Here is a 165,295-nt window from a genome sequence, read left to right on the forward strand (position 1 = left end):
CTGTCCCACGCAGCCCGCACGGGGACGCACCCGACGCCTACTCGTCGGAGCGCTGTCGATGGCGCTGCTGGCCGGGTGTGCGTGTTCGCCGCGCCGGCCAGCATCGTGCCCACGTCGTCGCATGCGGCGGCCGGCGACCCGTTCGATTTGGCGGATCCGGCGGATCCGCAGGTCCTCGCCGTTGCCCTCGAAGAGGACGTCGCCGGGGGCGTTGGTGCCATCTGCTTGGATGGCGGACATGAGCGACGCCGCGCAGATGTGGATCACCGCAGTCCCCCCGTTCGGGCCGGACGAGCGCGGTGTCCTGATCGGGATCGACCTCCAGACCGACGACCCCGGTCAACTCATGATCTCCGCCCTGACCGACCGGGGGCACGAGGGCGAGGAGGGCGTCTTCTACCTTCTCCCGGACGACCTCTGGGCCCGGTACGAGCGGACCGGCGACCGGCTCGCCGTCCGCGTGCTGGCCTGGCCCGAGTCGATCGACCAGCAGCTGGCGGGGGGCGACGACGCCTTCCGGGAGGCCGTCGCCGGTCTGCGGCGTGACGACCTCGTCGACGGCCGGGTCACTCTGCTGCGCCGGGAGATCGAGACGGACTTCCTCGCCGCCCCCGAGCAGGGTGTCCTGCTCGTCGAGCATGCCGGCCGGGCGACGCTGCCGGAGCTGTTCGCCGCGTTCGAGCAGGGCGAGACCGGGTTCGCGGTCGTCGGAGCGGACTGATGGGCGTCTTCCGGGACTTGGCGGCGCGGTGCGGGAGCCGGACGCGGCCCGACCGGCTCCCGCCGCGCCCTGGTGGACGGCGTGACGGGAGCCGGGTGTGCCGGGCGGCTGCGGTCAGCGGGTGACGTTCCAGACCAGGCTGCGGGTGAGTGCGGGGGTCAGGGCCGGGTCGATGACGGACGGGGTGGGGTCGGTCGCGACGGCGCTGAGCTTGTGCGTGGTGGGCTTGGAGCCGGCCTTGCCGAGGTCGGACATGGCGATCGTCCTGCGGTCGCGCAGGGCCGTCACCTCCTTGCCGTCGAGGTACCAGCGCAGGCGGGTGCCGGAGACGGGGAGGTCGACGGTGAGGCGGTCGGTCGCGGTCAGCCGGGTGGTGGTGGGCGTGGCGCTGGAGAGGGTGGAGGCGTGGCGGTAGAAGCCGGCGATCATCGCCTCGCGGCCGGGGAGGTTGAACTCGCGTCCGAGCGACCGCATGACGGAGTTGTCGGTCGGCCGGTAGAGGCCGGACGGGTAGTTACTGGCGCCCGCGTAGGCGCCGACGGTGCCGCCGTCGGGTGAGGTGCGGCCGAGCCAGCGGTACCACTTGGCCTGGTCGTGGCGCATCCGGTCGGCGGTCAGGGTGGTGATGTTGGCCTGGGCGGGTTCCGCGCCCTTGTAGGGGCCCTGGCCCTCGGCGACGTACTCGTCCGCGAGCTTGCCCAGGGAGTGGCCGGTCTCGTGCACCGCTATCTGGCCGGACGCGCTGTTGCCCCCCGCCACGGTGGCGATGCCCTCGTAGCCGAGCGGGGACTGGATGCCGCTGTAGCCGGCGCCGCCGTACTTGGCGGTGTTGGCGACGACGATGACGAGGTCGGCCTGCGGGGCCTTGGCGGCGTAGCCCTCGACGGCCTTGACGTCCACGCAGAGCAGCCGCTCGATGTTGCTGCACCAGAAGTTCGAGCCGAGCGCGGTCTTGCGGACGGTGCTCTGCTTCGGGTCGCCGGAGACGCCCGACTGCGCGGAAACGGCGTTCACGGCCCACACGTTGAACAGTTTGCGGTAGCTCGCGTAGGGCTCGACGGCGCTGATGTCCTTCCACTTCGCGGCGGCGTCGGTGCGGAACTTGCCCTGCTCCGCCGCCGTGTAGCCGTCGCCGATCACGACCACGTCCAGTTTGGTGTCCGTGCTCCCGTTGTTGACGATCGAGGTGACGGTGCCGTCGCCCGCGGCGGCCGCGGCCATGGACTGGGCGCCGACGAACGGGGAGGCCGCAGGGACCCTGGTCCGGCTGATGGCGCCGTCCTCGGCGAAGACCTCGACCTCGGGATCCTCCAGGGGCGCGGTGATGCCGATCGGGGCGGCCGGAGCGGCGACCGCGGGGCCGACGCCGATGGCGATGCCGGCGCCGAGGGACGCCAGCGTCGTGGCGCCGGCCAGGAGGACCGAGGTGAACCTGCTGTTGCGCAAGGGAGTTTCTCCGAATCGGTTGGCAGCGTCGAGCGGTGACGAGCGGGCGTGACCGTGCGGTCGGCCGACCCGGCATCCCGGGGGGCCGGTACGGGACATGCCTTGCACCTGACAACACAGAAATGACGGAGCGTCAGCTAACTGGCGGTCATGGCGTGCCCACCACCTCACTGGTGGATACGGGCGGATCCGCTCGGTCGGTTCACCCTGTGCTCGACAGGGCAGCGCCTCAGGGAGGTCGCTGCCACCGGGAGTGCCGTCAGCCGAGCGTCTTGCGCATCTTGACCGAGGTCGTCTCGTAGCCGAGCGACTCGTACAGGCCGCGTGCGCCCGCGTTGAACCCGAAGACGTTCAGGCCGAGGGTGCGCGCGCCCTGGGCCCGGGCGTACTCCTCGCCGAGGAGCATGGCCGCCCGGCCGAGGCCCCGGCCGCGGTGGTCGGCGTCGATCGCGATGTCCCACACCCACCAGGCGCCCGCGTCGTCGCTGGTGTCCGGCCCGATCCAGAGGTGGCCGACGGCCGCACCGGCGTCGTCGAGCACGTCGAACACCGCGTGACCCGGCGTCGGTGCCCCGGACGGGAAGGAACGGGCCATGCCCTCCTCCGCCTGCCGGTGGGCGTCCTCGGGGGTGTGCCCTGCGGCCACGAGGTCTTCGGCGTACGCGGTTCGGCTGCGGTCGAGCCAGCCGGGGAGGCGGTCGGCGTGCAGGTGGCGGAGGGTGGGCACGGGGTCAGCCTCCCACACCACCCATCGCGGGCCTCACCTCGCCCCCCGGGCCGCCGAACCCCGGTGTCAGCCGCGCCGCTCGGCGAAGGGGCCGCCGGCGGTGAAGGCCAGCCCGGCGAAGCGTTCGCCGATGCGGCGGTGGGTGGCGGTGTCCGGGTGGAGCTGGTCGGGCAGCGGCAGTTCGGCGAAGTCGGCCTGGCCGTACAGCTCGCGGCCGTCGAGGTAGTGCAGGTTCGGGTCCTCGGCCGCCCGCTGCGCCACGATCCGGGCCAGTTCGTCCCGGATGACGCCCAGGGCCAGCTTCCCGTTCGCGCGCTCCGCCGGATCGCCGGCCGCCCGGAACCGTATCTGTCCGGTGCTCATGCCGCTGAGGTCCGGGGCGCTGGGGCCGGGCGTGTCCTCGTGGATGGGGCACAGGATGGGCGAGGCGACCAGCAGCGGTGCGGTGGGGTGGCCTTCGCGGACGGTGTCGAGGAAGCCGTGCACGGCGGGGGTGAAGGCGCGCAGGCGCATCAGGTCGGTGTTGACCAGGTTGATGCCGATCTTGACGCTGATCAGGTCGGCGGGGGTGTCCCGCAGGGCGCGGGCGGTGAACGGGTCGAGCAGGGCGTTGCCGCTCAGGCCCAGGTTGATCAGCTCCACACCGCCGAGAGAGGCGGCGACGGCGGGCCAGATCGCGGTGGGACTCGCGGCGTCGGAGCCCTGACTGATCGAACTGCCGTGGTGCAGCCAGACCTTGCGGCCCCGGTCCGGCACGGGCTCGACGGGGGCGTCGGTGCGCAGGGCGATGAGTTCGGCGGTCTCGTTGTGCGGCAGCCAGATCTCGACGTCCTTGACGCGGTCGGCCAGGCCGGTGAAGCGGACGGTGCCGGGCGGGCCGGGCTCGGTCGTGGCGGTGCGGGCGGTCATGTCGATGGTGAGGGTGTTGCCGCCGGTCACGGTGGACTGGCCGGCCGGGCGGCCGTCGACGAGTAGGTCGTACACGCCGTCCGGCCGGGGCGGGGCGCCCACGTAGACCCGCTTGGTGGGCAGCGTGTCCAGCTCGACGGCGGTGGCCCTGGTCCGGAAGACCAGCCGCACGCCGGAGGGCTGGGATTCCGCCATGGCGAGCTGCCCGTCGGTGTACTGGGCGCGGGCCCGGGCGGGGAGCCGGTGCGGCAGCACCCCGTGCGCGGCGCGCTCCAGGTCGAGCGCGCCACGCAGGAGGTCCGCGGTGACGGGCGTGGTGATCCAGTCGTGCTCGGTGGTGTGCATGATCTCAGCCTATTGATCGGAGTATTCGGAAGGTCCGGAGGGTTCTGCGTCCTCGGCGGCTCCGAGGTGCCGGTGCGCGTGGTCAGGGCGCGCGCGGCCAGGGCGTGGGCCGGTTCCGCAGCGGGGCGTCGGGCGCGTCCAGGACCCGGGTCCAGGTGTCCTGGGTGTCGGGGCACTCGGGGCCGTGGACCACCATGACCGGCCGCGGATCCGGGCCCGTCCGCCAAAGGGGCGGACGGGCGGGTTCTGTGCGGGTGTCCTCCCCGGCCGGTACCGCTCGCGCTGGTACGACGGTGCGGACAAGCCAGGGGGGTTGCGCAGAGACGAGGTAGCCCAGCGCCATGTCCCACCACCTCAGCGGTCCCAGCCTTCGCTCCCCCCGGGGCGACGCCCGGCTCGACCTCACCGACCTCTTCGCCTTCCCGGCCTCCGACGCCTCCGGGCGCACCGTCCTGATCATGAATGTGAACCCGTACGCGCCCACCCGGGCCGCCGAGTTCCACCCCGACGCGGTGTACCGGATCAACATCGACAACGACGGCGACAACCGCGCCGACGTCGCCTACTCCTTCGTCTTCTCCGCCCCTGACCCCGCCCCGGGCGCAGGCACCGGAGGTCAGACCGTCACCGTGTACCGCGCGACCGGCGGCGCCGCGCAGAAGCACGAGGCGGGCGGGGAGAAGCTCTTCGCGGACGTCCCGGTCGCCTTCGGCGACGCGCCCGACATCGCGGAGGCGGGCGGCTACCGGCTCTCCGCCGGCCTGCGGAGCGACCCGTTCTTCGCCGACCTGGAGGGCATCGTCAACAACTTCCAGTGGACCGGCAGGGATGCGATGGAGGACGCCAACATCTTCGGCATCGCGCTCGAAGTGCCCGACGCGGACCTCGGCCCGGACCCGACGATCGGCGTCTGGGCGCGGGTCGGCCTCCATGCGGACGGCCAGTTGCTGTCGGTGGACCGGGGCGCCCACCCGTCCCTCACCGCGTACTTCAACGCCGAGGAGGTCAAGGACGCCTACAACGCGGGCGAACCGGCCGACGACTGGGAGAAGTACCGCGAGGCGTGGACGGCCGTGCTCCAGCACGCCGGCGACTACACCACCCAGGCGGCCACCGAGACGCTGAAGCTCGTCCTGCCCGACATCCTCCGCTACGACCGCTCCCGCCCGGCCGGCTACCCCAACGGCCGCACGCTCAGCGACGACGTGACGTCCGCCCGCCTCACCATGGTCTTCGGCGGCAAGATCACCAGTGACCGCATCCCCCCGCACGCCGACCTGCTCCCCACCTTCCCCCACCTCGGCCACCCGCACCCGGTCAAGTGACCCCCGGGGGCTGCCCGTTCACCCCGGGCAGCCCCGCCCGGGGCGTATCCTCCTGGCGAAGCCCTGGGCGGCGCATCGTATTGTTGACGGTGTTCCGAAAGACACGGCAGCGTGAGGCGGTCGAGGTCGAACGCGCCCGGCAGGCGCAGAAGGTGTGCGAGGCGGACCACGGTCCTGCGGAGCACGGCTATGACCGGAGCAAGGAGGAGAGTCCGTGAACCACTCCCAGTGGAAGACCCGTCGGACCAGGATGCTCCTGGGGGAGTCGGTCGAGGAGTCCTCGGCCTACGTGGAAGCCGGGTACGCGTTCGCGCTGGGTCAGGCCGTGTATGACCGGCGGGCGGAACTCGGCCTGTCGCAGACCGAACTGGCGCGGCGAGCGGGCATGACCCAGCCGCAGATCTCGAACATCGAGGGCGGCGACTCCGTGCCGACTCTGCCGTTGCTGACCCGTCTCGCCAAAGCCCTGGATGCCTCCCTGACCATCGATCTGGACGGCGACACCTCGGCCTTCGCCTTTTCCGCACACCACCGGAGTCCGTCCGGCGAAGCGTCGCCGGGTGGGCGCTCAGCGGCTTGAGGTCCGGGCCGGGAGGCTGCGGTGCGGTGTCCACCTGCCTCCCGGGGCATGGGCGCTCGGCCACCAGCCACGTCTGGGCAGGGTGCGGGGCGGGTGGCCGGGGGAGCGATCCGGTGCCTCACCCCTGTGGGGACCGTCTGGCCAGCCTTGGCTGGTCACCGTCGCGAGCGACGTAGAAATTGCCGAGAGATTCTGCCGTTCCGGCGTTCTTCAGTTCCTCGGGCACCACAACCTCGTGCAGTGTTCTGCCCTTTGACGGTCTTACCCCGCCGTCCGTGGGGGTGTCCCGGTCCAGCGGGCGGTGTCCGGCCGGTCCGGAGGCGGCCACGATGTTTCCGTCTTCGTCAACGAGAACGAGCAGCCGCGCCGCGTGGCCGCTCTCGTGCGAGGTCATGTCACGCCGCCTCCCTCCAGGTGGAACCAGATGTCGGCGGTCGACGGATTCCAGACGCCCTGGATGTAGGAGGTCTGCGCCCCGCCGAACACGGCGGTGTTCTCGGTGCCCTGCCATTGGATGACGAGGGTGCGAGGATCTCCACCGCCGCCGCTACTGCTGTCCAGTACCGCCGTGGCAAACTGCGGACCGTTGTAGACGCCGTTGAAGGTGTAACCGAACTCCGCGGCCTGGCCGTGTGCCAGGAACAGGCGGGCGGCTCCGGGGGCTGGATATTGCCACGTCATAATGTGACCTCCGAAATTGGCTGCGGCACCTTTTCGAAGGGTGCCAGTACTCACGTCTGGCACGTCCTGCGAGCCAGACGTGATCCGCGGGCTCGGCGGAGGCTTGTGGGGATCGGGCCGGCCGGGCTCTCCGGGCAGGTATTTGTCTCGAATGGCCAGTATTTCGTCTGCTTTCAGTCAACCGCCAGGCCGCGTGAGATGCAACCCGCCTGCGGGCATTTCTCGATCCCGGGCCGACGTGCTGGCTCCATGGTTTGGTGACGCGCTGACACGGCCATCACGCGGCGTTAGTCAATTTTTGCAACCGCTCCGGAAAGCCTCCGGATTTCCGCCGGCCATTCGGCCTCCCGTCGTCGGCCGGGCGAGCCGACGCGTCAGCCGTTGACGTCGATCGCCGTGCCGTACAGCCGGGTCACCCGCAGGGGGTGACCCGGGTGGGGATCGCACCCCCGGCCGCCGCCGCGACCGTCATCAACGTCGCGACCACCGGGGCCGACGCGCCGGGGTGCGGCCCGGTCGCCGCGCCTTGCGCATCGGTTCCGTTCGCCTACAACGAGGCCGCCCCCGGGGGCACCGTCAGGGTGCAGGCAGGCACCTGTGTCATGACCACCCCTTTGGTCATCCGGAAGGCCGCTCTGCATTTCGAAGGCGCCCGGGCCGGCGTGGACGCCCGCACCCGCACCCCCGGCGGTCCGGGTGAGACGGTCATCACGACCACGCTCAACACCCCGATCCAGGAGGACATGTGGATCGCGCAGGCCAACGGGGTGTCGATCGACGGTTTCACCTTCACCGGCAACGCCGACGGCGCGGGGGTGAGCACCAGCGAGAACTTCAGCGGCTACCAGGTCAAGAACAACATCTTCTCGAACAACCTCAAGGGATTCGCCCCGTCGTCCAACGGTGCGATCGCCTCGGTCTTTCAGCAGAATCTCTTCTTCAACAACAACAGCTCCACACTCCACCCCGGAGCGCAGGGCGACGGGGTCTTCACCTTCCGGCCGCTGGCGAACGCGACGTTCTCGAACAACAAATTCCAGGACAACGGCAACTCGCCGATCAATATCGCCGGGGGTGAAGTCCCCGGGGCGACAAAGAACATCGCCATCAACGACAACAGTATGGACGGCGAGTTCCCGGTCGTCTTCGTCGCCGTCTCGGACGTCGTCGTCACGCGGAACAGCATGATCGGCGGCTTCAGCGGTGTGCAGGTGTCCGGCGCCTGCCACAACATCGCGATCACGCACAACGTGATCGCCGACAAGACCCACGGCGGCATCCTGCTCTTCACCGGGTTCGCCGCGGTGACGAACACGAATATCACCATCGAGGACAACACCATCGAGCGGACCGGAACGTTAGGTCACCAGGTCGTCAGTGAGCCCGCCAGGGCCATCGTCGTCGGCGAGCACCACAAGCCCCCGCACAGGACGGCACCCCGCGAAGGGCCCTCCGCCGAGGAGGGAGCCGACGGCCGGGAACAGGCCTGACGGCCGGGGAACCCCGCCCCGTAGGCCGCTCACCTCGCGCCCCGTGCCGGACGTCCGGCACGGGGCGCGCGCTGCTTCCCGGCCGGTCGGCGCGGCGGCCAGGTGGGTTCGCACTCCGGGTCATCGGCAACGACAGGCGGTCACCAGCGATACCAGCGAGCGTTGCCACCGCGGCCGGAGGCGCCGTGGACGAAGAAGCCGAGGAACCACACCACCAGGCCGGCGAGCGCCACCCACCACAGCAGGTGGATCGAGAACCCGATGCCGGCGATCAGCACGATGACGAGAAGAGCGAGCAGCAGAGCAATCATGACGGATCACCTTCCGAACCGGCACCTTCCCGGTTCGGGTACGGATCATGCGGACGGGCGCGGTTTGGAGAAGCATCAGTCCGTGGCCTTGGGATGGCCAGTTCCCGCGTAAGTGATCCAGGCAGTGCGGTTGGCGTCGTCCAGCAGGTACCGGATGCGTCCGCCGCCGGTGACCTCGTACTGCCGGCGTTCCAGTTCCTGGCCCTTGAAGATGCCGGTACCGAGCTTGCCCTTGAGGCGGTGCTGACGGTCGGGGTTGTCGGCGGCGCGGGGAGTGGCACGGATCTTCTCGAAGGCACGACGCAGGTTGCCCGCTGCCTGGCGGCCCAGGTGTTCCCAGCCGTCGGCGGCCTCGGTGTTGGCGAAACGGAGGTCGTACTCGCCGCCGATCGGCGGCGGCGCGGCCCGCTCTCCGCGCTTCGGGCTCACTCGGCGACCTCGGGCACGGGGACCGGCCCGAGGTCGCCGTCGGGCTCGCGGGTGAGGAGGGCGAGCAGGGCGGGGTCCGCGTAGATCTCGGCGCTGTGTCGCCACTGAGTGAGCAGGAGCGCGATCGGGGCCAGGTTGTCCAGGGCCACCGCGCCGCGCGCCGTGTCCACCAGCTCGGAGAGCAGGGTGTCGATGTCCTCGGTGGGCAGGAAGGTGCTCCACGGCAGGGCTTCGGGCAGTGCCTGGCGGAGGGCGGCGATGTTCTCCGTCCGCACCAGCCCGGCCAGCAGGCGCGAGGTGAAGTCCACGACCGAGGCGTCCCGCTCCATCTGGTCGACGCGCATCAGGGCGAGGTCTCCCGCGTCGCGCCGCCGCAGCCGTAGCGCGCGGACGGCGTCCAGCCTGCGCGTGGTCGCGGCGGGATGGTGGAGCAGCTCGCTGAAGGGCACGTCCTCGTAGGCCGCAGGCATGACATACACAGTAGCTCGGATGTCGGTCGCCGGGGTGGGCGACCGCGGCCTGTTCCCGTACGCGCGGATGTTCGCGCGACGCCGTTGGGGCGTCGCGGTCGGTCACGTGGTGTCCTGGCGGGATGGTGTCAGGCCGGTGTCGGCCAGGATGAGGGTGCGGGCCTGGGCGGAGGTCAGGGGGCGGGCGAAGAGGTAGCCCTGGCCGAGGGGGCAGCCCATGGCGGCGAGCAGGTCGCGCTGGTCGGCGTTCTCGATGCCCTCGGCGATGACCTGGACGTCCAGGGTGTCGGCGATCCGGGTGATGCCCTTGACCAGGGCGTACTGTTGCGGGGACGCTCCGAGGCCGTCGATGAAGGACTTGTCGATCTTCAGGACGGAGATCGGGAACTCCCGCAGGTAGCTCAGCGAGGAGTAGCCGGTGCCGAAGTCGTCGATCGCGATGCCCACGCCCAGGTCGGTCAGGGTGCGCATGTCGGTCCTGATGCGCTCGTCGCGGCGCATCAGGACGGACTCGGTGAGCTCCAGCACCAGCGAGTGGGGGTCGATCCCGGAGGTCCGGAGGGCGCCGCGCACCACGTCCACGAAGCCCGCGTCGCGGAACTGGCGCGCCGAGACGTTGACGTTGACCCGTAGCGGGGGGCGGCCATCGGCGAGCCGCCGGTCGGAGCTGGTCCGCTGCCAGGCGGCCACCTCCTGGGCCGCGTGCTCCAGGACCCAGGCGCCGAGCGGGACGATCTGGCCGCTCTCCTCGGCGAGGGCGATGAACTCGTCCGGCAGGATCATGCCGCGGCGGGTGTGCGGCCAGCGGACCAGGGCCTCGAAGGCGACCAGGCCGCCCGTCGCCAGATCGACGATCGGCTGGTAGTACAGGGTGAAGGCGGACTCGGCGATCGCCGTGTCCAGGTTCTCGTTCAGCTCGTGCCGCTCGACCAGGCCGGTCTGTAAGGCGGGCCGGTAGTGGCACCACTGCCGCTTGCCGGCCGCCTTCGCCGAGTAGAGCGCCAGGTCCGCGTGGGTGAGCAGCTCGGCCGCGTCCACGCTGTCCTCGGTCGTCGCCACGCCGACGCTGGCGGTCACCCGGACGGCGCCCGCGCTCAGCTTGAACGGCTCTGCGAAGGCCGCCAGCACGGTGTCCGCGATCACCCCGACGTCCTCCGGGCGCAGCGCGTCCTCCACCAGCACCGCGAACTCGTCGCCACCGAGGCGGGCCGCCGTGTCGGAGGTGCGCAGCGCGGTGGAGACCCGCAGGGAGACGGCGACCAGCAGTTCGTCGCCGACCGCGTGCCCCTGGGTGTCGTTGACCACCTTGAAGTCGTCCAGGTCGACGAAGAGCACGCCGATGACCGCGCCGGTGCGTTCGCCGCGGGAGAGGGCGTGCCCGAGCCGGTCCTGGAAGAGGACGCGGTTGGCGAGACCGGTCAGCGAGTCGTGGAAGGCCCGGTGGGTGAGCTCGCGCTCCATCTGGCGCTGTTCGGTGACGTCGCGCAGGGTGAGCACCAGGCCGCCGACGGTCGGGTCGGCGCGCAGGTCGTTGCAGCGCACCTCGGCCTCGATCGGGGTGCGGTCGTGGCGCAGCAGGCGCCAGTGCTCGCGCCGCTGCTCCCGCCCGTCGGCGCCGTCCTGCCCGCGCATCCGGGCGAGCGCGTGGTCGACGGCGCGGCTGTCCTCGGGCGGGACGAGGTCGGTGATCAGGGTGCCGTCCAGGCTGGGGTAGCCGAGGACCTGCTCGGCGGACGAACTGGCGTACCGGACGCCGTCGTCGGCGTTGAGGATCAGGATGACGTCGCTGGTGCTCTGGACCAGGGTGCGGAAGTAGGCCTCGCTGTTGCGGAGGTTGATCTCCTGGCTCAGCATGACGCGTTCGACGGCCAGCGCCGCCTGGGCGGCCAGGATCTCCAGCGAGCCCCAGAGGCTGGCGAGCTCGTGCTCGGTGCCGGTGACGATGAGCGCGCCGATCAGCGGGTCGCCGGAGGGGCGTTCGGCCAGGGTGAGCGGGCAGAGCAGGGCGTACGGCATCCCGCCGAAGCGGGCCGAGAGGTCGGCGCCGATGTCGTCGACGGCGAGTAACCGGGTCTCGCGGTAGGCGGCGAGGGCCAGCACCTCGTCGGAGCCGGGGGCGGCGGGCGGGGCGAAGGGGGCGTGCCGGGTGGCGCCGCGCTCGGCGTGCCGGACGTGCAGCACGCCCGCCTCGGTGACCGCGAGCAGCGCGACGTGCCCGGCCTCGGCGGGCATCAGGGTGGAGGCGGCGGTCTGGACGGCGTCCGCGACCTCCTCGACGGTGACGGCGGCGGTCAGTGAGGCGCCGGCCTCGCGCAGCGCGCGTTCGCGGGCGATGGCCTGCCGCCGGGCGTGGACCACCACGGCGAGCCGGGCCAGCACCAGCAGGTAGAGGACGGCGGAGAACGCGCCGATGACCCCGGCGTTGCTGGTGTTGCCGTGGATCGCCTCGATGATCAGGATGGCCGGGGCGATCAGCGCGGCGAAGGTGAGCAGGGCGAGCCGGCCGGCGCTGATGTCGGGCTGCTGGCTGGGGACGGGCCTGGTCAGCTGGACCATGGACGGGTGCAGGGCGGCCGCGCCCCACGCGGTGTAGAAGGCGGCCCAGCCGAGGTCCACGGGCGTGCCGATGTGCCAGCCGCCGTGCAGCTGGGTCAGCCCGTACAGCACGTCGGAGACCAGCATGCCGACGGTGCCGACGGCGAGCAGCTGGAGGGCGCGGCTGGTGCCGCCGCGTGGCACCAGCAGCCGCAGCAGCAGGGCGAGGACCACCACGTCGCCCAGCGGGTAGGCGATCGAGGTGGCCCGCTGGATCCAGGTGAGGTCGGGGTTACGGGTGTAGGGGAGGATCAGGTAGATCCAGGAGAGCAGGGCCAGGCCCATGGTGAGGATGAGGGCGTCGAGCAGGCTGGCGCGGTCCTGATGGGCCGTCCGCCAGCGGATGAAGCCCAGCACGCCTGCGGCGTACAGCAGGTACTCGGCGAGGTAGAAGATGTCGGCGACGGAGGGGAACGGGTATCCCAGCCGCAGGAACTGCAGCTGGATCACCTGCACCACCTCGCCCGCGGTGAAGCTGAGGTTGGCGAGGGCCAGCAGGTACCAGAACCGTGCGTGCGAGGGGCGGTTGAGGCGGACGCCGACCACGATGGCCACGACGCCGCTGAGGCCGATGCCCGTCCACCAGATGATCCGCTGGGAGGGGTTGGTGTAGTAGATGCCGGTGAGCAGCACCATCCACAGCAGGTAGCAGGCCGTCAGGCGCTGTCGCCGGCGTGTCAACGAGGCTACCTCCTCCGCGACTTCACCCCGCCGAGTGGGCGGGGGACTTCGGGTGAGGGCGGGTTCGGGAGTGGGTAGAGGCATAGGGGAACGGCCCGGGGGAACGTCCGGCTGAACGGCGGTGGAAAGGCGCCGGAAAGACGGTTGGGCGTTCGAGTCGAGCGGTGGGTGCGTATAGTCAGAAATGTCGCACCTCCCAGCATTCTGCCGCCACAGCACGAGGTCAAGCCGGTGGATGAGGCACCAGACAGCGCAGAGGGCGCACGAACGGATGTGAATTCCGGTCGTCACGCCGTGCTTTGCAACAACAACGGTCAGTATGCGATCTGGCCCGGTGACTCAACGGTCCCCGGCGGTTGGCGAAGCGTGTTCGGGCCGGCCGGGCGCGCCGACTGCCGCGCGTACGTGGAGCGCGAGGCGCGGCTCGGCGGGCGGCGTGACGGGCCCTGGGGGCCCGGGCTTCCCGGGCGGGGCGGTGGCGAACCGGTGCGGGCCGGGTTCGCGGACACCGTGCACGGGCTGTTCCGCGCGCGGGCCGCCCACGACCCGGACGCGGTCGCGGTGCTCGCCGAGGACGGCGCGCTGAGCTACCGCGAACTGGACCTGCGCAGCGACCGGCTGGCCGGCGCGCTGCGGGCCCGGGGCGTCGGCGCGGAGCGGGTGGTGCCGGTCTGTCTGGAACGCGGGACGGGCCTGGTGACGGCCTGGCTGGGGGTACTGAAGGCCGGCGGGGCGTTCCTGCCCCTGGACCCGGCGCACCCGCGCCGGCGGCTCGCGCGACTCGTCGAGGACTGCGGGGCGGACGTCGTGGTGGCGGAGGCCGGCGCGTTCGGCCGGAACGGGGGGCGGGGCGGCTTCGCGGGGGCGGAGGTGCTCTCGGTGGACACGGCGGCGGCCCCGGTGGACCCCGGTGCCGGCGCGGTCCCATACGCCGCCCCGCACGCCGTCCCGTTCGTCGACGAGGCGGTGCCCGACGACCTCGCCTACCTGATCTACACCTCGGGCACCACCGGCACCCCCAAGGGCGTGGCGGTCACCCACCGTTCACTGGTCTTCACCCTGGACCGGGTGATCAACGCGTACGGTCTCACCCCGCGCGACCGGGTGCTGCAACTCGCCGCGCTCGGCTTCGACACCTCCCTGGAGCAGGTGTTCGCGACCCTGCTCAGCGGCGCCACCCTCGTCCTGGGCGGGGTCCGGACCTGGGCGCCCACCGAACTCGTCCACCGGATGGGCACCCTGGGGCTGACCGTCGCCGACCTCACCCCCGCCTACTGGCACCAGGTGCTGGAACTGCTCCCCGAGGGCGGGCCGGCCCCGGAGGGCCTGCGGCTGCTCGTGGTCGGCGGCGACACCGTGCACGCCGACGACTGCCGCAGGTGCCTGGACCGGCTGCCGGGTGTCCGGCTGGTCAACGCCTACGGCGTGACCGAGGCGGCCGTCACCTCCCTGCTCTACGAGGTCACCCCGGCCGTCCTCGACGACGCCGACGGGGCCGCAGGTACGGGCGCCGCGCCCGTCCCGATCGGCAGACCGCTGCCGGGCGTCCGGGCGCGGGTGCTGGACGCCCGGCTCAGGCCGGTGCGCCCCGGCGAGAAGGGCGAGATCCACCTCGGCGGGCCCGGCCTCGCCCGCGGCTACTGGCGGTCGCCCGTCCTCACCGCCGAGTCCTTCCTGCCCGACCCGTACGCGCCCGTCCCCGGCGAGCGGATGTACCGCACCGGCGACACCGGCCGCTGGCGCCCCGACGGCGGGCTGGAGATCCTCGGCCGCTCCGACGACCAGGTGAAGGTCCGCGGCTACCGGGTCGACCCGGCCGAGGTCGAGTCGGTGCTCGCCGCCCACCCCGAGGTCCGGCTGGCGAGGGTCGCCGCCGACCGGCACACGGACGGCGCGTACGTCCTCACCGCCTACTACACGCTCGCCGACCGGGACGGCTCCGGCTCCCGCGCGCGGCGCGACCGGATCCGCGCGTACCTGGCCGACCGGCTGCCGGACTTCATGGTCCCCGCCGAGTTCGTCCTGCTGGAAAGCATGCCGCTGACCGCCGCCGGGAAGATCGACCGCCGCCGGCTGACCGGCGGCGGACTGCGGCAGCGGCGGGGGGAGGACGGGTGGGGCGGCATCGCCGGCCGCCGCGGCGGGAACGGCGGGAGCGACCGGGACCGCGAGACCGCCGCCATCGAGACCGCGGTCGCCCCCCTCTGGTCCGAACTGCTCGGCGTCGAGGACGTCGGCCCGGCGGACGACTTCTTCGTCCTCGGCGGCAACTCGCTGCTCGCCATGGAGATGCTGGCCCGGGCCCGCATCATGTTCGGCATCGACGTCACCCGGATCCGCTTCCTCGCCCGCGCCCTGCTGCACGACGCCACCCTGCGCGCCTTCGCCGCCGCGACCCGGCGGGCGCGCTCCGGCCGCGACGGCTTCGGCGAGGCGGCCGTCGACTGGGCGGCGGAGGCCGAACTCGGCGTTCCCGTCCGGCAGTCCTGGCAGCCCGCGCCCTCCCGTGCCGAGCCGGCCGAGATCCTGCTCACCGGTGCCACCGGATTCTGCGGCGCCCACCTGCTGAACACCCTGCTGCACACCACCCGGGCCCGCGTGCACTGCCTGGTCCGCGCACCCGACGAGGAGCACGCGCTGGAACGCATCCGCGCCGCGCAGCAGCGCTTCCTGCGGCACGACCTCGCGGACCCGAGGGTCGTCCCGCTGGTCGGCGACCTCGCCGAACCGCTCCTCGGCCTGACGAGGAGCCGCTTCGAGCGCCTGGCCCAGAGTCTGGACGCCATCCACCACCTCGGCGGCCAGGTCAACTTCATCTACCCCTACCGCCAGCTGCGCGCTCCCAACGTGGGCGGCACCCGCGAGATCGTCCGGCTGGCCGGCCACACGCGCGGCATCCCCGTCCACTATCTGTCCACCCTCGCCGTCCTGGCCGGGTTCGGCGCGGCGGGCGTCGGCGAGGTCTCCGAACGGACGCCGCTCGCCCACCCCGACCGGCTGGCGGTCGGCTACGTGCAGAGCAAGTGGGTCGCGGAGCAGGTGCTGCACAACGCGGCGGCGGCCGGGCTGCCGGTCACCGTGCTGCGCACCAACGACGTCACGGGGGACCTCGCGACGGGTGTGATGAACACCGGGACGGAGATCTGCGCGCTGATCAAGTACATCGCGGACACCGGGAGTTGCCCGGACGTCCGGTTGCCGCTCGACTTCGTCCCGGCCGACCGCTTCGGCCGCGCCGTCGCCCACATCGCCGCCCACGCCCCGGCGGAGGGCGAGGTGTACCACGTGACCTCGCCGCTCCCGGCCGATCCGGCGGACCTCGCGGAGCGCCTGCGGGCGCACGGGTACGCGGTGGACGAAGTCCCGTACGGGGACTGGGTGCGGGGCCTGGTCCGCTTCGCGGCGGGCCACCCGACCCACCCGATGACCCCGTTCGTCCCGCTCTTCGTCGACCGCGGCCCGGGGACCGAACTCTCCATCAGTGAAATGTACTTCCGGCCGACGTTCCCGCTCTTCGACCGGTCCAACACGGAGCGGGCGCTGGCCGGCAGCGGCATCGAGCTGCCGCCGGTGGACGAGGAGCTGATCGACCACTACCTGCGACGGCTGACGGTGGAGGGCTTCCTCCTTCCGCCGGCCCGGGCGGTCCGGCGGTGAGCGATCGCGGCGGGTGCGGCGGTCGCGGCGGTGAACGAGTACGGCGGTGAACGGGTGATGCCGTGGTGAACGGGCGTGCGGGGGCGGCCGGATGAGCGAGATGAGCGAGGTGTTCGCGGGGCTGGACGTGGCGCGGGCGCCGGCCGGCGGGCCGGCCGCGTTCGGGGCGGGGCTGGACGCCGAGGTGCTGTTCGACGCCTACCGGCACGGGCTCTTCCCGCTGCCGGCCGTCGACGACTACACGATCGCCTTCAACGAGGCCCGGTTCGAAGACGCCGTGGCGGCGGGGGAGGTGGCGCTGCTGCCCGCCACCGGGGGCGGGGGAGGCGTCGGCGCGGATCCGTACGCGCTCGCGTGGTGGTCCCCCGATCCGCGGCCGGTGATCGCGCCGGACGGCGTGCGGCTCGGGAGCCGGTTCGCCCGGCGGTTGCGGAACGGCCTGGACTGGTGGACCAGCGCGGACCGGGCGTTCGAGTCCGTCCTCGCCGGCTGCGCCGAAGGCCGCCGACCGGCCTGGCTCACACGTGAGTTGCGGGCCGCGCTGGTAGGGCTGCACGAGCGCGGCGCGGCGCACAGCGCGGAGGTGTGGGAGGACGGGGAGCTGATCGGCGGTGTCTTCGGTGTCGCCGCGGGCCCCGTCCTCAGCCTCGACTCGATGTTCCACCGCCGCTCCGGTGCCGCCAGGGTCGCCGTCGCCGATCTCGCGGCCCGCTTCGCCGCCGCGGGCGGCCGGCTGCTGGACGCCCAGTGGGACAGCCCGCACGTCCGCAGTCTCGGCGCCGTCCCGATGCCCCGGGCCCGTTATCTCGCGGAGCTGGCCGGGCCACCCGCACCGCGCCCGCTGCCGGCCGGACCGCTCCCGGCGGCCCGGCTGGGGTGAGGACGGGCCGGCTGTCCGGCCCGGCGGCCCGGCGGCTCAGCCCTCCCCGCGCCGCTCCTCCAGCAGACCGAGCAGCCTGGCCACCTCGTGGTCCACGTTGACGTGCTTGTCGTCGACGAACGGCAGCAGGATCCCCTTGCCTCTGTGCGGGTACGCGTAGGTGAAGAAGTCCGGCGCGCCCTTGCCGAGGCCCGAGTTGGGGTTCGGCACCTTGCGGAACTCCTTGATGTCCGCCCAGGCGAGCCGGCGCCGGCGGACGATGCCGCGGACCCGGACGCCCTCCTCGGTGACCAGGGTCGCGGCGCGCGCGGCCGAGATGATCAGCAGGAACAGCAGGCCCAGGATGATCAGCGTGCCGGCGGTCTTCGTCGAGGAGGCGAACTCCTGGTCGGCCCAGAGCGGTACCAGCGCGCCGCCGGAGGCCAGCAGGATGGTGAACGCGAAGCCCCCGATCCGCATGGTGGCCACCCGGTACTCGTGCGGAAGCCGAAGCTGTTCGGAACTCATGCCGCCCCCTGACGAAGGTCATCCCCGGTAATCGACCGGTTCCGCAGTGTAAGGGCTTCGGGGTGCCCGCCGATAGGCTTGAGGAGGACCGGATGTGACGGTACGTCAATTTCGCCGCCACGCTCGGTGAGGTTTGCCGGGGGTGGGGCCGGGCAATCAGCCGGGCATGTTGTCTGTGGTGGTGGCGCCCTGGGAAGGGGAGCCGGTGTTCGTCCGGGCTCCCGACGAACCGCACGACGCGGCGAGCACGATGAAGGTGGCCGTGCTCGCGGCGCTGCACCGGAGCGGGGCCGACCTGGACGCCGAGGTGCCGGTGGTGAACCGCTTCGTCTCCGTGGCGGGCGGCGAGTTCGCCAACGACCCCGGCTGGGACAGCGATCCGGAGCCGTGGGCGCTGCTCGGCGGGACGGCACCGCTGCGGCTGCTCGCCGAGCGGATGATCACCCACTCCTCCAACCTCGCCACCAACCTCTGCCTCGCCCGGGTCGGGCACCCGGCGGTCGCCGAGGTCTGGCGCCGCGCGGGCGCCACCCGCAGTGCCAGCCCGCGCGGGATCGAGGACTACCCGGCACGCGACCAGGGCGTGCACAACCGGGTGAGCGCGCTGGACCTGGTGCGGCTGCTGCGCTCGCTGGCGGGGGAGCCGGAGCTGCTGGCGCTGCTGGAGCGCAACGCGTTCCGGGTGGACCTGGCGGCCGGGCTGCCGCCGGGGACGAGGATCGCGTTCAAGAACGGGTGGTCCCCCGGGGTCCGGCACGGCGTCGGCCTCGTCCACCCCGGGGACTGCCCGCCGTACCTGCTCGCCGTCTGCTACACCGGGCCGCTGGCCTCGGGCGAGGACGAGACGGCGGCGGATCCGGCGGCCCGGCTGCTGGCCCGGATCTCGGCGGCGGTCTGGGAACGGCGCCGGGAGATCGCCCGGTAGGCGGCCTGGCCCGCCGCCGTTCCGGCCCGGCCCCGGACGCACGCGACCCCGCGCGGGCAGCGGCCCGTGCGGGGTCGAGACGAACGGCCGGACGGCGGCCGTCAGTACGGCTTGACCAGGACGTGCGCGGCGCCCGGGATACCGACCTTCAGCAGTTCGTCCTCCTCCGGGGTGGTCGGCGTGCCGGTCTCCTGCTTGAGGACGGCCCGCGACATCGCCTGCACCCACATCGCACGCGGGCGGCGGCGCTCCTCCCAGGCAGCGAGCGCCGCGGCCACGTCCTCGGTGGCGTCCAGGCTCTCGGCCAGCACCAGCGCGTCCTCGACCGCCATGGCCGCGCCCTGGGCGAGGTGCGGGGTGCTGGCGTGCGCGGCGTCACCGGCCAGGACCACCCGGCCGACGTGCCACGGCTCCTCCACCGTGACCTGCGAGATGCGCGAGTAGACCACCGCCGACGGGTCGGTGACCAGGGTCAGCGCCTCGGCGACCGGGCCGCCGAAGCCGGCCAGCCGCTCGGCCAGCTGCTCGTGGGCGCGCTCCGGGTCCGGGCGGAAGTCCTCGGCCTCGGCGAACACCGAGCCCAGGTACATCAGTTCCTCGGTGATCGGGGTGAGCAGCGCCTTCGCCTTGAGATTCCCGGTGGACATCACCACACCCTGCACCTCGGGCGAACGCGGCAGCGTCACCCGCCAGTTGGCGAAGCCGGTGTACTCGGGCGCGTACGCGTCTCCGTACAGGCGCTTGCGCAGCGGCGAGCCGATGCCGTCGAAGCCGACCACCAGGTCGTACCGGCCGCTGTGGCCGTCGGTCAGGGTGACGTCCACGCCCTGTCCGTCGTCGGCGAGTTCGGCGATCGTGGCGCCGAAGCGCACGGACGCGCCGGCCGCGGTGGCGGCGTCGCTCAGCACCCTGGCCAGGGCGGGCCGCGGGATGCCGTTGTTGGAGGGGGCGTCGCCCATCCGGGGCTGCGGGATCTTGGCGAGCGTGGTGCCGGCCGGGTCGCAGATGGTCAGCACCTCCCACTCGAAGCCGGCCGCCAGGCACGCGTCCAGCACGCCGATCTCGCGCATCACGTGCAGCGCGTTGGACGGCTGGATGATGCCGACGCCGAGCGCCTCCAGCTCGTCGCGTAGCTCGGCCACGTCGACCTGGTGGCCGCGCCGGGCGAGGGCGGTGGCCAGGGTCAGGCCGCCGATGCCGCCGCCGTGGATCAGTACGCGCAGGGGTGAGGTCATGACGGGGTTCTCCCGGGGAGGTCGGTACAGGAACGTCGGTGCAGGAAACAGGGGAGGGAGGGCGCGGGGCCGGTCAGCCGACGGGCGCGGCCCGGACGGCGGAGAGGTCCATCAGGTGGTCGACCAGGGCCAGCAGCAGATCCCGGCCGAACGAGCGCTCCCGCACGTCGCCGAGCAGCATCGGCACCTGCGGGTCGAGGTCGAGGGCGGCCCGGATCTCGTCCGGCGTCCGGGTGTTGTGCGCGTGGAAGCAGTTGATCGCCACCACGAACGGGATGCCGCGGCTCTCGAAGAAGTCGATCGAGGCGAAGCTGGTGTCCAGCCGGCGGGTGTCGGCGATGACGATCCCGCCGAGCGCGCCGTTCACCAGGTCGTTCCACATGAACCAGAAGCGCTCCTGCCCGGGCGTGCCGAACAGGTAGACGACGAGGTCCGCGTTGACGGTGATCCGGCCGAAGTCCAGGGCGACGGTGGTGGTGTTCTTGCTGTCCACGCCGGACAGGTCGTCCACCCCCACGCTCGCGCGGGTGAGCAACTCCTCGGTGCGCAGCGGCGCGACCTCGCTGACCGAGCCGACCAGGGTGGTCTTGCCGACGCCGAAGCCGCCCGCGATCAGGATCTTCACGGCGGCGGGCGCGGCGGGGGGAGCGGGCGGGGTTGGTGCGGTTGGTGCCATGGTTCAGAGTCTCCGGAGTCCTTCGCGTACGGCCGTCAGCAGACCGAGGTCAACGCCCCCGCTCGCCCGGGCCACCGAGAGCGGCGCCCGGGCCAGCAGCAGGCCCTGGGAGATCAGGTCGTCCAAGAGGATCTTGGTGACCGAGACCGGCAGGTCCAGCCCGGCCGCCACCTCGGCGACGGCGGCCGGACGGCGGCACTGGTTCAGGATCATCCGGTGCTCGGGCTGGAGGTTGCGCGGCCCGGACCGGGAACCCCGGGCCAGGGCCACGCGGGCCTCCTCCTCGACCGTGGTCAGCACCGTGATCAGTGTGAGGTTGTCGCGCTCGGGCGCGGTGCGGCCGCGGGTGATGGTGTACGGGCGCACCATCGATCCCGAGCTGTCGTCCTCGTCCTCGTCGGACACCTCGCTCCAGTGGGGCCTCACCGCGCGATCACCCGCGGCCGGCGTGTGTGCTGCGGGCGGCGAACGCGTCGAACTCGCTGCGCGCGGGGGTGCTCATCTTCTGGCCGACCTGCTGCACCAGGGTGTGCATGGCCACCGACATCACCTCGGCGTCCACCTCCTGGGAGGCGATCACGGCCAGGTGGGTGCCCTGGGCGGCGGCGATGATGAACAGCCAGACCTCGGCCAGCTCGACGATCACCTGGTGCACCGGACCGCCGTCGAACAGGGCGCCGACACCCCGGGCGAGGCTCTGCTGGCCGGTGGCGACGGCCGCCAGGCGCTCGGCGTCGGCCCGGTCGATGCTCCGGGAGTGGCTGACGACCAGGCCGTCGTCGGAGAGCAGGACGGCGTTCCTGGTTCCGGGCACCGAGTCGACGAGTCCGTCCAGCAGCCAGTCCAGGTCCTGGTGGGTGGCGATCGTACGGTTCATCACTGGTCATCCGTCCTAGTGGTTCGGGAATCCGCGGCGGGGAGGGCCCAGGGGGACGGGCCCGACGCGGGAGTCGGGGGACCGGCGGCTGCGGTGGGGGACGCCGGGTGTGCGGTGGCGGCGGGCAGCCGGTGCTGCCCGGAGTCCTGGTCACCGTCCTGGCCGCGGGCGGCGCGGGACTGGCGCTGGAAGGCGCCGATCGCGGCGCCCGAGCGGCGCACCGGGCGCGGGCCCGTCCTCGGGGGCCCGTCCTGCCGGTGCGGCTGCTCGGCGGCCGCACCGAAGCCGCCCGGCGCGCCGGGGGCGTCGGGCCGCGGCGGCACCCGCAGCTCGGCGGCCAGGCTGGCCTGGCGGACACGCTGCGGCAGCGGCGGCTGCTCGCCGGTGGGCTCGCTGACCGGCACCGAGGAGGCGTACTCGCGGCGCTCGGCGAGCCGGTAGTGGTCGGCCGGGCGGTACTGCTCGTCGGCGTACGGGGCCTCGGCCGGCGTCACCGTGGCGTAGGCGATGTCCGGGTAGGCGGGGGTGTCGTACCCCTGCTTGTCGTACGCCGCGGAGCCGTGGGCCGCGGAGCCGTGGGCGGGGTTGTCGTACGCCGGGTTGTCGTACGTCGGGGAGTCGTACCCCGTCGCGCTGTACCGGGGGGTGCCGTACCCCGGGGTGGTGTGGTCGCCGTACCCGGTCTGGGCCGAGCCGTACGACTGCGCGCCGTGCTGCTCCATGCCGTACCCGGGGCCGCCGTGGGCGGAGGCGCCGGACGGCTGGAAGCCCGGGAAGCCGTGCGCGGCCGTGCCGTCCGCCGGGGAGCTGTGCTCGACCGGCTGGTCGGTCTCCAGCGGCTGGATGTACTCGACGTGCGCGAACGCCTCGACGGGGGTCGGCGCCGAGCCGGGCAGCAGGGCCTGCACGGTCTCGTCGTCCAGGCCGTTCAGGCTGTTCTGGTTGTTCAGATCGTCCAGGCCGTCCGAGCCGTTCAGGTCGTTCAGGTCGTCCAGGTCGGCGATGCCGGCCGCGTGGTCCGGGCCGTCCGCGGGCTCGCTCGCCGCGGTCAGCGCGGTGAGCGCCGCCTTGCGCGAGCGCCGGGCGAGCGGGATCGGCTCGACGGGCGTCGCGTCCGGCAGCCCGGCGTCGCCGTCGATCACCAGTTCCTCCGGGACGAGCACGACCACCCGGGTGCCGCCGAAGGCCGACGGCCGGAACTCGATCCGCAGCCCGGTGTTGGCGGCCAGCCGCGCGACCACGTAGAAGCCGAGGCGGATGTCGTCCGCCCGGGCCAGCACGTCCATCCGGGGCGGACTGCTCATCAGCTCGTTGGCCGCGTCGTACTGCTCGGGGTCCATGCCGAGCCCGCGGTCCTCGATCTCCACCGCGAGGCCGCGGCCGACCATGGCGGCCCGGACCTCCACCGGCGTGGGCGGCTTGGAGAAGGTCGCCGCGTTCTCCATCAGCTCGGCGATCACGTGCGCGACCGAGCCGACGGCCCGCTCGGAGAGCCACGGGTGGCCCTCCACGTCCAGCATGATCCGCCGGTAGTCCTGCACCTCGCTCTGCGCGGCGCGCAGCACGTCCAGCAGCGGGACGGGCTTGCGCCAGCGCCGCTGCGGCTGGCCGCCGGCGAGGATGACCAGGTTCTCCTCGTAGCGCCGCAGACGGGCGGTGAGGTGGTCGAGGTCGAAGAGGCCCTCCAGGACCTCCGGGTCCTCGTGCTTGCGCTCCAGCTCGTCCAGCTTGCGGAGCTGCTGACCGATCAGCAGCTGGGTGCGGCGGGCGATGCGCTGCAGCAGCCGTTCGAAGCCGCGGTGCTGCTCGGCCTGCCGGACGGAGGTCTCCAGCGCGGAGGTCCGGGCCAGGTTGAGCGCATGGCCGAGGCGGGCCAGCTCGTCGGTGCCGTTGCCGTGCGGGCCGGCGGTGATGGCGTGGGTCTCGGCCTCGACGTCCACCTGCTCGCCGCGCGACAGGCGCTCCACCACCTCGGGGAGGGTGCGCTCCAGCTCCTGCGCCTGGGTGTGCAGCTCCTGGATGCGGCGGCGCAGCGACCGGGTCAGGCGCCAGGTGGTCAGGATCACCGCGATGACCGCGACCAGGCCGATGAGGCTGGTCAGCACGACCTTGGTGAGCAGCGAGAGGAAGGAGTCCTTGCCGACCTCGACGATGCCGTCGGTGCGGGCCTCGATCGCCTTCACCAGCTGCGGGTTGAGCTGGTCCAGGGCCTGGCGCCACTGGTCCTGCGACGCGGGGAGTCTGACCGTCCCGCCGGACTCCGGCGTGGTCGGCTTGGTCAGGGCCTGCTCGACGGTGTCCTTGGCCTGCCAGGCGGGGCTGTTCATCAGCTCCTGCCAGGCCTGGTCCTCACCGGCGGGGATGTACGGCACGACCTGCACGCCGAACAGGTGCTGCTGCGCGCCGATGGACTGCTGGACCTGCTGGTAGTCGGCGACGCTCAGCCGCCCGGACGGCCAGCCACGGGCCAGGATGGCATCCTCGCGGGCCAGCATCTCCTTGGCCCAGAAGGCGTTCACCAGGGTCTTGGAGATCCAGGTGACCTCGCCGTTGTCGACGTGGCTGAGCGCGGTGAACAGCCGCAGGTCCACGGCGATCAGGTCGGTGTAGTACGTGAAGACCGTCTGCTGGTCGGTGGCGGCGCGGTCGACCGCGGCGCGCTGCTCGGCCAGCTTGCCCATCGCCTGGCGCGCCTCGGTGACGGCGCTGAGCACCTCGGCGGGCGCGCTGTCGGCGGTCTCGCCGGAGAGCGCCTGGAACTGGCGCACGGCGTCGTCGGTCAGCGCGCGCTGGCGGCGCAGCGCGTCGGTGACGCTGCCGGGCCGGGCGAGCGCCTCGGCGCTGAGCCGGCGCTCCTCCTGGAGGTTGTAGTAGACGATGTTGGAGGGCTTCCCGGCCTTCTGTGCCAGCAGGCCCTGGGCCGCCTGGCGCTGGAAGTCGAGGAAGGTCTCGCCACTGGTCCCGGCCCAGAGGGCGACGAGGGAGAGGCTGGGGACGATGGCCAGGACGAGCAGAGCCGTCCGCAGTGACAGGCGCGGACGCCTGCGGGGGGCCTTCGGCGTCGGGGGCCGCCGATTCGCACGCGCGCGCAGAGCTGACTCCTTGGGACTGGCGGCCGACCCTTCCGGGCCGAACCGTCCGGGGGGCACGGGCTTTGACGAAGCGATACTAGTCATACGGTGTGATGGGAGTGAAAACTCGTTCGCCGCCTGGACGGTGGCCGCACACCGCCTGAACACAACGTCACCGGTCGGTTGACGGTTGGTGGTCGAAGCATCCTTGTGGTGGCTGATGGCCCGACGTCAGTGCAGGTGGGGGCGGTGGGGGCGGCAGATGCGGAGAGTGTGTGCCCGCGGGGAGCGGGCCGTCCGCAGCCGTAAGGAGCGGGCCTGCCGAGCCTGTGGGCGGCGGGTCGTCGCGCCCGCCGAATCCGTGGGCGGTGGGCCCTCCGTGCGGGGATGGGGCGGGCCTGCCGCGCCCGAGGGTGGCGGCCCACCGTGCCCGCGGAGGGCGGGCCTGCTGTGCCCGAGCGGGAGGGGTGAAGGTGCCCGCGCGCGCAGGACCGGAGTGTCCGCCCGGTCAGGCCGCGAGCAGGCGGGCGCGGGTGGCCTCCAGCTCGGCCGCCAGCCCCTGCCCGGCGCCCTCCGCGTCGCCCCGGCGTACGGCCTCGACCAGTTCGGCGTGCGCCGGGTGGCCGTGGTTCGGATCGCCCTTGCGTAGCTCCAGCAGCCCGACCAGCTCGACCAGACGCTCCTTCAGAACCGGGACGAACTCCGCGAAAAGGTCGGAAAGGACCGGGTTGTGCGCGGCCGCGACCACCGCCGTGTGCAGCGCGATGTCCGCCGTCACGAAGGCGGCGTCGTCCCCCTCGCCCGCCGCCAGGCGGGCCGTCAGCGCCTCGTCCATCGCGGCCAGGTCCGCCTCGGTGCGGCGCACGGAGGCCAGCCGGGCCGCCTGCACCTCGACCACCGTGCGGACCTCGTAGACGTGCGCCAGCTCCGCCCTGCGCAGCCGCGCCGACCAGTCCTCGCTCGGCCGGTCCGCCGTCACGAACACCCCGGCGCCCTGGCGGCTCTGCACCATGCCGGCCCCCGCCAGCGCGCGCAGGGCCTCCCGGACGGTCGAGCGGCCGACACCCAGCTCCTTCGCCAGCGTCACCTCGCCGGGCAGCTTGCCGCCGACGGGCCAGTGCCCGGCCGCGATCTGCTCCTCGATCCGCCGGGTCGCCTGATCGACCAGGGGGGAGGGGCGGAGGGGGCCGAGCGGGGACATCGCGTTCACCTGCCAGGTTGTCTGAGGACTTGGTTCGTGGTTACTGTACCCCGCATGAAGCCGTGGAGTCTCCTTCTTGGTGGCCGCAGCGGGGTCTGACCGGACCGGCACCCCGCTGCGGGGCGCCGTGCTGCCGGTCGTCCTCCGGTGCCGCACCCGGCCGACGCGACCGCACCGTCGCCGCCCGGGTGCCGCACCCCGTCGTGAAGGACTCACGAGACCCATGCGATTCCCCACCCTCCGCACCCCCGCCGGCCCCGTCCCGGCCACCGCCCCCGCCTGGAACCCGCAGCGCGGCAGCGCCATGCCGCACCACCGCTACCGCCCGGCACACGAGCGCGTCCAGCTGCCCGGCGGCCGGCCCGCCGACCGGCCCCGGGAGTGGCCGGGCCGGCGGATCGAGCACGCCCCGCTCTGGGTGCCCGTCGACCTGCGCGACGGCAACCAGGCGCTCGCCGAGCCGATGGACCCGGCACGCAAGCAGCGGATGTTCGACCTCTTCCTGGCCATGGGCTTCAAGGAGATCGAGGTCGGCTACCCCTCCGCCAGCCGCGCCGACTTCGACTTCGTCCGGCAGCTGGCCACCGTGCCCGGCGCCGTCCCGCCGGACGTCACCGTCGTCGTCTTCACCGCCGCCCGCGCCGACCTGATCGACCGCACCTTCGAGGCCGTCGAGGGCCTGCCCCGGGTCGTCGTCCACCTCTACACCGCCACCGCGCCGGTCTGGCGGGACGTCGTCCTCGGCCGCGGCCGCGAGGAGCTGCGCACCCTGATCACCGGGGCCGCCGAACACCTGGCCCGGCGGGCGGAAGGCCGCCCGGGCGTGCGCTTCGAGTTCTCGCCCGAGGTGTTCAACCTGACCGAACCGGACTACGTCCTGGAGATCTGCAACGGCCTCACCGCCCTGTGGGACGCCGACCCCGACCGGCCGGTGATCCACAACCTGCCCGCCACCGTCGAGATCGCCACGCCCAACATCTACGCCGACCAGATCGAGTACATGCACCGCCACCTGGACCGGCGCGACGCGGTGATCCTCTCCGTCCACCCGCACAACGACCGCGGCACCGGCGTGGCCTGCGCCGAACTCGCCGTCCTGGCCGGCGCCCAGCGGGTCGAGGGCTGCCTGTTCGGCAACGGCGAGCGGACCGGCAACGTCGACCTGGTGACCCTGGCGCTCAACCTCCACACCCAGGGCGTCGATCCGATGATCGACTTCTCCGACATCGACGAGATCCGGCGCACCGTCGAACACTGCAACCGCCTGCCCGTCCACGAACGCCACCCCTACGTCGGCGACCTCGTGCACACCGCCTTCTCCGGCACCCACCAGGACGCCATCAGGAAGGGCCTGGCCCACCACGCCAAGACGGCCGCCGACCTGGGCGTCCCGGCCGGCGAGGCGCCGTGGGCCGTGCCCTACCTGCCGATCGACCCGGCCGACCTCGGGCGGGACTACGAGGCGGTGATCCGGGTCAACAGCCAGTCCGGCAAAGGCGGCATCGCCTACCTGCTGCAGACCGGACACGGGCTGGACCTGCCCCGCCGGCTCCAGATCGAGTTCTCCCGGGTGGTCCAGGAGTCGACGGACGACAGCGGCCGCGAGATCGGCGCCGACGAGCTGTACGCGCTGTTCCGGGCGACGTACCTGGACGCGGCGCCGGCGGCCTCGTGGCGCACGGGGGAGCGTGCCGGGCAGGGAGGCGGTGGCGGCCACTGGGCGGAGGTCACCCTCGACGGCCGGGCCTGGCGCGGCGAGGGCAACGGCCCGCTGGACGCCGTCACGGCGGCCCTGCGGGAGGCCGGGACGGCCGTGGACATCCTGCAGTTCAGCGAGCACGCCGTCCGCACCGGCCCCGACAGCGACGCCGTCGCCTACGTCGAGGCGCGGGTCGCCGGGGAGGCGGTGTGGGGCGCCGGGCGCGACACCTCCGTCCTCACGGCGGGCGTACGGGCGGTGCTGAGCGCCGTCGGCCGTGCGGGGGCCCGGGAGATGACGGCCCGATGACAGCCGGTCTCCCCGCCCGCAGCCTGACCGTCGCCGCCGCCCTCGCGGCGGCCGGCCTGACCGGCGAGATCCGCGTCCTGCCCCACTCCGCCCGCACCGCCGCCGAGGCCGCCGCCGCCCTCGGCTGCGAGGTCGGCGCCATCGCCGGCAGCCTGGTCTTCCAGTGCGACGGGGCGCCCCTGCTGGTCATGACCAGCGGCGCCCACCGCGTCGACACCGCCTACCTGGCCGACCGGCTCGGCACCGGCCCGATCGAACGCGCCACCGCCCAACAGGTCCGCGACGCCACCGGCCAGGCCATCGGCGGCGTCGCCCCGACCGGCCACCCGGCCAGACTGCGCACCGTCGTGGACACCGCCCTCGCCGGGCACGACGTCCTCTGGGCGGCCGCCGGCCACCCGCACACGGTCGTGCCGATGACGTACGACGAACTGCTGCGCCTCACCGGCGGGACACCGTCGGAGGTGCACGCCTGAGCGGGCCCGGCCCCGGTTCGTTCCGTTCCGCGCGGGCCCTCCCGGCTGCCGCCCGTAGCCGGGAGGGCCCGCGTCGCTGCCGGACGCGAGCATCCTGCCGTCCGCCCCGTCCGCACGCCATCCCAGAATTCTGGTGGGTGACCGCCCCGGCCGCCGCCGCCGACCGAACCCCCGGTTTCCGCCAAGTTGCCTCCGGGGCGCCCTTCTTCGGTATCCGCGCAGCTCGGAGTGGCTGACCGGCCGGGGCGTCCGGCAGACCCGGAACGGTGGCCGGGCGGAGCCGCCGAGGCCGCACGGCGGGCGCGCGCCGACGGCGCCGGGGCGCACCGGGCGGGCGCACACGTCCGGTTCGGGACGGTCGAGTTGTCCGTATGCCGAGGACCGGCCCTCCCGTGTCGGCCGCCACTGCTACACCAGGGGGCGGGCCGAGGCGCACCGGGCGCCCGCCCTCTCGGGAGGCACAGTGGCGAACGACGACGGCCGGGTGTGGGTGCGGGGCCACTTCCGGCGCAAGCCCGCGTCGGGAGGTGGCGGGACCACGAAGGCGAGCGGGTGGGTGATCGCCGGAGCCGTGGCCGTGTTCTGGCTCTGGGGCCACTACGTCGGCTTCGCCGACGACGCCGGAGCCCCGCCGCCGACCGCCGCCACGCCGTCCGCGGTCGGCACCCCCTGATGGCCCGGCGCCGGCCCCTGCTGCGCAAGCCACGCGGCCCGGTCGAGCACGTCGCCGCGGCCGCCGTCGGCGTCGCGCTCGCCGTACTGCTGCTCGGCGCCGCGCAGAGCCTCCTCCGGTCCTGGCCCTTCCTCGCCGTCGTCGCCGTCCTCGCCCTCGCGGCCGCCGCCCGCCAGCCGGCCCTCGACCGGGCCCGCACCGAACGCCTGGCCGCCCTGCGGCTCACCCTCGCCCAGGTGGACGCCCTGGACGACCAGGCCTTCGAGTACGCCCTGCGGGACCTGCTGATCCGCGACGGCTGGAGCGCCCGCAAGGTCGGCCAACAGGGCGACCAGGCCGCCGATGTGACAGGCCAGCACCCGAGCCACGGCCGCATCGTGCTCCAGGCCAAACACACCAGGGTCGGCGCCAAGGTCGGCGTCCACGTGATGTACGAGGTGAAGGGGACCGCAGGACCGGTGCACGGTGCCGACATCGCCGTCGTGGTCACCAACGGCACCCTCACCCGCGATGCCATGGCCTGGGGCGACCGGCACCGCATCCACTGGATCGACCGCCCCCGCCTGGAGACCTGGGCCGACCGGGGCACGCCGCTGCACGACCTGCTCGCCCTGCCGGGCCGCCCGGCGAAGCGACGGATCGGGTGGCGGCGGGTGGCGTGAACCGCGGCGGGTTCCAGGGCGGTTCGGTGTCGTTCACACCCGCGATGGCGAAACTCCCGTGCTCCGCGCCGAATGCGTCGACCGCGTCGACGCGGTCCCGCAGGGCGACACGCCGGCCGTGGAACGAAGTCATGATCTCCCCATCAGCCGCGGCCAACTGTCATTCAGCAGCGCATGGTTGACAAGGTGAATGTGAGAACTGACCGGCGGCCGGGCCACCCCGGGGCCGGTCAGGACGGGCTCTCGGGGTCGGCCCCGAGGGTCTTGCCGTCGACTCCCGGCCGGGGGACGCCGTCGACCGCCACACAGATGCCGAAGACGCGGGCCTGGCCGGTCCAACCATTGACCCGGCCGCGGTTGTTGCTGATCTGGACCCGCCTCCGGGCCGGATCCACGGCCGAGACCAGATGCAGGTACACCGCCCCGGCGACGCGGGCCAGGACGATGTCCCCGACCTCCAGCTTCGACGCGTCGACCGGCGCGACGACCACCTGCTGCCGACTGCGGATCAACGGGACCATCGAGGAGCCGCTGGGCCGGAATCCGACGACGGCCCCGGCGGCGACCCGGCCCGCCACTGCGTCCAGCACACCCATGCGGTGATCGTGGCAGACCTGGCCGGGTCACCCAACCGATTTACGCCCCGCCCTGGCGGAACCGCGCCACGAACGTGCGCTGCCAGGGCGTTTCGACGGCGTGCGGGTGGTAGTGCTCCCGGACGAACGCCACCGCCCGGTCGGCCGGGACCCCGTCCAGGACGGCCAGGCAGGCCAGCGCGGTGCCGGTACGGCCGCGGCCTCCGGCGCAGGCGAGCTCGACCCGGTCCGAGGCCGACCGCCCCCACGCCTCGCGGAACGCCCCGGCGGCCTCGGTGCGGTCGGCGGGGAGCCGGAAGTCGGGCCAGCGGAGCCAGCGGCTCTCCCAGTCGACCGCCGGTGGCCTTCGCCCCAGCAGGTAGAGCCCGAAGCCGGGTCGGGGCCCCGGAGGCAGCGGCCGGCTCAGGCCGCGCCCCCGGACGAGCCGGCCCGACGGCAGCCGCAGCACTCCGGCGGCCGTGGGCTCCCAGGACGGCGTGGTGGTCATGGGCCGAGCGTACTTCGTGCCCCGGGTTGTCGGCGGTGTGGCCCTGTGTCGCCAGGTTTCCCTGTCCGGTCCCGGTCTGGGTGCTCCGGCCGCCGCTCGGCTAGTGTGCGTGCATGGGGCTGACGGAAGAGAAGGCCGACCACCTCGCTCCGGAAGCGACGCCGCCCCACGGGGCCGTCTGCCCGCGGTGCGAGGAGTCCTCCCGGCTGGCCGTCTTCGAGGAGCACCGCCGGCCGGTCGTACGCTCGGCGGGCCGGGTCCGGCTCCTGGCCGCGGCAGCCCTCGGGGCGTACGGCTGGGGACTGCTGCTCCAGGGGCACACGGGGTTCGGTGCGTCGTTGCTCGCAGGCGCCCTCGCGGCGGGGGCCCTCATCGCCAGGGCGCTCACCCGGGCGGGGTCGGGGTGGCGGACGCAGGTCCTCTACTGTCCACGGTGCCGCGTGCGCTTTCGTCCCGGCGACCCGGTCACCGCGTTGACGATGCCGTCCTCGTTCTCCGCCCCGTGGTGAACCACCGGGCCCGTGCGGGCGCCACCGGCAACGGCCCCGCGCTGCACTTCGGCGGACTCCCCGGTCAGGACGCGGCGTAGAGCGCGGCGGTCGTCGGCAGCCCGGCCCGGTGGGCCAGCGCGGCGGCCTCTCCGCGTGATGCCACGCCCAACTTGGCGAGGATGTTGGCGACATGGAACTTCACCGTGGACTCGCTGATGTGCAGCGCCCGCGCGATGTCCCGGTTGCGGCGGCCCTGGGCGAGCTGGTCCAGGACCTCCAACTCCCTTGGCTGCAAACCTTCCAGGGGATCCGGGCCGGAGGGCGCGGCCGGTGCGGTGAGCGGCAGGTCGACGGTCACCGTGGTGCCCCAGCCGGGCACGGCGTCCACGGCGAGGCGGCCCGCGAGGGCGGTGACGCGGTCCGCCGTCCGGTGTGCGGCGAGCCCGTCCGTGACGAGCAGGCCGGGGCCGTCGTCGCGGACCACCGCGCGCAGGGTGTCGTCGCTGATGCGCCAACTCACGTGCAGGCGCGTCAGATCGTCCTGTTCCAGCATGATGAGCACGGTGGAGCGGACCGCGGCCCGGGCGGTGTGCGCGGTGTCGGCCGGGATGGACGGGATGGACGGGGTGGCCGGGGTGGCCGGGGTGGGCGGTGCCAGGTCGAGGCGGACGGGGCTGTGCCGCAGCAGTGGGCGCAACTCGTCGGCGAGGCGGGCGAACGCGGTGTCGGCGGGCTCCTCGCTGAGCTCCCGGTCGAGGTCCGCGCCGGCCCGCAGGTCCAGCAGGGCGTTCACCGCGAGTTCGGTGGCGCTGCGGCGGGCGGTGGCGTCGTCCAGGGCGGTGGACCGCAGGGGCGCCAGGACCGCGGACAGCGCCGAGGCGTGGGTGCCGGTCAGGTCGGCGATCGCGCGGGCCCGGGCGCCCGCCGAGGCACGGGAGGCGGCGGCGTGCACGGGGGCGGCGTCGGTGGCGCGGTGGTCGGAGTGGATGGTGACCAGCTCCCACACCTGCTGGAGGACGGCGAGCGCCTGCCCGGGCAGCGGCTCGGCGCTCTCCAGGACCAGGACGAGCAGTGCGCCGGTACCGTTCGCCGACGCGGTGATGGTCGAGGCGGCGACGACGGGCCGGGACCGGCCCGCCAGGACGGCGGTGCCCTGCCACGGCCGGCCGACGGCCACGGCGTCCGTCAGCCGGGCGAGTTCCAGGCTGGTGATCCCCCCGGCCAGCTCGGTGGCGCCGAACGCCTTCACGGGCGTGTAGGTGCAGATGCCGCTGAGGTGGGCGATCGCCGTGTGCGGGACGAGGCCGGCGAGCACCTCGGAGAGCCGCCGCAGCAGGTTCGGCCGGGGTGTCCGCAGCACCTCCACGGCCCGCGCCAGCGCCTCCTCGGGCCGCCCCCAGCCATCCCGCCACCGCTCGTGCGCAGCGCCCGCCGTACTGCCCGCCCCGTTGTCCGTCATGCCGTTCAGCCTAGGGCCTGTCGTCGAACTCCCGCCTGCGTGGCGACGCTCCCCCAGCCTTCGGCCGGGAGGTACCCCCAGGGCACGCACTCCCCCAGCCTTCGGCCGGGAGGTGCCCCCACCGCAGTGGCTTCCTCCTCCGCCTTGCGATGCACGCACCCCAACGCCGCCACGCCCGCCCTCCGGGCGGACGACGGGAGTTCGACGACAGACCCTGGGCCCGGTCGGGCCGGCCCTGGCCGTTCGGCCGGGCGGAACCGGCCGAACGGCGGGCCGGGCACCGGTCGGTGGGGCGTCAGGCTGGAGCCGTCGAGTTCACGAACTCCCTGACACGTGAACTCCCTGACACGTAAAGGACTGTGCGATTCCATGACGAAGGCCATCAGCTTCTCCGAGTACGGCGGCGCGGACGTGCTGCGCCCGGTCGATGTCGAACTGCCCGCCCCCGGTCCCGGCCAGGTGCGGATCGCCGTCCGCGCCGCGGGCGTCAACCCGCTGGACCACAAGCTGCGCAGCGGCGCGATGACCGAGGTGTTCCCGGTCGAGCTCCCGCACGTCACGGGGTACGAGGCGGCGGGTGTGGTGGAGGCCGTCGGCGGGGCCGTGACGCGGTGGCGGCCGGGCGACGAGGTGTTCGGCCTGACCCACGGCGGCGCGTACGCCGAGCACGCACTGGTGGAGGCCGACAGGCTGGCCCGCAAGCCGGCCTCGCTGAGCTGGGAGGAGGCCGCGGCGATCCCGGTGGCGGCGGAGACGGCCTGGCGGGCGCTGGCCGTGCTGGGCGCGGAGAGCGGCCAGACGCTGCTGGTGCACGGCGCGGCCGGTGGGGTCGGCACGTTCCTGCTGCAGTTCGCCCGCTCGCGCGGGATCCGGGTGATCGGTACGGCGAGCGAGGCCAACCACGCGTATCTGCGCGAGCTGGGCGCCATCCCGGTCACGTACGGTGACGGGCTGGCCGGGCGGGTGCGGGCCGCCGCGCCGGACGGGGTGGACCGGGCGCTGGACGCGGCCGGGCAGGGCGGGGTGCTGCCGTTGTCGATCGAGCTGACCGGTGCCGCGGAGAAGGTGGTGACGATCGTCGACTGGGCGGGTGCCGCCGATCACGGGGTCCGGTTCACCGGGGGGACGACGGAGGCCGTCGAGTACCACGGGCCGGCGCTGGCGGGTGCGCTCGCACTGCACGAGGCGGGCACGCTGCTGCTGCCGCTGCACCGGGTGTTTCCGCTGGTGGAGGCGGTCGAGGCGCACCGGCTGAGCGAGCACGGGCACCTGCGGGGAAAGATCGTTCTGACCGTCGGGTGAGCCCGCTCGGCGCCGTCGATCCGTCGGCAGGGCCTGCGGGTGGCCGACCGGGCCGCGATCCGGGTCACGGCCTGAGTCGCCGTCCGGGCCGCGGCGTGGCGCCCCGCGATCTGACTGGCAATCTGTCCGAAATTGTCCCATTCACCCGCTTAGGGTAATTTGGCGGGCGGATTTCCCGGGAACGCGGCGTTGGGCCGTTCGGCCGATGTGCGGTCCTCCGTTCGGTTACGGAGGGTTGACCGGGAGCGGGCGGTGCGGTGCCGCCCGCCCGATCCGGACAGGAGGTCAGATGGACAGGCGCGCGGTGATCAGCGAGTTTCTCGGAACTCTGCTGTTGGTGCTGCTGGCGGTGGGCGCCGCGGTAGTGGCGGGGGAGGCGATCGGTTCCGTCGGGATCGCGCTCGCGTTCGGCCTGGTGCTGCTGGCGCTCGCGTACGCGCTCGGGCCGATCTCCGGCTGCCACGTGAACCCGGCGGTGACGCTCGGTTTCCTGCTGGCCCGCCGGATCGACGGACGGACGGCGGTGTCGTACTGGGTCGCGCAGTTCCTCGGCGGTATCGCCGGCGCGGCGCTGGTCCTGCTGGTGGCCAAGCAGATACCGGGCCTGGAGACCCACGAGAAGCTCGGGACCAACGGCTGGGGTGACCGCTCGCAGGTGCACATCAACGCCGGCGGCGCGTTCCTGACCGAGATCATCCTGACCTTCCTCCTCGTGTACGTGGTCCTGTCGGTCACCCACCGGCTGGCGGCCACCGGCTTCGACGGGCTGCCGATCGGCATGGCGCTGGTGGTCGTGCACCTGGTCGGCATCCCGCTCACCGGCACCTCCGTCAACCCGGCGCGCAGCCTGGGCCCGGCGCTGTTCGCGGGCGGTGCGGCGCTGTCGCAGCTGTGGCTGTTCATCCTGGCACCGCTGATCGGCGGCGCACTGGCGGCCGGGGTGCACCTGCTGACCCATCCGCAGCCGAACCTGGCCGTGGCCGAGGCCGCGGCCACGGACGCACGGGTGGCCGCCGCCGGGCGGTGAACCCAGCCGGACGAAGCCCGGTGCGACGCTGAACTCGGCGTTGTACCGGGCTTTCTGACGTCCGGTCGGTAGAGTCGGGCGCTATGGCGGATCTGAGTGGGGCCTCGGGGCCCGGGCGGCTGGCGGGCAAGTCCTGTGTGGTGACGGGCGCGGCGAACGGCATCGGCCGCGCGGTCGCCGAACGCTTCGCCCGGGAGGGCGCGTCGGTGGTCGCGACGGACGTCGACGGCGACGGCCTGCGGCGGCTGGCGGAGCGGCTGCCGCCGGCCGTCACCACGGTGGTCGGCGACGTCTCCCGGGACGACGACGCCCGCCGGATGATCCGCGCCGCCGTCGAGCGGCACGGCCGCCTCGACGTCCTGGTGGCCAACGCGGGCGTGATCCCGCTGATGGAGATCACCGAGGCCGGGGCCGACGACTGGGACCAGGTGATGGCCGTCGACGGCCGCGGGATGTTCCTCACCTGCAAGTACGCCGTGGAGGCGATGAGTGGCACGGACGGCGGAGCCGGCGGGAGCGGTACGGGCGGCGCGATCGTCTGCGTCTCGTCCATCTCCGGCGAGGCCGGGCAGCGCGGCCAGGCGATCTACGGGCCGGCGAAGTTCGTCGCGTCCGGGCTGACCAAGCACCTCGCGGTGGAATGGGCGGACCGGGGCATCCGGGTCAACGCCGTCGCCCCCGGGACGATCACCACCGAGCGGGTGGCCCGGCTGTACGACGAGCCGGGCGGGCCGGAGTACCTGGCGGCGATCGAGAAGCGGCACCCGATGGGGCGGCTGGGCATACCGTCCGAGGTGGCCTCGGCGGTGCTGTTCCTGGCCTCGGACGACGCCTCGTTCGTCACCGGGGTCGTGCTGCCGGTGGACGGCGGGTATCTGGCGCAGTAGGGGGCCCAGGCGCGGGCGTCGGGTTGTAAGGGCGCTGCTCCCCGCGCGCGGGGTTGGTCCCGCCGGCTTCTTGCCGCCGTGAACCTTCCGTGCCCGCTTCCCGCGCGCTCGCCTCGCCGGCTACTCCGGCAGTCGCTCGACCGCGACGATCGCCGCGTCGTCGTCCAGCCGGCCGCCGACGTGGGCGAGCAGGTCCTGGCGGAGCCGGTGCAGCAGGGTGGTCGGGGGCTCGGTGTGCCAGGCGGCGACGCGTTCGGTGAGCGGGTAGAAGCGGCGCCGCGTGTCGCGGGCCTCGATCACGCCGTCGGTGTAGATCAGCAGACGGTCGCCGGGCAGGAACGGGAACACCTCCACCTCGTACGCGGCCGGGGCCAGCTCGCCGAGGCCGAGCGGCGGGGCGGGCCGGCGGGCGGCCAGTGCGGTGATGCCGTCGGCGTGCAGCAGGAGCGGGGGCGGGTGGCCGCAGTCGATCAGGCGGAGCACCGAGTCGTTGTCCGGGATGTCCAGGATGACGGCGGTGATGAAGGACTCGCTGCGGTTGTCGACACAGTCCTCGGCCCGGTCGGGCGCGGGGTCGCCCGCCCCGGCGCGGTCGGTCCGCTCGCTCGGCTGGGCGAGGTCCCAGCAGACGCTGCCGTCCAGATAGGCGGCGAGGTCGGGCAGGTCGGCGTGGAGGTGGGCGGCCGCGCGGAACGCGCCGAGCAGCAGGGCGGCGTCGCCGAGCGAGGAGAGGCCCTTGCCGCGTACGTCGCCGACCAGCAGCCGGGTGCCGGTGGCGGTCCGGGCCGCCGCGTAGAGGTCGCCACCGACCTGTGCCTCGGCCTCGGCGGCCAGGTAGACGGCGGCGAGGTGGAGCGGCCCGATCCGGTCGGGCAGTGGGCGCAGCAGCACCCGCTGGGCGGCCTCGGAGACCGAGCGGACCTGGGCCAGCTGTCGTTCGTGTCGCTCGCGCAGCGCCCGCAGGCCGATCACCAGCGCCGAGACCACGATCAGCGAGCTGAGCTGAGCCTCGATGTTGGAGGTCGCCAGGCCTTCGCGCAGAACGCCGATGAGGGTCAGCGCGGCGATCGCGAGGGCGGCGACACCGGTGGTGGCCCACACACCGGCGAAGGAGGCCGTGATGGCGGGGGCGACGACCAGCAGCGGGCCGAGGTGGATCTGCGGCGGCGACAGGACTTCGACGACGGTGATCACCGCGATCAGCGCGAGCGGGAGCGCCGTCATCGCGCGGCGGTCGGGCCGCCACGTCCGGTGGCGGTCACGGGGACGCTGCCGAAGTGGCACCTTTCCTCTGTACACCGTGGGGGCGGCCCACCGCACTTCGGGGGGACGTTTCCCGGCACGCGGGCTCCGGCGGGCGTGCTGCTGCGGCGCCTCCGGGCCGGTCGGGTCAGCCCTCGGCGCCGTACCGCGCCAGGTACTGGGCGAAGCGGGCGACGTCCTCGTCCGACCAGTCGGTGAAGCGGGCGGTGAAGGAGATCCGGCGCTGTTCGTTCGCCTCGCGCAGCAGGGTCAGCCCGGCCTCGGTGGCGCGCAGGATCTGGCCCCGCTGGTCGTCCGGGTCGGTCTCGCGGCGCAGCAGGCCGAGCTTCTCCAGGGCGCCGACCTGACGGCTGACGGTCGACTTGTCGAGCATGAAGTGCGAGGCCACGTCGGCGGCCCGGCAGCCGCCGCGCTCGTTGATCAGGTCGAGGATGCTGTAGGTGACCAGGGAGAGGTCCGGGTGCAGCTGGGAGGCCTTGTGCCGGGCGCGCCGGGCGAAGGCGGTCAGCTCGCGCTGGATGGTGTCGATCGACGTCTCGCGGCCGGGCACGGTGGTCCTACCTCCTCGGGAATTTGTTGCACTATACAACGATTCTCGGGTCCACTGCCGCCTGCCGGGGCTCAGCCGACCTGTCCCGCCCGATGTCCCGCCCGATCGACCGCCACCTGCCAGGCGCGGGCGGCCGCGATCCGGCGGGTCGCACTCGGATGAGTGGCGAACAGTAGCTCAAGCATCCGGGGCGGGTCGACATCGGACACGTTGGCCAGTGCCAGTCTGCGCTGCATCGCGATGAACTGCTCGGTGTCCGAGGTGAGTTCGAGTGCATGCCGGTCCGCCCTGGCCTCGATCCGACGGCTCACCGCGCACTGTACCGGCCCCGACAGGGCGCCCAGCAGCGCGGCGCACGCCGCCAGCAGCGGCAGCGAGCGCGGATCGGCCGCGTCCGCCGCCCCCGCCGCCGACAGCAACGGGCCCCAGCCGGTGAGCAGCCCCAGCAGGCAGACCACCACGACGGCCCCGGCCGCGCCCAGCAGCGTCCCGGTCAGCACGTCCCGGTGCCTGACGTGCCCGAGTTCGTGCGCCACCACCAGCTCCACCTCACGCGGCTCGGCGGTCGACAGCAGCGTGTCGTACGCGACGATCCGGCGGGTCGCGCCCAGCCCCGAGACGTACGCGTTGAGCGCCGTCGTCCGGCGGGACGCGTCCGCCACCAGCACGTCCCGCACCCGGACGCCGTCCCGCTCGGCGAGCGCGAGCAGCGCCTCGCGCTGGGGGCCCGGCGGCATCGGCGTGAAGCGGTTGAACACCGGCTCGACGAGCAGCGGATGGAGGAAGGACAGGGCCGCCGTCAGCAGCGCCGCCGCGCCCGCCGCCGGGAGCCACCAGCGCTCCGGCGACCAGGCGGTGAGCGCGAACAGCCCGAACACCACCGGCAGCGCCAGCACCAGGGCCAGCGCCAGCCCGCGCAGGGCGTCCACCGCCCAGCCGCCCCAGCCCTGCGTCACCAGCCCGAACCGGGCCCGGACCGACCGGGCGCCCGCCCCGAAGGGCAGCTGTGCCGCCTGGCCGAGGACGACCAGGACCGCCGCCCCCGCCAGCACCTCCGCCGTCCGGGAACCGCCGAACCGGCCGCCCGCCGCCGTCACCAGGCCGGCCCCGGCCGGGGTCAGCCCGAGGGCCAGCGTCAGCGCCAGGCCGGTCAGCCGGCCGCCCAGCGCCCAGGGCAGCTGGGCGCGGCGCAGCGCGCGGCCCCGGGCGCGCTGGGCGGGGGTGAAGTCGGCGGCGGGGGGCGCCAGGTGGCCGGTGCTCTCGGTGCTGCTGCTCTCCGTACCGCTGTTCTCCGTACCGCTCTCGGTGCTGCTCTCCATGGGGGTGCCTGCCGCTCCCGGTGTCCGTCGCCGTGCTCCCGCGCCGTCCGGCGCCTTCCGGGGTTCAGCATGACGCACCGCGCCCGGTCCTCACCCCTCCGCGGGCTCGGTGGCCCCGTGGGTGCCCGCGCGGAGCAGCTGGTGGCCGAGGTCGACCAGCGCCCGGCCGACGGCGAACTCGTCCCCGACCGCCGGGGCCGGTTCGTCGCGCGGATTGCGCCGGGCCTGCGCGTCGCTGTGCAGCAGGGTGCCGTCGGCGTCGAGGACGGCGTGCACCCGGGTGGTGTCGCGGTCCTCGACCACGTGCAGGTTCAACTGCCAGTCCTTGGTGCGGACGGTGCTGCCGCCGGTCGCCCCGGGGCCGGCCGTCGTGTCCGTCGCGGCGACCGCCCTCGGCGCCGCCGAGGCGGTGCCGTCCGCGCGGACGATCACCACCGGGCAGGCGCCGTGCACGGCGCAGCGGACGCTCACCGAACCCAGCAGCGTCCGGGCGAACGTGCCGCGCCCGCGGCTGCCGAGGACCAGCAGGTCGGCGTTCTCGGCGGCCTCCAGCAGCACCTCGGCCGCGTGCCCGAGCACCAGGCTCTCCCGGATCTCCACCGGCCGGTCCGCGCCGACCACCTCGTCCACCTCGGCGGTCAGGGTGCGGCGCGCCGACTCCTCGAACCCGTTGTCCGTCATGGGCGCGAACCACCCGTACAGCGCCGGGTACTCCCACGCCGCCACCACGTGCACCACCGCGCCCGTCAGCGTCGCCTGCCCGACCGCCCAGCGCAGGGCCGCCTTCGAGGGCGCCGAGCCGTCGATCCCGACCACGATCCGCCGGCCGCAGCCGGCTTCCCCGCCGCCCATGACCCACCACCTCGACCTGCCGTGCCGTCCCCCCTCCACGCTGCGCGCGGGTGCGGCCCGCGTGCCAGGGACGGGGTGGCCTGTTCGGGCGGGCCGGTTGGGCCCGGCGGGCCTGTTCGGGCGTTCGCGTCGTTTCCTCGACGCGGCCGTGGGGCGGAGGGGGCGCGGGGGAGTGGCGTAGGCTGACCGCTCTCGAATCGACCCCGGGGGGACGTTCCATGCGCCGTGTCGCGGCCGCTGTCGCACTGCTGCTCGGGCTGATACCCCTGGCCGCCTGTGGACCCGACGACCCCGCCCCGGCCCCTGCCGCCGACGCGGCCAAACCCCCGGCCACCGGCACCGGCGGGGCCGACGGCGCGACGCCCTCCGGCAAACCCAGCGCCCCCCGCCCCGACGGCAGCATCACCGTGGCGTTCGCCGGTGACGTCCACTTCGAGGGCCGCACCGAGGCCCGGCTCGCCGTGAAGGCGCCGGACCAGGCACTCGGCCCGATCTCCCAGACCCTCTCCGACGCGGATCTCGCCGTCCTCAACCTGGAGACCGCGATCACCGACCGCGGCGCCCCCGAACCGAAGACCTACACCTTCCGCACCTCGCCCAAGGCGCTCACCGCGCTCAAGGACTCCGGCGTCGACGTCGTCTCGATGGCCAACAACCACGCGGTGGACTTCGGCGCGGACGGCCTCACCGACACCCTCGCCGCCAAGGCCTCCTCCCCGGTCCCGGTCATCGGCGTCGGGCGCAACGCCAAGGAGGCGTACGCCCCGTACGTCACCACCGTGCGCGGGGTGAAGGTCGCCGTGGTCGCGGCCAGCCAGGTCGAGGACCTCACCAACCAGAAGTGGCGGGCCGGCGCCAACAAGCCGGGCATCGCGTCGGCCCTGGACACGGCGGCGCTGACCAAGGCGGTCGAGACGGCCAAGCAGCAGGCCCCCGTCGTCCTCGTCTACCTGCACTGGGGCGACGAGGGCAAGGCCTGTCCGACCGGTGCCCAGACCGCCATCGCCAAGAAGCTCGCGGCGGCGGGCGCCACCGCCGTCGTCGGCACGCACGCCCACACCATGCTGGGCTCGGGCATGCTCGGCAACACCTACATCGGGTACGGCTTCGGCAACTTCCTCTGGTACGGCACCTCCAACTACGCCTTCTCCAACGAGACCGGTGTCACCACCCTGACCCTGACTGCGGCGGGCAAGGTGACCGGAGAAACGTTCACCCCGGCCACCATCGACGGCCAGGGCGTCCCCGTCCCGCAGACCGGCCCCGCCGCCGAAGCCGCCCTCAAACGCCGCGACGCCCTGCGCGGCTGCACCGGCCTCACCCCGGCCCCCGCTGCGGCACGCTGAGTACGCTCACGGCATCGGTGGCCGTCGCGCTGCTTTCCGGATCGCGGGCCCTCTCGTCCGCAATGTCCGACCCGATGAAAGTTGCTTCCCGGAGCGCGCCCCCCGGCTAAAGTTGCAGCTCAGTAAGCCTGCTCCCCGCACGCGCGGGGTTGGTCCCACGGTCAGGACCGGCGGCAGAGCCGGCGCCGGCTGCTCCCCGCACGCGCGGGGTTGGTCCCGGAAAGTGCCACATTTTCCCCGTCCGCCACGTCTGTTCAGCGCTTCGAGGTGCCGCTTGCCCCGTCGGATCGACAGCTGGGACGGGGCGAGTCATCGTCACGGGGTGGGGAAGTCGGAGGTGGCGATCCGGCCCAGGAGAGTGGCAAGTCGCCGGGGCATGGAGAGGAACGGCGAGTGGCTGCTCGGCAGTCGGTGGACGGAATCGGCGCGCGTGGCGAGTTCGCGCTGCCGGGACGGTTCGAGCGCCTGGTCGCGGTCGCAGACGACGTAGCTGGAGGGCACGGTACGCCACCCTGCCGTGGTCACCCGCTCGGTGAAGGACCGGATGCTCTGCGGGCGCAGCCGGGCCACGGCGCGGTCGGCATCGGCCTCGGGCACGTCGGCGAAGAGTATTCGCCGGGCGTCCTCGTACGGCGGGGTGTGGCCCGTGCCGTCGCCCGGCGCGGGCGTTCCGAGGAACGTGAACATGCTCTCGCCCACGTCCAGTTGGAAAGCGGCGAGGTACACCGCCCCCACCACGTTCGCGGCATCCGCGATGACCTCCGTGGTGGGGACGCCGCCGTAGGAGTGGGCGACCACCACCACCGGGCCGTCGATGCGCCGGAGGCTGTCCCGGATGGCGTCCGCGTCGTCCAGCATGCCCGCCGGGCGGGCGCCGTCGTGCCGGCCGGCCGGGGGATTGGCGCTGGGCAGGTCGACGGTGTGGGACCGCCAGCCGTCGGCGTCGAGCGCGGCGCGTACGGAGTCCCAGCACCAGGCTCCGTGCCAGGCCCCGTGGACCAGCAGGAAGGTCGGCCGGTCGGTGTCAGCGTTCATGTGCGGTACCTCCGTTGTCCGAGCTGCGGATGGCGGGAGACCGTGGCACGAAGCGGGCCGCCCCGCCCAGGGCTCGCGGGCCGAGTGGCCGCACTCGGCACTCCCGACGATACTGCGCGGCCCCTGCACCACCGGCGGCCGGTTGGAGCGTCCGGGGGTGGCCGGCTCGTTGGCGTGATCGACCGGACGGCAGCGGGGTTGGTCCCGCCCTGCAAGAAGAGATCTGAGGAGAAGACGACTGCTCCCCGCACACGCGGGGTTGGTCCCCAGTGGGTGGACACCGCCGACCGGGCGTGGGCCTGCTCCCCGTATGTGCGGGGCCGCTCCCCAGGGCTGAAATCGGGAGCTTGGTGCCAGGTGGGGGCGCTACGCTCTGGTGATCACGAAAACTGGGCGTTGAGGCTCGGCGGGGGGGCTGGTCGTATGACGGGTGTTGAGGTGGCGTCCTCCGGGGTGAGACGTGGTGGTGGGCGGCGGCGCTGGGTGGTCGGCGGGGTGGCGGCTGTGGTCGTCGCGGCCGTAGTGACCGGGGTCGCCTTTGTGGCCGGGGTGTGGGACGAGCCCGAGTTGAAGCAGTCGCTCTGCGGGTTGCCGAGGGCGGACAAGAGCCCGCTCGGCGTCGTGCTGCCCAAGGGGCGGCGGGGGGTGGAGACGCGTGAGGTGTCCGAGATGTCGGGGCACGGGAAGGTCTTGTGCGTGATCTCGGTGGACGGGGAAGGGGCCGTCACCGTCCTGATGTTCGGCCAGGATCCGAATCGGCCGACCTCGACCGATACGACCGGTATGGACACCAGGAAGATGATCGCCAAGGGGGTGGTGGCCAGTCTGGGCGGCGCCTCTCAGGTGGACTACTGCCCCGGTACGCGCGACCTGGCCGCGTTCGTCACGGTCATGTCGGACCCCGCTACCTGGCCGGAGTCCCCTGCGGAGCAGGCGGCGCACACCCGCGCACTGGCTTCGCTGGCGGCGACCGTGCTGGCCGAACAGCGGCACGAGGTGTGCTACTGACGGCTGCGAGGCCGGGCGTCAGCCCTTGTGGTCGGCTTCGCCCTGCTTCCAGTAGCCCTTGGCCTGGACGAGTTCGCGGGGGTAGCCGCAGGTGTCGAGGAGGTGTCGGCGGATGGTGGTGACGGCGGTGGACTCGCCGGCGAGCCAGGCGGCTTGAGGGTCGGGCGACGCCGTGAGGACGGCGTCGGTGAGGAGGCGGCCCTTGGGGGAGCCGTTGCGGGGGAGCCGGATGGTGGTGAGGTCGGCGCGGGTGGCGATGGGGAGGGTGTCGGCCGGGGCGGCGATCTCGACGTAGGCGGACACCCTTACGGTCGGCGGGAGTTGTTCGAGGATGGTGAGGGCGGCGGGCAGGGCGCTTTCGTCGGCGGCGAGGAGCAGGTGGGTGGCGCCGTCGAGGGGCGAGTAGCGGCCGCTGGGGCCGGCGAGGCGGGCGCGGTCGCCGAGGCCGGCGATGGACGCCCAGCGGGCGAGCGGGCCGTTGCCGTGGAGGACGATGTCGATGTCCACCTCGTGCTGCTCGGGGCGGTGGTGGCGGATGGTGTAGGCGCGGGAGTGGCCTTCGGGGATCGCCAACTTGACCCACTGGGTGGGGTGTTCGATGCCGAGGCCGGGCAGGGTGGGGCCGGTGGAGGTGAGCCGGACGAGGGTGGAGGTCAGCGGGGTGACGGCGATGACCTCGGCGTCGTGGGTCGGGCGGGTCGGGCGGGAACGGCCGAACACGGCGTACTCCTGATCGGGCCCGGAGGCGGACACGGGCCGGTGGAGGGAGGCGGGGAGGGGCGGGCTCAGCCCTTGAGGTGCTGGTCGAGCAGCGCGTCGACGAAGGCCCGGTCGAGCGGGCGGCGCAGCACCAGGGCGCGGTGGTAGAGCGGGGCGAGCAGGGTGTCGAGGACGACGGCGGCTTCGTCGGCGGAGACGGCCAGACAGGCCCGGGTGTGCGCGACGTCCCGGGTGCGCAGTTCGTCGAGGAAGCCGGTGTGCAGCAACTCCGCCGTGCGGGCGTCGAGTTGGGCGTGGCCGAGGAGGGCCTGGAGGACGCGGCCGGCCGGTTCCTCGCCGAGGAGGACGGCGAAGCGGTGGACGTACGCGCGCAGGTCGGCGGGGGTGGAGGGGGCCTCGGGCCAGGCGAGGGCGGGGGTGGCGTCCAGGACCAGGTTGTCGAAGAGGATGTCGACCTTGGACTTCCACCAGCGGTAGATCGTCTGCTTGGCGACCCCGGCGGCGGCGGCGATGCCCTCGATGGTGAGGGCCTCGAAGCCGTGCTCCATCAGGAGGTCGTCGGCGGCGTTCAGCACGGCCAGGCGCGCGGCCTCGCTGCGGCGGCTGCTGGTGGAGCTGCTGCCGGTGGCGGGGCGGGGCTGGGCGGCGATGGTGCTGACGTCCTCACGGGCGGGCCGGTGGGGTTGCCGGCCGGGGGGTCTGATCGGGGCCATCCTCTCATGCCCCTTCCGCCACACCAGCCGCAACGTTGCGTCCAGGTTCAAGGCCCGGTCGCGAAGGCTCGGCGTGGACCGCCCGGCGCGAACTCCGTACGCGGCCTCGCCTCCGGAGTGGAGGTGGCGGTCCGCAAGTTGACGGACCCGCAGCCCTCTCGGCCTGGTCGAACAGCTGTGTTAGGTTAGCCTTGCCTAATGTCGCTGGTCGGAGGGGATTTCCTGTGCAGCAGTCCGAACTGGCCGGTACCGTTGCGATGGTCACCGGCGCCGGGCAGGGTATCGGCGCGGCCGTGACGCGTGCGCTCGTCGCCGCCGGGGCCGTCGTCGCCGCCGTGGACCGCAACCCGGGCCCGCTCGCCGCCCTCGCGGACGAGCTGGCGGGCGCATCCGTGCACGGGTCCGACGGCGTCGGGCGGCCCGTCCGGCCCTACGTCCTGGACGTCACCGACGCCGCCGCCGTCGAGGCGGCCGTCTCCCTGATGGAAAGTCAACTCGGCCCCCTGGGAATCCTGGTGAACGTCGCCGGCATCCTGCGCGCCGCGCCCGCCGTCGAACTCTCCGACGAGGACTGGGTGGACACCTTCGCCGTCAACACCAACGGGGTGTTCCACACCTGCCGGGCGGTCGGCCGCCGGATGGCGGAACGCGGTACCGGCGCCATCGTCACCGTCGGGTCCAACGCCGCCGGGGTGCCGCGTACCGGCATGGCCGCCTACGCGGCCTCCAAGGCGGCGGCCACCATGTTCACCCGCTGTCTGGGGCTGGAGCTCGCCCGCTCCGGCGTGCGCTGCAACATCGTCTCGCCGGGATCCACCGACACCGACATGCAGCGGGCGCTCTGGCAGGGCGACGCGGGGGCCGCCGAACAGCGGGTCATCGACGGCGATCCGGCCGGCTACCGGGTGGGCATCCCGCTCGGCCGGATCGCCGCGCCCGCCGACATCGCCGAGGCGGTGGCCTTCCTGGTCTCCGACCGGGCGCGGCACATCACCATGCACGACCTGTACGTGGACGGCGGCGCCACCCTGCGCGCCTGACCCCACGGCACACCAGGGCCCCGGGACACCCGGAACCCCGACACCCCGGAACCCCGGGACACCGCGACGCGCACCCCCGCCACCGCAGAGCCCGAACCACACCACCCGCCGGCCGGCCGACAACGGCGCCCGGCGGCCACTCGCAGACTGGAGAATCCAGGTGACCACGGTGCATCACGCCCCCGCCGGGACGGACCACACCGTCATCGGCGCGGCCAGCGGGCTGCTGGGCCAGTACCGGGCCGCGCCCGACGAGGCGTTCTTCGCCTCACCGACCCGCACGCTGCTCACCGAGGGCGTGCACGCCAGGGTCCCGCAGGACGGGCGCCCGCTGCCGGTGCGGGTCGCCGAGACGCTCGCCCGGGCCCGCCGCGACGGGGTCGAACACCCGCTGGTGGTCGGCGCGGTGGCGTTCGACCACGACAGCCGGGCCGAGCTGGCCGTCCCCGCGCTGGTCCGCCGGTGCGGCGCGCTGCGCGACGACCCGCTGATCGCGCTGCCCGCCCCGGCGGCCGACCGGGTGGAGTGGCTGGTCCGCCCGGTGCCCGAGCCGGCCGCGTACGGTGCCGGCGTCGCGGCGGCCGTCGAGCGGCTGCGCGGCGGCGAGTTGAGCAAGGTGGTGCTCGCCCGGACGCTGGAGCTGAGTGCCGACCGCCCGCTCGACCTGCCCACGATCCTGCAGCGGCTGGGCCGCCGCGACCCGGGCGGCTACACCTTCGCGGTGCCCGCCGGCGGCGGCCGGACGCTGATCGGCGCCAGCCCCGAACTGCTGCTCTCCCGCCGGGGAACGGCCGTGCTGGCCAACCCGCTGGCCGGCTCGGTGCCGCGCAGCGCCGACCTCGGCGAGGACGTCCGCAGGGCGGCCGGGCTGCTGGAGTCCCCCAAGGACCTGCACGAGCACGCCGTCGTGGTGGACGCCATCCGCGCGGCGCTGGCGCCGTACTGCCGCACGCTGGACGTGCCGGAGCGGCCGACCCTGGTCCGTACGGCCGCGATGTGGCACCTGGCCACCACGATCACCGGCGAGCTGGCCGACCCGGCCGTCTCGGCGCTGGAGCTGGCCACCGCGCTGCACCCGACCCCGGCCGTCTGCGGCACCCCGACTCCGCTCGCCCGCACCGTGATCGGCGAGGTGGAGCCCTTCGACCGCGGCCTGTACACCGGCATGGTCGGCTGGGGCGACGCGGACGGTGACGGCGAGTGGGTGGTCACCATCCGCTGCGCGGAGGCGGAGGAGCGCACGCTGCGCGTGTACGCGGGGGCGGGGGTGGTCGCCGAGTCCCGGCCGGAGGCCGAACTCGCCGAGACCAGCGCCAAGTTCCGTACCTTCCTGGACGCCGCGGGGGTGCCGCGATGAGCAGCGCCCAGCCGGTGGAGTTCCCCGGATTCACCCCGTACCCCGCCGAGTTCGCCGAGCGCTACCGCGCCGCCGGGTACTGGCGCGGCGAGACCTTCGGCCGGATGCTGCGCGAGCGGGCCGCCGCCCACGGCGAGCGGATCGCGATCGTCGATCCGTCCGGCCTGTCCGGCCCTTCCGCTCCGGAGGGCGGGCGCCGCTGGTCGTACGCCGAACTCGACCGCCGGGCCGACCGGATGGCCGCCGGCCTGCTCGCCCGGGGGATCGGCAGGGGTGACCGGGTGGTGGTCCAGCTGCCCAACACCGCCGAGTTCTTCGAGGTGGTCTTCGCGCTGTTCCGGATCGGCGCGCTGCCGGTCTTCGCGCTGCCCGCCCACCGGTACACCGAGATCGGCTACTTCTGCGGGTTCACCGGTGCCGCGGCCTATGTCGTCCCGGCCGTCGAGAACGGCTTCGACTACCGTGAACTGGCCTCCCGCGTCCGGTCGGAGAACCCGTCGCTGCGGCTGGTCCTGGTGGCCGGCGAGGACCCGGGGGAGCACGTCCGGCTGGCGGACGTGCCGTCCGACGGGCCGGGGCCCGACGCCGAGCCGCGCCCGGAGGACGTCGCCTTCCTCCAGCTCTCCGGCGGCAGCACCGGCGTGCCCAAGCTGATCCCGCGCACCCACGACGACTACATCTACTCGCTGCGCGGCTCGGTGGAGCTGTGCGCGGTGGACGAGGACAGCGTCTACCTCTGCGTGCTGCCCGCCGCGCACAACTTCCCGCTCAGCTCGCCGGGCACGCTCGGCACGCTGTACGCGGGCGGCCGGGTGGTGCTCTGCCCGCAGCCGGGCCCCGAGACGGCGTTCCCGCTGATCGAGCGGGAGGGCGTGACCATCACCGGCCTGGTGCCGCCGCTGGCGCTGCTCTGGCTGGACGCGGCCGAGCGCGGGCGCGGCCTGGCCGGCGCGCCCCGACTGGACAGCCTGGAGGTGCTGCTGGTCGGCGGCGCCAAGTTCAGCGAGGAGGCGGCCCGCCGGGTCCGCCCGGTGCTGGGCTGCACGCTCCAGCAGGTGTTCGGGATGGCCGAGGGCCTGGTCAACTACACCCGGCTGGACGACCCGGAGGAGGTGATCGTCTCCACCCAGGGCCTGCCGATCTCCCCGGACGACGAGATCCGGGTGGTCGACGACCAGGGCGCGGACCTGCCCGCCGGCGCCACCGGCCATCTGCTCACCCGCGGCCCGTACACCATCCGCGGCTACTGGAACGCGCCGGAGCACAACGCCAACTCCTTCACCGGGGAGGGCTTCTACCGCACCGGGGACCTCGTCCGGCGGACCGCCACCGGCCACCTGGTGGTCGAGGGGCGGGCGAAGGACCAGATCAACCGGGGCGGCGAGAAGGTCGCCGCCGAGGAGATCGAGAACCACCTGCTCGCCCACCCGGCCGTGCACGACGCCGCCGTGGTGTCGATGCCCGACCCGTACCTCGGCGAGCGCACCTGCGCCTATGTCGTGCTGCGCGCGGAGGCCCGCCCGACGCCGCCGAAGGCGATCGAGCTGAAGCGCTTCGTCCGCGGGCGCGGCCTGGCCGACTTCAAGGTCCCGGACCGGGTCGAGTTCGTCGAGGCCTTCCCCGCCACCGGGATCGGCAAGGTCAGCAAGAAGGACCTGCGCGCGGCCATCGCCGCCACCCTCCGCCCCGCCCCTACCAGCTGAAGGAAGCACCGCCGTGGGTCTGCCCCGCATCCCCTCCTATCCCATGCCCTCCGCCGACGGCCTGCCGGCCAACCGGGTCGCCTGGACGGTCGACCCGTCCCGTGCGGTGCTGCTGGTGCACGACCTGCAGAACCACTTCATGAACGCCTTCGACACCGGCGCCGCTCCCGTCACCGAACTCTTCGGGAACGTCGGCCGGTTGCGCCGGCAGGCCGACCGCCTGGGCATCCCCGTCGTCTACTCGGCGCAGCCCGGCGGCCAGAGCCCGGCCGAGCGCGGCCTCCAGCAGGACTTCTGGGGCCCGGGCATCCCGGACGACCCGCGCGCGGCGGCCATCGCCGACGCCGTCGCCCCGGCCGGCCACGACACCGTGCTCACCAAGTGGAAGTACAGCGCCTTCGTCCGCACCGGGCTGGACGAACTGCTGCGCGAGCAGGGCCGCGACCAACTGGTGATCACCGGCGTGTACGCGCACATCGGGGTCCAGGCCACCGCCTGCGACGCCTGGATGCGTGACATCCAGGCCTTTGTGGTGGCCGACGCGGTCGCCGACTTCAGCGAGGCCGAGCACCGTGCCGCGCTCTCCTGGGTGGCCGGCCGCTGCGGCCTGGTCACCACCACCGACGCAGTGCTGGAAGGGAAGTGACGGGTATGGCCTTCACCGTGGAGCGCATCCGGGCCGAGGTCGCGGACCTGCTCGGAGAGGACCCGGCGGACATCCCGCTGGACGAGAACCTGGCGGACTGGGGCCTGGACTCGGTGCGGCTGATGGCGCTCGCCGAGCGCTGGCGGGCCGAGGGCGCGGAGGTGGCCTACCTCCAGCTGGCCGAGCGTCCGGCCGTCGGGGCCTGGGCCGAGCTGCTCGGCGCGGCCTGATGGACACCGCGCTCGTGGCCGGGACGGCCGCCGCGCCCGTCGCCGGGCCTGCCACCGCCGGGCCTGCCACCGCAGGGCTGAAGCGGCCGCCGACCACCGCGGTCGGCCCGATCGAGGCGCAGGCCGCCCGGACGCCCGGTGCCGCCGCGCTGGTGCTGGCCGACGGCTCGGTGGTCCGCTACGGCGAGCTGAACGCGGCCGCCAACCGGATGGCCCGGCACCTGACCGGCCTCGGCGCCCGCCCCGGCACGGTCGTCGGCCTGGCGCTCACCCGCCCGGCCGAGCTGCTGCCCGCGCTGCTGGCGGTGGCCAAGTCCGGTGCCGCATACCTGCCGTTGGACCGGGACGACGCCCCCGGCCGGCTCTCCTGGGTGCTCGCGGACGCGGCCCCGGTCTGTGTGCTGGGGGAGGGCGTGCCCGGTGCCGTCCGGCCGCAGGAGGGCGAGCTGGCCGGGCTGCTGGCCACCGACCCGCCACGGGCGCTGACCCCGCAGCACCCCGTCTGCCTGGGCTACGGCCCCGGCGGCCGGCCGGCCGGCGTCCCGGTCGCGCACGCGGAGGTGGACCGCCGGGTGCGGGACCTCCAGGCCGCCTACGGGCTGGGCGTCGGCGACCGGGTCCTGCAACTCGGGCTGCCGCTCTGGGAGTTCTTCTGGCCGCTGCGTACGGGGGCGGCCGTGGTGCTCGCCGACCCGGAGAGTCCGGCCGAGATCGGCGAGCTGGTACGGGAGTTGGGTGTCACCGCGCTGCGGGCGGCTCCGGCGGTGCTCGGTGAGCTGCGGCCGGCACCGGCGCCCGTTCACCTGGCCGTCGCGGCCACCGGCTGAGCGGCCGCCCGCCGAGCCGCCGAGCCGCCCGCCGAGCCGCCCGCCGAGCGGCTGCCCGGGCAGCCGCCTGCCCGGCCGCTACCCGCCGAGCCGGGCCGCCGCGAAGTCGGCCGCCGTCCAGGCCATCGCGACCGCGCCGTCCAGGACGGCGCGGTCGGCCTCGGGGGAGACGGCGGCCTCGGCGAAGGCCGGCTCGTGCGGGGCGCAGGCGCCGCCGGTGATGTCGAGCACCGGGTGGATCGCGGGCACGGCGTGCGAGACGTTGCCCATGTCGGTGCAGGCGAACGGTCCGCTCTCGACCGGCTCCGGGCGGCCCAGCGCGGCCGCGTTCGCCCGCCAGAGGGCGAGCAGCCCCGGGTCGCCGCGGAAGTCCAGGTAGTCGGGCTCGGGCCGGGTGAGCGAGACCTCGCAACCGGTGGCGAGCGCGCCGGCCCGGAAGCAGGCCTCGACCCGCTCGCGCAGCGCCGTCAGGTCCTCGGCCGCCGAGGCGCGGATCTCGTACTCGGCGGTGGCGGTGTCCGGGATCAGGTTGGGGGCCGTCCCGGCGGCGGTGGTGATGCCGTGCACCCGCCACTGCGGCGGGAGTTGCTGGCGCAGCAGGCCGAGCGCGACCTGCGCGACGGTGAGCGCGTCGGCGGCGTTGCGCCCCTCGTGCGGGTTGAGGCTGGGGTGGGCGGCGCGGCCGGTGTACCGCACGGAGAGGGTGCCGAGCGCGAAGGAGCGGAAGTCGGCGACCTCGACCGGGCAGGGATGGACCATCATCGCGGCGTCCACGCCCGCGAAGGCGCCCGCGTCCAGGAGCAGGGCCTTGCCCGCGCCGCGTTCCTCGGCGGGGGCGCCGATCACCCGGACGGTCAGTCCGAGCCGGTCGGCGTCCGGTCCGAGGGCGAGGGCGGCGCCGAGCCCGGCGGCGGCGATCAGGTTGTGGCCGCAGGCGTGCCCGAGGCCGGGCAGGGCGTCGTACTCGCAGACCACGGCGACGGTGACCGGCCCGGAGCCGGTGCTCGCGGTGAACGCGGTCTCCAGGCCGTGCGCGGGCGCGGTGACGGTGTAGCCGTGGGTGCGCAGCAGGTCGGCGCACCAGGCCGTCGCGCGGTGTTCCTCGAAGGCCGTCTCCGGGTGGGCGTGGATGCGCCGGCTGAGCGTCAGCAGCTCGTCCCGGTGGGCCTCGACGCGTGCGCGCAGGGCCGTTCTGACGTCGGTCGGGGTGGACAAGGGTGCCTCCGGAGGCGTCAGGGCCCGTGCTTCACCGGGCTGTTGACCAGACAGTATGTAGATAGCTTAGGCTAACCTAAGTAGGCGTTTCGTTCGCCGGACCCGAGGAGCTCTCAGAACCATGCGTCGCCACCAGGCCGCGTCCGACCCCGTCGCCGCCCCCGCCGCCGACGTACCGCTGCTCGCCACCCAGGCGGCCATCTGGTACGCGCAGGCGCTCGACCCCGACAGCCCGGTCTACAACACCGGCGACGCCGTCGAGATCACCGGCCCGCTCGACGCCGACCTCTTCGAAGACGCCCTGCGGCGGACCCTGGACGAGGCCGACGCCCTGACCGCCCTCGTCGTCACCGACCGGGACGGCACCCCGGCCCTGCGCCCGCGCCCCGGCCACACCTGGCCGCTGCACCGCCTCGACCTGCGCGCCGCCGCCGACCCGGCCGCCGAGGCCGAGGCCTGGATGCGCGCCGACCTCGCCAGGCCCGTGGACCTCACCGAGGGGCCGCTGTTCACCCAGGCCCTCATCCGCCTCGCCGACGACCGCCACTGGTGGTACCAGCGCGTCCACCACCTCGTCGTGGACGCCTACGCGCTCACCCTCCTCGGCGGCCGGGTCGCCGAGCTGTACACCGCGTACGCCACCGGCACCCCGCCCGGCGACCGCGCCTTCGGCACCCCCGCCGACACCGCCGCCGAGGAGGCCGCCTACCGGTCGGGCCAGGAGTACGCCGCCGACCGGGAGTTCTGGCGCGAGCGACTGGCCGGCGCCGAGGCCCCGGCCACCCTGCCCGGCACACCGGACGGCACGTCCGTCCAAGCCGCCACCCAAGCCGCCGAAGCCGCCACCCAAGCAGCCACCGCCGGCGCCGAGCCGCTGCGCCGCACCGCCGAACTGCCCGCCGGCACCGTCGCCCGGCTGGAGCGCGCCGCCACCGCCGCCCGCGCCACCTGGGCCGAACTGGTCATCGCCGCCACCGCCGGCTACCTGCACCGCCTCGCCGGCACCGAGGACGTCGTCCTCGGCCTGCCGCTTGCCAACCGCCGCGGCCCCGCCGCCCTGCGCACCCCCACCGCCACCGCCAACATCCTGCCGCTGCGCCTCGCCGTCCGCCCCCGGGACACCGCCGCCGAACTGCTGCGCCGCGTCGTGCTGGAGCTCCGCGCCGTCCGCCGCCACCAGCGCTACCCGCTGGAGGACCTGCGCCGCGACCTCGCCCGGACCGGCGACCGGCGCGCCCTGTTCGGCCCGATGGTCAACATCAAGGCCTTCGAACGCGACCTCGACCTGGCCGGCCTGCCCGGTACCGTCCGCAACCTCGCCGCCGGGCCCGTCGACGACCTCGCGCTCGCCGTCTCGCCCGGCCCCGACGGCGCGCTGCGCCTCGGCCTGGACGCCCACCCCGGCCGGTACGACGCCGACTCCCTCGCCGCCCACCAGGACGGCCTGCTCCGCTACCTCGACGGCCTCGCCGACCTGCTGCTCACCGACCCGCAGACGCCGATCGCCCGGATCGACCTGCTGGACGCCGACACGCTGCGCCGCGCCACCGCCGGCCGCGAGGAGCCCCCGGCCGAGCTGACCCTGCCCGCGCTCTTCGCCGCGCAGGCCGCCCGCACCCCGGCCGGGACCGCCCTGCGCAGCGGCGAAACCGCCCTCACCTTCGCCGAGCTGGACGCCGCCGCCAACCGACTCGCGCACCGGCTGGCCGCCCTCGGCGTCCGCGCCGGGACGCCCGTCGCGCTCGCCCTGCCCCGCAGTGCCGACACCCTGGTCGCCATGCTCGCCGTGCTCAAGGCCGGCGGCGCCTGCCTCTCCCTCGACCTCGCCCACCCCCGGCAGCGGATCGCCGGCATCCTCGACGACACCCGCCCGGTCTGCGCCGTCGGCACCGCGGCGGCGCTCGCCGCACTGCCCGGCGACGGCACGCCGCCCGCCGTCGTCCTGGACGACCCGGCGGAGCGCGCGGCGCTCGCCGCACTGCCCGCCGGGCCGCTGCCCGCACCGGACCCGGACCACACCGCCTACCTGCTGCACACCTCCGGCTCCACCGGCCGCCCCAAGGGCGTCGTCGTCACCCACGCCTCGCTCGCCAACCTGCACGCCGGCCACGGCGAGGACCACATCGCCCCCGCCGTCCGGCGCACCGGTCGCGAGCGGCTGCGCGTCGCCCACAGCGCCTCGTTCGCCTTCGACGCCTCCTGGGACCCGGTGCTCTGGATGGTCCACGGCCACGAGCTGCACCTGCTCGACGACGAGACGTACCGCGACCCGGCCGCCCTCGCCGGATACGTCGACCGGGAACGGATCGACTATCTCGACGTCACCCCCTCCTACCTCGAAGTCCTGCTCGCCGAGGGCCTGCTGGACGACGACCGGCACCGCCCCGCGCTCGTCGCGGTCGGCGGCGAGGCCACCCCGGACGCCCTCTGGCAGCGGCTCACCGCCGTGCCGGGCCTGCGCCCGCTCAACCTCTACGGCCCCACCGAGACCACCGTCGACGCCTACTCCTGGACCCCGGGCCCCGACGGCACCCCGGTCGGCCGGGTGGTCCGCGGCTCGCGCGCCTACGTCCTCGACGGCTCGCTGCGGCCCGCGCCCGACGGGGCCACCGGCGAACTGTACGTGGCCGGCGCCTGCCTGGCCCGCGGCTACCTCGGCCGCCCCGACCTCACCGCCGAGCGCTTCCTCGCCGACCCGTTCGGCCCGCCCGGCGGCCGGATGTACCGCACCGGCGACCTCGCCCGCCGCCGCCCCGACGGCACCCTGGAGTTCCTCGGCCGCGCCGACGACCAGGTGAAGATCCGCGGCTTCCGGATCGAACCCGGCGAGATCGCCGCCGTGCTGGCCGCCGAACCGGGCGTCGCCCAGGCCGTGGTGATCGCCCGCCCGGGCCCGCACGGCAAGCGGCTGCTCGGCTACGCCGTCCCCGCCGCCGGTGCCGCCCTCGACGCCGGCCACCTGCGCTCCGCGCTCGCCGAGCGGCTGCCCGGCCACATGGTGCCCGCCGCCGTCCTCGTCCTCGACGAACTGCCGCGCACCGCCAACGACAAGCTCGACCACCGCGCCCTGCCCGAGCCGGCCGCCGACGGCCCGGCGCCCGGGGCCGCCCCCGCGACCCCGCAGGAGGAGGTCATCTGCGGTCTGTTCGCGGCCGTGCTCGACCTGCCCGAAGTGCCCGGCCGGGACGCCGGGTTCTTCGACCTCGGCGGTCACTCGCTGCTCGCCGGCCGCCTCGCCGCCCGTCTGCGCGACACCCTCGGCGCCGCCGTCGGCTTCGCCGACGTCTTCCGCCACCCCACCCCGGCCGCGCTCGCCGCCCTGCTGCGTGAGCGCTCGGCACCCGAGCCGCGCCCGGCCCTGACCGCCGTGGAGCGGGCGGAGCGCACCCCGCTCTCGCCGGCCCAGCGCGGACTCTGGTTCCTGCACCGGCTCGAAGGCCCCAGCCCCACCTACAACATCCCGCTCGTCCTCACCCTCACCGGCCCGCTCGACCGCGACGCCCTCGCGCTCGCCGTCACCGACCTCGCGGCCCGGCACGAGATCCTGCGCACGGTGTACGTCGAGCCCGGGGGCGGCGAGCGTCGGCCCGGCGACCCCGGGGCCGACGAGCCGTACCAGCGGGTGCTGCCGCCCGCGACCGTCCCCCTGCACACCGGGCCGACGCTCGCCGAGGCCGTCCGGTACGCCTTCGACCTGGCCGCCGAACCGCCGCTGCGGGTCAGCCTGTTCGAGGACGGCGACGGCCGGCACACGCTGCTCCTGCTGCTCCACCACATCGCCGGGGACGGCGCCTCCACCACCCCGCTGGCCCGCGACCTGGCCGCCGCCTACACCGCCCGCCTGGCCGGCCGCGCACCCGAACTGCCGCCACTGGCCGTCCAGTTCGCCGACCACGTGGCCTGGCAGCGGCAGCTGCTCGGCAGCGCCGAAGCGCCCAGTCCGCTCGCCGTCCGCCAGCTCGACCACTGGCGCAAGACCCTGGCCGGCCTGCCCGACCAGCTCGAACTGCCCACCGACCGCCCCCGGCCGCCCGTCGCCGCCCACCACGGCGCCACCGTGCCGTTCGCCCTCGGCGCCGACGCCCACGCCGCCCTGGCCGCGCTCGCCCGCACCACCGGCACCAGCGTCTTCATGGCCGTCCAGGCCGGCCTCGCCGCCCTGCTCACCCGGCACGGCGCCGGCACCGACATCCCCATCGGCACCCCCGTCGCCGGCCGGGACAGCGACGAAACCGCCTCCCTCGTCGGCTACTTCGTCAACTCGGTGGTCCTGCGCACCGACACGTCCGGCGACCCCACCTTCCGCGAGCTGCTCGACCGCGCCCGCACCGCCGTCCTCGGCGCCCACGACCACGCCGACCTGCCCTTCGACCGGCTGGTCGAGGAGCTCAACCCGCCGCGCTCACTGGCCCGGCACCCGTTGTTCCAGACCATGCTGGCCTGGCAGAGCGTCCCCGACGAGGAGTTCGCCCTCGGCGGCGGCCTCACCGCCCGGATCGCCGCCGTGCCGTCCGGCACCGCCAAGTTCGACCTCACCCTCAACGCGGGCGAACTGCGCGACGGCGGCATCGCCGGCTTCCTGGAGTACCGCACCGACCTCTTCGACCCGGCCACCGCCGAGGCCCTGTCGGCCAGGCTCGCCCGGCTGCTCACCGCCGCCGCCACCACGCCCGACACCACGATCGGCCTGCTGCCGCTGACCAGCGAGGAGGAGCGGCTGCGCGCCCTGGTCGAGTGGAACGGCCGGCCGGTCACCTCCGTCCCCGGCGCCACCCTGCCCGAGCTGTTCGAGGCGGCGGCGCTCGCCCACCCGGACGCCACCGCCGTCAGCTGCCGCGACGACTCCCTCGACTACCGCGAACTCGGCGCCCGCGCCGACCGGTTGGCCCGGCTGCTGGCCGCCCGGGGGATCGGCCCCGGCACCATCGTCGCGCTCGCGCTGCCGCGTTCGTCGGAGCTCGTCACCGCCCTGCTGGCCGTCGCCAAGTCCGGCGCCGCCTACCTGCCGCTCGACCCCGACTACCCGGCCGACCGGCTCGCCTACATGCTGGCCGACGCCGAACCCGCCGCGCTGCTCACCGACGCCGCCACGGCCGCCCGGCTGCCCGCCCACCAGGTGCCCCAACTCCTCGTCGACGGACCGGAGCCGGCGGCCCACCCGGCCACCCCGCTGGCCCAGCACGAGCGCACCCGGCCGCTGCGCCCGGACGACGTCGCCTACGTCATCTACACCTCGGGCTCCACCGGCCGGCCCAAGGGCGTGCCCGTCACCCACCACAACGTCGTCCGGCTGTTCAGCGCCACCGACCACTGGTTCGGCTTCGGCGCCGAGGACGTCTGGACGCTCTTCCACTCCTACGCCTTCGACTTCTCGGTCTGGGAGCTGTGGGGAGCCCTGCTGCACGGCGGCCGGCTGGTCGTCGTCCCGCACCTGGTCAGCCGCGACCCGGCCGCCTTCCTCGACCTGCTCGCCCGCGAGCGCGTCACCGTCCTCAACCAGACCCCGTCCGCCTTCTACCAGCTCAGCGCCGCCGACCGGGACCGCCCGGGCAGTGAACTCGCCCTGCGCTACGTGGTGTTCGGCGGCGAGGCACTGGAACTCGGCCGACTGGACGACTGGTACGAGCGGCACACCGACAACGCCCCGACGCTGGTCAACATGTACGGCATCACCGAGACCACCGTGCACGTCTCGTACATCGCCCTGGACCGGGCGAGCGCCGCCGCCGGCACCAGCAGCACCATCGGCGTCAACATCCCCGACCTGCGGGTCTACGTCCTGGACCAGCACCTCCAGCCCGTCCCGCCCGGCGTCACCGGCGAGATGTACGTGGCCGGCGCCGGCCTCGCCCGCGGCTACCTCGGCCGCCCCGCGCTCAGCGCCGAACGGTTCGTCGCCGACCCGCACGCCGAACTCTTCGGCGAGCGCGGCACCCGGATGTACCGCTCCGGCGACCTCGCCCGCCGCCGCGCCGACGGCGTCCTGGAGTACTTCGGCCGGGCCGACCAGCAGGTCAAGATCCGCGGCTTCCGGATCGAACTCGGCGAGATCGAGGCCGCGCTGGCCGCCCACCCGGACGTCGCCGACGCCGCCGTGATCGTCCGCGAGGACGTGCCCGGCGACAAGCGCCTGGTCGGCTACGCCGTCCCGGCCCGCCCCGTCACCGCCGAGGACCTGCGCGCCCACACCTCCGGCGACCTGCCCGCGCACATGGTGCCGTCCGCCGTCGTCCTGCTGGACCGGCTGCCGCTCACCGCCAACGGCAAGCTCGACCGGCGCGCCCTGCCCGCCCCCGAGGCCCCGGCCGCGGGTGCCGGCCGCCCACCGCGCACCCCGCGCGAGCAGCAGCTCCGCGAACTCTTCGCCGAAGTCCTGGGCGTCCCGGCGGTCGGCGTGGAGGACGACTTCTTCGCCCTCGGCGGCCACTCGCTGCTGGTCGTCCGCCTCGCCGCCCGGATCCGGGCCGTCCTCGGCCTGGAGGTCGGCATCGGCACCCTGTTCCAGGCCCCCACCGTGGCCGCCCTGGAGTCCGCCCTCTCCTCCGACGCCCGCGGCGCCGACGCGCTGGACGTACTGCTGCCGCTGCGCCCGGCCGGGCCCGGCAAGCAGGCCCCGCTGTTCGCCGTCCACCCGGCCGGCGGCCTCAGCTGGTGCTACACCGGTCTGATCCGCCACCTGCCCGCCGACGTGCCGATCTACGGCCTCCAGGCCCAGGGCGTCGGCGCCGCCACCGCCGGGCTGCCGCTGCCGCGGACCCTGGAGGAGCTGGCCGCGCACTACGTCGACCGGCTCCGCGAAGTCCGGCCCGACGGCCCCTACCGGCTGCTCGGCTGGTCCACCGGAGGCATCATCGCGCATGCCATGGCCACCCGGCTCCAGGAACTCGGCTGCGCCGTCGAGCTGCTGGCCATCCTGGACGCCTACCCCGCCGAGGGCTTCCGCGACCTGCCCGTGCCCGACCAGGCCGAAGCCCTGGAGGCGCTGCTCACCATGGGCGGCCACGGCCCCGAGGACCTCGACGGGCAGCCGCTCGAACTCGCCACCGTGACCGCGCTGCTGCGCCGCGAGGGCAGCCCGCTGGCCGGGCTCGACGAGGCCACGCTGGAAGCGCTCAACCACATCTACCTCAACACCAACCACCTGGTGCGCGGCTACGACCACCGGGTCTTCGACGGCGACGTGCTGTTCTTCCGCGCCACCGTCGACACCATCGACGAGACGCTCACCCCCGAGACCTGGACCCCGTACGTCTCCGGCCGGATCGACAACACCGATGTCGCCTGCTCGCACAAGGACATGACCCTGCCCGCCCCCATCGCGCACATCGCGCGCGTGGTCGCCGAACACCTGGAGAACCAGCCCCATGAGTGACGCCCCCGCCAACCCCTTCGACGGTGACGGCGAGTTCCTCGCCCTCGTCAACGACCAGGGCCAGCACTCGCTCTGGCCGGCCTTCGCCGCCGTCCCGGCCGGCTGGACCGTCGCCCACGGGCCGTGCGAGCGCGCCCGCGCCCTGGACTGGATCACCGAGAACTGGACCGATCTGTGCCCGGTCCGGTAACCGAGACCCCGGCGCGCCCCCTCCTCGCGGGGCGCGTCGCCGTGGTCGTCGTCTACACGGCCGCGATGTGCATGAACGGCCTGGACTCGACGATCGTCAACCCGGCCCTGTTCACCATCGCCGAGGACTTCGGCCGCCCCGTCTCCGCGGCCAACGCCGTCGAGGTCGCCTTCCTGGTCGGCCTCGCGGTCGGGCTCCCGGTGGCGGGCTGGCTGGGCGACAGGTTCGGGGTCAAGCGGGTCTTCCTGGGCTCGCTGGCGGCGTTCACGGCGGCCTCGGCCGTCTGCGCCGCCGCCCCCGATCTGGGCTCGCTCTCCGCCGCCCGGGCGGTGCAGGGCGTGGCCGGCGGGCTGCTCACCCCGGTCGGCATGACGCTGCTCTTCCGGGCCTTCGAGCCGCACGAACGGGCCGGGCTCGGCAAGGTGCTGATCGTGCCGACCGCCCTGATGCCCGCCCTCGGTCCGCCGCTCGGCGGCTTCCTCACCGAACACCTCTCCTGGCACTGGCTGTTCCTGGTGAACGTGCCGATCGGGGCGGCGGCCGTGCTGATCGGCGCCATCGGCCTCGCCTCGGAGGGCGAGCCCCCGGCCGGCCGCTTCGACACCCTCGGCTTCCTGCTCGCCACCCCCGGCCTCGGCCTGCTCACCTACGCGCTCGGCTTCGGCCCGGCGCACGGCTGGGCCTCGCCGGCGGTGGCGGTCAGCGGGGTGCTCGGACTGCTCCTCCTCGGCCTCGCCGTCCGGCACCAACTGCGGGCCGACAAGCCGCTGGTGGACCTTCGGCTGCTCGCCGACCGGGTGTTCGGCGCCGCCTCCTGGCTCGCCCTGCTGACGGCGGCCGGGCTGATGGGCGCGCTGTTCGTCTTCCCGCTGCTCTACCAGGCCGCCCTCGGGGCCTCGGCGCTGGACGCCGGGCTGAGTGTCTTCCCGGAGGCGATCGGCCTGATGGCGGCCTCGCAGGTGGTGGACCGGCTGCTGCCCCGGGTCGGACCGCGCCGTCTCGCCGTGCCCGCACTGCTGCTCGCGGCCCTCGTCCTGGCGGCGCTGGCCGTCCCGGGCGTCGGCGGGAACGCCTGGGCGGTGCGGGCGCTGATGTTCGGCATCGGGCTGGTTCTCGGCACCGGGGTGCTCACCGTCCAGATCGCCGGCTTCGCCGAGGTGCCGCCGCCCGCCATGGGCCAGGCGATGGGCCTGTTCACCATCGTCCGCACCCTCGGCGGCGCCCTCGGCATCGCCGTCACCGCGGCCCTGATCGGTGCCCTCGCCGACGACGGCACCCACGGCACCGAGCCCGGCCCCTACCGGGCGGCGCTGCTGGCCACCGCCGGGGCCGTGGCCCTCGGCGCCCTGGTCGCGGCCCGCCTCCCGAAGGAGGCCCCCGGCCCGCCGCCGCTGGACTGAGCGGCACCACGCGGCGGCAGGCCCGGACCCGCCGAACCGTATGGCGCGGGCTCGCCCCCGGATTCGGGGCGGGCCCGCGTCTGTCGCCGTTCACGGTCCGCCGGCCGGTCCCGACCGGCGGTCCCGCGAACCGCCGTCACGGCCCCGGCCTCACCTCAGCCGCGCCGCGTTCAGCAGGGTCTGGGTGACGGAGTTGCCGTTGCTGTCCGTGGCCTTCGCCCGCAGGGAGACGAAGCCGGAGTTGTGTGGCGGCGCGGACAGTTCGGCGGTACCGTCGCGGTCCGGGTTCAGCCTGGTCCAGGTGGCGCCGCCGTCGTAGGAGGCCTCCAGGGAGGTGCTGGTGATCCTCCCGGCCCGGGCGGCGTTGTCCATCGGCGAGGCGGTGACGCCGATGCGCGCGTTGCGGTGGATCGCGCCGTCGGAGTCCGCGCCCAGGTTGTAGTCGAGCTGGACGAGCGGGAGGTAGTCGTAGCCGTCCGGAGCGGTCGCGGAGGTGAACGTCCATTCGGTGGTGGTGCCGGTGCCGTAGGCGAAGACCCCGCTCTGGCCGGTCGTGGCGACCAGGCGGTACGGCTCGGGCTTCGCCGAGGCGGGGACGGTCAGGTAGAGCGCCTGGCCGTCCTGCCGGGCCAGCAGGGTGCCGCCCCGGTAGAGCGCCAGGTTCTCCTTGAGGTCGTCGCTCAGCGCGAAGCCGGAGCGGCCCGCTTCACCGTCGCCCCAGCCGGGGATGTTGACGACCATCCAGTCGCCGGTGCGGCTGGGCAGCCAGGTGCCGGTGTTCAGCCGCGGGTGCAGTGGCGCGGAGAACCACCGGTGGTCGGTGGTCGTGCCGGCCGCGTAGGTGCGCGGCACCGCCCGCTCCTCCACGATCGAGCCGAGGGTGGACTGCTCGTACCAGGTGAAGCCCTGCTGGGTGCCCACGTAGTCGACGCGGGCCTGCGGCATGGGCTGGTACTCGGCGAAGCCGAAGCCGCGGCTGTTGAAGTCCTGGAGGTCGTAACGGAATTCGCCGCCGAGGACGCGGGAGGGCGAGGTGAAGTTCTGCCGGACGGTGGCCAGGCCGGACTCCTTCGGCTGGTACAGCAGGTCGGCCGGGACGGCGCCGTCGTGGCGGTCGACCAGGTCGTAGACGTAGTCGCGGTGGTCACGGGCGGTGACGTCCAGGCGGTCGTCGCCCTTGGCGATCGCGGCTTCCAGCTTCTTGCCCTCGACCTTGGTCAGCGAGGCCACCTGGATGGGTGCGTCGGTGTAGTCGGCGTTGCCGTACCAGGTGCTGAGGCGGCCCTCGGTGTCGTTGACGACCAGCAGCAGCCTGGCACCGGCCGCGACCGCGGCCGCGGACTGCGCGGTGGGCGTGACGGTGGAGTTGGCGTCCACCACGACGGCCCTGCCCCTGGCGTCGATGCGGGCGTAGTCGGCGGCGGCGCCCTGGCCGGCGTGGACGGCGCGCAGGCGGCTGCGGCCGGGGGCGAGTGCCGTGGAGCCGACCTGCTGGACGAGGTCGGTGAACTCCGTACCCGCCCCGTTCACCTCCAGCGTGCTCTGGCCGAGCCGCCAGCGGGTGAGGAAGTGGAAGGCGCCGGTGGTGACGGGAGTGGTCTGCTGGGCCCAGATACTGGTGTACTTCAGCGGGATCAGCAGGACCTCGTCCAGGCCGCCGGTCTCCCTCAGGCCCCGGTACCACTCCATCCGGTACTGGGAGGCGGTCGCCTCCCTGGGCGTGCGGACCTGCACCTGGTGCGCCCGGCGGGCGTCGAGCGCGACCGTCCGGTCGGCGGTGAGCTCGACCTGCGGGTCGGACAGCACCGCGAGGCCGAGACCGTCCGGCTTCTCGGCACCCAGGAGGTCGGCGGTCGTCAGGACCGCGTAGGTGCCGGGCGCCAGCCGCAGGGTGGTGGGGCCGTCCAGCTGGGCGAGGAGGACGTCACCGGTGTGCAGGTCGTAGACCTCGGCCAGACCCTGGAGCGGGCCGCCGTCGCGGCCGGTCGCGTTGACGGTCAGGTTGTAGCGCTCGCTCTCGACGTTGATGCCGACGAGGGTGTGCGCCACGACGCCGCCGGTGGCCGGGTCGGTGGCCAGCAGCTGCCCGTCGAGGTTGCCGGTGGCGGGTGCCTTCGCCGGGTCGCCGGTCAGGGCGACGTCGGCGGTGCCGCCCGCGGGTACGGTCACCGAGTCGGCGGAGAGCTTGAACACGCCCGCGGGGGCCGGGGTGTCCAGCGCCAGCCTGAGGGTGACGTCCGCACTGCCGGTGTTGCGGTAGGTCACGGTCCTGGCGCGGGGCCGGTCGGCGCCGTGCGGCCAGGAGTAGAAGCCGGACCACGCGGTGGCGGTGGCGTGGACGCTGCCGAGCACCGCGGCCCTGGCGTCCAGCCGGCCGGCGCCGCCGTCGCCGACGGTGATGCCGGGCGTCAGGTGCGTGGTGCTGACCAGGTCGTCCTTGATCTGCCGGCCGGTCCAGTCCGGGTGCGCGGCGGCGAGCAGCGCGGCCGCGCCGGCGACGTGCGGCGTCGCCATCGAGGTGCCGCTCATGGTGGTGTAGTAGCCGCTTCCGTCGGTGTGCTGCGAGCGGGCGGCCACGATGTCCACACCGGGAGCGGTGAGTTCGGGCTTGGGGTTGCCGTCGAGGGCGCGCGGGCCGGTGCTGGAGAAGTCGGCGAGGTTGTCGCCGGAGTCGACCGCGCCGACGGTCAGCGCCGAGGTCGCGGAGCCGGGGGAGGAGACGCCCCCCGCACCGGAGTTGCCCGCGGCGATCACGAACAGCGCGCCGGTCCGGGCGCTCAGGGCGTCCACGGCCTGGCTCAGCGGGTCGCTGCCGTCGCCGACGACGGAGGGGTCGCCGAGGCTCATGCTGACGATCCTGGCGTGCTCGGTCTCGGCCGCCCAGGTCATGCCCGCGATGATCCAGGAGTCCAGGCCGGTGGCGCCCGGGCCGCCGAGGACCTTGCCGACGACGAGCCGCGCGTCCGGCGCGACGCCCTTCTCCTTGCCGCCGGAGGCCGCGCCGGTACCGGCGACGGTGGAGGCGACGTGGGTGCCGTGCCCGTGGACGTCCTCGACGGGCTCGCCGGGGACGAAGCTCTGACTGCCCGCCACCCGGTCGGCGAGGTCGGGGTGCCCGGTGTCGATGCCGGTGTCCAGGACGGCCACCTTGATGCCCGCGCCGGTGTTGCCCCCGGACCACACCTCGGGTGCGCCGATCTGCGCGGTGCTGTCGGCCAGATTCGCCGTGGCCCTGCCGTCCAGCCAGATGTGGCTGACACCGCCGGCGAAGGCCGGCGCGGCGCCCCGGGCCGTGACGGCGGTCAGCTGCCGCCAGGCGGCGGCGGAGTCGTCCCGCCTGACGGTCGAGGCCGTGGCGTTGATCGCCGGGAGATCCCGCGAGGTGGTCAGCTTCGCGGTGGCCGGGCCGTCCGCGGCGCCGCGGGCACTCCTGTCGTACTGGACGATCAGCGGGAGTGCGGACGCCTGCGCGTCGTCGTAGCCGTCCGCCACCAGCGCGGTGACGTCGAACAGCCGCTTGTCGAGGATTCCGGCGGCGACATAGGGGAGGACGCTGTCCGGGTAGACGTAGGTGTCGTCGCCGACGGTCAGGGTGTGCACCACACCGGTGCTGTCCCGGGCCGGTGTCACCGAGGTGATGACCTGCCCGGTCGCCAGGGTGGTCAGGGTGACCCTGTCACCCGTGAGCAGGGTGATGGTGCGTGAACTCGTGCCGGGGGCGACGGCGGGGCCGTTCGCGGGTGCGGGGGCCGCGACCGCGCTGAAGGGGCCGGCGGGCGTCGCGGCGAGAGCGGCGAGAGCGGCGCCGACGGCTATCAGGCGCCGGAGCCGTGGAGTGGGGGATCGCACAGGTCTCCTCTGGGGAACTTCCGGGGGTGGCAGGGCTGGTGAGATTCTGGTGCGCTCCGTGCCCGGACATCCCTCTCGGCGGTGGCGGTTGCCCGTCAACGGCGTGCCCCCGACAGCCCGGATCCCCCTGGGCGGTACGGATGCTCACTTCGGGCCGCCCGTACGGTACTTCGCCACGCAATCTTCATGAGTGCCCATTGACTGCCGTAGGGCTTCTCTTTACGGTGATCATGGCCACGTCATTCGGAGGCCGATCCGACCCCGGCCCGTACCGGCCGGCGAGCCGATGGGGTACGAGCCGATCGTCACGAAGGGGCGAAGTCGGTTGCTGGAGGCGCTGGAAGAACAAGGGCGGCTGCTCGACGGATTCGGCCTGGGAGCCGAGGCGGAGCACGTCTACCTGGCACTGGTCACCCGCCCCGCCGCCCAGCTCGCGGAACTGGCCGCCGCGACCGGCCGTCCGCAGCACCAGGTGCGGGTGGGGCTGGCGGCCCTGGCGGAGCAGGGGCTCGTCCAGCCGGTGGGCGGCCGCTACCGCGCGCGCGAGCCGGAGCTGGCCTTCCGCAATCTCCTGGCCAGGCGCCAACGGGAACTGGAGGAGGCCCGGACCAGCGTCCAGCGGCTGGCCGACGTCTACCGCCGGTCCGCGCCGGCCCGCGACACCACGGAGATCGTCCAGGTGGTCGCCGGACACCAGGCCCTGGCGGCCGCCGTCCAGGACGTCCAGGAGAGTGCCCGCAAGGAGGTGCGCGCCCTGGTCAAGCCGCCGGTCTTCGCGCTGTCCGCGGCGGACAACCTGCCCACCCAGCTCGCCCGGATGGCCGAGGGGCTGAGCTACCGGGTGGTGTACGAGCAGTCGGCCCTGTCCCAGGCACCGGACGAGAACCTGATCGAGTCGTCCCTGTGCAGTGGCGAGTTGATGCGGACGGCGCCGGCCGTGCCGGTCAAGCTCTTGCTGTCCGACGCCGGCCGGGCCCTGATCCCCCTGGACCCGGGCGGCGGGGAGGAGCGCTTCGGCCTCCTGATCCGACACCCCAGCCTGATCGCCGTGGTGGAGGCGCTGTTCGAGAGCGTCTGGGAGTCCGCGACACCGGTGCTCCCCCGGCCGGACGGAACCCCGGAGAGCGTGGGCGCCGGGACGGTGTCGGCCAGACCTTCGCCGAGTGATCTGCGGCTGCTGTCGCTGCTGGTGGCCGGTCTCCCCGACCGCGCGGTGGCCACCCACCTCGGGGTCAGCAAGCGGACGGTGGAGCGGCGGGTGCGACGGCTCCTGGACCGGGCGGGGGTGAGCACCCGGATCCAGCTGGGCCTCCACGCGGCCCGCGAGGGGTGGATCTGAGACGGAGTCCGGGCCGGCGGAGTCCCGTACCCCGGCCCCGAGAGCCCCGTACCCGTTGGTCTGTAGCATGACGAACCGTCGATCCGTTCGTCGAAGCGCAGGAGGAACGCGCTGGAGCTCCACTTCACCACCCTCGGACCGCTGAAGGCCTGGCGGGCCGGCCGCGAGCTGCGGATCAACCGGGCCCAGGACCGGGCCGTCCTCGCCGTCCTGCTCGCCCAGGCCGGCCGCCCCGTCCCGGTCGGCGAGATCATCGACGGGGTCTGGGGCGAGGAGGGCGACGAGGCCCCGGACCGCGCCGGCGCCCTGCCCGGCAACGTGTACCGGCTCCGCAGCGCGCTGGACGCGGGCGGCCCGAGCATCCTGCGGCACGAGGCCAAGGGCTACCGGCTGGACGCCGACCCGGCGGGCATCGACCGCACGGCCTTCCTGACCGCGCTCGCCGACGCCGCCACCGCCCGCCGCAACTGGCAGCCGGAACGCGCCCGCACCCTGCTGTCCGACGCCCTGGACCTCTGGACGGGCCGGGCCCTGGACGACGTGCCGGGGCCCTTCGCCGCACACGAACGCCGCCTGCTGGCCGCCCGGCGGGACGAGGCGCGGCGCTCCCGCCTCGAACTCGACCTGGAACTGCGGGCGGACACCTGGACGCCCGCGCCGGCCCGCACCCCCGTCCGCCCGGTGCTGCGCCCCTTCCAACTGCCGCCCGACCTGGGTGACTTCACTGGGCGCGGGGAGGAACTGGCCGCGGTCGCGGAGACCCTGACCGCACCGGACCGGACCGGCCCGCCGCTCGTCACGGTGACCGGCCCCCGGGGAGCCGGCAAGAGCGCGTTCGCCGTCCACGCCGCCCACCTGGCCGGCGCCGCCTACCCGGACGGCCAGTTGTACGCGGATCTCCACGGCCGGGACGCCCCGACGGTGCCCGCCGTCCTGGCGGCGTTCGTCCGCGCGCTGGGCGTCGAGGAGCGGGCCGTGCCGCCGGACCCGGCCGACCGCCGCACGCTGTACCACCGGCTGCTGGCCGACCGGAGGGTCCTGGTCGTCCTCGACGGGGCCGCCACCGCCGACCGCGCGGGCCCGCTGCTGCCCGTGGCGCCCGGCTGCGCCGCCCTCGTCACCGCCGACGGCCCCGGCCCGCTGCCGCTCGGCGCCCCGGGCGGGCGCGTCGCATGTCACGCCGTCAGCCTCGGCCGGATGACCCCCGGTGAGGCACAGGCGCTGCTCGGCCGGGTGCTCGGCACCGACCGGCTGGCCCGCGAACCGACGGCCGCCCGGACGCTGGCCGCCGCCTGCGACCATCTGCCGGGTCCGCTGCGGGCCGCGGCGGACCGGCTGGTGCGCCGCCCCGCCTGGCCGGTCGCCGCGCTGGTCCCGCGGACCGGCGGCCCCGGCGGGACGTAAACGAACGCGTTGATCATCCGTCAATCGGCGGGTCACACAATCCCCTCAGCGGCCGCCGTCACCCGCCCGACCAGGCCGGCCGCCGTACCAGCACCGGGCGAGGGAAGAGGGACAAGCAGTTGAGCAGCACCGTCGCACGAATCACCCGCAGGCTCGCCGGCGTCGCCGCCGCCACGGCCCTGGCCGCGGCGAGCGTCCTGGCCGCCCAGGGCACCGCCCACGCCGCCTACGACGCGCCGACCGCCAGTATCTGGGACGACGAACAGCTCCCGAACGACGGCCGGCACATCGACAACCGGGGCCAGTACGGCACCGCTCGCCTCATCATGCAGTCCGACGGGAACCTCGTCACCTACTACGCGCCCGGCCACGACTGGTCACGCCAGTCCGCGACCTGGGCGTCCGGCACCGTCGGCTGCGGCGTCAAGGCGGTCATGCGCGCCGACGGCAACCTGGTCGTCCTCAACGCGTCCGGCGGCCTCTGCTGGGAGAGCGGCACCGGCGGGCACCCGCACGCCCGGCTGACCCTCTGGCGCAACGGCGACCTCCTGATCACCGACACCTGCAACCGCACCCTCTGGGAACGGCAGCCCGGGATCACCTATGTGCCGGGCCAGACCCGGGGCCCGCTCGCCGGCCCCGCCTCCACCGAGAGCCCCTACGTGGTCCTGCCCCCGCCCACCGGCTGCTCGGCGGCCTGACCGGCCGACGCCTTTCGGTCAGGGCTTGTCCGGCAATCCCCGCCGCGCGCGAACTGCCGGACAAACCCTGACCGGTCCTCGGGCCGGCCGGGCCGAAGACGTGCGCCCGCCGTCTCCCCGCGCCGGCCCGGGACCTCCGAGTCCACAGGGAGACCCGACATGGAGACCACCGCAGTCGAGCGAGCGGCCGGAGCCGGCCTTCGCTTCCGCCTCCTGGGCCCGCTGGCCGCCTGGCACGGCGACCGGCGCCTGGCGCTCGGGCGCCGGCAGCAACAGGCCTTTCTGGCCATGCTGCTCGGCCAGCCGGGCCGGGTGCTCACGTCCGCCCGGCTCGGCGACGGCATCTTCGACGAGGACAGCCCGCCGAACCGGCCCAGGTCCGTCCTGGCCACCCACGCCTACCGGCTGCGCAGGGAGCTCAGGAACCACGGCGCCGAGCACCTGCTGGTGACGGTCGACGGCGGCTACCGCCTCGACGTGCCAGCCGAGGCACTCGACACCGGCACGTTCGACCTCCTCGTCGCCGGCGCCGACGACGCCCTCGCCGCCGGTGAGCGGCCGCGCGCCCGTGAACTGCTCACCCGCGCGCTCGCCCTGCACGAGGGGGAGCCGCTCGCCGGGCTGCCCGGCCGGCACGCCGCCGAGCTGCGCCGCCATCTGGCCGAGCGCCGGGTGGACGCGCTGGAGTCGAGGCTCGGCCTCGACGTCGACCTCGGGGACAGCCCGTCCTGCCTCGTCGACCTCGACCAGGCCGTCTTCGCCCACCCCTTCCGGGAACGGTTCCGGGCCCTGCTGATGCGGGAGTACCACCTGTCGGGCCGGCCGGCCGAGGCCCACGCCGTGTACGCCGACGCCCGGCGCTTCTACCGCGCCGAAGGGCTGGGCTGTCCGGAACTGGACGCGCTGCACGCCCGCGTCCTCCGCGCCGACCCCGCCCTCGGCACCCCGGGCCGGCCCGGAGTCCACGCGAGGCCCGACTCCCCTGACCAGCCGGCCGGTTCGGCGCGGCCGCCGCTCCCCGACCAACTTCCCGCTGCCGTAGCGGACTTCACCGGCCGACAGGCCGCCGTCGCGGAACTGACCGAGGTGCTCGCCGGCCCGGACCCGGGCGCCGTCGTCATCTCGGCGGTCAACGGGATAGGCGGGGTCGGCAAGACCAGCCTGGCCGTGCACGTCGCGCAGGCCCTGGGCGACCGCTTCCCCGACGGCCGGCTCCACATCGACCTGCGCGGCGCCCAGGCCGATCCGCTCGACCCCGCCGAGGCGCTCGGCGCCTTCCTGACCGCCCTGGGCGTGGAGGACCGCGAGATCCCCGCCGACCCGGTCGAGCGCGCCGCGCTCTACCGCACGACGGTCACCGGCCGCCGGCTGCTGCTCCTGCTCGACAACGCGGCCACCGCCGAGCAGATCGCGCCGCTGCTCCCGGGCTCGCGGACCTGCGCGGTGCTGGTCACCAGCCGCGCCTGGCTGACCGCGCTGCCGGGCGCCCGCCACCTCCACCTCGACGCGATGGAGCCGGCCGAGGCGCTCGACCTGCTCGCCGGCATCGCCGGCCGGGCCAGGACCGAGGCCGAGCCCGAGGCGGCACTGGCGATCGTCACCGCCTGCGGCCTGTTGCCCCTGGCCGTCCGGGTGGCCGGCTCCCGGCTGGCGGCCGACCCCGCGCAGACCCTGGGCGTGCTGGCCGCGAGCCTCGCCGACGAGCAGACCCGGCTCGCCCGACTCGCCTGCCACCAAACCGCCGTGGAGTCCGTTCTCGCGCTCTCCTACGCCCGGCTCAGCGCACCGCAGGCGCGCGCCATGCGGCTGCTCGCGCTGCCGGACGCCCCCGAGCTCTGCGTCGCCGCCGCCGGGGCGCTGCTCGGCAGCGGCCCCGAGGAGACCCGCGACCTCCTGGAGACGCTGGTCGACCTCAACCTGCTGCAGTCGCCCGCCGCCGACCGGTACGGCTTCCACGACCTGCTGAGGGTGTTCGCCCGGCAGCGGAGCGGCCATGAGGACACTCCCGCCTCGGTGACGGCGGCGTTCGCCCGGCTGCTGGACTTCGCCCTGGCCAGCGCCCGCAACGCCGAGGAGACCGCGCACCGGGTCGACCGCGCCCGGCGCAGTCTCATCGAGGCCACGACCACCGTGCCGGGGCAGGAGTTCGGCACGGTGGAGTCCGCCACCGCCTGGATGCGGTCCAGGACCGCCCTCCATCGTGCGGTGATCGACCGCGCCTGCCAGGACCCCGGCCTGCCGCTGGCCGAGACCGCCGACCTGCTGGACAAGATGGGCTCCGTCCTCTTCGGCCGCGGCTACATCGCGACGGTCGCCGACCTCGCCGGCCAGGTCGCCGCCGCCGCCCTGGCCCGCGGCGACCGCGCGGCCGAGGCACTGGCCCGCTCGGTCCGGGGCAGCATGCTCTGGCACGCCAACTCCTATGCGCGGGCGGGCGCGGAACTCCGCCGCTGCCTGGAGCTGTGCGACGGGCCGGACCGGCTGCGGCTGCGGGCCAACGTCCTCCAGCTGCTCGGCGCGAACGCCCGCGCCCTGCGGGAGTTCGGCGCGGCCATCGGCCCGCTGGAGGAGGCCGCGGCGGTCTTCCAGCGGCTGGACGACGGCACCGCCGAGGGGCTCGCGCTCGGCGAACTCGCCTTCAACCGGGCCCAGTGCGGGCACCTGGCCGAGGCGAGGGCCGCCGCCGAACGCTGTGCCGAACTGACGGGCGCGCAGGTCTCCATCTCCGAAGCGGTCGGCCGGTACTACCTCGCCCGGGTGCTGCACCTGTGCGGCGACCTGGCGCCCGCCCTCGACGCGGCGGAGCACGGGCTGGAGCGGTTCCGCTCCTTCGGCATGATCGGCTTCCAGGCCGCCACCGGCAGCCTGATCGCCCACATCCACCTCGCGGCCGGCCGGGAACGGGCCACCGTCCGGGCCGCGGAGGAGGCGCTCCCGCAGGCCCGCCAGGTCGGCGGCATGCTGGAGGGCACCCTGCTGCGGGTCCTCGGGCGGGCGCTGGCCGGGCTGCACCACACCGACCGGGCCAGGGCCTGCCTCACCCAGGCCCTGGGCCACTTCGAGCGGCTGGGCCTCGCCTCGGACGCGGCCGAGGTCCGGGAGATCCTGCGCGGCCTGGGGTGAAGGGCCTCCGCCGGCGTGCTCATCGAATGTCCATCACCGTCGTCGAGTCTTCTCGCGGTTGCCCGGTCACCCGGACGGGGCAGGCACAGGAAGGGACCGATCATGGTCGTTCAGGGAATCAGGAAGGCCGCCATGGTGCTGGCCGGCACGGCGCTGTTCGGCGGCATCGCCCTCGCGGGCGCGGGCACCGCCGCGGCGTCATCGGGCGGCGGCTGCGGCGGCCCCGCCTGGGAGCAGGCGTGCATCAGCGCGGGCGGCGGCCAGGTCACCGCGACGGCGGTCACCAACCTCGGCAGCAACAGCTGCACCGAGCAGATCATCCTCTGGGACTACACCACCCAGAGCCAGGCCCTCTCCACCTCGTTCCCCTGCCGCTCCGGCCAGTACAGCTACAGCTACACCCTCTCCAACCCGACCCCGGGCCACGACTACAAGGCCGAGGTTCGCCTCTACTGGCAGGGCGGCTCGGGCTACGACTACCAGCTCAGCCCCGACCTCTGGTACTGACCGTTTTCCACGGATGGCCGGTGACGCCGGCCTGAGGGGACGCCCCTGAGGGGCGGGTGGCCGCCGCCACCCGCCCCTTTCGTGATGTCGTCGCGCGGAGAGGTCAGCACTCCGAACGGTTTTCGAGCGGCCTTCGGGCACCCCGAAATGCGCCCTCAATGGAACAGGAAATCGATCTGGGGGAATGGTTCCGTCCATTCCTGCTGAATTTCCCCGCGATCTCCCATGAGCGGTCGTTGACGGAAGCGTGAACGCCACCGTGCGCGCGCCGGTGTGACCCGGCGTCAGGGTTGTTGTCGACGGTGGCTTCGCGCACCGCGCCGGTCGCCGCTTCCGTCCAGGTCAATGACGGTTCCCGGCCGGCGCTCCGCACCCTCGCCGGACGGCCGCCCGCCCGCGTCGCCCCCTCGGAGCGGGCCCTTGCGGCCGGGGCGGCGCACACGTCCGCTCCCCGGCGTACTCATGGGCGCACGGCTGAGCGGGGGGCGTGCGGGCCGTTGGAATGGCCGGGTCCGCGCCGTTGCGCGTAAACTCCAGCACCCCCATATTCGGATAGTCACATTGCAGCCGGGTTTCTCCGGCTCACTGTCACTGATCCGCCGACGACCCCTGCCATCCCGGGCCGTGACGGATGTCGGCTCCGCTGCCGACCCACTCGCGCACCCCGCTCCGAGGAGGGTTTCCGTTGGACAACCGGTACGAGGCCTACGCCTTTGCCGACCCGCTCTTCTACGACTCGCCCCGGCGCTGGGGCGCGCACGAGGAGTTCGCCGCCGTCGGACGGCCGCTGCCCACCGGGTGGGAACGCGGCGATCTGGAGCTCTGGACCGTGGTGCGGCCGGTGGACGTCCAACTGCCCTTCCAGGGCTGGAAGATCCATGTGTCGTCGTGCCTCGAAACCGCCGAGGAGGTGCTGGAGGAGGTCCACGCGTACTGCCTGCGGGAGCGCATCACGTTCAAGTTCCTGCGCGGCCTGCCCATCCTCCAGGTGCAGAACTCCAAATACGCGGCGCGCGGCGCCAGCGGGAAGTTCTGCACGCTCTACCCGGTGGACGACGCCGAGCTGGAGCGATGTCTCGACGGCCTCGGCCGGCTGCTGGCCGGACGCCGGGGGCCGTACATCCTCAGCGACCTCCGCTGGGGTGAGGGGCCGCTCTACCTGAGGTACGGCGGGTTCGCGGAGCGCTACTGCCGCAACGACACCGGGGAACGGGTGCTCGCCCTCGCCGGCCCGGACGGACGGCTGGTGCCCGACGTCCGCGGCGCCGGGTTCGCCGTCCCCGCCTGGGCTCCGGTGCCCGCCTGCATCGCACCGGCCGTGGCGGAACGGGCGGCGCAGCAGGACACCGGGCTCCCGTACACCGTGGAGCGCGTCCTGCACTTCTCCAACGCGGGGGGCGTCTACCTGGCCCGGGACGGGGCCGACGGGCCGCAGGTGGTGCTGAAGGAGGCCCGGCCGTACGCCGGCCTGGACCAGCGCGGGGTCGACGCCGTGACCAGGCTGCGCAACGAGCACGACATCCTGCTCCGGCTGGCGGGCGTCCCCGGTGTCCCCGCGCAGCACGGGCTGCTGACGGCCTGGGAACACGAGTTCCTGGTCCAGGAGTTCGTCGAGGGCCGGTCCCTCAGCGAGTGGCTGACCGCCCGCTACCCGCTGATCCACCCGGACGCCGACGAGGCCTCGGTCGCCGAGTACACCCGCGAGGCGCTCGGGATCGTGGACCGGATCGAAGAGGCCCTGGCGGCGATCCACGCCCGCGGGGTGGTCTTCGGCGACCTCCACCCGCGCAACCTGATCATCCGGCCGGACGGCGACCTCTGCTTCATCGACTTCGAACTCGCCAGCACCGTCGAGGACTTCGTCCGCCCGGCGCTGGGCGCGGCCGGCTTCACCGCGCCGCCGGGACACACCGGGACGCAGATCGACCGGTACGGGCTGGCCGCGATCCGGCTCTGGCTCTTCCTGCCGCTGGCGCAGCTGCTCGCCCTCGACCCGGGCAAGGCCGGCGAACTCGCCGACGCCATCGAGCGCCGCTTCCCGGTGCCCCCCGGCTACACCGACGAGATCCGCCGGCTGCTCGGCTCCGCCCCGTCCGACGGCCGCACCGGCCGGCCCGAGCTGGGCGGGCACCGGGCCGAGGCCAGGGCGCTGCTCGCCGCGCCGGAGGCCGACTGGCCGGGGATCAGGGACTCGCTGGCCGCCGGTATCGCGGCGATGGCCACCCCCGAGCGCGCGGACCGGCTGTTCCCCGGCGACGTCGCCCAGTTCACCCACGGCGGCCTGGGCCTCGCCCACGGCGCGGCCGGCGTCCTCTACGCCCTGCACGCCACCGGTGCCGGGGCCGACCCCGAGCACGTCCGGTGGCTGGCCCGCGCCGCCCGGACCCGCCCGGCCACGGCCGGCCTGTACTCCGGCACCCACGGTGTGGCCTACGTCCTGGACCTGCTCGGCGAGCGGGAAGCGGCCCTCGGGCTGCTGCGGCGCCTCGCCGAGGCCTCGGCGGACGAACCCGGCCCCGGCCTGGCCGGCGGGGCGCCCGGCATCGCCCTGACGCTCCTGCACTTCGCCGGTGCCACCGGTGAACCGCGGCTGCTGGACGAGGCGCTGGCCCTCGCCAGGGCCTCGGCCGACGCCCTGGAGAAGACCGGCCGCGGCGACCCCCGCCGCCGGGCGGGCCTGCTGGCCGGCGCCTCCGGCACCGCGCTCGCCCTGGTCCGCCTGTACGAGCGGACCGGTGAGACCGCCCTGCTCGACCAGGCCGAGACCCTGCTGGAGCTCGACCTCGACCGGTGCGCGAGCATCGCCGACGGCACCCTCCAGGTCGTCGACGGCCGCCGGGTGCTGCCGTACCTCGAGACCGGCAGCGCCGGCATCGGCCTCGCGCTGGACGCCCTGCTGGCCCACCGCCCCGACAGCCCGTCGGCCGACCGGGAACGGCCGATCCGCCGGGCCGCCGAACCCGAATTCGTCATCCAGCCGGGCCTGTTCAACGGGCGGGCGGGGCTGCTCGGCTACCTGGCCGTCACCCGGCAGCGCGCCGACGAAGCGGAGGCGACAGCCCTGCTGGACCGCCAGCGGGCGCTGCTGACTCTGCATCAGGTCCCCTATCGGGGCCGGCTCGCCTTCCCCGGCGACCAGCTGCTGCGGCTCTCGGCGGACCTCGCCACCGGCTCCGCCGGGGTGCTGCTGGCCCTGGGCACGGCGCTGGCCGGGACGCCCTTCCTCCCCTGGACCGGCGGGCCCGGCGCCACCCCGCCGACCACCACCCCCGGCTGACGGGCCCCTCGCGGCCTGTCCGCCCCGGGCGCGGGCCCCGCGCCCCCCACCGACTCCCGGCCGCCGGCCGGGCGATCAACCCCGAAGTGAAGGAGACCAGTCATGGCGATCCTCGACCTCCAGACCATGGAACTGCCCGAGACCGAGGCGGCCCCGATCGACGACGCCCTCGCGAACACCAGCTCGCTGAGCGTGCTCAACTGCGGTGCCAGCACCGTCAGCACCCTGCTCTGTCTCTGAGTCGTACCGCCGCCCGGTAGGGCGGGCAGCACGGCGGAGCCGGCCGGGCCGTCACCACGGGCCCGGCCGGCCACCGGGCCGGAGCGGCACCCAGCCGTTCCGGCCCGGTCCGCGCGGTCGTCGGTGCCGCCGCTTGTCTGTTCGTGCACAGCCGGTGCCGGTACCGCCGCCCGTCCGCCCGCGCGACACCGCCGAACCAGCAGAGAGGTTGCCCGTGGCCGACCGGACCCCCCGCACCGACCGCCGCGCGCCGGGCCGGGTACGGCTGCGCCGCGAACTCACCGCCGAGCCCGGCCGACTCGTCTGCGCACTCCTGCTCGCCCTGGCCGCCACCGCCGCCGCCCTGGCCCTCCCGCTGCTGGTCCGGAAGATCATCACCGACTTCTCCGACCACCGGCCGCTCGGCACCGACGTGCTGATGATGTGCGTGGCCGCCGTCGCCGGAGCCCTCACCCAGGCGCTGTCGGGCTTCCTGCTGGCCCGGATCGGCGAGCGGATGACGTACCGCCTGCGGATCCGCCTCATGGAGCACACGCTGCGGCTGCCGCTGGCCGTGGTCCGGGCCCAGGGCACCGGGGAGCTCGCCGCCCGGATCACCTCGGACGCGCTGCTGCTGCGCCAGGTGGTCGAGGTGGCCACCCAGCTTCCGCTGGCCGCACTGACCGTCGCCTCGACGCTGCTCGTGATGGTCTGGATCGACTGGGTCCTCACCCTGGCCACGGTCGTCGCCCTCGCCGTGCTGACCGTCCTGGTCCTGCTGATCCTGCGCCGGATGAAGGCCAACGTGACCGGCCAGCAGGACGCGGTCGGCCGGATCGCCCAGCGCTTCACGGCCGACCTGGAGGCGCTCACCACCATCAAGGCGTACCGGGCCGAACCGGTGGCAGCCAGGGCCCTGGCGGCGGACGCCGAGCGGCTGCGGGCCGTCTCCCTGGAGGGCGCCCGCCTCGGCGCCCTGATCCCGGCGGTGCTGACGCTCGGCAACCAGCTGGCGATGATCGCCGTGATCCTCACCGGCGGCGCCCGGCTGGCGGCCGGGGACCTCCAGGTGGCGGCGTTCGCCGCGTTCCTGCTCTACCTCCTCCAGACCGTCCCCTCGGTGAGCACCCTGGCCACCGGCTTCGGCCGGCTCCAGGCCGGGCTGGCCGCCCGGGACCGCTGCAACGAACTGCTGTGCCTCGCCCCGGAGACCGATCCCCGGGACCCCGGACCGGCCGCCCCCACCCCGCTGCCGGACGCGCCGTCCGTGGTCTTCCGCGCCGTCTCCTACACCCACACCGGGTCGGGTGACGCCGCGCTGCGCGGGATCTCCTTCACCACCGCCCGGACCGGACTGACCGCCGTCGTGGGCCCCTCGGGAGCCGGCAAGAGCACCACGCTCTCACTCATCGACCGTTTCATCCGGCCCTCCGCGGGCTCGATCACCGTCCTGGGCCACGACGCCCGGCACTGGCCGCTGGACGCGCTGCGCGCCCGCATCGCCTACGTCGACCAGGCGTTCACCCTGCTGGAGGCCACCGTCCGGGAGAACCTGCAACTCGGCCGGGCCCGGCCCGTCGACGAGGGCGACCTGGTGGCCGCACTGGACGCCGTCGGGCTCACCGAGGACATCGCCCGCCTCCCGCAGGGCCTCGACACCCTGCTGGGCCGCGAGTCGGATCTGTCGGGGGGTCAGCGCCAGCGGATGGCGCTGGCCCGCGCGCTGCTCTCCGAGGCCGACATCGTCCTGCTGGACGAGCCCACCAGCCAGCTGGACGGGCTCAACGAGCAGCGCTTCCGCGCCATCGTGGCGGAACTGGCGAAGACCCGCGCGGTGATCGTGGTCGCCCACCGCCTCTCCACCGTCCAGCACGCCCACCACGTGATCATGATGAGCCGCGGCACCGTGATCGACGCCGGCGGCCACGCCACCCTCCTGGCCCGCTGCACCCCGTATCGGGACCTGGTCGCCAGCCAGTCCGCCCCGGAGGCTACTGCTGGTGCCGGCCCCGCGCTCGCATAGCTACGGCAAAGACAAGTAGCTCTCCGGAGTCTCCGTGACGTTACGCAACACAGCGCGGGCGTGCCGTTCCGGCTTGGTGGGCCGCTCCATCAGCAGGGCGGTGGCCTCGGTGAGGCTGACCTCGCCCCGGAGGAACTGGACGACGGCCTCGGTGATGGGCATCTCCACACCGTGGCGGCGGGCGAGGCCGAGGATCGCCTCGGACGTTTTGACGCCCTCGGAGGTCTGGCTGATCGCGGCAGCCGCCCCGGTGACGGACTGTCCGCGGCCGAGGTGTTCGCCGAAGGAGCGGTTGCGCGACAGCGGGGAGGAGCAGGTGGCGACCAGATCGCCCATGCCGGCCAGACCGGAGAAGGTGCGCGGGTCGGCGCCGAGCGTGGCGCCGAGCCGGGAGGTCTCCGCCAGGCCCCGGGTGATGAGCAGGGACTGCGCGTTGTCACCGAGCCCCATGCCGACCGCGATGCCGACCGCGAGGGCGATGACGTTCTTCGCCGCGCCGCCGAACTCGCAGCCGATGACGTCGGGGTTGGTGTAGGGGCGGAAGTACGGGGTGCGGCAGGCCGCCTGGAGGCGCTTGGCAACCGGTTCGTCGGCGCAGGCGACCACGCTCGCGGCGGGCTGCCGGTTGGCGATCTCCCGGGCCAGGTTGGGCCCGCTGACCACCGCGACGCGCTCCGGGCCGACGCTGGCGACCTCGGCGATGACCTCGCTCATCCGCATCCCGGAGTCGAGCTCGATGCCCTTCATGAGGCTGACCAGCACGGTGCCCGGGCCGAGCAGCGGCACCCAGGTGGCGAGGTTGGCGCGCATGGCCTGCGCCGGCACCGACACGACCACGTAGTCGGCGCCGGCCAGGGCGTGCTGGACGTCGGTGGTGGCCCTCAACTGTTTGGGCAGGTCGATGCCCGGCAGGTAGACGGGGTTCTGGTGGCGCTCGTTGATCGCGTCGGCGATCTCGGCGCGCCGGGCGTGGAGGGTGACGTCGGTGCCGGCGTCGGCGAGCACGGACGCGAACACGGTGCCCCAGGAGCCCGCCGAGAGCACTGCCGCCGTCGTCACCATCCTTTCCGCGTGGTGAAGGCGACGAAGTCGGCCCAGGCGGTGGGGGAGAAGGCGAGTTGTGGGCCGGTCTGGTCCTTGGAGTCCCGGACGTGGATGGTCACGGGGGTGACGGCGACCTCGACACAGGCGCCGCCCTCGGTGCCGCTGTGGCTGGACTTGAACCAGGTCAGTCCGCTGCTCATTGATCCTCCACCAACGTGTTGATGAACCGTGCCGAGGTCCTATCGGGACCTGGTCGCCAGCCAGTCCGGCCCGGAGGCTACTGCTGGTGCTGGGTGGTGAAGGTGACGAAGTCGGCCCAGGCGGTGGGGGAGAAGGCGAGCCGGGGGCCGGTCTGGTCCTTGGAGTCTCGGACGTGGATGGTCGCGGGGGTGACGGCGACCTCGATGCACTCGCCACCGCCGGTTCCGCTGTAGCTGGACTTGAACCAAGTCAGTTCGGTGGTCATTGTTCCTCCGCCAGCTTGCCGATGAACGTGGCCGACTCCTCAGGGTTGAGGGCCTGCCGGAGGATCATTTCATGACGCTGGGCCAGCATGCTCACCTTATCGGCGGCGGAGTAGAGCGTGCCCACGGCCTGCCCCTCCTCGTAGGCCAGCCGCACGTGTTCGGCCGTCTCCAGCAGGGTGAACGAGCCATCGATGCCGGGATGCACGCCCTTGGACGGCACCACCTGGATGTTCACGTTTCGTGCGGCCCCCACGTCGAGCAGGTGGTGCAGTTGTTGGCTCCATTCCGGCCGAGGGCCCATGGGCCGACGTAGCACGCTTTCCTCGATCAGGAAGCTGAACGACTTGGTCGGTGTCTTGAGGACTTTTTGGCGCTCCAGCCGGGCGGCCACACGGTCTTCGACGGTCTCGTCGTCCAAGGGCGGCCAGTGGGCGGTGATGAGGGTTCGCGCGGTCTCCTCGGTCTGGAGAAGGCCGGGAACCACCTGAAGCTGGTAGGAGGTGAGATTGGTTGCCTCGGCCTCGTAGCGCATGAAGTCCAGGGCGAAGGAGATGAATTTCTCCGGCTTCAGGAACTCCTCTCCCGCCGCCAGGATGCCCTTCGCTCCGCACATCTGGTCGGCGATGTCGAGCAGATGTCTCGACGGGCGTCTGCGGCCGGCCTCCATCGAGCGGAGGCTCTCGACGACGTACCCGGCCTCTTTGGCCAAGTCCTCGCGGCTGACCCCGGCGTGGGTGCGCCAGAGCTTGATCTGGTTGCCGCAGTACCGCCACGACGTGGGAGACGGTGTGGTGGAAGATTCGCTCATCGCTGACCCCCCGGGTCCTCGTACTGGCCTGGCACCCGAGGCTACTTCGGCGTCGGCCTGGAAGGGGTGCGGATTTGGCCGAAACCCCCTGTGCGGGTGATTTCCGAGCTCGTGCTGACATGCTGCGACAACGTGGCAGAGGCCGAGGCAGGCGGGCTGGGGCGCGCCCGGCCTGTCCGAAGGCCGTTGCCCCTGGCTTGAGGTGACCCTCTGTGGGGCGGATGGCGACGGCCATCCGCCCGACAGAGGGGGCGAGTCCGTGCGGCCCCGGAGATTACTGCTGGTGCTGGGCGGTGAAGGCGATGAAGTCGGCCCAGGCGGTGGGGGAGAAGGCGAGTTGGGTGCCGGTCCGGTCCTTGGAGTCCCGGACGTGGATGGTCGCGGGGGTGACGGCGACCTCGACGCAGGCGCCGCCCTCGCTTCCGCTGTGGCTGGACTTGAGCCAGGTCAGTTCGGTGGTCATCGAGCCTCCGTCAACGTGTTGATGAACCGTGCCGACTCCTCAGGGGTGAGAGCCTGCCGGAGGATCATTTCAAATCTGCTCGCGCCCGGCTCACTGATGTCGGTGGCGTTCACGGCCGGGGCCGGCCTGCTCCTCGGCCGGTCCACCGCCCCGCTGCTGTCCAAGCCGGTCGCCGGGCTTCTCGGCGCCGCGCAGACCTCGGTACTGGACAGTGCCACGATCGGCTGCCCCCGTGCTGGTGGTGGCGTAGGCGGGATCCATCGCGCCGTATCCCCCGGCGCATCCGGCAGTGACCTGGTCTCGCCCTGCGTGAGCGGCCGTTCGGCAGCGTGCTTGAATCGCCGAATGATCGACTGGTCGACCTTCCACGATGCCTACGGCCCCGCAGATGCGATACCCGTGCTACTGGAACGGGCAGCCGATCGTGATCAGGAGGCGATCGACGGACTCTGGGGGCGCCTGTGCCACCAAGGGACTGTCTCCGCGGCGAGCATCGCCGCGCTACCGCGGCTGGCGGACATCGCGAAGACCGCAGTCTTCGGAGACTGGGCGCTCGATCTGGCAGGTGCCATTGCGGGCGGCCTTCTCCAAAGCCACGTTGCCGACGAGGAGGTAGCCCGCTATGCGCCGGCCCTGGCACAACTGCGGGACACGGCCGCCGCGCGACTGGGGCCCGGCCGTGACGGGCGGACGTACCTCGGTCTGCTAAAAGCCATGCTTGCGTTCGACGGCCAGCCCCTATGGTTCGAAACTCTGGACGATTTCACCGACTCCTTCTTCACCATCACCTGCCCGCACTGCGGCGCATCGGTGACGATCGCGGTCGGTGACTACGGCTGCTACTCCTCGATCCGCGACTGGGACCTGGGGGACGTTCACCAGGTCCCACTTCGGCCGGCCACGGCACACGAACTGAGCGGAGTCGGGAGGATGCTGCACGAGTTGGCTGTACGGGATGGTCGGACAAGGCTTGCCTGGGGCCTGACATACCTGTTCGGCAGGGCGGAGTGCCCAGGATGCAAGAGTGTCTTCGGAATTGCCGAGGAGTATGAGGCCGTGAACGCACCCATTTCTTGGGACTTTGCCCGTAGCTATACCAAAGACACTTCCTGACCGTCGGCGAGGAATTTGAACATCTGGACACCGTTCCCTCCCCGGGGCGGCCAGGATGGCCAGGGCAGCTCCGGGGAGGGGCGGCGCGCGCGTCGCGGCCGGCCATGGGAAGGGTTTCAGCGGGTGGAGGACGCGCCCGCCGCACCGTCCGGGCCCAGCAGGTGTGCCAGTCCGTCGGCCAGGCCGCCGCGCCAGCAGGCGTAGTCGTGGCCGCCGTTGAACTCGCGGTACTCCAGTGCGTAGCCGCGGGCGGTCAGCACGTCCCGCAGGTGGCGGTTCTGGGGGAGCAGCATCCACTCCTGGAGGCCGACCTCGACGTAGAACCGGGCCGGGCGGCGATCACCCGCCGCGAACTGGCGGGCCAGCCACTCGCTGCCCTCGTCGAACTCGGTGCCGTCCGGCCACCAGAAGGAGCCGGACTGGGAGAGCGCGTTGCCGAACCGTTCGGGGCGGCGGAAGGCGGCGAAGGCGGCGGTGAGGCCGCCCGCGCTCTGGCCGGCGATCACGGTGGCGTCCGGGGACGAGGTGGTTCCGTACAACTCGGTGGCCCACGGCAGCACCTGGTCGGCGAGGAGGTCCACGAAGTCCGGGTTGCAGCTCAGGTCGGCGGGGCGGCCGGGGCCCATGGTGTGGACCAGCAGGGCGACGGTCGGCGGGATGCGGCCGTCGGCGGTGAGGTTGTCGAAGGTGTCGCCGACGGACAGCACCTCGCCCCACATCTCGCCGTCCAGCAGCACGGTGACGGGGTAGGGCCCGTGGGCCGGGTCGTGTCCGGCCGGGAGGTGGACGTCCACCCGGCGGCCGGCCGCCTCGGCGGTGACCGTCCGCCCGCGCGGGACGCCGTCGCGCCGTTGAGCGTACGGCTGCGCGGGTGCGTCCGGCAGGCTGAGCACCGACGACGGGTGGCGGCCGTCCCGGGCGGGAAGCAGCGGACCCCGGGCGAGCGGGTCGGGCCGGGCGCCGTCGAGGACACGGAGCCAGTCGGCGCGCGTGGTGCCGGGGGTGGTGCCGCGGACCGGGTAGAACTGGTAGGAGGCCCGGTGGTCGGCGCGCAGCCGGTAGGTGAGCGCCCAGTGCCCTTCGGGCTGACGCGCCATCAGGTGCGGGGTGAGGTCGCCCGCGTGGCGGTCCTTGTCGGTGACGGTGTGGACCAGGGCGAGGACGCCGTCGGAGGGGGTGTCCGGGTCGTCGCGGTGGACGAAGGTGACGAGCCGGTACGCCGGGTCGTCCGGGTCGGGCCCGATCAGCGGGGAGCCTTCGGTGGCCAGCCGGGCGAGGAAGTCGCCACCGGGTGCGGTCGGTTCACTCTGCATGCGGTAACTCCAAAGGGGCTAGGCGGGGTTGCCCTTGCGGCCGAGCAGGACCCAGAGCAGGAACGGGCCGCCGAGGACGGTGGTGACGATGCCGACGGGGATCTCCACGCCGTCGATCAGTACCCGGCCGAGGGTGTCGGCGAGGACGATCAGGACGGCGCCGACCAGGGCCGAGCCGAGTACCGGGACGCGGGACGGCCCGGCGAGTCGCCCGGCGATCACGGGCGCGGCGAGGGCGACGAAGCCGACCGGTCCGCAGACGCCGACGGCGAGTCCGGCCAGCGCGACCGCCAGCAGCAGGCAGACCAGGCGCACCCGGCCCGGGTCGACGCCGAGCGAGGAGGCGACGTTGTCGTCGAAGCGCAGCACGGCGAGCCGGCGGGCGACGACCAGGGCGAGCGGTACCAGCACCGCGAGCCCGATCAGCACCGGTGTGGCCACCGCGTAGTCCCGGCCGTTGAGGCTGCCGGAGGTCCAGACGTACAGCGACCCGGCCGAGTTGAGCGAGCGGCGGGCCATCGCCACCTGGATGACGGCGGAGGCGAGCGCCGACATGGCGAGGCCGACGACCAGCACCCGGTAGCCGCGCGCGCCGAGCCCGCCGGAGACCAGGGTGACCACCAGGACGGCGACGAGCGCGCCGAGCGGGCCGGCCCACCAGGCACCGAAGGTGCCGGAGGCGGTGACCGAGACGGAGATGAGCACGGCGGCGGTGGCGCCGTCGTTGACACCGAGCAGTTCGGGGGTGGCGAGGCGGTTGCGGGCGAGCGTCTGGGTGAGGCAGCCGGCCAGGCCGAGGGCGGCCCCGGCGGCGATGCCGGCGACGATCCGGCCGAGCCGGAACTTCTGCACCAGCAGGACGTCCAGCCGGTCGCCGTAGCCGAAGACGGCCTGGAAGGTGGGGCCGAGACCGAGTTCGCTCTGCCCGGCGTGCGCGGCGACGACCACGGCGGCGAGGAGGGCGGTGGCCAGACCGGCCGCGGCGAGCAGCGCCCGGCGGGGGAGCAGCAGTGAGAGCGCGCCGCGCCGCAGCACCAGATCGGGCTTCTCGGTGGCGCTCTCCTCGCGTGCGGTGCCGGATTCGCCGGGCGCGGTGTCGGTCATGCCGAGCGCGGCCATCCGGCGGGAGCGCACGATGGCGATCAGCGTCGGTGCGCCGATCAGTGCGACGATCACCGAGACCGGGGCCTCGAACGGCCGGGCCACCACCCGCGCCAGGACGTCGGCGCCGGTCAGCACGGCCGCGCCGACCAGGCCCGCGAACAGGGTGAGCCGGCCGACCCGGGGCCCGGCGACGGCGCGGGCGAGGAACCCGGCGAGCAGGCCGAGGAAGGAGATCGGGCCGGCCAGGGCCACCGCGGAGGCGGTGAGCAGGGTGACGGCCACGGCGACGGCCGCGCGGGTCGCGTTGGGCCGGTGGCCGAGGCCGCGCGCGAGGTCGTCGCCGAGGGCGAGCGCGGCCAGCGGCCGGGTGGTGAGCAGGGCGACCAGGAAGCCGGCGCCGAGTACCGGGGCGAGCTGACGCAGCATCGTCCAGCCCTCCACGCCGGCCAGCGAGCCGAGCACCCAGACCCGGTACCGGTCGTACGCCTCGGGGGAGTTGACGATCAGGACGCCGGTGAGCCCGCCGAAGGTGGCGCCGACGGCGGAGCCGCCGAGCACCAGGCGTATCGGGGAGCCGCCGCCCCGGCCGCCCGCGATGAGCAGCACGACGGCGCTGGCGAGGACGGCGCCGCCGAAGGCGAAGGCCAGGTAGCCGTAGGAGGTCTGCACACCGAGGACGGCGATGCCGAGGACGACGCCGAGCGAGGCGCCCGCGTTGACGCCGAGCAGTCCGGTCTCGGCGAGCGGATTGCGGGTGACGGACTGGAGTTGGGCGCCGGCGACGCCGAGCGCGGCGCCTACCAGCAGCGCGGTGAGGGTGCGCGGGAGGCGCAGGTCGCCGACGACCAGGGCGAGACGGCTGTCGCTGCGGGCGCCGTGCCGGCCGAGCAGGTAGTCGAGCACCTGGCCGGGGCCGACCTCGCCCGCGCCGACCGAGAGCGAGAGCGCGGTCAGGGTGAGCAGGGCGACGACGACGGCCCCGGCCGCCGCGGCGGCGGGCCAATGGCGGTGGTCGCGGCCGGGCTTGGGGGCGGGGGCGTCGGGGCCGGTGCGGGCCGCGTCGGCGGTACCCACTTGCGACAATGTCATAAGGTAAGGCTAACCTAATGGATGTTCCGTCCCGGGGGTGCCCGGCGTCGACCGCCGACCTCACCCGGCTGTCGCCCCGAGGCCCCCGGGACACCTCTCAACTTCCGTACCACCGCTGCCCGGAGGCACCCATGCCGACTGCCCAGAGCCCGCTCCACCCCACCCGCCGCCGGGCGGTCCAGGCGCTGGCCGCCACCGGGGCGGTCGCGCTCCTGCTCACCGGCTGCGGCTCGTCGGGCTCCTCCGACAAGGCCTCGGCCTCCTCGTCCGGCACCCCGGCGGCCGACGCCGCGGGCGGTTCGGGCGCCGCCGGCGGCAAGCGCACCGTCAAGGACGCCACCGGCACCGCCGTCGAGATCCCCGCCGACCCGCAGCGGATCGTCACCCTCACCCAGGAGGACCTGGACGCGGTGCTCGCCCTCGGCGTCAAGCCGGTCGGCATCACCAACGGCCAGGGCCTCAACGAGCCGCCCGCCTACCTCAAGGACAAGGTCCAGGGCATCACCGTGGTCGGCAACCTGCTCCAGCCCGTCATGGACAAGGTGATCGCCGCCAAGCCCGACCTGATCCTGGCCGGCGACATGCAGGACGAGCAGATGCTCAAGCAGCTGCGCCAGATCACCCCCGCCACGGTCGTCACCATGGCCCCCACCGACGACTGGAAGCTCTCCTTCCGCGGCATCGGCAACGCCGTCAACAAGCTGGACCAGGCCAACAAGGTCATCGCCGACTATGACGCCAAGGCCGCCAAGGCCGGCGGCGAACTGGGCGCCAACAAGGGGGCCGCGGTCTCCATCGTCCGCTGGAACCCCACCGGCCCCAGCTGGATGGAGAAGAAGCAGTTCGCCAGCGGCGTCGCCCTCGACATGGGCCTGACCCGCCCGAAGGCGCAGGACAAGGACGGCAACGCGCACACCCCGGCGCTCAGCCTGGAGAAGATCAACGAGATCGACGGCGACTGGCTGTTCCTCTCCACCCTCACCGACGACGGCAAGGCCGCGCTGAAGGACGTCCAGTCCAAGCCCGCCTACCAGGAGTTGGGCGCGGTGAAGAACAACCACACCGTCACCGTGGACGGTTCGGTCTGGTCCACCCGCGGCGGCCCGCTCGCCGCCGACGTCGTCATCGGCGACATCACCAAGGCGCTCACCGCCTCCTGAGCCGCCACCCGGCCCGACCGAAGGAACTGGCAGATGGAATTGGCGGTCCAGGGGCTCGCGGCCGGCTACGGCGCGGGGCGCCCGGTGCTCAGCGGCGTCGACCTCACCGTGCCCGCCGGGCAGGTGGTGGCCATCGTCGGCCCGAACGGGTGCGGCAAGTCCACCCTGCTGCGCTCGATCGCCCGGCTGCACCGGCCGGACGCCGGGCGGGTGCTGGTCGGCGGCGAGGACATCTGGCGGCTGCGCCCCCGGCAGGCCGCGCACCGGGTGGCGCTGCTCCCGCAGAGCCCGCAGGCGCCGGAGGCGGTCACCGTCGCCGGGCTGGTCCGCTACGGCCGCCACCCGCACCAGGGCCTGTTCCGGCAGTGGTCGGCGGACGACGAACGGCTGACCGCCGAGGCGCTCCGGGCCACCGGCGTCGAGGCGTTCGCCGACCGCCGGCTGGACCGCCTCTCCGGTGGCCAGCGGCAGCGCTGCTGGCTGGCCATGGTGCTGGCGCAGGACGCCCCGGTCGTCCTGCTGGACGAGCCCACCAGCGCGCTCGACCTCGGGCACGCGGTCGAAGTACTGGAACTGGTACGGCAGGTGGCGGCCGACGGGCGGACCGTCGTCATGGTGCTGCACGACCTCGCGGCGGCCGCCCGCTACGCCGACCTGGTGGTCGCCCTGCGCGACGGCGCCGTGGTCGCCTGCGGGCCGCCCCGCGAGGTGGTGGACGCGCCGCTGGTCCGGGCGCTGTACGACATCGACAGCGATGTGCTGCCCGCCCCCGGCGACGGCGCGCCGGTGATCGTCCCCCGCGCGGGGACACGGGCGGTCGCGGGCTGAGCGGAGCGCGGCGGGGCCCGGTCCGGTTTGCACCGGACCGGGCCGGTCGTGCGTACGACGGGTCTGGTGCTGGTAAGGGTCGTTGATCGAGTGATCGGTGTTCCTTCGATCCGCCGAGGAAGCCGTTCCCTGCGAGGATGCGTCTCGTGCCTTATTTCACCTCGTATGACGGAACCAGGTTGTTCTACTCGGTTGCCGGGAGCGGCCCAGTGCTGGTCTGCCTGGCGGGCGGACCGGGGGCGGACGTCCGCGATCTCGGCCATCTTGGAGGTCTGGATCGCCACCGCACTCTGGTACTGCTGGATGCCCGTGCCGCCGGGCGGTCCGAGGTCCCTGCGGACCGTGACAGTTGTGCCTTCACCGAGCAGGGCCGGGACGTGGAAGAACTGCGCCGACACCTGGGCATGGAGCGTGTGGACTTGCTCGCCCACTCTGCCGGCACCCTGACAGCTCAGGAGTTTGCGGCCCGCCATCCGGAGCGGTTGGGGAGGCTGGTACTGGTCACGCCTGCTGGCCTGGTCGCCCGGGAGGTGGACGAGGCTGAGGTGGCTGCCATTCGGGAGCGGCGTGCCGGCGAGCCGGGAAGTGCTGAGGCGCTGGCAGTTGGGGCGTTGCCGTGGAGCTATGGTGCCTGGTCGGAGGCGACGCGGAGGCACCACGAGGCCGAGGCCGACTATCCGCAGCCGCCTTCGTGGCTGCGCGAGACCTTCTATGTGAGCCCTGTCTCCGCAGCGGCTGCCGCAGCTGAAGTTGCCCGCCGTGCTGCTGTGCTCAGCCCGGTGCTGGTGGTTGCCGGTGCCGAGGACGGCGTGACGGGCACCGCGCCGACACGGCTCGTCGCGTCCTGCTACCCGGCGGCCCGGTTGGAGGTGCTGTCCGGGTGCGGGCACTGGCCCTGGGTCGACACGCCGGCGGAGTTCTGCGACCTGGTGGCCGGATTCCTGGGTAGCCGGCAGGACGTCGAGGCTGGCGGGCATACCGCTGAACAGGTGGTTGCCATTCCTGACGCCTGATCCGTCGACGAGGCGTCGGTTGCCATCGACTGTGGTTGCCGGGGGCGTAGTGCTTCCAGGGTCCTCCGGCTTCCGCAGCGATCCTCGGCATTTGGTCTTCAACAAGCCAACGTCCATTGAAGACTGCCGGGCAGGCCGCCGGAAGGGCCCCAGGGCCTTCAAAAACTCCTTCAGAAACCCGGGTGGTTCAACAAACCGCGACCACCGTTTTCTGACCGGATTCCGGGCGTGAGCAGGCCACTTGAAGGCGCCCAGTTCGAACTCCTGGTCGCTGAGCCTGCCGTCCACACCGAGACCCGCATCGGATACGCGCGGGTGTCCACCGGCGGACAGAAGCTCGACCGCCAGCTCGACGCCCTCAACGCGGGCGGCTGGTGTTCCACGTCTTCGCCGCCCTCGCCGAGTTCATCCGCGAGCTGATCGTCTCCGGCACCCGCGAGGGCCTGGCCGCCGCCCGCGCCCGCGGCAAGGTCGGCCGGGCCCGGGACCGCTCAGGCCGGGCGGGCGGCGCGCGGGCGCAGGAAGACCGCGATGAGGACCGCCGCCACGACCGTCACCGCGACGTCCACCCCGATCGCCAGGTGGAGTCCGTCGAGGACGGCCACCGGGTCCTGGGAGCTTCCGGTGCGGGCGACGGCGACGGCGCTGATCACCGGGATGCCGAGGGCGAAGGCGACCTGCTGGGTCATCGTGGTCAGACCGGTGGCCAGGCCCTGCTCGTGGTCCGGCAGCCCCGAGGTGGCCGTGACGGTGTAGGCGACGATGCCGTAGACGTGCCCGAAGAAGCCGATCGCGCTGCTGGCGATGACCAGGACGATGCCCGTGCGGTCGGTGCCGAGCAGGAGCAGGACGGCGTTGGACGCGCCTTGGACGACCAGCCCGGCGACCAGGCTGTTGCGGGCGCCGACCCGGCCGAGCAGACGCGGGCCGAGCACGCCGGCGAGCGCGGCGGTGACGCCCGGGACGCCGAAGACCAGGCCGGTGACGAGCGCGGAGTAGCCCAGGACGGTCTGCAGATAGATGGTCAGCAGGAAGACGATCGCCGTCTCCATGGCGAACACCACCAGCCCGCCCAGGTTGCCCCAGCCGACCGTGCGCTTGGTGAGCACCCGCAGCGAGGCGAGCGGCTCGGCGGCGCGGTTCTCGACGAGCGTGAAGACGACCAGCAGGACGGCGCCCACGGCCAGGCCGGTGAGGGCGGCGCTGTCGCCCCAGCCCGCGTGCCCGGCCCGGGTGATGCCGTAGACGAGGAAGAGCAGCCCGCCGGTGACGGTGACGGCGCCGGGGATGTCCAGCCGGCCGGTGGCGCGGTCGCGGTCGGCGGGGATCAGCGCCGGGGCCGCGACCAGCAGCACCACCGCGACCGGGGCGTTCACCAGGAAGGCCCAGCGCCAGGAGAGCAGGTCCGTCAGCACGCCGCCGAACAGGGCGCCCACCGCGAACCCGGCGGACATCAGCGCCCCGTTGAGGCCCAGCGCGCGCCGCCGCAGCGGGCCCTCGGGGAAGGATGTGGTCAGCAGCGAGAGGGCGGCGGGGGTCGCGATGGCGGTGGCCAGGCCCTGGAGCACCCGGCCGGTGAGCAGCACGGCGGAGTTCCCGGCCAGACCGCCCACCAGCGAGCCGGCCGCCAGCAGGGCGAGGCCGGTGACGAAGAGCCGGCGGCGGCCGAGCAGGTCGGCGACGCGGCCGAACAGCAGGGTGAACCCGGCGGCCGGGAGGGCGAAGGCGGTGGCGACCCACTGGAGGGCGCCGAGCGAGAGGCCGACCCCCCGGCCGATGTCGGGCAGGGCGACGTTCAGGATGGAGAAGTCCACGGCGAGCATGAACTGGGCGCCCAGCAGCAGCGCCAGGATCAGGCGCCGGCGGGTGGGCAGCCGGTCCGGTGCGGACGGCTCCGCCGGGGTCGAGGAGGGGGCGGCGGTCTTGGAGGGGGCGGGCACGGGCTGCCTTTCGTCGCAGTCGTCGCAGTCGTCGCGGGGGGTGTCGATGGCGTCGTCGCCGGTGTCGCGTTCGTCGCCGCGGCGGCCCGGGCCGGACCACCGCACGGAGCAGTCTCGAAGACCGCGACCGGGTTACCCAGACCTCGATATTTGGTACTACTGGCCGGGGCAGGCTAAGAACCAGCCGGTCGGGGACACTGGACACCATGGATTCCCAGACCGCCCAGACCGAACTCGGTGAATTCCTCCGCTCCCGGCGCGCCCGGCTGCAACCGCAGGACGCTGGGCTGGTCGCCTACGGCACGCGGCGGCGGGTGCCGGGGCTGCGCCGGGAGGAGCTGGCGCAGCTCGCCGGGGTGAGCATCCAGTACTACACGCGGCTGGAGCAGGGGCAGAGCCGGAGCGCCTCCGAGGCCGTCCTGGAGGCGCTCGCCGACGCGCTGCGGCTGGACGAGGCCGAACGCGCGCACCTGCACGTGCTGGCGCGGCCGTCCGGGGCGGCGCGCCGCCGTTCCGCGCCGGAGCGGCTGGGCCCGGGCCTGCGGCAGTTGCTGGACGCGATACCGGACGTGCCGGCGCTCGTCCTGGGGCGGCGCACCGATGTGCTCGCGTGGAACCGGCTCGGGCACGCGCTGTTCGCCGGGCATCTGGACCAGGCCGCCCCGGACCGGCCCGCCGACCGGCCGAACCTCGCCGCGATGGTGTTCCTCGACCCGCACACACGGGAGCTGTTCGTGGACTGGGCGGACAAGACCCGGGAGGCGGTGGCGCATCTGCGGGTCGCCGCCGCGCGCTACCCCGACGACCCCAAACTGACCTCGCTGCTGGGTGAACTTGCCGTCCGCAGCCCGGAGTTCTCCACTCTGTGGGCGGCCCATCAGGTGCGTGAGTGCCCGTATCTGGAGCGCGAGTACCACCATCCGCTGGTGGGCCGGATGACGCTCTCGCAGCAGCCGTTGCAGCTGCCGAACGCCCCGCAGCAGCGGGTGATGGTCTACACGGCGGAGCCCGGTTCCCCGTCGGAGGCGGCGCTGCGGCTGCTGGCCTCGCTGGCGGGCGGGGCGGGCGCGGGGGCCGGGGCGGCTACGGCGCGCCCTTCGGTGTCCGACCGGCGCGCTTAAGGCCTGGCACGGTCGGGACCACCCAATAGATCACCCGTTCGAGTGGTTTGGGTCGGGCCGCCGACCAGGGCGGGCCCCCGGCAGACGTGTTGTCAGTGTGTCCCGTTACGTTCCTCCCATCACTGACCAGCTGGGAGGAGAGCGGACGTGGCATGGGTGGAAGCGGGATCGGGCGGCTATCAAGTCGCGCTCGACGCGGAGGGCAGGGTGGTGTGCCGCAACGCGGCCGGCCGCCAGTTGAAGTCGGTCCCGTCGAAGCTCGGTGACGACCCGGTGGTGACCGGCCTCAAGCAGCTCACCGAGTGGCTGGCCGCGCACCGGCGGCGCTGTCTGGAGGACGTCGAGCGCTGGATGGTGCGCTCGCTGCCCGTCCCCGCCGCCGTGATCACGGCCGTCTGGGCCGACGAGGCCTGGCAGGACGTGCTGCGCGACCTGGTGGTCACCGGCCCGGACGGCGCGGTCGCCGGCTTCCTGCGCGGCGCCGACGCCGAGCGCGGCCTCGGCCTGGTCGACCTGGACGGGGACACCGTGCGCCTCACCGACGGCGAGATCCGGATACCCCACCCCGTCCTCCTGGAGGACCTGGCCGAGCTGCGCGAGTTCGCCGTCGAACTCGGCGTCTCCCAGCAGGTCCAGCAGCTCTACCGGGAGGTCTGGCACCGCCCGGCCGCGCCCGGCACCGGGGCCACCGAGGTCACCGACTACGCCGGCGGCCGCTACAAGGAGCTGCGCGAGCTGCTCGGCCGCTGCACCCGGCTCGGCTACCGGGTGCGCGGCGGCCACGCCGTGCTGCCCGTCGTCGAGGCGGGCGTCGCCCTGGAGGCCCGGGTCTGGGTCGGCGACTACTACGAGTACGACGAGTGCGAGACCGGAGCACTCAGCTGGACGGGCCCGGACGGCAAGGTGCTGGCGCTCGCGGAGGTCGGACCGGTCGCCTGGTCCGAGGGAATGCGGATGGCCGCCGCGCTGCACGCCGGCCGCACGGTCGAAGGGGAGGAAGCCGCATGAGCACCACCGGACCGAACGAGAAGCTGCTGGACGCCGGAGCGGTGCTCCCGGCCGGCACCCTGCCCGGCGCCGGGCAGCCCGACAGCGTCGCGGACGTGCTCACCGCCCGCGCCTACACCCACCCGGTGCTCGGCGAGCGCCGGATCGTCCGGCTGGTGCCCGGCGCGCTCGGCCCGGCCGAGGACCTCGCGGTGGACTTCCTCGGGCTCAAGCCCACCGGGGAGCCCGCCGAGGTCGGCCAGGTCCGCCAGGAGGCACTCGGCTTCCCCGCCTGGGCACTGGTCCACGACCCGGCCAACGGCCACCACGCACTCGCCCTGGTCAAGGAGATGGAGCGGCTCGCCCGGCAGGCCAAGTCCAAGCCGGGCAACGCCAAGGACGGCTTCGAGGCGCTCGCCGTGCGCCTCGGCCGCACCGTGCCGCACTTCCTGCCCACCTACTGCGAGGAGGTCGGCCGGATCTTCCTCGCACAGGGCAACCAGACCTACGCCGGCACCTTCTTCGGCAAGGCCCGCGAGGCCGAGCGCACCCACGGCCTGGCGATCGACGAGGAGCGGCTGCGCGCCGTCTTCCTGGAGTTCGCGCTGGCCGGCGCGCTCACCGTCAAGGCGCTGCGCCAGTACGTCAAGGAGCTGAGCGTCCGGCTCGACCCGCTGACCGCCTGGCAGCGCTTCCGCCAGCTCTGCGCCGAGCGCTCGGCGGCCGGCATGGCACCCTATGCCGGGGTGGCCGAGGACGCCCGCGCCCTGATCCGCGCGGCCGGGCTCGACCGCGCCGAGCACGAGCAGGCGCTGCTCGCCGAGCTGCTCGCCTCACCCGCCGTCAACCGGGCGCCGGGCGCGTTCTGGAAGTCCTGGCACAGCGTCGTCGTCGAGCTCGGCCGGCGCGACGAGACCGTCCGCGCCCGCCTGCTGGAGCTCCTGCCCGACCCGGAGGGCTCCTCGGACCGGACCGCCCAGGACGCCGCCTGGCTCGCCGTCCTCGCCGAGAGCGGCGCCGAGCAACTGCTCACCGGGCCCCGGGCGGAGGAGGCCGCACCCGCCGCCTGGCTCCAGCGCTGGTGCGGCCACCTCGGCCGCAGCTGGCGCACCAGCGGTTCCAGCGCCGCCACGGTGGCCCTCGCCGGGCGGATGGCCGAGCGACTGCGCGCCGACGACGTCCCGGTGGACCTCTTCACCGGCATCCGGAACAGCAGCACCCTGCTCGACCTGCTCGACCTGCTGCTCGCCGAGGGAGTCCCGGTCGCCGACCCGGCCGACGACCACACCTTCGACCTCACCGACTGGGTCGGCGACGCCGGCCCCGACAGCGCCACCCTCGCCGCCGTCGCCGCCGACCCCCGGTTCCGGCCCGCCCTGCGCGCCGCCGTCCCCCGGGCCTGGGACGCCGCCGTCCGCAAGGGCCTGCCCGCACTCCCGGTGCTGCGCGAGCTGTTCGTCGAATGGTCCGACGAGCGCGCCGACACACTCCTCGCCGCCCGTGGCCTGGCCGGCGCCGCCGACCTCCTGCAGCAGCTGATCCTCAGCCGCACCGCCATCCGCCAGGAGAACCCGGCCGCCGCCGAACGGATCGCCGGCCTCGACGCCACCGGTCTGCTCGCCCGCGCCCTGCGCACCGGCATCCTCGACGAACTCGGCTGGCCCGCCCTGGAGGAGGCGCTCGGCCGGCTCGGCCTCCCGCAGCGCGAGGCGCCCGGCTCACCCGTCGACACGACGTTCCGCAAGGGCCTGATCATCGAGGAGGCGTGGCCCGCCCTGATCCTGGCCCGCAAGGACCAGGTCCTGGTGGTCGGCCCGCAGGGCATCCTGCTGGAACACACCCTGCGCATCCCCGACAAGCTGGAGCGCTGGCAGGAGCCCCGGCTTCGCTACGCCGACGGCGAGCTCCTGGTCGCCTGGTACCGCGAGGGCAAGCAGCACGCCTACTGGTCCGGCCGACCCACCGAGATCTTCGCGCTCGGCGGCGAGACCATCGTCCGCTACTACGGCAGCGGCGACACCCCCGGCGTCCCCTCGCTCGCGCTGCCCGGCGGCGGCCGGACGTCCGGCGAGCGCCCGCTGCACGCCGGGGACACCCGGGTACCCGCCGAGCACCGGGTGATCGGTGACGGCACCGGCCACTGGACGCTGCGCTCCGGCCGGAACGGATCCGCCTTCACCGAGTTCGACCCGGCCACCGGCACCCTCGGCCGCGCCGCCGAGCCGCCCCGGATCGCCGCCACCGCGGCCGCCGGCCGGCTCCAGCCCGGCTTCACCCGGCTGCTGCCGCTCCAGCCCGGCCTGGAGGCCACCCCGCTCGGCACCGACGGCACGGTGCTCGGCAGCTGGGCCCGCGTCGACGGGGCCCGGGTCACCACCGTCACCGCCGACGGGCAGACCCTCGTCCTGACCGGGCAGGGCAAGCACGCCCAGCGCTACCCGGTCGGCCGGCTCGGCCTCCCCGGCGCGGCCCACCCGATGATCACCGAGAGCCGCGGCGGCATCCTCGCCCTCGTCCTGCCCGACGCGGACGGGGCCGGGGACGCCGGTAGCGATCGCACCGCCGAGGTCAGCGCCTGCCGGGCCGGCGACCTGCACGCCGCCGGCACCGCCCTCGTCCCCCCGGTCGACCACTGGCACGCCCTGCGGCCCCGCGACGAGGACGGCTCCCGCGTCCTGCGCGCCGTCACCGCCGAACAGGCCGCCCGGCTGATCGACGCCGCCTGGCCGACGGACACCGAGCCCGTGGCCGAGGAGGAGCAGCGCTGGCTCACCGTCCAGGGCGTGCGGCGCCTGCTCGCCAACGGCAAGGCCCGCAACCGGGTACCCGTTCAGGCCGCCGGTGACGCCCTGCCCGGCATCGGCCACCCGCTGCTGCTGGCCGGCGTCGCCGGGCTCGCCCGGTTCGCCGCCAACCTGCTCGACCAGGCCGCCCGGTTCGTCCCGCAGCCCGAGGCCGAGGCCCGCCCCAAGGCCGGCACCGCCCGGCCGGGCACGGCCTACCGGCCCGAGCACGGCAGCGACCACGACCTGCGTGAAGCCGTCGGCATCCTGCTGCCCCACCTCGGCGGCCTCGGCCACTCCTGGGACGGCGGCGAGCAGTGGCGGGTCCTCAACAACCTGCGCACCGTCACCGCCGTCCTGGCCGACCCGCCGGCCGCCGGCCCCGAGGGCTGGTCCGACCCGCTGAAGGTGACACTGCACGGCGACGAAGACCACCACGGCTGGCTCCACCTGCTCGGCCGGCTCGACACCCTCGCGTTCGCCGCGGCCGCCCCGCTCACCGGGTCGGCGGAGCGGTCCACGCTCGCCCTGCTGCTCGGCGAGCTCACCGCGGGCCCGCTCGCCGACCGCGGCGCCACCCTGCGCGAGATCACCCTCACCGAGCCGCTCCACGACCACGCCCACCAGCTCACCCACGGGGACCAGCAGCACCACCGGCGCGCCGGGCAGGTGCTGCGGCACGGCGACCGCACCGTGATCATCCTCGGCTGCCGCCACCACCGCGACGGCCGGGTGTACTGGCTCGCCGTCGACCACGACCCGAGCGGCGCCTTCGGCCCGGTCGCCCACTTCACCACCGCCGAGGAGCGCACCACCGAGGAGACCCTCACCGCCGACTGGACGGCCGAGTTCACCGCGCTGCTCGCCCTGCACGGCGGCTTCGCCCGGGAGGCCGCCCCCGCCGCCGCGTTCGGCGAACTCACCGGCATCGGCAGCACCCGCGCCACGCTGCTGCTCAGCCCCACCGACACCCTGTTCCGGTGGTACGGCAACGCGCTGCCCGCCGACCGGCTCAAGGAGTACGGACTCAAGTCCACCGAGGCCAAGGCCGCCCGCGACTGGCTGCGCGACCGCGACCACGAGGCCCTGGCCGCCGTCTGGGCCGCCCTGCTGCCCGCCGACCCGAAGACCCTCTGGACCGAGGGCCCCGATGTCACCGCCGGTGCCGAGCAGTGGACGCAGCGGTTCGGACGGCTCGTCACCCTCCCCGAGGACGCCCAGGCCACCGTCAGCGGTGTCGGTGTCCAGCAGATCGAGGCGATGCTCAACCCCGACCGGACGGCCTGGCTCAGCGGCACCACCGGATTCCGGCTGGCCGCAGGCAAGGACGACGGCACCCAGCAGCTCCTCGCCGACGACCAGGCAGCGGCGCCGACCAAACACGACCTGCGCGGCGCCGTCGCCGCCCTGCGCTGGCTCGCCTACCACCTCCCGTACGACAGCCCGCTGCGCTCGCTGCTGCCCCGGGCCGCCGAGGCCCTGCGCGCGCGCCTCGCCGACCCGCACCTGCTGCTGGACAACGAGCTCGAGTACACCGTCAAGGGCGAGCGGCTGACCCCGGTCCTGCGCACCAGGTACGGTCTGCCGGCCGAGGGCGGCGCGGACGCCGACGGGCTGGTCCGCTGCGGCGAGGCCCTGGTTCTCGCCCCCGGCTACGGGGGCAAGGAACGGGCCTGGCTGCGCCCCGCCGGGCTCACCGGTGCCGACGACCCGCTGCTCGAACTGCTCGACGGGCTCTCCTACCCGCACGTGTTCAGCGCTCAGCGGCTCGCTCTGGAAGCCGTCCTGAGCGGCGAGCTGGAGCGGCTGGTGGCGGCCCCGGAGCCCCAGGAGTCACCGGAGCCCCAGGAGTCACCGGAGTCCCAGGCCTCCCCGGCGGAGACCGGCTGGGCGCAGAACCCGCAGTTCAGCGTCCCCGGCCTGGTCGCCGAGGTGGTCGCCGCACACGGCCTCGGCGAGGACGCCGCCGTGCTCTACCTCCAGTTGCTCGCCCTGCCCGACCCGACCGACCGCAACGTCGCCCGCTGGACGGGCTGGAAGCCCGCCCGGCTGAAGAAGGCCCGTGCCGAACTCGCCGCCACCAGCCTGGTGCTGGAGGCCAAGCGGGCCCGGGCCGGCCGCAGCCTGTTCCTGCCCGGCGGCTGGCAGGAGGCCAAGTCCCCCGGCCTGCCCGCCGAGACCTGGAAGGCCGGCCTGTACGAACTGCCCACCCACCACGCCGTCCTGCCGTACCTGCCGGTTCCCGAGCTGTTCGCCCGGGCCTGGCAGCGGATCGGCACGGGGGACGTCCCCGGCTACGAAGAGCTCCAGACCAGCAAGCGCAGGAAGGCCGCCCGCCGATGAGTACCACCGTGACCGACCCCGTCGCCGGCTCCCCGGCCGTCCCCGGGGCCGCCCCCGCCGCCCGGCAGATCGTTCCGCCGGAGGAGAAGTACGCGGCCGAACTGGAGTTCCTGGCCGCCCACGACGCCGGCCCGCGCCCGCCCGGCTGGCGGCTCACCCCGCGCGCCGTGGTCACCTTCGTGATGGGCAGCGACGGCCAGAAGCTCAAGGCCGGACGGAAGAGCCTGGCCATCGAGCAGAAGTTCGTCGGCGAGCGGGCACTCGTCGAGCGCTGTGTCGTCACCCTCGCCGGCGAGCGCGGCCTGCTGCTCGTCGGCGAGCCCGGCACCGCCAAGTCGATGCTCTCCGAGCTGCTCGCCGCCGCGGTCTGCGGCACCAGCGCGCTCACCGTCCAGGGCACCGCCGGTACCACCGAGGACCAGCTCAAGTACGGCTGGAACTACGCCCTGCTGCTCGCCAAGGGCCCCAGCCGGGACGCCCTGGTGCCCTCTCCGGTGCTCACCGCGATGACCACCGGAGCCGTCGCCCGGGTCGAGGAGGTCACCCGCTGCCTGCCCGAGGTGCAGGACGCCCTGGTCTCCCTGCTCTCCGAGCGCCGGATCGCCGTCCCCGAGCTGGCCGGCACCCCGGACGGGCAGCTGCACGCCGCGGCCGGATTCACCCTGATCGCCACCGCCAACCTGCGCGACAAGGGCGTCAGCGAGATGTCCGCCGCCCTCAAGCGCCGGTTCAACTTCGAGACGGTCGGCCCGATCGGCAGCCTCGCGGCCGAGGTCGAGCTGGTCCGTCGCCAGTCCACCGCCGCCGTCGCCCGGGCCGGCGCCGCCTACGCGGTGGACGACGCGGTCCTGGAGGCACTCGTCACCGCCTTCCGGGACCTGCGCACCGGCCGCTCCACCGAGGGCTGGGACGTCGAACGCCCGTCCACCGTGATGAGCACCGCCGAGGCCGTCTCGGTGGCCACCGCCCTCGGCGTCGGCGCCGCCTACCTCCCCGACACCGGGGACGTGCTCGGCCGGCTGCCCGGCCAGCTGATCGGCGTCGTCCGCAAGGACGACCCGGCCGACGCGGCCCGCCTGCTCGGCTACTGGGACGGCCCGGTCCGCCGCAGGGCCGAGCAGGGCGCCGCCACCTGGCGCACCCTCTGGGACCTGCGCTCGGCACTGGAGGCGTGAGGCGATGAGCAGCGCGGACATCCCCGACAGCCCCGACATCCCCGATGGCGCGGAGCCCCAGGACTCGCGAGACCCGCGAGACCCGCGCGAGGTCGTCGAGGCGGAGGCGGCCCGGCTGGCCGCCTCCGGCACCGGCGGGCCGGGGCCCTATCTGATCGGCGTGCGGCACCACGCGCCGTCGCTCAGTGCGGTGGTGCCCGCGCTGCTCGACGCCGTCCGGCCCGAGGCGGTGCTGGTCGAACTGCCCGCCGAGTTCCAGCCCTGGCTCGGCTGGCTGGCCGACGAGTCCACCCAGGCGCCCGTCGCCCTCGCCGCCGCCCCCGGCGGGCCCGAGGACGGCGCGGGCCCGGGGGAGGGCACCTCGGACCGTACCCCCGGGCTCGCCTTCTACCCGTTCGCGGACTTCTCGCCGGAGCTGGCGGCCCTGCGCTGGGCCCGTCGCAACGGTGTCGAGGCGATCGCCTGCGACCTGCCGCTCGCGCACCGGTCCGAGGGTCGGTCCGAGGGCCGGTCCGTGGGCCGTCCCGCCGGTCCGAGCCCCGACGGACCGGCCGCCGACACCGGTCCGGGCGTGGCCGACGCGCTGCGCCACCGGCTCACCGGGCGGGACGACGACGAGGACCTCTGGGACCGCCTGGTCGAGACCGCGGCCCCCGGCTCCACCCCGGAGGCCGTCCGGCGTGCCGCCCTGCTGGTCGGCTGGGCGATGCGCCGCGACGCCGAGCAGGGCGACGGCGTCGACCGGTACGACCTGCGGCGCGAGGCCTGGATGCGGGCGCGCATCCGGGCGGCCGCCGCGGACGGGCGCCGGGTGGCCGCCGTGGTCGGCGCCTTCCACGCGCCCGCGCTGCTCGACCCGTCGGCGGACACCGCCGGCGAGGCGTCCGGCGAGGCGTCCGACGGGGTGCCCGGGCCGGACGGCGCCCACGTCGTCTCGCTGATCCCCTACACCTACCCGCTGCTCGACGCCCGCTCCGGCTACCCGGCGGGCATCCGCGACCCCGAGTGGCAGCACACCGTCCTCGACGCGGGCGGGGACGCGGACCGGCTCGCCGACGCCCTCACCGGCACCGCCGTCCGGATCTGCGCCGCCCTGCGCACCCAGGACCACCCGTCGGGCCCGGCCGACGCCCGCGAGATCGTCCGGCTCGCCGGAGACCTCGCCCGGCTGCGCGGGCTCGCCGCCCCCGGCCGCGGCGAACTCGTCGAGGCCGTCCAGACCGTGCTCGCCCAGGGCGAACCCCTCGGCCGCGGCCGGGCCGTCGCCCGCGCGCTGGAACGCGTCCTGGTCGGCACCCGCACCGGGCGGCCCGCGCCCGCCGCCCCGCGCAGCGGCCTCGCCCCCGCAGTCGAGGTCCTGCTCGCCGACCTCGGCCTCCCCGGCCCCGCCGACTCCGGCGAGGCCGCCCCGCGCGAACTGCGCCTCGACCCGCTGCGCTCCCCCCTCGACCGCCGCCGAGAACTGCTCCTGCACCGCCTCGCCGCCTGCGGAGTCCCGTACGGCGAGCCGGTCGCCGGCACCGGCGCCGGCGGCACCGAGACCCTCGGCACCCGCTGGCAGGTCCGGTGGACCCCGGCCGTCGCCGCGATGCTGACGGTGGCGGGCACCCGCGGCGTCACCCCGGCCCAGGCCGCCGAGGGAGCCCTGCGCGAGCGGCTCCGCCGTGAGCGGCAGGCGGACGGCCCGACGGCCCGCGAGGTCGTCCAGGGCCTCGCCGACGCCGCCGCCTGCGGCCTGCCCGCGCTGGCCGACACCCGGCTCGCCCAGCTCACCGCCGTCCTCCCGGAGAGCGGGACGCTGCCCGAACTCCTCGACGGCCTCGCCCTCCTCGACCGCCTCACCGCCGGTCACATCCCGGGCCTCGCCGCCCCGGCGCCGCCGGGCGACGCGCAGGCGGCCGGGCCCGCCGAGGGCGCGCCGGGGACGGGCGCGGACCCGGGACCGCTCGCCGCCCCGGGCGTTCGTCCTGAGCCGGGTGCGCCCGCTTCACCCGTTTCGCCCGACGGTTCGGCGGGTGCCGGTGACCGCGCCGCCGCGCTGGCCGCCGCCGGCGGGCTGCTGACCGTCGCCGCCGTACGCCAGCTGGAAGGGCTGGGCGGCTCCGACGACCCCGCCGACGCGCGGGCCCTGGTGGAGCTGGCCCGTCGGGCCGACCAGTCCGGCGGCCTGCGACTCGGTCATGCGCTGGCCGAACTCGCCGTCGGGGGAAGCCCGTTGGTGCGGGGTGCGGCCGGTTCGGTGCGGGTGCTGCTCGGACAGGAACGGCCCACCGCCTTCGGCGACCGCGTCGCCTCCTGGGTGGACGGTGCCACCGAACCGGCCGCCCGGCACGTGCTCGGGCGGGCGCTGGTCGGGCTGCTCACCGCGGCGGAGGGGCTGTTCGCCTCCGCGCCCGAGGTGCTGGAACCGGTGCTGGAGCGCGTCACCAGCCTGCCCGACAGCGGGTTCCTGGACCGGCTGCCCGCCCTGCGGGGCGGCTTCGACACCCTCAGTCCGGCCGCCCGCGACCGGCTGCTGACCCTGGTCGAGGAGCGGCTCGGCACCCGGCTCCAGGCCCTGCCCGACACCGTCGCGCCCGCGCTGCTGGCCCGTTGGGCCCGCGCCGACCTGGCCGCCCGCACCGCCCTGGGCCGACGCGGCCTGTTTCCTCCGGCCGTCCCCGGGCCCTCCCCGGCGGCGGCCGGACCTGCCACACCGCCCCGGGCGGCGGGTCAGGCCACCTCGGGCCCGGCCGCGTCCGGCCACGACATCGCCGCCGACCCCGCCACCCATGCCCTCGCGCCCGCCGAGCGCTGGCGGCTGCTGCTCGGACGGCCCGGGAGCGGCGGCCTCGGCGGGCGGTCGGCCCGCCTCGCCACCGCACTCGACGAGCTGTACGGCACCGGCCGGGGCGAGGGTTCCGGCCCCGGGCTGGACGGGCGTGGCGGCGCCGGTGGCAGCCGGGGCGGCCGCGAGGCCCCGTACCCCGGGGTCCGGGAGTGGTCCGAGGAACTGGCCATGCTGTTCGGGCCCGGCATCCGCGAGGAGGTGCTCGCCGCGGCCGTCGCGCACGGCCGGACCGACGCGCTGGACGCGATCGACCCGGCCGCCGTCCGCCCGTCCGTCGACCTGCTCCGCACCGTCCTGGAGCACGCCGGGGGCCTGCCGGAGGCCCGGATCGCGAGGCTGCGCCCGCTGGTGCGGCGCCTGGTCGACGAGCTGACCCGGGAGCTGGCGACCAGGCTGCGGCCCGCCCTGACCGGGATCAGCGTGCCACGCCCGAGCCGCCGGCCGGGCGGCGGCCTGAACCTGGACCGGACGATCCGGGCCAACCTCGCCACCGCCCGTCCGGCCCGGCCGGGCGTACCGGGCGGCGGCACGGTGATCGTCCCCGAGCGGCCGGTGTTCCGGACCAGGGCCCGCAAGGCAGCCGACTGGCGGCTGATCCTGGTCGTGGACGTCTCCGGGTCGATGGAGTCGTCCACGGTCTGGGCGGCGCTGACGGCCTCGATCCTGGCCGGGGTGCCGTCGCTGAGCACCCACTTCGTGGCCTTCTCCACCGAGATCGTCGACCTCACCGAGCGGGTCGAGGATCCGCTGAGTCTGCTCCTGGAGGTCCGGATCGGCGGGGGGACCAGCATCGCGACCGGGCTGAAGTGCGCACGGGAGCTGGTGACGGTGCCGTCCCGCACACTCGTCGCGGTGATCAGCGACTTCGAGGAGGGCGGCCCGATCGGCGGGCTGCTCGCCCAGACCAGGGCCCTCGTCGACTCCGGCTGCCAGCTGCTCGGCTGCGCCGCGCTGGACGACACGGGGACGGCCCGCTATTCGAAGGCGGTCGCGAGCCAACTCGTCGCGGCCGGAATGCCCGTGGCGGCGCTCAGCCCGCTGGAACTGGCCCGCTGGGTGGGGGAGAAGGTCCGATGACGGAGCAGCAGAGCACGACGGAGCAGCAGGGCGTCACGGAACGGCAGGCCTGGCCCGCCGTACGGCCGGAGGTGGTCGCCGAGGTGGTGGCCGGGCTGTCGGCCCGCCTGCAGAAGCGGTTGGACGGTGCGGCGGAGAAGCTGGCCGACCGGCCGGTGGAGCACTCCGGTGACGAGTGGCGGATCGCGGTGGACGAGGAGACGTCACTCGTCCTGCACGCGCCGGGAGGGGTGGTCACCGACGCGGCCGACGTCCGCTGCGGCTGTCTGCTGGCACCCGCCTGTGTCCACCGCGCGGCGGCGGTCACGGTCTGCCGCCTGGCCGACCCCTCGACCGACCCCTCGGCCGAGACCGGTCCGGCCGAGACCGGTCCGGGCCCGGCCAAGGGGCCGGAGCGCGCGCCCGGGGAAGCCGCCGGAGACGCCCCGGGCCCGGAGGCCCCCCTCACCGCGCCCGAGCGGGCCGCCGTCCGCCACCTCCACCGGGCGGCGGCCGCCGTGCTGGCGGCCGGGGTGAGCGGGGCGGGCGCCGTCCTGCAGGCGGAGCTGCTGCGGGCCGCCCACCGGGCCCGGATCGCCGGGCTGTACCGGCCGGCCGCCGCCGCGGTGGCCGTGGTGACGCGGGTCCGCGCGGCCCGCTCGGGCGAGCCGGACCACCGGCTCGCCGACCTGGTCGCGGGCCTGCGCGAGGTGCTGGAGCTCACCGCCGCCCTGGCGGCCGGGGCGGGCCGGGTCGACGAACTGCGCGGCACCGCCCGCCAGGTGTACGGCGAGGTGGGCGGCCTGCGGCTGTACGGGCTGTTCGTCGAGCCGGTGCTGACGGCCACCCACGCGGGTGTGCTCAGCTGGGCGGTGGACGCGACCGGTCGGCTGAGCACCCTCGCGGAGATCATGCCGCACGACGACGCGACGACGGCCGCCCCGCACGCCGTCGGGGCCGGGAACCGGGCGGTGCGGCTGGGGGACGCCTCGCTCGGCCACCGGGAGTTCAGCCGCGCCGGGCTGGCGGTCCAGGGGGCGACCAGGTCGGCCGCCGGACGGCTGGGCGCGGGCGCCTCCGTCCGGGCGGTCCGCGCGGCGGGGGCGGCGTGGACGGCGGAGCCGTCGGCCGCGCTCTGGGCCGAGCCGCCGGCCGCGCAGGTGGAGCGGGCCCTGTCGGCGGCGGCGCTGCCGTACGAGAGCCGGCCGGCCGGGAGCGACCTGCTGTTCCTGGACGTGACGCTGCTGGGCGCCGCCCCGTACGGACCGGGCGGCGGGGCGCAGTTGCTCGCCGACTGCGACGGGCTGGTGATCGCCCTGCGCGCGGCACACGACCACCCGGGCCTGGCCTACCGGGGCAATCTGGCCCTGCTGGCCACGGCCCCGGGCCTGCGCCTGCGGGTGATCGGACGGCTGGAGCGCGCGGCCCGTCCGGAGCTGCGGCTGCTGGCGATCGGCGTGCCGCCCGGCGAGCCGGGGCCGCAGTCGCCCGTGCTGGCCCTGCCCGCCGACCGGGCGGGCCGGGTCAACCTCGGCCTGGAGCGGATGCAGACCGCCGACCTCACCCCGGCAGCCCCGCCTGCCGCCGCCCCGCCCGCCACGGCTGCCACGGTCGCCGCCCCGGAGGACCCGGCCCCGGACGCCCCCGTGCACCTGCTCACCCGCCGGGTCGAGCAGGCCGTCACCGGCGGGCGGCTCGGGCTGGCGTTCGGCGCGGGGTCGGCGGGCACCGACCAGGCACAGCTGCGGTCGGCGGGCCTGGCCACGGGGGCGGCCCTGCTGGACGGGCTGCGCGCGGCGGCGGGGGACCAGCCCCGGGATGTCTTCGGCCGGGTCGTGGCGGATGACCACGACGCGTTCACCGGTGCCTGGCTGGCGGCGGCCTGTTACGGCGAGGAACTGGCCTCGGCGCTCTGCGCGGGCGCCTGGGTCCCGGACCAGGGCCGGCACGAGGGGGCCGAGGCCGAGGCGCCGGCAAAAGTATTTGCAAAAGCAGGTAATCCGCGCTAAATGGCATACTTGGCGGACAGGAAGCGTTCAGAGGCCGTAGGACGGCCGGGGCCGGGAGACGGAACCGGACGACGGAACCTGGACCGGGAACAGACGGGAACAGAGAGGCGAGCCATGGGTATCCACGACGATGCCGCCGAGATCCGCGCCTGCGGCTGGCGTACGCTCGCCGCGCTGCACGGTCTGATCGACGCCGCGCTGGAGAAGGCGCTCCAGGCGGAGCACCAGCTCTCGGTGGTCGAGTACACCGTGCTGGAGGCGCTCTCCCGGCAGGACGGCTGGCACATGCGGATGCAGCAGCTGGCCCGCGCGGCCGCGCTGAGCAGCAGCGCGACCACCCGCCTGGTGACCAGGCTGGAGGACCGCGGCCTGCTCAGCCGCTACCTCTGCATGGACGACCGGCGCGGCATCTACACCGAGCTGACCCCGCAGGGCCGCCAACTGCTGGCAGCCGCCCGCCCGGTCCACGAGGCCACACTGGAGGCCACTTTGGCCAAGGCCACCGAGATCCCGGAGCTGGCCCCGTTGGTCCGTGCCCTGGGCGAACTGGAGCCCGCCGCCCGGGCCGCCCCGACCGCGGTCTGATCGTCCCGGGGGCCGTCCCGGCCGGGGGGCAGCCCAGATCGTGGTCGGGGCGGCCCTCAGCGCCGCCCGGCGAGGGCGTCCCGGTGCACCCGGTCGAGGAGGGCGAGCAGCAACTCCTTGCTGGAGGCCCGCTCGCGGACGTCGCAGAGCACGACCGGCACGGTCGCGTCCAGGTCGAGGGCGCGGCGGACGTCCTCGGGCGCGCAGTCGCGGCGGCCGTGGAAGCAGTTGACCCCTATGGCGAACGGGATGCCGCGCTGCTCGAAGAAGTCCACGGCGGCGAAGCTGGATTCGAGCCGCCGGGTGTCGGCCAGCACGATCGCGCCGAGCGCGCCCAGGGCGAGGTCGTCCCACATGAACCAGAACCGGAACTGGCCCGGCGTGCCGAAGAGATAGAGCACCAGGTCCTCGCGGATGGTGATCCGGCCGAAGTCCATCGCCACGGTGGTGGTGGACTTGCCCTGGACACCGTCGAGGCTGTCGACCCCGATGCTGGCGCGGGTCATCCGCTCCTCGGTCTGCAGCGGTTCGATCTCGCTGACCGAGCCGACCATGGTGGTCTTGCCGACGCCGAAGCCACCGGCGACAAGGATCTTGACCGCGCCCGGCACCAGGCTCTGGGACGTCAATTCGGGTCTCCTGAAAGAGAACTGAAGGTAAGAAGAGAACGGCCACCGGCGTGCGGCGACGGCCGTGAGGGGCCGAGCAGGGCGGGGCCGCCGGTCAGAGCCGGCGGACGCCCTCGATCACGGCCTGGATCAGCGAGAGGTCCGGCGCCTCGGCGAGCTGGACCGGCGCCCGGGTGAGGATCAGCCGCGCCTCGGCCAGATCGTCCAGCAGCACCTTGACGACGCTCACCGGCAGGTCGAGGCTGGCCGCGATCTCGGCCACGGCCAGCGGGCGTTCGCGGCACAGGTCGATGATCGCGGCCGGCTCCGGCGTCAGCCGGGCGGTGTCCGTGAGCGGGTCCGCGGTGACCACCAGGGTGATCAGTGCGAAGCCGTCACGGACCGGGCCGGTCCGCCCGTTGGTGATGGCGTAGGGGCGGACCAGATGGCCGGCGTCCTTGTCGAAGAACCAGGCCTCCTCGGCGCCGGCGGTCACGCACCGCCGCCCGCGCCGACCTGGCCGGCGTCGCTGCGCGGCGCCGCGGTGAGGTACTGGCCGACCTGCTTGACCAGCACGTTGATCTCGTACGCCATCAGGCCCGCGTCGACCAGTTCGCTGGTGAGGACGGCGAGCCGGGCGCCCTGCCCGGCGGTGGTGACGAACAGGAACAGCTGGTCCATCTCGATCACCGTCTGCCGGACCCGGCCGCCGTTGAAGCGGTGGCCGGCGCCGCGGGCGAGGCTCTGCAGGCCGGAGGCGACGGCCGACAGGTGTTCGGCATCGGCGCGGTCCAGGTCCTGGGAGAGGCCGACCAGCAGGCCGTCCTCGGAGAGGACGATGGCGTGCCGGGTCTCGGGTACCCGGGCCACCAGCTGGTCCAGCAGCCAGTTGAGGTCGCGCGGGGTTTCGGTGTGCTGCGTCATCACTGCTCGTCCTTAGCTGCGGAAGGTGCGGCCGGTGCGGGGGGAGCGGCCGGTGCGTCCGAGTCGGGGGCCGCCGCACGGGCGGTTCGGGTGCCGCGCTGGATGGCGGCCATGGTGGCGCGGGACCGCTGCGGGGAGAGGTCCTCGGCCGAGCCGCCGGGAGCCGGGGCCGGGGTGCCGTACGGACCGGCCGTTGGTGCGGCCGGGGCGACGGCCGGCGGCGGCGGCATGGCGCCGGGCGCGTTGGCCTCGCGCAGCTGCTCGGCGAGGCTGGCGTTGCGCACCCGCTGCGGCAGGATGCGCGGGGTACGCAGCTCGCCGTCCGGGCCGTGCTCCACGGGGGCCTCCGGGGCGCGCCGGTGGCTGGGCGTGCGACGGTCGGCGGGGTGGCTCGTCGGCAGGTCGTCGTGCCGGCCGTCCGGCGGAGGGCCGCCCGGGAGGCCGGCCGCCGGCTCGTCGGTCAGGCCGTCGTACGGCCGGGGCAGCACGGGCCGGGGCACGACCACGGCGCCGGGCAGCCCGGGGATCGGGGAGCCCACCGGCAGACCGCCGTTGGCGGGCTCCCCGTCGGCCCGTCCGCTGTCGATGGGGTACTGGGCCAGAAGTTCTCCGATGATCACACTGCTGTCGCCGTCACCGGACGCCTGATACGGTGCCCGACCCGGCGCATGACCGGACGCATGACCGGACTCCCGACCCGACGCATGAGCGGGCACCTGCCCGGGAGCCTGGCCCGGCTGGTTCGGGTCGGCGCCCGGCGCCGCGCCCGGCCCGTTGCCCAGCAGCCCGCCGAGTACCCCGGCCAGCGCGCCCGACAGTTCGGCGTGGGCCTCCTCCGCCGACCCGCCGTCCACGGCCTCCTCCGGCACCGGCGTCCGGGTGACCCGGGCGCCGGTCGGCAGGCCGGGCACCGACGCCGACTGCTCCGCCTGCTCCAGCAGGACGGCGGGCACGAGCACCACGGCCCGGGTGCCGCCGTAGGGGGAGGGGCGCAGCGTGACCTGGATGTCGTGCCGGGCGGCGAGCCGCGCCACCACGAAGAGGCCGAGCCGCAGGTCGTCGCCGAGCGCGGAGACGTCCAGCTCGGGCGGGTTGGCCAGGTAGTCGTTGAGCCGCTCGTACTCCTCCTCGCTCATGCCGAGGCCGCGGTCCTCGACCTCGACGGCCAGGCCCTTGGGGACCTCCTGCGCGGAGACCTGCACCTGGGTGTACGGCGGGGAGAAGGTGGTGCCGTTCTCGATCAGCTCGGCGATCAGGTGGATGACGTCGGCGACGGCCTGCCCGCTGAGCGAGGCGCGCGGCACGCCCTGGACGACCACCCGGGCGTAGTTCTCGGTCTCCGAGACGGCGCTGCGCAGCACGTTGACCATCGGCACGGCGTTGCGCCAGCGCCGGGCGGGCAGGGCGCCGCCGAGGATGACCAGGTTCTCGGCGTTGCGGCGCATCCGGGTCGCCAGGTGGTCGACCGCGAACAGCTCGCGCAGCAGCTCCGGTTCCTCGTGCTCGCGCTCCAGCGCGTCCAGCATGCTGATCTGGCGGTGGATCAGGATCTGGGTGCGGCGGGCGATGTTGAGGAAGACCTTCTTCGTCCCCTCGCGGCCCTGGGCCTGGTGGACGATGGCGGCGACGGCGGCCTGCCGGACGGCGGCGAGGCCGTCGGCGGTCTGCTGGACCTCGTCGCCGGAGCGTCGGGGCGGGGCCCAGGCGGGCGGCGACGGGACGGACTCGCCGGCCTGGAGCCGGCCGACCACCTCGGGGATCTCGTGCCGGGCCAGTGCGAGGGTGTCGGTGCGCAGGTCCGCCAGCCGGCCGGACAGGGCCAGGGCGACCCGCACGCCGTGGACCAGGCTCCAGAGCAGGACGACGGCGACGGCCGCGCTGACGGCCAGCAGGGGCGTGCGGTGTCCGGCGCCGCGCAGCAGGAAGGCCGCATAGCCCCAGGCGGCGGCCAGGCCCAGGCAGGGGACCAGCGCGAGGGCGAGGAGCGAGCTGCGGAGGGAGCCGGACCGGCCGGCGCGGTGGCCCGTGCGGGGGGCCGATATGCCTGGCATCTGATTCCTTGTTGCAGGGCCGAACGGTGGGGTGGCCCGTGCGCGGTCCGGCCGGGGCTTCAGGGCGCCACGGCCGGGGTTGCCGGACGGACTGACGCGGTGTCACCGTCCGTGCGGGGTGCAGCACGGCCCGCCGACTGCAGGAACGCTACCAGCCCCAGGTGCCCTGATCGCAACATCAACTGACGATATGTGAACGGGTGGTGACGGGGCCGGATGCCCCTCCGGAGACCGCCGGATGACGGATCGTCACAGGTCAGAAAGGGTTTCGGGAACGCCGACGGCTTTCCGGAGGCCGCGGCCGGTCTCCGGAAAGCCGCCAGGAACAGGTCAATCGCCGGTGCGTCGCCGGCGCGACCCCCGTACGTCGATGCCGACGCCCGGCCGGACCGGGCCCGTTCAGCCCGCCAGCGGCATGTGCAGCACGGAGGCCTCCAGCTCCATCGTGCGCTCGGCGTCGCTCTCCACCTCCGCCTCGTGCTGGGCCAGTTCGGTCCAGGCCCAGCTGGCCGGGCCGGACAGCTCGGCCGACCACTGCTTGCCGTAGGTGCCCGCGGCGACCTGGCCGAGCCGCAGCCGCTGGACGTCCGAGGTGCCGGCCGGCGGGTAGACGTGGGTGGCGTCGCGCAGGTAGCGCTCGATGTGGAACTCGGCCTGGAGACCCCGGGCGGCGTGGATCTCCATCGCGTTGCGTGCGGAGTCCAGCGCGTACTCGGTGTTGATCAGCTTGGCGTTCATCAGCTCGGCGTCGCAGGCCTTGCCGTGGTCCAGCAGGTGCGAGGCGTGGTACGCGGAGAGCTTGGCGGTCATCAGCCGGGACTGCATCTCGCCCAGCTTCAGTGCGATGTTGGGCAGTTGGGAGAGCGGCTTGCCGTAGAGCGCGCGCCCCTCGGCGAAGCGCACCGTGTCCTCGACGATCGCCCGGTGGATGCCGAGCGCGACGGCGGCCAGGTTCAGCCGCCCGTACAGCGTGGAGGAGGAGTAGGCGACGTCCAGGCCCTGGCTCTCCTCGCCCAGCCGGTTGGCGGCGGGGATCCGGCAGTCCTCGAAGACGAGTTCGCCGAAGCTGAAGCCGTGCAGTCCGCTCTGCGAGCCGAGGGTGCCGGGCCGGAAACCCGGGCGGTCGCTCTCCACCAGGAACGCGGAGAGCCCCCGGCTGCCCTCGCCGGTGCGCAGCACCACGCCGTGCACGTCGCCGATGTGCGAGTTGCCGACGAACCACTTGCGGCCGTTGAGCACGTACTCGTCGCCCTCGCGCCGCGCGGTGCCGGACATGCCGAGCACATGGCCGCCCGACTCGGGCTCGGTGACGGCGATGGTCGGCAGCGACTCCCCGGAGGCGAACCGCGGCAGCCAGTGGCGCCGTTGGGCGTCGGAGCCGTAGTGGATGACCTTGGCGACTCCGAGCTGCGAGGCCTGTGCCATCGCGCCCATCGCGCCGCTGACCCGGGAGAGCTCCTCGACGATCACGGTTTTGGCGAGGTGGCCGAGACCGAGTCCGCCGAACTCGCGCGGAATGGTGACGCCGATCCAGCCGCGGCGGGCGATCTCCCGGGAGAGCTCGAACTCCACTCCGCGGTCGGCTTCCATTCTGGCCACCTGCGGACGTACTTCCTTCTCCGCGAACTCCCGGACCTCGGCTCGGAGGCTCTCGTGCCGCTCGTCGGTGAAGTAGTCCATAGCCATGGGTGGGTCCTCTCGGTCAGCGGGTGGTTGTGCCTCCGTCCGTGCTGCCGATTCCGCTCGTCCGCCAATGGACGTGGGGGCGGGGTGCTGGCGGCCGGGTGTCCTGTTGCAAGCCGGGCGCGTGCGGAAGTTCGGGCGGCATCCGGGGGACGCCATCCGTGTTTTCGGCAGGGCTCATTGTCGTATGGGGACCCGGGTGCCTCCACAGTTGACCTTCGATTGGCGTGAATCGTTTCAACCGAACACCGGGAGGATTGGAACGCAGGGGGGCGGGGAAATGGTCCTTCTTCACTTCGCGACCTGCCCAAGCCGCCGTCCACATGCGGCTTTGACTGTTCATCAGCACGGCCGAACCGGAGAGCCGGGAGCGCGGATCGTGTCGGATGTCTGATTACATGTGCGCCATGACTGATGTGATGAGCACTCAAGGCCAGTTCCCGGGTGCCGCCGGTGAGTCCGAGCGGACCCGCAGGCTGCGCAGCCTGGGTCTCAACGAACCGACCGCGGACGAGGCCTTCGACCGCTTCGCTCACCTGGCCGCCAGCATCACCCGCGCCCCAATCGCGATGGTCAACTTCATCAACGACGAGCGCCAGATGTTCCGTGGGCTCTACATTCCGCCAAGTTCGGCCGAGGTCGCACCCGAAGGATCCTCCTGGGCCGACCGAGGCATCGCCTTCGACCTGCCGACCCGTCAGATGCCGATGAGCCACGGCTTCTGCCCCCACGTCGTCGCCCAGCGCTCCCCCCTCGCGCTGGACGACATCCTCGCCTACCCCCGGTTCGCCGGAAACCCGGTCGTGGACGAGCTGGGCGTGCGCGCCTACCTCGGCGCCCCGCTCGTCGACGACACCAACACCGTCATCGGCACCGTCTGCGTGCTCGACCACGAACCCCGCCAGTGGGGCCGCGAGCGGCTGCGCGACATCCAGCACCTCGCCGAGGCCCTGCTCTCCGAGATCCGGCTGCGCGACAACCTGCTCGCCCAGCAGCAGGAGATGTTCGCGGCCTTCGACGGCTCACCGTTCCCGATCATCCTCACCGACGGCCCCGGCCAGGAGATCCGCTACGCCAACGCCCAGCACGCCGACACCTTCGGCGCCCCCGCGGCGTACGGCTCGGTCGGCCAGGCCTACCCGCAGCTCGGCGCGGCCGGCCTGCAGCAGGCCGTCGCCGAGGCCTACCGCACCGGACGGACCACCGTCCTGAACGACGTCCGGATCCAGTCCGCCCGGCCGGACGCCCAGCGGGGCCAGCAGATCTTCAGCTTCACCTGCACCCCGCTGCGGGCCGCGCGCACCGGCCAGGTCAACGGTGTCCTCACCGTGGGCATGGACGTCACCGCGCAGTCCCGCACGGAGGAGGAGCTGGGCACGCTCGCCGCGCTGCTGGTCGACCGGCTCCAGCAGAACGGCGCCACCACCGGCCGTCCGGGCGTCGCCGCCGGGGAGACCGGACTCGTCCTGCCGGGCTGAGCCCTGACCGACCACCGTGGCGACGGACCGGCGACCACCCGGCCGACCACCGCCGCTCCCACCGCAGTTACCGCCGACACCGTGGCGGGGCGCCTCTCACCCCCGAGGAGAGGCTCCCCGCCACTTCGCCGTCCGGGCGGGGGCCGTGTTTTCCGGCCACACTGCCCCCGGTCACGCCGCTGTTCTGCCACGCCGCCGCCCCGGCATCCCGCCTCCCGGCCGGCCTGCCGCCGGGCCCGCCGGTTCACCCGACCGGGCCCGGGCGGGTGAACCGGCGGAGCAGGCAGCCCCGGGCACGCCCCGCGCGCGGCCCGCCGATGGTAGGCATGGGCCGCATGGAGTGGTTCGCCGCACCCGAGTACTGGCTCAGCAGGCTGCTCCTGCAACGGATGCTGGCCGCCCTCTACCTGATCGGCTTCCTGGGCGCCGCCGCCCAGTTCCGGGCCCTGATCGGCGCGGACGGCATGCTGCCGGTGCCGCGCTTCACCGCCCGGGTGCCGTTCCGGCAGGCGCCCGGCCTCTTCCACCTCCACTACAGCGACCGCTTCTTCGCCGCCGTCTCCTGGACCGGAGCCGCCCTCGCCGCCGCCCTGGCCGGCGGACTGGGGGACGCCGTCCCGCTCTGGGCGACGGTGCCGCTCTGGGCGGTGCTCTGGCTGCTCTACCTGTCGATCGTCAACGTCGGACAGACCTGGTACTCCTTCGGCTGGGAGTCCCTGCTGCTGGAGGCCGGCTTCCTCGGCGCCTTCCTCGGCAACGAGGACACCGCCCCGCCCCTCCCGGTGCTCTGGCTGATGCGCTGGCTGCTCTTCCGGGTCGAGTTCGGCGCAGGCCTGATCAAACTGCGCGGCGACCGCTGCTGGCGCGACCTCACCTGCCTCCGGTACCACCACGAGACCCAGCCGATGCCCGGCCCGTTCAGCTGGTTCTTCCACCACCTGCCGGCCCCGCTGCACCGCGTCGAGGCCGCCGCCAACCACCTCACCCAGCTCGTCGTCCCGGTCGGCCTCTTCCTCCCGCAGCCGATCGCCACCTACGCGGCCTGCCTCGTCGTCCTCACCCAGCTGTGGCTGGTCGCCTCCGGCAACTTCGCCTGGCTCAACTGGCTGACCATCACCCTCGCCCTCGCCGCCGTCGACCCGCACCGGCTCGGCCTCCCGGCCCGGCCCGGCCCGTACGGCGCCGCACCCGGCTGGTACGAGGGCCTGGTGGTCGCGCTGACCGCCGCCGTCGCGGTCCTCAGCTACTGGCCGGTGCGGAACATGGTCTCCCGCCGCCAGATCATGAACCGCTCCTTCAACCGCCTGCACCTGGTCAACACCTACGGCGCCTTCGGCAGCATCAACCGGATCCGCCAGGAGGTGGTGGTCGAGGGCACCGACGAACCGGTCGTCACCCGGCACACGGTGTGGCAGGAGTACGGCTTCAAGGGCAAACCCGGCGACGTGCGCCGCCTCCCACGCCAGTACGCCCCCTACCACCTCCGGCTGGACTGGCTGATGTGGTTCGCCGGGATCTCGCCCGCCTACGCCCGGCCCTGGTTCCTGCCGTTCGTCGCCCGCCTGCTGGTCAACGACCCCGCCACGCTGCGCCTGCTGCGCCACAACCCCTTCCCCGGCGCCCCACCGACCCACGTCCGGGCGACCCTGTATCTCTACCGGTTCACCGATTGGCGCGAACTGCGCGAAACCGGCGCGTGGTGGCACCGGACGGCGCTGCACGAATACCTCGCGCCCGTCAGCCTGGGCATCCTCACCCGTTCCGGCTACCGCCCGCCGCTCGGACGGCGGATCCGCACCGTGCCGGTGGACCGGTTGCGGCGGCCGGGCGGCCACCCGCCCGGCCCAGCGCCGCACCACCCGCCCGGCCCTCCCGAGTAGCGGCCACGCGGGCGGTATGGCACGCCACACCCGACCGTGGGGCGGTGGGTGCGTGCAAGGCTCGAACGGGCACCCGTATTCTGGGCCTCCACAACCGGCGGCCCGACCGCGCGCCCCCAGCCCCTCCCGTCGGGGCCCCGTGCGCACCCGGTCCGCCTCCCCTCGCCGCCAGCCCCGCCGCAGTCGCCCAGAACCGGACCTCACATGACAGTGCTTCACTCGCGCAACGCCGACGCCGCCGACGACGCAGCCGCCAAGGACGCCACGGACCCGGAGCAGGCCCGCGGCCAGGAGGCCACGGCAGAGCCCGACCTCCGCGAGGACCTCGGCCGGTACGCCGAGCTCGGCGCCTTCAGCCTCACCGCCGACACCCACGCCTGGTACGCGGCCGTCGACACCGTCGCCACCCCGGAGGACGCCCGCGCCGCCTCCACCTCCCTCGCCGAACTGCGCGGCCGCGACCTCCAGCAGACCTGGGAGGCCGTCACCGCGCTCGCCGCCGAAGCCAAGCTCGAGGAGCCGGACACCGTGGCCAAGGCCGCGCTGCTCGTCGAACTCCTCCAGCGCGTCCACCGCACCTCCACCGTCCTCGTCGGCGCCGCCTACGAGGCCGACCTCGACGCCCTCGCCGCCGCCACCGCCGACGGCACCTGGCGCCGCGAGCGCGGCGTCAAGCTCTCCTGGCTGCGCGCCCGCGCCCTGCGCAAGCAGGCCACCGCCCTGGCCGCCGGCCCCCGCCGCCCCAGCCGCGAGGACCTGCACGAGGCGCTCGCCTCCGCCGAGGTCGAGCGCCGCGCCTGGGCCGTCCTCGCCTCCGAGGGCACCCTGCCGGTCCCGCCCGCCGACGGCGCGCTGGTCGAGCGCACCGCCCAGGCCTTCGAGGCCATCAACAGCGGCCTGGGCGGCCTCGCCCGCCTGCTGCCCGACCACGACCTGGACGGGCTGTCGTTCACCGACCTCATCGACCTGGTCGACCGCCTCGCCGCGGACGAGGGCACCCTCTACCGCCTCCCGACCCTGCGCACCCTGCGCACCACCCTGGAGGAGGCCGGGCTCACCGAACTCCTCACCGAACTCGCCGCCGCCCACGCCGACCGCCGCGCCGCCGAAGCCGCGTACAACGCCCGCCAGGCCCTGGCTGGCGGCCAGCGGGACGGGCTGGCCACGGCCGCGGAGACGGGCACGGAGCCGGAGGCTGCGGTCGAGGTCGAGGTCGAGGCCGAAGCCGAGACGGAGATCAAGGTCGAAGCCGAGGCCGGGGCCGAGGTCGCGACGGAGGCCGCAGCCGAGGCCGAGACGGACGCCGACACCGAGGCCGAGACGGACGCTGCTCCGGCGACGGACGAGCCGGCGGCTGAGCTGAAGGCCGAGCCGACGGCCGAGGAGCCTGCCGCGGCCCAGGCCCTGGTGGTCACTCTTCCGGCCCCCTCGCCCGCCGCCGACGACCTGGTACTGCCCGCGTCGGCCACTCCGGCCGAGCCCGAGCCCGAGCCCGAGCCCGAGGCCGTGGTGGCTGAGGTGCCCGAGGCCGTTGAGTCGGTTGTCGAGCCGGTGGCTGAGGTCGAGCTGGCCGAGGCCGAGCCGGTTGTTGTTGAGGTGGCGGAGGTCGCTGGGTCGGCTGCCGAGCCGGTGGCTGAGGTCGAGTCGGCTGAGGTCGTCGAGCCGGTTGCGGCTGAGGTGGCGGAGGTTGAGGCTGGGGCTTCGGTTGACGTCGTGGAGGCGGAGCCGGTCGTCGAGGCTGTTGTGTCCGAGGCCGTTGAGTCGGTTGTCGAGCCGGTGGCTGAGGTCGAGCTGGCTGAGCCCGAGGCCGTTGTGGCTGAGGTGGCGGAGGTTGCTGAGTCGACTGCCGAGCCGGTGGCTGAGGTCGAGGCCGTCGTGCCCGAGGCTGTTGAGTCGGTTGTCGAGCCGGTGGCTGAGGTCGAGCTGGCTGAGCCCGAGGCCGTTGTGGCTGAGGTTGTCGAGCCGGTCGTGGCTGAGGTTGAGGCCGGCGCTTCGGTTGACGTCGTCGAGGCGGAGCCGGTGGTTGGGGTTGAGGCTGCCGAGTCGGTGGTGGTGGCCGAAGTCCAGGCCGTTGCGGCTGAGGTTGTCGAGCCGGTTGTTGTTGAGGTGGCGGAGGCTGAGGCCGGGGCTTCGGTTGACGTCGTCGAGGCGGAGCCGGTCGTCGAACCCGAGGCGGTCGAGGCCGAGGCCGTCGTGCCCGAGGCTGCTGAGCCGGCTGCCGAGCCGGTGGCTGAGGTCGAGTCGGCTGCCCCCGCCGTTGAGGTCGAGGCCGAGCCCGAGGCCGAGCCCGCCGCCGCTGAGCCCGAGCCTGCGGCCACCGGTCGGCCGGCGAAGCCGGACTTCACGCCGGGCCGCCCGGTGACCGCCTACTCGGCGGAGGAACTGCTGGCCGTCGTCCGGTGGCTGGACGGCGATGGCGTCGACCGCAGCGACGAGGAGTTGCTGCGGGCGGCGATGAAGGAGCTGGGCTTCGCCCGCCTGGGGCCGCGGATCAAGGAGGCGCTGGGGACCGCGGTCGCCGCCGCCAGGGGCTGACCGCAGGCCCCGTCGAATCCTGGGTGGCACCGCCGGTTCGTCCGGCGGTGCCACCTTTCGCGTTCTCGTCGTCCGGCCGGCCCCCGCCCGGGGTCCGGTGGTACCACTCCTGCGGGGCGCCGATGAGCTGACTGGCAGCCACGGGTGAGACAGCGGGTAGTCGCCTGGATACATATTGCTGCCATGACAAGAAGACACGGCGGCCCGTCGCGGCTCCACGCCCGTACGGTCCGCCTCGCGACGGCAGCGGTGACGCTGGGAATGATCGGCGTCGGCCTCACCGGTCAGCTCGCACCGGCCGCGGCCGCCCCCCGACAAGCGGTCGCCGCCGTCCCCGAACGGGTCAGGGCGACCGGGACGCCGCTGGTTCAGGAGACCTTCACCGGGGCCACCGCCGACGCGGACTTCACGGCCGTCGGCTCCGCCTGCCTGACCGGTGCCCCCGCCGCCGCGGCGCCCGGGCCGGGCAACCATCCGCTCGGCGGGTGCCCGGCTGCCGAGACCGGGCCGGTGCCGCCCCTCAACGCGGCGCCGTTCGGCTATCTCCGGGTCACCGACTCCAGCAACGACCAGAGCGGTGCCGTCCTCTACAACCAGGCGCTCCCCGCCGGAAACGGCCTGGACGTCACCTTCGACCAGTGGCAGTACGGCAGCACCACGCCCAACACCCCGGCCGACGGCATCTCCTTCTTCCTGGTGGACGGCGATGAGTCCCTCACCCACCCGGGGGCTTTCGGCGGCAGCCTCGGCTATGCCCAGAAGCTGCCCAACGACGACCCGAACCTCGCCTTCCTGCCCGGCGTCGACCGCGGCTACCTGGGGGTCGGGCTCGACGTCCTGGGCAACTACTTCGGCGACTGGGAGCAGCGCGGCAACGGCTGCGCCCAGCGCTCGCCGGCCGGTACGCAGTTCCGGGTGCCCGCGCCGGGCGCCAACATGGTCACCGTCCGCGGGCCGGGGGACGGTCTGCTCGGGTACTGCTTCCTGACGGCGACGACGAGCAACTTCACCACCACCGGTCCGTGGCCGTCCACGCTGCCGGGCCTGCTGCAGGGCCCGCTGACCACGCTGCCGCCGGGCGTCACGCCCCAGGACGCGCAGACCGCGCTGGAGCCCTCCCGGCGTCGGGTGAACGTCCATCTGACGCCCGCCCCGCACCCGGTCCTGACGGTCGGCATCGACTTCAACGACGGCACCGGCCCGCACCAGGTGCTGTCCACGCCGGCTCCGGAGCCGGTGCCCGCCACGTACAAGTTCGGGTTCGCGGGGTCGACGGGCGCCTTCACCGACGTCCACCTGATCCGCAACGTGGCGATCACCACCGAGCAGCCGCTGCCCACCCTGAGCCTGGTCAAGACCCCGCACGAGCCGCTGCCCGGGCTGCTGGTGCCGGGTACCCCCGTCCCGTACGACTTCGTGGTCACCAACGCGGGTGCCTCCCCGGTGACCAACCTGGCCGTCAACGACCCGCTGGTCACCCCCATCACCTGCCCGGTCAGCACGCTGGCGGCCGGTGAGACCGTCACCTGTACGGGGACGTACACCATCACGGCCGAGGACGTGGCCCGCGGCTTCGTCACCAACACGGCCCAGGCCACCGCCACCTTCAACGGCACCCCGATCACCTCGCCGCCCTCCTCGGCCACCGTGCCCATCGTCACTCCGCCGGGCATCACGGTGGAGAAGCACGTCGACGCCCCCGAGCCGTTCGCCGTCGGGGAGACCGTGCCCTACTCCTACCTGGTGACCAACACCGGCGGTGTTCAGCTGGACGCCGTCACGGTGACCGACGACAGGGTCACCGGCATCGTCTGCGCCGCCACCGTGCTGGCACCGGCGGGCAGCCCCGGGGCCGGCACCACCTGTCACGGCACGTATGTGGTGACCGAGGCGGACGCGGCGGCCGGCCAGGTCACCAACCACGCCTTCGCCACCGGCACCGCCAACGGCACCACGGTCACCTCCCCGACCGTCGACGCCACGATCACGATCAGAGGGGCGTCGCGGCTGAAGCTGAAGAAGCACGCCGACACCAAGGGCCCGGTCCGGCCCGGCGAAACGATCCACTACACCTACACCGTGACCAACACCGGCACCACCGAACTCCAGGGCCTCACGGTCACCGACGACCGCGTCCAGCAGGTCACCTGCGATCTGACCAGCCTCGCCGCGGGCCAGAGCACCACCTGCCACGGCACGTACCAGGTCACCGAGGCCGACGCGAAGGCCGGCAAGGTCACCAACCGCGCCCGGGCGACCGCTCTGGACCCGCAGGGCGGGACGGTGGAGAGTCCGCCGGCGGAGGTCACCGTCACCGTCACCCCCTGCCCGGCCGATCACGACCACAAGGGCGGGCACCCGGGCTGCCCGAGCCACCCCGGCCACCCCGGCCACGACCGGCCGAACGCCGTCCCGCCCGCTGATGGCGGCCACCCCGGCGGTCCGGGCGCCGGCCACGCCGAGGGCTCCGTCCTCCCCAGTACCGGCAGCGGTCCGGAGACCGCCGTCGCGGGCCTGGCCGGGAGCGGCCTGATCGTCCTGGGCTGCGCCCTGTGGCGCCGGTCCCGCCGACGCGCTGCCGTCACCGAGCGCTCGGCCCCGCGGGACAGCTGACCGCGGGACGGCTCGTCCTCGGGCCGACGTCATGTCCGAGGCCGCAGGACGCCGGCCCGCAGCACCGCGGCGGCCCCACCGTGCTTCATCGCCGGTGGGGTCGCCGGTCTGTTGCGGGGCCGCCGTTGTCGCCGCTCGTGGCCGCGGGCCCCGTACCGCGGCTCAGTCGGTCTTGGTCCAGGGGGCGCTGGACATCAGGGCCTTGACGTTGGCGACGTAGCCGGGGTTGGGGATGACCAGGCTGCCGCCGGTCTCGCCGGTGACCGGGTCGGTGACGGTGTTGTAGTGCACGTTGCCCGCGCCCGCGTTGTACGCGGCGATGACCAGGTCGAGCAGCGGCGTCTTGCCGGTGACCGGGTCGGGGGAGAGGTCGTACTTCCCGCCGAAGGAGGAGTCGCCGTAGTAGGCGACCAGCCAGTCGAGCAGCTGGGTGCCCAGCTGGACGTTCCCGGCGAGGGTCTTCGGGTCGGAGGCCGTCCCGAACTTGCTGTTCATCCAGCTCACCGTGGCGGGCATGATCTGCATGGTGCCGATGCCGCCGTCACAGGCGAGGATGCCGGACTGCCAGCCGCTCTCCTGCCAGGCGATCGCCCTGACCAGGTTGGCGGGCAGTGCCGGGAGCCTGTCGGTGCCGCCGTTGCTGAGGTTCAGCACCCGGGGCTGGCCGGCGGCGGCGGTGAGCGCCGCGGCCACGGCCTCCTTCGGCTCGTCGGGCTGGGGCTTGCTCGGCTTGCAACTGCTCTGCAGCGGCGGGACGTGCGGGGTCGCGGGCGCGGGCGGCGGCGGGGGTGCGACCGGTCCGGGCTTGGCCGTCGGCGCGGGCGCGGCCGCGACGGGGGCGGGGGCCTTCTCCGCGACCGGGGCGGAGGGCTTGGCGCTGTTCGGCTTGGCGCTGTTCGGCTTGGCGCCGTTCGGCGTCGCGCTGCTCGTTGTCGCGCTGGGCTTGGCCGACCTGCTCGTGCTCGGCGACGGGCTGCCGGTCGGGCTCGGGCCGGTACTCGCGGTCGGCGTGTCGGAGGGGGTGGCCGTCGGGGCCGCGGACGGCGAGATCTCCGTGGTGGTGGCGGCCGGTGTGCTCGGTGGCCCCCCGGCCTCGTCGGTGACCTTCTTGCTGCCGCAGCCCGTCAGCAGCGCCGTCGACACCGCCGCAGCCGACACCATCACCAGTACCCGACGCGAAGCACCCAGGTGCATGCGATCCAACCCCCCAGTCGTCACCGGCCGGCCCGGTGAGAGGCGGTCATCTTACGGTGAGCAGATCATCGGACTGATAGGCGGGTTCGGCCCGTTCGCCGGCCCGGCGGGAAGCCCGGGGTGAAAATCGTTTGCCGGGAGGCGACCGCGCGATGAGACTCGGCCGGACGAGCCGTGCCGGCCGACGCGCGGCCGAGAGCCAGGGAGTTCTCCAGTGCCCGACCTTCTGCGTCCCCGTGCCCTGGCCCCGGGGGACCTCGTCGCGGTGGCCGCGCCCGCCGGACCGCTGGAGGCCGAGGCGGTGCCCCTGCTCGACCGCGGTGTGGCCACCCTTGAGGCGATGGGCTTCCGGGTCCGCCGGAGCACGCTGACGGCCGTCGACCGTCGTCGGTGGTGGGCCTCGGCGCCGCCCGTCGAGCAGGCCGGGGAACTCAACGGCCTGCTCCGGGATCCGGAGGTCCGGGCGATCGTGGCGCACACCGGCGGACAGGCGACGGTGGGCTACCTGGACCTGCTGGACCTCGACGCCGTCCGGGCGGACCCCAAGCCGATCCTCGGCTGCAGCGACCTCTCCCTCCTCCTGCTCGCCCTCCACGCGCGCACCGGGCTGGCCGGCATCCACGCGGACATGGCCACCTACGGCCTCGGCGGCTCCTGGCACCGCCCAGGGCCCGCAGGACACCGCGACCACCGGGCCGAACTCACCGGGACCTACGCCCGGTTGCTGACCGGCACCGAACCGCTGGGCGCCTTGACCGCGCTCTCCCCCTGGGAGTGCTGGCGGCCCGGCCGGGCGTCTGGGCCACTGGTCGGCGGCCTGCTCGGCCGGCTGGTGACGCTCCAGGCGACGCCGTTCGCCCTGCCTCCCGAGCGCTTCGACGGCGCGGTGCTGTTCTGGGAGGAGGTGGACCGCCCGCTGTCGGGGGTCTGGCACGACCTCCAGGCCCTGCGGCTCTCCGGAGTCCTGGACCGGGTCGCCGCGATGGTCGTCGGCGTGCCGCACCAGGTCCCGGCCGCCGGCTGCGGGGACAGCCGGCCCACCCTGAGGGACGTGGTCCTCGACGTCGTCGGCGACCGGGAGCTGCCGGTGCTCGGCGGGGTCGACTTCGGGCACGCCGGCCCCAACCTCCCGCTCCCGCTGGGCATCAGGGCCACCGTCGACGCCACCGCCCGGACGCTGGCCCTGGACGAGCCGGCCGTCGTCCGGGCCTGAGCACCGGCGCTCAGGCCGGTGCCGCCCCGGGCAGCGCCCGCGCCAGCTGGGCCGCCAGCACCCCCGGCGCCTCGGCCAGCGACGGGCCGTACCAGGTCAGATGGCGGCCGCTGACCAGGGCCGCCGGGACACCGGGGAACGCCTCGGGGCCGTCGGTGGCGGTGAAGTGATAGGGCTCGTCGGGGAGCACGGCCAACTCCGGCTTCGACGCGAGGAGTTCGGGCAGCGGGACGGCCGGGTAGCGGTCCGGGTGGTCGGCGTGGATCAGCTGGACGCCGAGGCGGCGGAGCAGGTCACCGGCGAAGGTGTCGCGGCCGAGCACCATCCAGGGGCGGCGCCAGACGGGGGTGACGGCACGGAGCGGGACCGGCCGGGGGAGGACGGTGGCCCAGGCGGCCTCGGCGTCGTCGAGCCAGGACGGGCGCGGGAGGCCGCAGGCGGCGGTGAGGAGCCGGTGGAGCGAGCGGAAGGCCCCGTCGAGGGTGCGGATGTCGGTGACCCAGACCGGGAGACCGGCCGCGCGCAGGGCGTCGAGGTCGGGCCGGCGGTTCTCCTCGTCATTGGCGAGGACGAGGTCGGGGGCGAGCGCCGCGATCCGGTCGACGTCGGGGTTCTTGGTGCCGCCGACGCGGGTGACGGCGAGACCGGCGGGGTGCGAGCACCAGTCGGTGGCGCCGACCAGCAGCCCGGGCGCGGTGACGGCGACGGCCTCGGTGAGCGACGGGACCAGCGAGACGACCCGCCGGACAGGGTGGGGGCCGACTCGAACGGGCATACCGAGATCGTCCGCCGGAGCGAAGAGGTCGGAGGGGAAGAAGTGGGTGGAGCGAGCCGAGGGAGCCGGGGGAGAGGCCATCCCATCACCGTAGACCGTGCCGTTTCGCACGGTGCGGCGCTGCGCCGGAAAGTCCCGGGAACCGAGCGGGCACAAGGGCCGACTACCTGGTCCGGGTTCGTAGGACGGGCCCGAGCACGACCATTGACCAGGAGAGTTGTCATGCGCCCTCGCGTGTTCTGCGGTATCGCGGCCGCCGTAGCCCTGTTCGCCACGGCCTGCGGAAGCGGTGGTGGGGGGAGCGACGACGCCGTGAGCGGGGCCGGCGGCCAGGCGGCGGCCGCGGGGGCGTATCCGGTGAAGGTGGCGGACTGCGCGGGCAAGGAGACCGTCGTCAAGGAGGCCCCCCGGAAGATCGTCACCAGCAATGCCGCAGGCCTGGAGATGCTGCTGCAACTCGGCGTCGGCGACCGGGTGATCGGTACCGGGTTCCCGCCGGGGAAGGGCAGCCTCCCGGCGGCCCTGGCCGACCAGGGCGCAAAGGTCCCGGTCCTGGGGGACACGGTGATCGCCAAGGAGAAGCTGCTGGGCTCCGGCGCCGACCTCTACGTCGACACCTTCGGGTCGATGCCGATGATGGGCGGCGCGGGCGCCGGGCCGAGCGAGGAGGAGTTCACGGCGGCGGGCATCAAGCACGTCGTCCTCCTCTCCACCGCCTGCGCCGGCACGCCGAAGGCCGCCAAGGGCCCGCGCACCGACCTCGCCGAGGTGGAGAACGACATCCGCCGGCTCGGCGCCGTGACCGGGACCGCCGCCCGGGCCGAGGAGTTGGTGGCCGGGATGGAGAAGCAGATCGGCGAGGTGCGGACCGCGACCGCCGGCGTCCCCGACGACCAGCGGCCCGGCTACTTCCTCTTCGACTTCGACGGCGGCGTCAAGCAGCCCGTCGCCGTCTGCGGCCGGCAGGTCGCCAACGCGGTGATCACCCTGGCCGGCGCGCGCAACGTCTTCGCCGACTGCGACGCCGACTTCAAGCAGGTCTCCTGGGAGGACGTGGTGGCCAAGAACCCGGACTGGATCCAGCTCGCGGTGCGCAACCGGGGCAGCGAGGAGGACAACCGCAAGGCCTTCGCCGACGCGGAGGCCTTCCTGCGCGGCTTCCCCGCCACCCAGGGGCTGAAGGCGGTCAAGGACGGCCGCTTCCTGCGGATCGGCTCCGAGGTCACCACCATCGCCGGGGTACGCGACGCCGACACCGTCCGGCAGATCGCCGCCACCGTCCATCCGACCCTCGTCAAGAACGGGCAGTAGCAGGTGACCACGGCCGCCCTGACCGAGAAGAGGAGCCGGGCGCGGACCCTGCGGGCCGGTCCGCTGGCCGCCGGGCTCGCCGTCGCGCTGGTCCTCGCGCTGACCGCCGCGGTGTCCTTCGGGTCGGTGGACATCCCGCCCGGCGAGGTCTGGTCGGTGGTCGCCCACCGGCTCACCGGACGCGCGCCCGAGGCCGGCACCCGGGACCTCATCGTCTGGCAACTACGCGTCCCCCGTGCCCTGTTGGCGGCGATGGTCGGGGCGGGCCTGGGCCTGGTCGGCACCGCCGTCCAGGCCCTGGTCCGCAACCCGCTCGCCGACCCCTATCTGCTCGGCATCTCCTCCGGGGCCTCGCTCGGCGCGGTCGCGGTGATCGTCCTCGGCACCTCGCTCGGCCTGGAGATGAACTTCGGCAGCGCCATCGGCCTGACCGTCTCGCTCGCCGCCTTCGCCGGCGCACTGGCCGCGTTCTCCCTGGTCTGGGTCCTGGCCAGGCGCGGCGGCGGCTTCTCCCCGCTGCGCCTGGTGCTGGCCGGCATCGGTATCGGCCAGTTCCTCACCGGCTTCACCAGCTACCTGGTGCTGCAGACCAGCGACGAACAGCAGACCAGGGGCGTGCTGTTCTGGCTGATGGGCAGTCTCAGCGGCGCGGTCTGGGGCCAACTCGCCGTCCCCGCCATCGCGGTGGCCCTCGGTCTGGCCTTGCTCCAGGCCCGCGCCCGGGGGCTGAACGCCATGCTGATGGGCGACGAGACGGCGGCCGGGCTCGGCGTGGACGTCACCCGGCTGCGCCGCGAGATCTTCGTTGTCACCAGTGTGCTGACCGGCGTCCTGGTCGCGGTCTCGGGCGCGATCGGTTTCGTCGGCCTGATGGTGCCGCACGTCTGCCGGCTGCTGGTCGGCGGCGACCACCGCCGGCTGCTGCCGCTCTCGGCCCTCACCGGGGCGGTGCTGCTGGTGGTGGTCGACACCATCGCCCGCACCGCGCTGGACACCCAGGAGCTCCCGATCGGCGTGGTCACCGCCCTGCTCGGCGCGCCCACCCTGCTCTACCTGCTGGACCGACGTCTGGAGCGAAGTTGAGGATCGCGGTCGAGGATCTGAGCGTCACCCTGTCCGGGCGGACGGTGGTGGCGGGCGTCCACCTGGTCGCCAAGGAGGGGGAGATCGCCGGTCTGGTCGGCCCCAACGGCAGCGGCAAGTCCAGCCTGCTCCGCACGGTCTACCGGCATCTGCGGCCGAGCGCCGGCCGGGTGCTGCTGGCCGGCCGGGAGCTCGCCGAGCTCACCCCCGCGGAGTCCGCCCGGCACATCGCCGCGCTGCCCCAGGAGCGCGGCGGGGACTTCGAGTTGACCGTCCGCGAGGTGGTGGCGATGGGCCGCACCCCGTACAAGCGGGCGTTCGCCGCGGACGACGCCGAGGACCACCGGGTGGTCGCCGAGGCGCTGGTGCGGGTCGGCATGACGGAGTCGGCGTCCTGTCAGTTCGCCCAGCTGTCCGGCGGCGAGCGCCAGCGCGTGCTGCTGGCCCGGGCGCTGGCCCAGCAGCCGGACGTCCTGGTGCTGGACGAGCCGACCAACCACCTGGACGTCCGCCACCAGGTGGAACTCCTCACCCTGCTGCGCGAACAGCGCCGCACCACGCTGATCGCGCTGCACGACCTCAACGCGGCGGCCTCGGTCTGCGACCGGCTGCACGTACTGCACCGCGGCACCCTGGTGGCGTCCGGGGTGCCGCGTGACGTGCTGACCGCCGACCTGCTCGCCGAGGTGTTCGGCGTGCGGGCGGCGGTGGTCGAACATCCGCTCACCGGTGACCCGTTGATCGCGTTCGACCACCGCACGCCCGCCGGCGCCTCAGCGCCGGCCGACCACCGTCAGGAGGTCTCGAAGTGACTGGGGCGGCCGTTGCGCTCGACCAGGCGGCCGACCTTCGCGGCCTCCTCGCTGCGCAGCAGCTCCCAGCGGCCGTCCGGCTGGTGGAGCACCGAGGAGTGCCACGGCGTCATCCAGACGTCGGCGGCCTCCAGCAGCCGGATGCCGAACTTCAGCACGCCGACCTTCTGCGGGTGGATGGAGAGGCGGAAGGAGCGGGGGTGATGCTCGGCGATCAGGTCGCCCCAGGCGCGGCTGCGCTGGATGACGCCGTAGGCACGCTGGCGGCAGTCCCGCTGCAGGGCGGACTTGGTGCCCTCGAAGCCGAAGGTGTCCTCGGTGAGGAACCGGGTGATCCCGCGGTAGAGGCGGGCGGTCTCCTCGTCGGTGAGCACCTGCTCGCGCAGCTCCTCCTTGGTGGGCGCGTACTTGGCGTGCACCCGGGCGCGCTTCTCGTCGAACGGCAGGTCGCCGAGGACGGCCCGCAGGTCGAAGGTGGCGAGGTGGTTCAGGCCCTCACGCTCGATCATCGCGGTCAGTTCGTCGGAGTACTGGTCGATGTGGTCGTCGGGAACGTGGATCAGATCGCCGAAGATGTGCCCGTCGGAGCAGATGAGTATCTGAGCGCCGGGCTCGTAGAGCTTGCCGATCTCCTCGCAGAGCCCGTTCAGGAAGGTGAGCGAGAGGCGCTCGCCCTCGTCGGGCAGGTGGCTGAGCACCTTGGCGAGGTTGGGCGACTTGCACGGGAAGCCGGGCAGGGTGAACAGGATCGGGTCGCCGGAGGTGATGAAGTCCGCCAATTGCTCCCGCTGGAGCGGGAAGTCGGCGGGCGTGGCGTCGACCTCGGGGTCGGAGGCCCGGCGGTGCGGAAGCAGCAGGTCGAGGATCTCGTCGCAGAGCCGCTCCACGGACTGCGGGTCCGTGACGGGGCCGGTGGTGCTGGCGGACTGGGTGTCGGTGATAACGGTGCCGGCGGGCGGCATGGTGGTCCTCCACGGAATGGGTTACGGGCTTCGGGGCAGGCGGAGCCACGCCCCGGCACTGGTTGCCGGGACGCTGAGGGGGTGCCGGGGAGTTGGTGGGGCCGGTCAGACCCGCTTGTCGTAGGCGACCGGCAGCTGGTTGACCCCGCGCGCCAGGACGGCGGGCACCCAGGTGAGTGCGTCGATCTCCTGGCCGGGCCCGGCGGACGGGCGCAGCCCGGGCAGCCGGGTGATCAACGTGCCGATGGCTACCTGGAGTTCGGTCCGCGCCAGGGCGGCGCCGGGGCAGAAGTGGATGCCGTGGCCGAAGGCCAGATGGGCGTTGGGGGTGCGGTCGAAGTCCAGGACGTCGGCGTCCGGGAACTGCTCGCCGTCGCGGTTGGCGGCACAGAGCGAGATGATCACCGAGTCCCCGGCCGGGATGGTGGTCCCGTGCAGGTCGCTGTCCTCGGCGAAGAAGCGCCAGGTGGTGAGCTCGAACGCGGAGTCGTAGCGCAGAAGTTCCTCCACCGCCCGGGGGAGCAGGCCCGGGTTTCCGGCGATTCCGTCGCGCAGCCGGGCGAGTTGCTCCGGGTGGCGCAGCAGCGTGATCAGCATGGTGGTGATCTGGTTGGTGACGGGCTCCTGGCCGGCCACGAGCAGCTGGAACACCATCGAGTCGAGCTCTTCGGGGCTCAACTCGCCTTCGTCGCAAGCGGTGACGAGCCTGCCGAGCAGATCGACATCGGGCCCGGCGGGGTCGTAGTGGGCGCGCTTGTGGGTGACGACGTCGGCGATGTACGTCTGCAGGCCGCGTAGCCGGCCCTCGTACGCCGGGCGGCCCGGGTCCTGCGGACCGACCGGCTGGACGACCTTGCCCCAGTCACGGTCGAACCGGACGGCCAGCTCCTGCGGCAGGCCGATGACCTCGGCCAGTACCCGGAACGGGTAGTGCGCCGCGAAGCCGGCCACCAGGTCGGCGTCGCCGGTCTCGGGCAACTCGTCGACCAGGGCGTCGGCGAGCTCCTGGATGCGCGGGCGCAGGGCCTCCACCCGGCGGGGGGCGAAGGCGTCCAGGACGAGCTTGCGCATCGTGGTGTGCTTCGGCGGGTCCTGGTGGAGCAGGTGCACCTGGAGCTGGGAGTGCTGCGGCTCGGGCATGATCGAGGCGAGCTTGCGCCAGGCGTCGTTGCCCAGGGAGTGGTTCTTGCCGAGCCGCGGGTCGCTGAGGGTCTCGTGGGCGGCCCGGTAGCCGGTCACCAGCCAGGCGGCGATCCCGCTCGGGAACTCGACCCGGTGGACCGGGCCCGCCTCTCTCATCCGCTGGTAGAGCGGATAGGGGTCGCTCTTGTACTCCGGCCCGTACAGCGGTACCGGGTCGGGGAGTCTGTCGTATCCGAAGGGGCAGCTCGGGGCGTCGGCCGCATCGCCGGCTGGCCTGCCTGCCGTCGGATCGTGCACGGTGTCGGTCATGTGCGGTGTTCCTCCGGTCGGGTTGTCGGTGGTGCCTGTGGTGCTGGGGTGTTGCGCGGTGGTGCCGGGTGGTGCGGTGGGTCCCCGAGTGGTGCGGCTCGTACCGGTGTGACGGGATGGTGCCGGGTGTTACGGGGTGCTCCGGGTGGTGCCGTTGGTGCGGTGGCGCAGGGCGAGAAGGGCCACCGCGAGCGCGGCCACCAGGGTGGCCAGGACGAGCCCCGCCCGGATGCCCGAGGTGCCGGTGCCGCCGAACATCGTGGCGGCGGTGGCGAGGGCCGGGCCGAGGGCGAAGCCCAGGCTGCGGGCGAGCTGGACGGCGGAGCCGGCGGTGGCCAGCTGCTTCGGCGGTGAGGAGCTCATCACCAGCGCCTGTACCGGGCCGCCGTTGAGGCCCATGCCGGCCCCGGCGAGCGCGAGCCGACAGGCGATGTCGAGCGAGGACCAGTCGGCGTCCAGCGGGACGAGCAGCAGCATGCCGAACGCCGTGACGGCCGCGCCGGTCAGCGCCGTGGGCCGGGCGCCCCAGCGGTCCGCCAGCCGTCCGCCGAAGCGGCCGGCGAGCACCATGCCCAGCGGGAAGGCGAGCATGGTGAGAGCGGTGTCGGTGGCGCTGATCCCGTCGTCCCGGCGGAGGTGCTGGGCGAGCAGGTAGTGGTTGGCGGCGAAGCCGGCGGCCAGCGCCAGCACCGAGCCGTTGACCCCGGCGGTGCCGGCGGCGCGCAGCACCTCGATGACCGGCCGACCGCCGGGCCGGCGCGCCCAGAAGACCGCGAGCGGGGCGGCGGGCAGCGCGAGCAGCAGCCACAGCGGCGCGTCGGGCGCGAGGGTGAGCGCGAGCAGGACGGCGGCCACCGCCGAGCCGATCAGCGCGGCGTCACCCAGCGAGCCCCGGTCGGGCAGCCGCAGCCTGCCGCCGCGCGGGGCGTCCCGCCGGGCGATCAGCAACGCGGCCAGGCAGACCGGTAGTTTGACCAGGAAGATGGCCCGCCAGCCGGCGTGGTCGAGCAGCAGCCCGCCGATCACCGGGCCGGTGACGGCGCCGAGCGGGCCGAGGGTGGCGGGCACGCTCATGGCCCGGCCACGCAGTTCGGGCCGGACCGCGGTGGCGGCCAGTACCGGCATCAGCACGAACAGCACCGCGCCGAAGGCACCCTGGGCCAGCCGGGCCGCGATCAGCCAGCTCGCCCACGGGGCGACGGAGGCGAGCACGCTGCAGAGCGCGAAGCAGCTGACCGCCAGCAGCAGCGCGGACCGGGTGCCGACCTGGTCGAGCCAGCGCCCGGCGGGCAGCAGCAGGGCGACCAGCGGAAGCTGGTAGCCGAGCACGGCCCACTGCGCGGTGGTGGAGGAGACATGCAGGCTGTCCGCGATGTCGGTGAGCGCCAGGTTGACCACGTTCATGTCGAGCATCGCCACGAACGAGAGCAGGCCGGCCGCGACGACCAGGCTCCACCGGTCCTTCGGCTCTGCCTGGCCGCCACTCAGTCCACCTGTGGCGAGCGGCTGCTGCGCTGCCATGGTCTTCCTTCCTTTCCCCCGCACTGTTCCGGACACCACCTCGGCGGCGGGTTCCGGTAGAGCAGTCGGAGGTGTGCGGGCTTCAGTTCCGAACACTTGAAGGAATTCTTGCGGTTGGCCGGATTCTTGCTTCGGTGGCCGATCTTGACCGTCCGCCGACAGGTTCGTCGCCTGCCCGCCACCCGCTCGTCGGCCGGTCGCGGCCCGTCCGACCACCACTTGTGCCGTCGTCCGGGCATGCGAAGGGCGGCGCGCACCGACGGGGTGACCGTACGGGGCGCGCCGCCCGGGTGGGCTCTAGATCTGTGCGTTCAGCAGACGGCCGCCAGTTCGGCGGACGGCGCCGGAGCCGAGACATCGGCGGCCTCGGCCGCCCGGAGACGGGCTATCAGCTCCTCCCGGGCGCGGGCGACCCGGGAGCGGACGGTGCCGACGGGGCAGCCGGCCACCTCGGCGGCCTCGGCGTAGCTCAGGCCGACCACCTGGGTGAGCACGAAGGCCTCGCGGCGCTGCGCCGGCACCCGGTCGAGCAGGTCCCCGAGGGCGACCCCGTCCTCGAAGCCGGCGGTCGGCGGGATGCTCTGCCGCTCGGCGGCCTCCTGCCAGTCGGGCAGGGCGGCGCAGCGCGGACGGGCGGCGGCCGTGCGGTAGCGGTCGATGACCGTCCGCCGGGCGATCGACAGCAGCCAGGTCCGGGCGGAGGAACGTCCGGCGAAGCCGGGCAGGCTGCGCAGGGCGCGCAGGAACGTTTCCTGGGCCAGGTCGTCGGCGGACTGCACATCGGTGAGGTGGGCGACGAACCGCCACACGTCCCGCTGGGTGGCCCGGACGAACGCCTCGACGTCGGCCGCCCGGCCCTCGCGGGCGGCCAGGGCCAGCGCGGTCAGCTGGTCGTCATCCACGGCGGCCTCCCACCCGGCCGGATCGGGCCGCCGGGCGGTGCGGGACGATGGTCGCATGAGATGCGCCCATTTCCGTACCGCTCTGTCCACCCGTCTCGACGGTGAGCCGGCCGGTGTGCCGGACCGGCGGCTGGACAAGCACGTCGCGCGGTGCGCGGCCTGCCGGGAGTGGCTGGAACAGGCCGAACGCCTGCGGGCGCCGGCCCTGACGGGTCTGCCCGACGGGCCCTCGGCCCAGTGGTCGGCGCAGCTCTTCGCCCGTCTGGGGAAGGACGGCTCCGGTACGTCGGGCGGCTCCGGCAGGGAGGCCGGCCCCGGCGCGACGGTCTGCGTGGGTGCGGTGGGCGTCTCGGCCGGTCGTCCCGGGCAGGGGGACGGCGGGCCGGTGCGGTAGGACGGTGGCGTCGGGCGAGGCCGGTGCGCCGTCGTAGTCAGGCATGGAAGGTCCTGAGGTCAAGGTCTGGGCGCGGTGCCGTTGCGGACGGCACCGGCGGCGTCGGTGGGCGGGCGCGGGGAGCCGCGTCCCGGAGGAGACGGCGGGCGCGGGCCCGGGCCCCGGCGCGCGGCCGTCAGGGGACGGCGCGGCGCAGGGCGACCTGCCCGCGGCGGCGGAGACCATCGGCGGAGTCCGGGCGGCGGGCGCGTCAGAGGGCGGACGCGAACGCCGGCGGGCCGCGCCGGACGAGGGCATGGGAGAGCAGCACCAGCCGGGGGAGCCGGGCCCGCTGCTCGGCCGGTCTCGGCGAGGCCGGGGGCTCGTACCCCTGCGGGCGGGCGAACAGCGCCAGCAGCGGGACCAGCAGCACACCGGCCACCACGGCGCCGAGCGCGCCCAGCAGTTCGAACATTCTGGCCAGCGCCGTCTCGCCGCGCCAGAGCAGCAGGGCGCAGGCGAACGCGGCCAGCACATGGGCGGCGATCATCCCGGCCGACATGCCGTGCGCCGACATGTCGTGGCCAGGCATCCCGCCCATTCCCGGCAGATGGGACGAGGACACCCCTGAGGCCATTTCCGAGGAGACCCCCGACGAGGACATCCCCGACGAGGACATCTCCGGCATGCCCGCGGACATCCTCGATGCCTCGACACCCGCCGCGCCGTGCGAACCCAGTCGGTGCAGGCCCGACACGGCGCGCAGCCCCTCGGTCGGCGGGATGTCGGGATCGATCCCGGCCATCCTGGCCAGATCGGTGGGCGAGAGCCCGGCGGGCGCCCGCTCCGGATTGCAGAGCAGCAGCGCCGTCCAGTCCGTCGTGGTGAGCCGGCCCAGACCGGTGCCGCCGGCGGTGAGTGCCCCGGCCTGTTCGAACACCAGGTGCAGCGCGCTCTGCGCGGCGACCATCCAGACGCTGATCAGGCCGAGCCCGCGTCGCCGCCCGGCGAGCAGCCAGGTGAATCCGAGGGTGAGGCCGAACGCGCCCACCAGCACCGGCGGGGAGACCCCCGCGCCGGCCATGGCGACGTGCGCCGTGGCGGCCAGCGCCACGCACAGCGCGGCGAAGACCACGGCGCGCAGCGAGCGGATCCGGTCGGTCATCACGATGACACTCATCGTCGCACCCGCCCCCACCGCCCCGTACTGCCCCCTCCGGTATTGGCCGGTTCCATGCCGGTGGGAGTATGCCCGGCCCGCCCGGCCGGGCCGGGTCGACGGACCCCCGGAGGTCGCGCGGTAGAGACGGTTCGTACGGTTGACGAGTACTCGATTGTCCGTTCTGGCGCGGGACCGCCGCCCGTGCCCGCCCGTAGCGCTCGGGCACCCCGCGGCGGAGCGCCGTCGGGTCGGCGGCGGCACGGGCCGGTGGGCACGGAGAGGCGGGCGGAACGGTGTACTGGCTGATTCACGACTATCGCGAGGACGATCTCGCGGCGGTGGTCCGTCCGATCGACACCACGGCCGAGCTGTCGGTGTTCTCCCTCGTGGAGTGCATCGGCACGGACATCACCTCGCGCGCCCGCGGTCGAACCCTGCATGCGACCGTCTGAATATCCTTCAATCGTACGGTCGTTGCGGTTTGACACCATTCGGTCGGTGCTCCCTAAATGTGCTCGTCACAGCACGTCAGGTGGGCACCGACCGGACAGGAGGCCCGGCATGGGCACAGTCACCGAACCCGCGGCCCCGGCCGTCGACCTCGCCGACCCCCGCTTCTGGCGGCTGCCCGCCGCCGACCGTGCCGCGGTCTTCGCCGAACTGCGTGCCCTGCCCGCCCCGGTGTACTTCGGCGAGCGCCCCGCCGCCGGCCGCCCGGGCAGCGCCAGGGGCTTCCACGCCCTGGTCCGGCACGCCGACGTGGTCGAGGCCAGCCGCACCCCCGCCGTCTTCCTCAGCGGACCGGGCGTCACCACCCCCGAACCCGCCCGCTGGGTCCGGCTGCTGTTCGGCGACTCCATGGTCAACCTGGACGACCCCCGGCACGCCCAGCTGCGCCGGATCGTCTCCCGGGCGTTCACCCCGCGCCTGATCGCCCGGGTCGAGGACGACATCCGCCGGGTGGCCGCCCAACTGGTCGACGGGGTGGTGCGGCGGCGGCCCGAGGACTTCGTCACCTCGGTCGCCGCCGAACTCCCCTTCCAGGTGATCTGCAACATGATGGGCATCCCCGAGGAGCCCCGCCGCGCCATCCTCGACCAGGTCAACCACGCCTCCGAACACACCGGCGTGGCCCGTCCGCTGCGCAGCCGCATCCGCGTCCCCGGGCGCGGGCTGCGGGCCCTCGCCAGGATGCAGGGCATGGTCGCCGAGCTCGGCCGCGAGCGCCGCCGCCGGCCCACCGACGACCTGATCTCCGCCCTCGTCACCGCCGACGTGGACGGCCGCCGGCTGAGCGGGCGGGAACTCGGCGCCTTCTTCTCCCTGCTGCTGGTCGCCGGCGTCGAGACCACCCGCAACGCGCTCGCCCACGGCCTGCACCTGCTGACCGTCCACCCCGGGCAGCGCGCCCTGCTGCTCGGCGACCTCGACCGCCACCTCGGCGGCGCGGTGGACGAGATCGTCCGCCACTCCACCCCGATCATCCAGTTCCGCCGGACCCTGGCCGCCGACCACGAACTCGGCGGCCCCGGCGGCACCCTGCTGCGCGAGGGCGAGAAGGTGGTGCTCTTCTTCGGTTCCGCCAACCGCGACGAGGCCGTCTTCCCCGACCCGGACGCCTTCGACCTCACCCGCACCCCCAACCCCCACCTCGGCTTCGGCGGCGGCGGCCCGCACTACTGCCTGGGCGCGCACCTCGCGCGGCAGGAGATGAAGGTGCTCTTCCGTGAACTGTTCACCCGGCTCCCCGAGGTGCGCTCGGTCGGTGAGCCGGAGCTGGTCCCGTCCAGCTTCGACCACCGGGTCCGGTCACTGGGGTTCACCTTCTAGGGGGGCCGGGGCTTCCAGGGGGGCCGGGGCGTCCTACCCGCCGGTCGGGATGCCCCGGTCGGCCTTCACCCGCTTCATCGTCAGATGCGAGTTGACCTGCGCGATCCCCGGCAGCCCGGAGAGCACATCGGTGATGAACCGCTCGTACGCGGCGATGTCCGCCACCGCGATCCGCAGCAGATAGTCCGGCTCGCCGAACAGCCGGTGTGCCTCCACCACCTCCGGCAGCTCCGCGACCCGGCGCTCGAACTCCGCCACCGTCTCCCGGTCCTCGTGCCGCATCGTGATCGTCACGAACGGCTGGAAGCCCCGCCCCACCGCCGCCCCGTCCAGCAGCGCCCGGTAGCCGAGGATCGCGCCGTCCTGCTCCAACTGCCGTACCCGGCGCAGGCACGGCGAGGGGGTGAGGTCCACCCGGGCGGCCAGCTCCGCGTTGGTCAGCCGACCCTCCTGCTGGAGCTCGTGGAGGATTCTGCGGTCGATTCGGTCCATGGCGCAACATTCTGCCAAAACCGGGCCCGGAAGGGCATGAAGTGGCCATCGGATGCCAGCCTCATCCGGCTACTGTCAGTGACCGGAAACCGCCCGAACGAGCACGACAGGTCACCGCCCATGGACACCCACGCCCTCCTCCTCTTCCTGGGGGTCGACCTGCTGCTGGTCTGCACCCCCGGCCCGGACTGGCTCTACATAGCCGCCCGCGGTCTCGGCCAGGGCCGCCGCGCCGCCCTCACCGCCGTCGGCGGCGTCTGCGCCGGCTACGCCGTCCACACCCTGCTCTCCAGCGCCGGACTCGCCGCCGCCCTGCGCGCCGTCCCCGCCGCCCTGCCCGTGCTGCGCCTCACCGGCGCCGCCTACCTGCTGGTGCTGGCCGTCACCATGCTGCTCGCCCTCCGCCGGGGCGGTGCCGCGACCGCCCTCGCCGCGCCCCGGCCGCAGCCCACCGCCACCGTGCTGCGCCAGAGCATGCTCACCGCCCTGCTCAATCCCAAGGGCCTGCTGCTCTACCTCTCCCTGGTGCCGCAGTTCGTCGACCCGGCCGCCGCCCTGCCGCTCGGCGGGCAGGTCCTCGTCCTCGGCTCGCTCAACGTGCTGGCCTGCGCCCTGGTCTACGGCCTGGTGGCGCATGCCAGCGGGCGGCTGGGCGGCAGGTTCGGCGGCACTCCGCGGGCGGCCCGTCGGCTGACCGCCGTCTCGGCGGTGCTGCTGATGCTGGTGGCGGGCGTCACGGCGAGCGCCTGAGATCCGGAGCAGAATGCGGGCATGACCGAGCGTTCGTTCCGCCCGCTGCCCGCTGAGCCCGCTGAGCCCGCCGAACCTGCTGAGCCCGGTGGGTCCGGTGGGGCCGGTGGGTCCGGCGGCGACCGGCCCACCGCGGACGCCTGGGCCGCCGTCGGCGGGCCCGCCGGGCTGCTGGACCGGGTCTCGTTCCGCGGCCCCGATGCCGTCCTGGCCTCCGGACTGCCCGTCCGGCAGCTCGCCCGGGCGACCGTCGCCGCCTGCTCGCTCGCCGCCGCCGAACTCGCCGCCCACCGCGACGGCGGCCCCGTTCCCGCCGTCCGGGTGGACCAGGGCGCCGTCGCCACCGCCTTCGTCAGCGAGCGTCACCTCCGGATCGACGGCCGCGCCCCGGTCGGCTTCGCCCCGTTCTCCGGGTTCTGGCAGGCCGCCGACGGCTGGGTCCGCACCCACGCCAACTACCCCCACCACAGGGTCCGGCTGCTCGCCGCCCTCGGCCTGCCCCCGGACACCGCGCCCGAACAGTTCGCCGAGACGCTGCGCGCGCAGTCCGCCGTCCGGATCCAGGAGCGCGCGTACGAGGCGGGGGCGCTCGCCGTCGCCGTCGCACCCCCGGGCGAGTCCACCCACCCCCTGATCGAGTCCCGGACCGTCGACGCCGCCCCCGCCCGCCCGCTGCCCGCCGCCCCGCTGCCCGCCGCCGGCCTCCAAGTCCTCGACCTCACCCGGGTGACCGCCGGCCCCGTCGCCACCCGCACCCTCGCCCTGCTCGGCGCGGACGTGCTGCGGATCGACTCCCCGCACCTGCCCGAGGACGAGGACGCCCACGCCGACACCGGCTTCGGCAAGCGCTCCACCCGCCTCGACCTCACCGACCCCGCCGACCGCGCCGCCTTCGAGGACCTGCTGGCCACGGCCGACGTCGTGGTCAGCGGCTACCGCCCCGGGGCCCTCGACCGCCACGGTCTGGCCCCCGACGCCCTGCTCGAACGCCGACCAGGGCTGATCGTCGCCCAGCTCTGCGCCTGGGGCTGGACCGGCCCGTGGGCCGACCGCCGCGGCTTCGACAGCCTGGTCCAGGCCGGGACCGGCATCGCCGCCCTGACGGCCGCCGCCGACGGCCGCCCTGGCGTCCTCCCCGCCCAGGCCCTCGACCACGGCACCGGCTACCTGATCGCCGCCGCCGTCCTGCGCGCCCTCACCGACCAGCGCACCGGCCGGCCCGGCGGCCGTCACCTGCGGTTCTCGCTGGCCGGCACCGCGTCCTGGCTGGTCCGCGGCATCCGGCCCGAGGAGGGGACGGCCGGGGGCCCGTACGGTCCCGCCCCCTGGCTCGCCGAGACCGGCTCCCCGTACGGGCGGCTGCGCCACGCCCTCCCGCCGATCGCCTACGAGGGCGGCCCCACCGACTGGGCCCGGCCGCCGGGGCGCTGGGGGACGGACGCGGCTGTCTGGCGCTGACGGGCCGCCGGATCCCGGTGCCGGCATCGGGGCCATGACCGCTCACGCGACCGACTGCACCTGGCCCGGCGAGCGGTGCCCGGTCCTGACCGAGATGTACTGCCTGACCGTGGCCGAGGGGCTCGCCGCGGCGGAACTCCTCCGCCGCTCCAGGGCGCTCCCGGTGAGCCGGGCTCGCCGGGTCCGGCTCACCGGCTCCGGTTCGGTGGCGGGCTCAGACGCCGGCCGGGATCTGCTTCGCCCGGCTGCGGACCTGGAAGGCCGTCACGATCTCGATCAGACCGAGGATCACCAGCCAGCACCCGGCGAGGACGGTCAGGGCGGCGATCGAACCGACCGGCCAGATCATCAGCAGCACGCCGGCCAGCGTGTTGGCGACGCCCGCGAAGGCCTGCCAGCCGCGCGCGGGCATGTCCGGGTCGGAGGCCGCGGCGGCGAGCTGGGTGATACCGCGGAACAGCCAGCCGATGCCGATCCAGATCGCCAGCAGCAGCAGCGACTGCACGGCGCTGCGGAAGCAGAGCAGCCCCAGCAGCACGCAGATCGCGCCGCTGATGAAGGCCAGGACGCGCATCGCGGTGGTGGCGTGCGTGCCGAAGGCGGCGACCAGCTGCACGATGCCGATGATCAGCAGGTAGAGGCCGAACAGCACGCCCACCACCAGCAGGGTCTGCTTCGGCCAGACGAAGACGATGATCCCGAGGGCGAGGGAGGCGAGTCCGGCGAGCAGCAGGACCTGCCAGGCGGCCTTGGCGAGCGTTCCGAGCGGTCCGGCGACCGGGGAACCGTCGGGGGTGATGAGTGGGGAGACCACGGTGGCGTACTCCTGATGGCTGGATGGCTGGATGGCTGGATGGCTGGATGGCGGGGGATCGGGGGAGCGGGGTGAGCGGTTGCGGGGGGAAGCGACGGGGCAGGGGACGTCTTTCATGATCGCCACGGGTGCGGGGTTCCGCCCGTCGGATACGCCCGTTCGGGGGACGGCGGGGTCTGTCGAACGGCAGCGGAACTGATTGCTCCTCAGTCACCCGAATGACATCTGCCGCTCACCCGGCGTCGATACCGTCCTGCGGTATGACTTCTGAAGGGTGGGGGACCCCTCCGGTCGAGCCGATCAGCCAGCACTACATCGTCTGCGGGGGCAACGCGCTGGCCCACCGGCTGGTCCTGGAACTCGTCGAGCACTACGAGGTTCCGGTGGTGGTGCTGCTCCCGGACCGCACCCGCGACCATGCGCCGTGGATCGAGCAACTGCCCGGAGTGGCCGCCGTGGTCGAGTGCGCGGGCATCACCGAGGAGGCGCTGCGGGCCGTCCGGGTCGAGACCGCGCGCGGCCTCGCGCTGGTCGACGGCCACGACGAGGAGAACATCCATGCCGCGCTCGGCGCCCAGGGCTGCAACCCGGACATCCGCATCGTGCTCCGGATGTTCAACCAGCGCCTCGGCGAGAACATCCAGCACCTGCTGAAGAACGGCGCCGCGCTCTCCGGCTCCGCCACCGCCGCGCCCGCCTTCGCCGCCGCCGCGCTCTCACGCCCCAACTCCGTCCAGGTCGGCGACCGCTTCCTGCACATCGCCTACGACGGCGACATCGACTCCGGCCGGATCTGCGTGGTCGCCGACCAGATCGACCGACAGGACCTCAGTCGGATCCGCCTGCTGCCCGACCAGGACGGGGACTCGGCCGCGTTCGTCCGGCTGGCCAGGGAGTTCGGCGACGACGGGCCGATCCGTCCCAGTGGTGTCCGGAGACCGCCACCGGCTGCGGAGACCGGGGTGGAGGAGGGCGGGCCCGGGGAGCCGGAGGCGGCGGTCGGTGGGGTGGCGGCCGGCGGGGTGGCGGCTCTGCAGGCGCTGCCCAGCGAGCCGCCGGTCCTGATCGGCTGGTGGCGCCGGCTGCGCTGGCGGCTGCTCGACACGCTGCGCTTCTTCACCAGTGCCCGGCTGCGGCTGGTCCTGATCACGGCACTGGCCGCCGTGCTGCTCGCCTTCGGCCTGCTCTGGTACCTCAACCGGGACTTCGGCTGGTCGCTCTACGTCTCGCTGCTCGACCTGGCCGGTGCCGCCCAGCCCGACCAGCCCGCCGAAGCGACCGCCGGGACCGGCACGGGCGGCGCCTGGCAGCGGGTCGCCCAAGTGGTGATCACCTTCTGCGGCATCACCTTCGCCCCGGTCGCCACCGCCATCATGGTCGAGGTGCTCGGCTCCGGCCGGCGCGGCCAGCCCCGCAACCCCGGCGCCGGTACCCGGGACCACGTCATCGTGTTCGGCCTGGGCAATGTCGGCACCCGGGTCGCCGCCCAACTGCACGGGCTGGGCGTGCCGGTGGTCTGCGTCGAACGCGACCCGCAGGCGCGCGGCATCGCCGCCGTCCGGGCGCTCGGCATCCCGGTGGTGGTCGGCGACGGCCCACTGGAGGAGCAGCTGCGCCGGGCCCGGCTGAAGCACAGCCGGGCCCTGGTCGCGGTCAGCGGCGACGACGCCACCAACCTGGAGGCGGCTCTGGAGGCGCGTCACGGCAAGCCCGGAATCCGGGTGGTGGTACGGCTGTTCAATGACGACTTCGCCCGGCACGTGTACGCCACGCTGGACAACGCGGCGTCCCGGTCGGTCTCCTACCTCGCCGCACCCGCCTTCGCCGCCGCCCTGATGGGGCGCGAAGTGCTCGGCACGCTCTCGGTGTTCCGGCATGTGCTGCTGATCGCCGAACTGCGGGCGGAGGAGGGCGGCGGCCTGGTCGGGATGAACCGGCACGACCTGGAGGACCCGGGCGGTGTCCGGGTGATCGCCGTCCGCCCGGCCGACAGCCCCGGGGCCTGCCGGTGGAACTACGCCGACCGCACCCGGGGGCTGGTGCCCGGCGACCGGATCGTGGTCGCCGCCACCCGGAGCGGGCTCGCCCGAATCAACACGGCGCTGGTGGGGGAGGGCTGACGGGTGGGCGGGTCCGGCGGTAGCCGGTCCGGCGGCCAGCTGACGGGTGACAGGTTTCGGATAACAGATAACAGATGTTGAAATCTGTTATCTGTTATCCGTCATTCGTCGGCCGTCACCTGAAACCCGTCAGCGGTGGGTGAAGGACGGCGGCCGCTTCTCGGCGAAGGCGGCCATGCCCTCCTTCTGGTCGGCGGTGGCGAACGTGGCGTGGAACAGCCGCCGTTCGAACCGGACGCCCTCGGCGAGGGTGGTCTCGAAGGCGCGGTTGACGCTCTCCTTCATCATGATGCTGGCGGGGGTGGACATCGCCGCCACGGTCTCGGCGGTGGCCAGCGCCTCGGCCAGCAGCTGGTCGGCCGGGACGATCCGGGAGACCAGACCGGCCCGCTCGGCCTCCTCGGCGCCCATCATCCGGCCGGTCAGGCAGAGTTCCATCGCCTTGGCCTTGCCGATCGCCCGGGTCAGCCGCTGCGAACCGCCGATGCCCGGGATGACGCCGAGCTTGATCTCCGGCTGCCCGAACTTCGCGGTGTCCGCCGCCAGCAGGATGTCGCAGAGCATCGCCAGCTCGCAGCCGCCGCCCAGCGCGAACCCGGCCACCGCGGCGACCACCGGCTTGCGCAGCTCGCCGAGGCGGTCCCACGGACCCAGCCAGTCGTCCAGGTAGACGCCGGGGAAGGTGTTCCCCTGCATCTCCTTGATGTCGGCGCCGGCCGCGAAGGCCTTCTCCGAGCCGGTGATCACCAGACAGCCGATCTCCGGGTCCCGGTCGAAGGCGGTGGCGGCCGTGACGACCTCGTTCATCAGCTGGGTGTTCAGCGCGTTGAGCGCCTTCGGCCGGTTGAGCGTGATCAGCCCGACCCGTCCCTTGCGCTCGACGAGGATCGTCTCGTAGGTCTCGGTCATCGCCATTGACTCCCATGTCGCTGCTCGGCACCACGCGGGTGCGCCCTGACCACCCAACGATCTACGACACGGGTCGCCTCGCGCCAGTCTTGCCATGCGAGACGGTCGTCACGGGTGCCGGGATCCGGCCGCAGCCCGCGCGGCCGGTCAGAACCGGACGTCGTACCGCCCGGCGGCCTGCTGGACGGCCTCCGGTTTGACCTCGCCCCGGCGGGCCAGCGCGGCGAGCGCGGCCACGGTGACCGACTCGGCGTCCACGCCGAAGTGGCGGCGGGCGGCGGCGCGGCTGTCGGAGAGGCCGAAGCCGTCGGTGCCGAGCGAGGTCCAGTCCTGCTCCACCCAGGGGCGGATCTGGTCCGGCACCGCACGCATCCAGTCGCTGACGGCCAGCACCGGTCCGGGCGCGCCCGCCAGGACCCGGGTCAGGTACGGGACGCGGGCGGTGCCGCCCGTCCCGGCGGCGGCCCCGGCCAGGTTGGCGGCGTCGCAGGCGAGCGCCTCGCGGCGCAGCTCCGTCCAGGACGGCGCCGACCAGACGTCCGCCGCCACCCCCCACTCCTCGCCGAGCAGGCGCTGCGCGGCGAGCGCCCAGTGCACGGCGGTGCCGGAGGCGAGCAGCTGGATCCGGGGCGCGTCCGGCCCCGGGCGGTCGGCCTCGCGGAAGCGGTAGAGGCCACGCAGGATGCCCTCGGTGACGCCCTCGCCCGTGGGTATCGGCGGCTGCGGCCGGGTCTCGTTGTAGACGGTGACGTAGTAGAAGACGTCCTCGCCGTCCGGCCCGTACATCCGGCGCAGGCCCTCGCGCACGATCACCGCGATCTCGTAGGCGAACGCAGGGTCGTAGGAGAGCGCGGCCGGGTTGGTGGAGGCGATCAACTGCGAGTGCCCGTCGGCGTGTTGCAGCCCTTCGCCGGTCATGGTGGTGCGCCCGGCGGTGGCGCCGACCAGGAAGCCCCGGCCCAACTGGTCGGCCAGCGCCCACATCTGGTCGGCGGTGCGCTGCCAGCCGAACATCGAGTAGAAGATGTAGAACGGGATCACCGCCTCGCCGTGGGTGGCGTACGCGGTGGCGGCGGCCGTCAGCGAGGCCATCGAACCGGCCTCGGTGATGCCCTCGTTGAGGATCTGGCCGGTCGCCGACTCCTTGTAGTGCAGCAGTTGGTCGCGGTCCACCGGGTCGTACGTCTGGCCCAGTGGCGAGTAGATGCCGGCGGTGGGGAAGAGCGACTCCATGCCGAAGGTCCGGGCCTCGTCGGGGACGATCGGCACCCAGCGGTGGCCGGTCGCACCGTCCCGCATCAGCTCCTTGACCAGGCGGACGAAGGCCATGGTGGTGGCGATCTCCTGGCTGCCCGAGCCCTTGCGCAGCGCCTCGAACGGCCGGTCGGGCAGCTCGGGCAGCGGGGTGAAGCGCACCCGGCGGGCGGGCGCCGGCCCGCCGAGCGCGGCACGGCGCTCGCGGAGGTAACGGGCCTCGGGGGAGTCCGGTCCCGGGTGTGCGTACGGGACCAGACCCTCGCCCAGCACGCTGTCGGGGATGGGGAGTTCGAGCAGATCGCGCATGGCGCGGAACTCGCTGCCGGAGAGCTTCTTCATCTGGTGGTTGGCGTTGCGGGCCTCGAATCCCGGGCCGAGCGTCCAGCCCTTGACGGTCTGGACCAGCACGACGGTCGGTGCGCCCCGGTGTTCCAGCGCGGCCCGGTACGCCGCGTACACCTTGCGCGGCTCGTGGCCGGCCCGGGAGGTGGCGACGGTCTCCAGCAGGCGCGCGTCGTCCAGGGTGTCGGCGAGAGCGCGCAGCGCGGGGTCGCCCGGCCCGGTGAAGAGGTGGTCGCGCAGATAGCCGGCGTCCGAGGCGGCGTAGGTCTGGAACTGTCCGTCCGGCACCTCGCGCAGCCGGCGGACGAGCGCGCCGGTGGTGTCTCGTGCCAGCAGATCGTCCCAGGCCTCGCCCCAGAGCGATTTGACGACGTGCCAGCCGGCGGCCCGGAACTGCCGCTCCAGCTCCTGCACGATCTTGCCGTTGCCGCGTACCGGGCCGTCCAGCCGCTGGAGGTTGCAGTTGATCACGAAGGTGAGGTTGTCCAGCCCCTCGCGGGAGGCCAGCGCCAGGGCGGCGGTGGCCTCGGGCTCGTCCATCTCGCCGTCCCCGAGGAACGCCCAGACGTGCGATCGGGAGGTGTCCTTGATGCCGCGCGCGGTCAGGTACCGGTTGAACCGGGCCTGGTGGATCGCGGACAGCGGGCCGAGGCCCATCGAGACGGTCGGGAACTCCCAGAACCACGGCAGCCGGCGCGGGTGCGGATACGACGGCAGGCCGCCTCCGCCGGCCTCCTGCCGGAAGCGGTCCAACTGGGCCTCGCCGATGCGTCCTTCGAGAAACGCCCGGGCGTAGATCCCCGGCGAGGCGTGGCCCTGGAGGTAGAGCTGGTCGCCGGAGCCGTCGGTCTCCTTGCCGCGGAAGAAGTGCTGGAAGCCGACCTCGTAGAGCCAGGCGGCGGAGGCGTAGGTGGCCATGTGTCCACCCAGGCCGCCGCGCTGGTTGCCCCTGGTCACCATGGCGGCGGCGTTCCAGCGGTTCCAGGCGGTGATCCGCCGCTCCATCGCCTCGTCGCCGGGGAAGGCCGGTTCGGCGGCGGTCGGGATGGTGTTGACGTACGGGGTCTCCAGCAGCGGCGGCACGTCGAGGCGCCGTAGTTCGGCGTGCTCGACGAGGCGGCGCAGCAGGTGGGCGGCGCGATGCGGTCCGCCGAAGTCGCTGGCGGCGTCCAGCGAGGCGCGCCACTCCGCGACCTCCTCCGGGTCGTGGTCGGGAAGCTGGTCGAGCTGGGACACGGGTGGTTCCCCTTCGCCGGGTGTGCGTCGTTGCCGGGTATGCGTCTGGCGCCGATTCCATGATGTGGAACGGCATTCCTCTCTACGGAAGGTAGGGAGTGTGGATGGGTGAGTCAACCGTTACTGGGCGGTAATGTGAGCGATGATCGATCATTTCTATACGAACTATTATGTCGGGAGGGACCGCGACGAGGCGGAGCCGGGACGCGTCCGGGACGGAGCCGCCCGAGACGCGGCCTACAGCGCCCCGGCGTACTCCAGCACGTGCTCGGCCAGCAGCCGGCCGACCTCCCGGTCCTGCCGGCGGAAGGCCTCGATCAGCGGCCGGTGGTCCGCCGCGTTCTCGTGCAGTTCCGGCCGGACGCGGTGCAGTGACAGGACCGTCCACACCTCCACGCCCAGCCCCTCCCAGGTGCGCAGCAGCACCTCGTTCCCGGCGGCCGCCACGATCTCCCGGTGGAACGCCACCCCGTGCCGGGCCTGCCCGAGGGGGTCGCCCGCCGAGGCCGCCCGCTCCATCAGCTCCGCGTGCCGCTCCAGTGCGGCGGTGTCCCCGCCCAGCCGCTCCACGGCCAGCTCCGCCGCCAGCCGCTCCAGCACCGCCCGTACCTCGTACACCTCGCGCAGCTCGGCCGGGCTGATCTCGCGGACCCGCACGCCCCGGTTGGGCTCCGAGTCCAGCAGGCCCAGCGCCTGGAGCGCCCGCAGCGCCTCCCGCACCGGGGCCTGGCTGACGTTCAGCTCGGCCGCCAGCCGCCGCTCCACGATCCGGTCGCCCGGCTGCCACCGCCCGCTCATCAGCCCGTCCAGCAGCAGCCCGCGCACCTGCTCGCCGAGCGGCACCCGCGACAGCGGATCGCCGTCGTCCGGCAGCTGCTGGTGGACCGGGTGGCCGGGCGTCATACGGGCTCCTGCGGGGAGGGGTGCGGGCGGCCAGCGTACCGGGGCGGGCCGGCGTACCGGGGCGGTCGGGGCGCCGGGGCGACCGGCTCAGGCCAGGCCCAGCTCGTCGTCCTCGCGCGGGGCGAAGTGGCGGGCGACCTCCGCGTCCGTGACGGCGGACAGGTCCGCCGGGGACCAGTGCGGGTCGCGGTCCTTGTCGACGACCTGGGCGCGGATGCCCTCGACCAGGTCGTGGCCGGCCAGGGCCGCGCAGGAGATCCGGTACTCCTGGTCCAGCACCGCCTCCAGGGACGGCAGCGTACGGGCCCGGCGCAGGGCGGCGAGGGTGACCTTGACGGCCGTCGGCGAGTTGGCGAGCAGCTGCTCGGCGGCCTCCTTGGCCTCCGGGACGCCGGTGCCGAACAGCCGCTCGACGATCTCCTCGACGGTGTCGGCGGCGTAGCAGGCGTCGATCCACTCCCGCTGCGCCGCCAGCGCGGCCGGCGGCGCGGGTTCGGCGTGCGCGGCGACCGCGCCGGTGAGGTCGCGGGGGTCGGTGAGCCCGGCACGCTCGGTGAGCCCGGAACGCTCGGTGAGGCCGGCGAGCTCGGCGAGCAGGGCCGGGACGTGCTCCGAGGGGACGAAGTGGTCCGCGAAGCCGCAGAGCAGTGCGTCGCCGGGGCCCATCGAGGCCGAGGTGAGTCCGAGGTGGGTGCCCAACTCGCCCGGGGCGCTCGCCAGCAGGCGGCTGCCGCCGACGTCCGGCACCAGGCCGATCCGGGTCTCGGGCATCGCCACGGTGGAGCGCTCGGTGACGATCCGCACCGCGCCGTGCGCGGAGAGGCCGACGCCGCCGCCCATGGTGATGCCGTCCATCACCGCGACGTACGGCTTCGGGTAGCGGGCGATCAGCGCGTTGAGCCGGTACTCGTCCCGGAAGAACGCCCGCGAACCGGCCCCGCCCGCCTTGGCGTCGTCGTGGATCGCGCGGATGTCCGCCCCCGCGCAGAGCCCGCGCTCGCCCGCGCCGGTCAGCACCACGGCGCGTACGGTGTCGTCCGCCGCCCAGCCGTCCAGCGCCTCCCGGACGGCGGTGACCATGCCGTGGGTGAGCGAGTTGAGCGCCCTCGGCCGGTCGAGCACGATCCGCCCGGTCCCGCCGTCCCGGTAGACCTGCACCTCTGCGCTCATCGGGCCTGCTCCCGTTCGTCGTTGGTCGTTCGTGGTCGGCCGTCGTTCGTCCGAAGATCCTGCCGCCACCGTACTGGGCGAGGCGAGCGGGGGGGAGCGAAAGGGCGGTACCGGGTTCCGGTACCGCCCTTTCGCTCCCCCCGCTCGCACAGTGGTTGCGCGTGCGGTGTCGGACCAGGCCCTACGGCATGACCCGGCCCGTCACCTCGCCGAAGCCGACGACGCTGCCGTCGGGGCCCGGGGCGGTGGCGGTGATGGCGACCTCGTCGCCGTTCTCCAGGAACGTGCGGGTGGTGCCGTCGGGGAGCTTGAGCGGCTCCTCGCCGTTCCAGGTCAGCTCGATCAGCGCGCCGCGGGTGTCCACCTCGGGGCCGCTGACGGTGCCGGAGGCGAAGAGGTCCCCGGTGCGCAGCGAGGCGCCGTTGGCCGTCATATGGGCGAGCTGCTGGGCGGCCGTCCAGTACATCGAGGCGAACGGCGGGCGGGAGACCGGGTGCCCGTTCAGCCGGATCTCCATCGCGAGGTCCAGGCCCCAGGGTTCGCCGTCCCGGTCGTCCAGGTAGGGGAGCGGGTCGACGTCCCGGGTGGGCGGGGTGACCCGGGCGTGCTCCAGGGCCTCCAGCGGGACGATCCACGGCGAGACCGAGGTCGCGAAGGACTTGCCGAGGAACGGGCCGAGCGGCACGTACTCCCAGCCCTGGATGTCCCGCGCGGACCAGTCGTTGACCAGGCAGACGCCGAACACGTGCTCGCGGAAGCCGTCCAGGGTGACGGGTGTACCGAGGGCGGACGGGGTGCCGACGACGAAGCCGACCTCGGCCTCGATGTCCAGCCGGCGGGTCGGGCCGAACGAGGGCGCCGCGTCGGCGGGCGCCTTGCGCTGCCCGTGCGGACGGACCACCGGAGTGCCGGAGACGACCACCGTGCCGGCCCGGCCGTGGTAACCGATCGGCAGGTGCTTCCAGTTGGGGGTGAGCGGGTCCGAGCCGGGGCGGAAGATCCGGCCCAGGTTGGTGGCGTGGTGCTCGGAGGCGTAGAAGTCGACGTAGTCGGCGACCTCGAACGGCAGGTGCAGCTCCACCTCGGCCAGCGGCAGCAGCAGCGGCGAGAGCGCGTCCCGGTACGACTCGTCGGTGAGCCATTCGGTCAGCTCGGCGCGCACCCGCGTCCAGACCGGGCGCCCGGCGCCCAGCAGCGGGTTGAGCGAGTCGGCGTCCAGCAGGACGGACGGCGCCCCGGCCGCGCGGGCGGCGGCCCCGGCGTCGAGGACGAACTCCCCGACGCGGACACCGATCCGTCGCCGGTCCGGCTGGTCGGCTGCGGTGAAGACGCCGTACGGCAGGTTGTGCACGCCGAACGGCGAGTCCTGTGCGCCGGCGAGCCAGCTGCGGGGGGTGGTCAACGCTCCTCCTGGGGCAGTGGACTGGGCGACAGCAGGCCGAGCCCGGCCAGGTCGTCCAGGGGTTCGGCGATGCTGCAGGTGCCGAACGCGGTGAACGAGTTCCTGATCACCGTAACCTGATGTCCGGTCAACTCGCCGACGGCCTTGGCCAGGGTCGCGCCGGAGCGCTCCGCCAGCACCTCGGCGGCGGCCGCCCGGTCGGTCTCCCGCGCGGCCAGCAGGACGTTCAGGAAGCCGTGGTGCTCGAAGCCGGTGACCGGGTCGGTGTGCCGCACGGCGTGGTGCAGCCCGGCGGTGCACTTGTACGGCAGCCCGCGCCGGGCGCAGCCGGTCAGGAAGCCGGCCAGCTCGTCCTCGTCCGGGAAGGCGCCGGCCACCAGCCCGCCGGTGCGGAACTTCGCCCGGTACGGGCTGTCCACGAGGATGTCCAGGGTCTCGTCCAGGCCGTCGCCGCGCAGGAGTTCGCGCGGCAGCTCGACGGCGGCCGGGACGTCCGGGGGCAGCAGCAGGTCGAGCGCGGCGACGGCCTCGCGGGCGTCGCGGGTGGCCAGTTCGACGCCCGCGACCTCGAAGGGCGCGGCGGCCGCGAGGGCCGGGCCGAGCTCGGCACTGCCCCCCGGCAGTACGAGCCCGACCCGCAGGGCGCCGCCGGATCCGGCGGCCGCCCCGGCCAACTCGCCCAGCCGGCCCGCTCCGCAGAGGAGCGGGCCGACCGCGTCGGCGTACCAGGCGGCACGGTACGCACGATGGGCGGGCACCGCCTCGGCGACCGGCAGGTTCCCCGGCGGGAACACCGCCGCGTCGTCGAAGAGGCCGCGGAACAGCTCGGGGACCGCGCTCATCGCCCGGGCCCCCGGCCCGACCAGGTCCAGGCGTAGTTGCCGTCCTCGCTCGCCCGGCCGCCCTCGCCCAGCTCCAGTGGCCGGAACGTGTCCACCATGACGGCGAGTTCGTCGAAGAACTCCACACCGATGCTGCGCTCGTAGGCGCCCGGCTGTGGGCCGTGGGTGTGGCCGCCGGGGTGCAGCGAGATCGAGCCCTGGCCGATGCCCGAGCCCTTGCGGGCCGCGTAGTCGCCGCCGCAGTAGAACATGACCTCGTCGCTGTCCACATTGGAGTGGTAGTACGGGACGGGGATGGAGAGCGGGTGGTAGTCCACCTTGCGGGGAACGAAGTTGCAGATCACGAACCCGTTGCCCTCGAACACCTGATGGGCCGGCGGCGGCTGGTGGATCCGTCCGGTGATCGGCTCGTAGTCGCGGATGTTGAAGGCGTAGGGATAGAGGCAGCCGTCCCAGCCGACCACGTCGAACGGGTGGTGCGGGACGGTGTACCGGGTGCCCGCGACGCCGTTCGGGCCGCGGTGCTTGACCAGCACGTCGACGTCGCCGGCGGTGTCCGCCAGCAGCGGGCCGGCCGGGCCGCGCAGATCCCGCTCGCAGTACGGCGCGTGCTCCAGCAGCTGCCCGTACTTGGAGAGGTACCGCTTCACCGGGGTGATGTGGCTGTTCGCCTCGATGCAGTACGCGCGCAACGGCTCGTCGCCGGCCGGCACCCAGCGGTGCGTGGTGGCGCGGGGGATGACCACGTAGTCGCCCTGGCCCACCTCCAGCGCGCCGAAGACCGTCTCGACCGTGCCCGAGCCGGACTCCACGTACACGCACTCGTCGCCGAGACCGTTGCGGTACAGCTCGCTGGGGGCCCCGGCGGCGACGTACGAGATCCGCACGTCGCCGTTGCCGAGGACCAGCCGACGGCTGCCGACCACGTCCGCGGACTTCCACTCCTGGTCCGCGAACAGCTCGTGCAGCCTGAGGTGGCGGGGGAGCAGGGGGTGGTTGGGCACCGTGGACTGGTCCGGCAGCTCCCACGGCACGGCGTTCACGACGGCTGAGGGGATGCCCCGGTGGTAGAGCAGCGAGGAGTCCGAGGAGAACCCCTCCTCGCCCATCAACTCCTCGTAGTACAGCCCGCCTTCGGGTGTGCGGTGCTGGGTGTGACGCTTGGGCGGGATGCTGCCCAGCTGCCGGTAGTACGCCATCGTCCTGCTCCTCCTGGGCCGTTCGTCGGTTCCGCTCCGATCAGGGGTGTCGATCAGAGGTTGCCGCGGCGGTCCTGCTCGCGCTCCAGGGATTCGAAGAGCGCCTTGAAGTTGCCCTTCCCGAAGCCGAGCGAGCCATGCCGCTCGATGAACTCGAAGAACACGGTCGGCCGGTCGCCCTGGGGCTTGGTGAAGATCTGCAGCAGGTAGCCGTCCTCGTCCCGGTCGACCAGGATGCCGCGCTTCTTCAGCTCCTCGACCTCGACCCGGACCTTGCCGATCCGGGCACGGAGCTCCGGGTCGTCGTAGTACGAGTCGGGGGTGGAGAGGAACTCCACGCCGTTGGCCCGCAGGATGTCGACGGTGCTGAGGATGTCGTTGGTGGCGAGCGCCAGGTGCTGGCAGCCCGGGCCGCCGTAGAACTCCAGGTACTCGTCGATCTGCGACTTCTTCTTGGCGATGGCCGGCTCGTTGAGCGGGAACTTCACCCGGTGGTTGCCGCTCGCCACGACCTTGGACATCAGCGCCGAGTAGTCGGTGGCGATGTCGTCGCCGACGAACTCGGCCATGTTCACGAAGCCCATGACCCGGTTGTAGAACGCCACCCACTCGTCCATCTTGCCGAGTTCGACGTTGCCGACGGCGTGGTCCAGCGCCTGGAAGAACCGCTTCGGCTGCCCGGCGGGGCGGGTCACCCGGGTCTCGGCGGCCACGTAGCCCGGCAGGTACGGGCCGTGGTAGCGGGAGCGGTCGATCAGGGAGTGCCGGGTCTCGCCGTAGGTGGCGATCGCGGCGCGGCGCACGGTGCCGTGCTCGTCGGAGACGTCGTTCGGCTCCTCCAGCACGGTGGCGCCCTGGGCGCGGGCGTGCGCGATGCACTTGTCGACGTCCGGCACCTCCAGCGCCAGGTCGACGATGCCGTCGCCGTGCCGGCGGTGGTGGTCCAGCAGTGGGCTGTCCGGGGCGACACCGCCCTTGATCACGAACCGGCAGGAGCCGGAGCGCAGCACGAAGGACTTGCGGTCGCGGCGGCCGTTCTCGGGGCCGGAGTAGGCCACCAGCTCCATGCCGAACACGGCCTGGTAGAAGTGGGCCGTCTGGGTCGCGTTGCCCACCACGAAGACGACGGCGTCCTGGGCGATGACCGGGAACGGGTCCGTGGCGGGGTCGTGCTCGACGAGGCCGACGAGGCGGCGCAGCTGCTCGGCGTCGAGACCGGCCTCGCGTTCCTCAGGGGTCAGCTCAAGGGTGTGGGACTGCGGGGTCATCGGTCGTTCCTCCACATCGAGGCCTCGGCTCTGAGGCATCCGCTTGAGGCGGCCGCGCCGCAGGGGTGGCGGTGCGGCTGAGCGGAGAGCTTGCTCCTGTCTGGGGCGTTGGGCAACAGGTCGGGATTTCACTGTTCAATGTGTACAACGTGATCAGAGAATCCAGGGTCCGGCTGCACAAAGTGCACTGCCGTTCGGGGTGGTTTCACGAGGTCTGCATAACCGGGCCGGAGGGGGCGGGACCGTCAGGGGTGGTGGGGTGGGCGGGGTCGGTGGGGCCCGCAGGGTCGCCGGGGGAGGCGAGCGGGTCGGGGAGGCGGCGCAGGAACCAGTCCCGGGCCAGCTCGGCGACCCGGTCCAGGGTGCCCGGCTCCTCGAACAGGTGGCCGGCGTGCGGCACCAGCACCAGTTCACTCTCGCAGCGCAGCCGTGCCCGCGCCTGCCGGTTCAGGTCGATCACCGCGCCGTCCCGGGCGCCGACGATCAGCAGGGTCGGCGCGGTGGTACGGGCGAGGTCCGCGGCTGCGGCGAGATCCGGTCGCCCGCCCCGGGAGACCACGGCCCGCACGCGGTCGCCCAGCCGGGCCGCCGCCCAGAGCGCGGCGGCGGCGCCGGTGCTGGCGCCGAACAGGCCGAGCGGGAGACCGAGGGTCGCCTGCTGCCGGGGGATCCGCAGGGCCACGGCGGTCAGCCGGGCGCCCAGCAGCTCCACGTCGAACACGTTCCGACGGTCCGGCTCCTCGTCCTCGGTGAGCAGGTCGAACAGCAGCGTGGCCAGGCCCGCCCGGTTGAGGAAGGCAGCCACCTGGCGGTTGCGCGGGCTGTGTCGGCCGCTGCCGCTGCCGTGCGCGAACACCACGACGCCGCTCGCGGCGGCCGGCACGGTCAGCCGGCCCGCCAGCTCGACGCCGTCGGCCGCCAGGGTCAGCTCGCGGTCCACCGCGGCGGTGGCGGGCGGGGGCGCGGCCCTGGCCTCGGCGAGGTGGCGCAGCACCTCGGCGTCCTCGGTCTGCGTGAAGTCGCCGTAGAACTCGCCGATCGCGAAGAACGGGGACGGCGTGCCCACGCAGATCAGTTCGTCGGCGGCCCCGGCGAGCCGGTCCGTCCAGTCCTCGGGTGCCACCGGGACGGCCAGGACCACCCGGGCCGCCCCCCTGGCCCGGACGATCAGGCAGGCCGCCCGGGCGGTGGAGCCGGTGGCGATGCCGTCGTCGACCACGACCACGGTGCGCCCGTGCAGGTCGGCGGGCGGCCGGTCGCCCCGGTAGCGGCGGGCCCGGCGCTCCAGCTCGGCGCGCTCCCGCTCCTCGACCCGGGTCAGCTGCGCGGAGGTGACGCCGGCGAGTCGCAGCACCTGTTCGTTGAGCACCCGGACGCCGTCCTCGCCGATCGCGCCCATGCCCAGCTCGGGCTGGGACGGCACACCGAGCTTGCGGATCACGCAGATGTCGAGCGGGGCGCCCAGGGACGCCGCCACCTCGGCGGCCACGGGCACCCCGCCGCGCGGCAGGGCCACCACGACGGTGTCGGGGCCGCGCAGATGGCTCAGGTGGGCGGCCAGCCGGCGGCCCGCGTCGGTGCGGTCGGTGAAGTGGGTACCGGTGACGTGCATGGCGCGGCCTCCGAGTTCCACCGTACGTCGGCGGGCGGGGCACGTGGGTGGTGGAGGGCGCGGGCGGGGAAGGGGTAACAGCGAACGGGACTCGCTCTGCTGATCACCCTCCCCCTGAAGCGGGGCCGCCGCCCGGCCGAGGGCGCCCGGCGACGCCCTCGGGCGAGGGGCGCCATGCCGCCGGACGAGGGCCGGCTGCGACGGGGGTCAGCTGCGCCCGGGCAGGAGTTCGGTGAGCAGGCCGCGGATGCGCCGGTCGATCTCGTCCCGGATCGGCCGGACCGCGTCGACGCCCTGCCCGGCCGGATCGTCCAGCGTCCAGTCGAGGTACCTCTTGCCGGGGAAGACGGGGCAGGTGTCGCCGCAGCCCATGGTGATCACCACGTCGGACGCCTGGACGGCTTCCACGGTCAGTACCTTCGGTGTCTCGGCGGAGATGTCGACGCCGACCTCGGCCATCGCCGCGACCACGGCCGGATTCACGGTGGCGGCCGGGGCGGACCCGGCGGAGCGGACCTCGACGCGGTCGCCCGCGCGGTGGGTGAGGAACGCGGCGGCCATCTGTGAGCGGCCGGCGTTGTGGACGCAGACGAACAGGACGGACGGCCTTGACTCAGACACGGGCGGAACCTTCCGGAGTGACGGCCGTTCCGGCCGTCGTGAGGGCGGGCCGGGGAAAGAAGCGGCGGGTGGCCAGGGCGACCTGGACCAGCCCGATCAGCACGGGTACCTCGATGAGGGGCCCGACGACTCCGGCGAGGGCCTGGCCCGAGGTGGCACCGAAGGTGGCGATGGCGACGGCGATGGCCAGCTCGAAGTTGTTGCCCGCGGCGGTGAACGCGAGCGTCGTGGCCTTCGGACAGCCGAGTCCGACCGCGCGGCCGACGGCCATGGACCCGGCCCACATCACGGCGAAGTACACCAGCAACGGCAGCGCGATCCGGGCGACGTCGAGCGGCTTCGAGGCGATGGCGTCGCCCTGGAGGGCGAAGAGCACGACGATCGTGAACAGCAGCCCGTACAGGGCGAACGGTCCCAGCCGCGGGATCAGCCTGGACTCGTACCAGGCGCGGCCCTTGGCCTGCTCGCCGATCCGGCGGGTGAGGAACCCGGCCAGCAGGGGGATGCCGAGGAAGATCAGGACGCTCCGGGCGATGTCCCAGGTGGAGACGGTCAGCGCGGTCTGTTCCAGGCCGAGCAGGCCCGGGAGCACCGAGAGGTAGAACCAGCCGAGCAGGCTGAACGCGAGCACCTGGAACACGGAGTTCAGGGCGACCAGGACGGCCGCGGCTTCCCGGTGGCCGCAGGCCAGGTCGTTCCAGATGACGACCATGGCGATGCAGCGGGCGAGGCCCACGATGACGAGTCCGGTGCGGTACTCGGGCAGGTCGGGCAGGAAGATCCAGGCGAGCGCGAACATCAGGGCCGGGCCGACGACCCAGTTCAGGACCAGGGACGGGATCAGCAGGCGGCGGTCACGGGTGACGGTGTCCAGGCGGTCGTAGCGGACCTTCGCGAGAACCGGGTACATCATCACCAGCAGGCCGAGCGCGATCGGCAGTGAGACACCGGTGACCGTGACCTTCGCCAGCGCGTCACCCAGGCCGGGGGTGAGGCGCCCGAGGCCCAGGCCGGCCGCCATCGCGACGAGGATCCATACGGCGAGGAAGCGGTCCAGGAAGGACAGCCGTCCGGCGACCCGCCCCGCGGTGGCGGCTTCGGTGCTCATGACGCGGGCCCGGCGGGCTCGGCAGGTTCAGCGGGCTCGGGCAGCGGCTGCCCTGCGGGACGGGTGAGGATTGCGGCGAGGCGGTCGGTCATCTGCGGCAGCAGCCGGTAGTACACCCAGGTCCCGCGCCGCTCGGAGTCGATGAGTCCGGCCTGCTTCAGCAGTTTGAGGTGGTGGGAGATCGTCGGCTGGGACAGGTCGAAGGCCGGGGTGAGGTCGCAGACGCAGACTTCCCCGCCCGCACGGGAGGCGATCATCGACAGCAGCCGCAGACGGACCGGGTCGCCCAGGGCCTTGAACACCTTCGCCAGTCCGTCGGCCTGGTCCTCGTCCAGGGGCGCGGTCAACAGGCCCGGGCAGCATCCGTCGATGTCCTGGCCGAGCACCACGAGCTCTTGTTTCGACATACTTCTATGTTGACGTTTTTCGATCCAGGGCGCAAGGCTGCATCGACAGGCGTCAATTCAGGGTGTTCGGGGGGTGTCATGTCCCGTGTCCGGCTGGCGTTCGACGTCGCCGATGCCGCACCGGCCGCCGGCCCGGTTCGGGCCCCGGTCCGCGCTCGACGGCCGAGCGCGCCGACGAGTCGGGCGGCGGCTTCGCCGCGCTCGGCCATGGCGGCGGCGCCCTCGTCCGAGCGGTACCGCCCAGGACACCGGTCGTGCCCGAAGCGGGCGGTCCGACCACCGGCGGTGTCGGACGGCCGTCCCGGACCCCTTGACGGAACCGGGGCTTGGCCCAATCATCATGGTCGCGTCAACTTCGCGGCCATGTCTCGCACTTCACCGGATCCTGAACCGGATCCCGACCCCGATCCGCTCACCGGACCCGCTCCTCGGATCCGCTCGTCGGATCCCCGACCCGAGACCGACCCGGCCCGGGCCGGTCTCCGCCTGCGAGGCGCCGCGCTTCCGTTCTGCCCCACCAGAATCTGGAGCCTCCATTGACCGAGCGCGCCTCGCGGCGATCCCGCCTGCGCCTGTCCGCCCTGTCGACCGGGGCGGTCGTCACACTCGCCGCCGCCCTCTTCGCCCCCGCCGCCATCGCGACCCCCGCGACCCCCGCGGCTCCCGTGACCCTGGCGGCCCCGGGCCCCGGGGCCGCCACCGCCGCCCCCGACATCCCGGTGGCCAACGTCAAGGCCCACCTCGCCCAGCTGCAGTCGATAGCCAACGCCAACGGCGGCAACCGCGCCCACGGCCGGTCCGGCTACAAGGCCTCGATCGACTACGTCAAGGGCAAGCTGGACGCGGCCGGCTTCACCACCACGCTGCAGACCTTCAGTTACAGCGGATCGACCGGCTACAACCTGGTCGCCGACTGGCCGGGCGGCGACACCTCCCACGTCGTGATGGCCGGTGCCCACCTGGACTCGGTCACCGCCGGTCCGGGCATCAACGACAACGGCTCCGGCTCGGCCGGCATCCTGGAGACCGCGCTGGCCGTCTCCCGGGCCGGGCTCAAGCCCGCCAAGCACCTGCGCTTCGGCTGGTGGGGTGCGGAGGAGTACGGCATGGTCGGCTCCCGGAACTACGTCAACAGCCTTCCCGTCAGTGAACGTTCGAAGATCGACAGCTATCTGAACTTCGACATGATCGGCTCGCCCAACCCGGGCTACTTCACCTACCGCTACGACGCCTCGCTGGACGCGCTGTTCCGCGACTACTTCGCGGGCCTCGGCATCAGCACCGAGCAGGACTTCGAGGGCGACGGCCGCTCCGACCACGCCCCGTTCCAGAACGCGGGCATCCGCGTCGGCGGCCTGTTCAGCGGTGCCGACTACACCAAGACCAGTGCTCAGGCGGCGAAGTGGGGCGGTACGGCGGGTCAGCCGTTCGACCGCTGCTACCACTCCTCCTGCGACACCAGCGCCAACGTCAACGACACCGCGCTGGACCGGATGAGCGACGCCATCGCGTACGCGGTCTGGACGCTCGCGGCCGGCGACACCACAACGCCGCCCACCGGCACCGTCTTCGAGAACACCACCGACGTGCAGATCCCGGACAACGGCCCGGCGGTGACCTCCGCCGTCACCGTGACCGGCCGGACCGGCAACGCGCCGGCCGCCCTCCAGGTCGGTGTCGACATCAAGCACACCTGGCGCGGCGACGTGGTGATCGACCTGGTCGCGCCGAACGGCACCACCTTCCGGCTGAAGAACTCCAGCGGCAGCGACTCCGCGCCGAACGTGCAGACCACCTACACGGTGAACGCCTCGGCGGTGCCCGCCAACGGCACCTGGAAGCTCAAGGTCCAGGACGTGGGCCCGCAGGACACCGGCTACATCGACAGCTGGAAGCTCACCTTCTGAAACCTGAAAGCTGAAACGGGCCTTGACGGAAGGGGGTGCCGGCCGCCGCCGGCACCCCCGCCCGCCCTACGGCCGCATCTCGTAGACGTCGGTCGACTCCCTTCGCACATACGGGAAGCCGGTGACGCGCTTGCCGTACGGCGCCCGGTCGTGGGCGTGCGTGACGACCTCGTGCATCGCGTGCTCGCCGATGCCGATGGGAGCCGCGCAGGGGTTGAACTCGCCGACGTCGACGGTGTTGAGTGCGGTGTCGAAGGCGGCCCGGCCGGTGTGCGGCACGTTCTCGGCGCGCACCGGGTAGTCCTCCAGGCGGAACTCGCTGACATGGGAGCCGGATCGGTCGAGTGGATGTCGGCGCCGTGGCGGCGTTCGGAGAGTCCGAACGTCACCACGTGCTCCTCGGACGGTAGTTGGGCGGCGCGTGTCCGGGCCGGGCGGGGCTCAGACGGAGCGGTCAGGGGTGGAGCGGCCACCGGCGGCGAGACGGTGCAGGGTGGCGAGCACGTCGTCCAGCCAGGCGAGGGTCATCCGCTCGTACTCGATGCCGCCGCGGAGCACCACGTGCTGCAACTGCTGCCGGTCGTCGAGGGCGCCCGGCTCGGGGAAGTCGCGCTGCTCGCCGTGCAGGTAGCGGGCGAGCAGGGCGGCGTGGCCCGCGCGGTGCCGCTCGACCTCGGAGATCAGTGCGGCCGGGTCGTCGAAGGCCGCCGCGCGGATCTTGACCGCGAGTTCGTGCCGGACGGTCTCCGCCTCGACCGGCTCCCGGAGCCAGTCGGCCAGCGCCGTCCGGCCGGGAGCGGCCGCCGAGTACACCTTCTTGTCCGGCCGGCCGTCCTGGGCGACCTCCTCGGCCGAGATCCAGCCGTCCGCCTCCATCCGCCGCAGCACCCGGTAGATCTGCTGGTGGGTGGCGGTCCAGAAGCGGCCGATGGAACGGTCGAAGCGCCGGGCCAGTTCGTAGCCCGAGCCCGGCTGCTCCAGTAGTGAGACGAGGATCGCGTGCTCCAGTGCCATGGCCGGCATCCTGCTGTGCAATTAGTTGCATAGGCAATGGTGGCCGGGCGCGGTGAGACGCAGGTCACCGGCGTGATGCGAGGGTTGTCGATCATTTCGGGCGAGCAGGTGCAAAACGTTAGATAAGCGCCAGAATGGGTACGGGGCAAGCGATTCCATGTTCGGACCTAGGAGGTGGTATCGGTGTCTACCCAGATTCCGATGGGCATGGAGCATCACCCGGACATCGTCGAACTACGGGAACACTACGAGCGGGTCACGTCGACCCCGCGCGCCCAGGGTGTCGAGGCCCTGGCCGTGCTGGCCGGTCTCTTCCTGGCGGCCTCGCCATGGATTGTCGGCTTCACCGCGTTCAACACGCTGACCGTCACCTGCCTGATCGTCGGCCTGGCCTACTGCGTGCTGATGGCCGGGTACGGATCGGCCTACGAGCGGACCCACGCCCGGGCGTGGGCGGCAACGGCGCTCGGCCTCTGGACCATGATCTCCCCCTGGGTGATCTCCGGTTCGGTCGCCCGAGGGAAGAACATCGTCGTCTGCCTGATCGTCGGCGCCGTGATGTTCCTGCTGGGTCTCGCGGCGATCTCGATGGCCACCATGACGGCCAACGGGGCGTCGATGCGGCGTGGCCGGGCCGGCCGGGCCAAGAGCTGAGGCCGGCGAGCGAGTGAAGGGCTGACATCCCCGAACAGCTCGGAGCCCGGGGCGCGGAGCGGCGAGGCCGCCCTCCGCGCCCCGGTGCGCGTCCCGAAGCCGCCTCCTGGGGCCGCCTCCTACGGCCGGGTCATCCGCAGCACGTCCAGCGCCTCGTCCAGCTGCTCCAGGGTGAGCCTGCCCTGCTCGATGTAGCCGCGCTCCAGCACCACCTGACGGATCGTCCTGCGTTCGGCGAGCGCCTGCTTGGCGACCTCCGCCGCCTCCTCGTAGCCGATGTACCGGTTCAGCGGGGTGACCACCGAGGGTGAGGACTCGGCGTACTCGCGGGCCCGTTCGGTGTTGGCGGTGATGCCGTCCACCGTCCGGTCGGCCAGCAGCCGGGCGCTGTTGGCCAGCAGCCGGACCGACTCCAGCACATTGCGGGCGATCACCGGGAGCATCACGTTGAGTTCGAAGTTCCCGCTCGCACCGGCCACCGTGACGGTGGTGTCATTGCCGATCACCTGCGCCGCGACCATCAGCACCACCTCGGGCAGCACCGGGTTCACCTTGCCGGGCATGATCGACGAACCGGGCTGGAGGTCCGGCAGGTTGATCTCGCCGAGGCCGGTGCGCGGTCCGGAGCCCATCCACCGCAGATCGTTCGCGATCTTCGTGAACCCGACCGCGACGGTGCGGAGTTGGCCGCTCAGCTCGACCAGGCCGTCCCGCGCGCCCTGCGCCTCGAAGTGGTCGCGGGCCTCGGTCAGCGGCAGACCGGTGGCGCGGGCCACCTCCTCGATCACGGCTGCGGCGAACCCGGGCGGGGTGTTGATCCCGGTGCCCACCGCCGTGCCGCCGAGCGGCAGTTCGGCGACCCGGGGGAGGGTCGCCAGCAGCCGCTCGCGCCCGTGCCGGACCTGCGCCGCGTACCCGCCGAACTCCTGGCCGAGGGTGACGGGCGTGGCGTCCATCAGGTGCGTCCGGCCGGCCTTGACCACCCGGGCGAACTCCGCCGCCTTGCGCTCCAGCGCCTCCGCGAGGTGCTCCAGCGCCGGCACCAGGTCGTGCGTGACGGCGGCGGTGGCCGCGATGTGGATCGACGACGGGAACACGTCGTTGGAGGACTGGCTCGCGTTGACCTGGTCGTTCGGGTGGACGGGGCGGCCCAGGCGCTCGCCGGCCAGGGTGGCGATCACCTCGTTGGCGTTCATGTTGGACGACGTCCCCGAGCCGGTCTGGAACACGTCGACCGGGAACTCGGCGTCCCAGCGGCCCTGGGCGACCTCCTCGGCGGCGGCCGCGACCGCCTCCGCCGTCTCCTCGTCCAGCACCCCGAGCCGGGCGTTGACCCGGGCCGCGGCGGCCTTGATCCGGGCCAGCGCCGCGATGTGCGCCCGCTCCAGACGCTGGCCCGACACCGGGAAGTTCTCCACCGCCCGCTGTGTCTGCGCCTGCCACTTGGCGGCGGCCGGTACCCGTACCTCGCCCATCGAGTCGTGCTCGGTCCGGTACTCCTGCTCGTCACCCATCACGCGCTGCACCTCCTGATCGGCCACTGAACGGCTTCCGATCACGACAGCCGCGCGCGGGCCCCGGGTATTTCCGGCCGTCCGCCCCGGACGCCCGCCCCCGCGTTCCGCCCCTGGGCCGGGCCTACCGCAGCCCGGTACGGACGATCTCGCCCGGCTCGGCACCCGCCTGGACGACCAGCGCGCCGCCCGGGGCCCAGACACCCGAACCGCCGGAGGTCCGCGGGTACGTGCCGCTGGCCCCCGCCGTGGTGGCCAGCACGCCCCACACCCCGTGGGCGGCGGCCCGGTCGCGCAGCTGGCTCTCCCGGCGCGCCACCGCCTCGGGCGCGTCGCCGTACAGCGTGGAGGCCACATAGGCGTCGATGCCCAGCGCGGCGGTCCGCTCGGCGTGCGGGGGTTCCGCGGCGTCGGCGCAGATCGCCAGCCCGAGCCGCCAGCCGTCCAGCTCCAGGACGACGGGCTTCCCGCCGCAGGAGAACCGGTCGGCCTCGGACCCGTGGAGGTACATCTTCCGGTAGACGACGGCGGCGCCCGCGCCGGTGACGGCCAGGGTGCCGATGTACTCGCGGCCGTCGGCATCGGCCACGGGCGCGCCGACCAGTGCGGTGGCACCGGTCCCGGCGCAGGCCGCGACCAGCGGCGCCAGCCGGGCGTCGTCCGGGCCGACGGCGGGCGCGGCCAGGTCGTAGCCGGTCAGCGACAGCTCCGGGAAGACCACCAGCCGTGTCCCGGCCTCCCGTACGGCGGCGGCGTGCCGTTCGGCGTTCACGGCCACGGTGTCCGGCCGGGCGGCCTCGGCGGCGGCGGGCTGGACGACGGCGACGGTCAGGGGAGCGGGCACGACGGGGCCTCCGGAGCGATCGGGCAGGGCGGGCGATCAAGGCCAACCTAGGCGGCGCCCTCAGCCACGGACAACCCCGGTGGACGGCGTTGCCGGACCGCCCTACTCCGCGGCCCGCGTCCGCCGCCGCCCCCAAATGTGCACCCGATCGGGTGATGGTGGCAGCCGTTCCGGTCATACCGGCGAACACCGATTCGTACGCTCCTGCGAAGACCGGCGTACGCCGGCACGCCCGGGGCCGGGCGATCACCAAGCAGGGGGCGGACACGATGACCACAGCACGACGGCCGGAGCACCAGGTCGGTCAGCACCAGGCCGCACAACACCGGACCGAGCGGGACCGGACCGACCAGGACCACCGGGCGGGCCTGAGCCGGCGGCAGCTTCTCGGCGCCTCCGCGGCGCTCGGCGGAGCGGCGTGGCTGCTGCGCGGCACCGTCGGACCGGACGATGCCGAGGCGAGCACGCCTGTCCCACCCGGTCTGCCCGCCGGCACCGAGCTCTACCAGCGGGTCTACCAGAACTGGTCCGGCGAGATCCGAACCGACCAGCTCTGGACCTGCGCCCCGCGCACCCCCGAGGAGGTCCCCGCCCTCGCCGACTGGGCGCACGCCAACGGCTGGCGGCTGCGGGCCCAGGGCCGCCGGCACGGCTGGTCCCCGCTCACCGTGGCCGCCGGCACCCCCGAGGCCGCCCGCGTCCTGCTGCTGGACACCGGCCGCCACCTCACGGCGATCGCCGCCGACTCCCCGGGCACCGTCCGGGTCCAGACCGGCGCCACCATGGAGGACCTGCTCGCCCACCTGGCCACCCGCGGCCTCGGCCTCACCGCCGTGCCCGCCCCCGGCGAGCTGACCGTCGGGGGCGTTCTCGCCGTCGGCGGCCACGGCACCGCCGTCCCCGCGGCCGGCGAGACCCGCCCCGACGGCCACGGCTACGGCTCGCTCAGCAACCAGGTCACCCGGCTCACCGCCGTCGTCCACGACCCGGCCACCGGCCGCTACACCCTGCGCACCTTCGACCGGGCCGAGGCCGACAGCGCCGCCTTCCTGGTCCACCTCGGCCGGGCCTTCGTCACCGAGGTCGTGCTCCGCGCCGGCGCCGACCGGCCGCTGCGCTGCGTCAGCCGGCTGGACATCCCGGCGAGCGAACTCTTCGCCCGCCCGGGCGCCGCCGGCCGCCCCCGTACCTTCGCCGACTTCGTCGAGCGGGACGGGCGTGCCGAGGCGATCTGGTTCGCCTACACCGACTACCCCTGGCTGAAGACCTGGAGCGTCACCCCGAACCGCCCGTTCGCCGCGCGCACCGTCGCCGAGCCCTACAACTACCCCTTCTCGGACAGCATTCCGGAGCCGGTCGCCCGGCTGGCCGGCGAACTCGTCGCCGGTACCTGGGGATCGGCCCCGCTCTTCGGTCAACTCCAGTACCTCATCGCCAAGGTGGCCCTCACCGGCGACATCACCGACGTCCTGCTCTCCGGCGGACTGCTCCGTGACCTGCTCAGCGGGGAACTCCTCACCCACCTGCTCGCCGACGGCCTGCGTTCCGACCTCTGGGGCCCCTCGCGCACCCTGCTGCAGTACGTCCGCCCGACCACCCTGCGGGTCGCCGCCAACGGCTACGCCGTCCTCGCCCGGCGCGCCGACCTCCAGTGGGTCGTCAGCGAATTCACCGCCCACTACCGGCAGTTGCTCGCCGAATACCAGGCGCGTGGGGAGTTCCCGGTGAACGGCGCGGTGGAGATCCGGGTCACCGGGCTGGACGACCCGGCCTGGTGCGGTGTGCCCGGCGCCCGGCCGCCGCTGCTCTCCGCGCTGCGCCCGCGCCCCGACCGCCCCGAGTGGGACACCGCCGTCTGGCTCGACGTGCTCAGCCTCCCCGGCACCCCCGGGCTGCACCGCTTCTGCCGCGACCTGGAGCAGTACCTGTTGCGCACCTTCGACGGCACCCGGGCCGGCCTGCGCGTCGAGTGGTCCAAGGGCTGGGCCTACACCGCCGACGCGGCCTGGGCCGACCCGGACGTGCTCGGCCGGGTCATCCCCGCCGGCCACCGCGAGGGCGGCGGGCCCGGCTGGGACGAGGCGGTCGCCGTGCTGGACCGCCACGACCCGTACCGGGTGTTCGGCAACGCCTTCCTGGACGGCCTGCTGAGCGGCTGAGCAACTGAGCAACTGAGCGGCGGGTCGGCGGACCGGGCCGACCCGCCGACCGCCCCGGCCGGCGGCCCGCTCAGACGTGCTCCATCACGATCACCGCCAGGGTGCCCGGCTCCAGGGCGCGGAACACGTGCGCGGCGTCGCCCGGGTAGCTGACGTAGTCGCCCGGGCCCAGCTCCACCGGGGCGTCCGACGGCCCGGCCAGCGCCCGCCCCGCGCCGAGCAGCACATGCTCCACCGTGCCGGGCATGTGCGGGTCGGAGGCCCGGGTCTCGCCCGGCTGCGCCTCGATCCGGTAGATGTCGCGCCGGGCGTTCGGCGGGCAGGAGGCCAGCAGCGTGGCCGCGTAGTCGGCCCGCTCCGAGTGGGTGACCGGCCCCTCGCCGGCCCGGATCACCCGGACCACCGGTCGCGGTGGGTCGACCAGTCGGCTGAACGGCACGTCCAGCGCGACACCGAGCGCCCAGAGCGTCTCCACGCTGGGGTTGCCCACGCCCGACTCCAGTTGGGAGAGCGTGGACTTGGCTATCCCGGCGCGCCGGGCCAGCTCGGCCATCGACAGGCCGCCGCGCTCGCGCTCGCGCCGGATCGACGCCGCGATCAGCCCGATCAGATCCGATCCCGAGCCGGCGGGGGAGGTGTTGCCGCTGCTGCCCGCGCTCATGCGTTCGCTCCACAGGTCCAGGCGTTCGTCTTGACGAACGACGGTCATGGGGTTCACTCTACTGGACATGCGTTCGATGATCCGAACACTGGAGCGTGCCACGCTCCGTGACATCGCTCTGGTCTGCCTCGCCGACGCGCTCGTCGGCGCCTCCTTCGGCGCGATCAGCGTCTCCGGCGGCCTGCCTCTCTGGGTGCCGGTCGCCATGTCCCTGCTCGTCTTCGCCGGCGGCGCCCAGTTCGCGGCCGTCGGCGTGGTCCTCTCGGGCGGCGGCGCGCTGGCCGCCGTCGCGACCGGCCTGGTGCTCAACGCGCGCCTGCTGCCGTTCGGCTTCACCGTCGCCGACGTGTTCGACGGCCCCCGGTGGCGGCGGCTGGTCGGCGCGCAGGTGATGACCGACGAGTCGGTCGCCTTCGCCCTGCTCCAGCCCGACCGTCGCCGACGGCGGGCCGCGTTCTGGCTCTGCGGGCTCGCGCTGTTCGCGGTCTGGAACGTCGCCGTCGTGCTCGGCGCGGCGGCCGGTGGCCTGATCGGCGACACCGACGCGCTCGGACTCGACGCCGCCTTCCCGGCCGTCCTGCTCGCCCTCGTCCTGCCCTCGCTCGCCGACCGCCGCACCCGCGCCGCCGCCCTGTTCGGTGCCGTCCTGGCCGTCGCCGCCACGCCGTTCCTGCCGGCCGGTCTGCCCGTGCTGCTCTCCCTCCTCGGGCTGCTGCTCGCCGGACGGCCCAAGGCGCCGAGCGCGGACCTGGCGGCGGGTCCGGCCGGGGACGCGGCTGTGGCCGCGGACGCCGTGTCGGCCGTGGACGCCGAGCCGGTCGCGGACACCCGCCCGGACCCGGACCGACGGCCCGCCAGGGACCCGCTCGTCCGAAACCGGCCCGAACCCCTGACCGAGGAGGTCCGCTGATGTCCCTGCTCGCCATCCTCCTGCTGGCCGCCGGCACCTACGCCTTCCGCGTCGCCGGGCCCACGCTCGGCCACCGGCTCACCATCTCCGACCGGCTGCGCCACCTGCTCGCCGTCGCCGCCGCCGTCCTGCTGGTCGCCCTGGTCGCGACCGGCGCGCTCACCCAGGGCCACGGCTTCGCCGGCTGGGCCCGCCCGGCCGGCGTCCTGGTCGCCGGGGTGCTGGCGCTGCGCCGCGCGCCCTTCCCCGTCGTCGTGGTCGCGGGCGCGGCGACGACGGCGCTGCTCCGGCTCTGCGGGGTCGCCTGACGGAGCCCGGGCCCGTCGCCGAGCCGCCTCGAAGGCGGCGCACTCGCGTCTTCCCGGCTACCCTGCCGGAGTGTCTGATCGAGAAGGCTATCGCCGTCGCTCTGCCCGTGTGGTGCTGGTCGACGAGGCGGACCGGGTGCTACTGCTGAAGTTCCGTGTCGATCCGGACGACCCCGAGGGTGGCCACGGCTGGTGCACCCCTGGCGGGGGCGTGGAGGGCGACGAGAGCCTGGCCGAGGCGGCGGCCCGGGAACTGCGTGAGGAGACGGGGCTGTCCGTCGACGCGGAGGCTCTCGGGCCAAAGGTCGCGGAGACGTCCGGGTATGCGGACCTCGGGTGGGCCGAGGGCGTTTTCCAGGACGACTTCTTTCACTATCGGGTCACGGCCCACCAGGTCGATGTCGGTGGGCAGGAAGCGCATGAGCGCAAACACCATGCGGGGTACCGCTGGTGGACACTGAATGAGCTCGCTGCCGGCAGCGACACCATCTACCCCCTCGGTCTCGTCGAGCTGGCCGCTGAGCTCGTCGCCGGGCGTATTCCTGCTGAGCCGGTTCGGCTGCCCTGGCATCACTGATGGTCTGAGCCCCGGGCTCGGTCGGGGGCCCGTCGTGTTCAGCCGGTGGTGCCGTCGGTCAGGCGCTCCCGCTGGATCTCGGGCCGCTCGCTGTCCCAGAGCAGCTCCCACACCGTGAACTCGCAGTGGTAGTCGCGCATGCTGCCCTGACAGATCAGCAGATAGGTGTCGCCGTCGCGGAGCAGGGTGCGCCGGCGGCTGTTGAACGGGTGCTGCGGGGTGTACGCCGGGACGAGCCGCTTCAGCTCGGCGAGCGCCTCCGCGCGGGTGCCCTCGACCTCGGCGAGCACCTTGGGGCCCCAGATCCGGTCGTTGCCGAGGCCCTCGGTCTCCTGGACGACCAGTGCCCAGCGCGCCATGTCCCACCCCTTGCCCGGCTCCCGAAAAGGATCATCGTACCGACGTGGACCGCGGCGCGGGCTACGGTGCCGCAGGGGTCAGCGACTTGAAGAAGATGGTGGTCGGGTGCGCTACGCCCGCCGGGTCGGTGGCGTAGTCGGGCACGATGCCGACCCGCGTCCAGCCCGCGGCCTCGTACATCCGCTCGGCCGGGCTCCCGGTCTGGGTGTCCAGCACCAGCAGCCGGATGCCGAGGTCGGCGGCGGCGAACTCCAGGGCGGCCAGCAGGTATCCGGCCAGGCGCTTGCCGCGGTCCGCTTGGTCCACCATCAGCTTGGAGACCTCCGCCCGGTGCCGGCCGTTGGCGGAGGCCGCCGGGCGCAGCTGCACGGTGCCGGCGATCAGGCCGTCGGCGTCCCTCCGGGCCGTCCACAGCAGCAGCCGCCCGGCCTCGACGTCCGGCGCCAGGGCCCGCCACCACGCGGCCGCCTCGGCGGGGTCGAGCGGGGAGAGGAAGCCGAGCGAGGCACCGGCCCCGACGGTGTCCACCAGCAGCCCGGCGAGCGGCACGGCCGAGTCCAGCAGCTCGTCCGCCGTCACCCTGCTGATCGTGTACATGGTCACTCCTTCGCTCCCCGCCCGCCCGAACCCTGCGGCGTGCGGAATACTCGCCGGTACCCCGCCGAGACTACAAGGAGCTTCAATGACGAAGCCGACCCGGATCGACCCGGCCGACCTGCTCGCCGTCGGCGACCTGCTCACCGACGAGGAGCGGCTGATCCGCGACACCGTACGGAAGTTCGCCGACGAGCGGATCCGCCCGCACATCGGCGACTGGTTCGAGCGCGGCGTCTTCCCGGCCCGCGAACTCGCCCCCGAACTGGGCGCCCTCGGGGTGCTCGGCATGCACCTGGACGGCTACGGCTGCACCGGCTCCGGCGCCGTCGCCTACGGGGTCGCCTGCATGGAGCTGGAGGCCGCCGACTCCGGGCTGCGCAGCTTCGTCTCCGTCCAGGGCTCGCTGGCGATGCGTTCGATCCACGCCTTCGGCTCGGAGGAGCAGAAGCAGCGCTGGCTGCCCGGCATGGCCGCCGGCCGGCTGATCGGCTGCTTCGGCCTCACCGAACCGGACGTCGGCTCGGACCCCGCCGCCATGCGCACCCGGGCCCGCCGCAAGGGCGGCGACTGGGTCCTCTCCGGCGGCAAGATGTGGATCACCAACGGCGGGATCGCGGACGTCGCCGTCGTCTGGGCGCAGACCGACGAGGGCGTCCGCGGCTTCCTGGTAGAGCCCGGCACCCCCGGCTTCACCACCCGCGACGTGCCCGGCAAGCTCTCCCTGCGCGCCTCCGTGACCAGCGAACTCGTCTTCGACGAGGTCGTCCTGCCCGCCGACGCCGTGCTGCCGGGCGTCAGCGGCCTGCGCGGACCGCTGTCCTCCCTGGGCGAGGCCCGCTACGGCATCCTCTGGGGCACCGTCGGCGCCGCCCGCGACTGCTACACCGCCGCGCTCGACTACGCCAGGAGCCGGGTCCAGTTCGACCGCCCGATCGCCGGCTTCCAGCTCACCCAGCAGAAGCTGGTCGAGATGATGCTGGAGGTGGAGAAGGCCTACCTGGTCGCCCTGCGGATCGGCCGGCTCAAGGACGAGGGCGCGGCCCGCCCGGCGCACATCAGCTTCGGCAAGCTCAACAACGTGCGCGCCGCGCTGGAGATCGCCCGCAGCGCCCGGACGATCCTCGGCGCCAACGGCATCACCACCGCGTACCCCGTGCTGCCGATCTGGGTGTCGGCGGCCGAGATGGAGGCGGTGGAGGCGATCTGCTCCTTGGTCTCCACGTCCTTGGCCTGGGCCAGCAGCTGGTCCGAG

At 74.0% G+C, this 165,295-nt stretch carries 133 protein-coding genes and 3 pseudogenes; 67 read left to right on the plus strand and 69 right to left on the minus strand.

Annotated elements, in window-relative coordinates; genetic code table 11:
- Positions 1–238 precede the first annotated feature (238 nt).
- Positions 239–721, plus strand: a complete 483-nt coding sequence (locus AB0P06_RS02270) for a hypothetical protein (RefSeq protein ID WP_363604401.1) — start codon at positions 239–241, stop codon at positions 719–721.
- Positions 722–835: 114 nt separating this feature from the next.
- Here the strand turns inward: AB0P06_RS02270 and AB0P06_RS02275 are convergent, their stop codons facing one another.
- The 3 genes from AB0P06_RS02275 to AB0P06_RS02285 form a co-directional block, all read right to left on the minus strand.
- Positions 836–2,167 (minus strand): M64 family metallopeptidase, encoded by a 1,332-nt coding sequence (locus AB0P06_RS02275; protein WP_363604403.1) that lies wholly within the window; start codon positions 2,165–2,167, stop codon positions 836–838.
- A 259-nt stretch (positions 2,168–2,426) separates the two neighbouring features.
- On the minus strand, positions 2,427–2,894 hold the full coding sequence (locus tag AB0P06_RS02280; RefSeq protein WP_363604405.1) for a GNAT family N-acetyltransferase: 468 nt from the start codon (positions 2,892–2,894) through the stop codon (positions 2,427–2,429).
- A 66-nt stretch (positions 2,895–2,960) separates the two neighbouring features.
- Positions 2,961–4,148 (minus strand): GDSL-type esterase/lipase family protein, encoded by a 1,188-nt coding sequence (locus AB0P06_RS02285; protein ID WP_363604406.1) that lies wholly within the window; start codon positions 4,146–4,148, stop codon positions 2,961–2,963.
- Between the two features lie 341 nt (positions 4,149–4,489).
- Between AB0P06_RS02285 and AB0P06_RS02290 the strand changes: the two genes are divergently transcribed.
- The 3 genes and pseudogenes from AB0P06_RS02290 (at position 4,490) to AB0P06_RS02300 (ending at position 6,053) form a co-directional block, all read left to right on the plus strand.
- Positions 4,490–5,473 (plus strand): DUF4331 family protein, encoded by a 984-nt coding sequence (locus AB0P06_RS02290; RefSeq protein WP_363604407.1) that lies wholly within the window; start codon positions 4,490–4,492, stop codon positions 5,471–5,473.
- Between the two features lie 44 nt (positions 5,474–5,517).
- Positions 5,518–5,691 (plus strand): annotated as a pseudogene (locus AB0P06_RS02295) (type II toxin-antitoxin system RelE/ParE family toxin); the annotation flags it as partial.
- On the plus strand, positions 5,688–6,053 hold the full coding sequence (locus AB0P06_RS02300) for a helix-turn-helix transcriptional regulator (protein WP_363604409.1): 366 nt from the start codon (positions 5,688–5,690) through the stop codon (positions 6,051–6,053). The pseudogene AB0P06_RS02295 and the gene AB0P06_RS02300, both read left to right, overlap by 4 nt.
- Before the next feature lie 118 nt (positions 6,054–6,171).
- Here the strand turns inward: AB0P06_RS02300 and AB0P06_RS02305 are convergent, their stop codons facing one another.
- Complete coding sequence (locus tag AB0P06_RS02305) at positions 6,172–6,447, minus strand: hypothetical protein (RefSeq protein WP_363604410.1); 276 nt, start codon at positions 6,445–6,447, stop codon at positions 6,172–6,174.
- A complete protein-coding gene (locus AB0P06_RS02310; RefSeq protein WP_363604411.1) occupies positions 6,444–6,788 on the minus strand; it encodes a hypothetical protein in 345 nt (114 codons plus the stop codon). Before AB0P06_RS02310 ends, AB0P06_RS02305 begins: the two co-directional genes overlap by 4 nt.
- 380 nt (positions 6,789–7,168) lie before the next feature.
- On the opposite strand from AB0P06_RS02310, the gene AB0P06_RS02315 reads away from it, so the two are divergent.
- Positions 7,169–8,224: a right-handed parallel beta-helix repeat-containing protein gene (locus AB0P06_RS02315; protein WP_363604412.1), complete on the plus strand. Its 1,056-nt coding sequence runs from the start codon at positions 7,169–7,171 to the stop codon at positions 8,222–8,224.
- 140 nt (positions 8,225–8,364) lie between these two features.
- Here AB0P06_RS02315 and AB0P06_RS02320 read toward each other — a convergent pair whose 3' ends face one another.
- From AB0P06_RS02320 to AB0P06_RS02335, 4 genes are all read right to left on the minus strand, one after another.
- A complete protein-coding gene (locus AB0P06_RS02320) occupies positions 8,365–8,535 on the minus strand; it encodes a hydrophobic protein (RefSeq protein WP_363604414.1) in 171 nt (56 codons plus the stop codon).
- 75 nt (positions 8,536–8,610) lie between these two features.
- Entirely contained in the window at positions 8,611–8,964 is a 354-nt protein-coding gene (locus tag AB0P06_RS02325) for a hypothetical protein (RefSeq protein WP_363604416.1), read from the minus strand.
- Complete coding sequence (locus AB0P06_RS02330; RefSeq protein WP_363604417.1) at positions 8,961–9,434, minus strand: hypothetical protein; 474 nt, start codon at positions 9,432–9,434, stop codon at positions 8,961–8,963. The genes AB0P06_RS02325 and AB0P06_RS02330 overlap by 4 nt, the downstream gene beginning before the upstream one ends.
- A 102-nt stretch (positions 9,435–9,536) precedes the next feature.
- The gene (locus tag AB0P06_RS02335) at positions 9,537–12,710 is read right to left on the minus strand and encodes an EAL domain-containing protein (RefSeq protein WP_363604419.1); all 3,174 of its coding nucleotides are present in this window, start codon (positions 12,708–12,710) and stop codon (positions 9,537–9,539) included.
- Between the two features lie 273 nt (positions 12,711–12,983).
- Here AB0P06_RS02335 and AB0P06_RS02340 point away from each other — a divergent pair, with 273 nt between their 5' ends.
- Both AB0P06_RS02340 and AB0P06_RS02345 read left to right on the plus strand, forming a co-directional pair.
- Complete coding sequence (locus tag AB0P06_RS02340; RefSeq protein WP_363604421.1) at positions 12,984–16,367, plus strand: amino acid adenylation domain-containing protein; 3,384 nt, start codon at positions 12,984–12,986, stop codon at positions 16,365–16,367.
- Positions 16,368–16,458: 91 nt separating this feature from the next.
- Positions 16,459–17,247 carry a leucyl/phenylalanyl-tRNA--protein transferase gene (locus AB0P06_RS02345; RefSeq protein WP_363604423.1) on the plus strand — a complete coding sequence of 263 codons (789 nt, stop codon included), beginning with the start codon at positions 16,459–16,461 and terminating at the stop codon, positions 17,245–17,247.
- A gap of 36 nt (positions 17,248–17,283) precedes the next feature.
- On the opposite strand, the gene AB0P06_RS02350 is transcribed toward AB0P06_RS02345, so the two are convergent.
- Positions 17,284–17,754 carry a PH domain-containing protein gene (locus AB0P06_RS02350; RefSeq protein WP_363604425.1) on the minus strand — a complete coding sequence of 157 codons (471 nt, stop codon included), beginning with the start codon at positions 17,752–17,754 and terminating at the stop codon, positions 17,284–17,286.
- Positions 17,755–17,920: 166 nt separating this feature from the next.
- Between AB0P06_RS02350 and AB0P06_RS02355 the strand changes: the two genes are divergently transcribed.
- Positions 17,921–18,679 (plus strand): serine hydrolase, encoded by a 759-nt coding sequence (locus tag AB0P06_RS02355; protein ID WP_363604427.1) that lies wholly within the window; start codon positions 17,921–17,923, stop codon positions 18,677–18,679.
- A 101-nt stretch (positions 18,680–18,780) separates the two neighbouring features.
- On the opposite strand, the gene AB0P06_RS02360 is transcribed toward AB0P06_RS02355, so the two are convergent.
- From AB0P06_RS02360 to AB0P06_RS02385, 6 genes are all read right to left on the minus strand, one after another.
- Positions 18,781–19,914 (minus strand): FAD-dependent monooxygenase, encoded by a 1,134-nt coding sequence (locus AB0P06_RS02360; protein WP_363604429.1) that lies wholly within the window; start codon positions 19,912–19,914, stop codon positions 18,781–18,783.
- Positions 19,915–19,987: 73 nt separating this feature from the next.
- The gene (locus AB0P06_RS02365; RefSeq protein WP_363604431.1) at positions 19,988–20,590 is read right to left on the minus strand and encodes an ATP/GTP-binding protein; all 603 of its coding nucleotides are present in this window, start codon (positions 20,588–20,590) and stop codon (positions 19,988–19,990) included.
- 3 nt (positions 20,591–20,593) lie between these two features.
- Positions 20,594–20,959 (minus strand): DUF742 domain-containing protein, encoded by a 366-nt coding sequence (locus tag AB0P06_RS02370; protein ID WP_363604603.1) that lies wholly within the window; start codon positions 20,957–20,959, stop codon positions 20,594–20,596.
- A 64-nt stretch (positions 20,960–21,023) separates the two neighbouring features.
- Positions 21,024–21,467: a roadblock/LC7 domain-containing protein gene (locus AB0P06_RS02375; protein WP_363604433.1), complete on the minus strand. Its 444-nt coding sequence runs from the start codon at positions 21,465–21,467 to the stop codon at positions 21,024–21,026.
- Positions 21,467–24,616, minus strand: coding sequence for a nitrate- and nitrite sensing domain-containing protein (locus AB0P06_RS02380; RefSeq protein ID WP_363604435.1), 3,150 nt, complete (start codon positions 24,614–24,616; stop codon positions 21,467–21,469). Before AB0P06_RS02380 ends, AB0P06_RS02375 begins: the two co-directional genes overlap by 1 nt.
- A gap of 430 nt (positions 24,617–25,046) precedes the next feature.
- Positions 25,047–25,739: a FadR/GntR family transcriptional regulator gene (locus AB0P06_RS02385; RefSeq protein ID WP_363604605.1), complete on the minus strand. Its 693-nt coding sequence runs from the start codon at positions 25,737–25,739 to the stop codon at positions 25,047–25,049.
- A 223-nt stretch (positions 25,740–25,962) separates the two neighbouring features.
- Between AB0P06_RS02385 and AB0P06_RS02390 the strand changes: the two genes are divergently transcribed.
- From AB0P06_RS02390 to AB0P06_RS02405, 4 genes are all read left to right on the plus strand, one after another.
- Positions 25,963–27,747 carry a 2-isopropylmalate synthase gene (locus AB0P06_RS02390; RefSeq protein ID WP_363604437.1) on the plus strand — a complete coding sequence of 595 codons (1,785 nt, stop codon included), beginning with the start codon at positions 25,963–25,965 and terminating at the stop codon, positions 27,745–27,747.
- Positions 27,744–28,223, plus strand: coding sequence for a YbaK/EbsC family protein (locus AB0P06_RS02395; protein ID WP_363604439.1), 480 nt, complete (start codon positions 27,744–27,746; stop codon positions 28,221–28,223). The genes AB0P06_RS02390 and AB0P06_RS02395 overlap by 4 nt, the downstream gene beginning before the upstream one ends.
- A gap of 463 nt (positions 28,224–28,686) precedes the next feature.
- Positions 28,687–28,896: a hypothetical protein gene (locus AB0P06_RS02400; RefSeq protein ID WP_363604441.1), complete on the plus strand. Its 210-nt coding sequence runs from the start codon at positions 28,687–28,689 to the stop codon at positions 28,894–28,896.
- Complete coding sequence (locus tag AB0P06_RS02405; RefSeq protein ID WP_363604442.1) at positions 28,896–29,558, plus strand: restriction endonuclease; 663 nt, start codon at positions 28,896–28,898, stop codon at positions 29,556–29,558. The genes AB0P06_RS02400 and AB0P06_RS02405 overlap by 1 nt, the downstream gene beginning before the upstream one ends.
- Before the next feature lie 230 nt (positions 29,559–29,788).
- Here the strand turns inward: AB0P06_RS02405 and AB0P06_RS02410 are convergent, their stop codons facing one another.
- Both AB0P06_RS02410 and AB0P06_RS02415 read right to left on the minus strand, forming a co-directional pair.
- Positions 29,789–30,154 (minus strand): S26 family signal peptidase, encoded by a 366-nt coding sequence (locus AB0P06_RS02410; RefSeq protein ID WP_363604444.1) that lies wholly within the window; start codon positions 30,152–30,154, stop codon positions 29,789–29,791.
- A gap of 40 nt (positions 30,155–30,194) precedes the next feature.
- Positions 30,195–30,641: a protein phosphatase gene (locus AB0P06_RS02415; RefSeq protein WP_363604446.1), complete on the minus strand. Its 447-nt coding sequence runs from the start codon at positions 30,639–30,641 to the stop codon at positions 30,195–30,197.
- Positions 30,642–30,754: 113 nt separating this feature from the next.
- Here AB0P06_RS02415 and AB0P06_RS02420 point away from each other — a divergent pair, with 113 nt between their 5' ends.
- On the plus strand, positions 30,755–31,150 hold the full coding sequence (locus tag AB0P06_RS02420; RefSeq protein ID WP_363604448.1) for a hypothetical protein: 396 nt from the start codon (positions 30,755–30,757) through the stop codon (positions 31,148–31,150).
- Positions 31,151–31,214: 64 nt separating this feature from the next.
- On the opposite strand, the gene AB0P06_RS02425 is transcribed toward AB0P06_RS02420, so the two are convergent.
- A complete protein-coding gene (locus AB0P06_RS02425) occupies positions 31,215–32,591 on the minus strand; it encodes a LuxR C-terminal-related transcriptional regulator (RefSeq protein WP_363604449.1) in 1,377 nt (458 codons plus the stop codon).
- Between the two features lie 369 nt (positions 32,592–32,960).
- On the opposite strand from AB0P06_RS02425, the gene AB0P06_RS02430 reads away from it, so the two are divergent.
- From AB0P06_RS02430 to AB0P06_RS02440, 3 genes are all read left to right on the plus strand, one after another.
- Positions 32,961–33,893 (plus strand): NADP-dependent oxidoreductase, encoded by a 933-nt coding sequence (locus AB0P06_RS02430; RefSeq protein ID WP_363604451.1) that lies wholly within the window; start codon positions 32,961–32,963, stop codon positions 33,891–33,893.
- A gap of 289 nt (positions 33,894–34,182) precedes the next feature.
- Entirely contained in the window at positions 34,183–34,920 is a 738-nt protein-coding gene (locus AB0P06_RS02435; RefSeq protein WP_363604453.1) for an MIP family channel protein, read from the plus strand.
- An 83-nt stretch (positions 34,921–35,003) separates the two neighbouring features.
- Positions 35,004–35,807: an SDR family NAD(P)-dependent oxidoreductase gene (locus AB0P06_RS02440; RefSeq protein ID WP_363604454.1), complete on the plus strand. Its 804-nt coding sequence runs from the start codon at positions 35,004–35,006 to the stop codon at positions 35,805–35,807.
- A gap of 120 nt (positions 35,808–35,927) precedes the next feature.
- Here the strand turns inward: AB0P06_RS02440 and AB0P06_RS02445 are convergent, their stop codons facing one another.
- The 4 genes from AB0P06_RS02445 to AB0P06_RS02460 all read right to left on the minus strand — a co-directional run bounded on the left by AB0P06_RS02445 (position 35,928) and on the right by AB0P06_RS02460 (position 39,791).
- Complete coding sequence (locus tag AB0P06_RS02445) at positions 35,928–37,031, minus strand: PP2C family protein-serine/threonine phosphatase (RefSeq protein WP_363604455.1); 1,104 nt, start codon at positions 37,029–37,031, stop codon at positions 35,928–35,930.
- 166 nt (positions 37,032–37,197) lie between these two features.
- The gene (locus AB0P06_RS02450) at positions 37,198–37,620 is read right to left on the minus strand and encodes a MarR family transcriptional regulator (protein ID WP_363604456.1); all 423 of its coding nucleotides are present in this window, start codon (positions 37,618–37,620) and stop codon (positions 37,198–37,200) included.
- Positions 37,621–37,691: 71 nt separating this feature from the next.
- Entirely contained in the window at positions 37,692–38,939 is a 1,248-nt protein-coding gene (locus AB0P06_RS02455; protein ID WP_363604458.1) for a M48 family metalloprotease, read from the minus strand.
- Positions 38,940–39,029: 90 nt separating this feature from the next.
- A complete protein-coding gene (locus AB0P06_RS02460) occupies positions 39,030–39,791 on the minus strand; it encodes a universal stress protein (RefSeq protein ID WP_363604459.1) in 762 nt (253 codons plus the stop codon).
- A 218-nt stretch (positions 39,792–40,009) separates the two neighbouring features.
- Between AB0P06_RS02460 and AB0P06_RS02465 the strand changes: the two genes are divergently transcribed.
- On the plus strand, positions 40,010–41,137 hold the full coding sequence (locus tag AB0P06_RS02465) for a CapA family protein (RefSeq protein ID WP_363604460.1): 1,128 nt from the start codon (positions 40,010–40,012) through the stop codon (positions 41,135–41,137).
- A gap of 315 nt (positions 41,138–41,452) precedes the next feature.
- On the opposite strand, the gene AB0P06_RS02470 is transcribed toward AB0P06_RS02465, so the two are convergent.
- Complete coding sequence (locus AB0P06_RS02470) at positions 41,453–42,172, minus strand: alpha/beta fold hydrolase (protein WP_363604461.1); 720 nt, start codon at positions 42,170–42,172, stop codon at positions 41,453–41,455.
- Positions 42,173–42,667: 495 nt separating this feature from the next.
- Between AB0P06_RS02470 and AB0P06_RS02475 the strand changes: the two genes are divergently transcribed.
- On the plus strand, positions 42,668–43,180 hold the full coding sequence (locus tag AB0P06_RS02475) for a hypothetical protein (protein WP_363604463.1): 513 nt from the start codon (positions 42,668–42,670) through the stop codon (positions 43,178–43,180).
- 18 nt (positions 43,181–43,198) lie between these two features.
- Here the strand turns inward: AB0P06_RS02475 and AB0P06_RS02480 are convergent, their stop codons facing one another.
- Both AB0P06_RS02480 and AB0P06_RS02485 read right to left on the minus strand, forming a co-directional pair.
- A complete protein-coding gene (locus tag AB0P06_RS02480; protein WP_363604464.1) occupies positions 43,199–43,900 on the minus strand; it encodes a siderophore-interacting protein in 702 nt (233 codons plus the stop codon).
- Positions 43,901–43,965: 65 nt separating this feature from the next.
- Positions 43,966–44,613, minus strand: a complete 648-nt coding sequence (locus AB0P06_RS02485) for a TetR/AcrR family transcriptional regulator (RefSeq protein WP_363604465.1) — start codon at positions 44,611–44,613, stop codon at positions 43,966–43,968.
- Between the two features lie 224 nt (positions 44,614–44,837).
- Between AB0P06_RS02485 and AB0P06_RS02490 the strand changes: the two genes are divergently transcribed.
- The 6 genes from AB0P06_RS02490 to AB0P06_RS02515 all read left to right on the plus strand — a co-directional run bounded on the left by AB0P06_RS02490 (position 44,838) and on the right by AB0P06_RS02515 (position 50,416).
- Complete coding sequence (locus AB0P06_RS02490) at positions 44,838–45,653, plus strand: 2,3-dihydro-2,3-dihydroxybenzoate dehydrogenase (protein ID WP_363604467.1); 816 nt, start codon at positions 44,838–44,840, stop codon at positions 45,651–45,653.
- Between the two features lie 154 nt (positions 45,654–45,807).
- Positions 45,808–47,010: an isochorismate synthase DhbC gene (gene dhbC / locus AB0P06_RS02495; RefSeq protein WP_363604607.1), complete on the plus strand. Its 1,203-nt coding sequence runs from the start codon at positions 45,808–45,810 to the stop codon at positions 47,008–47,010.
- Entirely contained in the window at positions 47,007–48,713 is a 1,707-nt protein-coding gene (locus AB0P06_RS02500) for a (2,3-dihydroxybenzoyl)adenylate synthase (protein ID WP_363604469.1), read from the plus strand. Before dhbC ends, AB0P06_RS02500 begins: the two co-directional genes overlap by 4 nt.
- 13 nt (positions 48,714–48,726) lie before the next feature.
- Positions 48,727–49,359, plus strand: coding sequence for an isochorismatase family protein (locus AB0P06_RS02505; protein ID WP_363604471.1), 633 nt, complete (start codon positions 48,727–48,729; stop codon positions 49,357–49,359).
- Between the two features lie 5 nt (positions 49,360–49,364).
- Positions 49,365–49,589: a phosphopantetheine-binding protein gene (locus tag AB0P06_RS02510; RefSeq protein ID WP_363604473.1), complete on the plus strand. Its 225-nt coding sequence runs from the start codon at positions 49,365–49,367 to the stop codon at positions 49,587–49,589.
- Complete coding sequence (locus tag AB0P06_RS02515) at positions 49,589–50,416, plus strand: AMP-binding protein (protein ID WP_363604475.1); 828 nt, start codon at positions 49,589–49,591, stop codon at positions 50,414–50,416. The genes AB0P06_RS02510 and AB0P06_RS02515 overlap by 1 nt, the downstream gene beginning before the upstream one ends.
- 78 nt (positions 50,417–50,494) lie before the next feature.
- Here the strand turns inward: AB0P06_RS02515 and AB0P06_RS02520 are convergent, their stop codons facing one another.
- Positions 50,495–51,601: a M20 family metallopeptidase gene (locus AB0P06_RS02520; RefSeq protein WP_363604608.1), complete on the minus strand. Its 1,107-nt coding sequence runs from the start codon at positions 51,599–51,601 to the stop codon at positions 50,495–50,497.
- Between the two features lie 151 nt (positions 51,602–51,752).
- Here AB0P06_RS02520 and AB0P06_RS02525 point away from each other — a divergent pair, with 151 nt between their 5' ends.
- From AB0P06_RS02525 to AB0P06_RS02535, 3 genes are read left to right on the plus strand one after another with little or no spacing between them, the layout of a single operon-like run.
- Positions 51,753–59,003 (plus strand): amino acid adenylation domain-containing protein, encoded by a 7,251-nt coding sequence (locus AB0P06_RS02525; protein ID WP_363604477.1) that lies wholly within the window; start codon positions 51,753–51,755, stop codon positions 59,001–59,003.
- Complete coding sequence (locus AB0P06_RS02530) at positions 58,996–59,193, plus strand: MbtH family protein (RefSeq protein ID WP_363604479.1); 198 nt, start codon at positions 58,996–58,998, stop codon at positions 59,191–59,193. Before AB0P06_RS02525 ends, AB0P06_RS02530 begins: the two co-directional genes overlap by 8 nt.
- On the plus strand, positions 59,178–60,593 hold the full coding sequence (locus AB0P06_RS02535) for a DHA2 family efflux MFS transporter permease subunit (protein ID WP_363604480.1): 1,416 nt from the start codon (positions 59,178–59,180) through the stop codon (positions 60,591–60,593). Before AB0P06_RS02530 ends, AB0P06_RS02535 begins: the two co-directional genes overlap by 16 nt.
- Positions 60,594–60,743: 150 nt before the next feature.
- On the opposite strand, the gene AB0P06_RS02540 is transcribed toward AB0P06_RS02535, so the two are convergent.
- Positions 60,744–64,442 carry a S8 family serine peptidase gene (locus AB0P06_RS02540; protein ID WP_363604482.1) on the minus strand — a complete coding sequence of 1,233 codons (3,699 nt, stop codon included), beginning with the start codon at positions 64,440–64,442 and terminating at the stop codon, positions 60,744–60,746.
- Positions 64,443–64,767: 325 nt separating this feature from the next.
- Between AB0P06_RS02540 and AB0P06_RS02545 the strand changes: the two genes are divergently transcribed.
- The 8 genes from AB0P06_RS02545 to AB0P06_RS02580 all read left to right on the plus strand — a co-directional run bounded on the left by AB0P06_RS02545 (position 64,768) and on the right by AB0P06_RS02580 (position 77,035).
- Positions 64,768–65,781 carry a helix-turn-helix domain-containing protein gene (locus AB0P06_RS02545; RefSeq protein ID WP_363604484.1) on the plus strand — a complete coding sequence of 338 codons (1,014 nt, stop codon included), beginning with the start codon at positions 64,768–64,770 and terminating at the stop codon, positions 65,779–65,781.
- Between the two features lie 174 nt (positions 65,782–65,955).
- Positions 65,956–67,185: an AAA family ATPase gene (locus AB0P06_RS02550; RefSeq protein WP_363604609.1), complete on the plus strand. Its 1,230-nt coding sequence runs from the start codon at positions 65,956–65,958 to the stop codon at positions 67,183–67,185.
- A gap of 119 nt (positions 67,186–67,304) precedes the next feature.
- A complete protein-coding gene (locus AB0P06_RS02555) occupies positions 67,305–67,886 on the plus strand; it encodes a hypothetical protein (protein WP_363604486.1) in 582 nt (193 codons plus the stop codon).
- Positions 67,887–68,045: 159 nt separating this feature from the next.
- Positions 68,046–71,009, plus strand: coding sequence for a BTAD domain-containing putative transcriptional regulator (locus tag AB0P06_RS02560; RefSeq protein WP_363604487.1), 2,964 nt, complete (start codon positions 68,046–68,048; stop codon positions 71,007–71,009).
- A gap of 102 nt (positions 71,010–71,111) precedes the next feature.
- Positions 71,112–71,516 (plus strand): hypothetical protein, encoded by a 405-nt coding sequence (locus AB0P06_RS02565; protein ID WP_363604489.1) that lies wholly within the window; start codon positions 71,112–71,114, stop codon positions 71,514–71,516.
- Between the two features lie 685 nt (positions 71,517–72,201).
- Positions 72,202–74,793: a class III lanthionine synthetase LanKC gene (gene lanKC / locus AB0P06_RS02570; protein WP_363604490.1), complete on the plus strand. Its 2,592-nt coding sequence runs from the start codon at positions 72,202–72,204 to the stop codon at positions 74,791–74,793.
- Positions 74,794–74,895: 102 nt separating this feature from the next.
- A complete protein-coding gene (locus AB0P06_RS02575; protein WP_363604491.1) occupies positions 74,896–75,033 on the plus strand; it encodes a SapB/AmfS family lanthipeptide in 138 nt (45 codons plus the stop codon).
- Between the two features lie 214 nt (positions 75,034–75,247).
- On the plus strand, positions 75,248–77,035 hold the full coding sequence (locus AB0P06_RS02580; protein WP_363604493.1) for an ABC transporter ATP-binding protein: 1,788 nt from the start codon (positions 75,248–75,250) through the stop codon (positions 77,033–77,035).
- Here the strand turns inward: AB0P06_RS02580 and AB0P06_RS02585 are convergent, their stop codons facing one another.
- The 5 genes from AB0P06_RS02585 to AB0P06_RS02605 form a co-directional block, all read right to left on the minus strand.
- The gene (locus AB0P06_RS02585; protein WP_363604495.1) at positions 77,036–78,097 is read right to left on the minus strand and encodes an NAD(P)H-dependent glycerol-3-phosphate dehydrogenase; all 1,062 of its coding nucleotides are present in this window, start codon (positions 78,095–78,097) and stop codon (positions 77,036–77,038) included.
- Positions 78,091–78,279, minus strand: a complete 189-nt coding sequence (locus tag AB0P06_RS02590) for a DUF397 domain-containing protein (protein ID WP_363604496.1) — start codon at positions 78,277–78,279, stop codon at positions 78,091–78,093. Before AB0P06_RS02590 ends, AB0P06_RS02585 begins: the two co-directional genes overlap by 7 nt.
- A gap of 77 nt (positions 78,280–78,356) precedes the next feature.
- Positions 78,357–78,545, minus strand: a complete 189-nt coding sequence (locus AB0P06_RS02595) for a DUF397 domain-containing protein (protein WP_363604497.1) — start codon at positions 78,543–78,545, stop codon at positions 78,357–78,359.
- Positions 78,542–79,354, minus strand: coding sequence for a helix-turn-helix transcriptional regulator (locus AB0P06_RS02600; protein ID WP_363604498.1), 813 nt, complete (start codon positions 79,352–79,354; stop codon positions 78,542–78,544). Before AB0P06_RS02600 ends, AB0P06_RS02595 begins: the two co-directional genes overlap by 4 nt.
- A gap of 274 nt (positions 79,355–79,628) precedes the next feature.
- Positions 79,629–79,817, minus strand: coding sequence for a DUF397 domain-containing protein (locus AB0P06_RS02605; RefSeq protein WP_363604499.1), 189 nt, complete (start codon positions 79,815–79,817; stop codon positions 79,629–79,631).
- Between the two features lie 21 nt (positions 79,818–79,838).
- Here AB0P06_RS02605 and AB0P06_RS02610 point away from each other — a divergent pair, with 21 nt between their 5' ends.
- On the plus strand, positions 79,839–80,930 hold the full coding sequence (locus AB0P06_RS02610; protein ID WP_363604501.1) for a hypothetical protein: 1,092 nt from the start codon (positions 79,839–79,841) through the stop codon (positions 80,928–80,930).
- Between the two features lie 116 nt (positions 80,931–81,046).
- Here AB0P06_RS02610 and fes read toward each other — a convergent pair whose 3' ends face one another.
- Together fes and fhuB are read right to left on the minus strand one after the other, a co-directional pair.
- On the minus strand, positions 81,047–82,243 hold the full coding sequence (gene fes / locus AB0P06_RS02615; protein WP_363604502.1) for an enterochelin esterase: 1,197 nt from the start codon (positions 82,241–82,243) through the stop codon (positions 81,047–81,049).
- 18 nt (positions 82,244–82,261) lie between these two features.
- Complete coding sequence (gene fhuB / locus AB0P06_RS02620) at positions 82,262–84,436, minus strand: Fe(3+)-hydroxamate ABC transporter permease FhuB (RefSeq protein ID WP_363604504.1); 2,175 nt, start codon at positions 84,434–84,436, stop codon at positions 82,262–82,264.
- Between the two features lie 131 nt (positions 84,437–84,567).
- Here fhuB and AB0P06_RS02625 point away from each other — a divergent pair, with 131 nt between their 5' ends.
- The 3 genes from AB0P06_RS02625 (at position 84,568) to AB0P06_RS02635 (ending at position 87,437) form a co-directional block, all read left to right on the plus strand.
- On the plus strand, positions 84,568–85,596 hold the full coding sequence (locus tag AB0P06_RS02625) for an iron-siderophore ABC transporter substrate-binding protein (protein WP_363604505.1): 1,029 nt from the start codon (positions 84,568–84,570) through the stop codon (positions 85,594–85,596).
- Between the two features lie 33 nt (positions 85,597–85,629).
- Positions 85,630–86,424, plus strand: a complete 795-nt coding sequence (locus AB0P06_RS02630; RefSeq protein WP_363604507.1) for an ABC transporter ATP-binding protein — start codon at positions 85,630–85,632, stop codon at positions 86,422–86,424.
- 146 nt (positions 86,425–86,570) lie between these two features.
- Positions 86,571–87,437, plus strand: coding sequence for an alpha/beta hydrolase (locus AB0P06_RS02635; RefSeq protein WP_363604509.1), 867 nt, complete (start codon positions 86,571–86,573; stop codon positions 87,435–87,437).
- 491 nt (positions 87,438–87,928) lie between these two features.
- On the opposite strand, the gene AB0P06_RS02640 is transcribed toward AB0P06_RS02635, so the two are convergent.
- Positions 87,929–89,377 carry an MFS transporter gene (locus AB0P06_RS02640; protein WP_363604610.1) on the minus strand — a complete coding sequence of 483 codons (1,449 nt, stop codon included), beginning with the start codon at positions 89,375–89,377 and terminating at the stop codon, positions 87,929–87,931.
- 206 nt (positions 89,378–89,583) lie between these two features.
- Here AB0P06_RS02640 and AB0P06_RS02645 point away from each other — a divergent pair, with 206 nt between their 5' ends.
- The 7 genes from AB0P06_RS02645 (at position 89,584) to AB0P06_RS02675 (ending at position 104,266) form a co-directional block, all read left to right on the plus strand.
- Entirely contained in the window at positions 89,584–90,498 is a 915-nt protein-coding gene (locus AB0P06_RS02645; RefSeq protein ID WP_363604511.1) for a helix-turn-helix transcriptional regulator, read from the plus strand.
- 147 nt (positions 90,499–90,645) lie between these two features.
- Positions 90,646–91,506: a DUF4132 domain-containing protein gene (locus AB0P06_RS02650; RefSeq protein WP_363604512.1), complete on the plus strand. Its 861-nt coding sequence runs from the start codon at positions 90,646–90,648 to the stop codon at positions 91,504–91,506.
- Positions 91,503–96,611 carry a hypothetical protein gene (locus tag AB0P06_RS02655; RefSeq protein ID WP_363604513.1) on the plus strand — a complete coding sequence of 1,703 codons (5,109 nt, stop codon included), beginning with the start codon at positions 91,503–91,505 and terminating at the stop codon, positions 96,609–96,611. The genes AB0P06_RS02650 and AB0P06_RS02655 overlap by 4 nt, the downstream gene beginning before the upstream one ends.
- On the plus strand, positions 96,608–97,786 hold the full coding sequence (locus AB0P06_RS02660; RefSeq protein ID WP_363604515.1) for an AAA family ATPase: 1,179 nt from the start codon (positions 96,608–96,610) through the stop codon (positions 97,784–97,786). The genes AB0P06_RS02655 and AB0P06_RS02660 overlap by 4 nt, the downstream gene beginning before the upstream one ends.
- A 4-nt stretch (positions 97,787–97,790) precedes the next feature.
- Positions 97,791–101,693, plus strand: coding sequence for a DUF5682 family protein (locus AB0P06_RS02665; RefSeq protein ID WP_363604516.1), 3,903 nt, complete (start codon positions 97,791–97,793; stop codon positions 101,691–101,693).
- Positions 101,690–103,681 (plus strand): hypothetical protein, encoded by a 1,992-nt coding sequence (locus AB0P06_RS02670; RefSeq protein ID WP_363604518.1) that lies wholly within the window; start codon positions 101,690–101,692, stop codon positions 103,679–103,681. Before AB0P06_RS02665 ends, AB0P06_RS02670 begins: the two co-directional genes overlap by 4 nt.
- Before the next feature lie 114 nt (positions 103,682–103,795).
- A complete protein-coding gene (locus AB0P06_RS02675) occupies positions 103,796–104,266 on the plus strand; it encodes a MarR family transcriptional regulator (protein ID WP_363604520.1) in 471 nt (156 codons plus the stop codon).
- A 56-nt stretch (positions 104,267–104,322) separates the two neighbouring features.
- On the opposite strand, the gene AB0P06_RS02680 is transcribed toward AB0P06_RS02675, so the two are convergent.
- From AB0P06_RS02680 to AB0P06_RS02700, 5 genes are all read right to left on the minus strand, one after another.
- Positions 104,323–104,895 carry an ATP/GTP-binding protein gene (locus tag AB0P06_RS02680; RefSeq protein WP_363604522.1) on the minus strand — a complete coding sequence of 191 codons (573 nt, stop codon included), beginning with the start codon at positions 104,893–104,895 and terminating at the stop codon, positions 104,323–104,325.
- Between the two features lie 94 nt (positions 104,896–104,989).
- Positions 104,990–105,370, minus strand: coding sequence for a DUF742 domain-containing protein (locus tag AB0P06_RS02685; protein ID WP_363604523.1), 381 nt, complete (start codon positions 105,368–105,370; stop codon positions 104,990–104,992).
- On the minus strand, positions 105,367–105,798 hold the full coding sequence (locus AB0P06_RS02690; RefSeq protein WP_363604524.1) for a roadblock/LC7 domain-containing protein: 432 nt from the start codon (positions 105,796–105,798) through the stop codon (positions 105,367–105,369). The genes AB0P06_RS02685 and AB0P06_RS02690 overlap by 4 nt, the downstream gene beginning before the upstream one ends.
- Positions 105,798–107,849: an ATP-binding protein gene (locus tag AB0P06_RS02695; RefSeq protein WP_363604526.1), complete on the minus strand. Its 2,052-nt coding sequence runs from the start codon at positions 107,847–107,849 to the stop codon at positions 105,798–105,800. The genes AB0P06_RS02690 and AB0P06_RS02695 overlap by 1 nt, the downstream gene beginning before the upstream one ends.
- A gap of 399 nt (positions 107,850–108,248) precedes the next feature.
- Complete coding sequence (locus AB0P06_RS02700; RefSeq protein WP_363604611.1) at positions 108,249–109,529, minus strand: acyl-CoA dehydrogenase family protein; 1,281 nt, start codon at positions 109,527–109,529, stop codon at positions 108,249–108,251.
- A 422-nt stretch (positions 109,530–109,951) separates the two neighbouring features.
- Between AB0P06_RS02700 and AB0P06_RS02705 the strand changes: the two genes are divergently transcribed.
- The 4 genes from AB0P06_RS02705 (at position 109,952) to AB0P06_RS02720 (ending at position 118,038) form a co-directional block, all read left to right on the plus strand.
- Positions 109,952–111,010 carry a GAF domain-containing protein gene (locus tag AB0P06_RS02705; protein WP_363604527.1) on the plus strand — a complete coding sequence of 353 codons (1,059 nt, stop codon included), beginning with the start codon at positions 109,952–109,954 and terminating at the stop codon, positions 111,008–111,010.
- Between the two features lie 335 nt (positions 111,011–111,345).
- Entirely contained in the window at positions 111,346–112,890 is a 1,545-nt protein-coding gene (locus AB0P06_RS02710) for a lipase maturation factor family protein (protein ID WP_363604613.1), read from the plus strand.
- A gap of 204 nt (positions 112,891–113,094) precedes the next feature.
- Positions 113,095–115,425 carry a hypothetical protein gene (locus AB0P06_RS02715; protein ID WP_363604529.1) on the plus strand — a complete coding sequence of 777 codons (2,331 nt, stop codon included), beginning with the start codon at positions 113,095–113,097 and terminating at the stop codon, positions 115,423–115,425.
- A gap of 183 nt (positions 115,426–115,608) precedes the next feature.
- Entirely contained in the window at positions 115,609–118,038 is a 2,430-nt protein-coding gene (locus tag AB0P06_RS02720; protein WP_363604531.1) for a hypothetical protein, read from the plus strand.
- Between the two features lie 162 nt (positions 118,039–118,200).
- Here the strand turns inward: AB0P06_RS02720 and AB0P06_RS02725 are convergent, their stop codons facing one another.
- Positions 118,201–119,199, minus strand: a complete 999-nt coding sequence (locus AB0P06_RS02725; protein ID WP_363604533.1) for a transglycosylase SLT domain-containing protein — start codon at positions 119,197–119,199, stop codon at positions 118,201–118,203.
- A 247-nt stretch (positions 119,200–119,446) separates the two neighbouring features.
- Between AB0P06_RS02725 and AB0P06_RS02730 the strand changes: the two genes are divergently transcribed.
- Positions 119,447–120,445 carry an LD-carboxypeptidase gene (locus AB0P06_RS02730; RefSeq protein WP_363604535.1) on the plus strand — a complete coding sequence of 333 codons (999 nt, stop codon included), beginning with the start codon at positions 119,447–119,449 and terminating at the stop codon, positions 120,443–120,445.
- 10 nt (positions 120,446–120,455) lie between these two features.
- Here the strand turns inward: AB0P06_RS02730 and AB0P06_RS02735 are convergent, their stop codons facing one another.
- A complete protein-coding gene (locus AB0P06_RS02735) occupies positions 120,456–121,220 on the minus strand; it encodes a helical backbone metal receptor (RefSeq protein ID WP_363604614.1) in 765 nt (254 codons plus the stop codon).
- A 222-nt stretch (positions 121,221–121,442) separates the two neighbouring features.
- Between AB0P06_RS02735 and AB0P06_RS02740 the strand changes: the two genes are divergently transcribed.
- Genes AB0P06_RS02740 through AB0P06_RS02750 form a run of 3 tightly spaced genes read left to right on the plus strand, consistent with a single transcriptional unit; the run spans position 121,443 to position 124,426 of the window.
- Complete coding sequence (locus AB0P06_RS02740; protein WP_363604537.1) at positions 121,443–122,531, plus strand: ABC transporter substrate-binding protein; 1,089 nt, start codon at positions 121,443–121,445, stop codon at positions 122,529–122,531.
- Between the two features lie 3 nt (positions 122,532–122,534).
- The gene (locus tag AB0P06_RS02745; protein WP_363604539.1) at positions 122,535–123,614 is read left to right on the plus strand and encodes an iron ABC transporter permease; all 1,080 of its coding nucleotides are present in this window, start codon (positions 122,535–122,537) and stop codon (positions 123,612–123,614) included.
- A complete protein-coding gene (locus AB0P06_RS02750) occupies positions 123,611–124,426 on the plus strand; it encodes an ABC transporter ATP-binding protein (RefSeq protein WP_363604540.1) in 816 nt (271 codons plus the stop codon). Before AB0P06_RS02745 ends, AB0P06_RS02750 begins: the two co-directional genes overlap by 4 nt.
- Here the strand turns inward: AB0P06_RS02750 and AB0P06_RS02755 are convergent.
- The 4 genes from AB0P06_RS02755 to AB0P06_RS02770 all read right to left on the minus strand — a co-directional run bounded on the left by AB0P06_RS02755 (position 124,408) and on the right by AB0P06_RS02770 (position 129,263).
- Positions 124,408–125,388: an isocyanide synthase family protein gene (locus tag AB0P06_RS02755; protein ID WP_363604542.1), complete on the minus strand. Its 981-nt coding sequence runs from the start codon at positions 125,386–125,388 to the stop codon at positions 124,408–124,410. The genes AB0P06_RS02750 and AB0P06_RS02755 overlap by 19 nt on opposite strands.
- A gap of 105 nt (positions 125,389–125,493) precedes the next feature.
- Entirely contained in the window at positions 125,494–126,840 is a 1,347-nt protein-coding gene (locus AB0P06_RS02760; RefSeq protein ID WP_363604544.1) for a cytochrome P450, read from the minus strand.
- 129 nt (positions 126,841–126,969) lie between these two features.
- Entirely contained in the window at positions 126,970–128,361 is a 1,392-nt protein-coding gene (locus AB0P06_RS02765) for an MFS transporter (RefSeq protein WP_363604546.1), read from the minus strand.
- Positions 128,362–128,672: 311 nt separating this feature from the next.
- Complete coding sequence (locus AB0P06_RS02770; protein ID WP_363604547.1) at positions 128,673–129,263, minus strand: sigma-70 family RNA polymerase sigma factor; 591 nt, start codon at positions 129,261–129,263, stop codon at positions 128,673–128,675.
- A gap of 55 nt (positions 129,264–129,318) precedes the next feature.
- Here AB0P06_RS02770 and AB0P06_RS02775 point away from each other — a divergent pair, with 55 nt between their 5' ends.
- Positions 129,319–129,657, plus strand: coding sequence for a zf-HC2 domain-containing protein (locus AB0P06_RS02775; protein WP_363604549.1), 339 nt, complete (start codon positions 129,319–129,321; stop codon positions 129,655–129,657).
- Positions 129,658–129,907: 250 nt separating this feature from the next.
- Here the strand turns inward: AB0P06_RS02775 and AB0P06_RS02780 are convergent, their stop codons facing one another.
- On the minus strand, positions 129,908–130,816 hold the full coding sequence (locus AB0P06_RS02780) for a hypothetical protein (protein ID WP_363604550.1): 909 nt from the start codon (positions 130,814–130,816) through the stop codon (positions 129,908–129,910).
- A 275-nt stretch (positions 130,817–131,091) separates the two neighbouring features.
- Between AB0P06_RS02780 and AB0P06_RS02785 the strand changes: the two genes are divergently transcribed.
- On the plus strand, positions 131,092–131,250 hold the full coding sequence (locus AB0P06_RS02785) for a hypothetical protein (protein WP_363604551.1): 159 nt from the start codon (positions 131,092–131,094) through the stop codon (positions 131,248–131,250).
- Positions 131,251–131,359: 109 nt separating this feature from the next.
- A complete protein-coding gene (locus AB0P06_RS02790) occupies positions 131,360–132,628 on the plus strand; it encodes a cytochrome P450 (RefSeq protein ID WP_363604552.1) in 1,269 nt (422 codons plus the stop codon).
- Positions 132,629–132,661: 33 nt separating this feature from the next.
- Here the strand turns inward: AB0P06_RS02790 and AB0P06_RS02795 are convergent, their stop codons facing one another.
- Positions 132,662–133,120 (minus strand): Lrp/AsnC family transcriptional regulator, encoded by a 459-nt coding sequence (locus AB0P06_RS02795; protein WP_363604553.1) that lies wholly within the window; start codon positions 133,118–133,120, stop codon positions 132,662–132,664.
- A gap of 120 nt (positions 133,121–133,240) precedes the next feature.
- Here AB0P06_RS02795 and AB0P06_RS02800 point away from each other — a divergent pair, with 120 nt between their 5' ends.
- Entirely contained in the window at positions 133,241–133,870 is a 630-nt protein-coding gene (locus tag AB0P06_RS02800) for a LysE family translocator (RefSeq protein WP_363604554.1), read from the plus strand.
- A 21-nt stretch (positions 133,871–133,891) separates the two neighbouring features.
- A complete protein-coding gene (locus AB0P06_RS02805; RefSeq protein ID WP_363604555.1) occupies positions 133,892–135,328 on the plus strand; it encodes a CoA transferase in 1,437 nt (478 codons plus the stop codon).
- A 214-nt stretch (positions 135,329–135,542) separates the two neighbouring features.
- Here the strand turns inward: AB0P06_RS02805 and AB0P06_RS02810 are convergent, their stop codons facing one another.
- A complete protein-coding gene (locus AB0P06_RS02810; protein WP_363604557.1) occupies positions 135,543–136,142 on the minus strand; it encodes a DUF308 domain-containing protein in 600 nt (199 codons plus the stop codon).
- Positions 136,143–136,402: 260 nt separating this feature from the next.
- Between AB0P06_RS02810 and AB0P06_RS02815 the strand changes: the two genes are divergently transcribed.
- The gene (locus tag AB0P06_RS02815; protein ID WP_363604559.1) at positions 136,403–138,262 is read left to right on the plus strand and encodes an NAD-binding protein; all 1,860 of its coding nucleotides are present in this window, start codon (positions 136,403–136,405) and stop codon (positions 138,260–138,262) included.
- Positions 138,263–138,391: 129 nt separating this feature from the next.
- Here AB0P06_RS02815 and AB0P06_RS02820 read toward each other — a convergent pair whose 3' ends face one another.
- The 12 genes from AB0P06_RS02820 to AB0P06_RS02875 form a co-directional block, all read right to left on the minus strand.
- Positions 138,392–139,171 carry an enoyl-CoA hydratase gene (locus AB0P06_RS02820; protein WP_363604561.1) on the minus strand — a complete coding sequence of 260 codons (780 nt, stop codon included), beginning with the start codon at positions 139,169–139,171 and terminating at the stop codon, positions 138,392–138,394.
- Between the two features lie 147 nt (positions 139,172–139,318).
- A complete protein-coding gene (gene aceE / locus AB0P06_RS02825) occupies positions 139,319–142,006 on the minus strand; it encodes a pyruvate dehydrogenase (acetyl-transferring), homodimeric type (protein WP_363604562.1) in 2,688 nt (895 codons plus the stop codon).
- Between the two features lie 237 nt (positions 142,007–142,243).
- A complete protein-coding gene (locus AB0P06_RS02830; RefSeq protein WP_363604564.1) occupies positions 142,244–142,909 on the minus strand; it encodes a GntR family transcriptional regulator in 666 nt (221 codons plus the stop codon).
- An 87-nt stretch (positions 142,910–142,996) separates the two neighbouring features.
- Positions 142,997–144,079 carry an enoyl-CoA hydratase/isomerase family protein gene (locus AB0P06_RS02835; protein WP_363604566.1) on the minus strand — a complete coding sequence of 361 codons (1,083 nt, stop codon included), beginning with the start codon at positions 144,077–144,079 and terminating at the stop codon, positions 142,997–142,999.
- A gap of 181 nt (positions 144,080–144,260) precedes the next feature.
- Positions 144,261–145,481: a fumarylacetoacetase gene (gene fahA / locus AB0P06_RS02840; RefSeq protein WP_363604568.1), complete on the minus strand. Its 1,221-nt coding sequence runs from the start codon at positions 145,479–145,481 to the stop codon at positions 144,261–144,263.
- Positions 145,478–146,323 carry a hypothetical protein gene (locus tag AB0P06_RS02845; RefSeq protein ID WP_363604570.1) on the minus strand — a complete coding sequence of 282 codons (846 nt, stop codon included), beginning with the start codon at positions 146,321–146,323 and terminating at the stop codon, positions 145,478–145,480. The genes fahA and AB0P06_RS02845 overlap by 4 nt, the downstream gene beginning before the upstream one ends.
- The gene (locus AB0P06_RS02850; RefSeq protein WP_363604571.1) at positions 146,320–147,522 is read right to left on the minus strand and encodes a cupin domain-containing protein; all 1,203 of its coding nucleotides are present in this window, start codon (positions 147,520–147,522) and stop codon (positions 146,320–146,322) included. Before AB0P06_RS02850 ends, AB0P06_RS02845 begins: the two co-directional genes overlap by 4 nt.
- Before the next feature lie 53 nt (positions 147,523–147,575).
- Positions 147,576–148,790, minus strand: coding sequence for a 4-hydroxyphenylpyruvate dioxygenase (gene hppD / locus AB0P06_RS02855; protein WP_363604572.1), 1,215 nt, complete (start codon positions 148,788–148,790; stop codon positions 147,576–147,578).
- Positions 148,791–148,995: 205 nt separating this feature from the next.
- Complete coding sequence (locus AB0P06_RS02860) at positions 148,996–150,402, minus strand: alpha/beta family hydrolase (RefSeq protein WP_363604573.1); 1,407 nt, start codon at positions 150,400–150,402, stop codon at positions 148,996–148,998.
- 207 nt (positions 150,403–150,609) lie between these two features.
- Positions 150,610–151,023 carry an arsenate reductase ArsC gene (locus AB0P06_RS02865; RefSeq protein WP_363604575.1) on the minus strand — a complete coding sequence of 138 codons (414 nt, stop codon included), beginning with the start codon at positions 151,021–151,023 and terminating at the stop codon, positions 150,610–150,612.
- Positions 151,016–152,131, minus strand: coding sequence for an ACR3 family arsenite efflux transporter (gene arsB, locus AB0P06_RS02870; RefSeq protein WP_363604577.1), 1,116 nt, complete (start codon positions 152,129–152,131; stop codon positions 151,016–151,018). Before arsB ends, AB0P06_RS02865 begins: the two co-directional genes overlap by 8 nt.
- On the minus strand, positions 152,128–152,538 hold the full coding sequence (locus AB0P06_RS02875; protein WP_363604579.1) for a metalloregulator ArsR/SmtB family transcription factor: 411 nt from the start codon (positions 152,536–152,538) through the stop codon (positions 152,128–152,130). The genes arsB and AB0P06_RS02875 overlap by 4 nt, the downstream gene beginning before the upstream one ends.
- A 635-nt stretch (positions 152,539–153,173) precedes the next feature.
- On the opposite strand from AB0P06_RS02875, the gene AB0P06_RS02880 reads away from it, so the two are divergent.
- A complete protein-coding gene (locus tag AB0P06_RS02880) occupies positions 153,174–154,445 on the plus strand; it encodes a M28 family metallopeptidase (protein WP_363604615.1) in 1,272 nt (423 codons plus the stop codon).
- A gap of 81 nt (positions 154,446–154,526) precedes the next feature.
- Here AB0P06_RS02880 and AB0P06_RS02885 read toward each other — a convergent pair.
- Both AB0P06_RS02885 and AB0P06_RS02890 read right to left on the minus strand, forming a co-directional pair.
- Positions 154,527–154,876, minus strand: a pseudogene (locus AB0P06_RS02885) (hypothetical protein); the annotation flags it as partial.
- Positions 154,877–154,886: 10 nt separating this feature from the next.
- Entirely contained in the window at positions 154,887–155,459 is a 573-nt protein-coding gene (locus tag AB0P06_RS02890; protein ID WP_363604580.1) for a PadR family transcriptional regulator, read from the minus strand.
- Between the two features lie 183 nt (positions 155,460–155,642).
- Between AB0P06_RS02890 and AB0P06_RS02895 the strand changes: the two genes are divergently transcribed.
- Positions 155,643–156,113 (plus strand): SPW repeat protein, encoded by a 471-nt coding sequence (locus AB0P06_RS02895; RefSeq protein WP_363604581.1) that lies wholly within the window; start codon positions 155,643–155,645, stop codon positions 156,111–156,113.
- Positions 156,114–156,232: 119 nt separating this feature from the next.
- Here the strand turns inward: AB0P06_RS02895 and AB0P06_RS02900 are convergent, their stop codons facing one another.
- Complete coding sequence (locus tag AB0P06_RS02900) at positions 156,233–157,627, minus strand: class II fumarate hydratase (protein ID WP_363604583.1); 1,395 nt, start codon at positions 157,625–157,627, stop codon at positions 156,233–156,235.
- Positions 157,628–157,751: 124 nt separating this feature from the next.
- The gene (locus AB0P06_RS02905; RefSeq protein WP_363604584.1) at positions 157,752–158,471 is read right to left on the minus strand and encodes a carbon-nitrogen hydrolase family protein; all 720 of its coding nucleotides are present in this window, start codon (positions 158,469–158,471) and stop codon (positions 157,752–157,754) included.
- 269 nt (positions 158,472–158,740) lie between these two features.
- On the opposite strand from AB0P06_RS02905, the gene AB0P06_RS02910 reads away from it, so the two are divergent.
- Entirely contained in the window at positions 158,741–160,630 is a 1,890-nt protein-coding gene (locus AB0P06_RS02910) for a cholesterol oxidase substrate-binding domain-containing protein (RefSeq protein ID WP_363604585.1), read from the plus strand.
- Between the two features lie 70 nt (positions 160,631–160,700).
- Here AB0P06_RS02910 and AB0P06_RS02915 read toward each other — a convergent pair whose 3' ends face one another.
- Positions 160,701–161,339 carry a helix-turn-helix domain-containing protein gene (locus AB0P06_RS02915; protein WP_363604586.1) on the minus strand — a complete coding sequence of 213 codons (639 nt, stop codon included), beginning with the start codon at positions 161,337–161,339 and terminating at the stop codon, positions 160,701–160,703.
- 19 nt (positions 161,340–161,358) lie between these two features.
- On the opposite strand from AB0P06_RS02915, the gene AB0P06_RS02920 reads away from it, so the two are divergent.
- The 3 genes from AB0P06_RS02920 (at position 161,359) to AB0P06_RS02930 (ending at position 163,086) form a co-directional block, all read left to right on the plus strand.
- Positions 161,359–162,201 (plus strand): AzlC family ABC transporter permease, encoded by an 843-nt coding sequence (locus AB0P06_RS02920; RefSeq protein WP_363604587.1) that lies wholly within the window; start codon positions 161,359–161,361, stop codon positions 162,199–162,201.
- Positions 162,201–162,509: an AzlD domain-containing protein gene (locus AB0P06_RS02925; RefSeq protein WP_363604588.1), complete on the plus strand. Its 309-nt coding sequence runs from the start codon at positions 162,201–162,203 to the stop codon at positions 162,507–162,509. Before AB0P06_RS02920 ends, AB0P06_RS02925 begins: the two co-directional genes overlap by 1 nt.
- A gap of 70 nt (positions 162,510–162,579) precedes the next feature.
- The gene (locus tag AB0P06_RS02930; RefSeq protein WP_363604589.1) at positions 162,580–163,086 is read left to right on the plus strand and encodes an NUDIX domain-containing protein; all 507 of its coding nucleotides are present in this window, start codon (positions 162,580–162,582) and stop codon (positions 163,084–163,086) included.
- 38 nt (positions 163,087–163,124) lie between these two features.
- Here the strand turns inward: AB0P06_RS02930 and AB0P06_RS02935 are convergent, their stop codons facing one another.
- On the minus strand, positions 163,125–163,445 hold the full coding sequence (locus tag AB0P06_RS02935) for a hypothetical protein (RefSeq protein ID WP_363604591.1): 321 nt from the start codon (positions 163,443–163,445) through the stop codon (positions 163,125–163,127).
- Between the two features lie 61 nt (positions 163,446–163,506).
- Positions 163,507–164,043: a GNAT family N-acetyltransferase gene (locus tag AB0P06_RS02940; RefSeq protein ID WP_363604592.1), complete on the minus strand. Its 537-nt coding sequence runs from the start codon at positions 164,041–164,043 to the stop codon at positions 163,507–163,509.
- A gap of 85 nt (positions 164,044–164,128) precedes the next feature.
- On the opposite strand from AB0P06_RS02940, the pseudogene AB0P06_RS02945 reads away from it, so the two are divergent.
- A pseudogene (locus AB0P06_RS02945) lies at positions 164,129–165,202 on the plus strand (acyl-CoA dehydrogenase family protein); the annotation flags it as partial.
- Positions 165,203–165,295: the final 93 nt, after the last annotated feature.

The organism is Kitasatospora sp. NPDC088351 (genome assembly GCF_040685575.1).
GTDB lineage: Bacteria > Actinomycetota > Actinomycetes > Streptomycetales > Streptomycetaceae > Kitasatospora.

Excerpts from the sequence above, each read along its gene's own strand:
- AB0P06_RS02390 (WP_363604437.1), top strand. The coding sequence starts at position 25,963 with ATGCGATTCCCCACCCTCCGCACCCCCGCCGGCCCCGTCCCGGCCACC.
- AB0P06_RS02375 (WP_363604433.1), bottom strand. The coding sequence starts at position 21,467 with ATGAACCGTACGATCGCCACCCACCAGGACCTGGACTGGCTGCTGGAC.
- AB0P06_RS02900 (WP_363604583.1), bottom strand. The coding sequence starts at position 157,627 with ATGGGTGACGAGCAGGAGTACCGGACCGAGCACGACTCGATGGGCGAG.
- AB0P06_RS02845 (WP_363604570.1), bottom strand. The coding sequence starts at position 146,323 with ATGAGCGCGGTCCCCGAGCTGTTCCGCGGCCTCTTCGACGACGCGGCG.
- AB0P06_RS02430 (WP_363604451.1), top strand. The coding sequence starts at position 32,961 with ATGACGAAGGCCATCAGCTTCTCCGAGTACGGCGGCGCGGACGTGCTG.
- AB0P06_RS02625 (WP_363604505.1), top strand. The coding sequence starts at position 84,568 with ATGCCGACTGCCCAGAGCCCGCTCCACCCCACCCGCCGCCGGGCGGTC.
- AB0P06_RS02780 (WP_363604550.1), bottom strand. The coding sequence starts at position 130,816 with ATGAGTGTCATCGTGATGACCGACCGGATCCGCTCGCTGCGCGCCGTG.
- hppD (WP_363604572.1), bottom strand. The coding sequence starts at position 148,790 with ATGACCCCGCAGTCCCACACCCTTGAGCTGACCCCTGAGGAACGCGAG.
- AB0P06_RS02715 (WP_363604529.1), top strand. The coding sequence starts at position 113,095 with ATGACAGTGCTTCACTCGCGCAACGCCGACGCCGCCGACGACGCAGCC.
- AB0P06_RS02370 (WP_363604603.1), bottom strand. The coding sequence starts at position 20,959 with ATGGTGCGCCCGTACACCATCACCCGCGGCCGCACCGCGCCCGAGCGC.
- AB0P06_RS02775 (WP_363604549.1), top strand. The coding sequence starts at position 129,319 with ATGAGATGCGCCCATTTCCGTACCGCTCTGTCCACCCGTCTCGACGGT.
- AB0P06_RS02665 (WP_363604516.1), top strand. The coding sequence starts at position 97,791 with ATGAGCAGCGCGGACATCCCCGACAGCCCCGACATCCCCGATGGCGCG.
- AB0P06_RS02830 (WP_363604564.1), bottom strand. The coding sequence starts at position 142,909 with ATGACGCCCGGCCACCCGGTCCACCAGCAGCTGCCGGACGACGGCGAT.
- AB0P06_RS02455 (WP_363604458.1), bottom strand. The coding sequence starts at position 38,939 with ATGGAGAGCAGCACCGAGAGCGGTACGGAGAACAGCGGTACGGAGAGC.
- AB0P06_RS02600 (WP_363604498.1), bottom strand. The coding sequence starts at position 79,354 with ATGAGCGAATCTTCCACCACACCGTCTCCCACGTCGTGGCGGTACTGC.
- AB0P06_RS02725 (WP_363604533.1), bottom strand. The coding sequence starts at position 119,199 with ATGGTGTCGGCTGCGGCGGTGTCGACGGCGCTGCTGACGGGCTGCGGC.
- AB0P06_RS02460 (WP_363604459.1), bottom strand. The coding sequence starts at position 39,791 with ATGGGCGGCGGGGAAGCCGGCTGCGGCCGGCGGATCGTGGTCGGGATC.
- AB0P06_RS02935 (WP_363604591.1), bottom strand. The coding sequence starts at position 163,445 with ATGGCGCGCTGGGCACTGGTCGTCCAGGAGACCGAGGGCCTCGGCAAC.
- AB0P06_RS02445 (WP_363604455.1), bottom strand. The coding sequence starts at position 37,031 with ATGACGGCGCTCCCGCTCGCGCTGATCGCGGTGATCACCGTCGTCGAA.
- AB0P06_RS02610 (WP_363604501.1), top strand. The coding sequence starts at position 79,839 with ATGAACCGTGCCGACTCCTCAGGGGTGAGAGCCTGCCGGAGGATCATT.
- fes (WP_363604502.1), bottom strand. The coding sequence starts at position 82,243 with ATGCAGAGTGAACCGACCGCACCCGGTGGCGACTTCCTCGCCCGGCTG.
- AB0P06_RS02350 (WP_363604425.1), bottom strand. The coding sequence starts at position 17,754 with ATGAGTTCCGAACAGCTTCGGCTTCCGCACGAGTACCGGGTGGCCACC.
- AB0P06_RS02800 (WP_363604554.1), top strand. The coding sequence starts at position 133,241 with ATGGACACCCACGCCCTCCTCCTCTTCCTGGGGGTCGACCTGCTGCTG.
- AB0P06_RS02355 (WP_363604427.1), top strand. The coding sequence starts at position 17,921 with ATGTTGTCTGTGGTGGTGGCGCCCTGGGAAGGGGAGCCGGTGTTCGTC.
- AB0P06_RS02925 (WP_363604588.1), top strand. The coding sequence starts at position 162,201 with ATGTCCCTGCTCGCCATCCTCCTGCTGGCCGCCGGCACCTACGCCTTC.
- AB0P06_RS02420 (WP_363604448.1), top strand. The coding sequence starts at position 30,755 with ATGGGGCTGACGGAAGAGAAGGCCGACCACCTCGCTCCGGAAGCGACG.
- AB0P06_RS02605 (WP_363604499.1), bottom strand. The coding sequence starts at position 79,817 with ATGACCACCGAACTGACCTGGCTCAAGTCCAGCCACAGCGGAAGCGAG.
- AB0P06_RS02530 (WP_363604479.1), top strand. The coding sequence starts at position 58,996 with ATGAGTGACGCCCCCGCCAACCCCTTCGACGGTGACGGCGAGTTCCTC.
- AB0P06_RS02410 (WP_363604444.1), bottom strand. The coding sequence starts at position 30,154 with ATGGGTGTGCTGGACGCAGTGGCGGGCCGGGTCGCCGCCGGGGCCGTC.
- AB0P06_RS02660 (WP_363604515.1), top strand. The coding sequence starts at position 96,608 with ATGAGTACCACCGTGACCGACCCCGTCGCCGGCTCCCCGGCCGTCCCC.
- arsB (WP_363604577.1), bottom strand. The coding sequence starts at position 152,131 with ATGAGCACCGAAGCCGCCACCGCGGGGCGGGTCGCCGGACGGCTGTCC.
- AB0P06_RS02690 (WP_363604524.1), bottom strand. The coding sequence starts at position 105,798 with ATGACGCAGCACACCGAAACCCCGCGCGACCTCAACTGGCTGCTGGAC.
- AB0P06_RS02755 (WP_363604542.1), bottom strand. The coding sequence starts at position 125,388 with ATGCCGCCCGCCGGCACCGTTATCACCGACACCCAGTCCGCCAGCACC.
- AB0P06_RS02515 (WP_363604475.1), top strand. The coding sequence starts at position 49,589 with ATGGACACCGCGCTCGTGGCCGGGACGGCCGCCGCGCCCGTCGCCGGG.
- AB0P06_RS02590 (WP_363604496.1), bottom strand. The coding sequence starts at position 78,279 with ATGAGCAGCGGACTGACCTGGTTCAAGTCCAGCCACAGCGGCACCGAG.
- AB0P06_RS02920 (WP_363604587.1), top strand. The coding sequence starts at position 161,359 with ATGCGTTCGATGATCCGAACACTGGAGCGTGCCACGCTCCGTGACATC.
- AB0P06_RS02700 (WP_363604611.1), bottom strand. The coding sequence starts at position 109,529 with ATGGACTACTTCACCGACGAGCGGCACGAGAGCCTCCGAGCCGAGGTC.
- AB0P06_RS02735 (WP_363604614.1), bottom strand. The coding sequence starts at position 121,220 with ATGCCCGTTCGAGTCGGCCCCCACCCTGTCCGGCGGGTCGTCTCGCTG.
- AB0P06_RS02675 (WP_363604520.1), top strand. The coding sequence starts at position 103,796 with ATGGGTATCCACGACGATGCCGCCGAGATCCGCGCCTGCGGCTGGCGT.
- AB0P06_RS02630 (WP_363604507.1), top strand. The coding sequence starts at position 85,630 with ATGGAATTGGCGGTCCAGGGGCTCGCGGCCGGCTACGGCGCGGGGCGC.
- AB0P06_RS02270 (WP_363604401.1), top strand. The coding sequence starts at position 239 with ATGAGCGACGCCGCGCAGATGTGGATCACCGCAGTCCCCCCGTTCGGG.
- AB0P06_RS02790 (WP_363604552.1), top strand. The coding sequence starts at position 131,360 with ATGGGCACAGTCACCGAACCCGCGGCCCCGGCCGTCGACCTCGCCGAC.
- AB0P06_RS02435 (WP_363604453.1), top strand. The coding sequence starts at position 34,183 with ATGGACAGGCGCGCGGTGATCAGCGAGTTTCTCGGAACTCTGCTGTTG.
- AB0P06_RS02815 (WP_363604559.1), top strand. The coding sequence starts at position 136,403 with ATGACTTCTGAAGGGTGGGGGACCCCTCCGGTCGAGCCGATCAGCCAG.
- AB0P06_RS02560 (WP_363604487.1), top strand. The coding sequence starts at position 68,046 with ATGGAGACCACCGCAGTCGAGCGAGCGGCCGGAGCCGGCCTTCGCTTC.
- AB0P06_RS02670 (WP_363604518.1), top strand. The coding sequence starts at position 101,690 with ATGACGGAGCAGCAGAGCACGACGGAGCAGCAGGGCGTCACGGAACGG.
- AB0P06_RS02655 (WP_363604513.1), top strand. The coding sequence starts at position 91,503 with ATGAGCACCACCGGACCGAACGAGAAGCTGCTGGACGCCGGAGCGGTG.
- AB0P06_RS02795 (WP_363604553.1), bottom strand. The coding sequence starts at position 133,120 with ATGGACCGAATCGACCGCAGAATCCTCCACGAGCTCCAGCAGGAGGGT.
- AB0P06_RS02465 (WP_363604460.1), top strand. The coding sequence starts at position 40,010 with ATGCGCCGTGTCGCGGCCGCTGTCGCACTGCTGCTCGGGCTGATACCC.
- AB0P06_RS02285 (WP_363604406.1), bottom strand. The coding sequence starts at position 4,148 with ATGCACACCACCGAGCACGACTGGATCACCACGCCCGTCACCGCGGAC.
- AB0P06_RS02485 (WP_363604465.1), bottom strand. The coding sequence starts at position 44,613 with ATGGCCCCGATCAGACCCCCCGGCCGGCAACCCCACCGGCCCGCCCGT.
- AB0P06_RS02860 (WP_363604573.1), bottom strand. The coding sequence starts at position 150,402 with ATGCACGTCACCGGTACCCACTTCACCGACCGCACCGACGCGGGCCGC.
- AB0P06_RS02585 (WP_363604495.1), bottom strand. The coding sequence starts at position 78,097 with ATGGTGACGACGGCGGCAGTGCTCTCGGCGGGCTCCTGGGGCACCGTG.
- AB0P06_RS02910 (WP_363604585.1), top strand. The coding sequence starts at position 158,741 with ATGACCACAGCACGACGGCCGGAGCACCAGGTCGGTCAGCACCAGGCC.
- AB0P06_RS02805 (WP_363604555.1), top strand. The coding sequence starts at position 133,892 with ATGACCGAGCGTTCGTTCCGCCCGCTGCCCGCTGAGCCCGCTGAGCCC.
- AB0P06_RS02760 (WP_363604544.1), bottom strand. The coding sequence starts at position 126,840 with ATGACCGACACCGTGCACGATCCGACGGCAGGCAGGCCAGCCGGCGAT.
- AB0P06_RS02850 (WP_363604571.1), bottom strand. The coding sequence starts at position 147,522 with ATGGCGTACTACCGGCAGCTGGGCAGCATCCCGCCCAAGCGTCACACC.
- AB0P06_RS02765 (WP_363604546.1), bottom strand. The coding sequence starts at position 128,361 with ATGGCAGCGCAGCAGCCGCTCGCCACAGGTGGACTGAGTGGCGGCCAG.
- AB0P06_RS02470 (WP_363604461.1), bottom strand. The coding sequence starts at position 42,172 with ATGAACGCTGACACCGACCGGCCGACCTTCCTGCTGGTCCACGGGGCC.
- AB0P06_RS02820 (WP_363604561.1), bottom strand. The coding sequence starts at position 139,171 with ATGACCGAGACCTACGAGACGATCCTCGTCGAGCGCAAGGGACGGGTC.
- AB0P06_RS02915 (WP_363604586.1), bottom strand. The coding sequence starts at position 161,339 with ATGACCGTCGTTCGTCAAGACGAACGCCTGGACCTGTGGAGCGAACGC.
- AB0P06_RS02405 (WP_363604442.1), top strand. The coding sequence starts at position 28,896 with ATGGCCCGGCGCCGGCCCCTGCTGCGCAAGCCACGCGGCCCGGTCGAG.
- AB0P06_RS02305 (WP_363604410.1), bottom strand. The coding sequence starts at position 6,447 with ATGACCTCGCACGAGAGCGGCCACGCGGCGCGGCTGCTCGTTCTCGTT.
- AB0P06_RS02395 (WP_363604439.1), top strand. The coding sequence starts at position 27,744 with ATGACAGCCGGTCTCCCCGCCCGCAGCCTGACCGTCGCCGCCGCCCTC.
- AB0P06_RS02365 (WP_363604431.1), bottom strand. The coding sequence starts at position 20,590 with ATGGCACCAACCGCACCAACCCCGCCCGCTCCCCCCGCCGCGCCCGCC.
- fhuB (WP_363604504.1), bottom strand. The coding sequence starts at position 84,436 with ATGACATTGTCGCAAGTGGGTACCGCCGACGCGGCCCGCACCGGCCCC.
- AB0P06_RS02705 (WP_363604527.1), top strand. The coding sequence starts at position 109,952 with ATGAGCACTCAAGGCCAGTTCCCGGGTGCCGCCGGTGAGTCCGAGCGG.
- AB0P06_RS02360 (WP_363604429.1), bottom strand. The coding sequence starts at position 19,914 with ATGACCTCACCCCTGCGCGTACTGATCCACGGCGGCGGCATCGGCGGC.
- AB0P06_RS02645 (WP_363604511.1), top strand. The coding sequence starts at position 89,584 with ATGGATTCCCAGACCGCCCAGACCGAACTCGGTGAATTCCTCCGCTCC.
- AB0P06_RS02500 (WP_363604469.1), top strand. The coding sequence starts at position 47,007 with ATGAGCAGCGCCCAGCCGGTGGAGTTCCCCGGATTCACCCCGTACCCC.
- AB0P06_RS02875 (WP_363604579.1), bottom strand. The coding sequence starts at position 152,538 with ATGTCGAAACAAGAGCTCGTGGTGCTCGGCCAGGACATCGACGGATGC.
- AB0P06_RS02575 (WP_363604491.1), top strand. The coding sequence starts at position 74,896 with ATGGCGATCCTCGACCTCCAGACCATGGAACTGCCCGAGACCGAGGCG.
- AB0P06_RS02940 (WP_363604592.1), bottom strand. The coding sequence starts at position 164,043 with ATGTACACGATCAGCAGGGTGACGGCGGACGAGCTGCTGGACTCGGCC.
- AB0P06_RS02695 (WP_363604526.1), bottom strand. The coding sequence starts at position 107,849 with ATGCCAGGCATATCGGCCCCCCGCACGGGCCACCGCGCCGGCCGGTCC.
- AB0P06_RS02345 (WP_363604423.1), top strand. The coding sequence starts at position 16,459 with ATGAGCGAGATGAGCGAGGTGTTCGCGGGGCTGGACGTGGCGCGGGCG.
- AB0P06_RS02425 (WP_363604449.1), bottom strand. The coding sequence starts at position 32,591 with ATGACGGACAACGGGGCGGGCAGTACGGCGGGCGCTGCGCACGAGCGG.
- AB0P06_RS02290 (WP_363604407.1), top strand. The coding sequence starts at position 4,490 with ATGTCCCACCACCTCAGCGGTCCCAGCCTTCGCTCCCCCCGGGGCGAC.
- AB0P06_RS02595 (WP_363604497.1), bottom strand. The coding sequence starts at position 78,545 with ATGACCACCGAACTGACTTGGTTCAAGTCCAGCTACAGCGGAACCGGC.
- AB0P06_RS02330 (WP_363604417.1), bottom strand. The coding sequence starts at position 9,434 with ATGCCTGCGGCCTACGAGGACGTGCCCTTCAGCGAGCTGCTCCACCAT.
- AB0P06_RS02510 (WP_363604473.1), top strand. The coding sequence starts at position 49,365 with ATGGCCTTCACCGTGGAGCGCATCCGGGCCGAGGTCGCGGACCTGCTC.
- AB0P06_RS02890 (WP_363604580.1), bottom strand. The coding sequence starts at position 155,459 with ATGGCACTGGAGCACGCGATCCTCGTCTCACTACTGGAGCAGCCGGGC.
- AB0P06_RS02565 (WP_363604489.1), top strand. The coding sequence starts at position 71,112 with ATGGTCGTTCAGGGAATCAGGAAGGCCGCCATGGTGCTGGCCGGCACG.
- AB0P06_RS02385 (WP_363604605.1), bottom strand. The coding sequence starts at position 25,739 with ATGTCCCCGCTCGGCCCCCTCCGCCCCTCCCCCCTGGTCGATCAGGCG.
- AB0P06_RS02415 (WP_363604446.1), bottom strand. The coding sequence starts at position 30,641 with ATGACCACCACGCCGTCCTGGGAGCCCACGGCCGCCGGAGTGCTGCGG.
- AB0P06_RS02440 (WP_363604454.1), top strand. The coding sequence starts at position 35,004 with ATGGCGGATCTGAGTGGGGCCTCGGGGCCCGGGCGGCTGGCGGGCAAG.
- AB0P06_RS02740 (WP_363604537.1), top strand. The coding sequence starts at position 121,443 with ATGCGCCCTCGCGTGTTCTGCGGTATCGCGGCCGCCGTAGCCCTGTTC.
- AB0P06_RS02525 (WP_363604477.1), top strand. The coding sequence starts at position 51,753 with ATGCGTCGCCACCAGGCCGCGTCCGACCCCGTCGCCGCCCCCGCCGCC.
- AB0P06_RS02720 (WP_363604531.1), top strand. The coding sequence starts at position 115,609 with ATGACAAGAAGACACGGCGGCCCGTCGCGGCTCCACGCCCGTACGGTC.
- AB0P06_RS02835 (WP_363604566.1), bottom strand. The coding sequence starts at position 144,079 with ATGAGCGCAGAGGTGCAGGTCTACCGGGACGGCGGGACCGGGCGGATC.
- AB0P06_RS02320 (WP_363604414.1), bottom strand. The coding sequence starts at position 8,535 with ATGATTGCTCTGCTGCTCGCTCTTCTCGTCATCGTGCTGATCGCCGGC.
- AB0P06_RS02710 (WP_363604613.1), top strand. The coding sequence starts at position 111,346 with ATGGAGTGGTTCGCCGCACCCGAGTACTGGCTCAGCAGGCTGCTCCTG.